Source organism: Nonomuraea sp. NPDC050783 (assembly GCF_040802095.1).
Lineage (GTDB): Bacteria > Actinomycetota > Actinomycetes > Streptosporangiales > Streptosporangiaceae > Nonomuraea.
The window spans coordinates 1-227,551 of record NZ_JBFAHK010000016.1 but is presented as its reverse complement, the minus strand read 5'-3'; the positions used below and the strand labels follow the sequence as shown (position 1 = coordinate 227,551).

The following is a 227,551-nucleotide window of genomic DNA, read 5'->3' as shown; positions in this document are numbered from 1 at the left end:
CCCGGCCGCTGTCCTGGCCGCTGTCCTGGCCGCCGTCCCGACCGCCGTCCTCAGGGGCCGGGCTCAGCTCGGGACGACCATCAGGAACAGGATCACCAGCCAGATCACCGCCACCAGGCCGCTGATCGCGGCGATCCGCCCGTTCTGCACCTTCGCGTCGTCGGCGGCGTCCTCGCTCGCGAGGACCCGCACGGCGGTGCGGAGGTCGCGGTCGACGATCACGAGCAGCACGGCCGCGACGATGAACAGCGTCATCGACGCCGTGATGTACCACCTGCCCAGCACGCCGCCGCCGAGTGCCGCGCCGAGCGCCAGCCCGAACACGAACACCCCGATCGAGCCGATGCTGTAGACCCGCGTCAGACGCTGGATGATCTGCAGCGCGGGCACGTTCTTGTTCCTGATGACGCGGGGCGCGGTCATCGTCGCGGCGGTCACCGGGCCGATGGTGAAGATCGCGAATCCGATGTGCAGCCAGAGAAGCAGGGTCGACATGCCGGAGAGACTAGTCCCCGGCGATCTCGACAGGTGACTCGACACTCTCTTTGCTGACAACAGAGCAATGCATGATGAGCTCCATGGCGGTGATCGTCACGGCCATCATGACGATGATAAGAATCGTGGCAATCATGGGCTCACCTCCTTCCCCGTGCCGGACGTAAATATCGTCCGTAATGACTAGACGCCCGTGCAACGGAATAAGTTCGGCCCGGGTATGGTTGATGACCGTCTCGTTTCTCTTACCGTCAGGGCACAAGGGGGTGCCGTCCGTGGCCATCAGGCATGTCGAGCCGTACAGCGACGAGTGGCTGCAGCAGCCGATCAGCTATGTGCGCCAGGTCGTCGATCAGCTCGGAGCCGAGGTGGATCACTGGTGGGAGGGCCCCTGCGATCCGCGCGGCGCCACGCTCAAGCTGGCCGACGGCAGCGCGCTGGTGTGGGACGAGGAGAGCGGCTGGCGGCTCGGCACGTACGTCGCCGGCGGTCCCGGCCTCCACACCGAGCTGACCGGCGTCCGCTATCTGGGGAACGGCCTGCTCCCGCGCCCGGAGCGCGTCCCGGCGGCCCTGGCGGACGCCCGCGGCGGCGTGGGCGCCAGCACGGCCTGGCGCCCCTGCTACCGCTCGCACCGCAACTGCCATGACGGCTTCGACCTGGCCCTGGCCTTCTACACCCGCCTCGTGGACGCCTGAGCCTCCGCCTTCGCGGTGTGGCGTCGGTCACGGCATGTCACTGGCGAGCGGGACGTCTCGTCTTAAAGGGCATGACGCACAAGGACATGACGGATGCGGGCAGGACGGATGCGCAGCGGACCTCGGTGCTGATCACCGGCGGCAACAAGGGCCTCGGCCTGGAGACCGCCAGGCGGCTCGGCGAGCTGGGCTGGAAGGTCTTCCTGGGCTCGCGTGACGAGGGCCGGGGCCGGGCCGCGGCCGGCAAGCTGGCCGCAGGCGGCGCCGACGTGGTGCCGGTCCCGCTGGACGTGACCTCGGAGGAGTCGGTGGCCGGCGCCGTGCGGCTCGTGCGCGAGCACACCGACCGGCTGGACGTGCTGGTCAACAACGCCGGCGCGCCGGGCCACGCCGTCAACCCCGCCGACGCGACGGCCGAGGAGCTGCACGCCGTTTACGACACCAATGTGTACGGGCCGGTCAGGGTCACGCACGCGTTCCTTCCCCTGCTGCAGGCGGCCGACAACCCCCGGGTGGTGATGGTGTCCAGCGGGGGCGGCTCCTTCGCGGTCGTGACCGATCCCGGCCAGGCCGTCTCGAAGATGCACGAGCTGGCCTACAGCTCGTCCAAGGCGGCCCTGAACATGATCACCGTCCGGTACGCCCAGGCGCTGCCGCACATCAAGTTCAACGCCCTCACCCCCGGAGAGGTCGCCAACCGTAAGTTCACCGCCACCGACATGAACCACCACACCGGGCAGCTCACGGTCACCGAGGGCAGCGACCCGATCGTCAAGCTGGCGACCCTCGGCCCCGACGGGCCCACCGGGACCTTCATCGACCGCCTCGGCCCCGTCTCCTGGTAAGCCCGCCATGACCAAGACCGGCGACCTCCAGCACTTCCGCCCGCTGCTGTTCTCGATCGCGTACCGGATCCTCGGCAGCGTGGACGACGCCGAGGACGCGGTCCAGGAGACCTGGCTGCGGTACGTGACCTCGGAGACCGAGCCCGACTCGGTCCAGGCGTACCTGTCGACCGTGGTCACCCGGGTCGCGATCGACATCCTCCGCTCGGCGCGGGTGCGGCGGGAGGCGTACGTTGGGGAGTGGTTCCCCGAGCCGCTGCTGGAGGACCCCTACGAGGACCCGGAGCGCTCGGCGGAGCTGGCCGACTCGCTCTCCATGACGGCGCTGCTGATGTTGGAGCGGCTGAGCCCGCTCGAACGGGCGGTGTTCGTGCTGCGCGACGTGTTCGCCTTCGACTTCGAGGAGATCGCCGCGGCCGTCGGGCGGTCGGAGGCGGCCTGCCGCCAGCTCGCGGTACGCGCCCGCCGGCACATGAACGAGGGCCGCCCCCGGTTCGCGGCCGACCGGCGGGAGCGGGCCGAGCTGGCCGGGCGCTTCTTCGAGGCGATCAAGGAGGGCGACGTGGCCGCGCTGCGGGAGGTGCTGGCGGCCGACGTCCAGACGGTGGGCGACGGCGGCGGCAAGGCTCCGGCCCTCGCACGGGCCGTCTCCGGGGCCGGCAACGTGGCCCGGCTGTTCGCCTCCCTGGTCCCCGCGCTCCTCGCGACCGGCGCCACGATCGAGCCCCGCGAGGTGAACGGGCAGCCGGGGGCCGTCTTCCGCGACCGGGACGGCAGGGTCATCAACACGCTGTCGCTCGACATCCACGACGGATGCATCCAGACGATCCGTGCGGTGGCCAATCCAGACAAGCTCCGGCATCTCGGCCCGGTGGCCGACGCCTGGCGGATCAACCAGGAGCTGCGCGAGGCCCGCCGCGCCCCCGCCGGGTCCGGCGCGCCTCAGGAGGAGGGCCTGCCTCAGGATGGGGACGCGTCTCAGGACGGGGGCTCGCCGGGGCGGACGAGGCCGGACTCGTAGGCGTGGCGGACCGCCTGGGCGCGGTCGCGCAGGCCGAGCTTGGCCAGCAGGCGGTTGAGATGGGTGCTGACCGTGGCCTCGGCGATGGCGAGGGCGCCGGCGATCTCGGCGTTGGACAGACCCCGCGCGATCAGGCGGAGGACCTGCTCCTCGCGGGCGGTCAGGGCCGAGGCGGGCGGCGGGGGCGCGGGCGGCGAGGTGCGGCGGTAGGCGTCGACCACGCGGGCCGTCACCGCCGGGTCGAGCAGGATCTCGCCGCGGGCGGCGCTGCGGACGGCGGCGAACAGGTGCTCGGGCGGGGAGCCCTTCAGGAGGAAGCCGCTGACGCCGGCGTGCAGGGAGCGGTCGAGGTTCTCGTCCGTGTCGTACATGGTGAGCATGATCACGCGGGGGGCCGGCGGCGTGGCGAGGATGCGCCGGGCGGCCTCCAGGCCGTTGAGCCGGGGCATGGCGATGTCGAGGAGCGCGACGTCCGGGCGGCGGGAGCGGGCGAGGTCCACCGCCTGCTCGCCGTCCGCGGCCTCGGCCACCACCGCGAGGTCGGGCTGGGTCTCCAGCACCAGGCGCAGTCCGGCGCGGATCATGGCCTGGTCGTCGGCGATCAGGATACCGATCGGGCCGGTGTGCTGCTCGCCGCTGCTCTGCTCGCCGCTGCTCTGCCCGCCGCTGCTCTGCCCGCCGCTGCTCTGCCCGCCGGCGCTCTGCCCGCCGGCGCTCTGCTCGCCCGTCACAGGGGAAGCACCGCCTCGACGCGGAAGCCGCCCTCGGGGAGCGGCGCGGCGGTGAGGGTGCCCTGGAACAGGGCCGCCCGCTCGCGCATGCCGATCAGCCCGTGGCCGCCCGGCGCGGCGGCGACCGGCGGCCGGTGGCCCGGCGGAGGAGGCTGGTTCGTGACCTCCAGGCGCAGCTCGGCGGGACGGTAGGCCACGGTGACCGCCGCCCTCGTCGGGCCGGCGTGCTTGAGCGCGTTGGTCAGCGACTCCTGGACGATCCGGTACGCGGACAGGTCGAGACCCGCCGCCAGGGGCACCGGCTCGCCCCGGACGTCGAGGGTCACCTCCAGGCCCGCCGCCCGTACCTGGTCCAGGAGGTCGCCCAGGCGGTCGAGGCCCGCGTGCGGTGTCAGGCGGTCGGTGTCGGCGGCGCGCAGCAGGCCGACCATGCGGCGCAGCTCGATCAGCGCGGACCTGCCGGCCTCCTCGACCGTGCTGAGCGCCTCGCGCTCGCGGCCCTGGCCGGCGGCGAGCATCAGCCGGACGCCGCCGGCCTGCATGGTCATCACGCTGACGCTGTGGGCCACGATGTCGTGCAGCTCGCGGGCGATGCGGGCGCGCTCCTCGGCGACGGCCTCGCGGGCCAGCAACTCGCCGCGCTCGGCGGCCTGGACGGCGAGCACCCGGTGCCGGCGTACCGCCAGGCCGGCCCCCGCCGCGATGGCGGTCATCACCAGGGCCACGGCGACGTCGCCAGGACCGGCCGCCGGGGAGGTGCTGGCCAGCATGCCGGCCACGTACGCGCCGGTCGCGACCAGGCCGACGGCCACCTTCGCGCTGCGGTGCGCCATCTCCGACAGCAGGGTGAACAGCAGCACGAGCTGCGTGTAGAACTGCCAGGCCGCCGGGGGCTCGCCGACGAGGACGAAGGCGGCGACGTTGGCGGCCGAGTAGGCGGCCAGGACCGCGAACGGCGCCCGCCGCCGGAACAGCACCCCGCCGGCCGCGACCACCCCCGCCACCGCCCACCAGGAGGCGTGCTCGCGCACCGGCGCCATGCCGCGCTCGCTCAGCTCCTCGGCCACCGCGAACAGCGCCACCACGACGGCGACGAGCCAGTCCGCGAGCGAGGGGGCGAGAGAGGTGGCCGGGGACGTGCGGGCGAGGCGCTGGCGGAGCATGAGGTGAGGGTAACCGGCACACCGGATGCAACGTTCCATATCACCCCAAGTAGCCACAGACGGCCAGGAAGAATCCACCGCACGGGGGACGGCCGGTCAAAGGCTGCTTTGACGACGGCGGGCGGCCCCGATCCGTACGTTCCTCCGCATGCTTACCAACGCGAACGCCTTCCGCCGCACCGCGGCCGGGGCGAGCCTGCTGCTCGCCCCCCTCTGCCTCCTCCTCGGCATGATCACCGACCCCAGCGAGCCGGGCGTCGACGACCCGATGGCCTACGCCGACAACCCCGGCGCCGTGGGCGTCAGCGCCACCCTCCTCCACTACGCCTGGGTGTTGTTCGTGCCGGGCGTGATCGGCATGGTGCACCTCGTGCGGCGCAGGGGCGTGGTGCTGGCCAACCTCGCGGGCGTGGTCACCGTCCTCGGGCTCATCAACTTCTCGTCCCTGATGATCTCCGACTTCTTCGACATCGTGCTCTTCAAGACCCTGCCGGTGGAGCAGGCCGAGAAGCTCATGCAGGACGCGGCGCAGCCGGCGATGATCGCCGCCTGGCAGTTGCCGGGAATGATCGGCTCGTTCCTCGGCCTGGTGCTGGTCGCGGTCGCCTACGCCTGGGGTGGGCGGGCCGGCTGGTGGTTTCCGGTGGCGGTGCTCGCGGGCCTCGTGATCTGGCTGGTGGGCGCCGGCCAGTGGAACCTGGTGCTGGGGCTCGGCGGGCCGGTGGTGCTGCTGCTGGCCTTCGGGTACGCCGGCGTGCGGATGATGCGCATGAGCGACGCCGAGTGGGCCGGCCAGGCGCAGCCCGGGGCGGCGGCGGTCAGCCCGAGCGCAGCACGAGCATGACGTGCTCGTCGTCGCCGTGCCGGACGACGCCCTCCCGCTGGAAGCCGTGCCGTTCGAGCAGGCGCACCGAAGCGGTGTTGCCGTGGTGCGGGTCGGCGTACAGCGGGCGGGTCTTCTCCTCGGCCAGGAAGAGGCCGAGAGCGCGGGTGCCGATGCCGCGGCCCCAGAACGCGCGGCCCATCCAGTAGCCGACGAAGCGCCGCTCCCCCTCCCACCAGGCCACCAGGTTGCCCGCGACCGCGCCGTCCACCTCGATCGTGCGCACCCGGTTGGCCGGGTCGCCGAGGACGTTGTCGCGCCAATGGCTGAGGAAGCGCTCCCGCGGGCGGGCGGGGAAGCGCGACCTCCGCACCGCCTCCGGGTCGTGCTCCTGCGCCAGGAACACCTCCAGGTCGCTGTCCGCCACTTCCCTGAGCCGCACGTCGTCCATGACCCGGGAGTCTGGCAGGCGGCACCGACAGAACCGGGTCAGCGGGCCCGGCGCAGGCGCAGGAAGTCGCTGACGACGTACTCGCCCAGCCGCTCGGCGCTCGGCGAGAACACCCGGCCGCCGTTCCTGCGCGCCACCTCGTCCACGAACTCCTTCAGCCGGTCGTCGGCGGCCAGCATGAAGACGTTGATCGTGGCCCGCCGCCGGGTCATCTTGTCGATCTCGGCCAGCGTGAGCTCCAGCGTCTCGTGCGAGGGCGGCCACTCGAAGGCCGAGCGGCCGTTGCGCATGAGGTGCGCGGTCGGCTCGCCGTCCGTGACGACCAGCACCACCGGCTCGAAGTCGGGGTGCCGGTCGAGGTGGCGGCCGGCGATGAGCAGGGCGTGGTGCAGGTTGGTGCCCTGGACCATGTCCCAGTCGAGCCCGGCCAGCTCGTCCGGCTGCAGCACCCGCGCGTAGTTGGAGAAGCCGATGATCTGCACGGCGTCCTGCGGGAACTTCGAGGCCACCAGCGCCTGGAGGGCGAGGGCGGTCTGCTTGGCCGCCGCCCAGGTGCCGCGCAGCGCCATCGAGTACGACAGGTCCACCAGCAGGCACACCGCCGCGGCCGTGCGCCGCTCGGTCTCGGCCACCTCGAAGTCGTCCACGGACAGGCGCACCGCCGTGCCCGCCCCGCCGCCGGGCCGGACGCCGCCCCTGCGCACGCCGTTGACCAGCGTCCTGACCACGTCGAGCGGCTGCTCGTCGCCGAAGCGCCACGGCCGCGACGAGCCCGTGAGCTCCCCGGCCGAGCCCACGTCGTGCTGGTCGTGGTCGCCGCGCCGGCCCGCGTCCAACGAGGAGAACACCCGGCGCAGCGCGGTCTCGCCGAGCCGGCGCACCGCCTTCGGGGTCAGCTCCAGCTTGCCGCGCCTGCGCAGCAGGTAGCCCTGCTCCTCCAGCTCGCGCTCGATGCGCTTGAGCGCCTCCAGGTCGTCCACGGCGGAGCGGCCGAGCGCCCGGCGCACGGCGGCCTCGTCCACGTCGTCGAGCCTGGCGCCGGGGTAGTCCTGGCGCAGGGCGGTCTCCAGCTGGGTCAGGTCGGCCAGCTCCTCCAGCGCGGTGACCGCGTCGCCCATGCCCAGCGGCTCCTCGCCGGTGAGGCGTTCGGGGGCGTTCCAGGCCAGGTCGGGGCGGCGGGCGTGCAGGGCCTCGCCGAGGCGGCGCATCTGGTCCGACAGCCCGCTCTGCTCCAGCGTCTGGTTGATGAGGTTGCTCAGCTCCTCGCGCTGGCGCGGGGTCATCGAGGCCAGCATGCGCTGCGTGGCGGCGGCGCGGCGGGCCAGGATGTCGACCAGCTCCTCCAGGTCGCGCGGCCGCTCAGGGAACAGGTCGCCGTACTTGTCCATGAACGCGGCGAAGTCGGCCTGCGTGTGCTCGCCGCGGGCGTCCCTGTCGAGCATGTCGTTGAGGTCCGACATCATCTGCCGGACGCGCTCCATGGCCTGCGGGTCGGGGTTGGCCAGCGCGTCCCGCAGCCCCCTGAACTGGGCGTCCAGGACCTCGCGGCGCAGCAGGTCGCGCAGCTCCTCGAAGGTCTGGCGGGCGGCGGCCGAGCGCCAGTCGTAGGTGCTCAGCTCCTGGATGGCGCCGGCGGTGTCGTCCGGGAGCGCGTCGAGCCCGGCCTCGCGCAGCCGCGCGTCGTCGGAGGGGTCGGGGAACAGCTCGGCCCGCTCCTGCCCGATGGCCTTGTCGAGCAGCGCCCGCGCCTTCTCCAGCGTGCCGTCCAGCCGGCCGCGCTCGCGCAGGTCGCGGCGGCGCCGCCGGACCTCCCGCAGCATGTCGTCCAGGCCGCGGCGGTCCTGGGCGCCGGGCAGGCCGCGCTTGAGCAGGTCGCGCAGGGCGTGGACCGGGGTCGAGCCCGACAGGATCGCGTCGCCCATCTCGTCCAGCGCCGCCCGGACGTCGTAGGGCGGAGCGAGGGGATCGGGGCCGTCGTGGTACTCGCCATAGCGGTAGGCCATCACCCTCCCACGCTAACCCGGAATGTCCGTTCCCGGGGCGCCGGCGGCCCTAGGCATCCCCGTAGACCTCCCAGACCTCGTCGATGCCGCCGGTCTCGGGCGAGTAGCGGAGCCGCGCGAGCACCGGGTGCTCGACCGGCTTCAGCGCTCTGGTCAGGTCGGCGTGGGTGCAGGGCTTCCGGCCCAGGCCGCCGCGGCCGGCGTTGACCGGCTTGCCGGCCAGCCAGCCGTCGCCGCAGCGGGCCGTGGTCCGGTAGAAGGACGTGAGGTAGGAGTAGCCCAGCTTGTACGTCCTGCCGTCGCCGGCGAACAGCACCGTCCGGTCGTCCAGGCGCTTGATCGTCCCGCTGGCGGTGCGCGGGGCCGGCCAGTCGCTCACCAGGATCTCGTTGACCTTCACGGCCTGCCCGTCCCGGTACTCCACGCGCAGCGGCGTCGCGCCGCGCTCCAGCGCCGCGGCCAGGTCGGCGGGCCGGCACGCGGTCCTGCCGAGGCCCTTGGCGTCCACCGCGACCCGGCCCTCGGTCTCCTTCAGGTCGCAGGCCACCGTCACCCGGCCGAAGGCGGCCTTCGCGTAGCCGAGGCGGACCTCCTTCGCCCCGGCGACCGGCTTGAGCCGGTAGCCGAGGAAACCCTTCTTCCGCACGAGCGCGGCCGACTTCGGCACGACCCGCAGGAGCCCCTTGCCGTCGGGCCAGGCGTACCCGTAGACGACCGTGGCCGCCGCGGCCTGCGCGGGCACGGGCAGGGGCGCGGCGAGGACGCCTGCGGTGAGAGCCGCGGCGATGGCGCAGGCGAGCGGACGGCGCATGGTGGTCTCCCCCGTCAAACAGTGATCAGCCAACCACTTTGACGCGAAAGACCCCCCGCGCGTTCACGTGCGATAGACGGCCGTTCCGTCAAGGTCTTCCTTGGACAGGCGCCGCATGAGGTAAAGCCCCTCCAGCGCGAACTCCAGCGCCGCCGCGGCGTGCCCCGGCGACTCCTCGCCCGCCCCCATGCCCAGCCTGGACATGATCTTGGCGAGGCCCGGCACCGGGCCCATGCGGTGCAGCAGCTCGCCGGCCGGCACCAGCTCGCCGGACTCCACCTGGGTGCCCTCGGCGAACTTGTCGGTGACCGCCGACAGGTCCATGCCGCCCAGCCGGCTCCGGAACGTCTCCGCCGTCGCCCGGCGCAGCAGGTGGGCCAGGATCTCGGTCTCCCTGCCCTCCTCGCTGACCTCGAACTCCACCTTCCCCCGCAGGCTGTGGACCACGCAGGCCAGGTCGATCACCCGGGTGACGGCCCGCTCCTCGCCCGCGAGCGCGGCGCGGCGCACCGCGGAGGCCGCGGCCGTCTCGGCGGCGGCGATCGAGAAGCGCGCGGACACGCCGGAGCGGGCGTCCACGGCCGTGGACTCGCGGACCAGCCGGGTGAACCTGGCGATCACCTCGACCAGGTGCTCGGGGACGTCGGCCCCGATGTCCGGCACGGACTCCTGGCGGATGAGCGTCAGCTCGTCCTCGACGGTCAGCGGGTAGTGGGTGCGGATCTCGGCGCCGAAGCGGTCCTTCAGCGGGGTGATGATCCGGCCCCGGTTGGTGTAGTCCTCGGGGTTGGCGCTGGCGATGAGCAGGATGTCGAGCGGCAGGCGCAGGTTGTAGCCGCGGACCTGGATGTCGCGCTCCTCCAGCACGTTGAGCAGCGACACCTGGATGCGCTCGGCCAGGTCGGGCAGCTCGTTGACGGAGAAGACGCCCCGGTTGGTGCGCGGCACGAGCCCGTAGTGGACGGTCTCGGGGTCGCCGAGCGTGCGCCCTTCGGCGATCTTGATCGGGTCGATGTCGCCGATCAGGTCGCCCACGCTGGTGTCGGGGGTGGCGAGCTTCTCGCCGTAACGCTCGTCGCGGTGCTTCCAGGCGACCGGCAGCTCGTCGCCCAGCTCGCGGGCCAGCGCCCGGCAACGGGTGCAGACCGGCGCGTACGGATGATCGTTGATCTCGCACCCCTCGACGACCGGCGTCCATTCGTCGAGCAGCCCGGTGACGGTGCGGATGAGCCGGGTCTTGCCCTGGCCGCGCTCGCCCAGGAGGACCAGGTCGTGCCCGGCGAGGAGGGCACGCTCCAGATGTGGCAGGACCGTTTCGTCGAAACCGACGATGCCGGGGAACCGGGGCTCGCCCGCCCGCAGCTTGGCCAGCAGGTTCTCCCTGACCTCGGCTTTCACGGTGCGGTGGACGTGGCCGCTGTCCCGCAGCTCGCGGAGAGTTCGTGGCTGTGGCTGATGCACGGGTTCGAGACTACGTCCCCTGAGAGGAATGTGGCAGGGACTTCCACAACCAGGGGAGATTTCGGATCTTGACTATTGCGTGACGGTTCGTGTGCGTGCTTGTCCCTTTAGTGGGGAGAATCGGGACCTAGGGAACTTGGACATGTCGAGGGAGGCGAGACGTGTGGCCTTGATGACGAGCCGCTTCGCCGACGGCCTCGCCGTGGGTTCCGACCTGGTGGTGGCCGCGCAGAACGCCGTCGGCCGGGCCCTGTCGAGGCTCAGCGGCCAAGCCGACCTGGTCTGCTTCTTCATCTGCGGCGACGATCCCGACGACGTCGCCCGGGCCGGACAGGCCGCGATGGAGCTCGCGCCCGGGGCACACGTGATCGGTTGCAGCGCCACGGGGGTGATCGGCGACGGGCAGGGAGTGGAGCTGACCTCCGCCGTGAGCGCCTGGGCGGCGACCCTGGAAGGAGCCAGGGTCACCACGTTCGCGCTGGACACGCTGGCCGCCGAGGACAAGTTCGTGGTGGTGGGGCTGCCCGAGCGCGGCCCGGACGACCACGTGGCGATCCTGCTGGCCGACCCGTACACCTTCCCCACCGACGCCTTCGTCGAGCGCTCGGTGGACGTCCTGGGCGACCTGCCGCTGATCGGCGGCCTGGCCAACGGGCTGCAGGGCCGCGGCTCGGTCCGGCTGTTCGCCGACGGCAAGGTCTACCAGGAGGGCGCCATCGGCGTCCTGCTCAGCGGCCCGCTCCAGGTCAGCACCGTGGTCAGCCAGGGCTGCCGGCCGATCGGCCCCAGCATGGTCGTCACCGCCGCCGAGGAGAACCTGCTGCTGGAGCTGGCCGGCCAGCCCGCGCTGGCCCGGCTGGAGGACATCGTCAGCGACCTCGACGAGGACGACCGCGAGCTGGTCGCGGCCGGCCTGCAGATCGGCATCGCCATGGACGAGTACGCCGAGCGGCACGAGCGCGGCGACTTCCTCATCCGCGGCGTCATCGGCATCGACCCCGAGCGCGAGGCGGTCGCCATCGGCGACATCGTGGAGATCGGCCGGACCGTCCGCTTCCAGGTCCGCGACGCCGCCACCGCCGACGAGGACCTGTACGACATCCTCGACGCCCACCGCGAGCAGTTCGGCCGGGTGGACGGGGCGCTGCTGTTCTCGTGCAACGGGCGCGGCTCGGCCATGTTCGGCACCGCCGACCACGACCCCGTCGCGCTGCGCGACACGCTCGGGCCCATCGGCGTGGCGGGCTTCTTCGCCGCCGGCGAGGTCGGGCCCGTCGCCGGGCACAACCACGTCCACGGCTTCACCGCCTCCGTCCTGGTCTTCTCCAGCACGTCCGGCACGCCGTGAGCGCCCCGCCCCGCGCGGCGGCCCGGCGGTGATCCTCGCGATCGACGTCGGCGGCACCAAGCTGGCCGCGGGACTGGTGACCCCCGACGGCACCGTGCTGCGCTCCGCGCGAGCCGCCACCCCCCAGGGAGCCCCGGCCGCGGCCCTGTGGAAGGTGCTCACCGACCTGGTCGAGCCCCTGTCCGTCCCGGGGGTGACGGGGGTGGGCGCCGGGTGCGGCGGGCCGATGTCCTGGCCCGACGGCGAGGTCTCGCCGCTCAACATCCCCGCCTGGCGCCGCTTCCCGCTGCGCGCCCGCCTCGCCGAACGCTTCCCCGGCCTGCCGGTACGCCTCCACAACGACGCGGTCTGCCTGGCCGTGGCCGAGCACTGGAAAGGCGCGGGGCAGGGCAGCGCGAACATGCTCGGCATGGTCGTCTCGACCGGCGTCGGCGGCGGGCTCGTCCTGGACGGCCGCCTGGTCAACGGCGGCACCGGCAACGCCGGGCACGTCGGGCACGTCGTCGTCGAGCCGGAGGGCGGGCCGCGCTGCGGCTGCGGCGGCCACGGCTGCCTGGAGGCCGTCACCCGCGGCCCGGCCCTCACCGCCTGGGCCCTCGCCCACGGCTGGCTCCCACACCACCCCGCCCCCGCTTCCGCCCCCGCCCCTGTTTCCGCTTCCGCTTCCGCGCCCGCTTCCGCGCCCGCTTCCGCGCCCGCTTCCGCGCCCGCTTCCGCGCCCGCCCCTGTTTCCGCTTCCGCGCCAGCCCCAGCCCCAGCCCCCGCTCCGGGGGCCCGCTCCAGCGCCTCCACCGCCGCGGGCTCCCCGTCGTTCGCCGGAGCCGCCTCGGGGGCGATCACGCTGGACGGCCCGGGGGAGCGGACCGCCTACCAGGAGGACCGCGCCGTGACCGCCCGGCAGCTCGCGGCCGACGCCCGGGACGGGGACCCGGTGGCCGTGCGGGCCATGCGGCGCGCCGGGCGGGCGCTCGGCGTCGCGATCGCCTCCGCCACGCACCTGTGCGACCTGGACGTCGTCACCATCGGCGGCGGCCTGTCGCAGGCGGGGGAGCCGCTGTTCGGGCCGCTGGAGGAGGCGCTGCGCGAGCACGCCCGCATGGGGTTCGCCCGCCGCGTCAAGGTCCTGCCCGCCGCGCTGGGCCAGGAGGCCGGCCTGATCGGCGCCGCCGCCCTCCTCCTGGCCGGCGACACCTACTGGACCCCACCCTCCGCCTGCTGACCGGCCTCTGCCTGTTGACCGGCCTCTGCCTGTTGACCGGCCTCTGCCTGTTGACCGGCCTCTGCCTGTTGACCGGCCTTCGGCTGCTGACGGCCTCCGCCCCCTGGCCGCCCTTCGCCTGTTGAGCGGCCTCTGCCCGCGGACCCGCCTTCGCTCCGCTGGCCGGGTCCGGTCGTGGGACGGCCCGGCGGCCCCGCTGCTCGGGGAGGGGCGCCGGGCCGATGGCCGGATGACACCGGTGTGTCAGCCGGTTTCCAGGGTCGGACCCGGGCCGCCGTCCTCACGCTCGGTGAAGCCGGGCCCGTCGTCCTTCCTTCCTCCCTTCGTCCGTACCGCCCTCCCCGGATGACGGAAGCCGCAACGGGCCGCCGTTCGCCTTGCGCCTCTCCTCGGCTCGAGCGGCGGCGGGCGTTTCCGCCCCGCTCAGGCGGGGCGGCGGGGCTGGAAGAGCCAGGCGTCGAAGAGCGAGTCGAGGCTCTTGCCCGACAGGCGCTCGGCGAGCTGGACGAACTGGTCGGTCGTGACGTGACCGTAGCGGTGCTCGGCGGTCCAGGTGCGCAGCAGGTCGAAGAACGTGCGGTCGCCGATCTCCTCGCGCAGGGCGTGCAGGGTCATCGCGCCGCGCGTGTAGACGGACTGGTTGAACAGGTCGTCGGGCCGCGCCCGGCCCGGCGGGTACTTCCAGATGGAGTCGCCGGCCGGGCGGCGGTGCTGCCGCTCGAAGGCGGCCTCGGCGGTCTCCTTGCCCTTGTGCTCGGCCCACAGCCACTCGGCGTACGTGGCGAAGCCCTCGTTGAGCCAGAGGTCCTTCCAGCGCCGGATGCTCAGGCTGTCGCCGAACCACTGGTGGGCCAGCTCGTGGGCGGTGATGCCGTCGTCGGGGTCGAAGCCGCCGTACATCGGCTTGGTCTGGTTCTCCAGCGCGTAGCCGGCGGCGAAGTCGTCGACGACGCCGCCCGTGGAGTCGAACGGGTAGGGGCCGAAGACGGTGGCCCAGTAGTCGGTGACCTCGGCGGAGGTCTTGTAGACGCCCTCCAGCGAGCTCTCGAACGCGGGATCGACGGCGGCCAGCACCGGGATGCCGCCGGCCGAGCGGCCCTGCCGCAGCTCGAACTCGCCCAGCGTGGCCGTGGCGAGGTAGGTCACCATCGGCCGCCGCTCGCGCCAGCGCCAGGTGGTCTTGCCGCCGGAGGTGGCGGGCCGTCCGGCCAGCTCGCCGTTGGCCAGCGCGGTGAGCCCGGCGGGCACGGTGATGGCGAAGTCGAAGGTGGCCTTGTCGGCGGGGTGGTCGTTGGCGGGGAACCAGGTCTTGGCGCCATTGGGCTCGGCGGTGACGAACGCGCCGTCGCCGGTCGGGATGAAGCCGTAGCTGCCGAGGTTGTCGGGGTCCTGGATGGGCTTGGGCACGCCGGCGTAGGACACCCGGACGGTGAAGCCGCCGCCGTCGGCGAGCGGGCGCGGCGGGCGCACGGTCAGCTCGCTGCCCTGCCGGGTGAAGGTGGCGGCGGCGCCGTCGACCGTGACCTCGCGCACGTCGAGGCCGGACAGGTCGAGGTTGAAGCTGGACAGGGCCTGCGTGGCGGCGGCGGTGATGGTGGTGACGCCCTCCAGCCGCTTGGTCTTGGGGGTGTAGTCGACGGCGATGTCGTAGTGGGTGACGTCGTAGCCGCCGTTGCCGTCGTGGGGGAAGTCGGCGTCGCCGATGCCGGGGGCGCCGGGGCCGGCGTCGGACGGCCCCGGGGAGGTCGCCGTGGGCGCCGGGGCGGACGCCGGTGTGGACGTCGCGGCGGACGGGACCTGAGAAGGGGGCGGCTGGTCCGCGGGCGCGCAGGCGAGCACGCTGACCAGCGCCGCCAGCAGCGCGACCCCGCGTCGTTCTGCACGCATCAGCGAACCAGCCCCTTTCACTTCGTGACCAGAATATTACGCTGCGTCAAGGGCGGGCCGGAACGGCCCCGGTGGCCTCGCCGCGATTCCGTAATCTCCTGATCACCCGGGACAAGTCCGGACAAACTAAAGGTTGCCCCTGCGTTCCTGCTCCCGCTCGATGGCCTCGAAGAGCGCCTTGAAGTTGCCCTTGCCGAACCCGAGCGAGCCGTGCCGCTCGATCAGCTCGAAGAACACGGTGGGCCGGTCCTGCACCGGCTGGGTGAAGATCTGCAGCAGGTAGCCGTCCTCGTCGCGGTCCACCAGGATGCGGCGCTTCTTCAGCTCCTCGATCGGCACGCGTACCTGCCCGATGCGCTCGCGCAGCTCGGGGTCGTCGTAGTACGAGTCGGGCGTGTCGAGGAACTGCACCCCGGCCGCCCGCATGTGGTCCACCGTGGTGAGGATGTCGTTGGTGGCCAGGGCGATGTGCTGCACGCCGGGGCCGCCGTAGAACTCCAGGTACTCGTCGATCTGCGACTTCTTGCGGCTCACCGCCGGCTCGTTGAGCGGGAACTTGACCTTGCGGGTGCCGTCGGCCACGACCTTGGACATGAGCGCGGAGTACTCGGTCGCGATGTCGTCGCCGATGAACTCGGCCATGTTGGTGAAGCCCATGACCTTCCGGTAGAACTCCACCCACTCGTCCATCTTGCCCAGCTCGACGTTGCCGACGCAGTGGTCCACCGCCTGGAACAGCCGGCCGGTCCTGGTCGCGGGCGGGGCCACCAGCGGCTCGGCGGGCTGGTAGCCGGGCAGGTAGGGGCCGCTGTAGTTGGCGCGGTCCACCAGCGTGTGCCGGGTCTCGCCGTACGTGGCGATGGCGGCGAGCACCACCTTGCCGTGCTCGTCCTCCAGCGTGTACGGCTCCTCCAGCCCCCTGGCCCCCTGCGCGACGGCGTGCCGGTAGGCGGCCTCCACGTCCGGGACCTGGATGGCCAGGTCGATCACCCCGTCGCCGTGCTCGGCCACGTGCCGCGCCAGGCCGGTGCCGGGACGGATCGAGGCCCGGAACTCGAAGGTGGCGCTGCCCGAGGTCAGCACGTACGCGGCCAGGTCCGGGCTGCCGTTCTCCGGCCCCCGGTAGGCCACCAGCTTCATGCCGAACGCGGTCGAGTAGTAGTGGGCGGCCTGCCTGGCGTTGCCGACGGCGAACACGACGGCGTCCATGCCGTTCACGGGAAAGAGATCGCTCATACCTCTAACTGTTGATTTCCCTGGACGAGTTGCGCAAGAGTTACTTGAAAGAGTGGACAATATGTCTAGCAGTTCGGCGGACACTGCGGTACTTCTGTACAGCATGACGACGATCGACGACCTCGACGCCCGGCTCATCGCCCTGCTGGCCGCCGAGCCCCGCCTCGGCGTGCTGGAGTGCTCGCGCCGCCTCGGCGTGGCCCGCGGCACCGCCCAGGCCCGGCTCGACCGGCTGGCCGCCCGCGGCGTGATCACCGGTTTCGGCCCCGACATCTCGCCCGCCGCGCTCGGCTACGGCGTCACCGCCTTCGTCACGCTGGAGATCCGCCAGGTCGCCGGGCACGACCCGGTGGCCGACCGGCTGGCGGGCATCCCCGAGGTGCTGGAGGTCCACACGATCACCGGCGCCAGCGACCTGCTCTGCCGCGTGGTGGCGCGGACAAATGCGGATTTGCAGCGAGTTATTGATCAAATAGTGGGCGTCCAGGGCGTGTTGCGGACTAATTCGATCATTGCCCTGGACACTCCGGTTCCGTACCGAGTGCTGCCCTTGGTCGCCGACGTTCCGCGCCGGGAAAGCCGGCCGACGTAGTATCGCTGAGGGACGGGGCACCGGTATCGATCGTTTACCCTTGGCGTTTGCCCAGCTTGCAGGCTTGCGACTAGGGGGGTCGAAGGTGCGAGGCGGTGGAGGAGACGGAATGCCGAAACGGCGGATTCTCCGACTTCTGCTGATTTGTATAGGGGCGGGAATCCTCGTGCTCGTCGGCCTTTTCGCGGTCGCGTGGGCGATGACGCCTATTCCCGACACCACCCAGAAGCAGGCCACCGCGCAGGGCTCGGTGATCTATTACCGCGACGGCAAGACCGTGCTCGCCCGCCAGGGCGTCGACCGCAAGGTGGTCGAGCTGTCCAAGGTGCCCCGGCACGTCCGCGAGGCCGTCATCGCGGCCGAGAACCGCTCGTTCTACGAGGACGCCGGCGTCTCGCTCAAGGGCACCGCCAGGGCCGTCTGGTCCACCGTGAGCGGGCAGCAGCTCCAGGGCGGCTCCACCATCACCCAGCAGCTCGTCCGCAACTACTACAGCGGCCTCAGCCAGGAGCGCTCGGTCACCCGCAAGTTCAAAGAGATCCTCATCGCGATGAAGGTCGACCAGTCCAAGTCGAAGGACTGGGTGCTGGAGCAGTACCTCAACACGATCTACTTCGGCCGCGGCGCCAACGGCGTCCAGTCGGCCGCCCGCGCCTACTTCGGCAAGGACGTCGAGGACCTCAGCGTGGCCGAGGGCGCCTACCTCGCCGCGGTGATCCAGCAGCCCAGCCGCTTCGCCGACCCCGAGGGCACCGACCTGGAGGCGGCCAGGACCCGCTGGAAGTCGATCATCGACGCCATGGGCCAGACCGGCGCGCTCACGCCCGGCCAGATGGCCGCCCAGCGCTTCCCCGAGCTGGTCGCGCCGAAGAAGCCCTTCGAGCTCAAGGGCCAGGCCCGCTACATGCTCCAGCAGGTCACCGACGAGCTCAACCGGCGCGGCTACACCGACGAGGAGATCAACAGCGGCGGGCTGAAGATCGTCTCGACGTTCGACAAGAAGCTCATGGCGGCGGCCGAGCGGGCGGTCAAGGAGGTGCTGCCGGACGACACGCCGAAGAAGATCCGCACCGGGCTCGCCGCCGTCGATCCCGACACCGGCGAGGTGGTCGCCTTCTACGGCGGCGACCCCGACCGCTACGCCTACGACAACGCCTTCTCGGCCAAGGTCATGGCGGGCTCGACGTTCAAGCCGTACACGCTGGCCGCCGCGCTCGACAACGGCTTCGAGCTGTCCACGCGGGTCAACGGCAACTCGCCGCTGCGGGTCGCCTCGGCCGACAAGCCCATCCCCAACGACAGCGGGCGCTCCTACGGGCACATCAACCTGGTGCAGGCCACCCAGAACTCGGTCAACACCGCGTTCGTGGACCTCGGGCAGAAGGTCGGGCTGGACAAGGTGGCCGAGACCGCCGAGGCCGCCGGCATCCCCGCCGACCAGCTCACCCAGCGGACGGCCGCCTCGTTCCCGCTCGGCGTGTCGTCGGTCAGCGCCGTCCAGAACGCCTCCGGCTTCTCCACCTTCGCCAACAAGGGCGTGCACATGGAGGCGCACGTGCTCAAGTCGGTCACCGACGGCCAGGGCCGCAAGGAGGTCGTCGAGCCGGCCTCGGCGAAGGTGGTCGGCGAGCAGGCGGCGGCCGACACCACGTACGCGATGCAGCAGGTCGTCAAGTACGGCACCGGCACCGCCGCCCGCCTCTACGACCGGCCGGTGGCCGGCAAGACCGGCACCACCGACGACTCCAGGTCGGTGTGGTTCAACGGCTTCACGCCGCAGCTCGCGGTCGCCGTGAACATGTTCCGCGACGACAACAAGACCGTGCGGATCCCCGGCTACGGCACGCAGTTCGGCGGGCAGCTCCCCGCGCAGATCTGGCGGGCGTTCATGACCGAGGCGATGGCGGGCGAGCCGGTCGAGGAGTTCCCCGAGCCGTCCGAGTACGGCTACGGCGGCGACGGCTACTCCCCGCCCTACCGGAGCCGGGGCGACGAGCCGAGCCAGGACGCCACGCCGCAGCCCGGCGACGGCTGGGACACGCCGCAGCCCGCCCCGACCGAGCCGCCCCTCACCGACGCGCCGCCCACCGACGGCCCCCGCGAGGACGGCCAGGGCGACCAGCCCGGCCAGGACGACCGCTTCGGCCGGCAGCCCGAGCAGACGTCCCCGCCGACCGGCCAGGAGCCCATACGGCCCTCCACCGGCAGGAACAGGAGCACGGACCCGGGCGGCACCGGCGGCCCCGGCGACCCCAACGGCTTCACCCGCAGCGGCACCCCCGACGGCTGACCCGCCCGCCGGCCCGCACCCGCCTACCGGCCCGCGCTCAAGAGCCCGCCCTTCACCGGCCGCTCTTCACCGGCGCACGCTCACGGGCCCGCGCTCACCGGCCCGCGCTCACCGGCCCGCGCCCAGTTCGGCGCGTAGCGCCTCCACGCTGGTCACCGGCATCCGGCAGGTGAAGCCCCGGCACACGTACGCCGCGGGCGCCTCGTCGATCGGCCCGCGCCCTTCCAGCAGCGCCGGGAACACGCCCTCGCCGGGGACGGACGTCCCGCCCGTGCCGCCCCTCGTCGCGGAGTCGCCGTCGCCGAGCGCCACCACCAGCCCCGGCACGTCGGCCAGCAGCGCCTCCCGGTGCAGCGCCGCCCGCCGCGGGTCGTCCGGCGCGCCGACGATCGCCACCTCCACGGGCCCGTCCAGCGCCGCCCGCGCCACGGCGAGCCCCCAGCCCGCGAACCGCGCGTGCCCCGCCGCCAGCACCGACACCGTGCCCAGCGCCGCCTCGGCGGCCTCCCGGTGCCGGGTGGAGCCGGTCAGCGCCCCGTACGACAGCAGGGCGCCGGCCGCCGCGTACTGGCCGGAAGGGGTGGCGTTGTCGGTGGGGTCCTGGGGGCGCTGGAACAGCCGCTCGGCGTCGTCGGCCGTGTCGTAGAAGCCGCCCTTGCCGTCGGCGAACCGGTCGAGCACGACGTCGAGCAGCGTGCCCGCCAGGCGCAGCCACCGGGCCCCGCCGGTGACGCCGTAGAGCGCGATCAGGCCCTCGGCCACGTTGGCGTGGTCCTCCAGCACGCCGGCGTTGCTGCCCGGCCGGCCGTCCCTGGAGGTGCGCAGCAGCCTGCCGTCGGCCACATGGACCCGGGCCAGCAGCTCAGCCGCGGCCTCGGCGGCGGCCACCAGCTCCGGCCGCTCGAACACCGCGCCCGCCTCGGCCAGCGCCGCGATGGCCAGGCCGTTCCAGGAGGCCACGACCTTGTCGTCGCGGCCGGGGCGCACCCGCAGCTCCCTGGCGGCCAGCAGCCGCTCGCGGACTCGCGCGTAACGCCCGGGGTCCTCGGGGTCGCGCGGGAGCTGCAACACCGAGGTGCCGTGTTCGAACGTGCCGGTGACCTCGAACAGGCCCGCCGCCCACCGCCCGTCGTCCTCGCCCAGGACCTCGCGGAGCTGCTCGGGGGTCCAGACGTAGAACTTGCCCTCGACGCCCTCGCTGTCGGCGTCCAGGGCCGAGGCGAAGCCGCCCTCGGGGGTGGCCAGCTCGCGCAGCAGCCAGCCGGCCGTCTCCAGCGCCACCCGCCGGGCCAGCTCGCCGCCGCCCGCCTTCCACCAGTGGGTGTAGACGCGCAGCAGGAGCGCGTTGTCGTACAACATCTTCTCGAAGTGCGGGACGACCCACTCGGCGTCCACGCTGTAGCGGGCGAAGCCGCCGCCGAGCTGGTCGTAGATGCCGCCGCGGGCCATGGCCTCCAGCGTCGCGGCGCTCATCTCGCGCTCGCCCGAGCGCAGCAGGAACTCCAGCACCATGGACGGCGGGAACTTCGGCGCCCCGCCGAACCCGCCGCGGACCGGGTCGAACGACTCCCGCAGGTTGCGCGCGGCCTGCTCCAGCGTCTCCCCGCCGGGCAGTGGGCCGCCGGGCAGGGTGGTGTTGGTGTTGAGCGCCTCCACGACCTTCGCGCCCTGGCTCAGCACCGCCTCCCGGTCGCCCGTCCACACCCTGTGGACCTCGCGCAGCAGGCGCTGGAAGTGCGGGCGCGGGAAGTAGGTGCCGCAGTAGAACGGGTGGCCCTCCGGCGTGGCGAACACCGTCATCGGCCAGCCGCCCTGGCGGGTCATGGCCTGCGTGGCGCCCATGTAGACGGCGTCCACGTCGGGCCGCTCCTCGCGGTCCACCTTGATGTTGACGAAGTGCTCGTTCATGAGGCGCGCGGTCTCGGCGTCCTCGAAGCTCTCGTGCGCCATGACGTGGCACCAGTGGCACGCCGAGTAGCCGACGCTGATCAGCAGCGGCACGTCCCGGCGCCGGGCCTCCGCGAACGCCTCCTCCCCCCACGGCCACCAGTCGACCGGATTGCCGGCGTGCTGCAGCAGGTAAGGGCTGGTGGCGTCTTTCAAGCGGTTCATCACGACCTCCTCGTCCCACCCTAGACCGCCCGTCCGGCCGGTTCCGCGAGGCCCGCTGGGGGATTGGGGCGGCGCCGGGAGGGCGCGCGGCGTAGGTTACGGAGAGTGGATCTCGACTTCGTCTGCGCCTTCGCCGCCCGGCCGGCGAGCCGGCTGACCCGCAGGGACGTCGCCAGGGCGCTGCTCGCCGTGCCCTCGGGCGTGGCGCTGGTGGCGCTGCCCGACCTGCGCCGGGCGCTGATGGCGGCCGGCAACCCGCTCTCGCCGGCGTTCTGGGACTCCGCCAAGGCGACGCTCGGCTCGATCGAGGCGGGCGTGGCCACGGTCGGCGACGTGCAGCGCTGGGTGGAGTCCACCGGCACCGAGCCGATCCTCATGACCCCGAGCTACTTCATCTGGCCCGAGGAGGACGAACGCGGCCCGGTGGCGGCGGAGATGTACGCGCGCCTGGTCGCCCACCTGGAGGAGCGGGTCGAGGCGGGCGAGATCGACCCCGACGCGCTGGCCGTCGGCGACCCGGAGGCCCGCGCGGCCTACGAGGCGCTGCAGGAGCGCTGGCTCGCCACGCCGCTGCCCGACGGCCGGGTGCCCGGCCAGGCCGTCAACGAGGAGCACGACGAGGAGCTGCTGGCGGGCTGGGACGAGGAGGAGGCGTTCGCGCTGTCGGAGCTGCGGCGCATCGTCGGCGCGCTGCCCGGGCGGCCGGAGCCGGCCGCCGAGCTGGAGGCGGCCGCGGGCCGCCTGCGCGCGTTGCTCGCCCTTCCCGGCTACCCGGGCAGCGTGCTGCGGGCCTGCGCCGGGTTCGACGAGCGGCCGATGCCGGACGACGACCGCGAGTTGTGGCTGGAGGTGGCGGCCGGCGTCGCGGGGCCGCTCTCCGACCTGGCGGACGGCACCGAGGAGCCGGAGGAGTTCGCCGACCTCGACGCGGGGATCGGCGAGGAGGACGCGGCGCTGGCCAACCTGTGCGCCATCGAGTACGCCGACTGGCTGGCGGCCGTGGCGGCGCTGACCCGGATGGGGCCGGGCGTGCTGGCCTCGCCCGAGCGGCTCGCGCGCCTCGTCGCCGAGTCCGAGGACATCGAGGCCGGCGAGCAGGACGACGAGGACCTGCGCGCGACCGAGGGCTTCTTCGCGTCCGTGGTGGCCCTGTGGGGCTTCCTGGGCATCGTGGACGCCGACGAGGTGCTCACGCCGCTGGGCTGGTGGGGGCTGCCGGAGGCGCTGGAGCGGGCGTGGTCGCCCACCGCCGAATGAGCGGGCTCACTCGGCGGAGTCGACCAGGCCTTTGAACTCGGGGTGGCGTTCGATGTACTTGGCCACGTAAGGGCAGGTCGGCACCACCCGCAGGCCGGTGTCGGCGCTGGTCTGCAGGGCGTGGCCGACGAGCTTGCCGGCCAGGCCCTGGCCTTCGTACTCGGGGGCGACCTCGGTGTGGGTGAAGACCACCTTCGTGGGCAGCAGCCGGTAGTCGGCGAATCCGGCGACCTTGCCGTCCACCAGGATCTCGAAACGGCTCTCCGTCGAGTTGTCGACTACTTCGATCGGCATCTATCCGGCTTTCTTGTCGTCGGTGTCACCCTCGCGGGGCACCTGGATCTTCGCCATCTGCCTGTTCATGGACTTGATCAGAAAATACAGGGCGAGCCCGATGAGGGCCACGACGACGAAGCCGAGGAGGCCCGGGCTCACGTCACCTGCTGCTAGAACGGTCACTCTTCCAGTATGCCGCCGGACCCCCGTGGTCCCACCTCCAGCGTGCCGCCCGGTCGCGGCCGGTCAGTGGCAGGCCGGTGAGACGTCGGCCGCGTGGATGCCCGCGAACAGGTCGTCCTCCGGCAGCTCGGTGTCGACCAGCGAGCGCGCCAGGTGGTAGTCCTCGGTCGGCCAGATCTCCTGCTGCAGCTCGCGCGGGCAGACGAACCAGAAGCCGTCCGGATCGACCTGCGTGGCGTGCGCGAGCAGCGCCTCGTCGCGGATCTGGAAGTAGTCGCCGCACGGCACCCGGGTGGTGACCGGCCACTTGGCGGGGCGGTCCTCCCAGCGCGAGATCCAGTCGGCGTACGGGGAGCCGAGCCCGCGCTCGTTCATGGCCTCGTGCAGCGCCTCGAAGCGCTCCTTGGTGAAGCCCATCTGGTAGTAGAGCTTGAGCGGCTGCCACGGGTCGCCGGTGCCCGGGTAGCGGTCGGGGTCGCCGGCCGCCTCGAACGCCTCCACCGACACGCGGTTGGTCATGATGTGGTCGGGGTGCGGGTAGCCGCCGTCGTCGTCGTAGGTGATGATCACGTGCGGCCGGAACTCGCGTACCGCGGCGACCAGCGGCCGGGAGGCGTCCTCCAGCTTCTGTAGCGCGAAGCAGCCCTCGGGCAGCTCCTCCTCCTCGCTCTCCGGCAACCCGGAGTCCACGAAGCCCATGAAACGCTGCTGCACGCCCAGGATCTCGCGGGCCCGCGCCATCTCGGCGCGGCGCACCTCGGCGATGTTGGCCACGATCTCGGGGCGGTCCATCTTCGGGTTGAGCACGGAGCCCCGCTCACCGCCCGTGAGGGTACAAACCAGGACTTCCACGCCTTCGCGCACGTAACGCGCCATCGTCGCGGCGCCCTTGCTCGACTCGTCGTCGGGGTGGGCATGGACGGCCATCAGCCTCAGCGGTGCACTCACGGGCTCGATGTCTCCTCAGTCGGACCGGTCACTTAGTTTGTCTGCAGGCGGTCGTGAGGGTCAGGTCGTGTACCGGGACCCCCGCGGGCGACAATTGTCTCGGATAACGCTGAGGGAGTGCAGGGAGATTCCACCATGGTCACCAGAGATGTCGGGAACGGGCCCGTTCTCGGCACGCCCGACGACGTGCCCGACCGTCCCAGGCGCAGCGGCAGGCTGATCGTCCACGTCGTGATCGGTGTCCTGGTGGCCATCATCGCGGGCGGCTGGGGCTACGTCATGTGGTCGATGACCGCCGGCGGTTCGGAGGCTCCGGCGCAGGTCGTGACGTTCGACGTCGAGGGCCCGACACGGGCCGAGATCACCTTCGAGGTGTACAAGCCAGACGATAGGGTGGCCGTCTGCCGCATCAGGGCTCTGGACGTCAATCACGCGGAAGTGGGCAGCAAGGAAGTAAGAATCCCGGCTGGTGAGGGTAGTAAGCAGCTCAAGGAAAGCCTGGACACCAGTGCTCAGGCCACTTCCGTCCACGTCCAGTACTGCAATCTCGTATAGTGAGACATTTGGGGAAGCGTACCAGCGGCTAACTTGTTAGCCTTTCGCAATTCAACCGTTGGAAACCTCAAGTGATCTCAGGGCCCCCTAGGCAAGCAAGGAGTACCCGTGGCCGACTCTCGTGATGAGAACGTCACATGGCTGACGCAGGAGGCGTACGACCGTCTCAAGGCGGAGTACGAATATCTCTCTGGCCCCGGGCGCGTCGACATCGCCAAGAAGATCGAGGCCGCCCGTGAGGAGGGCGACCTGCGCGAGAACGGCGGCTACCACGCCGCCAAGGACGAGCAGGGCAAGATGGAGGCCCGGATCTTCCACCTCCGGCAGATCCTCGACAACGCCCAGGTGGGCGAGGCCCCCAAGGCCGAGGGCGTGGTCGGGCCCGGCATGACGGTGACCATCAGGTTCGTCGGTGACGACGAGGAGGTCACGTTCCTGCTCGCCTCGCGCGAGGAGAGCGGTGCGCCGATCGACGTCTATTCGCCCAAGTCTCCCCTCGGAGCGGCGATCAACGGTAAAAAGATCGGTGAGAAGGCGACCTACTCGCTGCCGAACGGGCGCCAGAACACCGTCGAGATCCTGGAGGCCGTGCCGTACATCGGCAACTGACGCCACTGGAGACGAACCGCCGGGCCCACGCTGGTCCGGCGGATTTCGTGCATGGGCAGGCGGCTCCCGGGCACCCCGCCCCCGGGCACCCTGTCCCGGGGCACCCTGTCCCGGGGCACCCCGCCCCCGGGCACCCTGTGCACGGACAGCCTGTCCCCGGCCACCCCATGTACGGGCCGGTCGTGCACGGCTCGGGGATTCGGCAGGATCTCTCTTTCCTCGTACAGTCCCGTAAACGGCGCAACACCCACAAACTCGTGCCGTTCATCGTGGTGGCGCTGGTCGCGGTGCTGACCGCCGACGTGCTGCTGCTCGTGCAGCCGCAGGCGGGGCTGAAGGAGGAGGCCGCGGCCCACCGGGCCACGCCGCGGCAGACGCTGCTGGCCGAGCGGCTGCCGCAGGAGCGGACGCCGGCCCGCACGGTCCAGCCGGTGGCGCCGCTGCGCAGGCTGCACAAGCCCAACCTGTTCGTGCTGACGCGCAAGCCGTTCACCGAGGAGCTGTTACGCAAGGTGGGCCGGTTGCGCGGGGTGCGTGCCCTGGAGCTGGCCGACGCCGCCTCCATCACGCTCGACGGCAAGCGGGTGCAGACGCTCGCGGTCGATCCGTCCACGTTCCGCGCGTACACGCCCAAGCGCACCGCCTCCTCCGACGCGCTCTGGCAGAACGTCGCCGCGGGTGACGTGGCGGTGTCGTTCGTGCTCGGCAACGACGGCGGGCTCTCGCTGCACCGCCAGGTACGCGGGCCGGCCGGGCCGCTGCGCATCGGCGCCTACGCCACCACCGGCTTCGGCGCGGTGGACGCGGTGGTCTCCAAGGACGTCGGGCGCGCGCTCGGGCTGCCGCACGACAACGCGCTCATCGTCAGCGCCCCCGACGCCGACTCCGCCACGCTGCGCGCCAGGATCCTCAAGGTGCTGCCCAAGGGCACCCAGATCGCCACCGTCAACCCGGTGCAGCCGCAGCCGCAACAGCAGCCGGCCCGGAGCTGGCCGGCGGGGTCGTTCATGACCGGCGAGCAGATCCAGGTGGCGCTGCGGGCCGCGGCCTCGAAGCTGGGGCGGCCGTACGTGTGGGGTGCCGAGGGCCCCGACACCTTCGACTGCTCGGGGCTGGTGCAGTGGGCCTTCGCCCAGGCGGGCGTGCGGATGCCGCGCGTGACGCACCAGCAGTGGGTGACCGGGGCGCAGGTGCCGCTGTCGCAGGCGCAGCCGGGTGACCTGATCTTCTGGCGCTCCGATCCCACGAACCCCGACTACATCTCCCACGTGGCGATTTATTGGGGTAACGGGCAGATGATCCAGGCGCCGCGTACCGGGGACGTGGTCAAGTTCTCGCGGGTCTACACCAAGAACCTCGCCGGGGTCGTCCGGGTCAGCCCGGTCACCGCCGCCAAGGTCCGCTAGGCGCGGGCCTCCCCTTCAGGGCGACATCCTTCTTTCCTTCATGTGCCTGCGGCATGCAAGTGTGTAATGTTGATTACATGGCTACAGAAGACGTGACGGCGGAGGTCCGGGCCTGGTTCACCGGGCGGCTCCCCGAAGGCTGGTTCACCGGCGCACCCGAGATCGTCAGGGACCGCGAGGAGATCGCGGTCATCGGCACCCTGCCCGACCCGCCGGACGACACCCCGGAGGCCGAGCGCGTGGCCCTCGTCGAGGGGCTGGCCGGGAGGTTCAGGGAGGAGACCCGCGAGCGGCGCATCGAGATCGCCCGCGAGGCCGAGCGCAGGTTCCGGCAGAAGGTCTCGTGGGGCGTCACCTGCGGCGACGTCACTGTGATGTTCACCACACTCTCCGTGCCGGTCATGACCCGGCTGCGCCAGTCGGAGCGGCAGGTCCTCGACACCCTCGTGGCCGCCGGCGTGGCCCGCAGCCGCAGCGACGCGCTCGCCTGGTGCGTACGCCTGGTGGGCAAGAACGCCGACACGTGGCTCGCCGAGTTGCGCGACGCTCTGCAACATGTCGACAGAGTTCGCGCCGCGGGCCCCGACGTCCATTCCTGAGAGGGGCCAGGGGAAACGGCGCGGGCAATGGACTAAACCACTGCGGAAATTGGTTTAGACCAGCGCAATTGGACTGGACCACTCAATGTTTATTCTCTTTTAAACCCGATGCGGTTGGGTAGGCTCCCTCAATCACCAGGGCCACTGCCTGCGACGACGGCTGTGCCAACAGGTCTATGCCAATTGGCTTTCCTGCCGGTTCGTCGTTAATGATGACTGGGCCCTGAGAGAGTGGAGGAGTCGCAGTCGTGTCCCTAACCGTGGAAGTGCCCGCGCCGACGAGCAATAGCGAATTGGCCGCGTGGGTGAAAGAGATCGCTGCCCTTACCGAGCCCGACCGGGTCGAGTGGTGCGACGGCTCCGAGGAGGAGTGGACGCGCCTGACGAACCTCCTCGTCGACCAGGGCACGCTCATCCGTCTCGCCGCCCGCCCCAACAGCTTCTACGCCAAGTCCGACCCCAGCGACGTGGCCCGAGTCGAGGACCGCACCTTCATCTGCTCCGAGCGCGCCGAGGACGCCGGGCCCACCAACAACTGGATCGCGCCGGCCGAGATGCGCCGGACGTTCGGCGAGCTGTTCAAGGGCTGCATGCGCGGGCGCACCATGTACGTCGTCCCGTTCTGCATGGGCCCGCTCGGCGGCGAGATCTCGCAGGTCGGCGTCGAGATCACCGACTCCCCGTACGTCGCCGTCTCCATGCGCATCATGACCCGCATGGGCGAGCGGGCGCTGCGCCTCATCGAGGAGCGCGGCGACTTCGTCAGGTGCGTGCACTCCGTGGGCGCCCCGCTGGAGCCCGGCCAGGCCGACGTGCCGTGGCCGTGCAACTCCACCAAGTACATCAGTCACTTCCCCGAGACCCGCGAGATCTGGTCCTACGGCTCCGGCTACGGCGGCAACGCCCTGCTCGGCAAGAAGTGCTACGCGCTGCGCATCGCCAGCGTCATGGCCCGCGACGAGGGCTGGCTGGCCGAGCACATGCTCGTGCTCAAGCTCACCCCGCCCTCCGGCGAGACCCGCTACATCGCCGCCGCCTTCCCGAGCGCCTGCGGCAAGACCAACCTCGCCATGCTCCAGCCCACGATCCCCGGCTGGAAGGTCGAGACGATCGGCGACGACATCGCCTGGATGCGCTTCGGCGAGGACGGCCGCCTGTACGCCATCAACCCCGAGGCCGGCTTCTTCGGCGTCGCGCCCGGCACCGGTCAGGTCACCAACGCCAACGCCGTCAGGACCCTCTGGGGCAACAGCATCTTCACCAACGTCGCCCTGACCGACGACGGCGACGTGTGGTGGGAGGGCCTGACCGACGAGCCGCCGGCGCACCTGACCGACTGGAAGGGCCGCGACTGGACGCCGGACAGCGACGAGCCGGCCGCCCACCCGAACGCCCGCTTCACCACCCCCGCCGCCCAGTGCCCCACCATCGCGCCGGAGTGGCAGGACCCCAAGGGCGTGCCCATCTCGGCGATCCTGTTCGGGGGTCGCAGGGCCACCGCCGTCCCGCTGGTGACGGAGTCGCTGAGCTGGGAGCACGGCGTCTTCCTCGGAGCCAACGTCGCCTCCGAGAAGACCGCCGCGGCCGAGGGCAAGGTCGGCGAGCTACGCCACGACCCGTTCGCCATGTTGCCGTTCTGCGGCTACAACATGGGCGACTACTTCGGCCACTGGCTGAGGATCGGCCGGCGCGAGGGCGCCGTGCTCCCCCGCATCTACTACGTCAACTGGTTCCGCAAGGACGCCGACGGCCGCTTCGTCTGGCCCGGCTACGGCGAGAACAGCCGCGTGCTCAAGTGGATCGTGGACCGGCTCAACGGCGAGGCCAAGGCCGTGCCGACGCCGATCGGCCTGCTGCCGGCCGAGCTCGACACCGAGGGCCTGGACATCTCCGAGGACGACCTGCGCACGCTGCTGAGCGTCGACCGCGAGGTCTGGCGCGAGGAGGCCAAGCTCATCCCGGCCCACTTCGAGACGTTCGGCGACCGCCTGCCGAAGGAGCTGTGGCAGGAGTACGAGGCGCTGCTCGACCGGCTCGGGTAACCGCCTCCGGCGCGCGGCGCCGGCCGTCCCCGCGGCGGCCGGCGCCGTTCGCGTTCCCGTGAGGTTTCCGTGCCCGCCGCGCGGAGCGAACTGTAGCGAGGACGTACGGAACCTTTGCCCCGATCCATCCGTCATTCGGATACCCGGCCCGTCGGGCTGCCTTCGGAGGGAGGCTCGGATGGATCTGTTCCTGCTCATCGCGGCGGTGGCGATGGCGGTGTTCGTCCTCCGTACGGGCCTGCAGATCCGCCGGGAGCTCGCCGCCGTCATGGAGACGAGCGCCGCGACGCGACCCCAGGAGCTCGGGCACTACGAGCTGGCCTGGCTGGCGGGCGGGGCGTACCGGGTGGCGGAGACGGCCGTCACGGTGCTGGCCGGGGCGGGGGCCCTGCGCATGACGCGCGGCGGCAAGGTGTGCCGGGTCCACGACGGCACCGCCGCGCGGGAGCCGGTCGAGGAGTCCGTGCTGGGCATCCTCGCCTCCAGCTCCGGGCTGTCCGTGGGGACGTTGTGCGCCGAGACCACGCGCACCCTGTCCATGAGCGCGCTCGCCCGCCGCCTCGTGGACCTCGGGCTGGTCCACTCCCCGGGCGTCCTGGCCTGGGCCAGGCGGCTCGTCACGCGGTTTCGGTGGACGCTGCTGGCCGCGTTCGCGGGGGAGGTGGCGGCGGTGGTGACGATGGTGGTCCGGGGCGTGAGCGCCTACGCGCTGCTCGCGATGGCCGTCCTGGGCGGGGCGGGGGCACTGGCGCTGGTCATGATCCTCAAGGGCGAGCCCGACCTGCGGGTCCCGCTGACGCAGGCGGGCAAGGAGACGCTGGACGCGGCCCGCGCGCGGCACCCGCAGGGGAGGGCGGAGGAGCCGGTGGCCGTCGCGCTGTACGGGCGCGGCGAGATACGCGACGGCGACCTCCAGGTCGAGCTGGCCAGGAGCGCCTCGAACCGCGGGAACCGGCCCGGCGCCACCTGGGCGCCGGACTACCTCGTCCCCCTCAGCTGGGGCGACGGAGGCGACGGAGGCGACGGAGGTTCGGGCTGCGGCGCGGGTTGCGGCGGAAGCTGCGGAGGCGGCTGCGGAGGGTGCGGCGGCGGCATCTGACGACCTACGGGACGAAGGACAGGGGAGCGGATTGACACACGAGAGGACGGGCGGGATGGCGGAGCTGGGCGTCGGGATCGGCTGGCGGGCCGAGCTGGACCTGACCATCGAGCGCATGGAGGGCGTGGACTTCGTCGAGGTGATCGCCGAGAACCTGAGGCCCGGCCGCCTGCCGGAGTCGCTGCGACTGCTGCGCGCCCGGGACGTGCCGGTGATCCCGCACGGGGTCTCGCTCGGCGTCGGCGGGGCCGAGCCGCCCTCCCCGGACCGGCTCGCCCACCTGGCCGCCTGCGCCGAGGCCCTGGACGCGCCGCTGGTCAGCGAGCACCTGGCCTTCGTGCGCGGTGGCGGGCTGGAGGCGGGGCACCTGCTGCCGGTCCCGCGTACCCGGGAGTCGCTGCGGGTGGTCACGGAGAACGTGCGCCGGGCCCAGGACGCGCTGCCCGTCCCGCTGGCGCTGGAGAACGTGGCGGCCATCTTCGGCTGGCCGGACGACGAGCTGACCGAGGGCCAGTTCCTCGCCGAGCTGGTCGAGCGGACCGGGGCCGGGCTGCTGATCGACGTGGCCAACCTCTACACCAACCAGTTCAACCTGGGGCTGTCGGCGGTGGCCGCGCTGGACGCGCTCCCGCTGGAGCACCTGGCGTACGTGCACGTCGCCGGCGGGTACGAGCACGAGGGCATCTGGCACGACACCCACACCACCGCCGCGCCGCAGCCGGTGCTCGACCTGCTCACCGAGCTGTGCGCCCGCGCGGCCCCGCCCGGCGTGCTGCTGGAGTGGGACGACGAGTTCCCCAGCGACGCGGCGCTGGCCGGCGAGCTGGACCGGATCCGGGCCGCGATGGCCGTGGCGGAGGAGTCCCGATGACGGGGGAGCGGGAGGAGCCGGCGCGGGCCCGGGAGCTGGAAGGGGAGCGCGAGGACCCGGCGCGGGAGCGGGAGCGGGAGGAGCCGGCGCGGGCCCGGGAGCTGGAAGGGGAGCGCGAGGACCCGGCGCGGGAACGGGAGCGGGAGGAGCCGGCGCGGGCCCGAGAGCTGGAGCGGGAGCGGGAGGAGCTGGCGCGGGCCCGAGAGCTGGAGCGGGAGCGGGAGGAGCTGGCGCGGGCGCAGGCGCGGGTGGTGCGGGCGCTGGTCGCCGGCGGCGCGGTGCCCGGCGGCTTCGACCCCGGCCGCCTGCGCGCCCAGGCGGCCGGCCTGATCGCCAAGCGGCGCTCGATCGTGGCCAGGATCCGCCCGGACACCGCCCTGGCCGCCGGGCCCGACCTGCCCGCCGAGTTCGCCGCCTACGCCCGCGCCCGCACCGCGCCCCCGCCGAGCTACCGCGCCGACGCCGACGACTTCGCCGCCTGGCTGCGCGAGCGCGGCCGGCTGCCCGCCGAGCGCCCGCCCCGCCGCGCGGGCCGCTGGTGGTCGCGGCTGCTGCCGTAGCAGGCATCCGGCGGCGAGCCGCTGTGGAACGAGTCCTGCTCCTTCGACTCCGTGGCCGGCTACGGCGACCCGGCCGGCTGGGCCTGGCGGCCGGGTTTAGTGGGGGGCCGCCGGGAAACGCAGGGGGCATGGGGGGACTGCGCTGCGTCGACGGATCCTATCTGAGCGTCACGCCGGTGGCCTGCCGCGACAGCGTCGGCACCCCGTACGAGGTCACCCTGGAGCTGCACCGCGACGGCGCCCCGTACGGCAGCGTCGGCGAGCGCTGCGGCTGGATGCTGGCCCGGCTCGCGCAGGGCGTGGACGAGGCCCGCAAGCACGACGCCAGGCGGTGGGCCGACCCCGACGACCGCTTCCCCGGCGACGGGCCGGACGGCGAGCTGTTCTCCTTCCGCTACCGCAGCAGGTCCGGCCCGTCCGGCGGCGAGCTGAGCTGCCGGCTGCGCACGATCCCGCTGTGGGAGGGCAGCCGGTGGCGGGTGACCCGGCGGGCCTACGTCGAGGCGTGGGGCGCCACGGGCGTCGGCATGCGGGCGGTGCTGACCTCGGCCGAGCTGTGGTCGTTCGTCCAGGGTCTCGTGGCGGAAGCCGAAGGATGTCTGGAAGGCAGAGATATGGCAAGGAATGCGGGAGAGGGGACAGACACGGGCGAAACGCGGTGATAATTGCCTGTTGGGTCATTGACCGAAGGCACAGCATCGCTGGGGAGGACACTCCGTGGGCCTGCGCGACCTGCTCTACCGGCTGTACGAGCGCCGGCTGGAGGCGAAGCTGTCCCGGGACAGCATTCCCCGGCATGTCGGGGTCATCATCGACGGCAACCGCCGCTGGGCGCGCGCCATGGGCATGCGCGACGTCGCCAGCGGCCACCGCAAGGGCGCCGACAAGATCTCGGAGCTGCTCGGCTGGTGCCGCGAGACGGGCGTCGAGGTGGTCACCGTCTGGATGCTCTCCAACGACAACCTCAACCGCCCCCGCGAGGAGCTGGAGCCGCTCCTGCGCATCATCGAGGACGTGACGCAGGAACTGGTGGCCGAGGGCTGGCGGATCATCCCCGTCGGCGCGCTCGATCTGCTCCCCGACCGCACCGCCAATGTCCTAAAAAATGCGAAAGAAGCGTCATCACACCGTCCCGGCCTGATTGTGAACGTTGCGGTTGGGTATGGAGGAAGACGTGAGATTGCCGATGCGGTGCGCTCACTGCTCCAAGAGCACGCGAGCAGGGGAGCGAGCATCGAGGACCTGGTCGAGGTACTCGATGTCGAGCACATCGCGGAGCATCTCTACACTCGCGGCCAACCCGACCCGGACCTCCTCATCCGGACCTCGGGCGAGCAGCGTCTGTCGGGCTTCATGCTCTGGCAGAGCGCTCATTCAGAGTTCTACTTCCACGAGGCCTACTGGCCCGACTTCCGCAGGGTCGACTTCCTGCGGGCGCTGCGCGACTACGCTGCGAGACACCGGCGTTACGGTTCTTGACCCGACATTCGGGTATCGAGGACGTAACGTTGGAAGTGTCCGACCACAGGCCGGACACTCCGGAGAGGGCCCGCCTTTGCACCGTTACTTGCCGAGGGGGGCCGGAACCCGGCGCCGACGGCATCACGCGGTCGGGGAATGCGGGTCCGGTCCGATTCCCACCTCGTCTGCAGGGCGCCCGCACGCGGGGCGCCCGGGGGAGAACGTGTGGCAGTGTCCTCGAGCAACCCTACGACCCAGCCGGCCAAGCGTACCTACGTGCTGGACACGTCGGTCCTGCTGGCCGACCCGGCGGCCCTGACCCGCTTCGCCGAGCACGACGTGGTTCTGCCGATCGTCGTGATCACCGAGCTGGAAGGCAAGCGGCACCATCCCGAGCTCGGCTACTTCGCGCGGCAGGCCCTGCGCTACCTCGACGAGTTGCGGATCAGGTACGGCAGGCTCGACGAGCCGATGCCGACGCCGACGGGGGACGGCACACTCAGGGTTGAGCTCAATCACAGCGATCCGTCCATCCTGCCCGTCGGGTTCCGCCTGGGCGACAACGACACCCGCATCCTGACGGTGGCGCGCCACCTGTCCGCCGAGGGCTGCGACGTCGTGCTGGTCTCCAAGGACCTGCCCATGCGGGTCAAGGCGGCCTCGATCGGCCTGACCGCGGAGGAGTACCGCGCGGAGCTGGTGCACGAGTCGGGCTGGACGGGGATGGCCGAGATCCAGGTCACCGCCGAGGACGTCGAGACGCTCTTCGAGCGCGGCACGGCGGAGGTGGAGGAGGCCAGGGACCTGCCGACGCACACCGGGCTGCGGCTGCTGTCGGCCAGGGGCTCGGCGCTGGGCCGGGTGCTGCCCGACAAGTCGGTGCGCCTGGTGCGCGGCGACCGCGAGGTGTTCGGCCTGCACGGCCGCTCCGCTGAGCAGCGCATCGCGCTCGACCTGCTGATGGACCCGGAGATCGGCATCATCTCGCTGGGCGGCCGGGCCGGCACCGGCAAGTCGGCGCTGGCGCTGTGCGCGGGCCTGGAGGCCGTCCTGGAGCGCCGCCAGCACCGCAAGGTGGTCGTCTTCCGCCCCCTCTACGCCGTCGGCGGCCAGGAGCTCGGCTACCTGCCGGGCAGCGAGGGCGAGAAGATGGGCCCGTGGGCGCAGGCGGTCTACGACACGCTGGGCGCGGTCACCACGCCCGAGGTGATCGATGAGGTGCTCGACCGGGGCATGCTGGAGGTGCTCCCGCTGACGCACATCCGCGGCCGCTCGCTGCACGACGCGTTCGTGATCGTGGACGAGGCCCAGTCGCTGGAGCGCGGGGTGCTGCTGACGGTGCTGAGCCGGATCGGCGCCAACTCGCGGGTCGTGCTCACCCACGACATCGCCCAGCGCGACAACCTGCGGGTCGGCCGGCACGACGGCGTGGTGGCGGTGGTGGAGAAGCTGAAGGGCCACCCGCTGTTCGCGCACGTGACGCTGACCCGGTCCGAGCGCTCGCCGATCGCCGCGCTGGTGACCGAGATGCTGGAGGACATCACGATGTAGCGCCGCCCAGATCGCCGCAGGTGTACCGCCCCTCGTCCACCGGGGGGCGGTTCTGGTTGTCCCGGACGATCTTGACCTGCTCGTACGCCGCGTCCTGCTGCGCGGTGCAGACGATCTGCGCCTTGGCCAGCTCGCTCAGCCTGCCCGCGCCCCGGATGTAGACCGTGAGCGTCAGCGTGCGCGGGAGCTGCATCTCGTCGCGCTGCACCGGGTTGAGCGAGTCCTTGGTCCGCAGGTACGTGAACCCGCGCAGCGCCGTGTCCCGGTCGCCGAGCGGCTGCGAGGACGCCTCGAACAGCGCCCCGAGCAGGCTCTCCACCGTGTCGTCCGGAACGTCGGCCGGCTCCAGCGCGAGCTTGCCGTCGCGGATCAGGTAGATCGTCTTGGACGGCGGCGGGATCCTGATGGTGGGGGCGTTGCTCCGGTCCTGGACGTCGGTGGGCGAGATGCCGCAGCCCGTGAGGGCCAGCGTGGCGGCGACGGCGGCGAGGAGGACGAGGGCGGCTCTCATGAGTGCGGGAGCCAGACCGTGAAGAGGGTTCCCGGCTCCTGGGCGCGGACCGAGATCGTGCCGCCGTGCAGGTGCACGTTCGCCCGCGCGATGGCCAGGCCCAGGCCGCTGCCCTGGCTGCGGGCCCGGCCCGCGCCCGCCTTGAAGAAGCGGTCGAAGACGTGGGGCAGCGCCTCGCGCGGGATGCCCCTGCCGTGGTCGCGCACCTTGACCTCCAGCCCGTTCTCGGTGCTCCTGGCGTTGACCACCACGGGCGGGGCGCCGTGCTTGAGCGCGTTGCCGACGAGGTTGGCCACGATCACGTCGAACCTTCGCGGGTCGAGGCTGGCGGTCAGCCCTTGAGAGGCGTTCACCTCGACCTGGTCGCTCCAGCCGCGGGTCTCCAGGCAGTCGGCGATGGCGTCGGCCACGTTGACCGGCTCCAGGTTGAGCGTGGCGGTGCCGGCGTCGAAGCGGCTGATCTCGATGAGGTGCTCGACCAGCTCGCGCAGGCGCTCGATCTCCCTGAGCACCAGCAGTACGGCCTGCGCGGGCGCCTCGGGCAGCCGGCCGGCCTCCTCCGAGAGCACGTCGGCCACGGCCGTCATGGCGGTCAGGGGGGTGCGCAGCTCGTGCGAGACGTCGGCCACGAACCGGCGCGACATGGCCTCCAGCGAGCGCAGCTCGGACACGCTCAGCTCCAGCGCCGCGGCGGCGTCGTTGAACCTGGCGGTCAGCCCGGCCAGCTCGTCCTGCCCGTGGACCGGCAGGCGGGTGTCCAGCCGGCCCTCGCCGAGCGCCTGGGCCGCGGCGCTCAGCCGCCGCACCGGCAGCAGCACCTGCCGGGCCGACAGCAGCGCCACGACCAGGGCGATCAGCACGATGGCGATGCCGCCCTGGAAGAGCCTGGTCCGCAGCGTGTCGAGCTGGCGGACGTCGGCGCGCATGGGGAAGAAGACGAAGGCCCGCAGGCCGGTGGCCTCCGGGGTGCCGCCCGCGTCGCGGTAGACCTCGGCGCCGACGATGAACCACAGCTCGCCCTTGATGACCCGGCGCTGGGTGACGACGCTCTGCTTGCTCCTGCCGTACAGCTCGTTGGGCACGTCGTCGAGGGTCATGGGGCCGGTGACGGAGACCAGGTCGCCGTACTCGACCACGACGCCCCGGCCGGGGGCGCTGAGCGTCTGGGCCAGCCGCTCCAGCTCCTTGCCGGTCGGCGCGGCCTCGCCGGGCCGCAGCCGGCCGACGGGGAAGTCGACGCCGCCCAGCTCCCGGGTGACCAGGTCCAGCGAGGTCGTCTCGGTCCTGGTCACCAGCGCGGTCTTGGCCAGCTCGAAGCCGATCGTGGCGACCAGCATGGAGGCGGTGACGGCGACGAGCGTGAACGTGATGACCAGGCGGGCGCGCAGTCCGGTGGGCAGCGGGATCACGGAGGGCTGAACCGGTAGCCGAAGCCGCGCACGGTGTGGATGAAGACGGGCTCGGCGGGCTTGGGCTCGATCTTGGCGCGGATGCGCTGTACGCAGGCGTCCACCAGCCGCGAGTCGGCGATGTGCGTGTGGTCCCAGACCGCGCGCAGCAGGTAGCGGCGGTTGAGCACCTGGCCGGGGTGGCGGACGAGCTCCAGCAGCAGCCGCAGCTCGGTGGGCGTCAGGTGGATCTCCTTGCCGGCCAGCGTGACCTTCAGCGCGCCCCGGTCGATCACGAGGTCGCCGAAGGTGATGCGGTCGGAGGCGGCCGACTCGGCCCGGCGCAGGATGGCCCGGATGCGCGCGTCCAGCACCCGGGGCTCGACCGGCTTGACCACGTAGTCGTCGGCGCCGGCCTCCAGGCCGACCACGATGTCCAGGTCGTCGCCCCTGGCCGTGAGCAGGATGACGGGGAGCTGGTCGAGCTTGCGCACGCGGCGGCACACCTCGATGCCGTCGATGCCGGGGAGCATGACGTCCAGGATGGCGATCTCGGGGCGGCGGGCCCTGATGTGGTCGAGGGCCTCCTCGCCGGTCGCGTACGACGTGACCGAGTGCCCCTGCCGGGTCAGCGCCAGCTCCAGGGCCGTGCGGACCGAGGGGTCGTCTTCTACAAGGAGGATGCCTGCCACGCGCACATTATTATTCCATGCCCGCTATAGCCGGGTTGTGTCACCAAACTGTGACGTCGTGTCGAAGGCATCGGGAAGAAGGACCGACACCCTGAAAGCGGCTTCCCTTCGGTCAACGGGGGCACGGAGGGGAGCCAATATTGTGTGACGAATATCACAATAACTGGAAATAGCGTGCTAACGTGCTGGTTAGCCAAGCGCACACCAAGCGATTACCGCGTTTCGGTTGCGCGGCACCCCCCTCGACAGGGCAAGCTCATGGATCGTGAGCCCCGGTCCGCGTTTGAGTGAGCGCCCCCAGACGAACGATGTCCCCTCGGCGCGCCGGTCGTCGCGGCGCGTGAAGCCCAAGACCATCGTCATCTCCGCCGTCTCCCTGGCGGTCCTGGGCGGTGGCGGCACCTTCATCACCCTGCGCGCCATCGACAACGCCAGCAAGCCGGTCACCCCGGCCTTCAGCCTCGACGACATGGGCAGGCTGGCCAGCGGCAACCTGTCCGGCCCCGACCCCAAGACCGACGCGCTCAAGGCGGCGGCCGAGCGGGCCTTCCGGGCCGAGCAGCTGAAGAAGAACCGCGACGGGGCCGGCGACCACGAGGACGAGCTGTCCTGGGTCGTGCCCAAGCGGGCGCCCGGCGGCAACGGCTTCCCCGCCACGAACTTCCCGCCCGGCAGCGACCCCTCGCCCGGCAGCAACAAGGCCACCGCCAAGGCCATGCTGGGCGCGTTCGGCTTCGGTGCCGACCAGTGGGGCTGCCTGGAGTCGCTCTGGCAGAAGGAGAGCGGCTGGAACGAGCGGGCCATGAACCGCTACTCCGGCGCGTACGGCATCCCGCAGTCCCTCCCGGGCAGCAAGATGGCCAGCGCGGGCGCCGACTGGCAGGTCAACGCCGCCACCCAGATCAAGTGGGGCCTCGGCTACATCAAGGGCCGCTACGGCACGCCCTGTGCCGCCTGGGGCCACTCGCAGTCCACGGGCTGGTACTAGCCGCCCGGGAGGCGCCCGTACTTAAAGGGACATTGGGCCAGGTCAACTTTCCTTCTGCAATCGGCAAGCCGTCACGCCCCCGGCGCGGGGCGGGGCACAGGCTGGCCACATGGGTGTGAAGGTCAGTGTGATCGTCAATGTCCACAATCCGGGTGACACCGCGGACGCGTGCATCCGCTCCGCCGTGGAGCAGACGATGCCCGCCGACGAGTACGAAGTGCTGCTCGTGGACGACGGGTCCACGGACGGGACGGCGGAGCGCCTGGACGCCATCGCCGCGACCCGCGCCAACGTGCGGGCGCTGCACCTGCCGCACACCGGCTCGCCGACGCGCGGCCGCAACGTGGGGCTGGCCGCGGCCCAGGGCGACTACGTCTACTTCCTCGACCAGGGCGACCGCCTGGAGCGCGACGCGCTGGCCCGCATGCACGAGCGGGCCGTGGAGACCGACGCGGACGTGCTGATCGGCCGCCTGGTACGCGACCACGGCTCGCCGATGATCGCCTTCGCGCGCGGCACCGCCCGCGCCGACATCCTGCGCGACCGCCTGCTGAGCCTGCTCGGCCCCCAGCAGCTCTACCGCCGGGCCTTCCTGGAGGACAACGAGCTGGGCTTCTCGGTGACCGGCGGGCGCCTGGCCGAGCAGGCGTTCGTCATGCGGGCGTACCTGCAGGCCAAGGTCATCGCGGTGCTGGCCGAGCACGTCTGCTGCCACCTCGGCGAGCGGCGGCGCACCGAGGAGGACCCGCACGCCATGGTGCAGGAGCTGCGGGCGCTGCTCGACGACATCGACACCTACGTCGGCGCGGGCCGCCAGCGCGACCGCATGTACGCCTACTGGTACCGCTACGCCGTGCTGCGCCCGCTGCTGACCAGCAGGTTCGCCGACTCCTCCGTGGACAGGGGCCGGCACTTCCGGCTCGTCCAGGAGCTGATGGCCGACCGCTTCCCGGAGAAGCTGGACCGCCACCTGCCCGTCCAGCTCCGCGCGGTGGCCGCGTTCGTGCGGATGGGCCGCCTGGACCAGATCGTGCTGCTGGCCGCCTCCACCCGGCGCGGCGGCCTGCGCTCGGAGCTGACCGAGGTGCGCTGGGACGCCCACGTCCTGGTGCTCGGGTTCACCGCCGAGGTCGAGGGCCCCGACGGCCGGCCCGACCGCTACCGCGTGGAAGGCCCCCGCCTGCACTGGATGCCGCCGCGCTCCATCGACGCCAGGCTGCTGCACCCCAGCGTCACCAACGTCAGCGAGGCCGTCGAGCGGGCCCGCATCGAGGTCTACCTGCGGCACGCCGGGACCGGCGTCATCCACTTCCTGCCGCTGGCCCAGCGCGTGGAGGTGCTCTCCGAGGGCCGCCGCCGGGCCCGGGTGCAGATCAAGGCCGAGGCCAGGATCGACGTGACCACGGCCGCGCTCGGCGAGCCGCTGAGCCCCGGGCACTGGGAGCTGCACGTCCGCATGTTCGGCGGCGCCAACCAGGCCAGGAGCCGGGTGCGGCGGCCCGAGGGCCCGCTCAACTGCCTCGGCGTGCTGGCCCAGCGGCCCCGGATGCGGCTGGTGGTGCCCTGCTGGTCCGACCGGGGGGAGCTGGGGCTGGCCGTCGAGCCGGGCTCGTTCGCCGAGTCGATCGCGATGGTGTCGCCGGCCGCCGAGGTCAAGCAGCTCGACGGGCACGCCTACGTCGTCCTGCCGGTGCCGTACGTGCCGCCGAGCGGCGGCCCGCCGCTGGAGCTGGTGCTGCGCTCCACCCGGCACGGCCGCGAGCGCGAGGTGAGCGCCCCGGCGCTGGCCGAGGCCGGGGTGCCCGGCAAGCTGGCCGGGCAGCTCGTGGCCAAGCTGCCGGTGCGGCGCGGCTGGGCCGTCCCCGACCACCTCGGCCCCGGCACCTGGCTGGCGTTCCTGCGCTCGCCGGAGGGGGAGATCGGGCTGCGCTTCGCGCTGAACGTGCGCAGGGGCCGGGTCCAGGTGCGCCCGGCCGCCGCGGCGGACCCGCAGCGGCCCTCGCCCCTCGGCCGGGACACCGTGTGGCACCGGCTCGGGCGGCGGATGCCCGGCGCGCGGCACATCGTGCGCCTGGTACGCGCCGGCAGGCACCGCTACCTCAGCTGACCCAGCCCTCCAGCTCCTCGAACGCGGCGCGGAAGGCGGGCAACATCGGCTTGAGCCGGTCGGGGTAGACGTCCACCAGGCTGTCGAGGTGGTTGCCGCCCTCGATCCGGTGGTAGCGGAACGGCCGGTGCGGCCCGACCATCCGCGCGTAGACGTCGGAGTCGCGGGAGATGGGCAGCAGCGTGTCGAGCGTCCCGTGGATCGTGATGAGCGGCTTGGTGATCCGGCCGGTCAGCGCGATCTTGGCGACGGCCGCGTACGGCTTGCGCGCGGCGTAGTCGTAGTCGGCCGCCGCGCCCTCGTACGACGGGTCCAGCTCCTTCTGGTAGAGCTGCTGGGTCAGCTCCCAGTAGTACTGCCGGTGGAACGGCCACAGGAACTCCGACCCGGCCGCGAACCCGGCCGCCCGCACCCCGGCCTCGTCCGGGTACGCCTTCAGCGCCGGCGGCAGGAAGTTCAGCAGGTTGTCGCCCTTGAGCCGCCAGAGCGTGCCCTCCCAGTCCACGCCGCCGTCGTAGAGCCATCCCCGGTTCTCCAGCTGCCACCTGACCAGGTAGCCGCCGTTGGAGATGCCGGCCGCGAACGTGCGGCGGGGCTGCCTGCCGTACCGCTGCCTGACCACGGCCTTGGCGGCCACGGCGAGCTGGGTGACGCGCTGGTTCCACTCGGCGATGGCGTCGCCGGGCTCGCGGCCGTCCTCGTGGAAGGCGACGCCGACGTTGCCCTTGTCGGTGGCGGCGAAGGCGTAGCCCTTGGACAGCACCCAGTCGGAGATCGTGTAGTCGTTGGCGTACTGCTCCCGGTTGCCGGGGGTGCCGCTGACGACCAGGCCGCCGTTCCAGCGGTCGGGCAGCCTGATCACGAACTGCGCGTCGTGGTTCCAGCCGTGCGTGGCGTTGCCGGTGGAGGTGTCGGGGAAGTAGCCGTCGATCTGCGTGCCGGGCACGCCGGTCGGGTTGACGGTGGCGGCCGCGTGCAGGCCGGCCCAGTCGGCGGGGTCGGTGTGGCCGGTGGCCGCGGTGCCGGCGGTGGTCAGGTCGTCCAGGCGGGCGACGACCTGCTTCTCCGCGCCCGGCACGACGAGCTGATGGTGCTGCTGCTGGACGGGCGTCAGTAAGCTCGCCACGAGGGTGAGGGCGACCAGCATCACGCCTCCTTCAGGTGCTCGGCCAGCAGGCGGCCGAACTCGGCCGGGTGCTCCAGGTGCGGGCTGTGGCCGCACTCGTCGAGCACGACCTCCCGGTAGCGGCCGTAGCGCTCCAGCACCGCCCGGGTCTGCGTCACCATCGGCTGCGCGGGCGTGCCGGGCGAGCCGGGCACGACGCCGAGCGCGCCGAGGTGGGCCAGGTCGAACAACGAGGTGTCGGAGACGATCACGTCGTCGGCGCCCCTGATCCACAGGACGGGCGGCTTCGGGTCGATCCCCGGCAGGTCGTCCAGCCGGAAGTAGGTGGGGGCCATGGTGTTGAGCACGCCGCTCTTGCCGGGGGCCAGGCCCGGCCAGGCGTCGGAGGCGACGGCGTCGCCCGGGTAGTGGGCCTCGCCGACGCGGGTGGTGAGCATCGCGCGGACGTAGAAGTCCTCGTCGGGGACGGGGTTCTTCACGTACGCGGAGCGGAAGACGTTGCGCGGCGAGGTGGGGGCCTCCTCCGACAGGTCGCCGGCCTGGAGCCGGGCCACGAAGTCGGGGTTGGCGCCCCCGGCGCCCGCGCCCGCGCCGTCGGGGTGCGTGAGCGTGCCGTCCGGGCCCTCGGTGCCGCCGAACCCGTACGGGGAGACCGGGTTGACCAGGGTGAGGCTGCGCACGGCGGCCGGCCGGTCGCGCAGGGCCTGCATGACGACGCCGCCGCCCATGCTCCAGCCCACCAGGTGGACCGGCTCCAGGCCCAGGGCCTCGACCAGCTCCAGCACGTCGTCGGAGTAGTCGCGCAGGCCCCGCGTGGCGTCCACCGGGGCCGGGTCGGTGTCGCCGAACCCGCGCAGGTCCACGGCGAGCGGGCGGTAGCCGGCGGGCAGCGCCGTCATGGCGTCGCGCCAGAAGGCGGCCGAGGAGACGTTGCCGTGGACGAACAGCACGGGCTCGCCGGTGTCCCTGCCCTCGACGGTCAGGACGTTCTGGGTGAGCCTCGGCGTGGTGACCTTCATCGCGTGTGGATCCTTTCAGCCAGGTCGCGGCCCCGGGTCTCGCGGGCGGCGTAGACCGCGCCCAGGGTGAGCACCGCGGCCAGTCCAAGGTAGAGGGAGATGGGCAGGCTGCTCGCATACGCCTTGAGCAGCGCCACCGCGATGATCGGGGCCAGCGCGCCCGCCAGGATGGCCGAGAGCTGGGCGCCGACCGACACGCCGGTGTAGCGCGTCCTGGTGCCGAACAGTTCCGAGAAGAAGGCCGCCTGCGGGCCGTACATCATGCCGTGGAAGAGCAGGCCGACGATGACCGCCAGGGTGATCGCCAGGAAGTTGCCGGTGTCCACCAGCGGGAAGAATGCGAAGATCCACACCCCGATGCCGGCGGCCCCGGCCAGGTAGACCGGGCGGCGGCCGACCCGGTCGGACAGCGCGCCCCACATCGGGATCGTCACGAAGTGCACGGCCGAGGCGACCAGCACGGCGTTGAGCACGGTCGAGTTGTCGATGCCCGCGGTCTTGGCGTAGGTGATGACGAAGACCGTCAGCAGGTAGAAGGAGATGTTCTCGGCCAGGCGGGCGCCGATGGCGACGAGCACGTCCTTGCCGTGGTGGCGCAGCACGCCCACGATCGGCGCCCGCTCCTCCGGCGGGGCCTGCTGGAACACCGGCGACTCGCTGATCGTCAGCCGGATCCACAGGCCGATCAGCACCAGCACGCCGGACAGCAGGAACGGCACCCGCCACCCCCACGCCAGGAACGCCTCGTCGGACTGCCAGGCGGCCAGCGCCGCCAGCACGCCGGTGGCCAGCAGGTTGCCGCCGGGCGCGCCGGCCTGCGGCCAGGAGGCCCAGAAGCCGCGGCGGGCGTCGTCGCCGTGCTCGGAGACGATGAGCACCGCGCCGCCCCACTCGCCGCCGAGCGCGAAGCCCTGCACCAGGCGCAGCGCCGTCAGCAGCAGCGCGGCGGCCGGGCCCAGGCTCGCGTACGTCGGCAGGCAGCCGATGAGGAACGTCGCCGCGCCCATCATCAGCAGGCTGAGGACCAGCAGCCGCTTGCGGCCCAGCCGGTCGCCGAAGTGCCCGAACACCAGGCCGCCGAGCGGGCGGGCGACGAAGCCGACGGCGTAGGTGAGGAACGACAGCAGCGTGCCGGTCAGCGGGTCGGAGTCGGGGAAGAACAACTTGTTGAACACCAGGGCGGCTGCCGAGCCGTACAGGAAGAAGTCGTACCACTCGATGGTGGTGCCTATCAGGCTGGCGGCGACGATCCTCTTGATGGAAGTGGCCATGCCGGTCACGCTAAGGAGTGACCGGCGTCACTCATATGGAGTCGGGACCCACAGTCTGCCGGGCGGTTGTGTGGCCGAGCCGGTGCAGGCGGAGCGCGAGCTGGAGCTCCAGAGCGCGCTCGGGCTCCTGCCAGCCGTCGCCGAGCAGCCGTCCCACCCGCTCCAGGCGCTGCGTCACCGTGTTGACGTGGATGTGCATGGCCTCGGCGGTGCGCGACGGCGAGCCGCCCGTGCCGAAGTAGGCCGCCAGCGTGTCGGCCAGCGCGGTGCCGCGGCGGGCGTCGTAGTCCACGACCGCGCCCAGCACCCGGTCCACGAAGCCGCGCACGTCGCGGCCGTCGCCGAGCAGCAGGCCGACGAAGCCAAGCTCGGCGGCGCTCGCGCCGTCGCCCGCCCGGCCCAGCGCGAGCAGCGCCTCGGCGCACCGCCGCGCCTCCTGGTAGGCGCCGGCGACGTTGCCCGCCGCCGGGCCCGCGGGGGCCGCGCCCGCCGTCGCGGGCGTGCCCAGCGACGCGCTCAGCTCGGCGGCCACCCGCCCCGCCAGCGCGCCCGCGTGCTCGCCCGGCAGCAGCAGCACGACCTCCTCGCCCCGCCCGGCCGCCAGCCCGTGCCGCAGCGTGGCCTGCGAGGACGCCCAGAACGCGGCCCGCTCCCGCTGCCCGCCGTGCCGGACCACCACCACGACGTGCGGCGCGCCCAGGTCCACGCCGAGCCGCCGCGCCCGGTCGGCCAGCCCGGGGGAGCCCGGCCGGGCGATCAGGTCGTCCAGCAGCTCGCCCCGCACCCGGCCCTCGGCCTCGGCCACGCTCCTGCGGAACAGCAGCAGCAGCGCGCACACCAGTGCCGCCCGCTCCAGGATGCGCTCGTCGGCGTCGTCGCTGCGCAGCACGAGCGTGCACAGGGGCTCGCCGCCGACGTCCACCGAGGCCACCAGCAGCTCGCCCCTGCGCACGGTGCGGCCCAGCGCCCGCGACGCCTGCGCCGCCTCGAACACTCCGGAGTCCAGCTCGCCCACGTCGCCGGTGAGCGGGCGGCCCAGGTCGTCCAGCACCGCCAGCGAGCCGCCCAGCACGTCCGTCACCACGGCCGCGACGTCCTCGATGCCGCCGCCGCGCAGCACCAGCGAGGTCATCCGGTCGTGCGCCAGCGCCGCCCGCTCCACGGCCTCGCCGTGCGCCCGCGCCGTGCGGTGGGCCTGGGACAGCTCCTCCAGCGCGTTCCTGGTCTCCTGCAGCAGCCGGGCGTTGTCGATCGCCACCGCGGCGTGCGCCGCCAGGCTCGCCAGCAGCGCCACCTCCTCCTGGTGGAACGGCCGGGCGCTGCGGTTGGCCGCCATCAGCACGCCGATCACCCGCTGGCCCAGCCGCAGCGGCACGCCCAGGATCGCGACCAGACCCTCCTCCTCGACGGCCTCGTCGATGTGGCCCTCGTGGCGGAAGCGCGGGTCGGCGAAGTAGTCGGCGGTCGAGTACGGCGTGGCCGTCTGCGCCACCAGCCCGCCCAGCCCGGCCCCCATCGCCAGCCGCAGCGCCCGGAACTTGGCCGAGATCGACCCGTCGGTCACCCGCATGTAGGTGTCGCCGCGCTCGGGGTCGTGCAGCGTCATGTACGCGATGTCGGTCGCGAGGAGCTGCCTGGCCCGGTGAACGATGGCCTCCAGGACGGCGTCCAGGTCGCGCAGGGCGGCCAGGTCGCCGGCGGTGTCGTACAGGGCCGACAGCTCGGCCTCGCGCCGGGCCCGCCGCCGCAGCAGCGCGCGCACCTTCAGCGCCTCGACCTTGGCCCGCTCCAGCGCCTCGATCTCGGCCGGGTCCGCGCCGCGCGCCCGCGCCTCGACGATCGGCCCCTCGAACTCGACCGCCGACGCCTCCCGTGCCAGCAGCTCCAGGTACGCGTGAGCCATCAGCGGGCGGTCCACCCGCCGTCCATCGGCAGCGACACGCCGGTGACGAACGACCCGGCCGGCCCGCACAGGTAGGCGACCAGCTCGGCCACCTCCTCCGGCTCGATCAGGCGTTTGATCGCGGCGGGCCGCAGCATGATGTCCTCCACGACCTCCTCCGGCGCGATCCCGTGCACCCTGGCCTGGTCGGCGATCTGCGCCTCCACCAGCCCGGTCCGCACGTACGCCGGGCACACGCACGTCGAGGTGACCCCGTGGGGCGCCCCCTCCAGCGCGACGACCTTGGAGAAACCCTCCAGCGCGTGCTTGGCCGTGGTGTACGCCGACTTGAACGGCGAGGCCCGCAGCCCGTGGACCGACGAGATGTTGACGAACCTGCCCCAGCCCCGCTCGTACATGCCGGGCAGCACCCGCCGCGCGATGAGGAACGGCGCCTCCACCATGACCCGCATCATCGTCGAGAAGACCTCAGGCGGGAACTCCTCGATGGGCGCCACGTGCTGGAACCCGGCGTTGTTGACCACGATGTCGACCGGCTCGTCCGGCAGCGCCGCGACGAACCCGGGATCGGCCAGATCGGCCGCCACGGCCACGCCGCCCACCTCGGCGGCCACCTTCTCGGCGGGCTCGGCCCGCACGTCCACGACCAGCACCCTGGCGCCGGCGGCGGCCAGCCGGCGGGCGCAGGCCGCCCCGATGCCGCTGCCCGCCCCCGTCACCAGCGCGGTCCGCCCCGTCAGCTCCTTCGCCATACCCCGCACCCTAGGCGGTCGCCGGACCCGCTCGCATGGGTGCCACCGACATAGATACGTGCTCCGTTATGTGGATCAGGCCGTCTGCTATCTTGGTGTGCATGATCGCGTATGCGCAGCAGTGGTGGCCCGCCTCCTAGGCGGACCCTCCAGCGCACACGCAGCCGGCCGCCTCGACGAGGCGGCCGCCGGCAGCTGCACGCGCCCCCGTCGAGCACATCACGAAAGGGGCGCTTCCCGTGACCAGCACCGCCAGCACGGCCACCGGCACCACCATCGGCATCACCACCTGGGCCGACCTGCTCTCCCTGCTCCTCGACGGGGTGTCGCTCACCTCGCGCCAGGCCGCCTGGGCGATGGAGCAGATCATGTCGGGGCGGGCCACGGACGCCCAGATCGCCGCGTTCGCCGTCGCGCTGCGCGCCAAGGGCGAGAGCGTGGAGGAGGTCTCCGGGCTGGCCGACGGCATGCTGGCGCGGTCGGCGGCGATCCGGGTCTCCGGCGACCCCGTCGATCTCGTCGGCACCGGCGGCGACCGGGCCGACACCGTCAACATCTCCACCATGGCCGCCATCGTGGCCGCCGCCGCGGGCGTCAAGGTCGTCAAGCACGGCGGCCGGGCCGCCAGCTCCAGGTCGGGGGCGGCCGACGTGCTGGAGGAGCTGGGCGTGGTCATCGACCTGCCGCCCGCCGCCGTCGTGGACATCGCCGACGAGCTCGGCATCACCTTCTGCTTCGCGCCCGCCTTCAACCCGGCGCTGCGGCGCACCGCCGGGCCCCGCCGCGAGCTGGGCGTCCCCACGGTCTTCAACTTCCTGGCCCCGCTCACCAACCCCGCGCTGCCGCCCGCGCAGGCGGTCGGGGTCTTCCACCCGCAGATGGCGCCCGTCATCGCCGGCGTGCTGGCCGAGCGCGGCGGCTCCGCGCTGGTCTTCCGCGGCAACGACGGGCTGGACGAGCTGACCACCTGCGGCCCCTCGACCGTCTGGGTCGTCCGGCTCGGCAAGGTCACCCGCACCACGTTCGACCCCGCCGAGCTGGGCATCGCCCGCGCCCGCCCCGAGGACCTGCGCGGCGGCGACGCCCGGCACAACGCCGCCGTGGCGCGGAGCGTGCTCGCGGCCGAACGCGGGCCCGTACGCGACGTCGTCCTGCTCAACGCCGCCGCCGCCGTGGTGGCCGCCGAGGGCGCGCCGCGCGCGAACGAGCTGGTGCCCGCCCTGGCCGGCGCCTACAAGCGGGCCGCCGACGCCGTGGACTCCGGCGCCGCCCTGTCGCTGCTCACCCGCTGGGGGCACGCCACCAGGACGGCCTGAACGCCACGGGCCCCGGTCCCGCTACGGGTGGGTCATGGACAACACGTCGAGCGCGGCGTCGAGCTGCTCCTCGGTCAGGGTGCCGTCGGCCACGTGGCCGCGCTCGACGACCACCTCGCGGATGGTCCTGCGCTCGGCCAGCGCCTGCTTGGCGATCTTCGCGGCCTCCTCGTAGCCGACGTACTTGTTCAGCGGCGTGACGATCGACGGGGACGACTCGGCGTACTCGCGCAGGCGCTCCACGTTCGCCGTGATGCCGCTGACGCAGCGGTCGGCGAGCAGGCGCGAGACGTTCGCCAGCAGCCTGATCGACTCCAGGATGTTGCGGGCGATGACCGGGAGCTGCACGTTCAGCTCGAAGCTGCCGGACGCCCCCGCGAACGTGATCGCCGCGTCGTTGCCGATGACCTGCGCCGCCACCATGGCGGTGGCCTCGGGGATCACCGGGTTGACCTTGCCCGGCATGATGGACGAGCCGGGCTGCAGGTCGGGCAGGTTGATCTCGCCCAGCCCCGCGCGCGGCCCCGAGCCCATCCAGCGCAGGTCGTTGGCGATCTTGTTGAGCGACACCGCCACCACCTTGAGCTGCCCGGACAGCTCCACGATGGAGTCCTGGGCGCTCTGCGCCTCGAAGTGGTCGGCCGCCTCGGTGAACGGGATGCCGGTCGCCTCGCGCAGCTTGGCGATGGCCGCCTGCGCGAAGCCGGGCGGCGTGTTGATGCCCGTGCCCACCGCCGTGCCGCCCAGCGGCAGCTCCAGCACCCGGTCCATCGCCGCCGTCACCCGCACCACGCCGTGCTCGACCTGCGTGGCGTAGCCGCCGAACTCCTGGCCCAGCGTCACCGGCGTGGCGTCCATGAGGTGGGTGCGCCCCGACTTCACCACGCCCTGGAACTCGGCCGCCTTCGCCCGCAGCGCCTCGGCCAGGTGCCGCAGCGACGGGATCAGGTGGAAGGTCACCTCGGTCGCCGCCGCCACGTGGATCGAGGTCGGGAAGACGTCGTTGGACGACTGCGAGGCGTTCACGTGGTCGTTGGGGTGCACCGGACGGCCCAGCCGCTCCTCGGCCAGCGTCGCGATCACCTCGTTGGCGTTCATGTTGGACGAGGTGCCCGAGCCGGTCTGGAAGACGTCGATCGGGAAGTGGCCGTCGTGCTCGTTGTCGGCCACGTCGGCCGCCGCCTGCGCGATCGCCTCGGCCAGGTCCTTGTCGATCACGCCCAGCTCGCCGTTGACCTCGGCGGCGACCGCCTTGATCAGGCCCAGCGCGGCGATGTGGGACGGCTCCAGCGGGCGCCCCGAGACCGGGAAGTTCTCCACCGCCCGCTGGGTCTGCGCGCGCCACCTGGCCCCCACCGGGACGCGCACCTCGCCCATCGAGTCATGTTCGATACGGAACTCGCTCATGACTCCCAGTCTTACCCCACGGGCTCAGCTGCTGAAGAGCGCCACGATCAGCACGGCGATCACGACGGCGGCCGCGGCGGCCACCGCCATGAGGACGAGCATGCCGTTGCGGTTGCCCGCCGGCTTCTCCTCGGGGCCCACGATGGAGAACAGGTCCGTCCCCAGGCCCTGGCCCTCGAACGGGACCTGCGGCACGCCCTGCTGGGGAGCCGGGCCGGGCGGCTGGTGCGGGCCCTGCTGGAGGCCCTGCGGCTGCGGCTGGGACTGCGGCCGGGACTGGGACTGGGACTGGGGCTGGGGCTGCGGGGGGAGGGGCGGCGGGGCCTGGTGCGGGGCCGTGTCCTGCTGGCGGCCGGGCCCGGACGTCGCCGGAGGGTAGACCTGCTGGCCCGGCGAGCCGATCGGCGACTGGATGCGCATGGTGTTGATCGCGCCCTCGTCGGCCGGCTGCTGCGGCGGCTGCGGCTGTCGCGGCGGCGCCGGGAACGAGCCCTTGGGACGGGCCACGCTGATCGTGCGGTCGGGGTCGAAGCCGTCCTCTGCGGAGGCGGAGGCAGGAGCGGGGGCGGAAGCGGGGGAGGGCGCGGGCGCGCGGCCCGGCCCCTGCGCGGCCTCGCCGCCGGAACGACCCGGGACACCCGCACCCGGCGCGCCCGGCATCTCCCGGGCACCCGGCGTACCCGCCGTTTCCCGGGAGCCCGGCGCACCCGGCGTCTCCCGGGAGCCCGGCGTACCCGGCGTTTCCCGGACGCCCGGCGTCCTCTGCGCGCCCGGTGTCCCCGCCTGCGGGGGGCGGTCCTGTCCGGCGCTGTGCTGCACGGTGGGGGCCTTGGGGCCCGGCGGCGCGCTCCGGGGGCTCCGCGGGTCCCCGGCGGCGGGGACGGGCCCCTGCGGCCCCGTGGCGGGCCCGCGCGGCGCGGCCGGGGCGGGGGTCTGGTTCGGGCTGGCGAACGGGTCGGGCAAAGCGGCCTCCTGCGCCATCAGAGCCTCGGCCGTGAGCACCGGCATCTCGCTCGTCGGGGTGTCGGCGACCATGCGCAGCATGGTCTCCGCCTTGGCAGCGTTCAGCCGCTGCCGGTAGTCCTTGTTGAGCAGCCCGTTCAGCACGGGCCGCAACTGCCCCGCCTGCGTGGGCGGGTCGGCGCTCTCGGTGAGCAGCGCCGCCAGCGTCTCGGCGATCGTCGAGCGCTCGTACGCCGGCCGCCCCTCCACCGCGAAGTACAGCGTGGCCCCGAGCGACCAGATGTCCGACTCCGGCCCGGTGTACTCGCCCCTGGCACGTTCCGGCGCGGTGTAGCCCGGCGAGCCGATCACCATGCCGGTCTTGGTGAGCCGGGAGTCGCCCTCCGCCTTGGCGATGCCGAAGTCGGTCAGCACCACGCGGCCGCTCTCGGTGATGAGCACGTTGCCCGGCTTGACGTCACGGTGCGTGATGCCCTGGGCGTGCGCGGCCCGCAACGCGCCGAGCAGGTCGACGCCGATCTCGGCCACCAGGCGCGGGGGCAGCGGCCCCTCCTCCTCGATGACCTGCTCCAGCGAGCGGGCCTCGATGAGCTCCATGATGATCCACGGGCTGCCGTCGTCGATCAGCACGTCGTGGATCGCGGCGACCGACGGGTGGTTGATCCGCGAGGCGATGCGGCCCTCGCGGACCATGCGCTCGCGCAGCTCGGCCCGCTGCTCCTCGGTGAGCCCGGGGTCCTGGCGGATCTCCTTGACCGCCACCTCGCGCCCGAGCGCGCGATCGCGCGCGCGCCACACCGTGCCCATGGTGCCCCGGCCCAGAGGGGCGATGAGCTCGTAGCGCTCCGCGAGCAGGCGGATCTGCTGTTCCGGCATACGAAGAAGATATCGATTCTCGCTTGGGAAGTGCTTTACCCTCGCTTGCGAAGTTCTCTTGGCCAGAACCGCCGAGGAAGGCACAACTTTATCACCGTGGCTTTCAATCGGGCATATGCGGACGGTGTCTCCCGCTGCTCCCCGCGCTTCCTGTGGACGCCCTCGCCCGGCCGGCGTTCCTGGCGAGGCACGTTGACCGCCGCGGCGCCCGTCATGTCCGCCCGGTGCAGCCCGCGGTGCGTGGGCCGGCGCGCGAAGGAAGCCGGCGTGATGCCCTGCCCGGCGCGGGGCGGCCTGCGCGGGGCCAGCGGCTCCTCGGCCGAGCCGCCCGCCGCGACCCTGGCCAGCATGAGCGAGGCGCGTACCGAGTCGAGCCTGGTCTGTGGATCGATCCTGAGCAGGGCGTCCAGGACGGGGGCCAGCGGGCCCGCCTTGGTCATCGGGATCGGCTCGCCGCTGGTGAGCGCCGCGAGCGCGGCGGCGGCCGTGCGGCGGCCGTGCAGGCCACGGCCCTCGACGGCGGTGTAGAGGGTCGCGCCGAGCGACCAGAGGTCGGCGGCGGGGCTGGCCTTGGAGCCGAGCACCCGCTCTGGAGCGATGTAACCCGCGGACCCGAGGACGATGCCCGCCTGGGTGATGGAAACGTCACCTTCGAGCGCGGCCAGCCCGAAGTCGGTGAGCACGGCGCGGTCTTCGGTGACGAGCACGTTGCTGGGCTTGACGTCGCGGTGCAGGATGCCCTTGGCGTGCACGGCCCGCAGCGCGCCGAGGATCTGCCGGCCGATCTCGGCGGCCCGGCGCGGCTCCAGCGGGCCCTCCTCCTGGATGAGCTGCTCCAGCGAGCGGGCGCGCAGCAGCTCCATCACGATCCACGGCCGGTCGTCCTCGGTGACGACGTCGAAGACGGTGATGACGGACGGGTGCGCGACCATCGCGGTGGCCCGGCCCTCGCGCTCGGTGCGGGCGCACAGCTCGGCGCGCAGCTCCTCGTCGAGGACGGAGGGCAGCCGCACCTCCTTGACCGCCACGTGGCGGTTGAGCAGCTCGTCGTGCGCCCGCCAGACGGTGCCCATGCCGCCGCGTCCGACCGGCTCCAGAAGCCGATAGCGCGCGGCGAGGAGGTAACCGGAGGGCGCACGCATGGCAGGCAGCTTACCTATTTGGGTAAACCGACCAGTAGAGGCGCGGCCGATAAATTGTTGCGGACTTAAGTCAACCTGCCTGACTCGTCACGTCAGCAAACGTACGCCCGGCCTCTGCCCGAAGGTAGTACGAGTGTCCCCCGGGCGTCGAGAGCCGATCCGGGCGAGTGTGTCGGTCGGCACACAGATGTCGCCAGAAAACGGGCATGATGCCTTGTAGGGGACGTTCAGCTCGACAGCCGACCGGTTACCTGGGGAAACAGGGGTCGGTCAGCGAGTTGTAAGGGTGCCGTAAGGGGGCGGGGGCATGGTAAAGCCAAGAAGAACGGGCAATCGCTCGGGAGCCGGCGAAAGTGTCGGCGCCGAAAGTGTCGGTGCCGATCGTCACACTGGAGCTACATCCCGAACGAGGCCGGGCTCGAACACCACCATGACGAGCACCCGAAGGACGTGATGACGATGCGCCAGACCCAGGTTCGTCGCAGGCCGAGGAAGCCGGGCGCCCCGGCGCTCGACCTTCGCACGCCTTCGGGCCGCAAGCTCCCCTTCTAACCATGTTCAGCGACGGTCACGCCACTGAAGCGCAATCTGAGAGGTGCGCGATGTGCAGTCACTACCCCACTTGTCCCGATGCCGACGCGCCTGACCGCGAGGCGTCGCACGTCGTCTCGGCCCACCCCGACCAGGGCTGGAGCCTGCTGTGCAACGGCGTCGTGCTGTTCGACGACACCGGCCTGCTGCTGCCCGACGGCACCGTGGTGCCGCCGCACCGGGCGCCCATGCAGCTCGCCGCCTGACCACCACGCCCGGAAGGCCTCCTCCACCTCCGGCCCGGGAAGCCCCCTCCGACCCTCCGACGCCGGTGCCGAGCGGCGTACGAACCCCCACCCGGCACCCCGAGGCGTCAGCGCCGCTCAGCGGCGAGGCACCAGCGCCGCTCAGCGGCGACCGATCGTCAGCACCGGCCCCGTCCGGTCGGTGAAGAAGTCGTCACCCTTGTCGTCGACGACGATGAAGGCCGGGAAGTCCACCACCTCGATCTTCCACACCGCCTCCATGCCCAGCTCGGGATACTCCAGGACCTCCACCTTCTTGATGCAGTCCTGGGCCAGCCGGGCCGCCGGCCCGCCGATCGAGCCCAGGTAGAAGCCGCCGTACTTCTGGCACGCCTCCGTGACCTGCCTGGACCTGTTGCCCTTGGCCAGCATCACCATCGAGCCGCCCGCCGCCTGGAAGCGCTCGACGTAGGAGTCCATCCGGCCGGCCGTGGTCGGGCCGAACGAGCCGGAGGCGTAGCCCTCGGGCGTCTTGGCCGGGCCCGCGTAGTAGACCGCGTGGTCCTTCATGTACTGCGGCATCTCGCCGCCGGCGTCCAGCAGCTCGGCGATCTTGGCGTGCGCGATGTCGCGGGCCACGACGAGCGGGCCGGTCAGCGACAGCCGGGTCTTGACCGGGTATTTGGTCAGCTCGGCGAGGATCTCCGGCATCGGGCGGTTGAGGTTGATGTGCACCACGTCGTCCGACAGGTGCTCGTCGGTCGTGTCCGGCAGGAACCGCGCGGGGTCGGTCTCCAGCTGCTCCAGGAACACGCCCTCCGGCGTGATCTTGGCGAGGGCCTGGCGGTCGGCCGAGCACGACACCGCGATGGCCACCGGGCAGGACGCCCCATGCCGCGGCAGGCGGATGACGCGCACGTCGTGGCAGAAGTACTTGCCGCCGAACTGCGCCCCGATGCCCAGCTTCTGCGTCAGCTCGAACACCTTCGCCTCCATCTCCAGGTCACGGAAGCCGTGCCCGGAGGGCGAGCCCGCCGTCGGGATCGAGTCGAGGTAGCGGGCGCTGGCGTACTTGGCGGTCTTCAGCGCGTACTCGGCCGAGGTGCCGCCCACCACGATCGCCAGGTGGTAGGGCGGGCACGCCGCGGTGCCCAGCGAGCGGATCTTCTCCTCCAGGAAGGCCATCATGCGCTTCTCGTTGAGCACGGCCTTGGTCTCCTGGTAGAGGAACGACTTGTTCGCCGAGCCGCCGCCCTTGGCCATGAACAGCAGCTTGTACTCGTCGGGGTGGCCGTGCGGGTCCTCGGCGTACAGCTCGATCTGGGCCGGCAGGTTGTTGCCGGTGTTCTTCTCCTCCCACATGGTCAGCGGGGCCATCTGGGAGTAGCGCAGGTTGAGGCGGGTGTAGGCGTCGTACACGCCGCGCGCGACGTGCTCGGCGTCGCGCCCGTCGGTCAGCACGTGCCGGCCGCGCTTGCCCATGACGATGGCGGTGCCGGTGTCCTGGCACATCGGCAGCACGCCGCCGGCCGAGATGGAGGCGTTCTTCAGCAGGTCGAGGGCGACGAAGCGGTCGTTGCCGCTGGACTCGGGGTCATCGACGATCTTCCTGAGCTGGGCGAGGTGGGACGCCCGCAGGTAGTGGGAGATGTCGTGCACGGCCGTCTCGGTGAGCAGCCGCAGCGCCTCCGGCTCGACCTCCAGGAACGTCCGCCCGGCCGCCTCGACCTTCCGCACCCCCTCCGTCGTGATCAGCCGATATTCGGTGTCGTCGGCTCCCAGCGGCAGCAGGTCGGTGTAGTCGAACTCTCCCATGACCATCCTTTCGTCGCCTCGTAGGTTACGCCGCTCCCCGGACGGCTCGTACGGGCTCCCCGGCCGGTTCGGGGGCCGGTTCGGGGGCCGGTTCGGGGGCCGGGGCGGGGGAGGTGAGGCCGACGAGGATGCCGGTGATCACCAGGGCCGCGCCGAGCAGGTCGTACGCCGAGGGCACGGCCACCCCCAGCACCGCCCCCGTGACGATCGCCCCCACCGGGATGAGCCCGGCGAACAGCCCCGCCCGGCCCGGCCCCAGCCGGGGGAGCGCGCTGTACCAGAGGAAGAACGCCACCACCGTGATGACGACCGACAGGTAGGCGAAGCCGAGGGCCTCCGGCAGCGTCGGCATCCGGAACAGCTCCGTGCCCTCGGCCACCAGGCCGACGGCGAGCAGCATCGGGACGGCCAGCGCCGTCGAGTACGCCGACACCCGGATCGCCCCCAGCTTGGGCAGCAGCGGGATGGCCAGCAGGGAGAAGGCGACCTCGCCGGCCAGGGCGCCGAGCGACCACAGGAGGCCGGGCAGGTTGCCGCTGCCGAGACCGGTGGCCAGGACGGCGCCGGCCACCACGACCGCCGCGCCGGCCAGCAGGCGGGGCGCGGGCCGGCCGCCGGCCAGGGCGAGCCACAGCGGCACGGTGCCGAGGACGGTGCCGACCAGGGCGGGGCCTGAGGCGCGGGTGGCCTCGATGACGCACACGTTGAACAGGACCAGGCCGAGCAGGGTGAGGGCGGCCAGGCACAGGGTCTCGCGGCCGGTCAGGCGGACGAACCGGAGGCCGAGCGGCCTCATGAGGAGGAGCAGGATGACCGCCGCGACGAGGTACCGGACGGCCTGGCCGCCGTACAGGGGGTACGCGCCGATGAGGCCGGAGACTCCGGCCAGGGTCCCCACCAGGAACATGGCCGAGGACGCGCCGAGGATGCCGTTCTTCATGGGGAGGATGCTAAGAAGATGATGGTTCGCGTAAACAGTCCAATGGCGTGGCGAAAGACTGGACCAATATGGCCGACCTCCACATACAGATAGACCGCGGGAAAGGGGGGATGGCCGGGCAGATCGCCGCTGAGCTGCGCGACTCCATCCGGGGCGGGCGGCTCGCGCCGGGCACCCGGCTGCCCGCCACCCGCGATCTCGCCGCCGATCTCCAGGTGTCCAGGGGGGTGGTGGTGGAGGCGTACGAGCAGCTCGTCGCCGAGGGGTTCCTGGTGTCGCGGGTGGGCGCAGGCACCCGGGTCACCCCGCGACCACCGCTGTCGCCGGGCCCCCGCCCGGCGGGGGCTTCGGCCACGGGGTCATCGGCCACGGGGGCTTCGGCCACGGGAACTTCGGCCGTGAGAGGTCCGGCCGGGGGAGGTCCGGCTCAGGGAGGTTCGGCCGGGGGCGCATCGGCCGGGGGAGGGCCGGCCGGAGGCGGGCCGGCCGCTCGGAGGGGGGCGCCTTCGGAAGCCGGTCCCGCTCGCCGCCTCCGGTGGCCGGCGGCCGCGCCAGGCGCTGCGGGTCCCGCGGGGGCGGGGGTGTGCGGGACCTACTACGGGCACCGGCCCACCTCGCCCGACCTCGCCCACTTCCCCAGGCAGCGGTGGCTGGCCGCCGTGCGGCACGTGCTGACCACCGTGCCGTCCGACGCCCTCGACTACGGCGACCCCGGCGGCGTCCCCGAGCTGCGCGAGGAGCTGGCCGGCTACCTGCGCCGGGTCCGGGCGGCCGACGTGCGGCCGGAGAACCTGGTCATCGTCGGCGGCGTCGCCCAGGGCCTGAGCCTGGTGCTGCACGTGCTGGGCGGCCGGCAGCGCGGGTTACGCCTGGCCGTGGAGGACCCGACGAGCCACCGCCAGGTCCCGCTGCTGCGCCGGGCGGGCGCCCAGCTCGTGCCGGTGCCGGTGGACGGGGAGGGCCTGGACGTGCGGCGGCTGTCCGGCGAGGCGGCCCTGGTCACCCCGGCACACCAGTACCCGACCGGCGTGGTCCTGTCGCCGGGGCGCCGCGCCGCGCTCGTGGAGTGGGCGCACGCGGGCGGCCGGTTCGTCCTGGAGGACGACTACGACGCCGAGCTGCGCTTCGACCGCGACCCCGTCGGCTGCCTCCAGGGCCTCGCGCCGGACCGGGTGATCCTGTCCGGCAGCGTGAGCAAGGCGCTGGCCCCGGGGCTGCGGCTGGGCTGGGTGGCCGCGCCGTCCGAGCTGGCCGAGGCGGTCCGGCGGGCGCGCGGCGAGCTGGACCTGGGCTCGCCGGTCATCGACCAGTACGCGCTGGCGCACTTCCTGCGTACCGGCGGCTACGACAAGCACCTGCGGCGGATGCGCAGGGAGTACCGCCGCCGCAGGGACGCCCTGGTCGAGGCCCTGGCGGAGGAGCTGCCCCGGGTGCGGGTCGGGGGGATCGAGGCGGGGCTGCACCTGTACCTGGAGCTGCCGGAGGGCTGGCCGGAGCTGCGGTTCGTACGGGCGGCGCAGGATCTCGGGCTGTCGGCCGAGCCGGTGGGGCCGATGCGGGAGCTGCCGGGGCCGGCCGCCGTGGTGGCCGGGTTCGCACGGCTGCCCGCGCACCGGGCGGTGGAGGTCGTCCGGCGGCTCAAGGTCCATATGTCAGGACAAAACGTTGACTGATGCTGATCGCCTCGCTTAGAAAGAGGATGCATCCCGACTCCTGGAGGCACCATGCGCGTGGGACTGCTGGGCCTGGGCCGGATCGGCGCCTTTCACGCCGCCACCCTGGCCGCGCACCCGCTGGTGGACGAGCTGGTCGTGGCCGATCCCGTACGCAGCTCGCCCTACGGCGAGCCCGGTGACCCGTTCGATGCGGACGCGGTCGTCATCGCCACGCCCACCAGCACCCACGCCGAGCTGATCCTCAAGGCGTGCGAGCTGGGCGTCCCGGTCTTCTGCGAGAAGCCGGCCGCCGGCACGGTGACCGAGACCCTGAAGGTGCTGGAGGCGGCCGAGGGGCACCGGGTGCAGATCGGCTTCCAGCGCAGGTTCGACGCCGGTTACCGGGCGGCGGCCGCGGCGCTGCGCGCGGGGGAGCTGGGCGAGCTGCACCGCGTCCACCTGGTGACGGCCGACCCCGCGCCGCCGCCCGCCTCGTACCTGCCGCTGTCCGGCGGGATCTTCCGCGACTGCCACGTGCACGACTTCGACATCCTGCGCTGGGTGACCGACCGCGAGGTCGTCTCGGTCCACGCCCTGGGGGCCAACCGCGGGGCCGCGTTCTTCGCCGAGGCCGGCGACGTGGACACCAGCGCCGCGCTGCTCACCCTGGACGACGGCACGCTCGCCACCCTCCAGGGCTCCCGCTACAACGGCGCCGGGTACGACGTGCGCATGGAGCTGGCCGGCACCCGCCGCACGCAGGCCGTCGGCCTGGGCCCGCGCGCCCCGCTGCGCGGCACCGAGGGGCTGCCGGAGCCCGACGACCCGTGGCCGGACTTCGTCACCCGCTTCGAGCAGGCCTATCGCGACGAGATCGACGTCTTCCTGAGCGGCGGCCCGAGCCCCTGCACCATCGCCGACGCGCTGGAGGCCCTGTACGTCGCCGAGGCCGCCGACCTGTCGCTGCGCGAGCGCCGTACCGTCGAGGTCGCTGAGGTGCGGCGCTGAGGCGGCGGTCAAGCGGTGGTCAAGCGGCGCTGAGGTGGCGCTGAGGTGGCGCTGAGGGAGCCGGTCAGCTCGCCGGCGCCGGGGCCTTGGGCTGGAAGGCGGGGGCCAGCACGATGATCGCGGCGGCCAGCACCAGCGGCGCGGCGAACGCCACCCGGTAGTCCGCCGCCTCCGCGATGCCGCCGACCAGGGCCGCGCCCACGATGAAGCCGACGTAGTTGAAGAGGTTGACCCGGGCGATGGCCACGCCGGTCCCGGCCGGGTCGAGCCTGCCCGCCGCCGAGAACGACTGCGGCGCCACCACCGCCAGGCCCATCCCGGTCAGCCCGAACGCGACGATGCCGAGCGGCTGGTTGGGGGCCATGACGACGCCGAGGAAGCCGAGCGTGGCGATCACGCCGCCGATCCGCACGATGGCGGCCGGGCCGTAGCGGCGGGCCGCGACGTCGCCACCGAGCCGGACGGCCAGCGTGGCGGCCTGGTAGGCGGCGTAGGCCAGCGGCACGACACTGGGGTCGGCGTGCAGCACGTTCTTCATCAGGACGGTGTTGAAGTTGGAGACCGCGGCGTCGCCGACGTACAGGAAGGCCATGGCCAGGCAGAGCGGGACGAGCGGCCGCCACGGGAACGAGCCGCCGATGGGCGAGACCTCGCTCTCCGGCTTCTCCTCGTCCTTGCCGCACAGGCCGCGCCCGGCGTAGAGCGAGCCGGCCACCGCGAGGACCATGGGGGCCGCCATCACGACCGGCAGCGGCAGCCCGGCGGCGGCGGAGGCCCAGAGCGCCGCGGCCATGCTGAACACGCTCCACACGCAGTGGAACCCGTTGAGCACCTGCACGCCGTAGCGTCGCTCGACCGCGACGCCCTGCATGTTCATGCCCGCGTCCACCGCGCCGACCGCCAGCCCGAAGACCAGCAGCACCGGGATCAGCAGCGGCACGCCGGGCGCCAGCCCGGCCAGCACCACGGCGACGGCGACCACCGGCTGGGCCAGGCGCAGCAGCGGCCTGCTGCCGTGGCGGGCGGCGTACGTCCCGGCCGCCACGCTGCCGACGCCCGCGAACAGCGGCACGATGAGCAGCAGCAGCGTCAGCGTGCCGTCGTCGATGCCGTGCCTGGCCTGGAGGTTCGCGACCTGGACCAGCAGCGACGCGAAGGACAGGCCCTGGACGGCGTAGACGACGTACGTGGCCACGCGGGCCTGGCGATCACGCGGGGACGGCACGGCGGCCTCCATGATTGGGGGGAGATCAAACGTGAGGCTGAGTCAGGTTAGCCGCCCGCCGGGCGTCGCGCCAGCAGGAGGCGCGGGAGATGCGGGAGATAGGGTGCCGGGGTGAGACGGGGCTACGCGACCGGGCAGGCACGCAGAGAGCGCATCCTGGCCGCCGCGCTGCTGGAGTTCGCCGAGAACGGCTACCGGGGGGCGTCGCTGGCCCGCATCGCCGAGCGCGTCGAGCTGTCCCAGGCCGGGCTGCTCCACCACTTCACCAGCAAGGAACGCCTGCTCGTCGCGGTGCTCGACTACCGCGACGAGCAGGACATGCGCCGCTTCGACCTCGGCGAGACCACCGGCGGCGTCGCCGCGCTGCGCGCCCTGGTGGACGTGGTCGAGCACAACGCGCGGGTGCCCGGCCTGGTGCAGCTCTTCTCGGTGATCAGCGGCGAGGCGGTGACCCCCGGCCATCCCGGGCACGAGTGGGCCAGGCGGCGCTACCGCCGGCTGCGCGCCCAGGTGGCGGCGGCGCTGCGCCGGGGCGCCGAGCGCGGCGAGCTCCGCGCCGGCCTCGACGCCGAGGCGCACGCCGACCGCCTGATCGCGATGATGGACGGCCTGCAGACGCAGTGGCTCATCGACCCCGAGCGGGTGGACATGGCCGCCGTGTTCAGGGGTTACGTGGACGACCTCGTCGCGCTGCTGCGCCCGCCCGCCTCCTGAGCGGGCTCGGGGCCGGGCTCCAGCGCGCCGGCCTTGGCCGCCGCCCACACGCCCAGGGCGAGCAGCGCGGCGACCTCCGTGATCGCCAGTCCCCGCTCCACCAGCCCGAGCGGCATGACCCGGTACCACGGCATCCCGTTCCGCGCGCCGATCAGCGCCACCGTCCCGATGCCGACGACCCACAACACCGAGCAGACGCCGAGCCCGAAGGCGACCAGCGTGGCCCGCGACCGCTCCGGCCGCCGCCGCCACGGCCGCGCGATCACCACGGCCGCCAGCGGCAGGCACAGGAACGCGATGAGGCTGCCCGCCCGGTGGATGCTCCCGCTCGTGCTGGGCCCCACCGACCAGTCGTGCTTCTCGAACCAGGCCGTGAGGAACAGCCCCGCGCTCCAGCCCAGGAGCGCGACCGTGCCGACGACCCCGGCGAGCCGCTTGCGGGCCAGCGACACCGCGATGGCCGCCGACCCGGCCGCCAGCAGGCCCACGCCGAGGCCGAAGATCCAGCCGCTGGGGCCGAGGCCGTGCTCGCTGATGGTCCGCCTGAGCGGGTTCGTCTCGCCGAGGCCGGCCAGGTCCAGGCCGAGGATCACCGCGATGCCCGCGCCCGCCGCGCCCAGCCCCCATCGTGCCGGTTGATGCACGCCCACCTCCCTTTGTCCGGGATCAACGGAGGGGCGTACGTGATGATTCCGGCGATGTCACGCCTTCAGCCGGCCGCCGCCGTCCACGGTGAGCACGGTGCCGGTGGTGTAGCCGTTGCCGACGACGTACGCGAGGGCGGCGGCGACGTCCTCCGGCGTGCCGACCCGGCGGACCGGCAGGGCGGCGGCCGAGCCCTCCAGGAACGCGGCCCGCGCCTCCTCGCCGACCACGGACCACCACTCGGTGTCGATCACGCCGGGGGAGACCGCGTTCACCCTGATCGGCGCCAGCTCGACCGCCAGGCCGGGCACGGCGGCCTCGATGGCGCCGTTGACCGCCGCCAGCGCGGCCGTCCCCGGCAGGGCCGCTCCCGCCGACGCCGCCGTCACGAAGGTGATCGAGCCCTGCTCGCTCAGCGTGCCCAGCGCCGCCTGCGCGGTCAGCAGGTGCGGCAGCAGCTTGCCCTCGACGCCGGCCAGCAGCCCCTCGCGGGTCAGCGCGCTCAGCGGCGCGGCCCCGCCGCGCGCGGTCACCGTGATGATCAAGTGGTCGAACGCGCCGAACCGGGCGAACAGCTCCCGCATCGCCCCGGTGTCGCGGGCGTCCACAGCCTCGCCCCGCGCCTGGTCGCCGAGGTGTTTCACCGCCGCCCGCACCCGCTCCTCGGAGCGGCCGGTCACCAGCACTTCGGCGCCCTCGCCCGCCAGCCGGGCGGCGGCCGCCAGCCCGATGCCCGACGTACCGCCCACGATCACGACTCGCATGTCTGACTCCTCTAAATACGAGACACTGTGCCTCGAATCTAATACGAGGCACAGTGTCTTGTAAAGTGGCCGCATGGTGGGCAGACCGCGCAGCGAAGTGGCCAGGAGGGCGATCCTTCAGGCCGCCCTCGACCTGTGCGCCCGCGACGGCTACCAGAACGTCACCATGAAGGGCATCGCCGAGGCCGCCGGCAGCGGGCGGCAGACCGTCTACCGCTGGTGGCAGACCAGGGCCCAGGTGATGCTGGAGGCCGTCACCGAGATCATGGCCGAGAGCATGCCGCCCATCCCCGGCAGCGGCGACCCGCGCGCCGACCTCGTGGCGTTCCTGGAGCAGACGTTCGCGATGGCGCAGGGCGTCGCGGGGCAGGTCGTGGTGGGGCTGATGGCCGACGCCCAGGCCGACGCCGCGGTCGCCGCCGAACTGCGCGCGAAGGTCATCGGGCCGCGCCGGGCCGCCCTGCGCGAGGTGCTGGCGCGCGGCGCCCTGCCCGCCGACGTGGACCTGGAGCTGGCCGTGGACGTCATCTTCGGCGTCATGTGGTACCGCCTGCTCAACCGCCACGCCGAGGTGAACGTCGCGCTGGCCGAGGAGATCGCCGGGCTGCTCGGGCGAATTCGGTGACGACGGGCGATTCGGGACGAGCGAAACGTCCCGGCGGGGGATATCGTCAGATGTGTGAACGAGCGCGCGGGGTCCTGGTTGCCGAAGCTGCAGGAGGTCGGCGAGCGGCTGGCCGAGGAGTTCGTCGCCGCCCGGCGCCCGCCCGCCGCGGGCGGCCTGCCGGCGCCGCACGAGCTGCGTGCCTCCGACGCCGACCGCGAACGCATCGCCCAGGTGCTCCAGGAGGCGCACGCCGACGGCCGGATCACGCTGGAGGAGCTGGAGGAGCGGCTCGGCGTGCTCTACTCCGCGCGCACGCTGGGCGAGCTGGCCGGGCTCACGGCCGACCTGCTGCCCGCCGACCAGCAGCCGCTCAACCTCGACGGCCGGCCCGTCTCGGCCATCTTCAAGCAGGAGCGGCGCGGCGGGCGCTGGGTCGTGCCCGCCGAGCTGGCGGTGACGGCCATGTTCGGCACCACCAAGCTCGACCTGCGGGACGCGATCCTGCAGAACCAGCGGGTGATCATCAACGCCACGCTGGTCTTCGGCGGCCTGGAGATCCAGGTGCCGGAGGACCTTGAGGTCATCAGGGTCGCCAAGGGCAGCACGGTCCGCCTCACCAAGCAGCCGACCGAGCCCGGCGCGCCCGTGGTCGAGGTCCGCACCACGAACTTCGCCGGCGAGGTCAAGGTCAAGGAGCCGCCGCGCCGCAGGCGCCGCCGCTGACCCCGGCCGGTCCGGGCGGATTTCCGGTGGCCGGTCCGGGCGGCGGCGCCCGCGCTCGCGCCCGCTTCTAGCCCGCCGTGTCGAAGTTGATCGCGCTGTAGGCCCGCAGCTTCCAGAGCTGGTGCTCGCTCTCGATCTTGCGGATGGTGCCCGACCGCCCGCGCATCACCAGCGACTGCGTCACCGCCGAACCGGCGCGGAACCGTACGCCCTGCATCAGCTCGCCCTGGGTGATGCCGGTCGCGGCGAAGAAGACGTCGTCGGAGCGGACCAGGTCGTGGGTGGTGAGCACCTGGTCCAGGTCGTGGCCGGCGTCCAGCGCCCGCTGCCGCTCGGCGTCGTCGCGCGGCCACAGCTTGCCCTGGATGACGCCGCCCAGGCACTTGAGCGCGCAGGCCGCCACGATGCCCTCCGGCGTGCCGCCGATGCCCAGCATCAGGTCGATGGCGGTGCCGGTGCGGGCCGCCATGATGGCACCGGCCACGTCGCCGTCGGTGATGAACTTGATCCGCGCCCCGGTCTCCCTGATCTCCTTGACCAGCCGCTCGTGCCGGGGCCGGTCGAGCACGACCACCGTCACGTCGGACGGCGAGCAGTGCTTGGCGCGGGCCACGGCCTGGACGTTGGCCGACACCGGGGCCTCGATGTCCACGACGTCGGCCGCCTCGGGGCCGGTGACCAGCTTCTCCATGTAGAACACGGCCGAGGGGTCGTACATCGAGCCGCGCTCGCTCACCGCGATCACCGACACCGCGTCGGGCATGCCCAGCGCGGTGAGCCTGGTGCCGTCGATCGGGTCCACGGCCACGTCGCAGTCGGGGCCGCTGCCGTCGCCCACGTGCTCGCCGTTGAACAACATCGGGGCGTGGTCCTTCTCGCCCTCGCCGATGACCACCACGCCGTTCATCGAGACGGTGTTGATGAGCTGGCGCATGGCGTTCACGGCCGCGCCGTCGGCGCCGTTCTTGTCGCCCCGGCCGACCCAGCGGGCGGCCGCCATGGCGGCGGCCTCGGTGACGCGGACGAGCTCCAGCGCCAGGTTGCGATCAGGGGCGTGCTCGCTGGTGGCGAGCGGCGGCGGAACCGAATCGGACATCATTGGCCTCCTCGAAGACGTCTGCCTTGATGGTAGACGCCGTCCCTTTCCCGCCCTGAGGGGGATGACGCGGCCTGCCCGCCACCAGGCGGTCGCTCCACGGCGCGAGCGGCGGGCAGTCGGTAAGCTTCGACGTGCGCCCGCGGGGCGCCGCCCGTGGAGGAGAGCGTATGAGCGAAGTGGAACCCGTCGTGACCCAGCCGCGCACGTCCGAGCGGGGCGCGGCGACACGCAGCTCGCTGCTCGCCGCCGCCAGGGAGGTCTTCGTCTCCCGGGGCTTCGCCGAGGCGGGCGTGACCGACGTGGTGGCCCGCGCCGACGCCAGCGTGGGCAGCCTCTACCACCACTTCTCCGGCAAGGCCGACCTCTACCTCACCCTCTTCGAGGAGTGGCAGTCCCGCCAGATGCAGCGCACCAAGCAGGCCGCCAGGGCGGCCCGCGCCGCCGGCGAGAGCGACCCCATGCGGGTGTTCGTCAGCGCCGCCCGCGCCTACCTCGACGGCTGCCTGGAGGAGCGCGAGCTGGCCGCGCTGTTCCTGCGCGGCGACGGCCCGCCCGGCTTCGAGGTGGTCATGCGCGACCGGCTGCGCAAGTGGGCGCAGCTCAACGCGGCGCTGTTCGAGGACGAGGCCGCACTGGTCGTGGTCATCACCGGCGCGCTGGCGGCCGCGGTCTCGGAGGTCGTGCGCACCGGCGACCGGGCGCTGGCCGAGGAGGTGCTGGGCATCATCGGCCAGATCCGACCGGCCACTTCGGCGACCGCCTCCTCCAGCGGGTAACCTCGGCGGTTGTGCGAGGGTTCACACAGGGTTTCTACGGCTACGCGGTCGCGCTCTTCGTCTGCCTGCTGGGGGCGGGGGTGTTCCTGCTGGTGACCCCGCACGGCGAGTCCGAGCACATCCCGCGGCGCGAATACTCCATCACCGTCGCCAACTTCGGCCACGCCGTCCCGTACGCCGTGTGGGCCCCCAGGCAGGACCCGCAGGGCTGGGTGCCCAACAGCAACCGCATCGCCAAGGGCGCCAACGGCGCCCAGGTCCTCTACCTCGGCTACGCCACCGCCAAGCGCGAGCACGCGATGTTCGTCCAGAGCGACGAGCGGCCCGCGGCCGAGTTCGCCAACCGCATGGCCAACACCGACAAGGCCATCGGCACCCAGCAGATCGGCGGCGTCACCTGGGAGCGGCGCTTCCGCGAGGACAAGAAGCAGCGCACGCTGGTCCGCGTCCTGCCGGAGGTGACGCTCGTGGTCACCGGCACGGCCGACTGGCCCGAGCTGGCCGAGCTGGCGGGCCTGCTCCAGCAGCGGCCCAAGGGCTAGCGGCCTCCTCTAGGGTGGTGCCCGTGGCAGCAGCGAACGACAAGACGCCCTCGTACGAGCAGGCCCGCGAGGAGCTGACCGAGGTGGTCCGCCGCCTGGAGAACGGCGGGCTGACCCTGGAGCAGTCGATCGAGCTCTGGGAGCGCGGCGAGCGGCTGGCGGCGGTCTGCGAGGAATGGCTCCAGGGCGCCAGGGTCAAGCTGGCCGCCGCCATGGCCCGCCGTGCCGACCCCGGCCACGGCGACGACACGCCCTTCTGAGCGGCGCCCTTCAGGCGGCCACGGCTGCTAGGCGGCCTCGGGGAGCAGCGCCACGACCGGGATGCGGCGGCTGGTCTTCTTCTCGTAGTCGGCGAAGCCCGGGGCCTGCTCCACCATGCGGGCGTAGAGCCGGTCGCGCTCCTCGCCCTCGATGATGACGGCTTTGACCTGGAACGTGTCGGTGCCGACCTCGATCGTGGCCGCCGGGTTGGCCCGGAGGTTGTGGTACCAGGCCGGGTGGTTGTCCGCGCCGGCGTTCGACGCGATGATCACGTAGCGTTCGCCGTCGGCCAGGTACATGACCGGCGTGGTGGCCGGCCGGCCGCTCTTGGCGCCGGTGGTGGTGACCAACAGCAGCGGCGCACCCTCGAACATGCCGCCGACACGTCCCTCGTTGGCGCGGAACTCGTCGATGATCTGCTGGTTGAAGTCGTTCGGCATTCTCGGCTCCTTTAATCGGAGAGTTCTCCGGTTGATGGTCGGAGAGTAACCGGAGAACTCTCCGGTTACAACCTGTATGCTCCAACCGTGCGCGGACGCCGATCTCTTCCCGTCCTCGGGCAACCCCAGCCCGAACGGGCCGACGCCGCCCGCAACCGGCAGAAGATCATCGACGTGGCCGCCCGGATGATCGCCGAGCACGGCGCCGCCGGCCTGTCGCTCGACGAGGTGGCGCGGGCCGCGGGCGTCGGCGTGGGCACTGTCTACCGCCGCTTCGGCGACCGCAGCGGGCTGATCTTCGCGCTGCTCGACGAGCGGGAGCGGCGCTTCCAGACGGCGTTCTTCTCCGGGCCGCCGCCGCTCGGGCCCGGCGCGCCGGCGATGGAGCGGATCGCGGCGTTCCTGCGCGCGCTGGTCGATCGCGTCCTGGCGCAGCACGAGCTGTTCCTGCTGCTGGAGCGGGGCAGGGCGGGGACGTTCAGCGGGCCCTATCGGATCCACCACATCCACCTGGCGAGCCTCATCGGCCAGGCCAGGCCCGACGCGGACGCGGCCTACCTGGCCGACGCGCTGCTCGCGCCGGCCAACGCCGGGCTGATCGCGCTCCAGCGGGACGAGCGCGGGATGAGCGTCGAGCAGATCAAGGCGGGGCTGACCGGGCTGGCCGCGGCGGCCCTGCGCGCCGGGCAGTCCCTTCAGCGGGACGCCGCCCTCCGGCAGGACGCTTTCCAGTAGGACGCCTTCCGATAGAACGCCCTTCAGCAGGACGCCCTCCGGCGGGGCGTCACTCGGCGGGGCGTCACTCGGCGGGGCGTCACTCGGTGCGGGCCCGCAGGCGGTCGTCGGACAGGCGGATCGTCAGCGGGCTGCCGGGCGGCACGTCCTTGGCCAGGCGGACCACCTCGCCCGACGGGTGCTGCACGATGGCGTAGCCGCGCTCCAGCGTGGCCGCGGGCGACAGCGCGACCAGCCGGGCCCGCAGGTGGACCAGGTCGTCGGCGGCGCGGTCGAGCGAGCCCGACAGCGAGCGCCTGGCCCGCTCGCGCAGCGCGTCCACCTGCTCGGCGTGGCGCTCCAGCTCGCGTACCGGATCGGCCAGCGAGGGGCGCGAGCGCGCCGACGCCAGCCACGACATCTCCCGGTCCAGCCAGCCGCTCAGCACCCGGCGGCCCCGGTCGCGCAACTGCCGGATCAGCGCGAGCTGCTCGCCGACGTCGGGGACGACCTTCTTGGCGGCGTCCGTGGGAGTGGACGCGCGCACGTCGGCCACCAGGTCCAGCAGCGGGCTGTCCTGCTCGTGGCCGATCGCGCTCACGACCGGGGTGCGGCACGCGGCCACCGCGCGCACCAGCGTCTCGTCGGAGAACGGCAGCAGGTCCTCCAGCGAGCCGCCGCCCCGGGCGACCACGATGACGTCGATCTCGGGGTCCGCGTCCAGCTTGCGCAGCGCCTCGGTGACCTCGCCCACCGCGTACGGGCCCTGGACGGCCACCTCCTCGACCTTGAACCGCACGGCCGGCCAGCGCCGGCGGGCGTTCTCCAGCACGTCGCGCTCGGCCGCCGAGTCACGGCCGCAGATGAGCCCGATCACGCCGGGCAGGAACGGCAGCCGCCGTTTCCTGTCGGCGTTGAACAGCCCCTCGGCCGACAGGAGCTGCCTCAGCCGCTCCAGCCGTACCAGCAGCTCGCCCACGCCGATCGGGCGGATCTCCAGCGCGGTGAACGCGAACGTGCCCTTGTTGACCCAGAAGTCCGGCTTCACCTGCAGCACGACCCTGGCGCCGTCGGCCGGTCGCGGCGTGGCCGCCTCGTAGACGCCGCGCGGGGCGGTGACCCTGGCGGAGACGTTGGCGACCGGGTCGCGCAGGGTCAGGAACACCGTGCCGCCGCGCGCGCTCAGATCGGTGATCTGGCCCTCGACCCACACCGTGCCGAGCCGGCCGATCCAGCCCCCCACCATCTGCAGGACCGTGCGGATCGGCAGGGGGGACTCCGGCGTGGTCTTCGAGGTCATGGCGGAAGACTACGGGCTATTACCGGCTATTCGGCGGCCTGCAGCTTGGCGAGGCGGTTCTCGAACATCCGCACCACCTCGGGGCGGTTCTGGGTCGCGCGCTCGTAGGCGAGGAAGTCGCCGATCTGCTCGGCGGTCTTGCCGCGCATGCGGGCGCGGAGGGAGGCGACGGTCAGCTCGTCGTAGCCGGCCAGCGGCTCCACCAGCCCGGCCGCGGGCTCGGGCGCCTGCTCGGCCTGCTCGGCCTGCTCGGCCTGCTCGGCCTGCTCGGCCTTGGGACCGGGCTCCGCCTGCGGCTCCGGCTCGGGCTCGGGCTCGACCGGGGTGATGGACACCGGCTCGGAGGTGACGGGCTCGTTGCCGGTCGGGGGCTCGGCACCGGTGACGGGCTCGGGCGCGGCGGCCGGCTCCGGCGCGCGCGCCGGCTCGGGAGCCCGCACGGGCTCGTCCGCGACGTCCTTCCCTGCGACGTCCTTCCCTGCGACGTCCTTCCCTGCGACGTCCTCAGCGACGTCCTTCCCGGCGACGTCCTTCCCTGCGACATCCTTCTCCGGGGCCTCCGCGGGGGACGTGGCGGTGGCGGCGGGCTTGGACGGGGCGAAGATGACCGGGTCCGGCTTGGTCCTGGCGGCGCCGTTCGGCTCGGTGGTGCCGGGACGCGGCGCGAAGATGACCGGCTCCCTGCGCGCCGGCTTGTCCTCGCTCTTCTCGCTCTTCTCGCTCTCCTCGCGCGCCGGCGCGTCCTCGCTGACGGCCGGCGCCGTGGCCACCTGGTCGGCGGCGGACGGGCGCGCCCCGTGCTCCTCCTCGCGCTCCTCCTTGTTGCCCAGCCCCTTGATCGAGTTCTTCACCCGATCGACGACCAGCAGGGCCTGCCCGGCCGCGCTCAGCGTGCTCTGGATGACGAACAGGGGAAGGTCCTTCGCCTTCTCCTTCAGCTCGTCCTTGTTGGTGACGGTTTTGGCGATGTTGCGTATCACGTCGCTGAGGGACATGACGTCTCCCTGGGAGGTCTGTATTGGACGGCCAGTCTGGCAAACCGCGGGCGGCCACGCACGGGCGGGCCAGATGGCCGCTCCACGTAGCATAAGAAGTATGGAGCCCCAGACCCCCTCTTCCCGCCGTGTCCTCGTAGCCAAGCCGCGGGGTTACTGCGCCGGAGTCGATCGAGCCGTGGTCGCGGTCGAGAAGGCGCTGGAGCAGTACGGCGCCCCGATCTACGTCCGCAAGCAGATCGTCCACAACACGCACGTCGTCAAGACGCTTGAAGCCAGGGGCGCCATCTTCGTCGAGGAGACCGAGGAGGTCCCCGAGGGGTCGATCGTCGTCTTCTCGGCCCACGGCGTCTCGCCCGCGGTGCACGAGGAGGCCCGGCAGCGCGGCCTGCGCACCATCGACGCCACCTGCCCGCTGGTGACCAAGGTGCACAACGAGGCCAAGCGGTTCGCCGGCCAGGACTACGAGATCCTGCTCATCGGGCACGAGGGCCACGAGGAGGTCGAGGGCACCTCCGGCGAGGCACCCGAGCACATCCGGCTCGTGGACGGGCTCGACGCGGTCGAGCAGGTCGAGGTCAAGGACCCGAGCCGGCTGGTGTGGCTGTCGCAGACCACCCTCTCGGTCGACGAGACCACCGAGACCGTGACCCGGCTCAAGCAGCGCTTCCCCAACCTGATCGACCCGCCGAGCGACGACATCTGCTACGCCACCCAGAACCGGCAGATCGCGGTCAAGGAGATCGCCGCCGAGGCGCAGCTCGTCATCGTGGTCGGCTCCGAGAACTCCTCCAACTCCAAGCGCCTGGTCGAGGTGGCCAAGGACTACGGCGCCGACGCCGCCTACCTCGTGGACAACGCCGACTTCATCCGCGAGGAGTGGCTGGAGGGCGTCACCACGGTCGGCGTCACCAGCGGCGCGTCGGTGCCGGAGGAGCTGGTGGAGGAGGTGCTGGCCCGCCTGGCGGGGCACGGCTTCGGCGACGTCACCGAGGTGCAGCCGGTGCAGGAGAGCATGCGCTTCGCCCTGCCGCACGAGCTGCGCAGGGACCTCCGCGTCGGCTCCTGACCCGCGGCGCGGCTGGCCAGGGTCAGTGGCGGGCCAGGGTCAGTCGTCGCCGCGCGGGGATCCGTACACCTTGGGCTCGAAGTAGCCCTCCGGCTCGGGCACGAACGTCGGCTGCCGCGGGCGCGGCACCTCCGCGCCCGCCTTCAGCTCCGCCCGCAGGTCGCGGACGTTGTCCCACAGGCCGCGCCGCCACGCCACGCCGAGCACGAGGGCCGAGCCCGCGAACAGCCAGGGCGCGCCGCGGGTCAGCGACGTGTAGAGGCCGAGCGCCAGCGACTGCACGATCGACACCGAGCCGAACGCCCGCCCCAGCTCGACGAAGAGCGTGGCGCAGAAGAACACCAGCGGCGGCGACACCACCAGCGACAGCAGCTCGCGCCGGTTGACCAGGAGCACGCCCAGCAGCGCGGCGACCACGAACGCCGCGCCGACGAGCTGCTGGACGCCGAGCAGCGAGGTCAGCACGTAGCCGGCGAGGGTGGCGACCAGGATGAGCGCGACGGCGCCCCGAGCGGTCAGCCTGACGGCGGGCTGCTTGCCCTTCTCCACCACCCGTCACCCCCGTTCACTACGTTCCGTTGGCCAACTTACCGTTCGCGTGGGAGAAGAGTGACGGGGTTTCGAGCAGTTCGGGGGAGGCGAGGGGCCGCGGCAGGCCGTCGAGCGCCGCCGGGGTCTCCAGCTCGCCGTCCACGACGCCCAGCTCGTTGAGCTTGCGCGCGGTGACCAGGACGCGGCTCTCCAGCGATCCGACCGACTTGTTGTACGCCTCCACCGCCCGGGTCAGCGCCCGGCCCAGCGCGTCGACGTTCCTGCCGAGGGACGACAGCCGCTCGTACAGCTCCTTGCCCAGCTCGAAGACCGCTCGCGCGTTCTCGCTCAGCGCGGCCTGCTGCCAGGCGTAGTGCGCGGTGCGCAGCATCGTGATCAGCGTCGTGGGCGTGGCGATGTGCACCCGGCGGGTCATCGCGTACTCCAGCAGGCCCGGGTCGCGTTCGAGCGCGGGGGCGAGGAACGCCTCCCCGGGGATGAACAGCACCACGAACTCCGGCGACGGGTTGAACGCCTGCCAGTAGGACTTGGCGGCCAGCCGGTCGACGTGCTCGCGCACGTGCCGGGCGTGCGCGTCGAGCCGGACCGTGGCCAGCGACTCGTCCGACGCCTCGGCGGCCTCCAGATAGGCCGCCAGCGAGACCTTGGAGTCGACCACGATGTTCTTGCCGCCGGTCAGCCGCACGACCATGTCGGGCCGTACGGAGCCCTCGGCGACCTGCTCGTCGAAGTCGCAGTAGCGCTGCATGCCCGCGATCTCGGCGACCCTGCGCAGTTGCAGCTCGCCCCACCGGCCCCGGGCCTCCGGCCGCTGGAGGGCCCGGACCAGGGCTGTGGTCTGGGAGCGGAGCCGCTCGCTGCTCTCGCGGACGAACTCCATCTGCTTGGCCAGCTCCGCCCGCGCCGCGCGCTGGCCGGACTCGCTGTCGCGGAGCTGCGTCTCCACCCGGGCCAGGGCGTCCTTCAGCGGCTCGACCAGGTGCTCGACGGCCTGCCTGCGCTGCTCCAGGTCGCCGGCGGCCTCCGCCCTGGTGGCCGCGAGCCGGGTCTCGGCCAGCTCCAGGAACCTGAGGTTGTTGACGTCGAGCGCGCGCGTGGACAGCGCCTGGAAGCGCTCGGCGAGCTGCTCCTCGACGTAGACCAGCTTGTCGGCCGCGGCCCTGGCGCGGGCGTCGGCCTCGGCCACCCGGACCGCCGCGCGGGTGCGCGCCACGAGGAAGCCGACGAGCAGCCCGACGGCCAGGCCGATGACAAGCGCGATCACGTCCATCCTCTCGATGATGGCAGGACATCCGCGTCCGGATCTTCCCGACACGCGACGGACGAACCGCCCGGCTGCCGCGCCAAGTAGACTCGACGTCCGTGAGTCTCTCCATCGGCATCGTCGGCCTGCCCAACGTCGGTAAGTCCACGCTGTTCAACGCGCTGACCAAGACCGGCAACGCGCTCGCCGCGAACTACCCGTTCGCCACCATCGAGCCCAACGTGGGCATCGTGGGCGTGCCGGACGACCGTCTCCCGGTGCTGGCGAAGATCTTCGACTCGGCGCGCGTCCTGCCCGCCAAGGTGGAGTTCGTCGACATCGCGGGCCTGGTCAAGGGGGCGTCGGAGGGGCAGGGCCGGGGCAACCAGTTCCTCGCCAACATCCGCGACACCGACGCGATCTGCCAGGTCATCCGGGTCTTCAGCGACCCCGACGTCACGCACGTCGACGGCGAGATCTCCCCCAAGCGGGACATCGAGACGATCAACACCGAGCTGATCATGGCCGACCTGCAGACGGTGGAGAAGGCGATCCCGCGCCTGCAGAAGGAGGCGCGCAACAACAAGGACAAGAAGGCCGCGCTGGAGGCCGCCGAGGCCGCGCTGGCCGTCCTGGAGACCGGCCGGACCATCTTCGAGAGCGGCCTCGACCGCGAGGGGCTGCGCGAGCTCCACCTGCTGACGGCCAAGCCGTTCCTCTACGTGTTCAACCTCGACGCCGACGAGCTGACCGACGCCGCGCTCAGGGAGCAGCTCTCGTCGCTGGTGGCCCCGGCCGAGGCCGTCTTCCTCGACGCCAAGATCGAGTCCGAGCTGGTCGAGCTCGACGAGGAGGAGGCGCTGGAGCTGCTGCAGTCGGTCGGCCAGGAGGAGTCCGGCCTGCGCCAGCTCGCCCGGGTCGGCTTCGAGACGCTCGGCCTGCAGACCTACCTCACGGCCGGCCCGAAGGAGACCAGGGCCTGGACCATCCGCAAGGGCGCCACCGCCCCCGAGGCGGCGGGCGTGATCCACACTGACTTCCAGCGGGGCTTCATCAAGGCCGAGGTGGTCTCGTACGACGACCTGGTCGAGGCCGGCTCGATCGCCAACGCCCGCGCGGCGGGCAAGGCCCGCGTCGAGGGCAAGGACTACGTGATGCGCGACGGCGACGTCGTGGAGTTCCGCTTCAACGTCTGACGGGCTCCGCGCCTGGCGGGCCCGCGCGCCTCCGGTCACTCACCGTGACGGTTCGCTACGCTGGGTCGCCGACGATGGGATGACGGGCCGCCCGTCCGCGCGTCTGACTCCCGGGATCGCTCTGATGTCTGATCCCGGGACAAGTTAAGCGTCAACCACCTCGGGCCTCCGCGCGTCGAATCGTCACGGCGTTCACGCTGACTCGGGAGGCCCCTCATGATCCGTCGCATCATCCGGAAACGACGCCCCGCGCCCACGCTCGCGGGCATCAGCCTCGAGGAGGAGCTGGCCCTGATCAGGGTTGAGCTCATGTACGGCCTGCGCGTCAACCGGGAGGCCTACCTGCGCAGGAAGGTGGACGAGCGCAACGAGATGGCCAGCCGCATGCGCGAGCGCGACGCCGCGGGCATGCTGGCCGACCTGCGCGGCTCGCTGGAGCGGACGGTGCGGCCCACGGTCGTCGATCTCCAGAGCCGCACCGGCGATCTTCAGGGCCGCGCCGGTGATCTCCAGGGCCGCACCGGCGTCGTCGAGCTGCCGAGCCGCACCGGCGTGGTCGATCTCCAGAGCCGGCGCCAGGCACGTCCCGGCCAGGACCCGGAGCCCGCCTGACGGCCCGCTCGTCGGCCCGCCCGTCGGGGCTTCGGCCGAATGCGCAGGTCGGAAGAGGTCCATGCCTATTTTGGTCAGGAATCAGTGACCACCGCGCTAGGCGATTGCAGGTGTTTGGCCTGGTCAAAGCCGTTTTACCCAGGAAATGACAGGAATCGGTACTGGAGCCTGCCCGCAGGCTCCAGTTTGCCGTGAGGGCGGTCGTGCCTGCAGCATGGGCGTGGCTTTCCTGGAACAATGGCGGAGACCGGATAGGGTGACTACTTCAGCGCGGATGATGGGGATCGGCAACGGACGACACCGCGCCAGCCGGGGGGATCGGCGCGAGCGGAGGCATGATGGCTCGTAGGTCTACCGTCCAGCACGATCCTCGGATCGCTGACGGGCCCGGGCTTTCCGCGACCCTTGATCCTGACGACTACGACGTGCCACCGCCCCGCAGGCCGCGCCGCGGTGGCTGGTCCGGTGGCGGCGGCCGGTGGCTCGTCTGGGTGGGCCGCGTCATTCTCTGGGCGCTTATTGTGGTTATCGTGGTGAATGGGATTCGTGCCCCATTTGAGCGGTTTACCCAGCAAGGTGCAGGGACGCCCAATGGTGAGGCCCCGGTGGCGGAGAAGGGATTCCCCGCCGGCCGAGGCATGGCCTTCGCCGCCCAGTTCGCCGGTGTCTATCTCAATTTCAGCCCCGACGACGCCGAGAGCAGGTCGAGCAAGCTGGCCGCGTTCCTGCCCGACGCCTCCGACCCCCAGCTGGGCTGGGACGGCTTCGGCAAGCTCGCCGCGGTCGCCATCCAGCCGTACGACATCGAGGTCGCCGACGCCCAGAACGCGGTGGTCAGCGTGGCCTTCCAGTCCGGGCCGCGCCGCATGATGCTCTCGGTGCCGGTCTACTACTCCGGCGACGACGCCGGGAAGCGCTTCGTCGTCTCCGGGCGACCGGCGATCCTGCCCGCGCCCGCGCCCGCCGAGCTGCCCCAGGTCGCGCCGCCGGAGACCGACGACGCGGCCGCCGCCGAGCTGAAGCCGCAGCTCGAAGGGTTCTTCAAGGACTACGCCTCCGGCGACACCGCCGGGTTGCAGCGCTACGTCGCCGCGGGCAGGAGCCTGCCCAGCTTCGGCGGCGCGTTCACGTTCGCCGATCTCAAGAAGGTCGTGGTGCCTGTGGGGGGTGCCACACGAGAGATTCAGGCGGTGGTCGTGTGGGTCGTCGGCCCGAACGGCGACACCCCGCCCACCCCGAACGCCACCGACCCCGCGGCGGCCGGCGCGCGTCTGGAGCAGGCCTACCGGCTCACCGTCGAGAAGCAGGGCGACAAGTGGTTCGTCGCCGACATACGCGGCGCCGGGCGGGTCGTTGACTAAAGGCACGCCCGCGCCGCTGCACGGTACCCCCCGGGAGGACGAGAAGTGACCTTGAAGACCATAGTGCTCTCCGTGATCCAGATGACGCCGACCCCCACGTCGACCGGCATCGACACCGGAGGCCTCGCCGACTTCCTGCGGGCGTTCTTCGCCCCCTTGTTCCTCGTGGTGGTGTCGGTGGTCGCGCTCTTCTTCCTCTTCACCCGGGAGATCACCCGGTTCGTGCAGTTCCTGATCCTGGCCGTGGCCATCGGAGTGATCTTCTACGTTCCCAACATCATCGAGGTGACGGCGAAGGCAATCGCCGGCGCACTGGGCATCAAGTAAAGGGTTGAGACCGTCCGGCGGCGGTCATACAGCAGCGGGTGGCGAGAGGAGGACCGGGTGGACCTGCCCACGTACACGAACATCTGGCGCATCGAGAAGCGGCTCTACAAGCTGTACGACCTGCGCCTGCCGATGCCGCTTCCCATCGTCTGGATCGGCGTCTTCGTCGGGGTGTTCGTCCCGTGGTCCCTCCTGCTGATCCTGGTGGGCGTGCCGGTGGCGATGCCCTGGCACGTGTTGTTCCTGGTGCCGCCGGGGATCGTGACGTGGTTGTCCACCCGTCCCGTCATCGAGGGCAAGCGGCTCACCGAGCTTCTGGAGTCCCAGATCCGCTATCTGGGCGAGCCCAAAGCCTGGTACCGCCTCGCCCCCGGGGCCGAGCCCGAGACGATCACCTTCTCCGCGCGCGTGTGGCGCACCACGCCCGCCCGCGCCAAGGCCCGGCGTCCCGCCAAGGCCCGGCAGGCGCAGCGGCGGCGAGAGGCCCAGCCGGTCACCGGCCCCCGCCAGGTCCGCCCGGCCGTCGCGGCCGCTGCCGCCGCGGCTGCCGGTGCGGCCGGTCAGGCTCCGGTCGCCGCCGAGCCTGCGGCCGGCCGTAAGGGGTGGGGCACGCGCCGCGGCGCCGCCGCCGCGCCCGCGCTGGAGGGCCGCGTCCGGCAGGGCGCCCCCGAAGCGCTTCCCGAGGGCTCAGGACGCCGCCAGAGCCACCCGCTGACGATCACCGTCGGCGAGGACACCGGACACGGGGCCGACGGTCACCGCAAGGGCGGCAAGCGCACCGGCGGTCGCAAGCTCTTCGCCCGCGACGACGCCGTCCGCGAGGCCGCCACCCAGCAGGCCGCCCTCCGCGAAGCGGCACGCGAAACCCTCGACCGGGAGCCCGCCGCCGGCGAGCCCACCACCCATGACACCGCTCGGGAGGCCGTGCGGGAGGTCGCGCGGGAGACCGTGCGGGAGGCTGCGCGGGAGATCGTGCGGGAGACCGCCCCGGACACCAGCGGCCGGCCCGCTCTCCGGCTGGGCGACGGCCACGACGCCACGCGACCCGAGCCCCGGAAGGCGGCGGCGAACGGGCTCTCCGACGCGCCGGAGCCCGCCGACCAGGAGCTGGGAGCCGAGCAGCGAACCCCTGAGCGAGCCGACGACGCCCCGGCCGCCCACGAGCAGACCGCCCATGAGCAGACCGCTCATGAGCAGACCGCTCATGAGCAGACCGCCCACGAGCAGATTGCCTACGAGCAGGCTCCCCAGGGCCGGCTCCCCCAGGAGCAGGTTCCCTCGGGCCGGATCCCCTCGGGCCGGGCCTCCTCGGGCCGGGTGCCCTTGGGCCAGGTGTCCTCCGGGCCGGATGAGGTGCGGGACGACCAAGAGACGCGGGACGACCAAGAGGCGCGGGACGACCAAGGAGTCATCGTGCCGGCCCGAGCGGTGCAGGGTCGCAAGCCCGCCGCCGCCAAGCCCATCGACACGGAGGCCCTGCGGCGGCTGCGGAGACTCGCGGCGAGCGCCGACGCCCCGGCCGACGCGGCCACCCGTACGGAGGCCGCCGACCGGGCCGAACGCGGCCGGCACGAGGACGAGCTCGCCCGCGACCAGCACAGGAAGGGTCAGCCCCCGAGGCTCGGCACGGTCCCGGGGGTCTCGGGCCCGCACCGGTCCTGGCCCCCGCTCGACCCCGACGCCAAGCCCCTGCCCCGCCAGCCCGCCCCGCGCCCGGCCTCCGAAGCCACCGGCGCCCCGGCCCGATCCCCGGCGGACGACCGCAGCACACCCGCACCGCCACCCGTCACCGAGACCGGGAGCGGAGCCGGGGCTGGGACCGGGGCTGGGAGCGGGACCGGGACCGAGACCGAGGCCGGGGGCGGCGTCACACCCGCGACGGCCACCGACGCCCCCCGTTCGGTACGTAGCGCCGCCGCTTCCGGCCCGCTCGACCCGGGTCACGTCCCTTCGCCCGAGGAACCCCTGTCGGACGAGCGCCCCGCAGGCCCCGCCTCGAACGGCCCACGCTCGGGCAACGTCGCGTCGGACCCGGCGGGCGACGTACCGGCGGATGGTGTTGCGGTGGGCGAGGGCGGCGCACCGGATGATGGGCACGAGCAGGAGGACCAGCAACAGGTCGCCGCGACGGGTGATGCGGGCAGCACGGAGCGCGGGCGGCCCGGCACGGCGCGCCCGCACCTGACCGCAGTTCCGTCGGACGCCCCCGCAACCCGATCGGACGCCCCCGCAACCCGATCCGACGACGGCGCAACCCGATCGGACGACGGCGCAACCCGATCGGACGACGGCGCCACCCGTCCGCACGGCGCCGCAACCCGGCCGCACGGCCCCGAGGCGCAGTCCGAGGACGCCACGCTCCCGTCCAACGAGGGCGCGGCTCCGTCCAGCGAAGGCGTAGTGCCGTCGGGTGATGACGTGGCGCAGTCGGGCAAGGGCAGGGGCCTGGCCGGCGAAGGTGTGGTGCCGTCCACCAAGGGCGCCACGCTCCCGTCCACCGAGGGCGCCACGCTCCCGTCCACCGAGGGCGTGGCTCCGTCCACCGAGGGCGTGGCTCCGGCCACCGAGGGCGTGGCGCCGGCGGATGAGGGCGGGGTTCTGGCCGGTGAGGGCGTGGCTTCGTCCGGTGAGGGTGTGGCTTCGTCCGATGACGACGTGGCTTCGTCCGATGACGACGCGGCTTCGTCCGGCGGCAGTGTGGCTTCGTCCGGCGGCGGTGCGGCTTCGTCGGGTGGTGGCTCGGCGTCGTCCGATGGCGGTGTGGTCCGGCCCGGATGGCCCGCGAGGCCCGCGCAGCCCGCCGGCCCCGTGCAACCCGTCGGTCCCGTGCAGCCCGCGGCCTCGGCGCAGGGGGTTCCTTCCCTCAAGGGGGAGGGGCTCGGGCGGGCCGGGGAGTTGGTGGCGCCTGTGCCCGGGCCGCGACCTGGGGAGGGGCGGGTGCGGCGGGTCGAGTCCGTGGTCGGGCGTGACTCCGGCGGGTGGCGGCGGATCGCGCAGGTCGTGGTCGGCGGCAGCGGCGTCCGTACCGACGGCTCGGAGATCGACGAGGCCAGGGCCAGGGCGGTGTTCAGCGGCGGGCGCAGGGTCCTCGTCCTGGGTTGTACGGGCGGCGCCGGCCAGAGCACCACGGCCCTCATGCTCGGCCACACCCTCGCCCAATACCGCGACGACCGGGTGGTGGCCGTCGACGCCAACACCGGCGGCAGCACCCTGACCAGCAAGATCGAGCCCGAGACCCCCGAGACGCTCACCTCGCTGCTGTCCGGCCTCGACCGGGTCAGCGGCTACCTGACGATGCGCGGCTACACCACGAGGACGTCCTCCGGCCTCGAGGTGGTCAGTGCCGACACCGACGCGGGCGCCGAGCAGCGCCTGGCCGACCGGTCGTTCTTCTCCGACCACCGCCTGGGCGAGTCGATGCGGCTGCTCGACCGCCATTACAAGCTGGCCGTCATCGACCCGGCGGCCGCGCTGGCGGCCCGGCTCCTGCCGTACGCCGACCAGCTCGTCCTGGTGGTGCCGGCGAGCGAGGAGGCGCCGGAGGCGGTGGCGATGACGTACGAGTGGCTCGACGGCCACGGCTGCGCGGAGCTGCGTAGGCGGGCGGTGATGGTCGTGAACGGCGTGAGCAGGCGTTCGATGGCCGACGTCGAGCAGGCCGAGGCGGTGGCCAGGGGAAGGTGCCGGGCCATCGTCCGGGTCCCCTGGGAGGACGGCCTGGCCCCCGGCGGGTCGGAGGTCGTCGATCCCGGGCAGTTGCGCGCGGCCGGGCGGCGCGCCTACCTCGCCCTGGCCGGCGTGGTGGTCGCGGGTTTCGCGGCACCGCCGGCGCGAACGGCAAAGTCGGTGCAGGCACGACCGAGCGATGAGGAGTTGGCGAGTGACCCCCCGGGCACGAGAATCGGTGAGCGATAAGTGAACAAGCGAGCAGGCCAGGCCCGTTCATGCGCCGAGGGGGCGGCATGAGCAGGGCGTCCCGAGCGCACCAGCGCCTCGCGGTCCGCTATTTCGACGACCGCATCCTGCTCACAGACACCTGCGCATGGGCGTACTTCCGCCTTCCGACGGTCAGCTACGAGTTCGTCACGCCCGAGGAGCGCGAGGCGCTGGCCACCAACATCACGATCGCGCTGGCCGCGATCAGGATGCCCGACGCCGAGGTCCACCTGAGGGTGGCGCACCGCACGTACCCGGCGGCCGAATGGGCGATGGCGCTCAACGCCACCTCCGACGAGGGCCCCGGCTGGCGCGACTACCTGGAGGAGATGTACCGCCACGTCTGGGCGAAGGACTTCTGGACCAAGGAGGTCTACCTCGGCGTGCGGCTGGGCCCGCGCGGCAAGCAGCTCGGCAGCGGCGTGCTCTCCCAGCTCCTCGGCCTCTACCAGCGGACCGAGAAGACGCTCGGCATGGCGGACGACCACGTGCCCGACAGCGAGATCGGCCGCTGGACCGAGGCGGCCGAGCGGCTGGGCCGCGCGCTGGCCTCCAGTGCCCTGTACGCCAGGCACGCCACCTCCGTCGAGGTGGCGTGGCTGTTCCAGCACGCGGCGGCGGGCGCGGCGGGCGACGCGCCGCCGTCGGCGAGCCCGCGCAGGCGCTGGGGCAGGGGCGAGATCGAGTCGCTGGTCGAGGGCGAGATCCACAACGGCAGGAGCCTGCTGCGGATCGTGCAGCCGCAGGGCGACTCGTACGTGGCCCACCTGTCGTTCGCCCGCTTCCCCGACCTCATGCCGTTCCCGGACGGCGAGCCGTGGATGCACTTCGCCGACCAGCTCCCGTTCCCGGTGGAGATCTCCTCCAGGATGCGGCTGATCCCGCCGGTCAAGGCGTCCAAGGACGTGGCGCGCAAGCTGGCGCACGCCCGCGACATGGACCACCACATCCGCGAGGCCGGCGCGGAGGCGCCGCTGGCGCTGGCCGAGCAGATCGACGCGGCCCGCATGCTGGAGCACGGCATCACCAAGGAACGCCTGCCCTTCGTGTACGGCTGGCACCGCCTGATCGTCTCGGCCCCCACCGAGGACATCTGCGTGCAGCGGGTGGAGGCGGTGGTGGAGCACTACCGGGACATGGGCATCGACGTGGTCAACTCGACCGGCGACCAGTTCTCGCTGTTCTGCGAGGCGCTGCCGGGGGAGAAGATCCGGGTCAACGCCTACGCCCAGCGCCAGCCGCTGCGGACGATCGCGGGCGGCATGGCCACGGCCACGGTCGATCTCGGCGACCGGCTGGGGGAGGGCAGCGAGGGCTGGCTGGGGCCGTACATCGGCGAGACCGTCGGCAGGGCCCGCAGCATCGTGCACTTCGACCCGCTGGTGGCGGCCACCCGCAACCGGCCGACGGCCATCGCGATCACCGGCGAGCCGGGCGGCGGCAAGACCACGCTCGCGCTGCTGATGATCTACCAGATGGCGTTGCGCGGCGTGACGGTCGCGGTGATCGACCCGAAGGGCGACGCCGAGTCGCTGGTGCGGCTGCTGGACAAGCGCGGGCGCAAGGCCCGGGTCATCCCGCTCGGCTCGGCGGCGCCGGGCCTGCTGGACCCGTTCTCGTTCGGCGACGACATCGCGGCGAAGAAGACCATGGCGACCGAGACGCTGCGGCTGCTGCTGCCGCGCATGTCGGAGGAGCGCGAGTCGGCGATGATCCAGGCGGTCGCCGCGGTCTCCAACCAGCCGGACCCGTCGCTCGGCAAGGTCGTGGACCATCTGGAGCAGGCCGACGACCCGGCGTCGAAGAACCTGGGCGCGGTGCTGCGCTCGATGTCGGAGATGCACCTGGCCCGGCTCTGCTTCGACCCCTCCGGTGGCGAGCAGATCGACACCGAGGGCTGGACGACCGTGTTCACGCTGGGCGGCCTGACGCTGCCGGACGTGGCCACGACCAGGGAGGACTACTCCTACGAGCAGCGGCTCTCGGTGGCCCTGCTCTATCTGGTGTCCCAGTTCGCGCGCCGGCTGATGAACGGCCTCGACCGCCGCGCCCCCAAGGCCATCTTCCTGGACGAGGCGTGGGCCATCACCTCCACGCCCGAGGGCGCCAAGCTGGTGCCCGAGGTCAGCCGGATGGGCCGCTCCCGCAACACCGCGCTCGTGCTGGTCTCGCAGAACGCGGGAGACCTGCTGAACGAGCAGGTGACCAACTGCCTGTCGTCCGTCTTCGCGTTCCGGTCCACCGAACGGGTGGAGGTGGACCACGTCATGTCCCTGCTCGGGGTGGAGCCGTCGGAAGAGCACAAGGCCGTGCTGCGCTCGCTCGGCAACGGCGAATGCATTTTCCGCGATCTGGATGGCAGGGCAGGCCGCATCGGAGTAGACCTGATCTCCGAGGAACTTCTCCGTTGGCTCGACACGAACCCCACACACGACAAACCCGATCCCGACGGGCATGATGATCTTCAGGGGGGCGTGGTCAGGCCGCAGGAGGTACGGTCATGAAGATCCGGCTATCCCGACGACTCGCGCTGGCACTCGCGCTGGTCACCGGCTTTCTCGTGGTGCCGCTGGTCGTGGGCGGGCTGTCCGCGCCGGCCGCCGCGGCGCCCTGCGACCTGTCGGGCCCGCTCACGCCCGAGGTCGTGGGCGGCGGCACCGACGGGCTCATCCAGGCCCCGGCGCCGTCCGGGCCCGCGCAGGCCCCGGTCACCAACTACGCCCAGTTCGGCATGAGCGGCCAGTTCTGGCACACGCACGAGCTCGGCTGCGGCGACTACGTCGCGGTGCTGGGCAACATGTGGGCCAACGGCATCTTCACCGCCGCCAAGGCCATCGACCGGCTGACGATCACCACCTACCAGGCGGCGGCCACCGAAGGACCGCTCCAGGCCATCAAGGACGTGGTGGACGACATCGTCGTCAACCTGTCCAACGCCATGTACTGGCCCTACCTGCGGCCGATCGTCATCCTCGGCGCGATCTGGCTGGCCTGGTACGGCCTGATCCGCAAGCGCGCCACGACGACCGCCGAGGGCGTCATCTGGATGGTGCTCGCGGTCACCGTCGCGACCTGGTTCTTCAGCCGTCCCGGCGACTTCACCGGCCTGGGCAAGGTCGTCACCGACAAGACCGGCGAGGTCGTCAACTCGGCCTTCTCCGGCCTGCCGGGCGCGGGCGGGGCCTCCTGCCTGCCGCCGCCCGGCCAGACGAGCGCCGAGGTCAAGCCGGGCGGTTACGGCCAGGTCGGCACGCCGGGCGTCGACCAGAACGCCGACGCGCTGTGGTCCACGCTGGTCTGCAAGCCGTGGCTGGTGGGCCTGTTCGGCACCGCCGACCCGCAGCAGCCGATCGTGCGCGACTGGGGCCGCAAGGTCCTGGAGATGCAGTCGATCCCGCCCGCCGTGGCCGGGCAGGCGGCCCCCGACAGGGAGGCTCGCCAGCAGGAGTACGCGGCGCTGGCCGACAAGCTCAGGAACGACCCCCGCTACACGGTCTTCTCCGGCCGCGACTGGTCCAACCGGCTCGGCGTGGCGGTCGGCGCGTTCATCGCCGCCATCGTGGCGGGCCTGCTCATCTTCCTGGTGGCGGTCTCGCTGCTGGTGCTCAAGGTGGGCTTCCTGCTGCTGCTGATCCTGGGGCCGGTGTTCCTGCTCATCGGCGTGCACCCGGGCAGCGGCCGGATCATCGCCATGCGCTGGGTGGAGATGCTGATCGGCACGCTGCTGCGGCAGGCCGTGCTGACGCTGGTGCTCAGCGTGCTCGTGTACGGGTACGCGCTGATCATCTCCACCGCCATGCCGTGGGGCATGCAGGTGCTGTTCATGGCCCTGCTGACGATCGCGGTGTTCTTCTACCGGCGCCCGTTCCAGCACCTGTTCGCCTCGATCAACGGCCACACGGTCGCCACCCGCATGCTCGGCGACGCGGCCGGCTCGTCGGTGCTGGAGCGGTCGGCGGCCATGCTGCCGCCGGTCGCCTCGGCCCGGATCGGCCGCTGGGGGCTGCGCAAGGCCGAGCCCCTCATCCGCGCGGCCGGTGCGGCCAGTGGCGCGGGTGCGGGCGCGGCGGCGGTGGCGGCGAGCGCGGGGCAGGCGCGCGTACGTGCCGAGGAGGGCGACGGCGCCACGACGGGCACCCGGCTCCCGGCCACGGCCGCGCCGCTCGACACCGACGCCCAGGGCGGCAAGGCGGCCGCGCGGGCGCCGCTGGAGCCGCGCCGGGGCGCCGCGCCGCCGCTCAACCTGGGCGGCGCGGGCCGCTCGGGCGGCGGCGCCGGCGGGCCCCGGGTGGGCGGGCCGCGCGTGGGCGGCTCGGCCGGCGCGAGCGGGCTTTCCCGGGCGGCCGGTGCGGCGGCCTCGGGCGGCGGCTCGTCCGGCGGCTCGTCCGGCGGCGGGTCACGCGGCTCCGGCGGCTCCGGTGGGGGATCCGCCGGTGGGGCCGGTGGCGGCTGGTTCGGCGGCAGGTCGGGCGGTGGCTGGGCCTCGCGCGGCGGGTCCGGCGGGGGCTCCGGCGGTGCGTCGGGCGGCTCGTCGGGCGGCTCGTCGGGCGGCTCGTCGGGCGGCTCGCGCGGCGGCGGGCCGGCGCGCGGCTCCAGGTTCGGCGGTGCGGGGAGCACGCGGTCGCGCGGCTCCGGCGGCAGCCTGTTCGGCGGTGGCGGCGGGTCACGCGGCTCCGGCGGCTCGGGTGGCTCGGGTGGCGGCCTGTTCGGCGGCGGCTCGGGCAACGGGTCCCGGCCCGGTGGCGGCTCGCGCCCGTCCGGCGGCTCCGCGCGTTCCTCCGGCGGCGGCTCGCGGATCTTCGGCGGCTCCGACGAGCCGGCCTCGCGCGCCTCCGAGGCTCCGCCTCTGTGGCTGCGCGGCAACGGCCGGGGCGGCGGCGGCTCCGAGGAGACGTCCGTGCCGTTCTGGCTCAAGCCGAACAATCCCGACAAGGACTGAACAGGGACGGAACATGGCGCAGCCAGGTGACCGGCGGGGAGCCGCCTTCGCCGTCATCGTCGTGGTCATCGCCGCGGTCGGCATCTACCTCATGTGGGCGGACCGGGAGGACCCGCCCGAGCAGGCGGCGCAGGCCGCTCCGCCCACGCGCGTGGCCATCGTCACGCCGACGCCGCTGGCCACCGCGAGCGACGCCCCGTTCGACGTCTACAGCTACCTGCCGATGAAGAAGGAGCAGCTCGCCGCGGCGGCGGACCTGGCCGAGCGGTTCACCGCCGAGTACGGCACCTTCCGCTACGACGAGGACGCGGCGGCCTACGCGGCGCGGCTGAAGGCGTACACGACGCCCGAGCTGGGCGACCTGCTGACCCGCACGCTGACCTCGGCGGGCACCGTCGAGCAGAACCGCGACGACCAGATCGTCTCCACGGCCACCGCCCGGCTCAAGGAGATCAGGCAGGTCGAGAAGGGCTCCATCATCTTCGTCGTGACCGGCGAGCGGAAGGTCACCGCGAAGAGCGGCGACAAGCGGCTCGCCGAGGAGTACGCCGTCACCGTCAGCGAGCTCGGCAGCGACTGGCGCATCTTCGACATCATGCCTGCCGACCAGGGCCAGGACGGTGACACGGGGTGAACGTCTCGCGCGCGCGCCTCGCCCTCCTGCTCGGGCTGGCCGGGGCGCTCCTGCTGGTGCTGGTGATCGTCTCGCCGATGTTGCTGATGTCGATGCCCTCGTTCCTCAGCGACGGCCGCACCTCGATCGACTGCGACGACCAGGCGCAGGTCGAGGAGGTCTCCGACACGGCCGGCTCGGACATCCCCGCCGACTACCTGAAGCTCTACAAGGAGTTCGGCAAGGAGATCGGTGTCCAGTGGAACATCCTGGCGGCGGTCGGCAAGCGTGAGACCGACCACGGCCGCTCCACCCTGCCCGGCGTCCGGAGCGGCACCAACTCGGCCGGCGCGGCGGGGCCGATGCAGTTCCTGATCTCCACCTGGGGCGGCAAGGCCAGGATCACGATGTCCACGGCGTTCACCGGGTACGCCTCCGACGGCGACGGCGACGGCATCGGCGACGTCTACAACCCGGCCGACGCCATCCTGGGCGCGGCACGCATGCTCAAGCGCAACGGCGCGCCCGAGAACGTCCGGCAGGCGCTGTTCGTCTACAACCGCGCCTGGTGGTACGTGGACCAGGTCGAGGCGATCGCCAGGAAGTACGCCAAGTCCGGCGACGTGAAGGTGCCGCCGCAGGCCGAGCCGGAGTGCGACGAGCCGATGATCGAGGCCGCGCCCACCACGGTGGTGGCCAGGATCCTGCAGTACGCACTGGCGCAGCGCGGCAAGCCGTACCTGTGGGGCGGCACGGGGCCGGACGCCTTCGACTGCTCGGGGGTCATCTACGCCGCGTACCGGGCGGCTGGGTTGCAGATCCCGCGCACGACGTTCGGGCAGTGGCCGTTCGGCGTGCGTGTTTTAGAAGGACAGGAGCAGCCCGGTGACCTGGTGTTCTTCAACGCCGGGCCGGGCACCTCGGCGGACAGCCCCGGGCACGTCGGGCTGGTGGTCTCCAAGGGCAGGATGCTGGAGGCCCGGTGCACGCTGTGCGGGCCGATCAAGGTGACCAGCTACGCGGCGCGTACCAACAAGGTCGGCTTCACCCGTCCCCTGCAGAACCCCGACGTGCTCGAACAGCTCAAGAAACTGCAGAATCCCTCCCTATGAGGAACATGGGCAATCTCGGGAGCCGCGCCGCATGAGCGCGAACGTGATCGTGGTCGTGGCCGCGGTGATCGTCGACGGGGACGGCCGCGTGCTGGCGGCCCAGCGGGCCGAGCCCGCGGCGCTCGCCGGCGGCTGGGAGTTCCCCGGCGGCAAGGTCGATCCGGGGGAGAGCGAGGAGCAGGCGCTGGTCCGGGAGTGCCGCGAGGAGCTGGGCGTGGAGATCGCGGTGGGCGAGCGCGTGGGCGGGGACTGGCCGCTGTCCGAGGGGTACGTGCTGCGTGCCTGGCTGGCCACGATCGCCTCCGGCACGCCCGAGCCGCGCGAGCACCTGGCGTTGCGGTGGCTGGGGCCCGGCGAGTACTACGACGTCGAGTGGCTCGGGGCGGACCTGCCGATCATGAAGACCGTGGAAGGGGCCCTCCTGGCTGATTGAACCTTCCCTGTCTGTGACACAATGGTTACTAGGCGTGATTTGCGGGTGATCTGTCGCAGCGGGGGAGATAGGCGTGATGCGTCGGGGCTGGATGGTGGCCGGGCTGGTGATCCTGGCCGCGGTGCCCGCCGTGCCGGTGGCGGCGAGCGAGGTGTCGCTGGTGCTGGAGCGGCTGGGTGGGGCCGGTGACGGCGTGGGGCAGTGGCTGCGTACCGGGGACATGGAACGGTTCCGGGTGCGGGTCAACGGGATGGCCGGAGGCGGCGGCCGGGTGGCCGTGGCGGCCGGCCCTACGGCGGCGCTGTCGGCGGTGTCGTGCCAGGCGCCGGTCGAGGGGGCGGGCGCGCAACGGCTCGCCGGCCGCGCGCTGACCCTGGCGGGCGGCGGCCCGGTGGGCAGCGGGCCCGTGGGTGGCGGTCTGGTGGGTGGCGGCCTGATGGGCGGTGGCCTGGCGGGTGGCGGCCTGGCGGGCGGTGGCCTGGCGGGTGGCGGCCTGGTGGGTGGCGCTGAGCGGGGTGGCGCTGAGCGGAGCGGGGCAGTGGCGTTGCCTGGGGTAGCGGCGTTGCCTGGGGCGGTGGCGTTGCCCGGGGTGCGGGTGTGCCGGCTCGGGAAGACCGTGGCGGGGACGCGCTTCGTGGACGTGACGGTCACGGCGCCCAAGGAGGCCGGCCAGGTGGTGCTGGCGGCCGTCGCCAAGGTCCGTCCGGAGGCCGGCGGGGCCTCGGAGACGCTGGAGAAGACCGTCGCCACGCCGATCGGAGCGACTGGGCCCGCTGCGGCGTCCTCCGGGGACGGCACGGCCGGGAGCGGACCCAAAGCGGTGGACGGCGGTCGCCGGCACCTGTCGGGCGCGTCCGCGACCACGGGAGGCCGCACCACGGGCAGGCTCGACCGGCCGAGGGAAGCGGCGCCCCCGGACGACGCCACCGCCGCCCAGCCGAACCGGCCGGGCGCGGGACAGCCGGGCACTGCCGGACAGCCGGGCACTGCCGGACAGCCGGGCACTGCCGGACAGGTGGGTGCTGCCGGACATGCAGGCACTGCCGGGCAGGTGGGTGCTGCCGGGCAGCAGGGCACTGCTGGACAGGCGGGCACTGCCGGGCAGGCGAATGGTGCCGGGCAGGTGGGCAACGCCGGTGGGCGATCCGGCCGGAAGGGCCGGGAGGGTGTGGTGGCCGGCGAGGGCGAGCGGGCGCGTCGCGCGGGGGAGGCGGCCGGCGAGGCACGACCGCCCGTGACGCGAGCACTTCCGCAGCGCCCGCTCACCCCCCGGCCCGCACCCGCCGCCCAGGCGCCCGCCGCCCCAGGAGGACGCCCACGCATCGTGCCCCCCAGCACTTCGGAGGGGCGGACCCGGGCCGTGGTGCCCGGTGCCCCAAGTGGGCGGGTGCCGGCGGTGGTGCCTGGTGCTTCGGAGGGGCGGACCCGGGCCGTGGTGCCCGGCACCTCAGGTGGACGAGCGCCGGCGGCGGTCCCCGGCGCTTCCGAAGGACGGACGCGGGCCGTGGTGCCCGGTGCCCCAAGTGGGCGGGCCCCGGCGGGGGTGTCTGGTGTTTCAGAGGGGCGGACGCGGGCGGCGGTGCCCGGTGTTTCAGAGGGGCGGACGCGGGCCGTGGTGCCCGGTGCCCCAGGTGGGCGGGTGCCGGCGGTGGTGCCTGGTGTTTCGGAGGGGCGGACCCGGGCTGTGGGGCCGGGCGTCACGGGTGGGCGGGCGCGGGTCGTGGTGCCCGGTGCTGCGGAAGGACGTGCGGGGGGCGGGGTGCCCGGCCGGGTCGGTCAGGTCGCGCGGGAGGGGCGTGGCGGGGTGCTGCCGGGAGCGCCGGATGTGCGGGTGCGGCCGGTGCCCGGTGGGCGGCAGGTGCCCGAGGTGGTGCCGCCGGGGAAGGCGCCCGGGGTTTCGGGGCGGCCCGGCGCCGGGAGCGGGTCGTCGCCCCGGACGGTCGTGCCACCGGGGCGCAAGGTCCCGCACGCGGCCGCCGTCCCGCCTGCGGCAGGTCTCCCGTCCAGGGCTGGCCTCCCGCCTGCGGCCGGTCTTCCGCCCAGGGCCGCCGTCCCGCCTGCGGCTGGTCTTCCGCCCAGGGCTGGTTTCCCGCCCGGGGCCGGGCTTCTGCCCAGGGCTGTTCCGCCTGCGGCTGGTCTTCCGCCCAGGGGCGGCCTTCCGCCTGCGGCCGGCTTTCCGCCCAGGGCCGTTCCGCCTGGGGGTGGTCCTCTGCCCAGGGCCGTCCCGCCGGGGGCTCTCCCGCCCGGGGTTGCGGTCCCGCCGGGGGCGGGGGCGGCGCCTGGGGTTGCGGGCGGGGTGGTCGTGCCGCCCGCGGCCGTGGGTCAGGGGCCGCCGGTGGTGGCGAACGGGGTGCCGCTGCCGTTGGAGGTGCGGGTGCCGAGCGAGCGCCCGAGGCCGGTGGCCGCGGTCAATCCGTTGAAGGGATTTCCCGGCCACGTGCTCGTGACCACGGCTGTTACGCTGCTGCTGGGTGCCTTGTGGACCATTGTCACGGTGCAAAGGCGCCGGAAGCGTAAGATGGTGTTGTAAAACGGTCTTTACTGTTACTTTGACCCGACTAGTATTCCCTTGACCTTGGTTCCGGGACTGTGCGGGGGGCATCGGTGGCACGCACGCGAGCGACGGCCGTGTCCGCTATCGTCCTGGCGATCGGCCTGACCGGTGCCGGGGCGACGCCGTTCATCATGCAGAGCGCCAGCGCGTCGGTGGCGTTCGATCCGGTCGAGCCCTGCGACGCCGGCGACACGGCGTGCCAGAGCGAGAGCGACCCGCAGACCACGGTCACGGTGACCACCACCTTAGGCACGCCGACCCCCACCGAGGACCCGGAGACCACGATCACCAAGACGGTCACCGCGTCCCCGAAGAAGAAGACCCCCAGACCCACCCCGAAGAAGACCACCTCGGCCCCGCCGGCGACGCAGGCGCCCGCCCAGCCCACCCAGGCGCCGGCCCCGCCCACCACCCCGGCGGCCGAGCCGCCGCCGACGGCGGTCACCACCGCCTCCAGCACCCCGGAGGACTCGGTCCTGCTGCCGTCCGTCGCGCAGACCACCCCCACCTCCACGCCCAGCGAGACGCAGGTCGCCTCCTCCGAGGAGGTGCCGCTGGAGCTGCGTAACGCGGCGCCGGAGTTCGACCAGAGGACGCTGACGCAGAAGCTCAGCATCCCGGCGCTGGTGCTGGTCCTGCTGGCGCTCTTCGCGGTGCTGATCTTCGAGGGCCGGTTGCGCCGGATGGCCCACGCGGCCGCCGTGCGCAAGGCGGGCCCGCCGCCGGGCGCTCCCCCCGGCCCGCCCGGTGGCTATCCGCCCGGTGGTGGCTATCCGGCCGGTCCCGGGTACGCGACGACGGGCTTCGCCGCCCCCGGCTATCCGGGCGGCACGGCGTACGCGCCGATCATCAGCTTCGTGCCGGTGCAGACCTATCCGAGCGGCCCGGTCCAGTACGCCCCGGTCTACCAGGAGCCCGGCCACCCGTACCCGCCGCAGTCCTACGACGAGGAGCCGCTGCCCACGGCCCCGGCCGAGCCGCCGCCCGTGGTGCTGCACCCGGACGAGTTCGACTCCTACGACCAGGGGCCGCCCGCCGCGCCGAAGGAGTACCGCGACCCGTTCGAGCCGCTGGTCCCGCCCGCGCCGCCGCCGGCCGACATCCCGCCGGGCGGGGGCGCGCCGCTCGACGACGGCCACGAGCGCCCGCTCGCCCCGGCCGCCGCGGCCGAGCCCGGCGACTCCGAGCCGTGGGAGCACGCCCCCGGCTCGCTGTTCCAGCCGGCGCAGCGGCCCGCCGCGGGACACGAGCCGCCGCAGCAGCCCGCCGCGGGGCACGGGCCGCAGCGGCCCGCCGAGGGGTTCGGGCCGCCGCAGCGGCCCGCCGAGGGGTACGAGCCGCCGCCGTACGTGCCCGCCGACGGGGAGGCCACGGCGGTCCAGCCGCTCCCGCAGCCATCGCCACCGCCCGCGCAGGCGGCGCCGCAGAGCGGGCAGGAGCCGACCAGGGAGATGCCGGAGGAGAAGCGCAGGCGCTTCCTCCGCCGTTCCAAGGACTAGGAGCAGGGAAGCAAGCGAAGGGGCCGGGATGGACGTCCATCCCGGCCCCGCTCGTCTCCCGGCTTACGACGACTTGGCGCGCCGGAAGATCTTGTTGCCCAGCCACACCAGCGGGTCGTACTTCCGGTCCACCACGCGCTCCTTCATCGGGATCAGCGCGTTGTCAGTGATCTTGATGTGCTCGGGGCAGACCTCGGTGCAGCACTTGGTGATGTTGCAGTAGCCGAGCCCGTGCTCGGACTGCGCCGCCTCCTGCCGGTCGGCCACGTCGTACGGGTGCATGTCCAGCTCGGCGATCCGCATGAGGAAGCGCGGCCCGGAGAAGTTGGCCTTGTTCTCCTCGTGGTCACGGATCACGTGGCAGACGTTGTTGCACATGAAGCACTCGATGCACTTGCGGAACTCCTGGGACCGCTCGACGTCGACCTGCTTCATCCGGTACTCGCCGGGCCGCACGTCGGCGGGCGGCGTGAAGGAGGGGACCTCCCTGGCCTTCTGGTAGTTGAAGGACACGTCGGTGACGAGGTCCTTGATGACGGGGAACGTCCGCATCGGCGTGACCGTGATGGTCTCGTCCTCGGCGAAGGTGGACATCCGGGTCATGCAGCCGAGCCGCGGCTTGCCGTTGATCTCCATGCTGCACGAGCCGCACTTGCCGGCCTTGCAGTTCCACCGCACCGCGAGGTCCGGCGCCTGGGTGGCCTGGAGCCGGTGGATGATGTCGAGGACGACCTCGCCCTCGTTGACCTCCACGGTGAAGTCCTCAAGCTTGCCCTCGCCGCCCTCACCGCGCCAGACCTTGAACTTTGCCTTGTAGCTCATGACTTCTTCGCTATCCCGTCGAACTCGGCCATCTCTTCGTCGGTGAGGTACTTCTTCAGCTCGTCCCGGTCGAACAGCGTGATCAGGTCGTCCCGCATGGACGGCTGGACCTTCTCGGTGACCTGCACGGAGGAGCCGTCCTCGCTGGAGCAGACGAGCAGCTTGCGCCGCCACCGCGGGTCCATGCCGGGGAAGTCGTCGCGGGTGTGCCCGCCGCGGCTCTCCTCGCGCAGCAGCGCGGCGCGGGCCACGCACTCCGACACCAGCACCATGTTGCGCAGGTCGAGCGCGAGGTGCCAGCCGGGGTTGTAGACGCGGGAGCCGCCCGCGCCCACCATGCGCACGCGCTCCTTGAGCTTCTCCACGGTCTGCAGCGCCTCGGCGACCTCCTCGGCCTTGCGGATGATGCCGACCAGCTCGTTCATCGTCCGCTGCAGCTCGTGGTGGACCTCGTAGGGGTTCTCGCCGCTGCGGCCCAGGGGCGCCAGCGCCTCCTCGCGGGCGGCCTCCACGGACTCCGGCGCGACCTGGGGGCGGGCCGCGAGCCCGTCCACGTACGCCGCCGCGCCCGCGCCCGCCCGCCGGCCGAACACCAGCAGGTCGGACAGCGAGTTGCCGCCCAGCCGGTTGGAGCCGTGCATGCCGCCGGACACCTCGCCCGCCGCGAACAGGCCGGGCACGTCGGCCGCGCCGGTGTCGGCGTCCACCTCGACGCCGCCCATGATGTAGTGGCAGGTCGGGCCCACCTGCATGGGCTCGGCGGTGATGTCGACGTCGGCCAGCTCCTTGAACTGGTGGTGCATCGACGGCAGCCGCCTCCTGATCTCCTCGGCGGGCAGCCGGGTGGAGACGTCGAGGAACACGCCGCCCTGCGGCGATCCGCGGCCGGCCTTGACCTCGGCGTTGATCGCGCGGGCCACCTCGTCACGGGGCAGCAGCTCGGGCGGGCGCCGGTTGTTGGCCTGGTCGGTGTACCAGCGGTCGGCCTCCTCCTCGCTGGTGGCGTACTTGTCCTTGAACACGTCGGGGATGTAGTCGAACATGAAGCGCTTGCCCTCGGAGTTGCGCAGCACGCCGCCGTCGCCCCGGACGGACTCGGTGACGAGGATGCCGCGCACGGACGGCGGCCAGACCATCCCGGTGGGGTGGAACTGGATGAACTCCATGTTGATCAGCTTCGCGCCGGCCAGGAGGGCCAGGGCGTGGCCGTCGCCGGTGTACTCCCAGGAGTTGGAGGTGACGACGTACGACTTGCCGATGCCGCCGGTGGCGAGGACCACGGCCGGGGCGTCGAGGAGCACGAAGTTGCCGCTCTCGCGCCAGTAGCCGAACGCGCCGGAGATGCGCTCGCCGTCCTTGAGCAGCCGGGTGACCGTGCACTCGGCGAAGACCTTGATGTACGCCTCGTAGTCGCCGTGGTTGTCGTAGTCCTCCTGCTGGAGCGCCACCACGCGCTGCTGGAGGGTGCGGATCATCTCCAGGCCGGTACGGTCGCCCACGTGTGCGAGCCGTGGGTACTCGTGCCCGCCGAAGTTGCGCTGGCTGATCCTGCCGTCCTTGGTGCGGTCGAACAGCGCGCCCCAGGCCTCCAGCTCCCAGACCCGGTCCGGCGCCTCCTTGGCGTGCAGCTCGGCCATGCGCCAGTTGTTGAGGAACTTGCCGCCCCGCATGGTGTCGCGGAAGTGCACCATCCAGTTGTCGTCGGAGTTGACGTTGCCCATCGCGGCGGCGGCGCCGCCCTCGGCCATGACGGTGTGCGCCTTGCCGAAGAGCGACTTGCAGACGATCGCCGTCCTCTTGCCCTGCTGCCGGGCCTCGATGGCGGCGCGCAGGCCCGCTCCGCCGGCGCCGATGACGACGACGTCGTATTCGTGACGTTCGATTTCCACGTGGTTGATCCTTTTAGGCGAACGGGAAGGCGAGGATGCCCTTGGCGACCATGCGGACGTAGAAGTCGGCGATCATGACCGAGAACATCGAGGCCCAGGCGAGCTGCTGGTGCTTGGCGTTGAGCTTGGAGACGAACGTCCAGGCCCGGTAGCGCAGCGGATGACGGGAGAAGTGGTTCAGCCTGCCCGCGGTGATGTGCCGGCACGAGTGGCACGACAGCGTGTAGGTGTTGATGAGGATCGCGTTGGCGATCAGCACCCACGAGCCCAGGCCCAGGGGCTTGTGGACGACCGCCAGGACGGCGTCGTAGGCCAGGATGAGGCCGATCACGATGGCGGCGTAGAAGAAGTAGCGGTGGATGTTCTGCAGGATCAGCGGGAAGCGCCGCTCGCCGGTGTACTTGCCGTGCGGCTCCTGCACCGCGCAGGCCGGCGGCGACAGCCAGAACGAGCGGTAGTACGACTTTCGGTAGTAGTAGCAGGTGAACCGGAACCCGCCGGGCAGGCCCAGGATCAGCAGGCCGGGCGGCAGGGTGTACCAGTCGCCGATCGGCGCCCACCCGAACAGCCGCGCGCCCTCCTCGCAGGAGGTCGACAGGCAGGGTGAGGAGAACGGGGCTATGTAGGGATCGACGAAGTAGCTGTTGTCGATGATCGCCCATACCCCGTAGACGAGGAACGAGCTGAGCCCGAGGAATGTCAGCAGCGGGGCCAGCCACCATCTGTCCGTGCGCAGGGTGCGCACCTTGACTTGCGCACGCTGCCTTCTGACCGGAGCTTCGGGCGTCGTCTGGGTCATCGCGGACCTCTCCACCTCCCGCGGACCCCGTCGCGCAGGGGATCCGTGGTTCGTTCGCTGGGCGCGCGTACGGGCGGTACTCGCTCAAGCGCGCATTGGTGGGGGATACGTTACGACGGTCGCCGCGAAATTTGTGAGCGGGGTCACTCACTTTTTCGTTGACCGGCTGTGATTCCTGTCACGTAGCCCGTCAGGGTCGCTTCCCGTGCGCGGGCAACTTAACCACCGTCACGAAGAAATCATCTATTTGGCGGACAACTCGGATGAATTGCTCGAAATCCACCGGCTTGGTGACGTACGCGTTGGCGTGCAGCCGGTAGCTGTGCAGGATGTCCTCCTCCGCCCGCGACGTGGTCAGGATCACCACCGGGATCGCGCGCAGCGCGGCGTCCGCCTTGACCTCGCTCAGCACCTCCATGCCGCTCATCCGCGGCAGGTTGAGGTCGAGCAGGACGAGGTCGGGGCGCGGCACGCCGGCGTAGCCCCCCTCGCGCCGCAGGAACGCCATCGCCTGCTCGCCGTCGTTGACCACGTGCAGCCGGTTGCTCACCTTGTTGAGGTCGAACGCCTCACGGGTGAGCAGGATGTCGCCCTGGTCGTCCTCGACCAGCAGCACCTCGATCGGGCGCCCCTCATCCATCGCCGTCCTCCGCAGGGGGGAGCGTCCAGCGGAACGTGGCGCCCTGGCCGGGTCCGGAGTCGTCCAGCCAGAGCCGGCCGCCGTGGTAGTCGACGATCTTGCGGCACAGCGCGAGCCCGATGCCCGTCCCCGGGTACACGTCGCGGGCGTGCAGCCGCTGGAAGATCAGGAAGATGCGGTCGGCGTACTTGGGCTCGACGCCGATGCCGTTGTCGGAGCAGCTGAACTCCCACGGCCCGCCCTCGCGGCGCACCGCCCCGATGTGCACCCGGGGCGGCTCCTCGGAGCGGAACTTCAGCGCGTTCTCGACGAGGTTCTGGAAGAGCTGGGTGAGCTGGGTGCGGTTGGCGGTGACGGCGGGCAGCTCGTCCCGGGTGATCGTGGCCCCGGTCTCCTCGATGGCGGCCGACAGGTTGTCCAGGGCCCGGTCGAGGGCGGCGCCGGAGTCCACCACGGCCGTCTCGCCGTTGACCCGGCCGACCCTGGAGAAGTCCAGCAGGTCGTTGATCAGGAGTTGCATGCGTTTCGCGCCGTCCACCGCGTAGTGGATGTACTTCAAGGCCCGCTCGTCGAGCTGCGGGCCGTAGCGCTGCTCCAGCATCTGGGTGAAGCTGGCCACCTTGCGCAGCGGCTCCTGGAGGTCGTGGCTGGCCACGTACGCGAACTGCTCCAGCTCGCTGTTGGAGCGGCGCAGCTCCTCGGCCTGGTCGCTGGCCACCCGCCAGGCCGAGAGGATGCGGCGGCGCATGGAGTCGACGTGGCTGGACAGCTCCGCCAGCTCGGCCGGCCGGTCCACGTGCAGGCTGTGGTCGAAGTCGCCGCCCGCCACCGCGCGGACCTGCTCGGCGAGCTGGTCGATGGGCTTCAGCACGGCGTAGCGCACGATGAACGCCAGGCCCAGGCCGCAGGCCAGCAGCACCGCGAACAGCACGACCAGCGCCGCGTTGAGCCGGGCGAGGTGGTCGGCCACGTCGGGGCGCGGGTTGAGCTCCCGGGTCTGGTCGATCATCACCATGATGACCGTGGCGCCGCCCCCGAAGGCCGCCGCCGCCACCGCGCCGGTGAACAGGAACCAGCGGGCCAGCGGCAGCCGGCCGAGCCCGGTCGGCTCCGGGGCCGGCGGCAGCGGGTGGATGCTCATGCCCTCCTCCAGCTCGGGTCTCACCCCGGCTCGCGGTGCCCGCCGCGAGCTCATGAGGCTCATGCCGGCCTCCTGCTGATGACGAGCACGGCCAGGTCGTCGCTGAGCGTGCCCGCGTGCCGGATCAGCCGGTCGAGGTCGACCGCGCCGTGCTCGCGTACCAGGCCGACCAGGCCGTCCACGCCCAGCAGCTCGTCGCGGTCGCCCACGGCGGACTCGATGAGCCCGTCGGTGTAGAGCATGATCGACCACTTGTCGCCCAGCGGGACGTCCAGCACCGACCACTCGGCGTCGGGGAAGATGCCGAGCGGCGGCCCGGAGGGCGTGCCCTCCACCACCTCGACGGCGCCGTCGCGCACCAGCACCGGCGGCGGGTGCCCGACCACCCGCATCCGCGCGTGCCGCAGGTCGGGGGCGATCGTCGCCATGCACAGGGTGGTGAAGATCTCCGGCGCCTTGCGCTCGGCCCGCAGCAGCGTGTCGAGCGTGTGCAGCAGCATGTCGTCGGTCCGGCCGGCCAGCACCAGCGTGCGCCAGGCGATGCGCAGCGCCACGCCCAGCGCGGCCTCGTCCGGGCCGTGCCCGCACACGTCGCCCACCACGACGTGGATCGCGCCGTCCGGCGTCTGCACCGCGTCCAGGAAGTCGCCGGCCAGGGTGCTGCCGCTGCCCGGCAGGTAGCGCATGATGTGCTCGACCGCGTCGGTGCGCAGCAGCGGGCTGGGCAGCAGGCCGCGCTGGGTCCTGGCGTTCTCCCTGGCGATCAGCTCCGCCTGCACCAGCCTGAGCTGGGTCTGGTCGGCGCGCTTGCGCTCCATCGCGTAGCGGATGGCCCGGGTCAGCAGGGGCGCGTCGATGTCCTGCTTGACCAGGTAGTCCTGGGCGCCCGACTGGACGGCGGCGACCCCCACGTGCGCGTCGCGCAGCCCGGTGAGCACCAGCACGGCGGTGTGCGGCGCCATCGCCAGGACCTCCTCCAGGGCCTCCAGGCGGGTGGCGTCGGGCAACGACAGATCGACGAGCACGCACTGGATCTCGGGGGTCAGCTTGGCCCTGGCCTCCTGGAGACTGCGTGCCCGGTAGATCGTGGGCGGCGCCACGGCCTCCGACAGGAGCTCCTCGACGAGGAAGGCGTCGCCATCGTCGTCCTCCACCAGGAGCAGCGTCAGCGTTTCGGAGAGATGTGCTGTCACCTACCGCCTCACCGCACGAACGGGATCGTTGGTGCTCATTCTGCGATGAGTTCCACCCCTTGCGGAAGCGTGCCCTCCAGCCCGGCCTCCACCACGAAGGACAGCAGGGTCCCGCGGAACGCCTGGGCGGCCGTGGTGGGCTCGACGTCCTTGCGGTGGGCCAGCGCGATCGTCCGGCTGAGCCCCGGGGGAGCGAGCGGCGTGCCCGCCAGGCCCGGCCGGCCGTCCAGCACCATGGACGGCACCACGGCCACCCCCAGCCCCGCCTCCACGAAGCGCAGCACCGCGTCCATCTCGCCGCCCTGCACCGCGAGGCGCGGCTCGAAGCCCGCCTGCCGGCAGGCGGCCAGCGTGGCCTCGCGCAGGTCGTAGCCGCGCCGGAACATCACCATCTGCTGCCCGCGCAGCTCCCCGATCTCCATGTACGGCCGCCGCGGCGGCTCGTGCGAGGGCGAGACGACCACGAGGTTCTCCCGCAGGATCTCCTCGGTCACCAGGGCCGGGTCGTCGCTCTGCAACGGCATGATGATCAGCGACAGGTCGAGCTGCCCGCGCGCCAGCGCCCGCACCAGGTCGCGCGAGCCGCCCTCCTCGACCAGCAGCTCGATGCCCGGATAGGCCCGGTGGAAGCGGGCCAGGGCGTCGGCCAGCAGCCCCGCGCACAACGACGGCGTGGCGCCGAGCCGCACCCGCCCCCGGCGCAGCCCCGCGAGCTGGGCCACCTCCTGCCGCGCGGTGTCGGCGTCGGCCAGCATGCGGCGGGCGAGCGGCAGCAGCGCCTCCCCGGCGGGGGTCAGCGTGACGTTGCCCCGGGCGCGGGAGAACAGCGGGGCGCCGAGGTCGTTCTCCAGCGCCTTGATCTGCTTGCTGAGGGAGGGCTGGGCGACCCGCATGCGCTCGGCGGCCTGGGTGAAGTGTCTGGTCTCGGCGACGGCCACGAAATAGGCGAGTTGTTGCAGCTGCATGTGATTTTCCTCGCACCCGCCGGGCCCGCGGCCGGGGAAAGACCGCTCGTACCAGCATCATAGCTTACGGCTATCGAAACCAGATCCTTGATGACTTGGACGGATCGTTCCTGCGTACATACGGTTCGAAAATGTGACTGCCACGATTGAGCGCGGCGCCGCCACCGCGCCAGTTCCCGCTCCCCCCAGCACTCCGAAGCGCAAGCGTTCCGGCGGGTTCCTCGGCTCGTCGAACGGCAAGAAGGTCGTCATGGCCGTCACGGGTGCCGTGATGGTGGCGTTCCTCGTCCTGCACATGCTGGGGAACCTCAAGATCTTCCTCGGCAGGGACTCCTTCAACGACTACGCCGACGCGCTGCGCACGCTCTTCGAGCCGCTGCTGCCGTACCGGACGGTGCTGACGATCCTGGAGATCGGGCTCGTCGTCTCGGTCGTCGCGCACATGTGGGCGGCGATCTCGCTGGCCCGCCGCGCCGGCAAGGCCCGCCCGGTCAAGTACGTCGCCAAGAAGTCGCAGGCCGGCGGCTACGCCACGCACATCATGCGGTACGGCGGCCTGACCATCGCGCTCTTCGTCGTCTGGCACCTGCTCGACCTGACCTTCGGCGTCGTCAACCCCAAGGGCTTCGACTCCGCCCCGGCCGACCGCATGATCGCCGGGTTCGACCCGTCGCGCTGGTGGGTCACGCTCATCTACCTCGTGGCCGTCGTCATGGTCGGCCTGCACCTGCGGCACGGCATCTGGAGCGCCGTCCAGACGCTCGGCTGGGCCAACCGCGACCGCTACAAGGTGCTCAAGGGGACCGCCGCCCTGGTCTCCGTCGTCCTGGTGATCGGCTTCCTGGCCCCGCCCCTCGCGATCACGTTCGGAGTTGTGAAGTGAAGTACACCGAAGGCTCGGAGATCCGGGACACCAAGGCACCTGCCGGGCCCATCGAGGAGCGGTGGGAGAAGCGCAAGTTCTCCGCCCGCCTGGTCAACCCGGCCAACAAGCGCAAGCTCAACGTGATCGTGGTCGGCACCGGCCTGGCCGGCGGCTCGGCCGCCGCGACGCTGGGCGAGCTGGGCTACAACGTCAAGTCCTTCTGCTACCAGGACTCGCCGCGCCGCGCCCACTCCATCGCCGCCCAGGGCGGCATCAACGCCGCCAAGAACTACCGCGGCGACGGCGACTCGATCTACCGGCTCTTCTACGACACGGTCAAGGGCGGCGACTTCCGCGCCCGCGAGTCCAACGTCTACCGCCTCGCCCAGGTCTCGGTGAACATCATCGACCAGGCGGTGGCGCAGGGCGTGCCGTTCGCCCGCGAGTACGGCGGCCTGCTCGACACCCGCTCCTTCGGCGGCGCCCAGGTCTCGCGCACCTTCTACGCCCGCGGCCAGACGGGGCAGCAGTTGCTGCTGGGCGCGTACCAGGCGCTGGAGCGGCAGGTCGCGGCCGGCACCGTCACCATGCACACCCGGCACGAGATGCTCGACCTGATCGTCTCCGACGGGCGGGCGCGCGGCGTCATCGTGCGCGACATGGTGACCGGCGAGATCGAGCGGCACCTGGCCGACGCCGTGGTGCTCGCGACCGGCGGCTACGGCAACGTGTTCTACCTGTCCACCAACGCCAAGGGCTGCAACACCACCGCCATCTGGCGGGCGCACGAGCGGGGCGCGTACTTCGCCAATCCCTGCTACACGCAGATCCACCCCACCTGCATCCCGGTCTCCGGCGACCACCAGTCGAAGCTGACCCTGATGTCGGAGTCGCTGCGCAACGACGGCCGCGTGTGGGTGCCGCTGCGCAAGAACGACCAGCGCGCCCCCGGCGACATCCCCGAGGACGAGCGCGACTACTACCTGGAGCGCATCTACCCGGCCTTCGGCAACCTGGTGCCCCGCGACATCGCCTCCCGGGCCGCCAAGAACGTCTGCGACGAGGGCCGCGGCGTCGGCCCCGGCGGCCTCGGCGTCTACCTGGACTTCCGGGACGCCATCAACCGCCTCGGCCGCGACGCGGTCGAGAAGAAGTACGGCAACCTCTTCGAGATGTACGAGCGCATCACCGGCGAGAACCCGTACGAGGTGCCGATGCGCATCTACCCCGCCGTGCACTACACGATGGGCGGCCTGTGGGTGGACTACGACCTGCAGTCCACGATCCCCGGCCTGTTCGTCATCGGCGAGGCCAACTTCTCCGACCACGGCGCGAACCGCCTCGGCGCCTCCGCCCTCATGCAGGGCCTGGCCGACGGCTACTTCGTGCTGCCGACGACCATCGGCGACTACCTGGCCGACGGCCCGTTCGGCGAGGTGGACGAGGCGGCCGTCGCCGAGGCCGAGATCAAGGTCCGTTCGAAGATCGACCGCCTGCTGTCGGTGAACGGCACCCGCACCCCCGACTCCTTCCACCGCGAGCTGGGCAAGCTCATGTGGGACTACTGCGGCATGGAGCGCACCGAGGAGTCGCTGCGCAAGGCCCTCGACCGCATCCCCGAGCTGCGTAAGGAGTTCTGGGAGAACGTCAAGGTCAGCGGCACCGCCGAGGAGCTGAACCAGGTGCTGGAGCGGGCCGGCCGGGTGGCCGACTTCTTCGACCTGGCCGAGCTGATGTGCCTGGACGCCCTGATCCGCACCGAGTCCTGCGGCGGCCACTTCCGCGCCGAGTCCCAGGACGCCGACGGCGAGGCCCTGCGCGACGACGAGAACTTCGCGCACGTCTCGGCCTGGGAGCACACCCCCGACGGCCCGGTGCTGCACAAGGAACCGCTCGAGTACGAGTACGTCAAGATGACCCAGCGGAGCTACAAGTGAACCTGACCCTCAAGGTCTGGCGTCAGAGCGGTCCCCAGGACAAGGGACGCATGGTGACGTACCGGGTGGAGGACATCTCCCCGGACATGTCCTTCCTGGAGATGCTCGACGTCCTCAACGAGCGCCTGATCCTGGAAGGCGACGACCCGATCGCCTTCGACCACGACTGCCGCGAGGGCATCTGCGGCATGTGCGGCATGGTCATCAACGGCGTCGCCCACGGCGAGCAGCGCGCCACCACCACGTGCCAGCTGCACATGCGCCACTTCGAGGACGGCGCCGAGATCACCATCGAGCCGTGGCGGGCGGCCCCGTTCCCGGTCATCAAGGACCTGGTCGTGGACCGCAGCGCCTTCGACCGCATCATCCAGGCCGGCGGCTTCATCTCGGTCCCGGCCGGCTCGGCGCCGGACGCGCACAGCGTCCCGGTGCGCAAGGAGGACGCCGACGCGGCCTTCGACGCCGCCACCTGCATCGCCTGCGGCGCCTGCGTCGCGGCCTGCCCGAACGGCTCGGCCTCCCTCTTCACCGCCGCCAAGATCACCCACCTGAGCCTGCTGCCCCAGGGCCAGCCGGAGCGGCTGAGCCGCGCCAAGGCGATGGTGGACCAGATGGACGCCGAGGGCTTCGGCGGCTGCACCAACACCGGCGAGTGCACCGCGGTCTGCCCGAAGGGCATCCCGTTCGAGACGATCGCCCGCATGAACGCCGACTACCTGAAGGCGAACAAGAAGTAGGACCCCAACGGCGACGGCCGCGGCCCCACCGGAGGTCGCGGCCGTCGCCGTTCCCTCTGGGCGGCTCTCGCCCAGTTCGTCCGTCATCCGGATCCGCGGCTGCGGCTCGGTGTGGTATCCGGACGGCGGCGGGTGGGCAAGAGCTTCCTCTTGCGGGCCCTGGCTGGGAGTCCCTGCTGCGCACCGCCATCGAGCTGACCGCGCGCGGGAACGGCGTGCTGGTGATCGACGAGCTGCCGTACTGGATGGCGCACTCGCCGGAGCTGCCCGGCCTGCTCCAACTGCTCTACGACCTGTCCCAGTCCGGCGAGGACGTGCCGGGTGGGCGGGTCATCGTCTGCGGATCGGCCATGTCCGTGATGAACGAGCTGCTGTCCGGGACCAAGGCGCTACGCGGCCGCGCGGCGATCGACCTCCGCCTGCACCCCTTCGACCTCGCCACCACGGCGCGGCACTGGGGGATCGGCGATCCGGCCGCGGCCCTGCGGGTGCACGCTCGACGCGCTGGCGAGCGCCGGATACCTGCGGTACGAGAGCGATCCGCTGTGGGAGCGGCGGCCGGTCATCACCGTGGCCGACCCCGTCGTGCGCTTCCACAATCTGATCACGGTGGCGCAGCGGGACCTCGTCGAGACCGGGCAGTCGGCGGAAGCCTGGCGGCGGTCCCGGCCTGCCTTCGCCGCCCGCGTCCTGGGGCCGCACTTCGAGAGCTGCGCCCGGGCCTGGCTCAGGGCGCGGGCGGACCCGGCGTTGCGCGGGCACGCCGGCCTCGTGACGGCGACCGTCGTGAACGACCGGCGAGGGCAGGCCAAGCACGAGATCGACGTCGTCGCCCTGGACAAGCGAGCGGGACGCGCGGAAATCACCCTCGTCGGGGAGGCGAAGGCCACGCTCACCCGGCGCGGCACCGCGGACCTCGACCGGCTCGACCGGCTCAAGGCGCTGCTGGCCGAGCACGGGCACGACACCCGGAAGGCGGTGTCGGCGCTGTTCTCCACGGAGGGGTTCCAGCCCGAACTCGTGCGTCTCGCCCGCCGGAGGAGGGACGTGCTGCTGGTCGATCTGCCCGCGCTGGTGGGCGAGGGCGAGCCGGTCGTGTCGCCCGCGTTCAGGGGGAGCGGCGTGTAACGCCCGGGCTTTCCCGGCCACTTCGTGGTGTCAGATGAACGCATCCGGAACGAAGGGGCTGGGCGGTGGCGGATGATGCGTACCGGTTCACCAGCATGTACGACGAATGCCGGCAACGCGTGTGGGCCTACGTGGTCAGCCGCGCGGGGCGGCAGGTGGCCGACGAGGTGGTGAGCGAGACCTTCGCGATCGCCTGGCGGCGGCTCGGCGACGTGCCGGAGCCGGCCCTGCCGTGGCTGCTCGGCGTGGCCAGGAACGTCCTGCGCGACAACGTGCGGGCAGAGGCGCGCAGGCAGGCGCTGGCGGCGGAGCTGCGCTCCTGGACCGAGGCGGGCCCGGCGGGCGACCCGGCCGGCGACACGGCCGACCAGGTGGCCGAGCGGCTGGGCGTGCTGCGGGCGCTGGCCGCGCTGGGCGAGGACGACCGGGAGGCGCTGCTGCTGGTCGCCTGGCAGGGGCTGTCCCCCAAGGAGGCGGCCCGGGTGGTGGGCTGCTCGTCGGCGGCCTTCCGGGTCCGCCTGCACCGCGCCCGCAAGCGGCTCAAGGAGGCGATGGACCCCGCCAGGCCGTCGCACCGGTCCCCCGTACGGAACCTCAGCGAGGAGTGGTCATGAACATCATCGACGAGCTCCGGGCCGCCCGGCCCGCCCACCTCGGCGACCGGCCGGTGGACGAGCGCACCAGGGCCGCCGAGCTGGCCCACGCCATGTCCCGTCCAAGGGAGGACCGGTCGCGGGAAGACCGGCCGTCGCGGGAGGCCGGGGCGCGGCGGGAGGCCGGGGCGCGGCGGGAGGCCGGGGCGCGGCGGCGCGCGGTCAAGGTGCGGCCGGCGTGGGGGCTGGGGCTGGCCGGGGCTGCGGCGGCGGCCGTGGCGGCGGTGGCCGTCGTCCTGCCGGGCGGGGGCGCGGCCCCGGCGCCACCGCGGCCGTCCGAGGCCCTGCCCCTCGCCTCCGCACCCGCCACGTCCGGGCCCGCCGCGTCCGGGCCCGCCGCGTCCGCACCCGCCACGTCCGGGCCCGCCGGTACGGCGCAGGTCCGGCTGTCCGCGCGGGACGTGTTGCTGGCCGCCGCCGAGAACGCCGGCCGCCAGCGCGAGACCACCGGCGACTGGTGGCACACCGTGACCGTGAGCAGGACGCTGTTCACCGTGGCGGAGGGCGGCTACCAGGTCGAGTCCCGGGGCCGCGACGAGATGTGGACCCCCCGCGCCCCCGGCGGCGAGCAGTGGAGCCGCAGCCGCTCGCTCGGCGCCCGCCCGGTCACCGAGGACGACCGCCGGGCATGGGAGGCCGCGGGCTCGCCGGCCGAGGTCGGGATCGAGGTCCCGGGCAAGAAGGCCGCGATGCGGATGCCGATGTCCCCGGGCGAGGTCCGGACGGGCCACAGCGGCCTGGTGGACGGCGACAAGGTGTTCTGGCTGGGCCGCAACGTCACGATGAAGGACCTGCGCGGCCTCCCCGACCGGCCGGGCGCGCTGAAGAAGTGGCTGCTGCGCTCGTACGCGGGGCACGACACCGAGACGACGAGCGTCCCGATGGCCGCCGACGTGTGGCTGTTCAAGGTCAGCGCGGGCCTGATCACCGACATGCCGGTGACGCCGGAGGTGCGCGCGGCGGCGTTCCGGATGCTGGCCGGGCTCGGCACGGTCAAGGTCACCGGGAACGTCACCGACGCCGAGGGCCGCCGGGGCACCGCCGTGTCCGTCGAGGAGCGGGTCAAGGGCGGCGCCACGCTGGAGAACCGGCTCGTCTTCGACGAGTCGACCGGCCGCGCCCTCGCCAACGAGAACGTCGTGGTCGAGCCCGGCGGCCTCCAGGCGGGCCTGGAGCCGGGCACGGTGTTCTCCTCCAGCGCGGTGCTGGAGGCGGGCTGGACGGACGCCGGGCCGGGCCGGTGACCTGCCTCAGCTCCAGGCGGTGAGGAACGTCCGCACGGCCGTTCCGGCCAGCTCGCGCAGCTCGGCGTCCTCCGGCGTACGGGTGCCGAGCCTGGTGCGCGCCTCAAGGGGCCCGAACAGCAGGGACGTGAGCTGCTCGGCGGCCAGTTCGGGATCGGCGGCGCGGAGCCGGCCGGCGAGCGTGAGCCGGGCCAGCCGGTCGGCCAGCGCCTGGTTGAGCCGGTCGGTGCCGTACTCGGCGGCGACGTCCAGCAGGTCGGGGAACCTGGTGACCTCGGAGTAGAGCAGGCGGCGCAGCGCGCACCAGCGGCCGCCGGTGTGCAGGCGCAGCAGCGCGTGGGCGACGTCCGTGAGCGTGGCGGCGAGGTCGTCGCCGGGGTGGGCCAGCGGCTCCAGGGCGGCCAGCCGCTCCTCCAGCGCCGTGCGGGCGCCGGCCTCCATCGCGTGCCTGAACAGCGTGGCCTTGTCGGTCAGGTGGTTGTAGACCGTCGGCTTGGCCACGCCCGCCTCGTTGGCGATCTCCTGGACGCACGCCTGCGCGTAGCCCTGGCGGGCGAACACCGTGAACGCCCCCTCCAGGATCGCCTGCCGCTTGTCGATCCGGCCCCGCGTGGTGTTGCCCATGCCGCCGATTGTACTCCTCGGTTCATCTTCGTGGACGAAAGGGTTGCATGCTTACGCATAGGATCATTACCTTGAACCCATGAGTTCAAATTCTGCTGACCACCTGGACGGGCGGCTGCTCGCCGTGATCGGCGTCGTGCTGCTCGGCGGCCTGCTGGGCATCCTCAACAGCACGATGGCCGCCGTCGCCACCGACACCCTCGCGCAGATCTTCGGTACGTCGCTGAGCACGATCGGCTGGGCCTCCACCGGATTCCTGCTGGCGGTCACCGCCACGATCCCGTTCACCACCTGGGCCGTGGACCGGTTCGGCGGGCGGCGGCTCTGGCTGGCCGGGCTGGCGCTGTTCGCGGCCGGCTCGCTCGGCGCCGGGCTGGCCTGGGACGTCGGTGCCCTGATCGCCTTCCGCGTGCTCCAGGGGTTCGGCGCCGGGCTGCTCGACCCGCTCGTGCTGATCCTGCTGGCCCGCGCCGCCGGGCCGCACCGGGCCGGGCGGGTCATGGGGCTGATGGGGGTGGTCCTGTCCCTGGGGCCCGTGCTGGGGCCGATCGCGGGCGGGGTGGTGCTGGACGGGCTGTCGTGGCGGTGGATGTTCCTGATCAGCGTGTCGCTGGCGGCGGTCGCGTACGTGCTGGCGTGGCGCGTGATCCCCGGCGGCGGGCCCGGTGGCCCTGGCGGGCCCGGGGCGGAGGCGGCCGGCGGCGCGGTGGCCGGGCGGCTCGACGTGCTCGGGCTGGCGCTGCTCGGGCCGGGTTTCGCGGCGGTCGTCCTCGCGCTGTCGCAGACGGCCGAGCAGGGCGGCCTCGCGGCCTGGCAGGCGCTGCTGCCGCTCGCGTTCGGGGCCGCGCTGCTGCTCGGCTACGGGGTGCACGCCCGGCGGCAGGCCGCGCCGCTGATCGACCTGCGGCTGTTCGCCGGGCGGGGCTTCAGCGCGAGCGTGGCGATCATGGGGATCGGCGGCCTCGGGTTGTACGCGGCCCTGTTCGCCCTGCCCCTCTACTACCAGCAGGCCCACGGCCACGGCGTGCTCGCCGCCGGGCTGCTCATGACCCCGATCGGCCTCGGCGGCTCCCTGGCCATGCCGCTGGCCGGACGGGTGTCGGACCGGCTCGACCCCCGTGGCCTGGCCGCCGGCGGCGCCGCCGCGTCGGCCCTGAGCGCGCTGGCCCTCACCCGGATGGGCGCGGACACGCCCGAGGTGTGGCCGGTGCTGGCGGCGTTCGTGTTCGGGCTGGGCAGCGGCTGCTTCAGCGCGCCGGCGATGGGCTCCCTCTACCGGACGCTGCCGGCGCCCCTGGTGGCGCAGGGCAGCTCGGTCCTCTACATGCTCAACCAGCTCGGCGCGGCCCTCGGCGTCGCCCTCGTCACGTTCGTGGTGCAGACCGCGGGCGACCCGATCGCCGGTTTCCACGGCGTCGCCTGGCTGTCGACCGCCATGATCGTGATCGTGCTGGCCGCCGTCCCGCTCCTGCCCGGACGCCCTTCCGTCGCGGCCGCCCCCGTGGAGGCGGAGACGGAAGGGCGAGCCGGGAGCAGTCAGTCGGTGTAGCCGCGGGCCGCGTAGTCGTAGCGGTCGTTGAAGCGGACGTACGGCTTCTTGCCCACCAGCGGCTCGAACGGGTCGGGCTGGAACTTCTTGGCGTCCTTCAGGAAGTAGTTGTCGTCCGGGCACGTGCCGCGCGCCCAGAAGGACGAGACCTTGTCCCGCCAGTAGGCCGTGAACTTGAACTTCTTGCAGTTGGCGGCCGAGGCGCGCCACGCCCCCATGGCGCCGCGCCAGTAGTTGTGCTCGTAGACGCAGTAGTAGCCCCTCGGGCAGGACCTCGCGGTGGCCGACAGCACCACCCGCACGTCACCGCCCTGCCAGGCGATCTCGTTGTTGCTGATCTTCGTTCCGCCGGGGAACGCCGCCATGTAGGCGTCCACCGCGGCGCTGCCGGCGGCGTCGGCGGTGCCGGCGGTGGCCGCCTGCGCCGGGAGCGCGCCGCCCGCGACGACCGCGGCGCCGATGGCGAGGCCGGCCGCCTTCAGCGCCTTCGTGAGGTACCGGTGCTGGTTCATCTCTTCCCCTCTCGGTGTGGTCGAGAGGAAGGTAGGCAGCCGGGCGTTGAGCGCGTGTTGAGCCGGGGTTGAGGAACCGCGTTCCTCCGGCCGGCGGCGCCTAATTCGGTTGCGGCGGGTATGGGATGTCTGGCCTGATAGATCGCGTTCCACGTTGGACGGCAGGAGAGGAGGCGACACGCGATGACGTACCACGAGGTGACCGGGACCAGGCAACCGATCAGGATGTGGGCCGAGCCGGAGACCGTCGATCCGGAGGCGATGCAGCAGCTCCGCAACGTCGCGAACCTCCCGTGGGTGCACGGCGTCGCCGTCATGCCCGACGTCCATCACGGCAAGGGCGCGACCGTCGGCTCGGTGATCGCGATGCGCGACGCCGTCTCGCCGGCCGCGGTCGGGGTGGACATCGGCTGCGGGATGACCGCGGTGAAGACCTCGTACACGGCGTCCCGGCTTCCCGACAACCTCGCCCACCTGCGCGGGAAGCTGGAGCAGGCGGTGCCGGTCGGGTTCCAGCACCACAAGCGCCCGGTGGACCCCGGCAAGGTCCACGGGATGCGGACGGCCAGCTGGGCCGAGTTCTGGAAGGACTTCGACGACCTGGCCCCGGCCGTCAAGGCGCGCCGCGAGCGTGCCGAGGTGCAGATGGGCACCCTCGGCGGCGGCAACCACTTCCTGGAGGTCTGCGCCGACGACGAGGGCACGGTGTGGGTGGTCCTCCACTCCGGCTCGCGCAACATCGGCAAGGAGCTCGCCGAGCACCACATCGGCGTCGCCCGCGGCCTGTCCCACAACCAGGGCCTGGTCGACCGCGACCTGGCCGTCTTCCTCGGCGGCACGCCGGAGATGGACGCCTACCGCCGCGACCTGTTCTGGGCCCAGGACTACGCGCGCCGCAACCGCGCCCTCATGATGGGCCTGGTCTGCGACGTCCTGCGCCGCCACCTGCCCGGCATCACCTTCGACCAGCCCATCTCCTGCCACCACAACTACGTGGCCGAGGAGCGCTACGACGGTGTGGACGTGCTCGTCACCCGCAAGGGCGCGATCCGGGCCGGCTCGGGCGACCTGGGCATCATCCCGGGCTCGATGGCCACCGGGACGTACATCGTCAAGGGGCTGGGGAACGGGCTGGCGTACAACTCGGCCTCGCACGGGGCGGGGCGCAAGATGAGCCGGAACAAGGCCAAGCGGACCTTCACCCTCAAGGACCTGGAGGAGCAGACGTTCGGGGTGGAGTGCCGCAAGGACGCCGGGGTGCTGGACGAGATCCCGGGGGCGTACAAGGACCTGGAGTCGGTGATGGCCGCCCAGACCGACCTGGTCCAGGTCGTCGCCCACCTGCGCCAGCTCATCTCCATCAAGGGCTGACCGCGCCGATCCGCGCCGATCCGCGCCGATCCTCGCCGAAGCCCTCGGTGCCATTCCCGTAGAGTGCGTGAACGGTGTGCGTGCGCCATGGGAAAAGGGATCAAGGTGTACATATCAGAGCTTGTCATCCAAGGAATCCGCGGGTTCTCAGGACCGCGGGAGGTGGCGCTCGATTTCAGCAGGCCGGACGGATCCTACGCGGGCTGGACGGTTCTGGCCGGTCGTAACGGGTCCGGGAAAACGACGATCCTGCAAGCGATCGCGGTGGGCGTCATCGGTGACCACTTCATCCGGGGCTGGGACGTCTGGAGCGGCAGAAGAGAGGGTGAGCAAGCCCGTATCGGCGTAACCGTCGTCCAGGATCCGGAGTTCGACGCGGGCTTGAACTTCGGCGCGCAGGTATTCGAGTTGCGGTGGGATGACAAAGACCATCCTTACGCCACTCAGCAGTCCGTCGGGCTGAACAAGAAAGGGAAAGGCCCCAGGGTCCTCCATTTCGGCTCCGGTGAAGGATGGTTTTTCGCGGGATACGGGCCGTTCCGCAGGCTCTCGCCGGCCGCGTTCGGTCATGGGGGATCGTCGCGATTCGCGGTGTACGCCGGCTTGCGGACCCTCTTCGACGAAGATGTCAATCTCGCGGAGGGGGTCGGCTGGCTGATCGAGCAACATCTCTACCAATTGGAGGGACGCCCGGGGGCGGCGGAGCTTCTGGAGGTCGTGCTGCTCCTCCTGGCTGACGGGATGCTTCCTGACGGTCATACGGTGACACGTGTCGACTCCGACGGGTTGTGGCTTCGGCGGGACGACGGCCTGGAGATCCCCCTCCGGCAGATGAGCGAGGGATACCGGGCGGTCACGGCTGTCGTCGTCGACATCATCAGGCAGATGCACCTCGCGTACGGCAGCCTGCGGGTCACCTACGAGGGGGACACGCCGACGCTGTCGTACTCGGGTGTGATCCTCGTCGACGAGATCGAGAATCACCTGCACGTCAGCTGGCAGAAGAGAATCGGCGAATGGCTGACGAGTCATTTTCCGCTCGTGCAGTTCATCGTGACCACGCACAGCCCGTACGTGTGCCAGGCGGCTGACCCGAACGGGCTCATCGCGCTGCCAGGCCCGCACGAGCAGCGACCGGCGCAGGTGGTCGACCAGGACCTCTACGAGAGGGTGGTGTTCGGCTCCGGCGACGACGCCATCCTGACGGGGCTCTTCGGTGTCGACAGCCCGTACTCCACGCGTGCGGAAGACGTCCGCCGACGGCTCGGAGACCTTGAGGAGAAGGTCTTGAGCGGATCGGCCTCGAATGAGGAGATCGAGAGCTACAGGCGGCTCAGCAAGATGCTGGAGAGCTCGCTCTCGGCCAGGGTGGACGAGGTGTCCTCGCGGCTGAGGAGACGGGATTGATCCGTATCCAGCGTACGAGTTTGAACGCCGACCTGACGCTCAGGCTGCTTGACCGGACGGAACAGCTCAAGAGGGAGGGCGCCGGCGCGAAGGACGCCCGCCGGGTATGGCGCTGTGCTTCCACAGAGAAAGCCGGGCTACGCTCGGCGCTGCGCCGGATGTCGAGAGCCGTGGAACGATGCATGTACTGCGGCGACAGCCGAGGCACCGACATCGACCACTTCGAACCCATGGCGTTGTCACCGTTGCGGGCCTTCGACTGGATGAACCATCTGCTGGCCTGCTCGTCCTGTAACCGGCGCCTATCGCTGGAGGACGCCCAAAGGACAGGCGACCATCGAAGTCTTCCAGCTCAACCGCGCGGATCTGCGCAGGGGCAGAGAGCTCGCTTTCCCACGGTGCCAGGCGATGCTCCGGGACTATCGCCGGCTCCAGGACTCCGGAAGGAGCCGGGACGCGACCAAGATGTTGAACGCCCTGCGCGAGCAGCCCTTCGCCGACGTGCTGCACGCCATGTACCGGACCGTGACCGCTCCTGGCGCTGACATCGTCCTGGGCGGGCCGGAGGTCCTGGAAGCCCTCCGCATGTCGCAAGGAGCTTGACCGTCGGCGAGCCCACGCGCCCGGGCGGGGGCCGTCAGGTGGACTCGCGGACGACGAGTTCGGCCGGGAGGCGGAACGGGGTGTGCGGGGCGCCGTCGAACAGGGCGAGGAGGAGGTCCACCGTGGCCGAGGCCCAGGTGGTCATCGGGCTGTGGACGGTGGTCAGGGGCGGGCTGGTGTAGAGGGCGGCCTCGATGTCGTCGAAGCCGATCACGGCGACGTCGTCCGGGACGCGGCGGCCCGACTCGCGCAGGGTGCGCAACGCGCCGATGGCCATGAGGTCGTTGGCGGCGAAGACGGCGTCCAGGGCCGGGTCGTCCTGGAGGAGCTGGCGCATGGCGTCGGCGCCCGAGACGCGGGTGAAGTCGCCGAGCGCGACGATCGAGCGGTGGCCGGTCTCGCGCATGGCGGCGTGGTAGCCGGTCAGGCGTTCCTGGGCGGCGGTCATGTCGAGGGGGCCGGTGATCGTGGCGACGCGGCGCCTGCCCCGGTCCAGCAGGTGGCGGACGGCCAGGTCGGCGCCGCGCGGGTTGTCGTTGTCCACGTAGGGGACGGCCGGGTTGGTACGGCCGAGGGAGACGACCGGCAGGCCGCGGCGGGCGAGGGTGGCGGGCAGGGAGTCGGCGCCGTGCATCGAGACGAGCATGACGCCGTCCACGTGGCCGGCCGCCACGTAGTCCACGACGCGGGCGCGGCCGTCGTCGGAGCCGGCCAGCATGAGCACCACCTGCTTGCCCGCCGCCTCCAGCTTCCTGCTGGCCTGGCGGACCACGGCGGAGAACATCGGGTCGTCGCTGACCAGGCCCTTGGGCGGGTCGGAGACGACGAGGGCGACGGCGTTCGTGCGGCGGGTGGCCAGGTTGCGGGCGGCGGCGTGCGGGACGTAGCCCAGCTCCCTGACGGCTCTCAGCACCACCTCGCGGATGGACGGGGCCACCGTCGGGGCGCCGTTGATCACGCGGGAGACGCTGGACTTGGAGACGCCGGCGCGGGCCGCCACGGCTTCGAGGGTCGGTCGGCTCACGGCCCTCCTCGGGGTAGGGGGCTGGACGGGTGAGAGAGCGCTCCCTGACGAGGGTGAGGGGTGGGGCGGGCGCCGTCAAGACGGCCACGACTTCCCGTGTTTCTTGCGGGGCGGCGTGGGTGGGGGAGCGCTTTCCGGAAGGAGGTCGCTTAACGCCAGGTGAGTGGCGTCGAGGGGACGGCGGGGCGTGGGTGAGAGAGCGCTCTCTCACGCGTCTCGGAGGTTTCTGGGGAGTTAACCCGGTTCTTGACAGCGGTTAAGGACACGAGCAGTCTCCCTCTCAGGGAGCGCTCCCCGAACCTCTCACCCTCCCTCCCGACTGACGGAGACGCCGTGAGTCCACCCCTCCTCCGCCGCCGCCCGGCGATCCTGCTCGTCCTGGCGATCGCCCTGTCGTTCCTCGCCGCCCCGCCCGCCTTGGCCGCCGACCCCCTCCTGTCCCAGGGCAGGCCCGCCACCGCCTCCTCCACCGAGAACGCCACCGCCTTCCCGGCCTCCGCCGCCGTGGACGGCGACCCCGGCACCCGCTGGTCCAGCGCGTTCTCCGACCCGCAGTGGCTCCAGGTGGACCTCGGCACCACCGCGTCGATCACCCAGGTGGAGCTGGCCTGGGAAGCCGCGTACGCCACCGCCTTCCAGCTCCAGGTCTCGGCGGACGCGAGCACCTGGACGACGGTCCACACCACCACCGACGGCACCGGCGGCGTCCAGACGCTCACCGGCCTGTCAGGCAGCGGCCGGTACGTCCGCCTCCTCGGCACCCAGCGCGCCACCCAGTACGGCTACAGCCTCTGGGAGCTCAAGGTCTACGGCACCACGGGCCAGAGCGGCGAGCAGCGGCTGCTGTCGTACGGCAAGCCCGGCCTGGCCTCCTCCTTCCAGCACGACGGCAACTGCTGGGAGTGCACCCCGGCCAGGGCCTTCGACCTCGACCCCGCCAGCCGCTGGGCCACCAGCGCCACCACCGGCTGGACGGACCCCGGCTGGATCTCGGTGGACCTCGGCGCGACCGCCCGGATCAGCCGGGTCGTCCTGCAATGGGACCCGGCCTACGCCCGGTCGTACCAGCTCCAGGTGTCGGCGGACGCGAGCACCTGGACGACGGTCTACAGCACCACGTCCGGCACCGGTTTCAAGCAGACGCTCGACGTGACCGGTACGGGCCGCTACGTCCGCATGTACGCCACCCAGCGCGCCACTCCCTACGGCTACAGCCTGTGGGAGTTCCAGGTGTACGGCACCGGCGGCAGCCCGGCGGACCCGCCCCCGCCGCCGAAGGACCCGGCGAACCCGCCGTCCCTGGTCTGGAGCGACGAGTTCAACGGCCCGGCGGGCGGCCGGCCCGACGCCGCCAAGTGGCGGGCCGACCCCGGCACCGGGCCGAACAACGAGCTGGAGTACTACACCGACCACGACAACGCCGCCACGGACGGCCAGGGCAACCTGGTGCTGGAGGCACGCAGGCAGGCCACGCCCGGCTCGGCCTGCCCGCCCGACCCGCTGACCGGCAGCACCACCTGCCAGTACACCTCGGCCCGGCTGAACACCGGGACCAAGTTCCACTTCACCTACGGCCGGGTCGAGGCCCGGATCAAGGTGCCGAAGGGGAACGGGTTCTGGCCGGCGTTCTGGATGATGGGGGCCGACTTCCTGACCGGGCGGCCGTGGCCGTACAACGGCGAGATCGACATCATGGAGGTCCTCGGAAAGGACGTGAAGACGGCCTACTCGACCGTCCACGCGCCCGCGTACAACGGCGGCGGCGGCATCGGCTCGCCGTACACGCTGCCCGGCGGGGCCGACTTCTCCGGTGACTTCCACGTCTGGGCCGCCGCCTGGGACAGCAAGGGCATCGTCTTCACGCTCGACGGCCGCACCGTGCTCACGATCAGCAAGGAGCAGGTCGAGCGGACGCGCGGCCCCTGGGTCTTCGACCACCCCTTCTACCTCATCCTCAACCTCGCGGTCGGCGGCGACTGGCCGGGACCGCCCGACGCCTCCACGCCGTTCCCGTCCCGGATGCTCGTCGACTACGTCCGGGTGTACCAGTGACCAGCAAGGGAGTACCCATGCGTGCCACGCGACTGCTCGCCCTGTTGTCCGTGCTGATCGGCACGTTCGCCCTCGCCCCCGCGGCGCCGGCGGGCGCGCGGGTCATCAGGGTGGCGGAGTTCCTCGCCGACTGCCCGTTCAGCCACCGGCTGCCGGACGACCCCATCGTCTTCCCCGGCCTGCCCGGCGCCTCGCACATGCACAGCTTCTTCGGCAGCCGGGTCACCAACGCCCACACCACGCTCACCGACCTGCAGAACGGCGCCACCAACTGCAACCCGGCGGTGGACAAGTCGTCGTACTGGGTGCCGACCCTCTACCGCGACGGCGCCCCCGTGGAGCCGGCCATCGTCACGTTCTACTACCTCGGCGAGGGCGTCAGGGACGACGTCATCGCCAGGACGCAGCCGCTGCCGCAGGGGCTGCGCATCGTCGCGGGGAACGCCAAGGCCACCGGGACCGGTGACCCGTCGTCGATCGCGCGCTGGTCGTGCCTGCACGCCGGGCAGGTGAACCCGTCCAAGGACTTCGTCACCTGCCCGAGCGGGACGATGCTGGAGTCGTACCTGGACTTCCCGCAGTGCTGGAACGGGCGGGACCTGGACTCGGCCGACCACAAGAGCCACATGGCGTACCCGGTGGGCGGGCAGTGCCCGAGCACGCACCCGGTGCCGGTGCCGAAGCTGCGGCAGGTGATCCGGTACCCGGTGAGCGGTGACCCGTCGCACTTCCGGCTGGCCTCGGGCGGCGGGTACACGATGCACGGCGACTTCTTCAACGCCTGGCCGGCGGCGGAGATGGAGCGCCGGGTGCGCGACTGCATTCAGCCGATCGTCAAGTGCGGCGCCGACGGCCGCCCGGTGTGACTCGTCCGGCGCGCCCGGGCCACCGCCCGGGCGCGCCTCGCGGAAGGGGCTCGATGTTCGGACAGCAGGCGATGGCACCGGCCCTGGCGGCGGCGGCCCTGACGGCGGCCCTGGTGGCGGTGCTGGTCGCGGGGTGCGGTGGCGCGCCCGAGGACGCGGCGGCGGCACGGGGCGGGACGTCGCAGGGTACGGCGCCGCAGGGTACGGCGCCGCAGGGTACGGCGTCACAAGGGCCGGCGTCACAAGGGCCGGCGTCACAAGGGCCGGCGGCGCAGGGGCCGGCGGCCGGGTTCAACGCGACCGACGTGGCCTGGCTGCAACTGGCCGACGCGCTGCACGGCCGCGCCCTGCCGATGCTGGCCCTCGCCGCCGACCGCTCGGAGGACCGGGCGCTGGCGGCCCTCGCCGGCCGGATGGCCGAGGAGCACGAGGCGGAGCGCGGGCGGCTGCGCACGCTGCTGGCCCGCACCGGCGTGGACGGCGGCGCGAACCCGCACGCCGGGCACGACATGCCCGGTATGCCCACGGCCGCCGACCTGCGGGCGCTGGAAAGGGCGCGGGGCGGGGACTTCGACCGGCGGTTCGTCCCGCTGCTGCGGGCCTACCTCCGCCAGCTCGTGCTGGTGGCGGAGGGCGAGCAGCGCTCGGGCGAGTCCGCGGAGGCGCGGCGGCTGGCCGCCGCCACGGCCCGCGCGCACACCGCCGAGCTGGCCCGGCTGCCGGACGGGCCGGGGAAGGGGGCCGGCGGGTAGTTTGGGGCGTATGAGGCTGCTCGGATCGGGCCGTACCGCCGACGTCTACGAGCTCGACGGCGACCGGGTGCTGCGCCGCTACCGCGACGGCCATGACGCCCGGGAGGAGGCGGCGGTCATGGCGTACGTGGCCGCGCACGGCTACCCGGTCCCCGACGTCCATCCCGAGCTGACCGAGGGCCGCCCCACCGACCTGGTGATGCGCCGCCTGTCCGGCCCGACGATGTTGCGGGCCATCGAGGACGGCACGTACGACGCCGCGGAGGGCGGCCGGGTCGGGGCGCTGCTGCTGCGGCGGCTGCACGCCATCCCCGCCCGCCGCTCGCCGGACCCCCGCGACCGGATGCTCCACCTCGACCTGCATCCGGACAACGTGATGCTGACGCCCTCGGGCCCGGTCGTGATCGACTGGCGCAACAGCCGCGAGGGGCCGCCCGGCCTGGACTGCGCCATGTCGGCCGTCATCCTGGCCCAGGCCGCGGTGGGCGGGACGCCGGAGCTGGCCGTTCCCGCGCGCGAGGCGCTGGCGGGGCTGCTCGACGGGCTGGGCGAGGCCATGGACTACGGCGACGGGCTCGACGAGGCGGCCCGCCTGCGGTCGCGGAACGCCACGCTCTCCCGGGAGGAGATCGACTGCCTCGACGCCGCGGTGAAGCTGATCCGCCGGCGCTGACGGGCGGGTGGCGTCACTCCGTCCAGGCGGAGGTGGCGTCGAGGCGGCTCAGCCACAACTTCTCGCCGTCGCCGCCCGGCTCCCACCGCGTGCAGAAGTCGAGCAGCGCCCGGCAGCGCGCCACCATCGCGGCCTGCCGCTCCTGCCACTCGGGGACGAGCCCGTCGTAGGCGGCGAAGAAGTGTGTCAGCAGCGGCACGTGCTCGGGGTGGTGGCTGCGGATGATCCACTCGCACCAGGCGAGGTCCTCGACCGGCCGGCCGGGGTGGGCCCACTCCCAGTCGAGGATCGCGGTGACCTTCAGGGTGACCGGGTCGAACAACATGTTCTGGGGGCCGTAGTCGCCGTGGACGATCCCCAGGCGGTGGATGCCGCCCAGGACGCGGCCGCACTCGGTGAGCACCTCCAGGGCGTGGCCGTCGTCCATGAGGTCCTGGCCGTGCTCGCCGGAGACGAAGCGGGTGGTCAGGCTGGTGGAGGTGATCTTGTGAACGCGCGGGACGGGGACGCGGCCGCGCAGGCGGCGCAGGTATCTGCTCTCGGTGCTCAGCCTGAACGCCGCCTCGGGGCCCTGGTAGCACTTCACGACCAGGGCGCCGTCGCCGAATGTGCTGTTGGTGTACCCGTGCTTCACAAGGGACGATTCTGGCGTACCGCGACCCCTCCCGGAGCCCGCGCCACGCTACCTCGCCCACCTCCGATACACGATGTAAGAACGGGACGAACACCTCATCAGGACAGGAAACTCTGCACCTCAAGCGGCTGAACGGGAAGAGTACAACCAGCCACATCCGTACCGCCGGGTGCAGGGTGTAAAGACCGCTCGTTTGCGAAAATGGTTTGCCGGTACGCGGGGCGGCTTGTCAAGGTTGTCAGGCTATGCGCTCCCTTCCTGAGGCCGATCCCGGCGTGCCCGACCTCCGCAGCCCGTTCCGCTACCTGTGGTGGAACGCGCGGCGGCAGGCCACGTCCCTGCTCGCCGGCATCGGCTACGCGACCCTCTGGTGGCTCGTGCAGGCACTGATGCCCGCCGTGCTCGGGCAGGGCGTCGAGGCCGTCACCGCCAAGGACACCGGGGCGCTGCTGACCTGGTCGGCCATCCTCTTCGGGCTGGGGCTGGTGCAGGCGTTCACCGGGATCATGCGGCACCGGATGGCGGTCTACAACTGGCTGGCCGCCGCGTACCGGACCGTGCAGCTCACCACGCGCCAGGCCACCCGGCTCGGCGCGACGTTGCCGAAGCGCCTGTCCACCGGCGAGGTCGTCAGCGTCGGCAACTCCGACATCGCCCACATCGGCAGCTCCATGGACATCCTGCTGCGCGGCACGGGCTCCGTGGTGGCGATCGTCACGGTCACCGTGATCCTCATCTCGACCTCGCTGCCGCTCGGGCTGCTCGTGTTGTTCGGCGTGCCGCTCATGGCCGCGGCCGTCGGGCCGCTGCTCAGGCCCCTGCACCGGCGGCAGGCCCGGCAGCGCGAGCTGACCGGCGAGCTGTCCACCCGGGCCGCCGACATCGTGGCGGGGCTGCGGGTACTGCGCGGGATCGGCGGCGAGCAGGTGTTCGCCGCGCGTTACCAGGAGGAGTCGCAGCGGGTGCGGCGGGCCGGCGTGCGCGTGGCAGGCGTGGAGTCGGTGCTCGAAGGCGCCCAGATCCTGCTGCCGGGCCTGCTCATCGCGATCGTCACCGGCGTCGGCGCCTCCTTCGCCGTGGCCGGCCAGATCCCGACGGGGCAGCTCGTCGCGTTCTACCTGTACGCGGTCTTCCTGATCGGCCCGCTGCGCACGCTGACCGAGGCCGCCGACAAGCTCACCAAGGGCCACGTGGCGGCCGGGCGGGTGATCCGCATCCTGTCCATCGAGCCCGAGATCAAGGGCGGCAAGGGCAGCAGCGGGGGCGGGGTGCTGCGCGACTCCTACAGCGGCGTGACCGTCCAGCCGGGGGTCCTGACGGCGGTCGCCGCGAGCACGCCCGAGGACGCCGCCGCCATCGCCGACCGCCTCGGCCGCTACGCCGGCGGGGACGTGACGTTCGGCCCCGCCGAGCTGAGCAGCCTGCCCGTGGACGAGGTACGCCGCCGCATCCTCGTCGCCGGCAACGACGCCCGCCTGTTCACCGGCAGGCTGCGCGAGGAGCTGGACGTCAGGGACGGCTCCGGCGCCCGGGACGGTGGCGAGGAGCGGGTCCTGGAGGCGCTGCGCGTCGCCTGCGCCGAGGACATCGTCGAGGCGCTGCCCGGCGGGCTCGACACCTGGGTGGCCGAGGCCGGCCGCGAGTTCTCCGGCGGGCAGCAGCAGCGGCTGCGGCTGGCCAGGGCGCTGGTGGCCGACCCGGAGGTGCTGATCCTGGTCGAGCCCACGAGCGCGGTGGACGCGCACAGCGAGGCGCGGATCGCCGAGCGGCTGGCCAGGAGCCGCGCCGGGCGGACGACGCTGGTCTGCACGACCAGCCCGCTCGTGCTCGACCGCACCGACCACGTGATCTACGTCGAGAACGGCCGGGTGCTGGCGGAGGGGACGCACCGCCAGTTGCTGGACACCACACCGGAGTACGCGGCGACCGTCACCCGCGGGGAGGGCTGATCATGGCCAGGGAGATCCTTCCGGTCGCCGACCGCCGGCAGGTGCGGGCCTACGCCAGACGGCTGACGCTCAAGTACCCGCGGCAGCTCGCCACGGCGCTGGTGCTGCACGGGCTGGCCGCCGTCGCCGGGCTCGCGGTGCCGTGGCAGCTCGGCGGGCTGGTCGAGGACGTCGAGCGCGGCGCCCCGGTCCACGTCGCCGTCGTGGCCACCGCCATCGGCGGGTTCCTGCTGCTGCAGGGCCTGCTCGTCCGGTACGCCGTGCTGGCCTCGGCCAAGCTGGGCGAGAGGGTGCTGGCCGAGCTGCGCGAGGAGTTCGTGGGCCAGGTGCTGGCGCTGCCGCTGTCCACCGTCGAGCGGGCCGGGTCCGGCGACCTGATCACCCGCACGTCGCGGGACGTGGACTCGCTGTCGCGCACGGTCCGGCACGCGGTGCCGGAGACCCTCATCGCGGTGGTCACCTTCCTCATCACCGTGGGCGCGCTGGTGCTGGTCAGCCCGCTGCTCATGCTGCCGATGCTGCTCGCCGGGCCGGTCATCGTCGTGTCCACCCGCCGCTACCTCAAGCGGGCCAGGGACGGCTACCTGCGCGAGAACGCCGCCTACGCGGACATGACCGAAGGGCTCGCCGAGACCGTCGAGGGCGCCAGGGCCGTGGAGGCGCTGGGGCTGCAGGAGCGCCGCCGGGCGCGTACCGACACCGACATCGCCCGCTCCTACGCCGCCGAGCGGTACACCCTCGGGCTGCGCGTCGCCTGGTACCCGGCCGTCGAGCTGGGCTACGTCATCCCCGTCGTGAGCGCCCTGCTGACCGGCGGGCTGTTCTACACCAGCGGCTGGGTGACGCTCGCCCAGGTCACCGCCGCCACGCTCTACGCCCAGCAGCTCATCGACCCGCTCGACAGGTTCCTCATGTGGATCGACGAGCTCCAGGTGGGCGGGGCCGCCATGGCGCGGCTGCTCGGCGTGGCGAACGTCCCCGACGACCGGACGCCGTCCGGCGAGCGGCCCGCGGACGAGCGGCTGGAGGCGCGCGAGGTCCGCTACGCCTACCGGGAGGGGCACGACGTGCTGCACGGCGTGTCGCTGACCGTCCAGCCGGGCGAGCGGCTGGCCATGGTGGGGCCGTCCGGGGCGGGGAAGTCCACGCTCGGGCGGCTGTTCGCGGGCATCCACGGGCCGCGTACCGGGTCGGTGGCCGTGGGCGGGGTGCCGCTGGTGGACCTGCCGCTGGACGAGCTGCGCGGGCACGTCGCCCTGGTCACCCAGGAGCACCACCTCTTCAAGGGCACCGTGCGCGACAACCTGCTCATCGCCCGGCCGGACGCCGGCGACGAAGCGGTGCGCAAGGCGCTGACGGCCGTGGACGCGCTCGCCTGGGTGCTCGCCCTGCCCGGCGGGCTGGAGGCCCAGGTGGGCTCGGGCGGCGTGGCCGTCTCGGCCGCCCAGGCGCAGCAGCTCGCCCTGGCCCGGCTCGTGCTGGCCGATCCGCACACGCTGGTGCTGGACGAGGCGACCTCCCTCATCGACCCGCGGGCGGCCCGGCACCTGGAGCGCTCGCTGGCCGCGGTGCTGGAGGGGCGCACGGTGATCGCGATCGCCCACCGGCTGCACACCGCCCACGACGCGGACCGGGTGGCCGTCGTGGAGGACGGGCGGATCACCGAGCTGGGCTCGCACGAGGAGCTGGTGGCGGCGGGCGGTTCGTACGCCGCCCTCTGGGCGAGCTGGCACGGCACCCCCGCCTCCACGCTCTCCTGAGCCCGAGCCCGAGCCTGGGCCTGGGCCTGGGCCTGGGCCGGGGGCCGGTCGAGGGCCCGGGCTAGGACGTCACCCCGAGCGCCTTCTTCAGGAAGTCCACCTGGAGCAGCAGCAGGTTCTCCGCCACGACCTCCTGCGGCGTCATGTGCGTGACGCCGGACAGCGGCAGCACGGTGTGCTGGCGCCCGGCCGCGAGCAGCGCCGAGGACAGGCGCAGGGTGTGCGCGGCCACCACGTTGTCGTCGGCCAGGCCGTGGATGAGCATGAGCGGGCGCTCCAGCTTGGCGGCGTCCGCGAAGAGCGAGGAGTTCTCGTAGACCTCGGGCTGCTCGTCCGGACGGCCCAGGTAGCGCTCGGTGTAGCAGGTGTCGTAGAGCCGCCAGTCGGTCACCGGCGCGCCGGCCACCGCCGCGTGGAACACGTCGGGCCGCCGCAGCACCGCCAGCGCCGCCAGGAAGCCGCCGAACGACCAGCCCCGGATGGCCACCCGGGTCAGGTCGAGGTCGTCGCCGTACTGCTCGGCCACGCCCTGCAGCGCGTCGATCTGGTCCTCCAGCACCGGGGCCGCCAGGTCGTTGAGCACCGCCCGCTCGAACGCCGGGCCCCGGCCCGGCGTGCCGCGCCCGTCGGCCACGACCACGGCGAAGCCCTGCTCGGCGAACCACTGGCTCTCCAGGAACGCGCCGCGCCGGTTGAGCACCCGCTGCGCGTGCGGGCCGCCGTAGGGGTCCATCAGCACCGGCAGCCGGCCCGAGCCCTGCTCGTACCAGGAAGGCAGCACCACGGCGGTGGCCAGCTCGCGCCGCCCGGACCGCCCGATCGACACCCGCAGGTCGAGGCCGGGCCGCTCGGCGTACGACGGGATCGGCACCGCCATGCCGTCGCGCCGCACGACCGTCACCGACACGCCCTCGGTGTCGAGGCTCTGCTCGGTCAGCACGCCGACCCCGCCGGACATCCGCCCCGAGAACACCCCGGAACGGGTGGAGACCGGCAGCAGCGAGTGCCCGTCCCACGTCCAGAGCTGGATCTCGGTCGGGTCGCCGCTCGCGCTGAACAACACGCTGTCGTGATCGACGTCGAGCACCGCGCGGACCTGGAGCGTCGGCGGCGTCACCGCGCGGTCACCGACGTAGAGGCGGTGGCCGCCGTCGGCGCTCGCCACCCAGACCAGCGAGCCGTCGTCGAGGTGGGCGGGCACGCCGCCGACGATGTCGACCCAGGCCGGGTCGGTGTCCTCGCGCACGAGCGTGGCGGCGCCGGTGGCCGGGTCGACCGTGGACAGGCGCATGGTCCGCTGGTCGCGGGTCAGCGTCACGATCGACAGCGCGTGGGCGTCCCAGGCGGCCGTGACGAGGTATTCCTCGTCGTACGGCACCGCGACCCGCGACCCGTCGAGCCCCAGCACGTACAGCTCGGTGCGGGCGTTGGGGGTGCCGGCGGCCGGGTAGCGCTGGGCCACCGGCGGCCGGTCGGGGTTGGCCGGGTCGGCGATGTGCCAGGTGCGGACCGGTGCCTCGTCGGCCCGCTCGACCAGCAGCACCTCGCCCGACGGCGCCCACCAGTAGCCGCGCAGGCGGTCCATCTCCTCGGCGGCGATGAACTCGGCCAGCCCGTACGTCACCGTCTCCGACTCCGGCTCGGCCAGCGCGCGGTCCGCGCCCGAGGCGAGGTCCTGGACGCGCAGGGCGCCGCCCGTGACGTACGCGACGTGCCGCCCGTCGGGGGACAGGCGGGGGTCGATGACCGCGCCCGGCGTCTCCAGCCTGCGGGCCTCGCCGCCGGCCAGCTCGGTCACGTACAGGCCGCCGGACAGCGCGAAGCAGGCCCGCGTCACCGCCGCGTCGGTGGCGTAGGCCACGATGCCGCCCGCCGCCTCCCTGCTGCGCTCGCGCCTGGCCCGCTCCTCCGGCGGCAGGCTCTCCTCGTCGTCGCCGCGCAGCAGGCGCGGATCGACGACCAGCCGCTCGACGTGGGTGTCGGTGTCGAGCTCCCACAGGCAGGTCACCGGATCGGTGCCCGAACGCGTGCGCAGGAAGACCACCCGCCCGCCGTCCGGGGAGATCGTGAAGCCTCGGGGCACCCCGAGGGTGAACCGGCGGGTCCGGGCAGACAGGCGCGGGAAGCTCTCACTCATGGGGCCAATCCTGCCAGGAACGAGCCCTTGTTACGCTCATGACCATGACTGACCGCCGCCTCCTGCTCGTGCACGCCCACCCGGACGACGAGTCGATCGGCACCGGCGCGACCATGGCCAGGTACGCCGCCGAGGGCGCCCACGTCACGCTGGTCACCTGCACGCTCGGCGAGGAGGGCGAGGTCATCCCCGAGCACCTCGCCCACCTGGCCGCCGACCGGGAGGACACCCTCGGCCCCTACCGGATCGGCGAGCTCGACGCCGCCTGCCGGGCGCTCGGCGTCGAGGACCACCGCTTCCTGGGCGGGCCGGGGCGCTGGCGCGACTCCGGGATGATGGGCGCGGCCACCAACGAGCACCCGAAGGCGTTCTGGCGGGCCGACCTCGACGAGGCGGCGGGCGAGCTGGTCGGGGCCATCCGCGAGGTACGCCCCCAGGTCCTGGTCACCTACGACGCCAACGGCTTCTACGGCCACCCCGACCACATCCAGGCCCACCGGGTCGCGCGCCGGGCGTTCGAGCTGGCCGCGCGGCCGGACTTCGGCGCGGGCGAGCCCTGGCGGATCGCGAAGTTCTACCACACGGCCCTGCCCAGGTCCGTGATGCGGCGCTCGGCCGAGGCGCTGCGCGAGGCCGGCACCGGCTTCCTCCTGGAGGACGTGGACGACATGCCGTTCGGCGACCGCGACGAGGACATCACCACCGAGATCGACGCCCGCCCGTGGATCGGCGCCAAGGTGGCGGCCATGCGGGCGCACGCCACCCAGATCACCGTCCGCGAGCCGTGGTACGCGCTGTCCAACAACATCGGCCAGGAGGTGCTGGGCGTCGAGCACTACGTGCTGGCCGCCGGCGTGCCGGGCCCGCCGGTGCCGGGGCCGCCCGTCGAGGCCGGCGGGCTCGGCGAGCCGCACAACCGCGAGAACGATCTCTTCGCGGGCATCCACTAACCTCAGTCGGCATGGAGCAACGCAGCCAGGCCGAGTCGGCGCTGGGCGGAGCGGCGTACGGCATGCTGTTCGTGCTGGGCGTCGTCATGGGGGTCGTGGGCGGGTTCACGCATCCGGTGTGGAACGTGGGCCCGGTGCCGGGCTCGGCCGTGCTGTGGGTGCTGGCGTTGTTCGGCGTGTGCCTGGGGGCCGGCCGGCTCATGCGGGGGCGGCTGAGCGCCGTGGCGGCGGGGGCGGGCTGGCTGCTGGTGACGATGCCGTTCACGGTGCAGCTCACCTCCGGCGACCTGGTGATCGCCAGCGGGGCGGCCGGTTACGTCTACCTGTACGGCGGGCTCGTGGCGCTCGTCGCGGCGTACCTGCTCTCGCCCTCGTCGGGCGGGGGGTCGTGGTTGCTGCGAGGGTACCCGCCGAAGAACCCGACTTAAGGGCATAAAGTAACTTCGTGCATTCGATAGAGCGGCACGTGGACCCGGACACCTACCGCAAGGTCGTCGGCCGCTTCGCCACCGGGGTCGCGATCGTGACGACCCGGGTGGCCGACCTCGATCACGCGATGACCGTCAACTCGTTCACGTCCGTCTCGCTCGACCCGCTCCTCGTGCTGTTCTGCGCCGAGAAGGTGGCCCGTTTCCACAGCGCGGTGCTGGAGGCCGGGACGTGGGGGGTGTCGGTGCTGCCCGCCTCGATGGAGGACGCCTCGCGCTTCTTCGCCCACCGGGGACGGCCGCTGGACGGGCAGCTCGCGCGGTGGCCGCACCACCGGGGCGAGTCGGGGGTGGCGTTGTTCGACGGGGCGATCGCCACGCTGGAGGCGGCCACGAGCGCGGTCCACGACGGCGGCGACCACTCGATCGTGGTGGGCCGGGTGACGTCTCTGGGGCTGCCGTCGGACGCGGCGCCGCTGCTGTACCACGAGGGCCGCTACAAGGGGCTGTGATCCGCCGCCTCAGACCTCGTGGGCGGTGAGGGGATACCCCTCGGGGCCCAGGAAGGTGAACATCCGGCCGAAGGGGCCGTCCTGCGGCGCGCCGAGAACGGTGACGCCGGCGGCCGACAGCCGGTCGTGCAGCGCACGGGCGTCGCCGGTCGCCAGCCACAGCGCCACGCCGAGGCCGGGCCGCCCGCTGCCGAGATCGACCCCGGGCAGCGGCTCGCGGACCGCGAACGGGATCGGCCGGGTGGCGAACACCACGGCGCCGGGGGGCGCCTGGGGCGCGCGCGTCAGGCCGAGGTGGCGCTCGAAGAAGGCGGCGGCGGCCTCGACGTCGCGCACCTGGAGGGCGAGGAAGTCGGGGCCGGTGACGGTTGCGGTCATGACGTGCTCCTTGAACGGTTTCTATGTCAGGACTTTGACATAGCTGACGGTACGCGTGGCCCGTCACCTATGTCAATATGTTGACATGGAAGAGAAGCCCGCCCCGCCCCACGCGGCCGGGGACGTCACGGAGCACGTGGGATACCGGCTCAAGCGCGCCGCGGCGGCGCTGCGCGGGGCGATGGACAAGGCCCTGCGCGAGCACGACCTCACCGTGCCGCAGTACGCCTGCCTGGAACTGCTGGACGAGCGGCCGGGCATCTCCGGCTCCGAGCTCGCCCGGGGCACCTTCGTCACCCGGCAGTCCTCCAGCGTCGTGCTGCGCGGCCTGCAGGACGCCGGCCTGGTCACCCGGCCCGCCGCCGCCGACCACGGCCGGGCGCTGCCCGTCCACCTCACCGGCGAGGGCCGCCGCCGCCTGGCCGCGGCCCGGTCGGCCGTCTACGCCGTCGAACGACGCATGATCGCCGCCATCCCGTCCCACCGCCTGGCCGGCCTGCTGGCCGACCTCGACCGCATGGCCACCGCCCTCGACGGGCAGGCGTGATCGCGGCATAGTCGGAGGTGGGAGGGGCCGCGGCCGGGCCCGGTCCGTCAAGACCGGCCGTGGCCGACAGACATGGACAGGCGCTATCGATTCCGGCGGGCGGTCAACTACGCCAACCTCTCCACCCCGTTCGGCCTGCTCGTCTCGGTCGTCGGCGGCGCGACCCGCCGGCCCGGCCCCGACGGGCTCATCCTCGCCTTCGGCTACCGCTACCGCTTCCCCGTCGCGGGCGCCTTCACCGTGGGCAACGTCGTCCTGACCAGGCACGACTCGCTCAGCGACCGGCTGGTCCTGCACGAGGGGCGGCACGCCACCCAGTGGGCGTGGTGCGTCGGGCTGCCCATGCTGCCGCTCTACCTGCTCGCCATGCTGGCCTCGGTCCTGGTCTGCGGGCACCAGGCCACGTACAACGTCTTCGAGCGGCTGGCCGACCTGGACGACGGCGGATACCCCCGGGCCCCGCTCTGGTGGCGGCGGCGCGGCGGCGGGGCCTGACCTCGATCGCGGCCGAGGCCCCAGAGGCGTACCTGCGGCGGCAGCCGGTACGGGGCGACGGGGTGCCGGCCGGTCGAAGCGTCAGGGGGTCAGCTTGAGGGTGTGGACGGCGGCCCCGCGGACGGCGCCCGGACTGGAGCGCATCGGCAGCAGGCCGCCCCTGGCCCAGGTCTCGGCCTGGTCCCAGTAGTTGTCGTGGAAGGCGTGCCCCGACGCGCCGGTCAGGTTGATCCACTGGGACCTGTCCAGGTCGGCCAGATCGACGATCATGCGCATCGACGGCACCGCCGTCACCCCGTAGCCCCGCTGGGCGTTCCAGCCGGTCGCGTTGACCGCGTCCTTGCCGCCCGGCACCGGGATCGGGCCCCGGTTGAACAGCGCCTCCACCGGCGCGATGCCCGAGGTCCCGAGCGAGCCGTTGACCAGGTCGAGTCGGTGCAGGTCGCCCCACCGCCAGGCGGAGACGTCCGGGCCGAACCGGTCGGCCAGCTCCTGGTAGGCCGAGGCCATCGCCTGGCGCAGCACGTCGTCGCGGCGCTCGGTGATGCCGGCGGTCGTGACGTCGTCCCAGAAGGGGTCGTCGGGGGTCTGGAGCAGCCGCCTGACCACCTCGTACCAGCGGTCGCCGCCGGCGGGCCCGGCCGCCGCGGGCAGCTCGTCGTCGAAGGTCAGCATGAGCACCTGGCGCCAGACGGCGTTGAAGTACGCGGCGGGCGCGGAGTCGAGGCCCTGCGTGCCGTCCCATGACGCCAGGAGCTGCCTGGCCTGCCGGGCCGGGCCGGCCAGGTCCACCCGCGCCAGCGCCGGGACCAGCGTCCCGGCGAAGCCGTTGCGGGTGTCGCGCTGGATGGCGGACATGGTAGCCGCGTCCACCCCGCCCTTCTCGACGGCGGCCTTGAGCAGGTCGCGGATGCGCTCGGAGCGGTAGCCGTAGGCCCAGTCGGCGGTCAGCAGCGGCTCGTAGCGGGCCGGGTCGATGACCGCGTTGTTGGCCGTGACCACGAAGCCCTCGGAGGGGTCCTCCACGGACGGGAGCTGCTCGAAGGGGATGGGGTCGGGCCGCCAGTCGTACTCGCCGGTCCAGCCGGGCACCGGCCACCTGCCGTCGCCCTTGAGGCGGATCGGGATGCGCCCCGGCGCCTGGTAGCCGATCTTGCCGGAGGTGTCGGCGTACACCAGGTTCTGGGCGGGCACCTCGAACAGCGCGGCCGCCGAGCGGAACTGCGCCCAGTCGCCGGCCCTGTTCAGCGCGAAGATCGCGTCGGCGGTGTGGCCCGGCGTCAGCGCCGTCCACTGCAGCGCCACCGCGTTCGCCTCGCCGCCGGGCTTGGCGTCGGGCATGACCTCGTTGATCAGCGGCCCGTGGACGGTGCTGCGGACCCTGATCGTGACGGGGGAGCCCCCGGCGACCTTGATCTGCTCCTCGCGGGTCTCCAGCCTGCGCCGCTCGCCCTTGTAGAGGTACGTCTCGCCGTCCACCTTCTCCAGGAACAGGTCGGCCACGTCGGGGCCGAGGTTCGTGAAGCCCCACGCGATCCTGGCGTTGTGGCCGATCACCACGCCGGGCACGCCGGAGAAGGTGAACCCGGTCACGTCGTAGGGGCACTGCGCGGTGACCTCCTTGCAGTGCAGCCCGGCCTGGTACCAGACGGACGGGAGCTGCGGCGACAGGTGCGGGTCGTTGGCCAGCAGCGGCTTGCCGCTCTTGGTGTGCGCGCCGGAGACCACCCAGGAGTTGGAGCCGACGCCCTCGCGGTCCTCGGTGCCCATCGTGCTCGGCACGGCGTCGAGGGTGCGCGCGGCGGCCTCGAAGACCGCGCCGGTGCCGAGGCGCAGGCGCGGCTCGGCCGTCTGGTCGAAGCGGTCACGCTCGACGGCGCCGGTGGTGACGATGGGGGAGTGGCGCTCGAACGGGTAGCCGGGGTAGAGCTGCTCGACGCGCTCCCTGGGCAGCTTCTCGGCGATCAGCGCCCGGTCGATCTCGTCCTCCATGTTGGAGCGCAGGTCCCAGGCCATCGCCTTGAGCCAGGCGAGGGAGTCGGCGGGGCTCCACGGCTCGGGGTGGTAGGCGCCGTTCTGGATCTTGAGCACGGAGTACTCGAGGCTGCGGTCGGAGGCGTTGGGGTTGGCGCTGAGCCAGGCGTTGACGCCCTTGGCGTAGGCGTCGAGGAAGGCGCGGGTGTCCTCGGCCAGCAGGGGCAGCTCCTGCTCGGCGACCCGGCGCCAGCCCATGGTCCGCAGGGCCTTGTCGGTGTCGAGCGTGGACGCGCCGTAGAGCTCCGACAGGCGGCCGGCGGTCATGTGCCGGCGGAAGTCCATCTCGTAGAAGCGGTCCTGGGCGTGGACGAAGCCCTGGGCCATGAAGAGGTCGGCGGCGCTGGAGGCGTAGATGTGCGGGATTCCTGATTTATCGCGATAAATCTCCACACTTCCGGTCAGGCCGGGGAGCCGCAACGAGCCGTCCACCTGCGGGAACGACCGCCGCACGGTGTAGACGAGCACCCCAGCCAGCACCAGCGCCAGCGCGAGAAGAACGGTCACCACCCGAGCGAACCACCGCAACGGCCGCGGCATCCACGCATAGGGTCTCACCGACCGACACCTCCCCTTCGCAGAACTGGCACTAAGTCTGGCAGCCCGTGATCACTGCTCCGGACGTCCGCGCCGGTCCTCGCGGCCGACCGGAGGCGGCTCAGGCCCAGGTCTGGCCCTCGGGGGTGTCGGAGACGCGCACGCCCAGCTCCGCCAGCTCCTCGCGCAGCCGGTCGGCCTCCTTCCAGTCGCCGGCCGCGCGCGCCCGCGCCCGCGACTCCAGCAGCTCCCCGGCCCCCGGGGGCAGCACCGGCGCCCTGCCGATGTCGGCCGACAGGTCGAGCCCGAGCACCTGGTCCAGGTGCAGGAACGACTCCAGCCTGGCCCCCGGCGGCACCGACTCGTCCCGCTCCAGCTCGCGCAGCACGCGCAGCGTCGCGGGGGTGTCGAGGTCGTCGTCGAGCGCGGCCTCCGCCCGCGCCACGTGCTCGCCCGCCATCGGCGCGCTGGGCGACTCGGCCCACTCGGCCACCCGCGCCCGCCAGCGCCGCAGCGTGCGGTCGGCGGCCCGCAGGGTGTCCCAGGTGAGGTTGAGCTGCTGCCGGTAGCGGTGCTCCAGGAACGCCATCCGCACCGCCAGCGGGTCGAGCCCGGCCGCCGTCACGTCCGACAGCAGCACCACGTTGCCCGTGGACTTGGCCATCTTGCGCCCGTCGAACAGCAGGTGCTCGCCGTGCACCCAGTGCCGCACCACCTCGTGCCCGGTCGCCGCGTCGGACTGCGCCCGCTCGTCCTCGTGGTGCGGGAAGCGCAGGTCGATGCCGCCGAGGTGGAGGTCGACGGACGGCCCCAGGAAGCGCAGCGCCATGGCCGAGCACTCCACGTGCCAGCCGGGAAAGCCCCGGCCCCAGGGGGAGTCCCAGGTCAGCTCGCCCTCGGCGGGCTTCCACAACGCCCAGTCGGCGTGGAAGCGCTTGCGCGGATCGACGGCCTCGATGCGGTGGGCGGGTTGCAGCTCCTCCAGCCGGTTTCCCGAGATCTCGCCGTACGTCGGGAACGTCCGTACGTCGAAGAAGACCGAGCCGTCCGGCAGCGCGTACGCGTGCCCCCGCTCGACCAGCGCGGCGATCAGCTCGATCATCGGCTCCACGCTCTCGCTCGCCCGCGGCGCGTGCTCCGGCGGCCGGACGTTGAGCGCGGTGGTGTCGGCGTCGAACGTGGCCTCGTAGTGGCGGGCCAGCTCGCGCACCGAGCGCCCCTCGACCTCGGCCTCCCGCACGACCTTGTCCACCCCGGTGTCGTTGAGATGGCCGACGTCGGTGACGTTGCGGCAGGCCAGCACGCGCACCCGCCGCCGCTCCAGGACCCGCCTGACCAGGTCGGCCAGCACGTACGTGCGCAGGTTGCCGACGTGCGCGTGCCGGTAGACGGTCGGCCCGCAGGTGTACATCCGCACCATCCGGCCCGGCTGGAGCTGGACGACCTGACGGGCGCGCGTGTCGTGGATCCGCAGCATTCTCCCGAGCCTAGCCGGGCGTCATCCCCCCAGGAAACCGAGAATGTCCCGGTCACCGCGCTCGCGCAGCCGCCCCAGGATCTCCTCGCGGCCCGCCGTGTCGGGCAGCCCGATCCTGGCCCCGATCAGCCGCAGGCCCTCGGCCTCGGAGCTGACGGGCGCGGTGTAGCCCAGCAGGTAGAGGGCCCGGTTGACCGGCGGCATCCCGACCGGCGCGGCCGGCAGGTAGCGGGTCAGCAGCTCGCCGCCGTCGGAGACGGTCAGGAACACGTGGTCGCCCTCGCCGGCCTTGTACTCGGCCAGCACGTTGCGGATCGAGCCCATCGTGGGCTGGTTGTGCCAGCTGATCACCACGTCGCCGGACGGCGCCGAGGCCGTGAGCTGCCCGCCGGGCGCCATCCCCAGGTAGGCCGCGAACCCCGTCGGCAGCGGCGAGCCCGACCCGCGCAGGTGCTCGGCGTTGACGTCCACCCGGTGCCACCAGCGCCCGTCGCGGGAGCGGAAGCTGCGCCGGGTCAGCGAGACGTCCTTGCGCGGCTGGTAGGGCTCGGACTCCCCGCTCGGCGAGGTGCCCGCCACCCGGATCCAGCCCCGCTGCGTCCGCTCGAACCCCGGGCCGCCCGAGTAGGCCCGCACCGAGCTCTCGCTGACGTCGTAGCGGGAGGTCAGGTTCGTCACGATCGTGGAGACCGACGCCTCGCCGCCGGCCCGCTCGATCTCCCTGGCGATCATCTCCCTGATGCCCAGGTACTCGTCGCCGCCCCAGCGGGCCAGGCCGTACTTGTTGCGGTCGACCCGCAGGAAGCGGTCGTCGGCGGTGAGCTGGTTGCGGATGCCGACCAGGCTGTAGTCCTCGCCGATGCGCTCCTGGATCTCCTCGGGCGACAGCGGCGAGCCGGCCACCGCGAGCACCGCCTCGGCCTTCTCGTTGATGCTGCGCGGCCACGGCACCACGTGTCGGCCCAGCACGCGGAGCTGCGGCACGTCGAGGATCCACCGCTCGGCCACGTCCTCGCGCACGCCGAGCTGCGACACCATCGACACGGCCTCGCCGATCGGGCGCGGGCCGTCGGCGAAGAGCTGGCGGGTCTTTTCCCGCAGCTCGTCGGCGCCGCCCGCCACCAGCCAGCCGTCGGACTGCTCGTAGCCGGTCAGCAGCGTGCGCACGAAGCGCCAGGCGGGGATGCCCAGCGTGCGCAGCTCGGCGCGGTGCCAGGGCACGGTGGCCTGGAGGTCGTCGGCGGGGGCCGCCGAGCCGAGCCGGCCGCGCAGCCACGCCACGTGCGCCACCAGCGGCGCCGCGTCCGGGCCCGCGAGCCAGGACTCCACGTGGTCGCGCAGGTCGCGCTCGATCTGCCGGATGCGCTCGCGGGTCACCGAGAACCGCTGCGCCAGCTCGTCCAGCGTGGCGCGCTGCGCCGCGTACAGGCGGTCGCGGGCGATGGCCCGCTGCCGCTCGTCCAGCGTGGCGAACAGCTCGTCGATCACCTCGGGCAGCGGCCGGTCGGGGCGGCTCGGCGCCGGCACGGCCTCGGGGACGGGTTCGAGCAGCCGCTCGAACACGCCGATGAACAGCTTCTGCACCACGTCCTTGCCCAGCGTCTCCGGCGTCCGCTCGGCCTCGGCGGGGTCGGAGAAACGCAGCAGCGGCAGGATGTCGCCCAGCTGCAGGTGCCCCCAGCAGGACACGGCCAGGTCGGCCAGGTGGCCGGCCACGGTCTGCGTGCCGACGACGGCGCACGCGCGGTCGAGGGGGAGCGCCTGCCACCAGGCCTCGGGCAGCTGTGGCTCCTCCATGACGGGCGCGATCTGCCCAGGGGAGGTCCAGCGCACGGGTGGCGCGAGGTCGCTCAGGCTGAGGTTCATTGAGGTCCAACCGGCAATGGGAAGTATCCGCAGTTCAGACTATGTGATCAGAGTGGTAAAAAGGGGCTGCCTCTTCCGTAATAAGAGATATGGAGCATCGCCCGCGCGCGCGTGCAGGCGACGAACAGTATGCTCCGTTCGCGTTGCAGAGCCCTAGCCCGCGCGCCGGGTTCGTCGGGAGGCGGCTCGGGCACCACGCCCTCCGCCACGCCGACGAGCGCCACCCGCTCGAACTCCAGCCCCTTGAGCTGACGGAACGTCGCGGCCCGCACCTCCAGGCCCGTCAGCGCCTGCCTGGCCTGCCCGGCCAGCCGCGCGGTCCGCGCGCCGACCGCGATCTCGCCCGGCGGCACGCCGTCGGCCAGCCACGACTCGACCGTGGTCCGCAGCCCGGCCAGCTCCGCCCCGGCCGACTCGTACGCCCGCACGAGCGGCCGCTCGCCGTGGCGCGTGGCCCGGTAGCCGTGCATGTCGGTCACGCCCTCCGCCAGCCCCGGCGCGGGGCCGCCGCCGCGCAGCCGGATCACGAACGACAGCAGCTCCTGCGGCAGCCGGTAGGAGACCTCCAGCGTGTGCTGCTCGGCCGGGATCCCCACCGCGCCCAGCGTCACCCGCGTGTCGGTGACCCGCTGGTGCGGATCGCCCACGGCGAACAGGTCGTCCGGCGCGCGCGGCGCCGCCGCCCGCAGCAGCCGCCACTGCGCCGGGCTGACGTCCTGCGCCTCGTCCACCACCACGTGCCGGTACGGCTTGTGCCCCGGCTCCACGTCGTCCAGCAGGTCGCCGGTGGACAGCGACAGCAGCCGCAGCGCCTCGTCGGTGAGCTGCGCCAGCGTGCGCGCCCCCGGGCCGACCAGCGCCGGGCGGCGGCCCTCCGCGCGGGCCACGATGCGCAGCGCCAGCCGCTCGGCGTTGTCCACCTCGATCCGCTTGCGCACGATCTCGTCCTCGACCAGCGTGTCCAGCCGGACCGACAGCTCCTCGGCCAGGCTCTGCGAGAACGTGACCAGCAGGACGGGGCCGCTGCCGTGCGCGGCCAGGTAGGCGGCGCGGTGCAGGGCGACGACGGTCTTGCCGGTGCCCGCGCCGCCGACGACCAGCACCGGATGGTCGTAGCGGGCGGCCCTGGCCAGGCGGTGCTGCGTCGGGTGCAGGAACGTGCACCACTCCGGCGCGTCCAGCACCCGGCCCAGGCTCGCCTGGTCGGCGGCGAACGCGGCCTGGTCGGGGGTGCGGCGCAGGGCCGCGTACAGGTCGTCGGGATCGACCGGGCCCGGCTCGTCCACGGCGCGCCAGGCGTCCAGCTCGCGCCACGCCTCGGCCAGCGTGCCGCCGCCGGCCAGCACCGCCAGCGGCAGGTGCTGCGTGGGCGGCAGCAGCGGTTCGAGCGCGGCCACGTCGGCCTCGGTCGTGATCAGGCGGAACAGCGGCAGGGCGCGCGCGTCCAGGCCGAGCGCCAGCAGGTCGCCGTCGCAGATGGCGGCGAACAGGCGGGGCGACCCGACCGGGCGCCGCAGCGCGGGCTCCACCCGCCGCAGCGCCTCCTCGTCCCACTCCTCGACCACCCCGAGCACCGGGTTGATCCCGTATCGGTGGCGGCGGGCGTAGGACCACGCCTCGGGATCGGGCAGCAGCGTACGCAGCCAGTACACGTCCCGCTGGCGCACCACCACCCCGCGGCGCCCCTCGGCGAGCCGCAGCGTGGCCACCCGCGGGTCCCGGGCGCCCCGCACCCGCTCGGGATGCGGGGCCCCGGCCACGTTCAGCAGGAACCGGCGCAGCGCGACCACGGCGTCCCTGCGCACCGGCGTGGCCAGTGCGCTGAGCTCCCTGGGGAACCCAGGGCCGATCGCGAGCCGCGGCACGGCTCAGTCCAGCAGGGCGAGCAGGTCGCGGTCCCCGCGCTCGCGGAGCCTGGTGAGCAGGTCCGGCAGGCTGACCGGGCCCGTCATGCCGATCCTCGTGGCGATCACCCGCGCCGCCTGGTCGCGGGTGCCGCCGGGGGCGGTGTAGCCGACCAGGCGCAGCGCCTTGGTGATCTTCTCGGCGCCCTGCGCGGCCACCGGCAGGTGCCTGGCCCGCAGCACGCCCTCGTCCGACAGCGTCAGGAACAGGTGGCCGCCCTCGCGGGCGCCGACGTCCGCGAGCAGGTGCTCGATGGACTCCAGCACCGGGCGGCCGTGCCAGGTCATGGTCAGCTCGCCCGCGGCGCTGCGGACCGTCCGGCTCTCGCCCGGCGACAGCCCCAGGTAGGCGGCGAAGCCCGTCGGCAGCGCGCACTCGCCGCCCGCCATCTGCTCGGCGGTCACGTCCACGCGCAGCCACCAGCGGCCGTCCGGCTGCCGGAAGCAGCGCCTGGTCTGCGAGACGTCCTTCAGCGGCTGGTAGGGCTTCTGCTCGCCCGAGCCGCCGTTGCGCTCGTGGGCCGCGGTCGGCCTGAACGCCTGGAACTGCGGCATCCCCGGCGCCGGGGACGGCGGCAGCGGCACTGGGCCGAACGCCGAGTGCGGCGGCATGTCCATCGGCGGCTGCTGCCTGGGCGGCGGGTCGAAGTGCAGCACCGGGTCGAGCCGGGGCGGGTGCGGCAGGTCCGGCTGGGGCCGCGGCCCCGTCAGCTTCTGCGGGACCCGCTTCTGCAGCGGCTCCTTGCGCGGCGGCTCCCTGTGCGGGGGCTCCCCGCGCTGGGACTCCCCGCGCGGCGTGGCGGCCTGCGGCGGGAGGGTCGCCATCACGAACTGCCAGGCGGGGACCTCCAGCGCGCGGATCTCGACCTTGTGCCAGTCGGCCGCGCCGATCACCTGCTCCTTGGGGGCCGCCGGGCCGAGCGTCTTGCGTAGCTCGTCCAGATGCGCCCGGTACGGGGCCGCCTCGTCGCTGGTCAGCCACTCGCCCAGCCGGACGCGGAACTCCTCCTCGGTGGCCGTGATCTCCTCCGGGGGGACGGCGAACAGCTTGGCGAGCTGGTCCACCGCCGACGGCTCGTCGGTGAAGACCCGGTTCTGCGCCACGGCCCAGCTCTTGTCGTCCAGACCGGCGAAGGCGGCCTCGATGAGGTCGGGCAGCTCGTGATGCACGGGGGCGCCGGCCGGTTGCGGCTCCTCCACCTCGTCGTCCGCGGTGGGCTCGCCCGACTCCAGCGCACCCGGCGCCGCGGCCGCCTCGGCCTCCTCGGCTTTCTCAGCCGCCTCGGCCTCCTCGGCGGCGGGCTCGGGGGCGGGCTCCTCGGCCGAGTCGGGGGTCGGCTCGGGGCCGTCGCCCTCGTCGGTGACGGGCTCGGCGTCGGCGTCCAGCACGGGACGCTCGTCCGCCGGGTCGCCCTCCCCGACGTCCCGGCCCTCCCCGGGGTCCCCGGCCTCCTGGGCCTGTTCGGCGGCGTCCCGGACGGGCGCCGCCTGCTCGGCGAACGCGTGCGCCGGGTCCTGCTCCTCGTCGTCCGAGGGCTCGTGGGCGTCGGAGTGCTCGTGGGCGTCGTGGGGCTCGTGGACCTCCGGAATCGCCTCTGCCGCGGCGGCGGGGACGTCCCCGTCCTGCTCGGCGTCCTCGGGTTCGGCGGGCCCGGGTTCGGCGACTCCGGGCTCGACGGACCGGAACCCGGCGGGCTCGGCGTGGTCGTCGGGGGTCCCGTCGCCAGGGGTCCCGTCGTCGGGGATTCCGTCGTGGGTGCCGTCCTCGGAGGCCCTCTCCGCGGAAGCCTCCTCCTCGGGGGGCCCGGCGGCGTGCGGGGGCGCGGGCTCCTCCGGCCGCTCGTCCTCCTGGACGGGCTCCTGGACATCCTCCTGGACGGGCGGGATCTCCGCCGGGGGAGCGGCGGCGGGGAGCGGCAGGGGCTCGCCGGCCTCCGCCGGGGCGACGGCCGGCGCGGTCTCGATCCGGGGCGCGGGCACCGCCGGAGCGGCGGGCTCGGCGGCCCCGCCTGCGTGCGGGTGCGCCAGCCGCGTGAACACCGCCGAGAACAGCGTGCTCAGCACCGGCCGCGCCTTGATGAACGGCTGGTCGGCCAGCTCGCGCCCGGTCAGCGCGAGCAGCCCCGGCCACGATCCGGCACGGTCCAGCGCGATGGCGACCGGCGGCTCGTCGGCCTCCTCCGGGTCGAGGACGTGCAGCGCGGGCAGCACGTCGCCCACCGCCGCCGCCGGCCAGTGCTCAAGGGCGATCTCCGTGAGCAGCTCGGCCAGGGCCTCGGGGCCGATCGCGGCGAGGACGCGCGGCATGGGCAGGCTGCGCCACCACGCGTCCGGCAGGTCCGGCTGCCCGGTCAACAGCGTGATCGTCGACGCGTCGCTCCACCTCAACGGTGGAACGAGGTCGCTCAGGCAGAAGTTCATCCCGTTCCGTTCACCAGCCCCTCACGCCGCCGCAGCGGTGCAGCCATAATCTCGCCGCCCACGGAACAGACCATAGTCCGGCAAATTAGCCCTACGCATCATGCACTACGCATCAGCGCCGAACGGCGGCGAAGCGTAGGCGCACGTAATCGGCCATCCAGCCAGTCTCCCTGCGAAGCGCGGGCGCCGCCAGTTCGTTGACCCGGTGAAGCAGGGGCTCCACGATCTCCGGCGGCAGACCTTCGAGGGCCGACGAGGCGAACATCCGCACCCAGTCGGCGGCCCCGCCGGGGCATTCGTCGAGCGGCGTGGGCCGGTCGAAGTACTCCAGCAGCCGGACGACGAAGCCCTCCTGCTCCAGCCGGCGGGCGTACTCCGCAGGCGTGGGAAAGTACCACGGCAGCTCGGGCTCGCGCAGGCCGTACTCGCGCCAGGCCGTCAGCATCGCGGCGGTCAGCTCGGCGCAGTTGCCGGCCCCGCCCATCTCGGCCACGAAGCGCCCGCCGGGGGTCAGCGCCTCGCGCACGTTCGCGATCACGGCGCCGGGGTCCCGGCTCATCCAGTGCAGCGCCGCGTTGGAGAAGACCGCGTCGTACGGGTCCACCACGCTGAAGTCGTGCCCGTCGCCGACGATGAACTTGATGCCCGGGTACTGCGCCAGCGCCTTCTCGATCATCGCCGCGGAGCCGTCGATCCCGAGGACCTCGGCGCCCCTGAAGGCGATCTGCGCGGTGAGCACGCCCGTGCCGCAGCCGAGGTCGAGCACGCGCTCGCCGGGCCGCGGGTCCAGCAGGTCGACCAGCGGGGCGCCCTGCGTGGAGACGTAGCCGAAGCTGCTGTCGTAGGCGCGACTGTTCCACCGCTCCAAGCTCGGTGTGTCGTATCGCAAGACGATCAGCTCACATTCGTCAGACATCGGGCCCCCGTGGCCGTGCTGTCTGCTCACTTTAGAGCCTGATCGTCCCTACGACATATCAAGTCACCTTGGACTCATCCCACACTCTTGGCCCATTGCTTCTTCAAATAGGACTTACCCGCGTCCTGCTGCGGAATCGTCAGGAGCACCGGCGGACCGGGCGCCCTGGGCAGCCTCGCGGCCTGCTCGGTGTCGAGGGTGCCCCTCATGGCCATGGCCTCGCCGCGGGCCGGCCGCGCCCAGCCCTTCTGCAGCAGGTTCTGGCCCTCGTCGGAGAGCAGGAACTCCTGCCACAGCCGGGCGGCGGCGGGGTGCGGGGCGGCCTTGCTGATGGCCTGCACGTGGTAGTCGCCGAGCGCGGCGTCGCGCGGGATCACGACCTTCCAGCGGTCGGGGTGGGCGGCGCCGCGGGCCGCGTTGAGGTGGTCCCAGGCCACGATCGTGTTGGCCTTGGCCGGGTCGGTCAGCCGGCCGGCCTGCTTGAGCTTGGCGAACAGGCTCACGCCCTGGTCGGGACGGGGCACGCCGGCGCGCATGGAGGCCGCCATCACGCCGTCGAAGGCCGCCGCCGAGCGCAGCGGGTCGCCGTCGAGCGCCACCCGGTAGCCGGGGCCCAGCAGGTCGGCGAAGCCGGCCGGGGGCTTGACCTCGCGCGGGTCGTAGCCGATGGACATGTAGCCGCCGTAGGCGGCGTACCAGGCGCCGGCCGGGTCCTTGACGTTGTCGGGCAGGTCCAGCCAGCCCTGCACCTTGTACGGCGCGAACCTGGCCGCCTCCTTGACCGCCGTGTCCAGCGTGAGGTCGAACACGTCGGGCTTGAGCCGGCCCGCGGCCTCGATCTGGCGGGCGCTGCTGGCGTTGGGCTCCAGCTCGTTGACCTTGATGCCGTACTTGTCGGCGAAGGTGTCGATGACCTCGCCGTAGTTGACCCACTCGCGCGGCAGGGCGATGACGTTGAGCTCGCCCTCGCGCTTGGCCGCCTCGGCCAGCCGCTCCATCGTGGCGAAGCCGGTCTTCAGCGAGCCCGCCTGCACGTTGACCGGCGGCAGGTTCCTGACCGGCACGGGGGCCGTGGACGACGCGCCGCATCCGGCACCGGCAAGAACGGCTGCCACGGCGGCACAAGTACGTACAGTCACACCATGAATACTGAACGTTACTCGCGCTCAGGTCGAGGAGGCGCGGCGGGAACGACCCTGGCCGCCACCAGCGTCTCCTCCGGGATCTTCACCAGAGTGCCGTCCTTCTTGCGCACGCGCAGGGTGCCGTCGGCCCACGACTCCAGGATCCCCACCGCGTCCCGGAACCCGCCGGGAACCCGCCTGCGCGTGGTGATCCGAGCGCCTATGTCCTGTCTTGTGATCCTGATGACGAGGCGTGCGGCCACGAGTTTGCCACCCTCCGTTTCGGCCAGCTGGCAAGCACGGCAATACTAGGGCGTAGCAAACCGCGGTCAGAGTCATGCCATGGTGCGGAGAAGAAGGAGCTCGAGGTGACCTACGTCATCGCGCAGCCTTGCGTGGACGTCCTGGACAAGGCGTGCATCGAGGAGTGCCCCGTCGATTGCATCTACGAGGGCGAGCGCATGCTTTACATCCACCCCGACGAGTGCGTGGACTGCGGCGCGTGTGAGCCTGTGTGCCCCGTCGAGGCCATTTTCTACGAGGACGACCTTCCCGAGCAGTGGAAGGACTTCTACAAGGCCAACGTCGACTTCTTCGAGGAGCTCGGCTCGCCGGGCGGCGCCTCGAAGGTCGGCAAGATCGACAAGGACCACCCGGTGGTGGCGGCCCTGCCGCCGCAGGGCGAGGAGCACTGAGCAGTCCCGGTACGTCGTGCGCGGGGGCATCCGGCATGGGTGCGCCCCGTCGGCGTGACGTGCCGGCGCACGTGCCGTACGGCGACGCGACACCCTGGAGAACCGTGTGAACAACCTGCCTGACTTCCCCTGGGACCGGCTGGAGCCGTACAAGGAGCGCGCGCTCGCACATCCCGACGGCATCGTCGACCTCTCGGTCGGCACGCCCGTCGATCCCGTGCCCGAGATCATCAGGAAGGCGCTGGTCGAGGCCGCCGACAGCCCCGGCTACCCCTTCACCTACGGCACCAAGGCGCTGCGCGAGGCCGCGGTGGGCTGGCTGCGCCGCCGCCACGGCGTCCTGGTCGACCAGCGGGACGTGCTGCCCCTGGTGGGGTCCAAGGAGTTCGTGGCCTGGCTGCCCACCTACCTGGGCGCGCGCCGGGTGGTCTTCCCCGAGCTGGCCTATCCCACGTACGACGTGGGCGCCCGGCTCGCCGGGGCGGAGGGCACCGCCTCCGACAGCACGCTCGCGCTCGGCCCCGAGCGGGTGGACCTCGTCTGGATCAACTCGCCGGGCAACCCGACCGGGCGGGTGCTGCCCGCCGAGCACCTGCGCAAGGTCGTGGCGTGGGCGCGCGAGCGCGGCGCGGTGGTCGCCTCCGACGAGTGCTACATCGAGCTCGGCTGGGAGGAGGAGCCGATCTCCGTCCTCCACCCCGACGTGTGCGGCGGCTCCCACGAGGGGCTGCTCGCCGTCCACTCCCTGTCCAAGCGCTCCAACCTGGCGGGCTACCGGGCCGGGTTCGTGACGGGCGACCCGGCGCTGATCAAGCGGCTGCTGGAGGTCCGCAAGCACGCGGGCATGATGGTGCCGGCCCCGGTCCAGGCGGCGATGACGGCCGCGCTGGAGGACGACGCGCACGCCGACGCCCAGCGCGAGCGCTACGCCGCCCGGCGCGCCCTGCTGCGCCCGGCGCTGGAGCGGGCCGGCTGGCGGATCGACCACTCGACCGCCGGGCTGTACTTCTGGGCGTCGAACGGGCAGGGCGCCTGGGATCAGGTCGGGAAGCTGTCCGAAAACGGGATTCTGGTCGCGCCGGGCGAGTTCTACGGATCGGCAGGTGAGCGGCACATCCGCATCGCGCTCACCGCCACCGACGAACGCATCAGTGCGGCGGTGCGCCGCCTCCAGTAGGATCGCGCGTCATAGCAAGCCGTACGGCTTGGCACGCATAAATCGATAAGGGCTTATGCCGAGGCAGACCGCGAGTGGAGCGAGCTGATCGATGAGCATGACCTCCATGGTCGTTCTCGGGCTGAGCATCGCCCTGGTCCTGCTGCTGCTCGGAGCCTTCTGGGCCACCCTGAGGCAAGACAGGAAGGGACGCGCGGACGCGCCGCCGCCCCAGCGGGCGGCGGTCGAGACCGCTCCTGTCGAGAGCCCGATGCCGGCCCCGGTGAGCGTGCCGGCGAGCGTGCCCGGCGCCGACTACACCGATCCCCGCACCATCCGCGTGGGTGACAGGATCGAGGTGCACGGCTCGCCCGCGCGGGTGCTCGGGGCCATGTACATCTCGTGGCAGGGCCAGCAATGGACCGAGTTACTCCTGCGCGACAGCACCCGGCGGTTGCAGTGGCTGTCGGTCGAGATGCGCCCCGGCGACCCGCCGCACCTGGAGGTCCTGCTCTGGACGGAGGTCCCGACCCAGGGCATGGTCCCCGCCAAGAGCATGCTCATCATGGAGGGCGTGGAGTTCCACCCCATCGAGCGGGGGACGGCCGCCTTCCGCAGCGAGGGCGAGGCCGGCCTGCCCGACCGCGGCCTGCTCGACTTCGCCGACTACCGCGCCTCCGACGGCCGCCTGCTCTCCTTCGACCGCATCCAGGGCCGTCCCTGGAGCGCCAGCTACGCCCAGCCCCTTCCTCCGGGCTCGATCTCCATCATCCGCCGCGCCTCCTGAGGCCCTTCGGGGGCGCCCGCCCGGCGGCGGTTGCGCGGAGGGGCGCAATGGGGCGGGGGTTGCGCGCAACGGGGTGAGGCGACCGGTTCAAGACCCGGCTCAAGGTCCGGTTCAAGGCCCGGATCAGGACCGGCGGGTCAGGACCGGGGAGTCAGGATCGGGGGGGTCAGGACAGCTCCACCCGGCTCGTCCCCGACTTGTCGCCCGTGCGCCACCCCGTGGCCTCCATCTCGTTGGTCCAGGCCGCCCCCGCGTACCGCACCCGGCTCAGCCCGTACTCCTCGGCGTGCGCGACCGACCAGGCGGCGATCAGCCAGCCCCGCTTGCGCGAGGTGATCGCGGTGCTGCCGAGCGCCCGGGCGAGCTGCTTGCGCGCCTCCTCGGCCCGGGGCCGGGGCGCCGGCGTCCTGGTGGGCGGATACCAGCAGTGCACGGCCTGCGGCACCCGTCCGGTGAAGCCCGCCGCGAGGATCTTGGCGTCCTCCTCGTGCGGCGCGTACGCGTACCCGCCCGCCGAGCGCTGCACCGCCTGGGCCGCCTCCGCCAGCGGCAGCCTGCGGTAGTTCTTGACCTTGACCAGCGCGGCGAAGAACTTGTTGGTGGCGTAGACCGGGTCCATGAGCTGCTTCTGCGTCCCCCAGCCCTGCGACTCGCGCTGCTGGAAGACGCCCACCGAGTCGCGGTCGCCGTGGTCGAGGTTGCGCAGCTTCGACTCCTGCAGCGCGGTGGCGTAGGCGATGACCACGGCCCGCTCGGGCAGCTTCCTGCGGGCCGCCACGGCGGCGATGGTCGCGGCGATCCTGGCCTGCTCGGGGTCGAGGCTGACGGAGGTCTCGGGGGTGCGCACGGCGCAGTAGGCCGGGGGCACGGTCAGCGGGGCGGCTCGCTTCAGCAGGTGGTAGAGGCCCACGGAGATGCCGACGGCGAGGACGACCACGATGATCGCGATGGTGATGACTCCACGGGAGAACCGCATGCGCACGCTGAAGAACCTACCTGTCGGGATAAGCTCCGTGGCCATGAGTGACGTGAGCACCTCCTCGCCGATATCCCCGGTGGTGGACGAGCTGTGGGAGCGCCGCGCGGAGCTGTCACCCCGGGACGCCGAGGCCCGCCACGCGGTGGTCGGCGCGGTGGACCTGCTCGACACCGGGGTCGCGCGCGCGGCCCGCCTGGTGGGCGGCGAGGTGGAGGTGGACGAGCGCGCCGGCCGGGCGATCCTGCTCGCCTCCAAGGTGCTCGGCATGGCCCGCTCGCAGGTCGGCGACTTCCAGCACCACGACAGGATCCCGCTGAAGAGCACGTTCGACGGGGTGCGCGTGGTGCCGGGCGCGATCGCCCGCTGGGGCTCCTACCTGGCGCCCGGAGTGGTGCTCATGCCGTCGTTCACCGACATCGGCGCGTACGTGGACGAGGGCACGACGGTCGGCACCTGGGCCACCGTGGGCTCCTGCGCGCAGATCGGCAGGAACGTGCACCTGTCCGGCGGGGCCGGCATCGGCGGCGTGCTGGAGCGGCCCGGCGCGGTGCCGGTCGTGATCGAGGACGAGGTGCTCGTCGGCGGCCGGTCCATGATCGTGGACGGTGCCCGGGTCGGCAGGGGCGCGGTGGTGGGGGCGGGGACGATCCTGTCGGCCTCGACGCCGGTGATCGACGTCGAGACCGGCGAGGAGCTGGCCAGGGGACACGTCCCCGACTGGTGCGTGGCCGTGGGCGGCACGCGGCAGAAGCAGTACCCCGGAGGCACGTTCGGGCTGCCGTGCGTGCTGGTGATCAAGCGGCTGGAGCCGGGGCAGCGGCACGACGAGGCGGCACTCGACGAGGTGCTGCGCGAGCACGGGGTGAACGCCTGATGACACCGGACCCGACACCGGACCTGACGCTGGACCTGACCCAGGACGTACGCGAGCTGACCGCCGCGATCGTGGACATCGAGTCGGTCAGCGGCGCCGAGCGGCCGCTGGCCGACGCCGTCGAGCGGGCGCTCGCCGCCCTGCCGCACCTGACGGTGGAGCGCTCCGGCGAGACCGTCGTCGCCCGCACCGGCCTGGGCCGCGCCGAGCGCGTGCTGATCGCCGGGCACCTCGACACCGTCCCGGTCGCCGGCAACCTGCCGAGCCGGGTCGAGGGCGACCTGCTGCACGGCTGCGGCACCTCCGACATGAAGGCCGGCGTGGCGGTCGCGCTCCGGCTGGCCGCCACCGTGCCCGCGCCCAACCGGGACGTCACCTACGTCTTCTACGACTGCGAGGAGGTCGAGGCCGAGCGCAACGGCCTCAACCGCGTGGCCAGGGAGCATCCCGGCTGGCTGGCGGCCGACTTCGCGGTGCTGATGGAGCCGACCGACGGCGTGATCGAGGGCGGCTGCCAGGGCACGCTGCGCGCGGAGGTCGCGGTCACCGGCAAGCGCTCCCACAGCGCCCGCTCGTGGTTCGGGGTCAACGCCATCCACGGCATCGAGCCGGTGCTGGCCAGGCTCAACGCCTACGAGGCGCGCCGGCCGGTGGTGGACGGGCTGGAGTACCACGAGGGGCTGAACGCGGTCGGCGTGCGCGGCGGCGTGGCCGGCAACGTCATCCCCGACCTGTGCGTGGTGACCGTCAACTACCGCTTCGCCCCCGATCTGACGGTCGAGCAGGCGCAGCAGCACGTCCGCGAGGTGTTCGACGGCTACGAGGTGACCTTCACCGACGCGGCGCCGGGGGCGCGGCCGGGGCTGACGCATCCGGTGGCGGCGGCGTTCGCGGCGGCCGTGGGCGGCACGCCGCGCGCCAAGCTGGGCTGGACGGACGTCGCCCGCTTCTCCGCGCTGGGCGTCCCCGCCGTGAACTACGGGCCGGGCGACCCCAACCTGGCGCACCAGCAGGGCGAATACGTGTCGCTGCCGAAGATCGTGGAGGGCGAGCGCGCGATGCGGAGCTGGCTCACAATGTGAAAGTGGCCTTCCTCGCCGGCCATTTGGCGGGGAAGACCACTTTCAGTCCCGAGCAGCACCCTCGCCAGTTAGACGCGAGGGAGCCGAAATCTGGTTCCCCAGGTTTTTCAAGATTTTTTAGATTCTGGTATCTGGCCCGCCACCTGCGCGTTCTTCCCCAGACGGAAGGCTGGGGGCCGGCACGGGTAGGGGCGCGGGCGCAAGCGAACGGCCATGTACGAGAAGGACTAGCGTGAGCCACATGGAACAGAACCGTCGGGAACGCCGTCAGGGTCAGGCCGTCGTCCGCGGCAGCCTCGTCCCCGCCTCCACCCACGACCAGCGGCTGCTGGCGCGCCAGGGCTCCTCCAACTGGGTGCACATGGACCCGTGGCGGGTGCTGCGCATCCAGGCCGAGTTCGTGGAGGGCTTCGGCCAGCTCGCCGAGCTGCCGCCCGCGGTGACCGTGTTCGGCTCGGCGCGCACGCCCGCCGACTCCCCCGAGTACGCGATGGGGCGCAAGCTCGGCCGGTCGCTGGCCGAGGCCGGCTACGCCGTGATCACCGGCGGCGGTCCCGGCGTCATGGAGTCCGCCAACCGGGGCGCCCGTGACGTGGAGGGCGCGATCTCGGTCGGGCTGGGCATCGAGCTGCCCTTCGAGCAGCGCATGAACGACTACGTCGACCTCGGCATCGAGTTCCGCTACTTCTTCGTGCGCAAGACGATGTTCGTGAAGTACTCCTGCGGCTTCATCACGCTGCCCGGCGGCTTCGGCACGCTGGACGAGCTGTTCGAGGCGCTGACCCTGGTGCAGACCCACAAGGTCACCTCCTTCCCCGTCGTGCTGATGGGCACCGAGTTCTGGGGCGGGCTCCTCGACTGGATCAAGAGCAGCCTGCTCGGCACCGGCAAGATCGCCCCGCAGGACCTCGACCTCATCACCGTCACCGACGACGTGGACGAGGCCGTGCGCATCATCGTGGACTCCGACCGGGCCCGCAGCAGGCAGCGAAAGGAGGAGATCGAGGCCGCCGCGACCCACGACGCCGAGCCCCAGTAGGCTCACGCCGCGTGAACATCTGCGTCTTCTGCGCCTCCAGCCTCCGCATCGACGACAAATACCTCGACCTCGCCGCCAGGGTCGGCACCGAGCTGGCCCGGCGGGGTCACACCCTGGTCAGCGGCGGCGGGTCGATCTCGTGCATGGGGGCCGTCACGTCGGCGGCCCGCGCGGCGGGCGGGCGTACGGTCGGCGTGATCCCCCAGGTGCTGGTGGACATGGAGGTGGCCGACGAGGAGTCGCACGAGCTGATCGTCACCGGTGACATGCGCGAGCGCAAGGGCGTCATGGACGCCCGCTCCGAGGCGTTCCTGGTGCTGCCCGGCGGCATCGGGACGCTGGAGGAGCTGTTCGAGATCTGGACCGCGCGGGTGCTCGGCATGCACGACAAGCCGCTGGTGGTGCTCGACCCCTGGGGTCTGTACGAACCGCTCAAGCAGCTCATGGGCCACCTCTACGACGAGGGCTTCACCCGGCCCGAGGTGTTCGACGCGGTGGCGTGGACCACCACTGTCGAGGAGGCGTTCGCCCGCCTGGAGTCCCGGCCGCAGCCGGTCCGGCCGAGCGTCGCCGAGCTGGGCGAGTCCACCGCCTGACCCCGGCTGACCAGGGCGCTCCCGCCCGAAGCGGCACCGGCTGCGGCAAGTGCGGACCTCATGCCCCGATGGTATGAGTACGATGCCAATGTGCTGGTCATACTCGCCATCGCCGCCATCGCCATCCTGGCCTGCGTGGTCGTGGTCTCCCTCGGCCGGGGCGGTGAGCTGACCGAGTTCCCGCCGGACGTCCCGCCGCTCGACCTGCCCGAGCCGGCGCAGCTCACGGCGGTCGACTTCATGGCGCTCCAACTACCGGTCAACCTGGTCGGCTACCACACGGCGAGCGTCGACGAGACCCTGCGCCGGGCGGCCACCGCGATCAGCGAGCGCGACACCCGCATCGCGGTGCTGGAGCAGCGGGTCTCCGAGCTGCTGGCCAGCCGGCTGTACGCGCGGCAGGAGGTCTACGCCTCGCCGGGGGCGGGGCCGCGTACCGACCACGAGCCCGAGGCCCCCGCCGTGGACCGGGAGCTGCCGGAGTCCGGCGACCCGGTCACGTCGAGCGGCGCGTCGGTCGACTGGGACGGCGCCGCCGAGCTGCGGCACCTGCCCGAGGAGCCGGAGTGGCGGCTGCCCGCCGAGGAGAGCGCCGCCGCGTCCGGCGAGCCGGCCCCCGAGTCCGACAAGTCGGACACGAAGCTCGACGAGCCGGACACGAAGCTCGACGAGCCGGACACGAAGCCCGGCGAGCGGGACACCGCGCCAGCCCTGAACGAGCCCGCCCCGGACGAACCCGCCGCCGGAGCCGGACAACCCGCCGCCGAGCCCGCCGCCGACCAGGCGGACCAGGACGACAAGGTAGCCGAGAGCCGCACCGACAACCGCAAGACGGACGAGCACGCGTGACCGATTCCTCCACCGTTTCCTCCACCGTCGCCTCGGGCCCCGTCCGCTGCACCTGGGCCGGCATGTCCGACCCGATGTACCTCGCCTACCACGACGAGGAGTGGGGCCGCCCGCTGCGGGGCGACGACGCGGTCTTCGAGCGCGTCGCGCTGGAGGCGTTCCAGTCCGGCCTGTCGTGGCTGACGATCCTGCGCAAGCGGGAGAACTTCCGCGCCGCCTTCGACGGCTTCTCCATCCCGAAGGTGGCCGCCTACACCGAGCGGGACGTCGAGCGGCTGCTCGGCGACGCGGGCATCGTCCGCAACCGCGCCAAGATCGAGGCGGTGATCGGCAACGCCAGGGCCGCCCAGGACCTGCCGGGCGGCCTGTCGGAGCTGGTCTGGCGCTACGCCGACCCCGGCGCCCCCGTGCCGCGGACGATGGCCGACGTCCCCGCCGTCACCCCCGGCTCCAAGGCCCTGGCCAAGGAGCTGAAGAAGCACGGCTTCAGGTTCGTCGGCCCCACCACGGCCTACGCCCTCATGCAGGCGATCGGGCTGGTCAACGACCACCTTGAGGAATGCGTGGCCCGTACGCGCTGAGCTCGGCCGTGTGCGTGCGCCCGCCCGACCCGGCGAGCGCGACGGTGAGGCGGGGCCGGTTGCCCGGCCGCACCGTGACGCTGTCGTCGGCGCGCACGACGCCGCGCGCCGGGCGGTCCAGGGTCACCGTCACGCTCTGCGTGCTCCGGCTCGGGTCGGCCACCGCCACGGACGTCCGGTCGGCCGTCCGCCGCACGAGCACGGTGCAGGGCGCGTCCGCCACGATGCCCTCCACCTCGCCCGCTGCCCAGAACGTGGCCGCGACCAGCCCGCGCCCCCGCACGGCCTGCAACAGCGGGGTGTTGGCGACCACCCGCACCGGCCGGCCGCCGCGGAAGCCGCGGGTGCGCTCGCGGGTGGCGTTGGGCAGCACGGCGTAGGCGTAGGAGGCGTTGACGGGGTCCACGCCGTGGTCGATCCAGAGCGTGACGTAGCTCCGGGTGACCGGGTGGGCGGTGCCGGCGGTGTCGTCGCCTGCGTTGATGTCGCGCCAGCGCCCGGTGCGCGTCTCGGCCAGGGAGCGGCCCTCGAACACGTACCCGCCGGCGCCCTCCAGGTGCGCCCACCCGTCGCCGAGGTAGGGCCGCGCGCCGGTGGCGCGGTTCTCCACGACGGTCTCGACGGCGTGGCCGCCGGTGGCGGTGATGCCGCTGCCCAGTGCGATCACGACGGTGTCCAGGCAGAACCACGACTTGCGGGCCCGCAGGTCCACCCCGTCGCCGACCAGCTCCATCGCGGCGGCGCCGTACAGGCCGTCGAGGACGGCGCCGCCGGCCCAGGCGTTGGGCGGCCGGTGGGCGCGGAAGGACAGGTCCTCGCGCTCGCGCACGGCCACGGTGGTGCCCGGCAGCCGGTGGGGGTCGACGGTGGGCCAGAAGTCGTCGCCGTACTGGCCGAGGTCGGCGGTGTAGAGGTAGGTCATGCCGTCGCCGGTGTACCAGCCGTGCAGGTTCTCGGCGTTGATGGCCTCGTAGGCGGCGATCCGCCGCGACGACATGCTGATCGCGAACGACCAGCCGGGCCGCCGGTGCACCACGCGGTCCATCGAGGCGAACACGTGGTGCCCGGCCGGGGCGGGAGCCGGCTCGACCGTCTTGTCACCGAGGACGGCGAGCGCCCGCCGGGTCTCGGGCACGTCCGCGTGCTCCAGGTAGGGCCGGTGCGTGCCGCGCTCGATCCATCCCTTGGCCAGCTCCCGGAGCCGGTCGCGGTACGGCTCGGGCGCGCACTGCGCCAGCAGCAGCACCGCGCCGATCAGGCCGTGCCCGGCCACCGCGTCGGAGAAGCGCTGCCGGCTGACGGCCCGGCCCCTGACGGTGTCCATGAGCAGCCCGTCGTGGACGAACGGCGCGAACGACCGCTCGACCGCCTCCAGCAGCGCCACCCGCCCGGGATCGCGCACCGCCCACGGCGAGCCCTCCAGCAGCGCCAGCGTGCCGGCCACGGCGATCAGCAGCGACAGCCCGTACGAGCCGGTGTAGGCCACGTCCCCGTGCTGGATGAACGACCCGTCGCGGTAGAAGCCGTCACCGGACTCGACGTGGCCGAACACGCTGTGCCGCCCGCCGTCGCGCACGTCGGACAGCCCGTCGCGGGCCAGCGCCAGCTTCTCCGCGCTGCCCCCCGCCACGCCGCGCAGGGCGACGACGAGGGCCTTGTCGGCCCGGTTGGCGCCGCTCTCGGACGCCTGCGGGTTGCCGGCGCGGCGGTCGGCGTCGGGGCAGAACCGGTCGATCGCCGAGAGGTGGGCCGCCAGCCGGCCGGCGTCGAGCCGGTCGCCCAGCAGCACGCAGGTGCGGCTCAGCTCGCCCGGCGTGCCGATCTCCCAGAACCACCAGTTGCCGGTCTCGGGCAGCGTCGCGTTGTAGTGGCGCTCGTGGAGCAGGTCGAGCGCGGCCACGACGGTGCCCGCCACGCCGTCGTCGCCGTGCTGGGCGGTGCCGGGCGTGGCCCAGGCGGTGGCGATGGCGCGCAGCCGGGCGTGGCTGCCGGTGACGTTGCCGGGGTGGCCCTCCAGCGGCAGGTCGGGCCAGGTGAGATCGGACGACAGCGACGCCAGCAGGCCCGCCGCGGTGCGGCTCAGGCGTGCCAGCGCCGCGGCGAGTGCCGGGTCGGAGGTGTCGGGGGCACCGCCGGTGAGCAGGGAGAGCGCGGCGGCGCGCAGGGGGATCAGCGGCTCCACGCGAAGAGTGATACCACGATCACTCACCGTTGAACACCGGACGCTCCTTCGCGAGGAAGGCCCGCGTCGCGTCGCGGTGGTCGCGGGTGGCCGCGCACTCGTCCTGCAGGTCTGCCTCCAGGGCGAGCGCGTCGGGCAGCGCGTGCGTGGCGGCGTGGGCCAGGGCCCGCTTGGTGGCCGCGAAGGCCAGCGTCGGCCCCTGCGCCAGGCGCACCGCCAGCTCGTACGCCGTCTTCAGCACGTCGTCGGCGGGCACCACCCGCGTGACCAGCCCCAGCTCCAGTGCGCGGGCGGCGTCCAGGGGCTCGCCGAGCAGCATCAGCTCGGCCGCCCGGCCCAGCCCCACGAGCCGCTGGAGCGTCCACGACGCGCCGGAGTCGGGCGCGAGGCCGATGCCCGAGAACGCCAGCGCGAACTTGGCCCGCTCCGAGGCCACCCGCAGGTCGCAGGCGAAGGCCAGGGACGCCCCCGCGCCCGCGGCCACCCCGTTGACCGCGGCCACCACGGGCTTGGGCATGGTGGCCAGCAGCTCCACGATGGGGTTGTAGTGGACGCGCACGGTGTCGGCCAGGCCGCGGCCCGCCTCCAGGTTGTCGGCGTGCTGGCGCAGGTCCTGGCCCGCGCAGAAGGCCCGGCCCGAGCCGGTCAGCAGCACGGCCCGGATCGCGCGGTCGGCCGCGGCGCGGCGCAGCGCGTCGAGGAGCGCCTGCTTCAGCTCGACGGTCAGCGAGTTCATGGCGTCGGGGCGGTCGAGGGTGATGGTGGCGACGGCGTCGGCCACGTCGTAACGGATCAATTCAGCTCCCTGTCGACGAACGCGGCGGCTGCGGGCAGCAGCCGGGCGGCCTCCTGCTCGAAATAGGCCCTGGCCTTCTCGCCCGGCCAGCCGGCCGGCAGCAGCTCGGACGGCAGGCCGGGGTCGCGGAACAGGAAGTTGCGCCAGCCGTGCACGAGCCTGCTGCGGGCGGCGAAGACCTGGTCGTCCGGGGCCGATCCGGGCAGCGTGCTGATCAGCGTGACAGCCTCGGCGAGCCACTGCTCGTACGCCTCGCCGATGGCGGTCAGATCCCAGGCCCGCGCCACCAGCTCCCGGGGGTCGCCGTCGAGCGCCGCGTCGAACCGGTCGGCCCGCACGCCCTCGCTCTCCAGCAGGACGTCCAGCTCGGCGGCGGCCCGTGGACCGATCCACGTGGTCTCCGACAGCGCGGCGTAGCCGAGGAAGGCCAGCTCGGCCCGCAGCCGCTCCCTGCGGGAGCGTTCCCTGACCGGCTCCAGCACGACGACGTGCCAGCGGCCGTGCCAGGGGAGCGTCCCCGCTCGGTAAATTCTCAGCGCGGCCTCATCGAGCCGCCGCACGCATTTGGGCGTCAGGCCGTAACCGGCCCCCTGCGGCAGTCTGACCGGCCGCAGCCAGCCCTGCCGCACCATCCGCGAGACCGCCGTACGCACGGCGGGAGCCGCGATTTCCAGGGGCTTGAGCAGCCGCACGAGCGCCGCGACGGACGCCTGCCCGCCGCGCGGGCGCAGGTGATCCCCGTAGAGATCGAACAGAGCGGCGCGAGCGTGCACGCAGTCCAGTCTGGACGTCATCGCACGCCTCGACAACGCATTCTGGGAGGAGATCGTTACCCATGAGCGCTCTCGATGCGGGAGAATAGGACATCACAGAAGACGTGAATGCGCCGACCGCCCTTCCGGGGGGTCGGAAATCGCGGGCCGCGGGAGCCCAAGGCAGGAAGGGATGCACGCATGGCGGCGATGAAGCCGCGGACCGGCGATGGTCCGCTCGAGGTCACCAAGGAAGGGCGCGGCATTGTCATGCGGGTCCCGCTCGAAGGTGGCGGCCGGCTCGTCGTGGAGATCTCCGCCGACGAGGCCAAGGCGCTCGGTGAGGCGTTGAAGAACGTCGTCGGCTGAGCGCTCCCGGACAGGCAAACTTGTTCCACGACCCTGGCGTACACCGCCAGGGTCGCTGACGTTTCGAGGAGAGATTTCCCGTGCCCATTGAGACCACTGCCTCGGTGGTCGCCGAGGTGCCCGCCGACGCCGAGCTGCTGGCCGTCCCGTACGCCTCCGACCTCGCCCCCGCCCATCCCGTGGAGCTGCACCTGCCCGTCTCCGACCTGCTGGCCCACTACGAGGCCAAGGGCGAGGCGGGGGAGATCGTCGAGGTGCCGGTGGCCCGCGCAGGCGGGGTCGGCCGGGTGCTGCTCTACGGCGTGGGCGACGGCTCGCCGCGCGCGCTGCGCAGGGCGGGCGCCGCGCTGGTCCGCCGGGCCAAGGGCCGGGAGACGTTGACCGTGGTGCCGCCGGACGGCGACGTCGCCGCGTTCGCCGAGGCCGCGCTGCTGGCGGCGTACTCGTTCCGGATCGGCGAGGCCGGGCGCAGGGCCGTGCGGACGCTGGCGTTCACCGGGGCCGACCCGCGGGCCCTGGAACGCGCCCGGATCACGGCCGGGGCGGTGGCCCTGGCCCGCGACCTCGCCAACACGCCCTCCTCGGTCAAGGACCCCGCCTGGCTCGCCGAGCGGGCGGTCGAGACCGGCCTGCCGGTGCGGGTGTGGGACGAGGAGGAGCTGCGCGCCGACGGCTTCGGCGGCATCCTGGCCGTCGGGCAGGGCTCGGCCCGCCCGCCCCGGCTCATCCAGCTCTCCTACACCCCCGAGCAGCCCGCCGAGCGGCACGTCGTGCTGGTGGGCAAGGGCATCACGTTCGACTCGGGCGGCCTGTCGCTCAAGCCGACCGAGAACATGAAGACCCAGAAGACCGACATGGCGGGCGGGGCGGTCGTCATCGCCGTGCTGCGCGCGCTGGCCGAGCTGAAGGCTCCGGTGCGCGTCACCGGGCTGGTCGCCGCCGCCGAGAACATGCCCTCGGGCAGCGCCCAGCGGCCCAGCGACGTCATCACCCACTACGGCGGGCGCACGGTGGAGGTGCTCAACACCGACGCCGAGGGGCGGCTCGTGCTGGCCGACGCCCTGGCCTACGCCGACGCGACGCTCGACCCCGACGTGGTCGTGGACATCGCCACGCTCACCGGCGCCATCAGCGTAGCGCTCGGCCGCGGCATGGGCGCCGTCTACGCCTCCGACGACGCGCTGGCCGACCAGCTCGTGGCGGCCGGGCAGGCCGGCGACGACCGGCTGTGGCGGATGCCGCTGATCGAGGACTACACGCCCGCGCTGGAGTCGTCGGTCGCCGATCTGGCCAACGTCGAGGCGGGGTCGCGGTTCGGGGCGGGGTCGATCACGGCGGCGCTGTTCCTGCGGGAGTTCACCGGCGGGCGGCCGTGGGCGCACCTCGACATCGCCGGGGTCGGCCGCAGCACCGTGGACGAGGGCACCCTCACCAAGGGCGCGACCGGGTTCGGCGTGCGCGTGCTGCTGGAATGGCTCAGCCGCGCCTGATCCTCAGGTGGTCCTCATGACGCGACCTTGATGGCGGCCAGCAGGCCGTCGCCGAGGGGCATGAGCACCGAGCGCAGGCGTTCGTCCGCCTGCACCAGCTTGCCGAGCTCGCGCAGCGCCACCGTGTCGGGGTCGCGTTGCGCGGGGTCGGCCACGCGGTTGTGCCACAACATGTTGTCGAAGGCCACGATGCCGCCCACGCGCAGCAGGCGCACGGCCTCGGCCAGGTAGTCGGCGTACTCGTGTTTGGCGCCGTCGGCGAAGACCATGTCGTAGCCGCCGTCGGACAGCCGGGGCAGCACGTCGAGCGCCCGCCCGGAGATCAGCCGCACCCGCGCGCCGGAGAAGCCCGCCTCCGCGAACGCCAGCCGGGCCAGCCGCTGGTGCTCGGGCTCGACGTCCACGCTGGTCAGCGTGCCGTCGGCGCGCATGCCGCGCAGCAGCCACAGGCCCGAGACGCCGCAGCCCGTGCCGATCTCGACCACGGCCTTGGCGTTGACCGCGGTGGCGAGGAAGCACAGCGCCGCCCCCGCGCCGGGAAGGATGGGTGTGGCCCCCATCTCCAGCCCGCGCTGCCGCGCCGCGTGCAGGATCTCATCTTCCTGATGAAACTGCTCCGCATAGGCCAGAGTGGCCTCCACCTGACTGGTCATCGGCCGCCTCCCCCCACTTTCGTGCGATTGGTCCGCGTGATTGGCACCGATCGCAGCCTAGGGGAGACACGCCGGGACGGGAACTCATGAGGGTCCCGAGGCGTTGCAGGTTTGAACGGGCTTTGCCGGTCCGGAAGGCAGCCAGTGCGCACGAAGGGACGAAACCAGGCACTATGACGGTAGCGGTGGTCCCAGAGAGAGGAGTTCTGGTGGACGAAAGCGACCACCAGACGGATACTCCCGTGTCGTCTGACTGGACGCCTCCCACGTGGGAGGAAGTCGTGCGGACGCACTCCGCGCGCGTGTACCGGCTCGCGTACCGGTTGACCGGCAATGTCCACGATGCCGAAGACCTCACGCAAGAGGTCTTCGTCCGGGTCTTCAGGTCGTTGTCCAGCTACACCCCCGGCACGTTCGAGGGATGGCTGCACCGGATCACGACCAACCTGTTCCTCGACATGGCGCGGCGCAAGCAGCGCATCAGGTTCGAGGGGCTGGCCGACGACGCCGCCGAGCGGCTGCGCGGCCGCGAGCCGTCGCCGGCGCAGGCGTTCGACGACGCTCATCTGGAGCCCGACATCCAGGCCGCCCTCGACGCGCTCGCCCCCGAGTTCCGGGCCGCGATCGTGTTGTGCGACATCGAGGGCCTGTCTTACGAGGAGATCGCGGCCACGCTCGGCGTCAAGCTGGGTACGGTCCGAAGCCGTATTCACCGTGGCCGGGCGCAGTTGCGGGAGGCTCTCGATCATCGGGCCCCCCGTACCACTCAACTCCCCCCGACCGTGATCCGTGGGGAGGAGATCTGACGATGGCTCATCTTGGAGAACGCGTTTCGGCGCTCGTGGACGGGGAGCTCAGCCACCAGGAGCGCGAACGCGCGCTGGCACATCTGACCTTCTGCGCTGACTGCCGGGCAGAGGTCGAGTCGGTGCGCGCGCTGAAGTCGCGCCTGCGCTCGCTGGATTCCCCGGCGATGCCCACCGACCTCACGATGTCCCTGCTCCGCATGGCGGAGCCGGGTGGTCCGCTGCCGCCGAGGGAGCGCCCTTTCCCCGCGCGTACGTTCGGGGGTGTGCCCCTCCCAGGCCCGCACAGCATCGCCCCGCTGGACAACCGGCCCCGCAGGGACGCCACTGGCGGGGGTTCGGGCCCCGGCCGGGGTGGTAGGCGGCGCACGGCCTACGTCGCGGTGAGCGTGGTCTCGGCCGCCGTGGCGCTCGGCACGTTCTTCGCCGTCTCCGGCGCCGGCCAGGACACCTCGACGCCGCCGGTCGAGCTGTACAAGATCCAGCACTCGCCGACGGGGTCCTCGTCGGTGGCCACTCCCTGACATCCTGATATGCCGGAGATGGCGGACGTTGGCGTAGCCGCGCACGTTAGGGGCATACGATCTGGGTTCGGGTCCTTATAGCCCTCGTATGCCGCATTGGCGACGATTGCGGTGGCCGAGCCGAGGAGTGGTGAGACGTAGATGACCGACGAGACGCGCCCCAACGAAGGACGCATGCCGTCGGACAACCCCGAGTCACAGGGGCGGCCGGAGTTCCTGCCCGCCGACCACCCGGGCGACGCCCCGGGCCGGCGGCCCGAGCCGCCCGCCTCGTTCGGCGGCACTCCCTGGGGCGACCCGTCGGGCCGCTCCGAGCCCGCCGGGCCGCCGCCCTACCAGCCCTCCTACGAGTCGTACGGCGGGGACCCCCGCGCCTCGTCGTCCGGCGAGCAGCCGACCATGACCGGCCCCGCGTACGGGCCGGCCCACGACTCGCCCCGCGACCCGGCCTTCGGAGGCGGCCGGGACAACGGAACCCGCCAGTACGACAGCCCGGTGTTCGGCCCGCCCGACAGCGGCCCGTCCGGCCCGGCGTTCGGCGGCCCCGAGGGGCCTGGAGGCGGCCCGGTGTTCGGCGCCCCCGAGAGACCCGCGGGCGGCCCGGTCTTCGGCGCCCCCGGCGGCCCTGAGGGGTCCGGGAGCGGCCCGGTGTTCGGCGCCCCCGAGAGACCCGCGGGTGGCCCGGTCTTCGGCGCGCCCGGCGGTCCTGAAGGTCCCGGGGGCGGTCCCGTGTTCGGCGGTCCCGGCGGGGGCGCGCCGCCGCCTCCGCCGCCCCGGCAGGCGCTCGGCATGGGCCCCGGCTGGGCCCCGCCGCCGCCCCTCGGCGGCCCCGCCCCCGAGCGGCGCCGCGGCCCAGGCACGGGCGGGCTGATCGCGATCGCCCTGGCCATCGCGTTGCTGGCCTCGGGTCTCGGCAGCGTCGGCACGTACCTGCTGACCAGGCCCAGCAGCTCCACCGGCACCGACCCGTCCTACAGCCTCGGCCCGGTGCCCACGGGCGCTGCGAGCCGGGCGCCCGACTCGATCGCGGGCGTGGCCGCGCGGGTGCTGCCCAGCGTGGTCTCCCTGGAGGTCGGCAACGACTCCAACACCGAGGGCGCCTCCGGCTCCGGCTTCCTGATCAAGAACGGCTACGTGGTGACCAACAACCACGTGGTCTCCCTGGCCGCGAACGGCGGCGAGATCCAGATCCAGTTCAACAACCGCAAGACCACCTCCGGCCGCATCGTCGGCCGCGACCCCGGCTCGGACCTGGCCGTGGTCAAGCCGGAGGAGACGTTCGGCACGCCGGAGATCACCCTCGGCAACTCCGACCAGGTGGTGGTGGGCGATCCGGTCATCGCGATCGGCTCGCCGCTCGGCCTGTCGGGCACGGTGACGACGGGCATCGTCAGCTCGCTCAACCGCCCGGTCATCGCCGGCGACGACACCGGCACCAGCAGCGAGGAGCCGGCCTACATCAGCGCCATCCAGACCGACGCCGCGATCAACCCCGGCAACTCGGGCGGCCCGCTGGTCAACAGCCGCGGCGAGGTCGTCGGCGTGAACTCGGCGATCGCCACCCTCAGCCGGTCGGTCACCAGCCAGAGCGGCAGCATCGGCCTGGGCTTCGCGATCCCGGTCAACCAGACGCGGCGGGTGGCCGAGGAGCTGATCAGCACCGGCCGGGCCAAGCGGCCGAAGATCGGCATCGTCCTGGACAAGGAATACCGCGGCGAGGGCGTGAAGATCACCAGCACGAGGGTGAACGGCCAGGACCCGGTGACCCCCGGCGGTCCCGCCGCCAAGGCCGGGCTGCGGGCCGGTGACGTGATCCTGGAGATGGACGGCCTGGCGCTGCAGGACGGCAACGAGCTGATCGCCCTGATCCGCAGCAAGACGCCCGGCTCCAAGATCACCATCAAGTACCAGCGGGCCGGCCAGGAGCGCACCGCCACGCTGACCGTGGTGGCCGAGGACGAGCCGTCGCCGTCGCCGTCCTGATCCGGCCGGGCGTGGAACTGCGCGCGGCAGCCCTTAGTCTGTGGATAGGCCGGGGTTGTCCTCGGAGGCGTTGACTGCGGTAGGAGCTCACGGTGTTCGGACTCGGGTGGGGGGAGATAGCGGCGCTGATCGTCCTCGCGCTGCTGGTCTTCGGCCCCGACAAGCTGCCCCAGGCGGCCGCGCAGGCCGGCCGGACGTTGCGCAACCTGCGCCGGATGGCCAACAACGCGCGCGACGACCTGCGTGCCGGGCTGGGCCCGGAGTTCCAGAACTTCGACCCGGCCGACCTCAACCCGCGCACGTTCGTCCGCAAGCACCTCCTCGACGACCTTGAGGACACCTGGAACGACAAGCCGCAGGAGCTGGAGCCGGCCACGGCCCCGTACTCGCCGGAGCCGGTCGTGGACGAGCTGGGCTACGGCGAGGTCCCGCCCTACGACTCCGAGGCGACCTGATGGCGGCCGAGGCCGCCGCCCCGGGGAAGGGCGCGGCGGTCGAGGAGGGCGCGAAGAAGTCCGGCGTCCTGTGGCTCGCGCTGGCCGACGGGCCCCGCCTGGCCTGGCACGTCTGGCACGAGGGCGCGATCTACCTCGTGACGGGCGGCGAGGAGCAGCTCCTCCCGGGGCTCGACGCGCTCGACCGGGTACGCGTGACGCTGCGCAGCAAGGACAACGGCGCGCGGCTGGTGGAGTTCGACGCGGCGGTGTCGGTGGTCGGCCAGGGGGAGGCCCCCGACGCGGTGGCGGCGCTGGCCAAGGAGCGGCTCAACGCCCGCGACGCCGAGCACCTGGCCGAGCGGTGGGCCAGGGAGTCCACCGTCGTCCGGCTCACCCCCGAGCTCTGACCTCCGCCGGATCTGCCGACCCCGCCGATCCCGCCGACCCCACCGGCTCCGCGGGCAGGGCCGGCTCCGGCACCGGGCGGGCCGAGGAGGTCGCGGTCTGGGCGAGCAGCGCCCCCGCCAGGACGAGCAGCCCGCCGACGATCTGGAAGGCGCCCAGCGTCTCGCCGAGCAGCGCCCAGGCCACCACCGCGCCGCCGATGACCTCCAGCGAGGCCACTGTGGCCCCCACCGCGGCCGACAGCCGCCGCACGGCGTTGACGCCCAGGATGTACGCCACCACGGTCGCGACCACCACCATCCACAGGTACGCCACCGGCACCGGCAGGCTCAGCCCGCCCTCGGCGGGAGTGACCGTGGCCGTGAAGGCGCTCCAGGGGATGTCCCAGGGCCGCGCGAAGGGCGCCAGCACCACGGCCGCCCCCGTCATGCCCCAGGCGATGAGCCCGAGCGGGTCCACGTCCTCGCCGAAGCTGTCGCTCATGAGGAAGTAGCCGGCGCAGCAGGCGCCGGCCAGCAGCCCCAGCAGCAGCCCGAGCGCGTCGATCCGCATGCCCTGCCACGCCTCGACGACGATGGCGAGCCCCACGACGGCCGTCACGGCCCCGATGTAGGCCGCCGGGGCCAGCCGGACCCGGCGGACCAGCCGCACCCAGGCCACCACCATCACCGGCGCCATGAACTCCAGCAGCAGCGCGATGCCCACCGGCAGCCGGGTGATGGCCACGAAGTACAACGACTGCACGCCGGCCACCGCGACGATCGCGTACAGCCCGAGGAACGGCAGCCGGGAACGCGGGACGCGCAGCGCCCGGGGGCGCACCACGGCCAGCACGGCGAGCAGCAGCAGCCCCGCGCCCGCCATCCGGGTCCAGACCGCCTCGACGGGGGCCAGCCCGGCCGTGTTGAGGTATTTGGCCATGGGGCCGGAGAACGCGAAACACCACGAGGACACGAACGCGAGAGCCAGCCCCGCATACCTCATCGCCCACCACCCGCCGGGGTAATTACCGTTTAGTAGGTTTGATACTGACATGTCGGCCTCGCCCGGCGCAACGCCACAGCGCTGTTAGCCTGGCCACGTGAGGATCTTCGTGGCCCGGTTGCCCGGCACCCCGGTGTTCGACCCGGCCGGCGACCAGCTCGGCCGGGTCAGGGACGTCGTGGTCGGCCTGCGCGTCGCCCGGCGTCCCGACGTCCACGGCATGGTCGTGGAGATGCAGCCGCGCCGCCGGGTCTTCCTCCCCATTACCCGGATCCGCGGCATCGAGGCGGGGGCCGTGGTCTTCACCGGCCGCATCAACCTGCGCAGGTTCGAGCAGCGACCCGGGGAGACGCTGGTCGTCGGCGAGATGCTGGACATGAACGTACGGGTCGACGGCGAGCCCGTCACCGTCTACGACGCGGCGATGGAGGAGGTCAAGCCGTCCACCTGGGAGATCACCAAGGTCGCCGTCTACCGGCGCAGGCGGCGCGACCCCCGGGTGGTCGACTGGAGCGAGGTGGCCGGCATCGACGCCCTTCAGAGCGACCAGGGCGCGGCCGGGCTGATCGAGTCGTTCGCGTCGATGCGCGCCGCCGACGTGGCCAGCACCCTGCACCACCTGCCCGCCAAGCGGCGCCTGGAGATCGCCCGCGCGCTCGACGACGACCGGCTCGCCGACGTGCTGGAGGAGCTGCCGCCCGACGACCAGATCGGCATCCTCGGCCGGCTGGACCCCGAGCGGGCGGCCGACGTCCTGGAGGAGATGGGCCCCGACGACGCCGCCGACCTGCTGCACGACCTGCCCGACGAGCAGGCGGCCGAGCTGCTGGCGCTGATGGAGCCCAGGGAGGCGGCGCCGGTGCGGCGGCTGCTGACCTATCCGGAGAACAGCGCGGGCGGCGTCATGACCAGCGAGCCGGTCATCCTGCCGCCCACGGCCACGGTGGCCGAGGCGCTGGCGCACGTCCGGCAGCAGGACCTCACGCCCGCCGTCGCGGCCCAGGTCTACGTGGCCCGGCCGCCGACCGAGACGCCGACGGGCACCTACCTCGGGGTGGCGCACTTCCAGCGGCTGCTGCGCGAGCCGCCCTCCACGCTGCTCGGCGCGGTGCTGGACCCGTCGATCGACCCGATCCGGCCCGAGTTCACGCTGATCGACGTCACTTCCTACCTGGCGACGTACAACCTCGTCGCGGCGCCCGTCGTGGACGAGCTGTGCAGGCTCGTCGGGGCGGTGACCGTGGACGACGTCCTTGACCACCTGCTACCCGAGGACTGGCGCGAGGGGGCCGACCGTGACCGCTGAACGACTGGACCAGCCGCGCGAGCTGCGCCGCACGCTCCGGCCGCACTACGACCCCGAGGCGTTCGGCCGGCTGTCCGAGCGCATCGCGCGCTTCCTCGGCACGGCCCGGTTCATCGTCTACATGACGGTGTTCGTGGCGGTCTGGGTGATCTGGAACGTGGCCGCGCCGGCCGGTCTCACGTTCGACCCGTACCCGTTCATCTTCCTGACGCTCATGCTGTCGTTGCAGGCCAGCTACGCCGCGCCGCTCATCCTGCTGGCCCAGAACCGGCAGGACGACCGCGACCGCGTCCAGTACCGCAACGACCGCGAGGCCGCCGAGCGCAACCAGGCCGAGATCGAATACCTCACCCGCGAGATCGCCGGGCTGCGCATGGCCGTCAACGAGGTCGCCACCCGCGACTACCTGCGCGCGGAGCTGAGCAGGCTGCTGGAGGAGCTACAGGCCCCCGGCGCAGGCGCCGGCGCCGGCGACCCCGACGCCAGGAGCCGCGAGGTCAAGGAGCGCCGCCAGGCCCGCCAGACGGGTCACTAGGCAGGCTGCCGGCCAGACCATCGGGCAGACCGTCGGGCAGACCATCGGGCAGGCCGCTGGGCGGGTCGAGCCTGGCGAGCATCGTCCTGATCCGGGAGATCTCGCCGCTGCCCAGCATGTCGAGGAACTGGGTCCTGATGCCGCGCAGGTAGGTGGGCGTGGCCTCGGCCAGGCGGGCCGCGCCGCCGTCGGTGAGCACCGCGTACAGGCCGCGGGCGTCGTCGGCGCACGCCTCGCGGGTCACCAGCCCGTCGCGCTGGAGCCGGTCGATCAGGCGGGTCAGGCCGCTGCGGGACAGCAGCACGCGGTCGGCCAGGTCGTTCATGCGCAGCCGCCGCCCGGCCGCCTCGGCGAGCTGCGCGAGCACCTCGTACGAGGCCAGCGGCAGGTCGTGGGCGACCAGCAGCTCCGCCTCCAGGCGGCGGGTGATGCGCACCTGGGCGCGCTGCAACATCCGCCACACCGCCAGCTCCTCGGCGGTCAGGCCCTCGTCGCGCAGAAGAGTCACGGAGTAACCTTAGGACGTTGTTGCACGGACATCTAACAGCACGGATTAACTCAGCGCGGTCCCCGGTTCATACCATGGAGGGGCATCCTCGCTGGCGTCCAGCGCCTGTCACACATATACCGACAAAGGAGGGCCGGCACTCCCGCGTGCCGAGACTTCGATGGCACCTACCCAGGAACTGGTGACGGCGGCTCTGTCCACCGTCATCGACCCCGAGATCCGCCGCCCGATCACGGATCTCGGCATGGTCAAGAGCATCGATATCGCTCCCGGCGGCGCGGTGCGCGTGGGCGTCTACCTCACCGTGGCCGGGTGCCCGATGCGCGACACCATCACGCGCGACGTCACCACCGCCGTCTCCAAGGTCGAGGGCGTGACCGGCGTCCAGATCGAGCTCGACGTCATGAGCGCCGAGCAGCGCAAGAGCCTCCAGACCAAGCTGCGCGGCGACCGCGGCCCGGAGAAGGAGATCCCGTTCAACCAGCCGGGCTCGCTGACCCGCGTCTTCGCGGTGGCCAGCGGCAAGGGCGGGGTGGGCAAGTCCTCCGTGACGGTCAACCTGGCCGCCGCCATGGCCGCGAGCGGCCTCAAGGTCGGCATCGTGGACGCCGACATCTACGGCCACAGCGTCCCGCGCATGCTGGGCGCCGCCGAACGGCCGACCAAGGTCGAAGACATGATCATGCCGCCGGTGGCCCATGACATCAAGGTCATCTCGGTCGGCATGTTCAAGCCCGAGGGCAACACGCCGGTCGTCTGGCGCGGGCCGATGCTCGACCGGGCGCTCCACCAGTTCCTGGCCGACGTCTACTGGGGCGACCTCGACGTCCTGCTGCTGGACCTGCCGCCGGGCACCGGCGACATCGCCATCTCCGTGGCGCAGCGTCTGCCGGGCGCCGAGATCCTGGTCGTGACCACGCCGCAGATGGCCGCCGCCGAGGTGGCCGAGCGCGCCGGCTCCATCGCCGCCCAGACCCACCAGCAGATCGCCGGCGTCATCGAGAACATGTCCTGGCTGCCCTGCCCCCACTGCGACGAGCGCATCCCGGTGTTCGGCGAGGGCGGCGGCCAGAGCGTGGCCGACGCGCTGACCCGCATCCTGGGCGCGCGGGTGCCGCTGCTCGGGCAGGTCCCGATCGACATGCGCCTGCGCGAGGGCGGCGACGAGGGCAAGCCGCTGGTCCTGACCGACCCCGACTCGCCCGCCGCCGCCGAGCTGCGCCAGATCGCCGGCACGCTGAGCAAGCGCACCAGCAGCCTGAAGGGCCTCCAGCTCGGCCTAGCCCCCCGCCGCTGACCTTCCGGCGCCGGTCCTCCCGGTGCCCGTTCCGGCGCCGCCGCCCCGCGGTGGCGGCGCCACCAGTAGCGTGGGCGCATGCGATCACGTCGTTCGGTTCTCGCGGTGCCGGGGAGCAACCCGCGTTTCCTGGAGAAGGCCCAGACCCTGCCTGTGGACGAGGTCTTCCTCGACCTGGAGGACTCCGTCGCGCCGTCGGCCAAGGAGCAGGCGCGACGCAACGTGGTGTCCGCGCTGCGCGAGGGCGACTGGGCGGGCAGGACGCGGGTGGTGCGGGTCAACGATCTGGCGACGCGGTGGACGTACCGGGACGTGATCGAGGTCGTCGAGGGGGCGGGGGAGTTCCTCGACTGCCTGATGCTGCCCAAGGTCCAGGACTCGACCGAGGTGGTCTGGCTCGACACGTTGCTGACGCAGATCGAGCGGGCCATGGGCTACGACGTCGGCCGCATCGGCATCGAGGCGCAGATCGAGAGCGCCCGTGGCCTGGTCAACGTCGATGCCATCGCCGGCTCGTCGAGGCGGCTGGAGACGCTGGTGTTCGGGCCGGCGGACTTCATGGCCTCGATCAACATGCGCACGCTCGTCGTCGGCGAGCAGCCGCCCGGCTACACCGAGGGCGACGCCTACCACTACATCCTCATGCGCCTGCTCATGGCGGCCCGCAGCCACGACCTCCAGGTGATCGACGGCCCCTACCTGCACGTCAGGGACGTCGAGGGCTTCCGGCGGGTGGCGCGCAGGTCGGCGGCGCTGGGCTTCGACGGCAAGTGGGTGCTGCACCCCTCCCAGGTGGACGCGGCCAACGAGGTGTTCTCGCCGTCGCAGGAGGACTACGACCGCGCCGAGCTGATCCTGGAGGCGTACGAGTACTACACCACCGTGGAGGAGCGCGGCGCGGTCATGCTGGGCGACGAGATGATCGACGAGGCGTCGCGGAAGATGGCGCTCGTCGTGGCCGCCAAGGGCCGGGCGGCCGGGCTGAGCAGGACCAAGAGCTTCACACCTTGACGCCGACGGCGGTGAAGAACCAGAACGCCGAGGTCAGCCAGATCCCCACCAGCGCGGTGAACGCCAGCCCGCCGACCACCGGCAGCGTCCAGCCCGGCGTGTCCCGCTTGGGCAGGGCCAGCATCTTCGCGGTGAACACGCCGTAGAAGAAGCAGCCGAGCAGGGAGTGCGCGAGCACGCGGGGCACGTCGTACTGCAGGCCGAGCGCGTAGAGGCAGTGGAAGGCGACCGGGATCGTCAGCAGGAACGCCAGCCGCCCCGACCAGCGGTGCACGGCGGGCGGGACGGCGATCCCGAGCTTGCCCCACATCGACAGGGCCGAGACGACCTGCACGGCCGCCAGCACCAGCGCGCCCGTGGTCAGCCAGACCTTCATCGGCAGCGCGGCGGAGAAGCCGGCCACGCTCACGGCGTAACCGGTGGGGGTGTGGACGCGGCCGTAGACGCCGAGCGCGAGCACCACGAGGCCGCCGGCCAGCAGCGGCACCAGCAACGGAGTCAGGCTGCGCGAGGGCCGCCGGTGGACGGTGGTCATGACATCTCCTCGATGAAGCCGTCGACGTCCTTGGGGTAGATCGTGGTGCCGTCCACCGTCAGCGGGGTGGTCGGCTCGTCGGGGTCCAGCGCGGGGACCTTCACCTGCGTGTCGCCCGCCACGGCGGCGCCGACCGAGGTGTAGCCGCCGTCCGGGTTCCTCAGCCGGATCCAGCCGGCGCGGTACTGCGCGCCGCGCACGAGCCCGGTGGCCCGGTACAGGCCCGACGGCTTGCGCACGGCGGAGGCGACGAAGGTCCACTTCCTGCCGCCGAGCGTGAGCCGGCCGCTGGCCCGCCCGCCGGCCAGCTCGGCCGTCACCTCGCCGGCCTTCGGCCCGGACCTGACGCCGGTCAGGTTGACCGAGCCGCCCGACTGGCTGCCCTTGAACCAGGCCTCGGAGCGGCCGTCGCAGAAGTAGCCGACCGCCTTGCCGTTCCTGATGGAGATGGCGATGAGGCCGCCGTTGCCCTTGACGTAGCCGCCGTAGTCGGCCTTGGCGATCTTCTCGGCGTCCTCGGTCTTCTGAGGAGCCGGCTCCTCGGTGCTCGTCCCGGTGTTCTTCCCGGCGCGCGTGGGCTCGGCTTCGGGGGCGGGCGTCTCGGAGACGGCGCCGCCACCGCCGGTCGCGGCGGTGTTCGCCGCCGGTGCCGCGTTGACGCTGGCGACACCGAGCCCCGCGGCGAGCAGGGCTCCCGCCGCGAGGGTGATGACAGGTCCCAGCCTTGACATGGACTGCTCCCAGGGTCGAAGTGCCTACGACTGAGAGCATCCGCCCAAAACGGCGATCCGTCTGTGAACTATTGCTCATGAGGTGGACAGAATGGGGGGATGCAGGAGAACCCTGGACCACCGCGTCTTCCGTACGGGGCGCCGTACCCGCAACCGCAGTACCCGTACCCGCCCGTGCCACCGCAGCGATCTTGGTTCCTGCCGATGCCGAGGGGCGCTCGCTTCGACCATCTGGCCAGGAACGAGGCCGCCCGGCCGTGGCGCTCGATCGTCGGCACGCTGCTGATCGCGGCCGGATTCTTCCTCATCGGGTTCGTGGTCGTCACCGGGTGCATGGTGCTCGCCGCCCTGTTCGGCCTGCCCTCGCCGGTGGACCCGAGCACCGGGCTGTCGGAGGGCACCCCGTTCGGGCTGGGCATGACGCTGATGTCCATCGCGCCGATGCTGCTGCTCGTGGTGGGCACGGCCGTGCTGGTGCAGCGGCGGCGGCCCGGGACGCTGTCGTCCGTGGCCGGTCGGCTGCGCTGGGGCTGGATGGCGCGGTGCGCCGGGTTGTCGGTGCTGGCGCTGGTGCTCGGGCAGGCCGCCCAGTGGCTGGCGCTGTCGGTGTCGGGGGCGGACTCCGACATGGTGGACTGGGTCGGCTGGGACGTCTTCCTGCCCCTGTTCGTGGTGGTCCTGCTGCTGGTGCCGTTCCAGGCCGCCGCCGAGGAGTACGTCTTCCGCGGCTGGTTCCTCCAGGCCGTGGGGGCGCACGTGCGCAACCCCGTGTGGGGGATCGTGATCGGGGCGGCGCTGTTCGCCTCGCTGCACGGTTACTCGTGGCTCGGGCTGGCCGACGTGTTCGCCTTCGGGGTGGTGATGGGCTGGCTGTCGGTGCGTACCGGGGGGCTGGAGGCGGCGATCGCGCTGCACGTGCTCAACAACGTGCTGGCGTTCGGGCTGAGCGCGGCGGCGGGGGACATGGAGCAGTCGCTGAACCAGAGCGAGGTGGCGGTGCCGTGGCAGGGGTTGATAGGGACGGCCGTGCAGTTCCTGGTGTACGGGTTCGGCGTTTTGTACCTGGCCAAAAAGCGGTCAATAGCCACAATTTCTGGATAAATCAGGCTTAGGGTTTGAGGAATCTCACTAGAGAGGTCTCGCCATCGGCGCTCATCCGTGCTGCTCTGGATGCTGTGGAGTGGTGAAGGTCTTCCGGAGGTGATCGTTTCGGCTCGGCGGGGTAAGGATGGGCGCGTGTGATACTTCGTCGGGTGAGGACAGAAAAGTTCGAAATAAGCGCATGAAAACGGACAGCCTTCCTGTTCCTGGAACGGTCCCGGACAGTGACCGTTCCCGTACGACTAGCTCGAACTAGGAGGTACGGCGCGTGGCCTCCGGCCCCAGCGAACCGCCACGGCGACCGCCCGGTGACGACCCCAGATCCGAGGGCGCGTCCGAGCCGCAATCTTCTCCGCGACCCTCTCAGGAACCCAGAATCAGCCACTCGCCGCCCGGCCCCACCGACGACCGGGCCAGGGGCTTACCCCTGACCTCCCCGTGGGGGATGCCGCCCTTCGCGGCGCCCGTCCCGGGCGAGGAGCCGCAGGAGCCGCCCAAGGGGCGCCGTCCCTACAGCTCGCCCACGGCCGAGCCCGAGGCCGAGCCGCGCCGCCGGCCGCGCCGCATCGTCAACCGGCCGGACAAGCTCGTCGCCAGCGGCCCGCCGAGGAGGACGCCGGGCGGCCAGGAGCCGCCCGCCGGAGCCCCGGGTGCCCGGCGGCCCCCGGCGCCCGCCCAGCCGCCCCAGGAGCCCGCCCAGGGGCCCACCCGGGAGCCGGCCCGGGAGCCCACCCGGGAGCCCGCGCAGGGGTCCGGGAAGCCGGTCCAGGAGCCCGCGCCGGAGCCGCGGACGTCCGCAGGGGAGCCCGCGCGGGAACCGGCCCAGGAGCTGCGCCCGCCCGCCGGGAAGCCGGGACGCGAGGAGCCGGGACGCGAGGAACCCGGTCGCCAGGAGCCCGGTCGCGAGGAACCCGGTCGCGAGGAACCGCGCCGGGACGCGCGGACGGCCCCGTACCGGCTGGTGGTCCCCGCCGACGGCCGCGCGGCGGCCGAGGAGCCGGAGCGCGGGCCCGGGAACGAGCGCGGGCCCGGGAACGAGCGCGGGGACGATCGCGAGCCCGGGGACGAACGCGAGGGCGAGGACGAGGACGAGGTACGGCGCGTCGGCCGGCCCCCCGCCGGCCGGCCCACCCGCCCCGACCTGCTGGTGGCCGGCGACTCCGCGCGCCCCCAGGGAGCGGGCGGGCGGCACCACCGGGGCCCCGCGCCCGCCGCCGTCCGCAGGTCCAGCCCCGTGCGCCGGGGCAGCCGCGCCACCCCCGTCGTCCTCACCGTCGCCGCCGCCCTCCTGGTCGCCACCGGCGTGCTCGTCTGGCGGTGGGCCGGCGAGGAGCCCCAGGGCCTGCGCCTGGAGGCCGGCACCGGCCGCTCGGGTGACGAGCTGTTCACCGTCCCCGCCGCCGGCGACGGCGTCAACCAGGTGCTCAACGACATGGCCTCGGCCGGCCGCGCCGTGGTCGCCGTGGGCAGTGACACCACCGACCCGACCCCGCGCCCGCTGTTCCTGTTCTCCCCGGACAGCGGCAAGACCTGGCAGCTCGGCCAGGTCAACGGCGCCTCCAGCCCCACCGTCCAGCGCGTGGTGGGCGGCGGCGGACGCTGGCTGGCCAGCGGAGACGACGCCAGGACGGGCGAGCGCGGCCTGTGGACCAGCACCGACGGCTACAGCTGGGACGCCGTCCCGGCCGCCGAGCTGACCGCGTTCCGCGCCGGCGACCAGATCACCGACATCGCCAGGACGTCCTCGGGCTTCGTCGCGGTCGGCGCCACCACCGGCGACGACGGCGCGCCAGGCCCGGCGGCCTGGCACTCGGCCGACGGCCGCTCCTGGGAGCGGGTCGGGACGGCGGAGCTGCGGATCCGGGAGTTCGCGGCCGTGGTCGCCGGCGGCGACACCGTCGTGGCGGTCGGGCGACCCGCGGAGGGCGAGGGTTCGCGGGTCGTCCGGTCGGCCGACGGCGGCCGCACCTGGCAGGCCACGGACTTCCAGCTCCCCGAGGCCGTGCCGCGCGCCGGGACGCTGGGGGTGCTGCCCAAGCGGTTCGTACTGGTGCCGACGCGGCACCGGACGATCGAGGGCGACGTGCGCGTCTACTGCTCCCCGACGGGGGGCGACTGGTCGCAGTGCGGCTCGATCAGCGGCCTGAGCGGCGAGAGCGTCGGCGTGGAGTCGCTGGTCTCCTACCAGTCGGGCGTGGCCGCCGTCGCGCAGGCCGGCCTCGGCCGCTACTCCGTGCTGACCACGACCGACGGCAAGGGCTGGGCCAAGCGGACCGACCTCGGCGACCTGCGCAACGCCACGCTGCGCGGGTTCACGATCTCCGACGGCGGCACCCTGTTCGCGGGCGGCGACCAGGCGGCCTCCGACGTGGACAACCAGATCGTGCTGCTGTCGGCGCCGCCGCGCGGGCAGGCCGCCCGCGTGCCGCTCGGCGACGTCGAGGGTCTGACCCGCATCGCCCGCGAGACCAGTGCCATCACCGGCTTCGCCGGCCGGTACGTGGCCGTCGGCTCGGCCTCCGGCGACGCCGGCCTGTGGACGATCAGGAACTGGCAGAGCTGGAAGTCCATGAGCCTCGGCGGCCCCGGCCGCCAGCGCCTGGACGACGTGGCCCACGGCTCCCGGGGCTGGCTGGCGGTCGGCGGCACCGAGACCAACGTGGGCGTCACCGACCCCTTGCTGGTGACCTCCGGCGACGGCGAGAGCTGGAAGCGGGTGAACGTCTCCGGCGACCTGACCCGCGGCCCCGACCACCAAGCGCTGGAGCCCCAGGTGGTCGCCGCCGGCAAGAAGGGCTACGTGCTGGCCGGCCAGGACGTCGACCAGGCGGGCGCCGCGGGCGCGGCCGTGTGGTTCACCTCCGACCTGCGCAAGTTCACCCGGTCGAGGAAGCTGCCGCAGAGCGGCCCGGGCGCCCGCGTGCACGACGTGGCCGCGACCGCGGACGGTTTCGTGGCGGTGGGCGGCTCCGGGGCGGCCGACAGGGAGAGCAGCCTCGTCTGGTACTCCGAGGACGGCCTCAACTGGGCCGCCCGGCCCCGGGTGGCACCGCCGGACGCCACGTCGGCCGGGCTCCGCCGGATCGTCGTCTACCAGGACAAGCTGGTGGCCATGGGCACCGCGCTGACCGGCGGCTCCCGCCGCGCCTTCGCCGCCGTCTCCGGCGACGACGGCGAGAGCTGGGAGACGTCCTGGCTGCCGGCCGACCGGGCGGCGGCGGTGTACGACCTGGCGGCGGCGGCCGACGGCCTGGTGGCGGTCGGCTGGCACGGCGTGCCCGGCGAGGGTGACAGCGCGGCCTGGATCTCGCAGGACGGCCTGTCCTGGAACCGCATGACGCTCACCAAGGACCGGCTGGCCGGGCCGGGGGCGCAGTGGCTCACGGCGGTGGCGGTGTCGGGACCGGAGGTGGTGGCGCTCGGCCGGTCCACGACGTACAACGCCGACCACCTGATCCTGTGGACCTCCAGCCTCACCTCAAACCGGTAGCACGCCCCAGCCGGTGAGGCAGCCGAGCAGGCCCTCGACGAGCGGCAGCCGGGCCAGGTCGCCGGGCGCGCACCAGCGCACCTCGGCGGCGTCGTCACCGGCCGCCGCCCGCCCGCCGGTGACCGTGGCCAGATAGTCGCGGATGACGTACGTGGCGCCGCCGGGGCCCGGCCGCTCCACGATGCCCGCCAGCGGGCCCGGCTCGACGCGCAGGCCGGTCTCCTCCAGGACCTCGCGCCGCAGGGCCGCCTCGTCGCTCTCGCCGGGCTCCAGCCGGCCGCCGGGGATCGACCACAGGCCCTCGCCCGGCGGGTGCCCCCGCTTGATCAGCAGGATGCGCCCGGAGGGGTCGAGGATGATCGCGCCGACACAATTTACCCGCACCTGACCAAGATTACGACGGGATAACGGGCAGCGGCCTTGACGGGGCCGTACCCGAGAAAGCACCGTGGGTAGGTGTGAGAGCGGCTCCGACCTGCCCACGGTGTTTTGGCCCGCTTCACGGGCCGAACGCCTGGTCCAGCGCGTACCGATGTGACACGCACGGTGACGTCCTGCCCTATCAGCCTCCGCGGCCGCCGACCGGCGAGGCGCTGGAGGCGATGCGGAAGGGCTCGGTCGTGCCCGTGTGGCTGCCCTGGCCGTTGCCCGCCGGATGGCTGGTGACCGGCTTCGGCGAGGTGGGCGACCAGCGCACCGGCGCCCGCGCCAGCGTGGTGGCGCTCAGCGGGCCGTCGTTGACGGAAGGGCCCGCCGACATGCTGGTGATCGCCGAGGAGCCGGGCGTCGGGCTCGGCGCGGCGTTCGCCGGGCTGGGCGGCTCCGATCCCGGCACGGGGTTCGACGCGGGCCCGCCGAACGCCAAGATCGAGGTGGTCGGCCATCCCTGCCCGCTGTGGTGCGTGCCCGGCGAGAGCGACCGCGCGGTCTACGCGGGCGAGGCCCTGGGCAACTGGCTGTGGACGATCTGCTGGCCGGCCGACGCCGGATGCATGATCGCGCTCGCCGAGCTGTCGCTGATCGACGTCCGCGACCACGACCTGGACGTGCCCTTCGGGGCGTTCTCGCCCAGGCTCGACGACTGACGGGGGCGGGTCGCGGGCGGGTCGCGGGCGGGTCGCGGGCAGGGTCGTGACCGATCGTCGCGCGAACGCGATTCGCGCTGCCAGGCAGACGGGCTAGAGTTCGGAGGCGTGACAGCGCGTATCGAGCGAGTGGTGACCGAGGGCGTCGTCGACCTCGACGGCACCGAGCACAAGGTCGAGAACAACACCTGGGTCATAGGCGACGACGACGAGGTGATCGTCATCGATCCGGCCCGCGACGCCGAGAAGATCATGGAGCAGGTGGGCGAGCGGGAGGTGCTGGCCGTCATCTGCACGGCGGGCCTGCCCGACCACGTCACCGCGGCCATCGAGGTGGCCAGCCGGGACGAGGCCGTCGTCGCCCTGCACCCCAAGGACAAGCCCCTGTGGCGGGAGACCTGGTCCGAGACCTGGCCCGACATCGACATGGAGGACGACGGCATCTTCGAGGTGGCCGACGTCCAGCTCGACGTCATGGAGACGCCGGGCGTCACCCCCGGCGGCGTGTCGCTCTACTGCGAGGCGCTCGGGGCCGTGTTCACCGGCAAGGCCCTGCAGGCCGACGGCCCCGGCAAGCTGGGCGGCGAATACCCGGCGCTGGCCGACCAGCTCACCTCGATCGGCGGGCGGCTGTTCACGCTGCCGCCGCAGACGCGGGTGCTGGCCGCCCACGGCGACGAGGTCACGGTCGGCGACCTGGAGCCGCACTTCGACGACTGGGTGTCCGGCTCGCTGACCAGGGCCGACACCGGCGGCGGCGAGGAGGGCGAGGGCTCGCTCACCGACGGCACCAGGATCTCCGGGATCAAGCTCGGCCCGGGCGACGAATAGTGCAGGGGCAGCTCCCGCTGGAGGACATGCCGCGGCGGCTCTACTCGTGCACGCCGTCGCGGCTGAACACCTGGCTCGACTGCCGGCGCCGCTACCGGTTCACCTACCTCGACCGGCCCCAGCCGTCCAAGGGGCCCGCCTGGGCGCACAACAGCGTCGGGGCGAGCGTGCACAACGCGCTGGCGGGTTGGTGGCGGGAGCCGTACGAGCGGCGCACGCCGCTGACGGCGGCGATCCTGCTCACCAACGGGTGGATCGGCGAGGGGTTCAGGGACGCCGAGCAGTCGGAGCGCTGGCTGTCGCGGGCCCGCGACCTCGTGTCCGGATATGTCGCGACTTTGGATCCGGCTGACGAGCCGGTCGGCGTCGAGCGCACGGTCGCCACCCGCACCAAGGTCATCGCCGTGTCCGGCCGCATCGACCGGCTCGACCGGCGCGGCGACGAGCTGGTCGTGGTCGACTACAAGACCGGCCGCCGCCCGCTCACCCAGGACGACGCCCGCGGCTCTCTCGCGCTGGCCGTCTACGCCGTGGCCGCCTCCAGCATGCTGCGTACCCCATGCCACACGGTCGAGCTGCACCACCTGCCCACCGGTGAGATCGTCCAGTGGCGGCACACCGACGAGTCCCTGGCCCGTCACCTGCGGCGGGCCGAGGAGATGGCGACCGAGGCCGCCGAGGCCGACGAGCGTTACCGCGCCGCCGTCGCCGGCCCCGCCACCGGCCGGGCGGCCAGGAGGGCGGGCTCGTCCACGGCGGGCTCCACGGCGGGTGCGCGGCCGTCCGTGGGGCCGGCGGCGGTGCCGCCCGAGATCGACGAGCTGTTCCCGCCCGACCCCGGCCCGATCTGCTCGTGGTGCGACTTCCGCCGCCACTGCCCCGAGGGCCAGATCGCCGCCCCCGACCGCAACCCCTGGGACGGCCTCGCCGAGTGACCCCTTGCGGCGGTCACGGGCTCTCCGACCGGCCCTTGCCGCCGCTCGGCCGCCCGGCGGGGGAGGGCCAGCGGCGGGGATCCGTCAAGCCCTTGTGCCCCTTGCTCACGTCGTAGCCGGCCGCGCCCAGCCGTTTCCTGGACGCCCGCAGCATCGCGCGGGTGGCCGGCATGAAGGCACGGTCGTGGACGGGCTCGGGCAGGGAGTTCATCGCCAGCCGGAACGCCCGCAGCGCCGCCGTGACCACGCCGTCGGGCACCTCGGGCAGCACCCCGTACATGCGCCTGGCCCAGCCCGGCAGGCTGTAGTAGCACAGCGCGCCGAACGGGAAGTAGGCCGGCTTGCCCGCCGCCAGCGCACCGAGCCCGTCCGGCAGCCGCGGCCACAGCAGGAAGCGCACGGTCGAGGCCGCCTCCGGGGTCACGCGCAGCGCGGGCCGTACCCGCTTGAAGTACGCCGCCATCTCGGCGCACGTGCCCGGCACGTCCTCGGGGTGCAGGCCGACGTAGGACGCGCTCCTGCGCTGCTCGGCCAGGTAGCGGTCGGCCTGGCGCTCGCTCAGCCCCAGCCCGCCGCGCCTGACCACCTCCAGGTACGACGACACCTCCGCGCAGTGCACCCACAGCAGCAGCTCGGGATCGTCCACCCGGTGGGTCCGGCCGGTGTCGGGGTCGCGCACGCGCAGGGCCTTGTGGATGGCCCGTACCCGCCGCCCGGCCTCGGCGGCCTCCTCCGGGCTGCCGAACGTCACCCGCCCCACGAAGTCGGCGGTGCGCCGCAGCCGCCCGAACGGGTCCTGCTGGAAGTTCGAGTTCTGCCAGACGCCGCGCATGGCCAGCGGGTGCAGCGCCTGCAACATGAGGCCGCGGACGCCGCCCACCCACATCGAGCGGTCGGTGTGCACCCGCCAGGTCGCGCTGCGGGGCGTCTGGACGACGATGTCTTCGATGCCCGTCATAGTTGAGGATGATCACATGCTGCTGGAGTACGTGTCCAAATAGTGCTTCTCGGCCTCGTTCCAGAACCTGACCAGCGCCGCCGCCGTCGTCTCCGGCGCCTCGACCGCAGGGGAGTGCACGGCGCCCGGCACGACCACGCACTCGGCGCCCAGCCGGGCGGCCATCTCCGACTGCGTCTCGGGGGACCAGCCGTCGTCGTCCTCGCCGTACAGGACGAGCGTGGGCACCTCGACCTGGCGCAGCTCGTCGGTGCGGTCACGCATGGTCAGCACCTGCTCGGCCATGCGCGACAGGCCGGTCGGCGAGTTGGCCAGCAGGCGCTCGCGCAGGAACGCCACGATGTCGTCGGGGACGTCGGCCGCCAGCGCCTCCGGCTCGAAGCGGTGGTGCCACACGTGCTCCAGCCCGAGCGCGGGCACCTCCTCCATGATCTTCCGGCCGTGGTGCGCCCGCCGGCCCTCGATGGCCGCCGGGCCTGACCCCATGAGGGTGAACGAGGCGAACCTCGTGCGGCCGTCGATGACCGCCTCGCGCGCCACCAGGCCGCCGAAGGAGTGGCCGACCAGGTGCACCGGATCGCCACCGCCGCCGATCACCTGGGCGAGCAGGTCGAGATCGGCGCCGAGCGCCGCGCACGTGTACGCCTCGGGGTCGTCGGGGCCGGGGGTCTCGTACTGGCCGCGCAGGTCCACCGCCACCACCCGGCGGCCGGACTGGGCGAGGGTCATCAGGACCGCGATGAAGTCCTCCTTGCTGCCCGTCAGGCCGGGGACGAGGAGCGCGGGCCAGCGCTCAACCACACCACTGCCGGGAAGCGCCTCCAGGACCGCGAACGTGCCCTGTGGCGTCTCGATCTTCTGTGGTGTGACGCCAGGAGGCAGGTCGAGGAATCGCGGCGTACTCACGTGGGGCAACAATACCCAGAGGTCAGCGCCTCGACACCGGCATGGCCGTTACGCTGGTGCGAGTTAGAAGGAGATGCGGCAAATGCCCACCCACACTCCGCCGACAAACACCCCACCCCCTTGCCCGCTCCCACCCCCAACCACCCCGAAACCCACCCACGCACCCCACTCCCGGCGCATGTGACAACCCGCCCCCTCCCCCCCGCGACGACCGCACCCCAGCAAGGCACCAGGGACGCGCAAGGCGCAGGAACGTGAAGCCCGCGGGGCGTGAAGCCCGTGGGGCGGAGGCCGTGGAAACGCCAAGTCCTGCGGGGACGCGGAGGTCACACCCCCCAGCAAGGCACTAGAGACGCCCAAGGCACGAGAACGCGAAGCCACGAGGGTGCGAAGCCGCGAGGACGGGAGGCCGTGAGCACGGGAGGCGGCGGGGAGGGGAGGCCGTGGGGAAGCAAAGTGCACGAGGGCGCGAAGCCTGCGGGACGTGAGGTCCACGGGGGGTGCGGAGGGCCCAGGGGGCGGAGGCTCGGGAATGCGGAAGGCGCGCGCCTCGCGGGTGCGGGGCGCGCGCCTTGCTGCGGTGAGGCGCGGGTGGTGTCAGCCGGCGCGACGGCGGTTGCCACCGCCGCCACCGCTGCCACCGCCACGGGGCTGGCGGCGCTGCTGCTTGCGCTCGCTGGCGGCGGACGGCGCGATGTCGTCGTCGTCCGAAGCCAGGTCCGGCGACTGGAAGATCACCGTGAACGGGTTCGGCGGGATGATCCGCTCGGGCTCCCTGCGCACCGGGGCGGGAGGCGGCGAGGCGAGGAAGCTCGGCTCCGGCACGGCCTGCGCCACCGGCGTCTCCCGCTCGGTCACTGGCGCCCGCCGCTCAGCGATCGGCGCCTGCCGCTGCGTCGCCGGGGCCTCCACCGAGGTTCCGCCGGCGATGTCACCGGAGACGTCGGCGGCGAGATCGCCGTTGACGTCGGCGGGGGAGGAGACGGCGGCCTTGCGGGAGCGGGTCCTCCTCGCGGGAGCCGCCGGCGCGGCCGGGGACTCCTGGGCGGCCGGGGACTCCGTCACGATCGGGAGCTCCTGGACGACCGGGGACTCACCGGCCACGGCAGACTCACGAACCGTCCGGGACTCCGGAACGGCCGGGGACTCCGGCGCTCCGGCGAGGGCCTGCTCGATCGCCGTCGAGGCCGCCCCCCTCCGCGTACGGACCCGCCGCGGCTCCGCGGCCGCGGCAGCGGCCTTGATCTCGTCCGGAGAGACGATCGCGGAAGTCTCCTCCGCCTGGGCATCCACGAGCTCGACCTCCGAGGTCTCGACGGGTGCGGTGGTCTCGGCCAGCTCCTTGCCACCACGGGTACGGCGGCGCTGGCGCGACGTACGGGCAGGACGCTGCTCGCGGTCGCGGTCGCGGTCACGGTCGTGGTCGCGATCCTCGCGGCGGCGGCCGCCGCGCCCGCGGGTCCTGCCGGTCTCGCCGAGATCCTCCAGGTGCTCCGCGGACAGCCCGGCACGCGAGCGGCTCGCGTGCGGCAGGACGCCCTTGGTGCCCTCGGGGATGTCGAGCTCGGCGTAGACGTGCGGTGAGGTGGAGTAGGTCTCCTCCGGCTCGGCGAAGGCGAGCCCGAGCATGTTGTTGATCATCTTCCAGCGGGTCAGCTCTTCCCACTCCACGAAGGTGACGGCGATGCCCGTGCGCCCGGCCCGGCCGGTACGGCCGATGCGGTGCACGTACGCCTTGTCCTCCGTGGGGCAGTCGTAGTTGACCACGTGGGTGACGTCGTCGATGTCGATGCCGCGGGCCGCCACGTCGGTGGCCACGAGCACGTCGATCTTGCCGTTGCGGAACGCCCGCAGCGCCTGCTCGCGCTGGCCCTGGCCGAGGTCGCCGTGCACGGCCGCGACCGCGAAGCCGCGCGTGTCGAGCTGCTCGGCGACCATGTCGCAGGCCCGCTTGGTCTCGCAGAAGACCATCGTGAGCCCGCGGCCCCTGGCCTGGAGCAGCCGCGCCACGATCTCGATCTTGTCCATGCGGTGGACGCGCCAGACGAGCTGGCGGACCTGCGGCGTGGTCTCGCCCTCGCCGCTCTCGTGCTCGGCGCGGATGTGTGTGGGACGGTTCAGGTACTTGCGCGACAGCGCGACGATCTCGCCCGGCATCGTCGCCGAGAACAACATCGTCTGCCGCTGCGCGGGGATCAGGCTGAAGATCCGTTCCACGTCGGGCAGGAAGCCCAGGTCGAGCATGCGGTCGGCCTCGTCCAGCACGAGCGAGGTGACCTGGCTCAGGTCGAGGTACTTCTGCTTGACCAGGTCGAGGAGCCGGCCGGGCGTGCCGACGATGACGTCGACGCCCGCCTTGAGCGCCTCGACCTGCGGCTCGTACGCCCGGCCGCCGTAAACGGTCAGCACCCGGGAGCCGAGTTTGCCCGCGGCGGTCACGAGGTCCTCGCTGACCTGCACGGCCAGCTCGCGGGTCGGTACGACGACCAGCCCGCGGGGCTTCTTGCGGTTCTTGCGCGGCTTGCCGATGCTCTGCAGCATGGCGATGCCGAACGCGTAGGTCTTGCCCGTGCCGGTGCGTGCCTGACCGATGAGGTCCTGGCCGCCCAGCGCGAGCGGGAGCGCCATCTCCTGGATGGGGAATGGCGACACGATGCCCTCGGTCTCGAGGGCGTCGGCGATTTCTGGTGTGACTCCGAGGTCTCGGAAAGTCGTCAGCGTGGCCTGCCTCAGTCTCAAATGAAGGCGGGCCTGCCGGGACCGACGGGCGGATGGTCACCCCGTGTCGTGGGTCCTCGCGGTAGAGCCAGCCCTCTCGCGTCATCAGCGACCGCGGCCTCCTGGGAGTGGAGGCATCCGGAGGAGGAAACCCCCGAAGATACACACTGCGGTCGCACTTTCACAGAGCAGTGTACTCGATACCACAACGTTGGCCGAGCTTACGTATGTTCCCGAAGTTTCTCCGAAGTACGCTGCCTCCATGAAGCAGTCTCCAGGAGTCGTCGACCTGCTCGGTGTGCTGGCGTACGCGGAACTCAGCGCCTTCGCCAGGATGACCGAGGACGCGGCCACGCTGGCGCCCTCGCTGGCCGACCGCGCGGCCCTGAGCGAGCTGGCCGTCACCGAGTACGCCCACTTCCGCCTGCTGCGCGACCGCCTCACCGAGCTGGGCGCCGACCCGGACGCGGCGATGGCCCCGTTCGTGGCGGCGCTGGACGCCTGGCACGCCCAGACCCGCCCGGCCGACTGGCTGCAGGCGCTGGTCAAGACGTACGTGGGCGACGGCATCGCGAACGACTTCTACCGCGAGGCGGCCCGGCACCTCGACCCGTCGGTGGCCAAGCTGGTGGACGAGGTGCTGGTGGACGAGGTCCGCTCGCGGTTCGCGGTCGAGCGGGTGCGGGCCGGGATCGAGGCGGACCCGACGGCCGCGGCGCGGCTGGCGCTGTGGGCGCGGCGGCTCGTGGGCGAGGCGCTGAGCCAGGCCCAGCAGGTGGCGACGGCGCGGCCGGAGCTGGCGCTGTCGCTGGTCGAGGCGGGGGGCGGGCAGGCCGGCCTCTCCCGCCTGTTCGCCACGTTGACGGAGGAGCACAACAAGCGGATGGCCGCCCTGGGCATCTGAGTGCGCGGTTGGGCGGCGCGGGGGCGGCCAACGGTTGTACCGTGCCAGCATGAGGGCCTCGCGCCGCTACCGCGGTTCCTTGACCAGATGTGGGCCGAATCGCTGGACCTCACGTGCCGTACTACGGCGGGAAAGCCTCCGCTGCCCGGCCACCACCCAGCCCGGGCACCAGGCACCCTCCCGTCACCGCCCGCCGCCGGGCTGCCACTTCACCACCCGCCACCTCTGACCCGCCCAGCAGGCAGGCCGGCCAGGCCCGGGACGGACCCGGCCAGGCCCGGGGCGGACCCGGGAGGGGTACGGCGGCGAGCCGTACCCCCGCCCGGCACCCCGGAGCGAGGCCCTGAGGCCCTGGACGCCCTAGAGGGTGCCGCCGAAGCCCACCGGCCTCGCCTCGTCCTCGCCGATCTCGACGAACCCGAGCGAGGCCATCGGCACCACCACGCGCCGCCCCTTCACGTCGGTGATCGCGAAGACGCCACGATCGACGGACAGTGCCTTCCTGATCTCCTCCTCGACCTGCTCGGCGGAGAGGTCGGTCTCGACAACGAGTTCGCGGTGTACGGACCGTACGCCGATCTTGACTTCCATCGTGGCTCCCTAGTCGACGGGCTGGCTCATCTCCATCGTGGCCGCTGGGGACCACCGGAAACGTGAATGATCGCGCCGAGCGAACGGGTTATGCCGTACGCGGAAAACCGCTGATGCCGCGCCACGCGAGCCGCGCCATGAGTTGCTCGGCTGCGTCCTTGGGGATCGAGCCGTGCGTGGTCACCCAGTAGCGGGCGCTCACCTCGGCCATGCCGACCAGCCCGACGCCCAGCAGGTGGGCCTCGTCGCTGGTGCAGCCGGTGTCCTCCTGGATGAGGGCGCTGACCATCTCGGCGCACTCGCGCAGGGACCGCTCGACGCGCTGCCGCACCGGGGCGACGTTGCGCAGGTCGGACTCGAAGACGAGGCGGAAGGCCTCGCCCTGGGTGGAGACGAAGTCGAAGAACGCCTGGAAGGTGGCCTGCACGCGTAGTTTGTTCTCGTTGGTGGAGGCCAGCGCCTCGCGGCAACGGTTGACCATGTCGTCGACGTGCAGGTCGAGCAGCGCCAGATAGAGCTCCAGCTTGCCCGGGAAGTGCTGATAGAGCACGGGCTTGCTGACCCCTGCCCGGTCGGCGATCTCGTCCATGGCGGCCGCGTGGTAGCCGTTCTCCACGAAGACTTCCTGCGCGGCGCTCAGAAGCTGCCGGCGGCGGGCGAGTCGGGGCAGCCGGGTGCCCCGGGGCTTGGCGTCCGGGGTTGCGGTCACGCGGATCTCCATTGGTCTCTCAGCGGGTCGTTCGGACATCCTACGGGCGAGTAGGCGAGTCGTCCTGCCTGCGAGCAGGCAGCACGCGGGAAAGGGCCGCGCCCGCGGTGCCTCCGGCGCGGGCGCCGGCCCTCGCCGGCGCTCGTCACCGGTATTCGTCGTCGTCGAGGTCCACGATGCGGTCCTGCTCGGCCGCGTCGGCGGGGTTGACGTCCAGCGGCAGCTCGCGCCGCGGCACGGTGGTGCCGTGGTGGACGTCGCGCTGCTGCTCGGCCGCGTCGGCCTCGGGCGCCTCGATCGACAGCTCGGTGGTGTCGTCCTCGTAGGAGTCCTCGTCCCCGCGAATGTCCATTTCCGACATCTTTTGGTCCCCCTCTAGGTGTGGACGGATCCAGACTACGCCCGGCCGAAAAGGTCGCCGCGCTTCTCCACTCTGGAGAGCACGTCGGGCGCGGTGAACACCAGGTCCTGCGGGCGCTCACAGGACTCCACCTCTTTCCAGGTGAGCGGTGTCGACACCGTCGGCCGCGCCCGGGCCCGCAGCGAGTACGGGGCCACGGTGGTCTTCGCCGGGCTGTTCTGGTCCCAGTCGATGAAGATCTTCCCAGGTCTGGCGGTCTTGGTCATGACGCTGACGACCCGCTTCGGGTGGTGTTTCTCCAGGAGCCTGGCCAGCCTCCTGGCGTACTCGGAGGGCTCCTCGCGGCCGTCCCAGTGCGCGTAGAGCTGCATGCCCTTGCTGCCGCTGGTCTTCGCCCAGGAGTCGAGCCCCTCGGACCTCAGCACCTCGCGCAGGGCCAGCGCGATCTCGCAGCACTCGACGATCGTGGCCGGCGGCCCGGGGTCCAGGTCGAACACGATCAGGTCCGGCGGCAGCACCCGGCCGTCGTCGTCCACGCGCCACTGGGGGACGTGCAGCTCCAGCGCGGCGAGGTTGGCGTAGTAGACGAGGGTGGGCAGGTTGTCCACGACGGCGAAGTCGATGCTCTCGCGGTTCTTGGTGCTGCCGGGGACGGGCAGGTTGATCCGCCTGATCCACTCGGGGGCGCGCCTGGAGACGCTCTTCTCGAAGAAGAAATGGCCGTCCACGCCGTGGGGATAACGCTTGACGGTGAGCGGACGGCCCGTCAGGTGCGGCAGCAGGACGGGGGCGATCCGGCTGTAGTAGTCGATGACCTCGGCCTTGGTGAAGCCGTAGTCCGGATAGAGCTCCTTGTCCAGGTTGCTCACTAGCAGCTCGCGCTCGTCCACCTTGACGGCGACCTTCTTGGCCACGGCGGCACCTCCCTTCCCTCCGCCACGCTCACAGGGTCACCTCCGAAGGGAGCTTGTCCGCCCGCAGGCCGCGCCACACCGGATGGCGCAGCCGCCGGTCGTCCGTCCACATCGTGTAGGCCACCTCCCCGACCAGATCCGGCCTAACCCACCGATTTCGCCACGGCACCTGGTTGGCGAACGGGCTGCGCGGGATCTCCATCGGCCGCAACATCCGGTAGAGGTCGTCGAGCAGGACGTCGGTGAAGCCGGTGCCGACGTGGCCCACGTACGTCAGCCCCGCCTCGGTGAACATCCCCATCACCAGCGACCCGATCCCGCCCTCCCTGCGGCCCTTGCCCGGCTTCCAGCCGCCGATGACGACCTCCGTGGTGGCGACGTTCTTGACCTTGATCCACCACGGCGCCCGCGTGCCCGGCCGGTAGGGGGAGTCCAGCCGCTTGGCGATCACGCCTTCCAGCCCCTGCTCGGACGTGGCCGCCAGCAGGTCGGAGTCACCGGGGAAGTACGGCGGCGCCCCCACGTCCAGCTCGTCGAGCAGCGCCCGCCGGTCCCGGTACGGCAGGTCGAGCAGCGGGATCCCGTCCAGGTGGAGCAGGTCGAACGGCATGTACGCGACGGGGTACAGCCTCAGCGCGAGCGGGTCGGGATCGCTCAGGTGCATCCGGTGCTGCAACCGCACGAAGCTCGGCCGCCCGCGCGCGTCGAGCGCCACGATCTCGCCGTCGAGGACCGCGTTCTTGACCCCGAATCCGGAGATCTCCGGATAGCGCCGCGTGTAGTCCACTCCGTGCCGGCCCGTCACCCGCGGCCCGCCGTCACCGAGGTGGACGACGGCCCGGATGCCATCCCACTTGACCTCCAGGCCGTAACTCTCGCGATCGGAAGGGAGTGCCCCAGGTACGGCAAGCATGGGTTCGATCGGGTATGGCATTGGTTGCCCCATGCCGGGTATGTGCCCATCGGCGAACGGTTGAGAGCTTGAGGAGTGGTGCATGCGCAGCATCTGGAAGGGTGCGATCTCCTTCGGCCTGGTCACGGTCCCCATCAAGCTCTACTCCGCCACGGAGCAGAAGGACGTCTCGTTCCACCAGGTGCACCGCGAGGACGGCGGGCGCATCCGCTACAAGCGCGTGTGCCAGACGGACGGCGAGGAGATCCCCTACACCGACGTCGCCAAGGGCTACGAGCTGGACTCCGGCGAGATGGTCGTCCTCACCGACGAGGACTTCGAGGACCTGCCGCTGAGCACGTCCCACCGGATCGACGTCCTGCAGTTCAGCCCGGCCGACCAGATCGACCCCATCTACTTCTCCAAGGCGTACTACCTGGAGCCCGACGAGGAGGGGGCGAAGCCGTACGTGCTGCTGCGCGACGCCCTGGAGAGCTCGGGCCAGGTGGCCGTGGTGAAGGTGGCGCTGCGCCAGCGCGAGTCGCTGGCCACGCTACGCGTGCGCGAGGGCGTCTTCGTCCTGGAGACCATGCTCTGGCCGGACGAGATCCGCACGCCCGACTTCGAGTTCCTGGACGAGGACATCGAGGTGCGCCCCCAGGAGCTCAAGATGGCCGAGTCCCTGATCAACACGATGGTGGCGGACTTCGACCCGAGCGAGTACCACGACGCCTACCGCGAGGCGCTCCAGCAGGTCATCGAGGCGAAGGTCGAGGGCAAGGAGGTCGTCGCCGCGCCCGAGAAGGAGGAGGCTGGCCCGGCCGTGGACCTGATGGCGGCGCTGCGGGCCAGCGTCGAGGCGGCCAAGCGCGAGCGCGAGAGCGCCTCGGCCACGTCGAGGAAGACCGCCTCCACGGGGACGAAGGACACCAAAGCGGGCACCGCCAAGGAGCGGAAGGAACGCAAGCCGGCCACCAAGCGCGGCCCGCGCAAGTCCGCCTGACCCGCCCGGCCCCTCCCGGCTCCCACCCCTGCCCGGGGCATCCTGGTGCCGCAAGGCTGCCGAAATGGGGCATATCGGGATAGTTCATGTGATTTCAAATCATAAGCCTGTAATGCAAGTAATTCTCCTCCTAGAGCGAAGCAAAATGGGGTGATTGCTGTTTGTATGCCCCGGTGTCGGAAATGACATTTACCGGATGGCTCATCGACGGCCATCCAAGTCATTCCTCCGGAAAGCTAGGAAGAATGGCGTACGGGGCAATCGATCCTTTAGGGGGAAAACGCTATGCCCAAGCTCAAGAGCCTCATGGCGGGTCTCGCCATCAGCACGGCGATGACCGGCGCCGCGGTCACCATGGGGGCCACGGCCGCCAGCGCCGGCGCCGGCACCCAGGCCGGTGTGGGGACCTCCGTCGTGGCCGGCTGGGGCTGCCACCGGTACCGCTGCGGGGGCTGGGGCCGTCACCACAGGCTGCGGGTCAAGGTCAAGGTCCACAACTACAACTACAACCGTAACTACGGCTACGACAAGGACGACGTCGAGACCACGGACTGATCCGGTCGCGTGCTGACGGCAGAAGGATGAACGCCCGTTGACGGCGGGCCCCTTACTTCCCGTCTCCACGGCGATCCTTCCGAGGGCTCCGCTGGCAACCGGCCAGGGAGCCCTCTCCTTTTGCGCACGCGGGGACGCCGCGCACGCGGAAGTGCCCGTGCTCACCTCGTGAGCACGGGCACCCGCGGGTGCGGCCCGGAGTTCATCGTCTGGCGGAACTCCTGCGGGGTGGTTCAGCCCCTGGCCGCGTCCCGGTCATCGCCGCGTCGCGGTCACTTGCTCTCGCCGTTGACGTTGACGTTCCTGTTGACGATGACGATCCGGACCCCGTCGCCGTGGCCGTGGCCGTGCCGCCAGCCGCCCCAGCCGTGGCGGTGCCAGCCGCCCCAGCCGTGACGGTGCCGGTGCCAGCCCCAGCCGCCGCCCCAGCCCCAGCCGCCGCAACGACGGCGGGCGTGGCAGCCCCATCCGGTCAGGACGGAGGTCTGGGCGCCGGCCTGGGTGGCGGCACTGGCACTGGCCGTCGTGGTGGCCGCGCCCGCGGCGACGACGCCCCCGGTCATCGCCGTGCCGATGGCGAGACCCGCGAAGATACTTCTGAGCTTGGGCATTGCGTTCCCCCCTAAGGATCGATTGCCCCGTTCCGCCGTATCCTTTCGGCCTTTTCGGAAAGCTTCGGAATAAGGCGGGAGATGACCGGGATGAACCCGGTCATCCGCACTCTTCATATAACCGGCTCTAACCGCTACAAACCGGAATTGTCCGCTTTTGCCCGATCGTGACGAAGTGGTCCAGGAAAACGACGAGGGCCCCGCCGGCTGTCGGCCGGCGGGGCCCTCGGGTGAATTGCCGTAGAGACGAAGAGAGAGGGATTTCCCTCAGGACCGGTCCGCGCGTTCACGCGCGGACCGCCCCCGAGAACCCGTGATCCCGCCACCGCCGTCCGCCGCCATGAGCGGCTTTCCCGGCCGGATGTGAATGACGAGCCTCGCCCCTTGCGCCATCAGTTCACAGCGATGTCGTTAGTCGTCGCTGCCGTTGGCGCTGTCACCGTTGATGTTGCGGTTGTGGTTGCGGATGACGATGCAGATCTCCCCGCGGTGGTGGCGGTGGCGGCGGCCCCAGCCGCCCCAGCCCCAGCCGCCGCCCCAGCCGTGGTGGCCACGGCGGCAGCTGTGGTGGCGGCGGTGGTGACCGCCCCAGCCGTTACCCCAGTCGCCGTCCCAGTTGTCGCCGGTGGAGACGGAAGGGCGGGAGGTGACCGGGGTGGCGCTGGCGGCCGTGGTCCCCATGGTGACCGCGGCGCCGGTCATCGCCGTGCTGATGGCGAGACCCGCCATAAGGCTCTTGAGCTTGGGCATTGCGTTTTCCCCCTAAAGGATCGAGTGCCCCGTTCTAGACGTTTCCGGGTACCTGAAAAATGTCTTTGGACGGCTGCAGACGAGTCATCCGGTGAAAGTCATTTCCGGGGGTGCGGGCGGGCAAACAGGAATCGCCCTATTTTGCTGTGTATTAACAATCCTATTGCTTGGATTAAACATTTATCCCACGAAATGACATGAAATGTCCGATTTGCACCTGCGCTGCGAGGCGGGTGGTGCGAGAGAACGCGGGTTCCGCGGGCCGACCGGCCGTGGAATTGTGCCCCTGCCGCCAATGGGGATGAACAGAATTCCGCACCGGCGGGCGCCGGTGCGGAAATGGTCCCATTCCTTTATGGCGGCATCGTCTTCTCCATTAACCGCGAAGACGTGAATGCGCGCGCCCGACAATAAGCTCAGTCCGCCCTGTGACCATAGGTAGCGGTCCTGTCACTGTCTGTGGCACTGGCTGTCATGTTTCCGCTCGCGAGCCGCATAAACGACGTTCATCGGCTTTTTACCGATCTCTTGGACAAGTCCGGATGACTCGGGCCGCTAGCGCCGGCCGACCTTCCTCAGGTAGCGCGCGAAGGCGAACCCCCGACGGTCGGCGTCCACCCCGCGGACCCTGCGCCACTGGCCGAACTTCCGGCAGCTTCCCCACGTGACGTCCCCCGGGTACAGCTTGTCCCTGATCCGCCCTCCTGGCGCGGCCCGGACGTTCAGCCTGGTCCTGACGTGCCTGACCCGGTACTTGCAGCGCGCCCGCCCGGCCGCGGCCACTGCGGCGACCGGGGCGGCGGCGACCGGGGCGGCGATCGGGGCGGCGACCGCGCTCGCCGGCTCGGCCGGGCCGGTGGCGGCGAGCGTGCTTCCCGCGAGGAGTGCGGCCACCACGACCGCGAGGATGCGCCTGGTAACCATGAGGTAGCCCCCTGTCACTGCTTGAGACATACGCACGCTGTGTCCTGGAAGGCCGGGTAAAAACCGTTCTGACCCATTCCAGGCCCCTTCTAGGCGGGATGGTTATCGTTGAGGGAACGCACCGCGGCGTTCGAGAAGGGACGAGGAGGACGCATGGTTGCGGAGCCGACCCCGCACTGGCCGGGACGCATGATCGGCTCGGTGCACGTCCGGTCCACCCCCGAGGGGCCGGCCGGGCAGGCGGTCTTCGTGCACGGCCTGGCCGGCTCGGCCACGAACTGGACCGACCTGATGGACGAGCTCAAGGACACCGTCCGGGGCCACGCCCTGGACCTGCCGGGCGCGGGCTACTCGCCGGCCCCCGCCGACGGCGACTACACGGTGGCGGCGCACGCCAGAGCCGTCATCGGCCTGCTGGAGGAGACCGGCCCGGCCCACCTGTTCGGCAACTCGCTGGGCGGCGCGGTCGCCGTACGGGTCGCCGCGAGCCGCCCCGACCTGGTGCGCACGCTCACGCTGATCTCGCCGGCCCTGCCCGACCTGTTCCCGCGCTACGGCCCCGTCCGGGTGGCCGCCGCCGCGATCCCCGTGCTGGGGGAGTGGGTGGCGAGCAAGCTGCAACTGCTCCCCGCCGAGCAGCGCATCACCGCCTCCATGGCCATGGTCTGGGCCGACATGAACGCGGTCCACCCGCTGCGCCTGCGCGACGCCATCGACGAGCTGCGCCGCCGCGACGACCTCCCGCACGCCGGCCCGGCCATGATCGGCTCGGCCCGCGGCATCGTGGCCGAGTACTTCCGCCGCGGCCAGGACAACCTCTGGCGCCAGGCCGCCGAGGTCCGGGCGCCCACGCTGATCCTGCACGGCCGGCACGACCGGCTGGTCCGCCCGGCCATGGCGCGCAAGGCGTGGCACACGTTCCGCAACGTCAGGATCGTGCTGCTGCCGACGGCGGGCCATGTCGCGATGATGGAGATGCCGCAGGTCGTGGCGGCCGAAGCACGCCGTCTGATCGGTGAGACTCGATTGGGGAATGCCCCACTGCCCGGCTAGGTTTCACAGTGAGATGAGACCCCCTGAAAACGGGAGCGTATGAAGTGTCGTTGCCACCGCTGGTCGAGCCGGCCGACGAGCTGACCGTCGACGAAGTGCGCCGCTACTCGCGCCACCTGATCATTCCCGATGTGGGCATGGCCGGGCAGAAGCGGCTGAAGAACGCCAAGGTGCTGTGTGTCGGCGCCGGGGGCCTGGGCTCGCCCGCGCTGCTGTACCTCGCGGCGGCGGGCGTCGGCACCCTCGGCATCATCGACTTCGACGTGGTCGATGAGTCCAACCTGCAGCGCCAGGTCATCCACGGCCAGTCCGACGTGGGCCGGCCCAAGGCCGAGAGCGCCGCCGCCTCGGTCCGCGAGATCAACCCCCTCGTCAACGTCGTGATCCACAACACGGCGCTGACCACCGAGAACGTGATGGAGATCTTCTCCGGCTACGACCTCATCGTCGACGGCACCGACAACTTCGCCACGCGCTACATGGTGAACGACGCCGCGGTGCTGCTCGGCAAGCCGTACGTCTGGGGCTCGATCTACCGCTTCGACGGCCAGGCGAGCGTCTTCTGGGCCGAGCACGGGCCGTGCTACCGCTGCCTCTACCCCGAGCCCCCGCCTCCCGGCATGGTGCCGTCGTGCGCCGAGGGCGGCGTGCTCGGCGTGCTGTGCGCGTCGATCGGCTCCATCCAGGTCAACGAGGCCATCAAGCTGCTGACCGGCATCGGCGAGCCGCTGGTCGGCCGGCTGATGATCTACGACGCCCTGGAGATGAAGTACCGCGACGTCAAGGTCCGCAAGGACCCCGAGTGCGTCCTGTGCGGCAAGAACCCGTCGGTCACGCAGCTCCTCGACGACTACGAGGCGTTCTGCGGCGCGATCTCCGACGAGGCCGCCGAGGCCGCCAGCGGCTCCACCATCACCGCCCAGGAGCTCAAGGACATGCAGGACCGCGGGGACAACATCTTCCTCGTGGACGTCCGCGAGCCCAACGAGTACGAGATCGTCTCCATCCCCGGCGCCACGCTGATCCCCAAGGGCGAGTTCCTCAACGGCTCGGCCCTGGAGAAGCTGCCGCAGGACAAGCGCATCGTGCTGCACTGCAAGTCGGGCGCGCGCTCGGCCGAGGCACTGGCGATCGTCAAGAACGCCGGCTTCTCCGACGCCGTGCACGTCGGCGGCGGCGTGCTGAGCTGGGTCAAGACGATCGACCCCAGCCTGCCCAGCTATTAGGCATTTCTGCGGGGTGTTCCCGTGACGCCTGGTTAAGGTCGATGGCGTGAACGCGTCCCGACCCTGGCCCGTCCTCGTGGCGGCCTCCGCGCTGACCCTGGTCTGCGCGGTGGCCGCCGGGATCGCGGGCAGCGCGGCGGCCACCGAGCTGACGCGCGGCCCCACGGCCGCCGAGCTGCGCGCCGCCGCCGCGCGGGAGGTCGCCGAGCGCTGGCGTTCCTGGCCCGCCGGGTGGATCTTCCCGGCCACGCTGCCGTACGCCGCCGAGCAGGGCGGCAGGGAGCGCGCCGGCCGCGTCGGCATCTCGCCCGACACCTCCTGCGAGCACGTGGACCCCGGGGCGGCCGAGGCCCTGCGCCGGGCCGGCTGCCGCGCGCTGCTGCGCGCCACCTACATCGACGCCCTGCGGGGCGTGCTCGTCACCGTCGGCGTGGCGGCCCTGCCCGACGAGCCGCGCGCCGTCCGCGCCAGGGCGGCCTTCCCCGAGGGCGGCAAGCCCGTGCCGGGGCTGCGCCCGCTGGCCTTCCCCGGCACCGTCGCCGAGCGCTTCACGCCTGCCGTCCGCCAGGCGGGATCGGTCCGCCAGGCGGGGCCGTACCTGGTGCTGACCACGGCCGGCGAGGTGGACGGGCGGCCGGGGAGCGCGGTCGCCGAGCCCCGCCCGGCCGTGTTCGCCTTCGCCGCCGAGCTGGCCGAGCAGGTCCTCCTCGCGCTGAGCACGCCCGCCGTGCCCGACTGCGGGGGTGAGCGATGGCGGTGCTGAGAGCGGTCGTCGCCGCCGGCATGGTGCTGCTGGCGGCGCCGCCCGCGGGCGCCGACGACGTGCGCGGCGGGCAGCGGCAGGTCATCACGACGCTGGAGCTGCCGCGGGCGTGGCGGACCAGCAAGGGCGCCGGGGTCACCGTGGCCGTGCTCGACTCCGGCGTGGACCCCGCCCACCGCGACCTGACCGGCTCGGTGCGGGTGGGCCGCGACTTCACCGCGGGCGCCAACCCGCCCGGCGTGCCCCCGCGCAGGCTGCACGGCACGTACATGGCCTCGCTGATCGCCGGGCACGGCCACGGGCCGGACGGGAAACGGGGGATCATCGGTGTCGCGCCCGAGGCGGACGTACTGTCGGTAAGGGTGATCCTGGAGGAGGAGGAGCCGGGCTTCCGGGAGTTCAACACCGCCGAGCGCTTCGAGGACGTGGTGGCCCGCGGCATCAGGTACGCGGTCGACGAGGGGGCGGACGTGATCAACATGTCGATCTCCAAGGAGCTGGCGACCCCGGCGGAGCGCGCGGCCGTGCGCTACGCGATCTCCAAGGGCGTCGTGCTCGTGGCCGCGGCCGGCAACGACGGCGACCGGAAGAGCCGCGGCGACTACGCCCCCTACTCCTACCCGGCGGCCTTCCCCGGCGTGGTCGCGGTGGGGGCCACCGACCGGCGGCTGCGCCGGGCGGCGTTCTCGAACTGGAACTCCTCGGTGCAGGTGGCCGCGCCCGGCGTGGACATCATGGGCGCCGGCCCCGGCGGCGCGTACTGGGTGGGCAAGGGCACCTCGCAGGCGGCCGCGCTGGTGTCCGGCATCGCCGCCCTCATCAGGTCGAGACATCCGGGCATGTCGCCGCCGCTGGTCGCGCAGGCCCTCACCGCGAGCGCCCGCGACCGCCCGCCCGGTGGCTACGACACCTCCACCGGCTTCGGCGTCGTCAACGCCGCCCGGGCCCTGTCCGCGGCCGCCCGCCTGGCCGGGCACACCGAGGTCGCCACCGGCGCCGCGGTCCAGGACCCGGCCCGCCCCCTGTCCGGCGGCCGGGCCGGGCCCATCAGGGTGGTGGTGCGGGACGAGCGCCGCGTCGCCGCGTACGCGGCCGTCGCGGCGGCGGCGGGCGCGGGTGCGATCGTGTCCCTGAGCGCCATATTGCTCCTGGTCAGACGGGTACGCCGGGCACCCCGGCCCCCAACACGCATGATCTCCCCACTTACGGGGACGAAATAGACACGAAGCGAACCTGGGAACGAGGCGGTGGTGAAGGCACGTAGGACCACGTCAGGGCTGCCGCGCGCCGGAGGGGACGCCGCACCGGGACGCAAGAACCCGCTGGGCGCCACCACCGGCCGCAGATCGCGGGTGCGCTCCTGGCCGGCCGCCGACGGCCGCAGGCGGGCGGACGCCGCCAGGCAGCGCGCCGAGCTGCTGGCGCTCCAGCAGGGCATCCGGTACCGGCGCATCTTCGTGGCGCTGCTCGGCGTCATCATCGCCGTGTCCGTGGCCGTCGTGCTCCTCGGCACCATCGGCCTGTTCAACGAGACCCGCTCCCGCCCGCTCACCCCTGCCGAGCAGAACCAGTACAAGCAGGAGGAGATCGCCCGGCGCTGGCAGGCGTGGCCGATGACCGGCGTCTTCCCCGACGAGGTCAAGTACCTCGGCCTCGACCGCGCCCAGCAGTACGCCAGGCGCGTCGGCATCGCCCCCGAGACCGAGTGCGCCAAGGGCGTGGACGCCGCCGTCGCCGACGTGCTGCGCAGCCACGGCTGCGTCACCATGCTGCGGGCCACGTACATGGACCAGACCGCCTCGTTCGTCTTCACGGTCGGCGTGGCCGTGCTCAAGGACGAGACCGCCCGGGTGTCGGCCGCCGAGGAGCTGACCCAGGACGACCGCGTGGGTGTGCTGCCCGTGGCCTTCCCCGGCACGGTGAGCGAGCGCTTCGGCCCCGAGCAGCGGCAGCGTACGAGCTGGGTCGCCGCGGGGCCGTACATCGTCTTCTCCACCGGCGGCTACGCCGACGGGCGCACCAGGGCCGCGATCCCGCCCGAGGAGATCCTGCACCCCGAGCTGTGGCCGGCGGGCAAGTCCATCGGCAACCAGATCGCCTACTTCCTCGCGGATCCCCCCAAGGTTCCGCCCTGCACCCAGGGGAACGTGTGCTGACCGTCGCCGTCCGCGCGCTCGCGGCCGTCACGGTGGCGCTGTCCGGCCAGAGCGCCGCCGCGCCGCCGGTCAGGGACCAGCAGCAGTGGGTGCTGGACGCGCTCAACGTCGAGCAGGCCTGGACCGTCACCAAGGGCGCCGGCGTCACCGTCGCCGTCGTGGACAGCGGCGTGGACACCGGGATCAAGGAGCTGAAGGGGCGCGTCACCGTGGGCCCCGACATGACCTCCGGCACCACCACGCGCGCCGTGCCGCCCGGCCGGCACGGCACCGCGATGGCGGCGCTGATCGCCGGCTCCGGCGCCGGTGACGGCCTGGTCGGCGTGGCGCCCGAGGCCCGCATCCTGTCGCTGCCGATGGCGGTGGACGACGAGCCGGTGATCGGCGTGCCGCCCGAGCCGGAGGCGGCGATCGCCGCGGAGAGCCCGCTGGCCCGCGCCCTGCGGTACGCGGCCAACCACGGCGCGCAGGTCGTCAGCATGTCGATCGGCTCCTACGGGCCGCTCAAGTCCGAGCGGGAGGCGGTCTCGTACGCGCTGGGCAAGGGCGTCGTGCTGGTCGCCGCCGTGGGCAACGACGGCCAGACCCAGTACGCCAAGGAGAAGGGCACCTCCTACTGGAGCTTCCCGGCCGGCTACCCGGGCGTCATCGGCGTGGCGGCCACCGACAAGCAGGGCCGCCGGGCCGCCTTCAGCAGCGACAACCTGTCGGTGCTGGTGGCCGCGCCCGGCGTCGGCGTGCCGGTCGTCAAGCGCAAGGGCGGCTACGAGCTGTCGGAGGGCACCAGCTCGGCGGCCGCGCTGGTGTCGGGGGTGGCCGCGCTGGTCAAGTCCCGCCATCCCGGGTTGCGGCCCGAGCAGGTGTCCCAGGCGCTGGCGGCCGGCGCGCGCGGCCGGCCCGCCGCCGGCTACGACGACCAGATCGGCTTCGGCGTGGTGGACGCCGCCGCCGCGCTCAACGCCGCCGCCACGATGGCCGCCGCCCGCGGCGGCGTGACCGATCCCGGCGCCGGCGAGCACTTCGGCACCGGCGAGGCGCCCGTGCCCGAGCGGCCGGGCCCCGACCCGCTGCGGCTGTGGTTGTACGGCGGGGGCACGCTTGTGGCGCTCATCACCTTCTGCGGCGCGATCGTGGTGCTGAATCAGCGCAGGGAGTCGTGAAAGATCCGCTATGGTCCCCCGTCATGGGATACGAGCTGCGAGTGGTGCGCGAGTCGCCACTCGCCTTCGCGGAGTTGGCGAAGGCCATCGCGCCGGCCGGTTTCGAGCTGCGCGCGTCCGACGAGATCGTCACCGGCCACGCCGGTGGCACCTACCAGGTGGGCCGCTGGGACGGCCAGGTGGTCGGCGAGCCCGGCTCCGACTGGCAGGTGGCGCAGCTGCTCAGGCTGTCGGCCGCGCTCGGCGCCCGGCTCGTGGGTGAGGACGGCGAGGTCTACACGCTGCGCGACGGCGTCATGGAGGTCGAGTCGGGCGGCGGCGTGACCGAGCTCGGCAAGTTCGAGGAGGCCATCGACGCGGGCCCGGCGGCGTGGACGCCCTGACCCCCTTCGCCGAGCAGGTGCTCGACCTGGTCGAGCGCATCCCGCCCGGCAAGGTGATGGCCTACGGCGACATCGCCGAATACCTCGGCGAGGGCGGCCCCCGCCAGGTCGGCAAGGTGATGTCCGTCTGGGGCGGCGGCGTGCCCTGGTGGCGGGTGGTGCACGCGGACGGCAGCGGCGCCGCCCCCGACCACCTGCGCGAATGCCTGGTCCACTGGCGCGAGGAGGGCACCCCGCTGCGCGGCGAGCGCGTGGACATGCGCCTGGCCCGCTGGGACGGCGGCCCCGCCGAACGCGAGCGGCCTTCAGCGAAGTTTCAGTAAGGGGTCTGACCTGCGGATTCCCTGATCGGGCGAATCTATGACAGGTGACGCCCATTACCATGGGCAGAACACTGATGGCGGCCCGAAAGGCGGTGCCTCCCCTATGGCCACCGGCGTCACAGCCCAGAGCCAGGGCGGCGACCCCCTCGCCGACCGCCTCAAGGCTGTCCAAGATCTTTGCGATCGCGGCGAGCCTCTCGAAGCGGTCATGCGAGCGGTCGGCCCCGGCGGACGCGACGCGGCGTTCGACACCGAGGTGCTCAGCGGTCCTCTCGGGGGCCGCATCGACCTCGCGGTGAAACGCGGCCCCGCGCGGCGCCGCGAGATGCTGGCGCTCGTGCGCCCCTACCTCGCGGGCGTCGACGCGCGCGTCAAGCACGACCTGCCGGTCGCCCGCCGGGTCATCTGCCACCTCATCGAGACCCGCCCGGACGAGGAGCTGATCGAGGGCGAGACGCTGCTCAAGGTCGTCACCGCGGCGGCCGAGCCGTCCAGGCGCATCCGCAAGGGCCTGCGCTGGTACGCCGACCTGCCCTTCCAGGACGAGCTGCCGGCCGACCTCTACCGGCTGCGCCGCGCCGACCTGGTGCCGGTCACGCACATCGACGACATCACCTGGGAAGGCGGCAGGCTGCGCGTCACCGGCTTCGCCTACCTGGCGGGGCTGTCGGTGCGCAGCCGGCGCTTCAACCGGGCGAGCGTGGTGCTGCGCGGGCCGCGCTGGCTGCCGCCGATCCGGATGCGCACGCGGCGCACGTTCGAGCCGGAGGCCACCCACGGGGCGCGCGAGCCCGGGTGCAACTACGACTGGTCCGGCTTCTCGGCGGAGCTGAGCCCGTGGCCGCTGCGCTGGCGCGGCGCGGTGCGCAACGTCGTCTCTGCGGCGCGCCGCCGCATGCGGCACCGGCCGTCGGTGCCCGACACCACCACGTGGCGGGCCGAGATCGTCTTCTGGAGCCGCGGCGCCCGCGCCACCGGCCTGCTGCGCGGCTCCTCGCTGGGCCGTCCCGAGCGGCCGGCCGGGCTCAAGCTCAAGCCAGGCTGGTGGGTGCGCCCGGTCTGGACGTCCGACCGCGCCCTCCAGGTCGTGCTCCAGCCCAACCGGGCCGAGCTGACCGGCGTCACCCTCGACGGCGACCGCCTCGAACTGAAGGTCTTCCTGCCCGGCCGCACGGTCACCAAGGGCCACGCCCGGCTGGGCGGCCACCGCATCGCCGCCGACTTCACGCCCGCCGCCGGCGGCACCGAGGTCGTCGTCGGGCTGGCCGTGCCGGCCCTGCTCCAGGAGAAGGACGGCCGGCGGCTCTGGGTCGAGCCCAAGGGCGACCCGGCGGCCTCGGTCATGCTGGCCGACCTCGCCGAGGCCCGCAAGGTCGTGGGCGACCGCGAGATCACCGTGCTCGGCGACCGCCGCGACCGCGTCGTGGTCTCCGCGCACCGCATCAGGCCGGTCATCACCTCGGCGGTCTGGGACGGCCCGGCGCTGCTGCTGAGCGGCCACTACCCCGACGCGCCCGGCCCGCGCGCGCTCACCCTGCGGCACCGCTCCGGGCTGTCCTACCAGTTGCCGATGGAGCGCTCCGACGAGCGGTTCTCCGTCCGGGTCGAGCCGGCCGCGATGGACCGCTTCGGCGAGCCCGTGCCGCTGGCCTCCGGCACCTGGAACCTGTCGCTGCGCCACCCGTCCGGCGAGATCGTGCCGCTGCGCATGGACCACGCCGCGCTGCCGGGGCTCGACGAGAAGCCGCGCACCCTCGACGGCCGCACCTACCGCATGGTCTCGACCCGCTTCGACGTGCCGGTCGTCCTGGCCGAGGAGGCCCGTCCCGCCGACGAGCGCGGCGTCGCGGGCACCCACGTCCTGCGCCGCGTCTTCTACCCGGCGCAGCGCACCGAGCCGCTCAACGACGCCACCGTCTACGTCGTCAACGACGGCCGCCTGTACGCCGACAGCGTCCGCGCCATCTACGAGGAGCGGCTGCGGCGCGGCGACGACCGCGAGCACATCTGGATCGTCAAGGACGGCGCCTTCGTGCCGCCGGGCCCGGCCACGGTCGTGCGCGCCGGCAGCCGCGAGCACCACGCCGCCCTGGCGCGTTCCCGGCACATCATCACCAACGCCTTCCTGCCCACCTGGTTCCGCGCCCGCGAGGACCAAGTGGTGGTGCAGACCTGGAACGGCACCCCGGCCAAGCACATCGGCAACGACCAGCCGCACATGAAGCGCGACCCCAGGCCGCCGATCTGGCACCGCCAGGCGGCCGAGGTGCGCGGCTGGGACCTGCTGCTGTCGCAGTCGCCGTGGGCGACGCCGGTGCTGCGCAAGGCGTTCGGCTACAAGGGCGAGGTGCTGGAGAGCGGGCTGCCGCGCAACGACGTGCTCAACTCGCCCGACCGCGAGGAGCTGGCGGCGGCCGTGCGCGAGCGGCTGGGGTTGGCCGAGGGCAAGCGGGTGGTCCTGTACGCGCCCACGTACCGCGACTACGACCGCAAGAACGCGATGGTCAAGCTCGACCTCGCCAAGGCGCGCGAGGCGCTGGGGGCCGACCACGAGATCCTGGTCCGCGCCCATCCGATGCAGGCCGCGCCCGCCGTCCCCGACATCGCCCACGACGTCACCACTTATCCCGACATCGCCGATCTGCTGCTGATCGCGGACGTCCTGGTCACCGACTACTCCTCGGTGATGTTCGACTTCGCCGCCACCGGCCGCCCGATCGTCCTGTACGCCTACGACCAGGCCAAGTACGCCGCCAAGCGCGGCCTCTACCTCGACCTCGCCGAGCAGGCGCCGGGGCCGGTGCTGTCCACCTCGGCCGACGTCGTCGAGGCGCTGCGCTCGATCGACTCGGTCGCCGCCGCCCACGCCGACCGCTACGACGCCTTCCGCGCCACCTTCGCCCCCCGCGACGACGGCAAGGCCACGGTCCGCGTCGTCGACCACCTGTTCTCCTGACGGCGCGGCTTCCGGGCCGGAGCTAGGTCTCCAGGCCCGGAAGGTCGCGCAGCAGGAGGGGCCGCTCGCGGGCGCCCGGCGGCGGCGCCGGCGCGGGGCGGTCGAGCAGCACGCGCAGCACGGCCGACAACGTCGTGCCGCAGACGATCTCGCCCTCGTCGGCCAGCCGCCTCACCCGTGACAGCGGCACCCACTCGGCCCGTCCCCGGCCGGCCGGGGGCCCCAGGTACACCGGCGACTCGCCCCGGTACACGTAGTGCAGCCCGTCCGAGATCCGGTTGGCCGGCTGCACGGCCAGCAGCGGGGCGACCGGCCCCGGCCGCCAGCCCGCCTGCTCCTCGACCGCCCGGCAGGCGGCCTCCTGCGGCAGCTCGCCCTCGGCGACCTCGCCGAGCGGGATCTCCCAGGCCCGGCTCCCGGTGGCGAGGCGGTGCCGCCGCACCAGCAGCACCCGCTCGCGCCGGTCCACCACCACGGCCCCGGCGCAGGGCGCCACGCGCACCAGGTGCCGCTCCTCGCGCCGCCCGCCGGGCAGCTCGACGTCCGCGATCCGGATCTCCAGTCCGCCGCCGGCGTACACGCTCCTTTCGGAGCGGACCTCCCAGCACATGGGCCCAAAGCTACAAGCAGCCGCCCGTTTCCGCAGGTCGATGGGGAGGGCGGGCACGCGTGCCCGCCGCGGCGGAGACCGGCGTGTCGCCGCGGTCCCGCCGGTCAACCCCGCTACGGTAGGCGGATCGTACGAGAAGACCGGGCAAGTCGGCACGATCTACCCCTGTGGTCTGGTGGAATCTAGTGCTGTGAGTGGTCAGAGCTGGCGGCTGGTACGACGTGGCAACACCGTCCCTGATGTGCCCCCTGTGCTGGACGAGCACCAGCGTGCCGTGGTCGAGCATCCCGGCGGGCCCCTTCTCGTCCTCGCCGGCCCCGGCACCGGCAAGACCACCACGATCGTCGAGAGCGTCGTCCACCGCATCGAGCGGCGCGGCCTCGACCCCGAGCGGGTGCTCATCCTCACCTTCAGCCGCAAGGCCGCCGAGGAGCTGCGCCGGCGCGTGACCGCCCGCCTGCGCCGCACCACCCGCACGCCGCTGGCGATGACCTTCCACTCCTACGCCTACGCCCTGCTGCGCCGCGAGTCGGTCCTGGAGGGCAAGGCGCCGCCCCGGCTGCTGACCGGCCCCGAGCAGCTGCTGGAGATCCGCCGCCTGCTCCACGGCGAGCTGGAGAGCAACGGCGGGCTCGACTGGCCGCCGTCCCTGCGCGAGCCGCTGAAGACCCGCGGCTTCGCCGAGGAGCTGCGTGACTTCCTGTCGCGCGCCTACGAGCGCGGCCTGGACGGCCCCCGCCTGGTCGAGCTGGGCCGCCGCCACGGCCGCCACGACTGGATGGCGGCCGGCCGCTTCGCCGAGCGCTACCAGGACCGCTTCGACCTCGACCCGGAGGAGACCTACGACTACGCCGAGCTGATCGGGGCCGCCTCGGCACTGCTGGCCCGGCCGGAGGTGCGCGAGCGGGAGCGCGCGGCGCACGAGGCGGTCTTCGTGGACGAGTACCAGGACACCGATCCCGCCCAGGAGCTGCTGCTGTCCCAGCTCGCCGGCGACGGCCGCGACCTCGTCGCGGTGGGCGACCCCGACCAGTCGATCTACGGCTTCCGCGGCGCCGACGTCCACGGCATCATGGGCTTCCCGCAGCGCTTCCCCACCCTCGACGGCCGCGACGCGCCCGTGCTGGCCCTGCGGGTGTGCCGCCGCAGCGGCGCCGAGCTGCTCAGGGCCGGCCGCCGTGTGGCCGCCAAGCTGCCCGTGGCCCCCGGCTTCGACCACCGGCACGACCACCGCGACCTGGTGCCGCTGCCCGGCCTGCCGGAGGGCGAGGTGCGGGTGCTGCTGGCCGACAGCACCAGCCAGGAGGCCGCGATCGTGGCCGACACGCTGCGCCGCGCCCACCTCATCGAGGGCGTCCCGTGGCACCGGATGGCGATCCTGGTCCGCTCGGCCAAGCGGCAGGTGCCGCTGCTGCGCCGCGCGCTGACCAACGCCGGCGTGCCCACCATGATCGCCGGCGACGAGGTGCCGATCGCCCAGGAGCCGGGCGTGCGCCCGCTGCTCACCATGCTCAAGGTCGCGCTCGACCCGTCGCTGCTCGACGAGAACGTGGCCGAGGAGCTGCTGGTCGGCCCGCTCGGCGGCACCGACATGATCGGCGTGCGCCGCCTGCGCCGGGCACTCAAGATCGCCGAGAACGAGGCGGCGGAGCCGGGCGAGCAGGTCCGCTCCTCCGGCGAGCTGCTGGTCGCGGCGGTCCAGGACGCCCGCGAGCTGACCAGGATCGAGCCGCACGTCGCCCTGCCCGCCGAGCGCGTGGCCAAGCTCCTGCGGATCGCCAGGGAGTCCGTCCGCGACGGCGGCACCGCCGAGGACCTGCTGTGGGCCGTCTGGGACGCCACCGGCCTGGCCGCCCGCTGGACCGACCTCAGCATGTCCGGCGGCCCCCGGGGCGCGCAGGCCGACCGCGACCTCGACGCCGTGGTGGCCCTGTTCGACCAGGCCGCCAAGTTCGTGGACCGCATGCCGAAGGCGGGCCCCGAGGTCTTCATCGACGACCTGGCCGCCCAGGAGATCCCCGGCGACACCCTGGCCGACCGGGCCCCCGACGGCGACGCCGTGCGCGTGCTGACCGCCCACCGCTCCAAGGGCCTGGAGTGGGACGTCGTGGTGGTGGCGGGCGTCCAGGAGGGCGTCTGGCCGGACCTGCGGCTGCGCGGCTCGCTGCTGGGCGTGGAGGACCTGATCGAGACCGTCGAGGGCGCCGAGCCCAACGCCGCCTCCCTGGTCTCCAAGCTGCTGGCCGAGGAGCGCCGGCTGTTCTACGTGGCCGCCACCCGGGCCAGGCGCCGGCTGGTGGTCACCGCCGTCGGCGGCGAGGACACCGACGAGCGGCCCTCGCGCTTCCTGTCCGAGCTGGCCCCCGGCGAGGTGGAGACGGCCACCGTGGACGACCGGGCCCGCTGGCTGACCATGTCCGCGCTGGTGGCCGACCTGCGCGGCGCGGTGACCGACCCGACGAAACCGGCGAAGGTCCGCAGGAAGGCCGCCCGCCAGCTCGCCCGCCTGGCCGCCGCCGGCGTCCAGGGCGCCCACCCCAACGACTGGTACGCCCTCACCCCCATCTCCGACGACCGCCCGCTGAGCTGGCCCGACGGCGTGGTCAGCATCTCCCCGTCGGCGGTGGAGAGCTTCACCAAGTGCGGCCTGCGCTGGCTGCTGGAGACCGCCGTCGGCGCGGCCGGCACCAGCACCGCCCAGGGCCTCGGCAACGTCATCCACGCCCTGGCCGTGCTGGCCGCCACCGACCTGCCCAGCGAGGACCTGCTCGGCGAGCGCCTCGACCAGGTGTGGCACGAGCTGGACTTCGGCGGCACCTGGTACAACCGCAAGCAGCGCCAGGTCGCCGAGCAGATGATCGGCAAGTTCCTGCGCTGGCACAAGGAGAACCCGCGCGAGCTGGTCGCGCTGGAGGAGTCGTTCACCGCGATGGTCTCCGAGGGCGTGCAGATCAAGGGCCGGGTCGACCGGGTCGAGCGCGACTCCGACAACCGCGCGGTGATCATCGACCTCAAGACCGGCGGCTCCAAGCCCAGGGCCGGCGAGCTGGACCGGCACCCGCAGCTCGGCGTCTACCAGCTCGCCGCGCTGCTCGGCGCCTTCGCCCGGCACGGCATGACCGAGCCCGGCGGGGCCGCGCTGGTGCAGCTCGGCAAGGCGGGCGGCAAGAACGACGCCCTGGAGCAGCAGCAGGGCGCGCTGGGCGACGACCGCGACCCCGGCTGGGCCGGCGACCTGGTGGACACCGTGGCCACCGGCATGTCGGGGCCGTTCTTCCAGGCCAAGGTCAACGACGGCTGCCGCACCTGCGCGGCCCGGTCGAGCTGCCCCGTCAACGACAAGGGGGGGCAGGTGTGCTGACCCCCGCCGAACTCGCCGGCAAGCTCGGCGTCCTTCCCCCCACGGACGAGCAGGCGGCCGTCATCGAGGCGCCCCTGGAGCCGATGGTCGTCATGGCCGGCGCCGGCTCGGGCAAGAGCGAGACGATGGCCGGCCGGGTGGTCTGGCTGGTCGCCAACGGCCTGGTCAAGCCCGAGAACGTGCTGGGCCTGACGTTCACCCGCAAGGCCGCCGCCGAGCTGGCCACCCGCGTGCGCGAGCGGCTGACCGGTCTGGCCGAGGCGGGCCTGGTCGAGCCGGGCGCGCTCGACAACGAGCCGACCGTCTCCACCTACCACGCCTACGCCGCCCGCCTGGTCACCGACCACGCGCTGCGCGAGGGCCTGGAGCCCACCATGCGCCTGGTCAGCCCGGCGGTGTCGTGGCAGCTCGCCTCGCGCGTGGTGGCCTCCTACGACGGGCCGATGGACCGCGTCGAGCTGGGCCCGCCCTCGGTCACCGCGGCCCTGCTGGAGCTGGCCGGCGAGCTGTCGGAGCACCTGCGCAGCCCTGCCGACGTGCGCCGCCTGGGGGAGTGGCTGCACGAGCGGCTGGCCCGCGCCCCCGGCCGCGTCACGCTCGCCCAGCGCCGGCCGCTCGACGTCCAGGCGGCCAGGGAGCAGTTGCTGCCGCTGGTGGAGGCGTACGAGAGGCTGAAGCGCGCCCGCGAGGTCATCGACTACGGCGACCAGATGGCCCTGGCCGCCCGCATCGCCGCCGCCCACAAGGAGGTCGGCGAGATCGAGCGCGAGCGCTACGCGGTCGTCCTGCTCGACGAGTACCAGGACACCAGCCACGCCCAGCTCGTCCTGCTGCGCTCGTTGTTCGGCGGTGGCCACCCGGTGACGGCCGTCGGCGACCCCTGCCAGTCGATCTACGGCTGGCGCGGCGCGTCCGCGGGCAACCTGCGCCGCTTCTCCCGCGACTTCCGCACCGGCGCGGGCGACCCGGCCCCGGTCCGCCAGCTCAGCGTCAGCTTCCGCAACGGCGACCGGGTGCTCGACGTGGCCGCCCGCGTCCAGCTCCCGCTGCGCATGGAGGCCCGCGAGGTGCCGGTGCTCGTCCCCGGCCCCAACCGGGTCGAGCGTGGCCGGGTCACCTGCGCCTTCCACGAGACCGCCGAGGACGAGGCCCAGTGGATCGCCGACGGCATCGCGAAGATCCTCGGCCAGGAGGTCGCCCCCGACGGCCTGCCCTGGGGCGAGCGGGAGCGCAAGAAGACCCTCGCCCTCCAGCCGCAGGACGTCGCGATCCTGGCCCGCCGCCGCTCGCAGTTCCCGGCGCTGCGCCGGGCGCTGGAGGAGCGCGACATCCCGGTCGAGGTGGTGGGCCTCGGCGGCCTGCTGACCGTGCCCGAGGTCAACGACATCGTCGCCACCCTCCGCGTCCTGTACGACGCCACGGCCGGTGACGCCCTGGCCCGCCTGCTGGCCGGGCCGCGCTGGCGGATCGGCCCCGCCGACCTGCGGGTGCTCGGCGAGTGCGCCAGGCAGCTCGCCCGTGAGCTGGGCGAGAGCGCGCACGTCGCCGACCCGCTCGACCAGGTGGTGGCCGACCTCGCCGAGGAGCGCGGCAGCCTGGTGGACGCCCTGGACGAGCTGCCCGATCGCGAGGAGTGGCTGGAGCTGTTCTCGCCGCTGGCCCGCACCCGGCTGGTCGCGTTCGCCCACGAGCTGCGCCAGCTTCGCGCGCACGCCGCGCAGCCGCTGCCCGACCTGATCACCGAGGTGGAGCGCAGACTCGGCCTGGACATCGAGGTGGCCGCGCGCAGCGGCACGGCGGGCGCGTTCGCGGCGCGGGCCGACCTCGACGCCTTCATCGACTCGGCCTCCCGCTTCGCCGGCGACGCCGAGGACCCGACGCTCGGGGCGTTCCTGGCCTACCTCCAGGCGGCCGAGAGCGAGGAGTTCGGGCTGGAGGCCGGGCGGGTCGGCGAGAGCAACAGCGTCAAGCTCATGACCGTGCACGCCTCCAAGGGCCTGGAGTGGCCGGTCGTGGTGGTGCCGGGGCTGTCGCAGCTCATCAGCTCCAAGGGGACGCTCGCGACCGGCAGCGTCTTCCCGTCCTCGCCGGTCATGAACAGCCGGTGGACGGAGAACCCGCGCAAGCTGCCGTACCCGCTGCGCGGCGACGCCGCCGACCTGCCGCGCCTGTCCGGGCTGAGCAAGGAGGAGCTGGCGGTCTTCGAGGAGCTGTGCCGCGAGCGCGACCTGCTGGAGGAGCGCCGGCTCGCGTACGTGGCCGTCACCCGTGCCCACTACCACCTCATCGCCTCCGGCTACCGCTGGGGCAGCGCCACCAAGCCGCTGGAGCCGTCGGAGTTCCTGCTAGAGATCCGCGACACCGCCGACCGGGTCTCGGTCTGGGCCGGCGACCTGGCCGAGGACGCGACGAACCCGCTGCTCGCCGAGCCGCCCGAGGCCGTCTGGCCGGTCACGCCCGAGGGCCTGCGCTACGAGTCCGTACTGGACGGCGCCCGCCTGGTCGAGGACGTCCTGTCCGGCGCGCTTGGCGCGGACGACGAGGAGGACGACGACGAGCCGGTACGCGCCTACGAGGAGGAGCGCATGCGGGCCTGGGACCGCGACACCGACCTGTTGCTGCGCGAGCGCGAGCTGCACCTGCGCCGCCCGGCCACGATCGTCGAGCTGCCCGCCAAGCTGACCGTCTCCTCGCTGGTCACGCTGGCCGCCGATCCGCGCGAGCTGGCCCGCAGGATCCGCCGCCCGGTGCCGGTCAAGCCCGCGCCGCTGGCCCGGCGCGGCACGTCGTTCCACAAGTGGCTGGAGACGCGCTGGGAGCAGCAGCGGCTCATCGACGACTTCGAGCTCTACGACGAGCTGGAGCCGGAGGAGGCCGACGTGCGCCTGGCCGAGCTGCAGGAGCGGTTCGAGCGGAGCGAGTGGGCCGACCGGCGGCCGGTGGACCTGGAGGTGCCGTTCGAGACGATGATCGGCGACCGGCTGGTGCGCGGGCGCATGGACGCCGTCTTCGAGCGGCCGGGCGGCGGCTACGAGGTGGTCGACTGGAAGACCGGGCAGCCGCCGCGCGGCAAGGCCGCCAAGGTGGCCACGGTGCAGCTCGCGGCCTACCGGATGGCCTGGTCGCACCTGGCCGGGGTGCCGCTGGAGCAGGTGACGGCGGCCTTCCACTACGTACGCGCCAACCGCACCGTGCGCCCGGTGGACCTGCTGGACGAGGCCGGGCTGGTCGCGCTCGTCGAGAGCGTCAGGGTCGAGAGCGTCAGGGTCGAGAGCGCCGGCGACGGGAGCGAGGGGGGCGAAGGGAGCGCCGAGGGCCGCAGCCGCGCGCCGGGCCCGAAGGGGTGAGCGCCCGGAGCACGGGGGCTGCCCGGTCAGCGGCCGCGTGCGAGGTCATAGGATGACACCGGACTCAAGAGGGGGCGCACCAGTGGAGACCACCACAGGAGAACAACTCGTCGGACCCCTGCTCCTCGCGCGCGGCACCATCGACCGGTCCGCGGCGCTGCGCGCCGACGAGCGCTGGCTGGAGCGGGCCTGGTCCGACCCGGCGACCAGGGTCCTGGTCGTCGACGACGGTCACACGCTGGTGCGCCGCACGGGCGACGAGGTGCACGCGGTGTTGTTCGGCCCGGAGGAGGCGCCGGAGGGGCCGCGTTTCCTGCTGGGGGTCGAGGGCGGCGTCGCCTACTTCGCGGTGACCGCGCCGCTGCCCGGCGTGGCGAAGACCGAGGCCAACGGCCGGGTGACGTTCGCCATGCGGCTGGGCGACACCCCCGAGGGCGTTCCGGTGGCGGCCGGGCTGCGCCAGGTGGGCGGGCTGCTCGGCGACCGCGAGGCGGGCCTGCTGGTCTACGCCGTCGCGCTGGAGGCCTGGCACGCCACCCACGAGTTCTGCCCGCGCTGCGGCAGCCGCACCGCCATCCAGGCCGGCGGCCACGTCCGGGTCTGCCCGCGCGACGGCAGCCAGCACTTCCCGCGCGTCGACCCCGCCGTGATCATGCTGATCCGCGACGAGGCCGACCGCTGCCTGCTGGCCCGCGGCCCCCAGTGGCCCAAGGGGCGGCTGTCGATCCTGGCCGGGTTCGTCGAGCCGGGCGAGTCGCTGGAGCACGCGGTGGTCCGCGAGGTCGCCGAGGAGGTCGGCGTCACCGTCGTCAACCCGCGCTACCTGGGCAGCCAGCCGTGGCCGTTCCCGCGCAGCCTCATGCTGGGCTTCTTCGCCGAGGCGGTCACCACCGAGCTCCGGCCGGACACCGAGGAGATCGCCGAGGCGCACTGGTACTCCCGCGAGGAGCTGGCCGCCGCGCTGGAGTCCGGCGAGCTGCGCCTGCCGCCGGCGGTGTCGATCGCCCGCCGCCTCATCGAGACGTGGTACGGCGGGCCGCTCGCCGACGAGTGAGCCCGGCGCCTGTCGTCCGGCGGGTGAGCCCGGCTCCTGCGACCCGGGCCTGCGACCCCGGCTTACGACCCGGGCCTGACACCCGGGCTTATGACCCGGGCCTGCGGCCGGTGCCCGTCAGCGGCCGGTCAGCGGCCGAGCAGGGCCTTGACCTCCAGCGCCGACGGGTTCGTCCGCACCACGCGGCCTTTGGGGGTGTCGATCACCACGGTCGGCACCGTCTGGTTACCGTTGTTGACGCTCATCACGAACTCCGCCGCGGACGGGTCGCGTTCGATGTCCACCTCGTCGAAGCTGATGCCCTCACGGGTGAGCTGCGCCTTGAGCCGCTTGCAGGGGCCGCACCAGGTGGTGCTGTAGACCGTGAGCGCCATGTCGGGTGAATCCCTCCCAGGTCAGGAAATCAGGCGTCCCGTGCAACAACACGACATGCCTGGGTTAATCCCCTTACTTCCCCGGGAGAGCTAGCCGATGCGCTCGGAGATCCAGGTCTGGACGCGCTCGGCCACGCCCGGCTCCCGGTAGAGCGCCGTGGCGTGGTTGGCGCCCGGCTGGGTGAGCACGGTGACCGGCACGCCCACCTTGGCGAGCTGGTCCCTGAGCAGGATGCTCTGCTCCGGCGGCACGAACTCGTCCTGCGAGTGGATGGTCAGCACCGGCGCGTCGTGGCGGCTGGCGTGCCAGGCCACCTCCATGCTGGCCCACACCCGCGAGCACTTGCCCTTGGGCGCGCAGCCACCGGCCAGCTTGATCGCGGCATGGCGGAGCTTGCGCCTGCCGCGGTCGGTGGTCTTCCTGCTGTCGCCGTCGGTGAAGGCCTGGAGCGGGGAGATGATCGGCGACAGGCCGACCACGCCCTTCAGGCCGCTGACGCCGTCGCCGTACGTGCCCACCGCGGCCGCGATGTGCCCGCCCGCCGAGAAGCCGACCACCACGTAGTTGCCCGGGTCGAACGACCACCGCTCGGCGTGCTTGCGCGCCGCCGCGATCGCGGCCAGCGCGTCGGTGCGCTGCGCGGGCCAGGGCGCGTCGCCGGACAGGCGGTAGTTGACGTTGAAGACGGTGTAGCCGAGCTCGGCGTAACCGCGGGTGATCTCCTTCATGTACCGCTTGTCACCGCTGGACCACCAGCCGCCGTGGATGAGGAACACGCCGGGCCGTTGCTGGCCGTCGGGGGTCCACCAGACGTCCATCTGCTGGCGCCGGTGCGGGCCGTAGGCGATCGTCTCCGTGCTCAGGCCGTACACGTCGTCCGAGGTCGCCGGGACGGCGACGGTGGGCGAGGGGGTGGGCTCCTGCGCCGTCGCGCTCGCGCTGACGGGTGTGAGCGCAACGGCGGCGAGCGCGAGAGCGCCCACGTGAACCGCTATCCGCACGGCCTTCCTTTCCCCCATGCTGCTCAATGGTCGGCCCCATTGTGGGGGAAGAGACCAGTTCTTTGCATCTCGTTGACCAAGAACATACGACGGCCGGCATGTTGCCAGAATAAAGCCGTAGGACGCCAGTGCTGGGAAGATGGAAGGGTGACACATGTGGACGACGTCCTGAGCGGCCTCGACCCCGAGCAGCGCGCGGTCGCCGAGGCCGTGCGGGGCCCGGTGTGCGTGCTGGCCGGGGCCGGCACGGGCAAGACCAGGGCGATCACCCACAGGATCGCGTACGCCGTGCGCAGCGGGGTCGTCGACGCGCAGAGCGTGCTGGCTGTGACATTCACCACGCGGGCGGCGGGCGAGCTGCGCCAGCGGCTGCGCGCGCTCGGCGCGCCCGGCGTGCAGGCCCGCACCTTCCACGCCGCGGCGCTGCGCCAGCTCACCTACTTCTGGCCGCGGGTGATCGGCGGCCAGGCGCCGTCGGTCATCGAGTCGAAGCTGCCGGTGCTCGCCGAGGCGTGCCGCCTGGCCCGGCGCAGCACCGAGCGGTCCGAGCTGCGCGACATCGCCGCCGAGATCGAGTGGGCCAAGGTCGTCCAGGTCGGCCCGGAGGACTACTCCGCCGCTGCGGCCAAGCACCACCGCACGCCACCGGTGGCCGCCGACGAGGTCGCCCGGCTGTACGAGGCGTACGAGCAGCTCCGGCGCGAGCGCCACCTGGTCGACTTCGAGACCATCCTGGAGCTGACCGCCGCCGTGATGACCGAGCACCAGGAGGTCGCGGCGCAGATCCGCCAGCAGTACCGCTACTTCGTCGTGGACGAGTACCAAGACGTCAACCCGCTGCAGAAGCTCCTGCTCGACACCTGGCTCGGCGGCCGCGACGACATCTGCGTCGTCGGCGACCCCAACCAGACCATCTACTCCTTCACCGGCGCCAGCCCGCGCTACCTCACCGGCTTCGCCGTCGAGCACCCGCAGGCCGCCGTCATCAAGCTGGTGCGCGACTACCGCTCGACCCCGCAGGTGGTCGATCTGGCCAACTTGGTCATCGCCCGCGGCAAGTCGCCCCACCGGCTGGAGCTGGTCGCCCAGCGGCCCGGCGGCCCCAAACCGGTCTTCGCCGACTACGACGACGAGCCGGCCGAGGCCGCCGGGGTGGCCAGGGCCATCAGGAAGCTGCTCGACAAGGGCGTGCCGGCCCGCGAGATCGCGGTGCTGTTCCGGGTCAACTCGCAGTCCGAGGCGTACGAGGAGGCCCTGGCCAAGGCCGAGATCCCCTACATGCTGCGCGGCGCGGAGCGCTTCTTCGAGCGCCCCGAGGTGCGCCAGGCCGTCGTGCTGCTGCGCGGCGCGGCCCGCTCGGCGGCCGGCGAGCCGCTGGCCTCGGAGGTGCACCACATCCTCGCGGGCGTCGGCCTCACCCCGTCGCCGCCCGGCGGCGGCAAGGCCAGGGAGCGCTGGGAGTCGCTGAAGGCCCTGGCCGATCTGGCCGAGGACATGGCCGCCGAGGGCGCCGACCTGCCCGCCTACGTCGCCGAGCTGGAGCGCCGCGCCACCGAGCAGCACGCCCCGCCCGTCGAGGGCGTCACGCTGGCCTCCCTGCACGCCGCCAAGGGCCTGGAGTGGGACGCGGTGTTCCTCGTCGGCCTCACCGACGGCATGCTGCCCATCATCTACGCCGAGACGCCCGAGCAGATCGAGGAGGAGCGCCGCCTCCTCTACGTCGGCATCACCCGGGCCCGCGAGCACCTGACGCTCTCCTGGTCGCTGGCCCGCGCGCCCGGCGGGCGCAAGAGCCGCCGCCCCTCCCGCTTCATCGAGGGGCTCACCGGCCGCGCCGCCCCGCCGCGTCCCGCCCCCGCCGTTGCCGGTGCCGGCCGGGAGCGCCGCACCGTGGCCGCGCCGGTGAGCTGCCGCGTCTGCGCCAAGACGCTGGTCGCCGCCGCCGAGCAGAAGCTGGGCCGCTGCGCCACCTGCCACGCCGACTACGACGAGGGGCTGCTGGAGCGGCTCAAGGCGTGGCGGACGGCCACGGCCAAGGAGGCCAAGATCCCGCCGTACGTCGTGTTCACCGACGTGACGCTGCAGGCCATCGCCGAACGCGCCCCGGCGACCGAGCAGGAGCTGCTGTCGATCGCGGGCATCGGCCGCGTCAAGATCGACCGGTACGGCGAGGCCGTCCTGTCGTTGTGCCGCGGCACGGGGGCGTGACGAGCGGAAGACCAGAGCCGGTAATCATCGGACATGCCGGGCCGGATGCGGACCGAATCCGGCGGCACGTCACACTTATGGCAGAACCGGAGACCTGTCCGGGATCGACGACTTGGTCCAGGGCCGGAAATCGGGCTCCGGCCGGGACGCACGAGGGGGACCGACACGTGAACGAGGCGCTCAAGGAGCTGCTCGACCTGCTCGACCTGGAGCAGATCGAGCTCGACATCTTCCGGGGCCGCAGCCCCGAGGAGCGCATCCAACGCGTCTTCGGCGGCCAGGTGGCGGCGCAGGCCCTCGTCGCGGCCGGGCGTACCGTGGCCAAGGACCGCTTCGTCCACTCCCTGCACGCCTACTTCATCCGGCCCGGCGACCCGTCCATCCCGATCGTGTACAACGTGGAGCGGGTGCGCGACGGGCGCTCGTTCAGCACCCGCCGGGTCCAGGCCGTGCAGCACGGCAAGGCGATCTTCACGATGTCGGTGTCGTTCCACATCGCGGAGGAGGGCGCGGAGCACCAGGCGTCGATGATGCCGGACGTGCCGGCGCCCGAGACGCTGCCCACGTTCCAGGAGCGCATGTACGCCCTCGTCGGCGACCACCCCGAGTTCCGCGACTTCGTCGCCCGCCCCCGGCCCGTCGACTCCCGGTACGCCTCGCCGCTGACCTGGGAGGCCTACCACGACCCGTCGCTGCGCAGCGCCAAGACCAACGTCTGGTTCCGCTACGACGCCGACCTGCCCGACGATCCGCTGCTGCACGTCGTGCTGGCCGCCTACGCCTCCGACTTCACCCTGGTCGACACGATCCTGCTGGCCCACGGCATGGCGTGGGGCATGTCCAACGTCATGGGCGCCTCGCTGGACCACGCCATGTGGTTCCACCGCCCCTTCAGGGCCGACGACTGGCTGCTCTATGCTCAGGAGTCACCGTGGTCGGCGGGGGCGCGGGGGCTGGCGCGCGGTGAGATGTTCACCGCGTCGGGTCAGCTCGTGGTCTCCGTCGTCCAAGAGGCCATGATCCGCCCCATGAAGTAGCGAAATCGCAGGTAGAAAATATGTTGCCCGTTCCGGGCTTCCCGGTTTAGGGTCATGGTCAAGCGAGTCGGAGACACCTGTCTCCGACGATCCAGAGAGTGGAGGTGAGCCCCGTGATGAGCACTCAGATGTCCGCCACGCAGTGGCTCGCTTCCGCATGCCGTGACTTGGTGAGGCTCGTCGATGGGCCGGCCAAGCTGCGGCAGGAGAAGTCTGCCCGTAGCCAGGCCGCCGCCTTCCGTGCGCATGTGCGCATCGGCGCTGCCGCTCCGCAGGGGGCCCCTGTCTACGCAGCACGTATCGAACTGCCGGCCAACCAGCTCACCAAGGGTGGACTGTGCGGTCCGCATCCCTGGAGGGACATACCGGTCATAACCTGACCGGCACAGTAGCCTCCAGGCCGCGGATCCACAGACACGGATCCGCGGCCCTTTTGTTGCCCCGAGATCCCGACCACCTAAGAGGTGTCCAACAAAGATCAAAAAGATCGATCGAAGGAGAAGAAAGATGGGGGCGAAGACGATCACGGACCTGATCGACGAAGCCAAGATCCCCTGTCGTACCGACCCTGACCTGTGGTTCGCCGAGTCGCCGGAGGACGTGGAGTTCGCGAAGGCGCTCTGCGGCGGCTGCCCGATCCAGAAGGCCTGCCTGGACCGCGCGCTGGAGCGCGAGGAGCCGTGGGGCGTCTGGGGCGGCGAGCTGATCCTCCGCGGGACGGTCGTTCCCCGCAAGCGTCCGCGCGGGCGTCCCCGCAAGCACCCGGTCGCGGCGTGACCCACACCGTACGTTCCGCACCACTTCAAGCAGAAAGCGACAACCGATGAGCACTCGACCGACGAGGAGCAACACCATGTCCCATCTCATCCATGACCTCGTGTACGACCGAATACAAACCCTCCACCGTGAGGCGGAGGAGGAGCGTCTCGCGCTGAGCATCCGCCGGGTGCAGCGGGCGCGACGCCAGGTCCAGAAGGCCAACACCCGCCTCCGGGAGGCCCTGCTCCGGCAGTGGTGACCGCTTTCCCCGCCAGATCGGCCGACCAGCAGCAGAGCCGGGCGCGACTCCGCGCCCGGCTCCGCCGTTCTCCCCTCCTTTGACCAACCAACCAACGGCCCGGCCCAACACCCACCCCGCCCGGGCTCCACACCTAGCCCCGGCACCCGGACCCGTGCGGACCTTTTCCCGCGGTCGCGACGCCCGCCCCGGCTCGGGCCTTTCACCGCGTTCCAGCCCCGCCCGTCCCGGGCTTCTCACCCAGCTCCAGTGCCCGGCCTTGTCCCGGCGCCCGGCTTTGTCCCGGCGCCTGGACCTGTCCCAGTGCTCGGCTTTGACCCGGCACCAGGCTCTTGTTCCGGCGCCAGACCGCTGTACCGGAGCCAGACCCCGTTTCGACGCCGGATCGCTGCCTCAGCGCCGGACCGCTGCCTCAGCCGGCGCCGGGCCCCGTCTCGACGCCGGGCCCCCGTCTCGGCGCCGGGCCCCTGTTCCGGCGCCGGGCCCTGTCCTGGGTTTCTCACTCCGTTCCGGTGCTCAGCCCTGTCTCGGTACCGCAGACCGGTGCGGGGCCTCACTCCTGGACAGACCTCACTCCTTGGCGGGCCTCACTCCTTGATGGGGCCTCGCTCCGCCCCGGGGACGCCACCGGCCACACCACCGGGTACGCCACCGGCCACGATGCCACCACGGACCATCGGTCCTCCGGCCGCCCTGCCTACCTTCACGCCCGATCCGGCGGCGGTTCGGGCGGCTGTCTCCTCTCCTATGGACCAGAGCCGAAGGGCCATCCCCGCGACCCCCAGCGCCGCCATCAGCAGTCCGCCCAGATAGACGGGCTCCGGCACCAGATTCCGCAACGACCCCGGCAGCATTCCCACCACGTACAGCCCCACCGCCACGACCGGCATCGTCCCGCTCCTGACGGCGGCCACCCCGAAGACCACCACACCCATCACCAGCACGACCGACGTGACGAGGAACGCCCTCCCCGTCCCTCCGGCCACCAGCGCGGCCACCGTGCCCCCGCCCAGGTACGGAAAGACGAAGTGCAGGATGTACTCGACCGCGAACGCCCCGGCCAGCCCGGCCGAGTTGAGCACGTACCCGACCAGCCCGAGGACACCGGCCGAACCCCGGATGACCAGGTAGATACCTGTGACGGCGAGCAACCCCGCCAGAGCCGCGAACGGCGCGATGGCGTGCGTGAGGGCGGTCTCCGCCACCAGCCCGCCCCGCCGGGCTGCGTTGACCACGAGCAGCAGGGCGCAGACCAACCCCGCCACCGCGGCGACCCGATGAAATCCCATCCCGGTAAGCCCTTCTTCTTGGCGACAACGCTCGCCATGATGCGCCCGATCGCCCGGCGGGCAGAGAGCCCGCCCGAAGACGTAAGCACCCCGAAAGAACTCACGACAGCCACCCCCGGACACCACTCGCCGTCCCGGAGACGCGGTGCACGACAACGGCGGGCCACCCGATCGACCAGGCCGGGCGACCCGCCGCACTCGTGATCCTCACCCCCGTGAACCATCACTCACCCGCTCCGGCCGGCAGGCCCGTACGTGCGGCTCACGAGGTGAGAGGAGACTCTCAGGGGGTCAGACAATGCATGGTGGGCAGTTCGACCGGGCCGCCCGGCGCCGCCGGGCTCATGAGATGGGTCACACCGCCGGCGCTGGAGCTCAGGCACTCGGCGATGATGGCGGGATCGACGGCGGCCTGGGCGGCGGGAGCGACGGCGAACATCCCTGCGCTCGTCAACGTGGCGGCGACGAGCAGACGCGTGGATCGACGCATGGTCTTCCTTTCGTAAGGGCAACGAACCGCACTCACATGATTACATACAGTCATCATCGGTTACAGTCCGTCCTACGAATTCCCCTCCTCCATTTATGCAGGTCACCAAGGCGACACGGGCGCCGGAGAACCGGCCACCGGCCGGTCGATCGATCAACCAGCCGGCTGGCGGCAGAGAGGCCCGGAGATGCCCGGGTCAGCTGAGAGCGAGGGCTTGGTCGGTCTCGTCGTCGGGGTCGTCGGCGAAGCCGGGGACCCAGCGGATCACCTCGTCCCGGAAGCGGGCCGTGGTGTTGAGCTGGCAGAGGACGCCCACGCCCGCCGCGTGCACCCGATGGATGAGGACGTACGACGGCGGCAGGTTGAGCTGGCGCACCACGTTCCCGGGACGGAGATCGGCGACACCGGCGGCCTGGGTCTGCAGCCACTCCCGGCTGAAGGTGAACTCCTCCACCGCCGTCGGCTCCACGTACGGCGCCAGAAAGGCCCGCAGCGCGTCGGGGTCGATCTCGATCTCGGGCCGGATGAAGCCCTCCTGGCGCAACCCGGCCACGACGGCTTCCATGTCACCCTGGTTGAAGATTCGCATGAGCTGCCCGAACACCCTCGGGTACCCGTCGGGCATCCGGTTGACCGCGCCGAAGTCGAGCACGCCCAGCCGCCCGTCGGGCAACATGCGGAAGTTGCCCGGATGCGGATCGGCGTGCAGCATCCCCACCCGCGCCGGCGAGCAGAACAGGAAGCGCACGAAGAGCAGCCCCGCCCGGTCGCGCTCCTCCTTGGTGCCCCCGGCGATGACGCGCGACAGCGGGACGCCGTCCATCCACTCGGTGACCAGGACCATCTCGTTGGCCGCGATCACGTCGGGGACGAGGAAGTCGGGGTCACCGGCGAACTCGCCGGCGAAGGCGTGCTGCGCGTGGGCCTCGCGGAGGTAGTCGAGCTCCTCCGCGATCCGTTCGCGCAGCTCCGACAGCAGGGACTTCATGTCGAGGCCGGGCAGCAGCACCCCGAACAGCTTGCCCAGCCGCGCGAGCTGCGCGAAGTCGCCGAGCAGGGCCTTGCCCGCCCCCGGGTACTGGATCTTGACGGCCACCTCGCGCCCGTCGTGCCACACGGCCTTGTGCACCTGGCCGATCGAGGCGGCGGCGGTCGGCTGGTCGTCGAAGGAGAGGAAGTTCTCCCGCCAGTCGTCGCCGAGCTGCTCGGCCAGCACCTTGTGCACGGTGGCGACCGGCAGCGGGGGAGCGGCGTCCTGGAGCTTGGTCAGCGTGGCGCGGTAAGGGCCGACGATCTCCGGCGGCAACGCGGCCTCGAAGATCGACAACGCCTGCCCGAGCTTCATGGCGCCGCCCTTGAGCTCGCCGAGCACCTTGAAGACCTGGTCGGCGGTACGCTGCTGGACTTCCTGCGCCACGATCTCGGCGGACTTGCCGCCCAGCCGCTTGCCCAGCCCGAGAGCGGTGCGCCCGGCGAACCCGAGGGGAAGCGTGGCCAGCTTGGCGGAGCGTGTGACTGCACGGCGCGGAAGATCGCTCACACTGATGCGCGGAACCTCCTCGGAGATGCCGCTTCCCCCCTTCGTGGTCGTTCTCTGAGCACGTCAGTCGCGGTGGGGCGACATGTCCATTGTTAGCGAATAAGGATTGTTTCGCATACAACGACATTGCGGATGTAGCTGCCACGAGCTTCGTTGCCAACACCGATCAGGTGTTACATCGATTGTGCTGTTGGTCACAGCGGACTCCTTGCCATCGAGATGGGCAAGCACGTGTCCGGTCGCCTCGGCCGCGACCAGAGCGGCCATGACGACATCACAGGCGATCTCGCCCGGTGGGTAGCCGCCCACCTTCGCGGTCACGATCGGCCAGGTGGGGTCGCGGTCGCGCCGCGCGAGGTCGAGACAGTGCAGGCAGGCGGTCCTGCCGGGCAGGACCAGCGGCCCGACCATCCCGTGCCCCTCGAAGGCGGCCGCCAGAAGGTGAGGGATGCCCAGGGCGGTCAACTCGTTGGCCAGCACCCCGTCCAGAGGCGTGACCGGCGCGATGACCACCAGATCCGGCCGATCGGATTGATCCCCAAGATACGTCCCCCCGGCAAGTACCTCGACCGTCGGCCTGACGAGGTCGTGGCCGTCGATGTCCCGGCCCCGGCGCCGCTTCCTGGGCGGGGCGAGCGCCTCCTGCCTGGCGGCCAGCTCGGCGGCCCGCTGGCTCGGCGGCCTGCCGAGATACCGCATGTCCGTGCCCTGCCCCATGTCGGACCGGCCGCGCCTGAAGGGCTGACGACTGTTCGGCGGCGGCGGAAGGGGACGCCCCTGCCGCGACCCGGGGCCAGGCGGCATGCCAGAACGACCGCCCCCAGCTCCAGCACCGGTACGGGCGCCTGTCCCAGCCCCGGACCCGGGTGCCGTGGCGGGCGGGGGGCCTGGTCTCGGACGCGAGGGAGCAGCGGCACCGGGCTCGACGGGTGGAGTGGTGCCTGGAGCGGCTGCCTGCGGTGCGCGCCGGGGACCCGGCGGCTGGTCATCGGCCGTGGTGCGATGGCGGCCGGATGCGGGGGCGTCCCGTCGTGGAGGGACCGGTTGCGGCAGAGCGGGGGAAGCCGCGCGACCGGCGGTGCTCGCGCGCTGGCGATCGGTGGCGTTCACGCGCTGAGGGCCGGTGGCGTTCGCCCGCTGAGGATCGGCGGCGTTCGCGCGCTGAGGACGGGCGGGGCCGAGAGCGGTGCTGGAAGTGGCGGTGCCGGAAGCAGTGGTGCTGGAACCGGTGGTGCTGAAACCAGTGGTGCTGGAAGCGGTGCTGGAAGCGGTGCTGGACGTGGTGGCGTCGCATGGGTTGCCGGGGTCGGTGGGGGCGGACGGGTCAGGGTCACCGGGGGCGGTGGGGTCGTCCGGCGCGGGGTGGGGTGGACGGCCGCCCGAGGTGAGCCGGCGGGCCACGGCCGCCGCGCCCTCCTCGCGCGTCATCCCCACCTCCGCCCACGACAGGCCGCCCGGCGTGATGTGACCGGGACGGACCATGCCGGGATCGATCACCCGGATGTGCCCCACGCCGGCGGCGGCGAGCAGGGCGACGACCTGGGCGCCCACCCGGCCCGCGCCGTAGACCCGCACCCGCGCGGCGCGCCGCCTGGCCAGCAGCTCCATGCCGCCGTCGGGCGAGGTGGAGGAGAGATCCAGGACGTCGAGGTCGGGTCTGAGCCGGTCGCGCTCGGCCAGCGTGAGGTCGCGCAGGACCGACGGGCTGATGGCGGCGTCGTGCAGCGCGCCCTGGGCGCTGAGCTGGTCGATCAGGGCGCGGGCACGATGTTCGTCAAGACCGGCGGCGGCCGCGGCGCCGAGGACGCGATCCAGGTCGCGGGTGCCGTCGAGGCACTCCAGCCACTGGCGGATCGGCCGGGTCAGGCCGGACACCAGGACGGCGCGAAGGGGGTGCACGCCGTATTGGAGGGTCTGCTCGTCGCGCAGGACGCGCCGCAGGGCGGGCTTCACACGTGGCCTCATGGCGGGAAGGTTCGCACGTCGGAGCATGATCCCGAGACGGTTCGGCCCCGCCTGTGGACAACCGGTCACCGGAGCGTCCCGACCACCGGTTTTCCGGCTTCGGAGCGTCCATAAACCCAGGTCCGGACGACCGGATCGGAGGGCGACGGAGACAGCCGGGCAGGGCACAAGCGCGCAGCAGGCGGGCGGTCACCCAGGCGGTCACCAGACCATCCCGGCCATCCGCCAGGAAGGGACGCGGATGCCGCCCGGCGCGCGGATGCCGCCCGGTACGCGGATGCCGCCCGGTACGCGGATGCCGCCCGAGTACGCTCTCCGCATGACCGAGCTCTTGGTTGATCGCGACGACGACGGCGTGGTGCTCATCACCCTCAACGTCCCCGACCGCCGCAACGCCATGACCGACGCCATGACCGACCGCTGGCGCGACACCATGACCGCCCTCGCCACCGACCCCGACGCCCGCTGCGTGGTCGTGACCGGCGCGGGCACCGCCTTCTCCGCCGGCGGCGACCTGTCCTGGCTGGGGGAGCGGGGCGCCGAGGCCGTGCCGGCGCTGCGCGAGCGCATGCTCGCCTTCTACCGCACCTGGTTGCTGGTCAACCGGCTGGAGATCCCCACGATCGCCGCCGTCAACGGGCCGGCCGTGGGCGCGGGCCTGTGCGTGGCCCTGGCCTGCGACCTCGTCTACGCCGCCGACGACGCCAAGCTCCTGGCGCCGTTCACCTCGCTGGGCCTGCATCCGGGAATGGCGGCGACCTACCTGCTGCCCCGCAGGGCGGGCGTCGGACTGGCCCGCGAGATGCTCCTCGCGGGCCGCACGCTGACCGGAGCCGAGGCGGCGGATAAAGGATTGGTAAATGGATCTTTCTCGAACAATGACCTGCTTCCCGAAGTGAGATCCATTGCCCAGAAGATCGCGCGGAACGCTCCCGTCGCCACAAGGCTCACCAAACTAGCCCTGAGCCAAGACCATCAAGACCTGGAAGCCGCGCTGAGGTGGGAATCCTTGGCCCAGCCGGTGACCATGGCCACGACGGACCTGCTCGAGGGCCTGGCCGCGCATCGGGAAAGGCGCATGCCCAAATTCACCGGCTCTTAATCATCTGACCAGCAGAAACAGCGTCCACCCTCTGTGGAATTTCGTCCAACTCGGCTAACGTGCATATGTGCCCCCCGAGACAGTCGAGGTTCGTCGCAGTTCTCGTCGCCGGCGTACGGTCTCCGCATACCGCGACGGCGACAAGACCATCGTGCTCCTGCCCGCCTGGCTGAGCGGCGAAGACGCGGATGAATGGGTGAGCCGCATGCTGGATCGGCTGGCCGCCAAGGAGCGCCGCCGGAGGCCGACCGACGAGGTGCTGCTGGAAAGGGCGAGGGAGCTGTCGGCGAAGTACCTCGGCGGCAAGCCCCAGCCCGCGAGCGTCCGCTGGGTCGACAACCAGCAGCACCGCTGGGGCTCCTGCACTCCGGAGAACGGCACGATCCGCATCTCCACCCGGCTCAAGGGCCTGCCGGAGTGGGTCATCAACTACGTGATCATCCACGAGCTCGTGCACCTGCTGGTGCCCAGCCACGGCCCCGCGTTCTGGGCCCTGGTAGAACAGTATCCCAAGGCGGAGCGGGCCCGCGGGTTCCTGGAGGGATTCTCCGCCGCGGCCCACCTGCCTCCGGAGGAGTGTTGACGCGCATCGCCGCGGTCCTGGTACGCCACCGCATGGCGAACGCGGCGCCCCCGGGCGTCGATCCGCGCAGGTTCCTGGAGGCGGTGGCCGAGGACACCTACGAGATGGTCGCCGGCCTCGACCTGGTCACCCCGGTCCTCATCACCAGCGTCCCCGGCCTGGACGAGATCGTCTGGCCCGGCACCGAGATCATCACGGTCGAGGAGGGCGAGCCGCTCGCGTCCGTGCTCGCCCGGCTCGACGCCGACCAGGCCGCCGTCATCGGCGCCGACGCGCCCGACCTGCCGCCCCTGCTGGTGGGCAAGTTGTTCCGCGAGCTGGGCCGGGCCGAGATCACGGTCTGCCCGGCGGAGGGCGGTGGCGCCGTGGCCCTGGCCTGCGCCCTGCCCGCTCCCTCCTGGGCCGACCCCGACCTCGACGCCCCGGACGTCGTGGCCGCGTTGCGCGCTCAAGCGCCCGGCCCCCGGAGGGTCGCCACCACTCCGGGCTGGCACCGCCTGCGCACCCCGCGGGACGTCCACCGCCTGGACCCCGGCCTCGAAGGCTGGGACACCCTGAAAGCCCTGCTCAAGGAAGGATGAGCTCCGCCAGCACGGCCCGGTGGTCGGTGCGGGGAACGGTCCGCACGTCGACGGCGCGCACCCCCGCCCGCTGGTCCACCAGCACGTGGTCGATGGTGATGATCGGCGGGATCTTCTTGTTGGCCGGCCACGTCGGGATCAGCCCGGCCCCCACCTGGTCGGCCGCGTCCTTGTAGCCCCGCGACAGCAGCTCGCGCAGCGGCGCGTGGTCGAGCGAGGCGTTGAAGTCGCCGGCCAGGATCCGCACCCGCCCGGGCGTGGCGGACGGCAGCGCGGCCAGCGCCTCGTTCCAGTTGACGACATTGGGGCCCAGCGGCGGGTACGGGTGGACGGCCACGACCTCGACCGGCTCGCCGCCCGGCAGCGACACGGCCGCCGTGGGCATCTTGTGGCCGACGTCCGGCATCGTGTCCGGCAGCTCGCGCAGCTCGTGCCTGGAGTAGATCCCGCTCCCGGCCGCGCTCCACTCGGCGTGCAGCACGCGGTGGGGCATCAGCTCCTTGAGCCCGGCCGCGTCCAGGCCGGCCACCGCCCCGGGGGTCAGCTCCTGCGTGCTCAGCACGTCGGGGCCGAACTCGCGGACCAGCCGCACGATCGTCCCGGCGTCGGCCCGCCCGAACAGCATGTTGATCGTCATGATCCGGAACGGCCGCCCGGCGGTGGCCTCGGCGGTGGCCTCCGCGGTGCCGAGCGCCCTGGGCAGCACCGCGAAGCCGAGCGCGGTCGTGGCCAGCAGCGCCACGGCGGTGGCCGCGCGCCGCCGGCCGAGCGCGGCGATCAGTAGGGGGACCAGCGATCCGGCCGCCGCGTACGGGGTCGCCGTCATGATCTGGGTCGGCAGCGACCCGCGCTCCAGCCCCGCGATCCGGACGGCGGCCCACGCCGCGAACGGGGTGACCGCCATCCAGGTCAGCACGGACCCGGTGGTGCGCCGCCCTCTGCGAACAGGCGTAACGATCGTGCCGCCTATGGGCGACTCAGCCGGAGCGCTCACCGAACCCCCTTTTGGAACGATGCAGACGACTCTAGCCAACCGGGCGCGAGCGCAGGCCGAGGGCCCTCCGTCCACGTCCGGCCAGCCGCCGCGTCGCCTCGTCGGACAGCTCGGGGATCTCCTCGACCGGGAACCAGCGCAGGTCCAGCGACTCCTCGCTGATGACCGCCTCGGCGCCGGGCGGGGCCACGGCGGCGTACTCGACGTCGAGGTGCCAGCTCGTCGGCGGATGGCACCACACCTCGTGCTTGTCCAGCGCCAGCGGCCCGGGCAGCAGCTCCAGATCCGGGATGCCGGACTCCTCCCGGGCCTCCCGCAGGGCCACCTCGGCCAGCGAGGCGTCGCCGGGCTCGCAGTGGCCGCCCATGGGCAGCCACATGCCGGCCTTCGGGTGCAGCGTGAGCAGCACCCGGGCGCCGTCGTGCGAGAGCACCGCCGTGGTCGCCGTCAGGTGCCCGGGAACGCAGGCGCGCAGCATGGCGTCGTCGTGGGCCCGCAGGTGGTCGAGGAACTCCACGCGCAACGCCTCTTCCCCGGGCGTGGGCGCGGTCCAGGACGACAGCACCGAGACCGCGTCGCCGTGCAGGGTCAACTCCGCTCGTCCCCGCCCTCGTGCTTGTCCTCGCCCTCGCTCTCGCCGTCGGGCTTGCGCTCCAGCTCGGACAGGTCCCACGCCTGCTCGCCGCGGACGAACGCGTCGGGGTCGTCGAGGTCGTCGGCCGTCGGCATGAGGTCGGGATGGGCCCACAGCGCGTCGCGGCCGTCCACGCCGCGCGCCTCCTCCAGGGCCCGCCACAGCGCGGCCGCCTCGCGCAGCCGCCTGGGCCGCAGTTCCAGCCCCACCAGGGTGCCGAACGTCAGCTCGGCGGGCCCGCCGGTGGCCCGGCGCCGGCGCAGGGTCTCGGCCAGCGCGACGGCGGAGGGCAGCTTGCCCACGGCACTGTGGTCGACCACGGTGGCGACCCAGCCCTCGACCAGCGCGAGCGCCGTCTCCAGGCGTGACAGGGCGGCCTTCTGCCGCTCGGTCTCCTCGGGCTTGAGCAGGTTGCCCCCGCTCAGCGCCTCCTGGATGGCCTCGGGGTTGTTGATGTCGAGCCCGCGGATCTGCTCCTCCAGCTTGGAGGTGTCGACCGTGATGCCCCTGGCGTACTCCTCGACCGCGCCCAGCAGGTGCGAGCGCAGCCACGGCACGTGCTGGAACAGCCGGTGGTGCGCGGCCTCGCGCAGCGCCAGGTAGATCCGGATCTCCTCGGAGGGGATCTCCAGGCCCTCGCTGAAGTGGGCGATGCCGCCCGGCAGCAGCGCGGCCGTGTCGGACAGCGGCAGGCCGATGTCGGTCGTGCCGACCACCTCGCGGGCCAGGGAGGAGATGGCCTGCCCGATCTGCTGGCCGACCATCATGCCGCCCATCTGCTTGAGCATGCCCATGAGGGGGCCGGCCATCTGCTGGGCCTCGGGCGGCAGGCCGGCGCCGCCGAGCGCGCCGCCCATGGTCTGGACCATGCGCTCGGCGATCGGCTCGCACAGCTTGCGCCAGACCGGGACGGTGTTCTCGATCCACTCGGACCGGCTCCAGGCCTGCGGGTTCGTCACGCCGCTGGGCAGCGTGGTCGCCTCGTTCAGCCAGAGGTCGGCCAGGCTCAGCGCCTCGACGATCTGGCGGCGCTCGCCTTCCATGACGCTCGGATCGCCCTGGGCGACCACGGCGTGGCGGGCGATGGTCTTCGCCATGTCCCAGTTGACGGGGCCGGAGCCCTGCGGCGCCGACAGCATGTCGGCGAACTGGCGCATCGCCTGAGCCATCTGCTCAGGGTTGCCGAACATGGCGAACGGGTTGTCGTTGGGGTCGTTTTCGCGACCTGGCAGGTCAGTCACCGCTCTACCTCGTGCAGGATGGAGGAGTCCACATCCGCCACGTTAGTCGTCCTGCGGCGGATCAGTGCAAAGTGAGGACCTGGTGCCTACCTCGAAACGCCCGCGCCAACCCGTCGTCGCCGTCACGGGAGCGGCCTCCGGCATAGGCCGGGAACTGCTCGCGAAGCTCGTGTCCTCCGCGGATTTCCGCAGGGTGGTGGCCATCGACGAGGAACGCGGCGACATCCGGGAGGCCACCTGGAGAGTGATCGACGTACGAGATCCGCTCTTGGCGAACCGGATCTCCGACATCGACGTCCTGGTCCATCTGGCCGGCGACTACGCGCTCGACTCCGACCCGGTGGAGCGGCGCGCGTACAACCTGAGAGCCGCCCAGACCGTGCTCACCGCCTGCGCCGCGGCGCGCGTGCGGCGGGTGGTGCTGGTCACGAGCGCGATGGTGTACGGCGCCGCGCCCGACAACGAGGTCCCCCTGGCCGAGGACGCCCCGGTGGCGGCCGAGCCCGACACCGGGGTCGTGGGCGACTTCCTGGAGATCGAGTCCCTGGTCCGCCGCTCGCTGCGCAGCCATCCCGGGCTGGAGGTGACCGTGCTGCGCCCGGCCGCGGTCGTCGGCCCCGGCATGGACACCGTGATCACCCGCCACTTCGAGTCGCCGCGGCTGCTGACCGTCAAGGGCTGCACGCCGCGCTGGCAGTTCTGCCACCTCGACGACCTGATCTCGGCGCTGGAGCTGGCCGCGCGCGGGGTCGTCAGCGGGGTGGTGGCCGTCGGCTCCGACGGCTGGCTGGAGCAGGAGCAGGTCGAGGAGCTGTCCGGCATCCGCAGGTTCGAGCTGCCCGCGGGGCTGACGTTCGGCACCGCGCAGCGCCTGCACCGCCTCGGCATCACCCCGGCCCCGGCCACCGACCTGCACTACGTCGTCTACCCGTGGGTGGTCGAGTGCACGGCGCTGCGCGAGGCGGGCTGGAAGCCCTCCTGGACGAACGAGGCGGCGCTCAAGCAGCTCCTGGAGCTGCGCGAGAACGCCACGACCGTGGTCGGCAGGCGGCTGCCGGTCAAGGAGGCGACGCTCACCGCGGCCGGCGCGACCGTCGCGGTCATCGGCACCGCCGCGATCGTCCGCCAGGTACGCAAGAAGCGCCGCACGTAGCGCGGCCCGGCGGCCCGGCGGGAGCGGCGAGGCCGACGCCCGCGGCGGAAAGGTAGTCTTGCGGCGTGGACGTCATCCGGTTGCTCGCCATTCGCGACACCCCGCTGTCCGTCGACGAGGTGCTGGCCGCCGTGGGCGACCACGCCGCGGGCGGCACCACCCTGTTCGTGGGCACCGTGCGCGAGCAGGACCAAGGCAAGCCCGTGACCCGCCTCTCCTACTCGGCCCACCCCACCGCAGAGGCCGAGCTGCGCGCGGTGGCGGAGAAGGTCGCCGCCGACTTCCCCGTGACGGCGCTGGCCGCCGTCCACAGGGTGGGCGACCTGGGGCTGGGCGACATCGCCGTGGTCGTGGCGGTGGCCGCGCCCCACCGTGACGAGGCGTTCAGAGCCTCGCGCAGGCTGATCGACGACCTGAAGGCGCAGGTCCCGATCTGGAAGCACCAGGAGTTCACCGACGGCGCGACCGAGTGGGTCGGCGCCGGCGAATAAGCTCTTCACCATGTCTCGACGCGCCCTGACGCTGTTGCTCGCGGGATTCCTCGTGCTCGCGTTCGGGGTGGTGGGCGCGTTCCGTCCGGTCCCCTATGTCGTGCTGAGCCCCGGCCCGACCGAGAACACCCTCGGCGAGGTCGAGAAGAAGCCGGTCATCTCGATCACCGGCCGGCAGACCTACCCCACCAGCGGCGCGCTCAGTCTGGTGACCGTCGCCTACCAGGGCGGCCCCGCGGCCCAGATCGACCTGCTGACGGCGCTGCGCGGCTGGATCGATCCCGACGTGGCCGTGGTCCCGCAGGAGACCATCTTCGCCCCCGACCGCTCCGCCAAGGAGGTCGAGGAGGAGAACACGGTCGAGATGACCAACTCCCAGGACTCCGCCACCGCCGCCGCGCTCCACGAGCTCAAGATCCCTTACAGCATCGTCGTGTCGGTCAACTCCACGGAGAAGGGCAAGCCCGCCGACGGCAAGCTGCTGAAGGACGACGAGATCGTCTCGATCGACGGCAAGGAGACCAAGGACGTCGAGGCCGTGGGCGCCGCGGTCAAGGCGCACAAGTCCGGCGAGGAGGTCGTCTTCGGCGTGCTGCGCGGCGGCAAGAAGGCCGAGGTCCCGCTGCGCACGGTCGCGGGGTCGCAGGGCCAGCCGCAGGTCGGTGTGCTCATGCAGACCAAGTACAAGTTCCCGTTCGACGTCGACATCAACGTCGGCGACGTGGGCGGGCCGAGCGCCGGGCTGATGTTCTCGCTCGGCATCCTCGACAAGCTCACGCCCGGCGAGCTCACCGGCGGCAAGAAGATCGCCGGCACCGGCACCATCGAGCCCACGGGCGAGGTCGGCCCCATCGGCGGCATCCAGCAGAAGATGATCGGCGCGAGGAAGGCGGGCGCCACGGTCTTCCTGACCCCGGCCGACAACTGCGCCGAGGCGGTGAAGGCGGCGCCCGACGGGATGCGGCTGGTGCGCGCCGACACGTTGCACGGCGCGGTGCAGGCGCTGGACGCGCTGCGCACCGGCAAGGGCGACGTCCCCGCCTGTTCCTCCTGAGAGGTGCCTGTGAACCGGCTGTGGATGAAACTTCCCGTGACCGCCGTGCGTTAGCCGTACGGCTGGCCTAGCGGTGTAGGTTGCCAGACACGGACCGTTTCTTCATTACGACGAGGGGTTGGCCTTGAGCTTCCGGACCCCAGGAGCCGGCAGGGCGATGCGCTTGCCCCGCCGACCGCGACTGCTTCTGCCTGTGGCGATCGCGCTCATAGCGATCGTGGCATTGTTCTTCCTGTTTAGTGGCATTTATACGGATTACCTGTGGTTCGACGCGGTTGACTACACGTCGGTGTTCACCGGCGTGGTGCTGACCCAGATCGTGTTGTTCCTGGTCGGCGCGTTGCTGATGATCGCCGTCGCGGGCGGCAACATGCTGCTGGCCTTCCGCACCCGGCCGATGTTCGGCCCGGCGATGTTCGGCGGCGCCAGCGGTGCCGACCGCTACCGCATGGCACTCGACCCCCACCGCAAGCTGATCTTCATCATCGGGATGGGGCTGCTCGCGCTGTTCTCCGGCTCGTCCTTCGCCGGTCAGTGGCAGACGTGGCTGAAGTTCGTCAACGGCAAGGCGTTCGGCCAGAAGGACGAGCTGTTCGGCTACGACATCTCGTTCTTCATGTTCGACCTGCCGTTCATCCGGATGATCCTGAACTTCCTGTTCACCGCGGTGATCATCTCGATCGTGCTGGCGGCGATCACGCACTACCTCTACGGCGGCTTCCGCCTGCAGTCGCCCGGCCTGCACGCCTCCCGGGCCGCGCGGGTCCACCTGTCGGTGCTGCTGGGCGTCTTCGTCCTGCTCAAGGCCATCGCCTACTGGATCGACCGCTTCGACCTGGTCTTCTCCGACCGCGGCTTCGTGCACGGCGCGTCCTACACCGACGTCAACGCCGTCCTGCCCGCCAAGACCATCCTCGCGATCATCGCGCTGATCTGCGCCGTGCTGTTCTTCGCCGGCGTGGTCCGGCCCGGCGGCATGCTGCCCGGGGTCTCCTTCGGCCTGCTGGTGCTCTCGGCCATCCTGATCGGCGGCGTCTACCCGGCGCTCGTCGAGCAGTTCCAGGTCAAGCCCAACCAGCAGGGCAAGGAAGCGCTCTACATCCAGCGCAACATCGACGCCACGCGCAAGGCGTACAACGTCGACAAGACCGAGGTGGAGACGTACAACGCCCAGGCCGACCCGACGAAGGTCCAGGCCGCCGGCGACACCTCCGTCTCCGGCGTGCGGCTGCTCGACCCGGCGCTGGTCTCCTCGACGTACGAGCAGACCCAGCGCATCCGCGGTTTCTACAACTTCGCCGAGCCGCTCGACGTCGACCGCTACCCCGACAGCACCGGCAAGCCGATCGACCACGTCGTCGGCGTCCGCGAGCTGACCGGCCCCGACGCCGGCCAGAACAACTGGATCAACCGCCACCTCGTCTACACCCACGGCTACGGCTTCGTCGCCGCGCCCGGCAACAAGGTCGACGCCCAGGGCCTGCCCGACTACGACGCCAAGGACATGCCGGTCACCGGCCCGCTGGTCACCAGCACCGGCCTGAAGGAGCCGCGCGTCTACTTCGGCGAGGAGCCCAACTCCGCCGAGTACGTCATCGCCGGCGGCAACCCCAACCGGCCGCAGGAGCTCGACTACCCGCAGACCAGCGGCACCGGCCAGAAGAACACCACCTACACCGGCGGCGGCGTCTCGCTCGGCTCGTTCTTCAACCGCCTGCTGTACGCCGCCAAGTACAGCGAGGCCAACATCCTGCTGTCCGGCGACGTCAACGCCAACTCCAAGATCCTCTACGAGCGCCACCCGCGCGACCGCGTCCAGAAGGTCGCGCCGTTCCTGACGCTCGACGGCAACCCGTACCCGGCGATCGTGGACGGCCGCATCGTGTGGATCGTGGACGGCTACACGACGTCCAACGACTACCCGTACTCGCAGAGCGAGAGCCTGGGCGACATGACGCGCGACGCCTCCAGCGACCGCCGCGTCATCGCCCAGCAGCCGACCGACCGGATCAACTACATCCGCAACTCGGTCAAGGCCACCGTCGACGCCTACAACGGCACGGTCAAGCTGTACGCCTGGGACGCCAACGACCCGGTGCTGCGCACCTGGAGCTCCGCCTTCCCCGGTGTCATCCGCCCGGCCTCGGAGATGAGCGCCGACCTGCGCTCCCACGTCCGCTACCCCGAAGACCTGTTCAAGGTGCAGCGCTACACCCTGTCGCGCTACCACATCACCGACCCGTCCGCCTTCTACAGCGGCCAGGACTTCTGGAACGTCCCGGGCGACCCGACGCAGGGCAACACCAACAACAAGCAGCCGCCCTACTACCTGACCACGACGATGCCGGGCGAGCAGCCGACGTTCTCGCTCACCACGACGTTCGTGCCACGGCAGGGGCCCAACCTGGCGGCGTTCATGGCGGTCGACTCCTCGGCCGAGTCCGGCTACGGGCGCATCCGTATCCTGCGCATGCCGTCCAGCACCCCGATCCCCGGCCCAGGCCAGGCCCAGAACTCCTTCCAGAGCCGCTTCGCCGGTGAGCTCAACCTGCTCGGCGTCGGCGCCTCGTCGGTCCGTTACGGCAACCTGCTGACGCTGCCGTACGCGGGCGGCCTGGTCTACATCGAGCCGGTGTACATCCAGGTGACCGCGGGAGGCGGGCAGGAGCCGTACCCGATCCTGCAGCGGGTCCTGGTGTCGTTCGGCAGCAAGATCGGTGTGGGGCGCACGCTGGACGAGGCGCTGCAGGAGGTCTTCGGCGAGGAGCAGCAGCAACAACCCCAGCAGGAGCAGAACAACCAGGAGAACCAGGCCCAGCCGAACCAGTCCAACACGGCGGTCAACTCGGCGATCGCCAACGCCAGGAAGGCCTACGACGACGCCCAGAAGGCGCTGCAGGCCAGCCCGCCGGACTGGGACGCGTACGGCGCGGCACAGAAGCGGCTGGAGGAGGCGCTGAAGGCGCTGGAGAACGCGAACCGGCAGCAGCAGCCGCAGCCGTCCGCCTCGCCCAGCCCCTCGGCCTCGACCTCGGCCGCCCCGTCGGCCGCGCCCTCGGCGTCGCCGACGACCTCACCGCCGGCCGCGCCGTCGCCGTCTGCCTCCGCGACAGGAGGCACGTCCTAGCCATTCGGTTTGCGTCCACCCCACGTCGCGGTCTAGTGTGGAAGAGCAACACAGCGACGCGGGGTGGAGCAGTTCGGTAGCTCGCTGGGCTCATAACCCAGAGGTCGCAGGTTCAAATCCTGCCCCCGCTACCAAGCGTCACAAGAGGCCCGGGAGACCGGGCCTCTTGTCGTTTCACCGGCGGATCCCGCGATCCGGTGCGAAGCACTCTCCGCGGGCCTGTATAGTTATCAGTGACACACCGACGCGGGGTGGAGCAGTTCGGTAGCTCGCTGGGCTCATAACCCAGAGGTCGCAGGTTCAAATCCTGTCCCCGCTACTCATCCGAAGTCCCCGGCCAGCAGGCCGGGGACTTCGTCGTTTCCGGCCCGCGCCTGACGGGAACACCTCATCGCCGTACGTTCGCCTGGCGTGGGCGGACGCGCCGCTCGGCGATCACCTCGATGGTGGGGAAGGCCCTACCCCGACAGGCGTGCAGGCGTGACTGATCTTGAGTGGGATTCCCGCGACATTGGACGCGTGACAAAATTGCTCGCTGCCGCTGTCGCTGGTTCTCTCGCCGCCGGCTGCCTCGTACTCGCCCCTGTGACTCCCGCCCACGCCGCCACGGCGCCCTCCCCGCAGTCCCGCCTCGACGTGCTCACCACCGCGGACGGTATGGCGGGTGCCTTGAGCCGGGTGCGCAGTCCCGGCGAGGCGAGCGTGACCCGGCGCTCCGGTACCGCGCGGCGGGGGAGCGGGACGCCGATGATCGGGCCCGAGGGCCGGTTCAGGATCGCCAGCGTGAGCAAGCCGATCATCGCCGCCACCGTGCTGCGGCTGGCCGATCAGAAGAAGGTCGACCTGGCCGCGCCGGTGGAGCGTTACCTGCCCGGGGTGCTGCGCGGCACCGGCGACGGCGCCGGGATCGACGGCCGGAAGATCACCGTCCGGATGTTGCTGCAGCAGACCAGCGGCCTGCCCGAGTACCTCAACGCGATCGACTGGAAGAAGCCCTTCCCCGACTTCCTGCAAGTGGCGCTGGGGCTCAAGCCCACGCCCCGCGGCTCCTTCTCCTACGCCAACACCAACTACCTGGTCCTCGGCATGATCGTGACCAGGGTGACCGGCAAGGACTTCCGGCAGGCGAGCCGGGAGCTGATCCTCAAGCCGTACGGGATGCGGGACACGTACTGGCCGGCCAAGGGCGACGAGGGCATCCGCGGCCCGCACGCCCACACCTACGGGGTGCACCCCGCCCGTCCGCAGGACGGCGAGGTGGACCTGACCGACCGGCTGCCCACCTACGCGTTCGGGGCCAGCGGCGGCCTGGTCTCCACCCCCGAAGACCTCAACCGGTTCTGGAGCCGGGCCCCGCTGAGCACGATGATGGCCCGGACGGTGAAGGTCGAGCAGGAAGGCTGGCCCAAGGGCGCCCGCTACGGCTACGGCGTGGTCCGGATGAGGACGAGCTGCGGCGACGCCTACTTCGCCGCTGGTGACATGCCGGGAGCCGCCGTGTTCAGCGGCCGCGACCGGGCCGGGCGCGCCGCCACCGTCTACACCACAGGCGTTCCCGAGAACCGGCAGCACCTGATCGACGCCTTCGTCGCCACGATGTGCGCCCGCTGATCCCGGGCAGTGGCCGTGGGGGCCGGGCTACGAAGGCCGTGACGATCGCCGGCGGTCCCGGGGTGCGACCGCTCAGGCGTGATCGAGGATCAACGTGACCGCCTTCTGAACGGCCCAGCCGACGAGCAGGATCCCGAAGACGATCTGCGTGACACGCATCCAGGGCGGGGAGTCGTCGGCGAAGACGACGACACCGACCCACAGAAGGCCGAATGTCCCGACCAGGAGGGTCGCTGCCCAGTTCAGCCCCCGTTGCCACATATGTGCAGTCTCGCAGTTGGGGAGGAAAGAGCGGGTATGTCCGCCGTCCTCATCAGGTCACCACGCGGCAAGGGCGTCGAACGGTCACTTCGCCCTGCCCCGCCGCATCTCGCCGCGCCTAACGCCGCAGGCTGCGGTGGCTGCCGGGGCAGCGCCGCGACCGCGAGCCGCGCGGGTGCCGGGGGCCGCCGCCGTCCTGCAGGTGGGCGAGCAGGGCTTCCGCCGTGCGGGCATCGTCCAGGACGCGTCCCGCCTCCTCGCCGGTCTCCGGCAACATGCCCTGCTGGGCCAGCTCGTCCCTGACGAACGACAGGGGATCCGGTACGTCCGCCAGCTCGGCCGCCGCGCCGGCCCGGGCGGCCGTCAGCAGGCGCAGGTAGCGGGTACGCAGGACGGCCTCGTGCAGGCGGGCGTGTTCGAGGTCGTCGATGAGCGTCCTGGCCACCCGCACCAGGTCTTCGGCGCTGGTTTCCTCGTCGGCGAGGAAGGCACGGATGTCGTCGAACTCCGAGCGGGTCATGGCGGGCACCTCCGAGAGCGCAATCTGCTCGTGGGGTACTTCGTACCGAGCTGCGATTGCGGATGACTTGCCGCGCACTTGCCCCTGGCTGTCCGGCCGGCGGACATCGGCCAGGTTTGGGAATGAGAAGGGGAGGGAAGGACGTTGTGATTACCTGAGATGCGCGAAGCACGGGCGGCGGGCTGCTAGAGTTGCTTCGCGCAGGGCGCCCGAGGAGCTCATCGAGCTTCCGGAGCCGCCCCCGCGAATCCCACTTCCTTCACCGGACCATCCACTCTGGGCGGGCTGGTAAGTTAGAGGGGTTGCCCCGGAAACGGGGTGTGGATTAATTCCAGCAGGTCGTACCGGCCCGGTCAATTTGACAGGAAACGGAACGGCTGAAAGAATTAAGACACAACGAAAGACGAAACGAAACGCCTCCGAGGCGAGACCCCCCTGGTCGGGGTCGCGGTGAGGATGGACGCGTCCGTTTCTTGAGAACTCAACAGTGTGTTAAAAGCCAGTGCATGTGCAACACATGTATCACCCCGTCATTTGATTGACGGAAATTTCTTGCTTGGACGAATCTGTCCGACAAGCCTGCATGGCATTGTTTGGAGAGTTTGATCCTGGCTCAGGACGAACGCTGGCGGCGTGCTTAACACATGCAAGTCGAGCGGAAAGGCCCTTCGGGGTACTCG

General features: G+C 72.5%; 209 protein-coding genes, 2 tRNA genes, 1 rRNA gene and 1 pseudogene. 122 read left to right on the top strand and 91 right to left on the bottom strand.

The annotated features are described in order from the left end of the window. Window positions 1-63 precede the first annotated feature (63 nt). Together AB0H75_RS34970 and AB0H75_RS34965 are read right to left on the bottom strand one after the other, a co-directional pair. Window positions 64-495, bottom strand: a complete 432-nt coding sequence (locus AB0H75_RS34970) for a hypothetical protein (RefSeq protein WP_367803909.1) — start codon at window positions 493-495, stop codon at window positions 64-66. A 10-nt stretch (window positions 496-505) separates the two neighbouring features. Then, entirely contained in the window at window positions 506-631 is a 126-nt protein-coding gene (locus tag AB0H75_RS34965) for a hypothetical protein (RefSeq protein WP_367803908.1), read from the bottom strand. Window positions 632-770: 139 nt separating this feature from the next. On the opposite strand from AB0H75_RS34965, the gene AB0H75_RS34960 reads away from it, so the two are divergent. The 3 genes from AB0H75_RS34960 to AB0H75_RS34950 all read left to right on the top strand — a co-directional run bounded on the left by AB0H75_RS34960 (window position 771) and on the right by AB0H75_RS34950 (window position 3,059). Beyond that, on the top strand, window positions 771-1,193 hold the full coding sequence (locus tag AB0H75_RS34960) for a DUF6292 family protein (protein WP_367803907.1): 423 nt from the start codon (window positions 771-773) through the stop codon (window positions 1,191-1,193). Between the two features lie 71 nt (window positions 1,194-1,264). Then, complete coding sequence (locus tag AB0H75_RS34955) at window positions 1,265-2,038, top strand: SDR family NAD(P)-dependent oxidoreductase (RefSeq protein ID WP_367803906.1); 774 nt, start codon at window positions 1,265-1,267, stop codon at window positions 2,036-2,038. Window positions 2,039-2,045: 7 nt separating this feature from the next. Beyond that, a complete protein-coding gene (locus AB0H75_RS34950) occupies window positions 2,046-3,059 on the top strand; it encodes an RNA polymerase sigma-70 factor (protein ID WP_367803905.1) in 1,014 nt (337 codons plus the stop codon). On the opposite strand, the gene AB0H75_RS34945 is transcribed toward AB0H75_RS34950, so the two are convergent. After that, window positions 3,017-3,790, bottom strand: a complete 774-nt coding sequence (locus AB0H75_RS34945; RefSeq protein ID WP_367803904.1) for a response regulator — start codon at window positions 3,788-3,790, stop codon at window positions 3,017-3,019. The two genes, AB0H75_RS34950 and AB0H75_RS34945, sit on opposite strands and share 43 nt — an antisense overlap. After that, the gene (locus AB0H75_RS34940) at window positions 3,787-4,953 is read right to left on the bottom strand and encodes a sensor histidine kinase (protein ID WP_367803903.1); all 1,167 of its coding nucleotides are present in this window, start codon (window positions 4,951-4,953) and stop codon (window positions 3,787-3,789) included. Before AB0H75_RS34940 ends, AB0H75_RS34945 begins: the two co-directional genes overlap by 4 nt. Before the next feature lie 148 nt (window positions 4,954-5,101). Between AB0H75_RS34940 and AB0H75_RS34935 the strand changes: the two genes are divergently transcribed. Continuing rightward, entirely contained in the window at window positions 5,102-5,797 is a 696-nt protein-coding gene (locus tag AB0H75_RS34935) for a hypothetical protein (protein WP_367803902.1), read from the top strand. Here AB0H75_RS34935 and AB0H75_RS34930 read toward each other — a convergent pair. The 4 genes from AB0H75_RS34930 to AB0H75_RS34915 form a co-directional block, all read right to left on the bottom strand. Further along, entirely contained in the window at window positions 5,772-6,227 is a 456-nt protein-coding gene (locus AB0H75_RS34930; RefSeq protein WP_367803901.1) for a GNAT family N-acetyltransferase, read from the bottom strand. The two genes, AB0H75_RS34935 and AB0H75_RS34930, sit on opposite strands and share 26 nt — an antisense overlap. A gap of 38 nt (window positions 6,228-6,265) precedes the next feature. After that, complete coding sequence (locus AB0H75_RS34925) at window positions 6,266-8,230, bottom strand: VWA domain-containing protein (RefSeq protein ID WP_367803900.1); 1,965 nt, start codon at window positions 8,228-8,230, stop codon at window positions 6,266-6,268. A gap of 49 nt (window positions 8,231-8,279) precedes the next feature. Further along, window positions 8,280-9,041: a hypothetical protein gene (locus AB0H75_RS34920; RefSeq protein ID WP_367803899.1), complete on the bottom strand. Its 762-nt coding sequence runs from the start codon at window positions 9,039-9,041 to the stop codon at window positions 8,280-8,282. 63 nt (window positions 9,042-9,104) lie between these two features. Beyond that, the gene (locus AB0H75_RS34915; RefSeq protein WP_367803898.1) at window positions 9,105-10,502 is read right to left on the bottom strand and encodes a sigma 54-interacting transcriptional regulator; all 1,398 of its coding nucleotides are present in this window, start codon (window positions 10,500-10,502) and stop codon (window positions 9,105-9,107) included. Window positions 10,503-10,674: 172 nt separating this feature from the next. Here AB0H75_RS34915 and AB0H75_RS34910 point away from each other — a divergent pair, with 172 nt between their 5' ends. Further along, window positions 10,675-11,850 (top strand): FIST N-terminal domain-containing protein, encoded by a 1,176-nt coding sequence (locus AB0H75_RS34910; RefSeq protein ID WP_367803921.1) that lies wholly within the window; start codon window positions 10,675-10,677, stop codon window positions 11,848-11,850. Between the two features lie 28 nt (window positions 11,851-11,878). Then, the gene (locus tag AB0H75_RS34905; protein WP_367803897.1) at window positions 11,879-13,069 is read left to right on the top strand and encodes an ROK family protein; all 1,191 of its coding nucleotides are present in this window, start codon (window positions 11,879-11,881) and stop codon (window positions 13,067-13,069) included. A gap of 423 nt (window positions 13,070-13,492) precedes the next feature. On the opposite strand, the gene AB0H75_RS34900 is transcribed toward AB0H75_RS34905, so the two are convergent. Both AB0H75_RS34900 and hppD read right to left on the bottom strand, forming a co-directional pair. Further along, window positions 13,493-14,956 (bottom strand): M1 family aminopeptidase, encoded by a 1,464-nt coding sequence (locus AB0H75_RS34900; RefSeq protein ID WP_367803896.1) that lies wholly within the window; start codon window positions 14,954-14,956, stop codon window positions 13,493-13,495. A gap of 126 nt (window positions 14,957-15,082) precedes the next feature. Beyond that, window positions 15,083-16,192, bottom strand: coding sequence for a 4-hydroxyphenylpyruvate dioxygenase (gene hppD, locus AB0H75_RS34895; protein ID WP_367803895.1), 1,110 nt, complete (start codon window positions 16,190-16,192; stop codon window positions 15,083-15,085). Window positions 16,193-16,295: 103 nt separating this feature from the next. Between hppD and AB0H75_RS34890 the strand changes: the two genes are divergently transcribed. Then, on the top strand, window positions 16,296-16,784 hold the full coding sequence (locus AB0H75_RS34890) for an Lrp/AsnC family transcriptional regulator (RefSeq protein ID WP_367803894.1): 489 nt from the start codon (window positions 16,296-16,298) through the stop codon (window positions 16,782-16,784). Window positions 16,785-16,950: 166 nt separating this feature from the next. Then, on the top strand, window positions 16,951-19,074 hold the full coding sequence (locus AB0H75_RS34885; RefSeq protein WP_367803893.1) for a transglycosylase domain-containing protein: 2,124 nt from the start codon (window positions 16,951-16,953) through the stop codon (window positions 19,072-19,074). 108 nt (window positions 19,075-19,182) lie between these two features. Here the strand turns inward: AB0H75_RS34885 and AB0H75_RS34880 are convergent, their stop codons facing one another. Then, the gene (locus AB0H75_RS34880; RefSeq protein WP_367803892.1) at window positions 19,183-21,186 is read right to left on the bottom strand and encodes a thioredoxin domain-containing protein; all 2,004 of its coding nucleotides are present in this window, start codon (window positions 21,184-21,186) and stop codon (window positions 19,183-19,185) included. A gap of 105 nt (window positions 21,187-21,291) precedes the next feature. Here AB0H75_RS34880 and AB0H75_RS34875 point away from each other — a divergent pair, with 105 nt between their 5' ends. Further along, window positions 21,292-22,443 carry a hypothetical protein gene (locus AB0H75_RS34875; protein ID WP_367803891.1) on the top strand — a complete coding sequence of 384 codons (1,152 nt, stop codon included), beginning with the start codon at window positions 21,292-21,294 and terminating at the stop codon, window positions 22,441-22,443. Between the two features lie 6 nt (window positions 22,444-22,449). Here the strand turns inward: AB0H75_RS34875 and AB0H75_RS34870 are convergent, their stop codons facing one another. From AB0H75_RS34870 to mca, 3 genes are all read right to left on the bottom strand, one after another. Then, a complete protein-coding gene (locus AB0H75_RS34870; RefSeq protein ID WP_367803890.1) occupies window positions 22,450-22,737 on the bottom strand; it encodes a GNAT family N-acetyltransferase in 288 nt (95 codons plus the stop codon). Further along, window positions 22,738-22,902: a hypothetical protein gene (locus AB0H75_RS34865; RefSeq protein ID WP_367803889.1), complete on the bottom strand. Its 165-nt coding sequence runs from the start codon at window positions 22,900-22,902 to the stop codon at window positions 22,738-22,740. Between the two features lie 63 nt (window positions 22,903-22,965). Beyond that, the gene (mca, locus tag AB0H75_RS34860; RefSeq protein WP_367803888.1) at window positions 22,966-23,850 is read right to left on the bottom strand and encodes a mycothiol conjugate amidase Mca; all 885 of its coding nucleotides are present in this window, start codon (window positions 23,848-23,850) and stop codon (window positions 22,966-22,968) included. Window positions 23,851-23,985: 135 nt separating this feature from the next. On the opposite strand from mca, the gene AB0H75_RS34855 reads away from it, so the two are divergent. The 11 genes from AB0H75_RS34855 (at window position 23,986) to AB0H75_RS34805 (ending at window position 34,603) form a co-directional block, all read left to right on the top strand. Then, window positions 23,986-24,405, top strand: coding sequence for a DUF4307 domain-containing protein (locus AB0H75_RS34855; protein WP_367803887.1), 420 nt, complete (start codon window positions 23,986-23,988; stop codon window positions 24,403-24,405). Window positions 24,406-24,513: 108 nt separating this feature from the next. Further along, window positions 24,514-25,014: a transcription elongation factor GreA gene (gene greA, locus AB0H75_RS34850; RefSeq protein ID WP_242376467.1), complete on the top strand. Its 501-nt coding sequence runs from the start codon at window positions 24,514-24,516 to the stop codon at window positions 25,012-25,014. A 257-nt stretch (window positions 25,015-25,271) separates the two neighbouring features. After that, window positions 25,272-26,420, top strand: coding sequence for a C40 family peptidase (locus AB0H75_RS34845; protein ID WP_367803886.1), 1,149 nt, complete (start codon window positions 25,272-25,274; stop codon window positions 26,418-26,420). A gap of 77 nt (window positions 26,421-26,497) precedes the next feature. Then, entirely contained in the window at window positions 26,498-27,019 is a 522-nt protein-coding gene (locus tag AB0H75_RS34840) for a hypothetical protein (RefSeq protein ID WP_367803885.1), read from the top strand. 248 nt (window positions 27,020-27,267) lie between these two features. After that, window positions 27,268-29,061 carry a phosphoenolpyruvate carboxykinase (GTP) gene (locus tag AB0H75_RS34835; RefSeq protein WP_367803884.1) on the top strand — a complete coding sequence of 598 codons (1,794 nt, stop codon included), beginning with the start codon at window positions 27,268-27,270 and terminating at the stop codon, window positions 29,059-29,061. 178 nt (window positions 29,062-29,239) lie between these two features. Next, complete coding sequence (locus tag AB0H75_RS34830; protein ID WP_367803883.1) at window positions 29,240-30,160, top strand: TIGR04222 domain-containing membrane protein; 921 nt, start codon at window positions 29,240-29,242, stop codon at window positions 30,158-30,160. Between the two features lie 55 nt (window positions 30,161-30,215). Beyond that, window positions 30,216-31,031: a DUF692 domain-containing protein gene (locus tag AB0H75_RS34825; protein WP_367803882.1), complete on the top strand. Its 816-nt coding sequence runs from the start codon at window positions 30,216-30,218 to the stop codon at window positions 31,029-31,031. Further along, complete coding sequence (locus AB0H75_RS34820) at window positions 31,028-31,591, top strand: hypothetical protein (protein ID WP_367803881.1); 564 nt, start codon at window positions 31,028-31,030, stop codon at window positions 31,589-31,591. Before AB0H75_RS34825 ends, AB0H75_RS34820 begins: the two co-directional genes overlap by 4 nt. A 128-nt stretch (window positions 31,592-31,719) precedes the next feature. Then, a complete protein-coding gene (locus AB0H75_RS34815; RefSeq protein WP_367803880.1) occupies window positions 31,720-32,253 on the top strand; it encodes a hypothetical protein in 534 nt (177 codons plus the stop codon). A 55-nt stretch (window positions 32,254-32,308) separates the two neighbouring features. Beyond that, window positions 32,309-33,070, top strand: a complete 762-nt coding sequence (locus AB0H75_RS34810) for an isoprenyl transferase (RefSeq protein ID WP_367803879.1) — start codon at window positions 32,309-32,311, stop codon at window positions 33,068-33,070. Between the two features lie 213 nt (window positions 33,071-33,283). Beyond that, window positions 33,284-34,603 carry a PhoH family protein gene (locus tag AB0H75_RS34805; protein ID WP_367803920.1) on the top strand — a complete coding sequence of 440 codons (1,320 nt, stop codon included), beginning with the start codon at window positions 33,284-33,286 and terminating at the stop codon, window positions 34,601-34,603. Here the strand turns inward: AB0H75_RS34805 and AB0H75_RS34800 are convergent. From AB0H75_RS34800 to AB0H75_RS34790, 3 genes are read right to left on the bottom strand one after another with little or no spacing between them, the layout of a single operon-like run. Further along, window positions 34,593-35,114, bottom strand: coding sequence for a hypothetical protein (locus tag AB0H75_RS34800; RefSeq protein ID WP_367803878.1), 522 nt, complete (start codon window positions 35,112-35,114; stop codon window positions 34,593-34,595). The genes AB0H75_RS34805 and AB0H75_RS34800 overlap by 11 nt on opposite strands. After that, a complete protein-coding gene (locus AB0H75_RS34795; RefSeq protein WP_367803877.1) occupies window positions 35,111-36,523 on the bottom strand; it encodes an ATP-binding protein in 1,413 nt (470 codons plus the stop codon). Before AB0H75_RS34795 ends, AB0H75_RS34800 begins: the two co-directional genes overlap by 4 nt. Further along, window positions 36,520-37,194 (bottom strand): response regulator transcription factor, encoded by a 675-nt coding sequence (locus AB0H75_RS34790; protein WP_026214755.1) that lies wholly within the window; start codon window positions 37,192-37,194, stop codon window positions 36,520-36,522. The genes AB0H75_RS34795 and AB0H75_RS34790 overlap by 4 nt, the downstream gene beginning before the upstream one ends. A gap of 340 nt (window positions 37,195-37,534) precedes the next feature. Between AB0H75_RS34790 and AB0H75_RS34785 the strand changes: the two genes are divergently transcribed. Further along, entirely contained in the window at window positions 37,535-38,182 is a 648-nt protein-coding gene (locus AB0H75_RS34785) for a lytic transglycosylase domain-containing protein (protein WP_367803876.1), read from the top strand. Window positions 38,183-38,291: 109 nt separating this feature from the next. Beyond that, complete coding sequence (locus AB0H75_RS34780) at window positions 38,292-40,289, top strand: glycosyltransferase family 2 protein (protein WP_367803874.1); 1,998 nt, start codon at window positions 38,292-38,294, stop codon at window positions 40,287-40,289. Here the strand turns inward: AB0H75_RS34780 and AB0H75_RS34775 are convergent. Genes AB0H75_RS34775 through AB0H75_RS34755 form a run of 5 tightly spaced genes read right to left on the bottom strand, consistent with a single transcriptional unit; the run spans window position 40,282 to window position 46,360 of the window. Next, window positions 40,282-41,436, bottom strand: coding sequence for an alpha/beta hydrolase family protein (locus tag AB0H75_RS34775; protein WP_367803872.1), 1,155 nt, complete (start codon window positions 41,434-41,436; stop codon window positions 40,282-40,284). The genes AB0H75_RS34780 and AB0H75_RS34775 overlap by 8 nt on opposite strands. After that, complete coding sequence (locus AB0H75_RS34770; protein WP_367803870.1) at window positions 41,436-42,434, bottom strand: alpha/beta fold hydrolase; 999 nt, start codon at window positions 42,432-42,434, stop codon at window positions 41,436-41,438. The genes AB0H75_RS34775 and AB0H75_RS34770 overlap by 1 nt, the downstream gene beginning before the upstream one ends. Beyond that, on the bottom strand, window positions 42,431-43,705 hold the full coding sequence (locus tag AB0H75_RS34765; RefSeq protein WP_367803868.1) for an MFS transporter: 1,275 nt from the start codon (window positions 43,703-43,705) through the stop codon (window positions 42,431-42,433). The genes AB0H75_RS34770 and AB0H75_RS34765 overlap by 4 nt, the downstream gene beginning before the upstream one ends. Before the next feature lie 31 nt (window positions 43,706-43,736). After that, window positions 43,737-45,608, bottom strand: a complete 1,872-nt coding sequence (locus AB0H75_RS34760) for a helix-turn-helix domain-containing protein (RefSeq protein ID WP_367803866.1) — start codon at window positions 45,606-45,608, stop codon at window positions 43,737-43,739. Further along, entirely contained in the window at window positions 45,608-46,360 is a 753-nt protein-coding gene (locus AB0H75_RS34755) for a 3-hydroxybutyrate dehydrogenase (RefSeq protein WP_367803864.1), read from the bottom strand. The genes AB0H75_RS34760 and AB0H75_RS34755 overlap by 1 nt, the downstream gene beginning before the upstream one ends. A gap of 239 nt (window positions 46,361-46,599) precedes the next feature. On the opposite strand from AB0H75_RS34755, the gene trpD reads away from it, so the two are divergent. Then, complete coding sequence (gene trpD / locus AB0H75_RS34750; RefSeq protein ID WP_367803862.1) at window positions 46,600-47,676, top strand: anthranilate phosphoribosyltransferase; 1,077 nt, start codon at window positions 46,600-46,602, stop codon at window positions 47,674-47,676. 21 nt (window positions 47,677-47,697) lie between these two features. Here trpD and AB0H75_RS34745 read toward each other — a convergent pair whose 3' ends face one another. The 3 genes from AB0H75_RS34745 to AB0H75_RS34735 are packed head-to-tail and all read right to left on the bottom strand — an operon-like array spanning window position 47,698 to window position 52,064. Further along, window positions 47,698-49,083: a class II fumarate hydratase gene (locus tag AB0H75_RS34745; RefSeq protein ID WP_367803860.1), complete on the bottom strand. Its 1,386-nt coding sequence runs from the start codon at window positions 49,081-49,083 to the stop codon at window positions 47,698-47,700. Window positions 49,084-49,107: 24 nt separating this feature from the next. Continuing rightward, on the bottom strand, window positions 49,108-50,922 hold the full coding sequence (locus AB0H75_RS34740; RefSeq protein ID WP_367803858.1) for a protein kinase: 1,815 nt from the start codon (window positions 50,920-50,922) through the stop codon (window positions 49,108-49,110). A gap of 35 nt (window positions 50,923-50,957) precedes the next feature. Continuing rightward, the gene (locus AB0H75_RS34735) at window positions 50,958-52,064 is read right to left on the bottom strand and encodes a serine/threonine-protein kinase (RefSeq protein ID WP_367803856.1); all 1,107 of its coding nucleotides are present in this window, start codon (window positions 52,062-52,064) and stop codon (window positions 50,958-50,960) included. Window positions 52,065-52,666: 602 nt separating this feature from the next. Between AB0H75_RS34735 and AB0H75_RS34730 the strand changes: the two genes are divergently transcribed. Next, a complete protein-coding gene (locus tag AB0H75_RS34730) occupies window positions 52,667-52,861 on the top strand; it encodes a DUF5999 family protein (protein ID WP_367803854.1) in 195 nt (64 codons plus the stop codon). 141 nt (window positions 52,862-53,002) lie between these two features. On the opposite strand, the gene AB0H75_RS34725 is transcribed toward AB0H75_RS34730, so the two are convergent. Further along, complete coding sequence (locus tag AB0H75_RS34725) at window positions 53,003-54,655, bottom strand: fumarate hydratase (RefSeq protein ID WP_367803852.1); 1,653 nt, start codon at window positions 54,653-54,655, stop codon at window positions 53,003-53,005. A gap of 25 nt (window positions 54,656-54,680) precedes the next feature. After that, window positions 54,681-55,595: an EamA family transporter gene (locus AB0H75_RS34720; RefSeq protein ID WP_367803850.1), complete on the bottom strand. Its 915-nt coding sequence runs from the start codon at window positions 55,593-55,595 to the stop codon at window positions 54,681-54,683. 68 nt (window positions 55,596-55,663) lie between these two features. Between AB0H75_RS34720 and AB0H75_RS34715 the strand changes: the two are divergent. The 3 genes and pseudogenes from AB0H75_RS34715 to AB0H75_RS34705 all read left to right on the top strand — a co-directional run. Next, a pseudogene (locus AB0H75_RS34715) lies at window positions 55,664-55,885 on the top strand (GntR family transcriptional regulator); the annotation flags it as partial. A gap of 291 nt (window positions 55,886-56,176) precedes the next feature. Beyond that, the gene (locus AB0H75_RS34710; protein WP_367803919.1) at window positions 56,177-57,268 is read left to right on the top strand and encodes a PLP-dependent aminotransferase family protein; all 1,092 of its coding nucleotides are present in this window, start codon (window positions 56,177-56,179) and stop codon (window positions 57,266-57,268) included. 51 nt (window positions 57,269-57,319) lie between these two features. Further along, window positions 57,320-58,258 (top strand): Gfo/Idh/MocA family oxidoreductase, encoded by a 939-nt coding sequence (locus tag AB0H75_RS34705; RefSeq protein ID WP_367803848.1) that lies wholly within the window; start codon window positions 57,320-57,322, stop codon window positions 58,256-58,258. Between the two features lie 64 nt (window positions 58,259-58,322). On the opposite strand, the gene AB0H75_RS34700 is transcribed toward AB0H75_RS34705, so the two are convergent. Next, complete coding sequence (locus AB0H75_RS34700; RefSeq protein WP_367803846.1) at window positions 58,323-59,483, bottom strand: MFS transporter; 1,161 nt, start codon at window positions 59,481-59,483, stop codon at window positions 58,323-58,325. 111 nt (window positions 59,484-59,594) lie between these two features. Here AB0H75_RS34700 and AB0H75_RS34695 point away from each other — a divergent pair, with 111 nt between their 5' ends. After that, a complete protein-coding gene (locus AB0H75_RS34695) occupies window positions 59,595-60,197 on the top strand; it encodes a TetR/AcrR family transcriptional regulator (RefSeq protein WP_367803844.1) in 603 nt (200 codons plus the stop codon). Here AB0H75_RS34695 and AB0H75_RS34690 read toward each other — a convergent pair. After that, complete coding sequence (locus AB0H75_RS34690; RefSeq protein ID WP_367803842.1) at window positions 60,152-60,841, bottom strand: DUF998 domain-containing protein; 690 nt, start codon at window positions 60,839-60,841, stop codon at window positions 60,152-60,154. The two genes, AB0H75_RS34695 and AB0H75_RS34690, sit on opposite strands and share 46 nt — an antisense overlap. 57 nt (window positions 60,842-60,898) lie before the next feature. Beyond that, window positions 60,899-61,606: an SDR family oxidoreductase gene (locus AB0H75_RS34685; RefSeq protein WP_367803840.1), complete on the bottom strand. Its 708-nt coding sequence runs from the start codon at window positions 61,604-61,606 to the stop codon at window positions 60,899-60,901. 73 nt (window positions 61,607-61,679) lie between these two features. On the opposite strand from AB0H75_RS34685, the gene AB0H75_RS34680 reads away from it, so the two are divergent. Both AB0H75_RS34680 and AB0H75_RS34675 read left to right on the top strand, forming a co-directional pair. Then, window positions 61,680-62,231, top strand: coding sequence for a TetR/AcrR family transcriptional regulator (locus AB0H75_RS34680; RefSeq protein ID WP_367803838.1), 552 nt, complete (start codon window positions 61,680-61,682; stop codon window positions 62,229-62,231). A 54-nt stretch (window positions 62,232-62,285) separates the two neighbouring features. Beyond that, window positions 62,286-62,936: a DUF1707 domain-containing protein gene (locus tag AB0H75_RS34675; RefSeq protein ID WP_367803836.1), complete on the top strand. Its 651-nt coding sequence runs from the start codon at window positions 62,286-62,288 to the stop codon at window positions 62,934-62,936. Window positions 62,937-63,003: 67 nt separating this feature from the next. On the opposite strand, the gene glpX is transcribed toward AB0H75_RS34675, so the two are convergent. Then, the gene (gene glpX, locus AB0H75_RS34670) at window positions 63,004-64,035 is read right to left on the bottom strand and encodes a class II fructose-bisphosphatase (RefSeq protein ID WP_367803834.1); all 1,032 of its coding nucleotides are present in this window, start codon (window positions 64,033-64,035) and stop codon (window positions 63,004-63,006) included. A gap of 167 nt (window positions 64,036-64,202) precedes the next feature. Here glpX and AB0H75_RS34665 point away from each other — a divergent pair, with 167 nt between their 5' ends. From AB0H75_RS34665 to AB0H75_RS34655, 3 genes are read left to right on the top strand one after another with little or no spacing between them, the layout of a single operon-like run. Continuing rightward, on the top strand, window positions 64,203-64,811 hold the full coding sequence (locus tag AB0H75_RS34665; protein WP_367803832.1) for a TetR/AcrR family transcriptional regulator: 609 nt from the start codon (window positions 64,203-64,205) through the stop codon (window positions 64,809-64,811). An 11-nt stretch (window positions 64,812-64,822) separates the two neighbouring features. Then, window positions 64,823-65,353 carry a DUF4245 domain-containing protein gene (locus AB0H75_RS34660; RefSeq protein ID WP_367803830.1) on the top strand — a complete coding sequence of 177 codons (531 nt, stop codon included), beginning with the start codon at window positions 64,823-64,825 and terminating at the stop codon, window positions 65,351-65,353. A gap of 23 nt (window positions 65,354-65,376) precedes the next feature. Continuing rightward, window positions 65,377-65,613, top strand: a complete 237-nt coding sequence (locus tag AB0H75_RS34655; RefSeq protein WP_367803828.1) for an exodeoxyribonuclease VII small subunit — start codon at window positions 65,377-65,379, stop codon at window positions 65,611-65,613. A 27-nt stretch (window positions 65,614-65,640) separates the two neighbouring features. Here AB0H75_RS34655 and AB0H75_RS34650 read toward each other — a convergent pair whose 3' ends face one another. Then, window positions 65,641-66,054, bottom strand: coding sequence for a nitroreductase family deazaflavin-dependent oxidoreductase (locus AB0H75_RS34650; RefSeq protein ID WP_367803826.1), 414 nt, complete (start codon window positions 66,052-66,054; stop codon window positions 65,641-65,643). A gap of 87 nt (window positions 66,055-66,141) precedes the next feature. Between AB0H75_RS34650 and AB0H75_RS34645 the strand changes: the two genes are divergently transcribed. Next, complete coding sequence (locus AB0H75_RS34645; RefSeq protein ID WP_367803825.1) at window positions 66,142-66,789, top strand: TetR/AcrR family transcriptional regulator; 648 nt, start codon at window positions 66,142-66,144, stop codon at window positions 66,787-66,789. A 79-nt stretch (window positions 66,790-66,868) separates the two neighbouring features. On the opposite strand, the gene xseA is transcribed toward AB0H75_RS34645, so the two are convergent. Together xseA and AB0H75_RS34635 are read right to left on the bottom strand one after the other, a co-directional pair. After that, window positions 66,869-68,068 (bottom strand): exodeoxyribonuclease VII large subunit, encoded by a 1,200-nt coding sequence (gene xseA / locus AB0H75_RS34640; protein ID WP_367803823.1) that lies wholly within the window; start codon window positions 68,066-68,068, stop codon window positions 66,869-66,871. A gap of 26 nt (window positions 68,069-68,094) precedes the next feature. Further along, complete coding sequence (locus tag AB0H75_RS34635; protein ID WP_367803822.1) at window positions 68,095-69,063, bottom strand: hypothetical protein; 969 nt, start codon at window positions 69,061-69,063, stop codon at window positions 68,095-68,097. Window positions 69,064-69,163: 100 nt separating this feature from the next. Between AB0H75_RS34635 and AB0H75_RS34630 the strand changes: the two genes are divergently transcribed. Beyond that, window positions 69,164-70,132, top strand: a complete 969-nt coding sequence (locus tag AB0H75_RS34630; protein WP_367803820.1) for a 4-hydroxy-3-methylbut-2-enyl diphosphate reductase — start codon at window positions 69,164-69,166, stop codon at window positions 70,130-70,132. 39 nt (window positions 70,133-70,171) lie between these two features. Here AB0H75_RS34630 and AB0H75_RS34625 read toward each other — a convergent pair whose 3' ends face one another. Together AB0H75_RS34625 and AB0H75_RS34620 are read right to left on the bottom strand one after the other, a co-directional pair. Continuing rightward, window positions 70,172-70,681, bottom strand: coding sequence for a DUF6542 domain-containing protein (locus tag AB0H75_RS34625; protein WP_367803818.1), 510 nt, complete (start codon window positions 70,679-70,681; stop codon window positions 70,172-70,174). Between the two features lie 19 nt (window positions 70,682-70,700). Beyond that, complete coding sequence (locus AB0H75_RS34620; protein WP_367803816.1) at window positions 70,701-71,954, bottom strand: DNA recombination protein RmuC; 1,254 nt, start codon at window positions 71,952-71,954, stop codon at window positions 70,701-70,703. A 92-nt stretch (window positions 71,955-72,046) separates the two neighbouring features. Between AB0H75_RS34620 and ychF the strand changes: the two genes are divergently transcribed. The 10 genes from ychF (at window position 72,047) to AB0H75_RS34570 (ending at window position 86,456) form a co-directional block, all read left to right on the top strand. Further along, entirely contained in the window at window positions 72,047-73,123 is a 1,077-nt protein-coding gene (ychF, locus tag AB0H75_RS34615; protein ID WP_367803814.1) for a redox-regulated ATPase YchF, read from the top strand. 216 nt (window positions 73,124-73,339) lie between these two features. Next, on the top strand, window positions 73,340-73,735 hold the full coding sequence (locus AB0H75_RS34610) for a hypothetical protein (protein ID WP_367803812.1): 396 nt from the start codon (window positions 73,340-73,342) through the stop codon (window positions 73,733-73,735). A 605-nt stretch (window positions 73,736-74,340) separates the two neighbouring features. Next, window positions 74,341-75,096, top strand: a complete 756-nt coding sequence (locus AB0H75_RS34605; RefSeq protein WP_367803810.1) for a conjugal transfer protein — start codon at window positions 74,341-74,343, stop codon at window positions 75,094-75,096. An 81-nt stretch (window positions 75,097-75,177) separates the two neighbouring features. Further along, complete coding sequence (locus AB0H75_RS34600) at window positions 75,178-75,423, top strand: hypothetical protein (protein WP_223167281.1); 246 nt, start codon at window positions 75,178-75,180, stop codon at window positions 75,421-75,423. A 57-nt stretch (window positions 75,424-75,480) separates the two neighbouring features. After that, entirely contained in the window at window positions 75,481-79,338 is a 3,858-nt protein-coding gene (locus tag AB0H75_RS34595; protein WP_367803808.1) for a TcpE family conjugal transfer membrane protein, read from the top strand. A gap of 47 nt (window positions 79,339-79,385) precedes the next feature. Beyond that, window positions 79,386-81,863, top strand: coding sequence for an ATP-binding protein (locus AB0H75_RS34590; protein ID WP_367803806.1), 2,478 nt, complete (start codon window positions 79,386-79,388; stop codon window positions 81,861-81,863). Further along, window positions 81,860-84,298: a type IV secretion system protein gene (locus AB0H75_RS34585; RefSeq protein WP_367803804.1), complete on the top strand. Its 2,439-nt coding sequence runs from the start codon at window positions 81,860-81,862 to the stop codon at window positions 84,296-84,298. Before AB0H75_RS34590 ends, AB0H75_RS34585 begins: the two co-directional genes overlap by 4 nt. A gap of 13 nt (window positions 84,299-84,311) precedes the next feature. Next, entirely contained in the window at window positions 84,312-84,932 is a 621-nt protein-coding gene (locus AB0H75_RS34580) for a hypothetical protein (RefSeq protein ID WP_367803802.1), read from the top strand. Further along, window positions 84,929-86,023, top strand: coding sequence for an NlpC/P60 family protein (locus tag AB0H75_RS34575; RefSeq protein WP_367803800.1), 1,095 nt, complete (start codon window positions 84,929-84,931; stop codon window positions 86,021-86,023). The genes AB0H75_RS34580 and AB0H75_RS34575 overlap by 4 nt, the downstream gene beginning before the upstream one ends. Window positions 86,024-86,054: 31 nt before the next feature. Then, window positions 86,055-86,456: a (deoxy)nucleoside triphosphate pyrophosphohydrolase gene (locus tag AB0H75_RS34570; RefSeq protein ID WP_367803798.1), complete on the top strand. Its 402-nt coding sequence runs from the start codon at window positions 86,055-86,057 to the stop codon at window positions 86,454-86,456. Window positions 86,457-88,778: 2,322 nt separating this feature from the next. Here AB0H75_RS34570 and AB0H75_RS34565 read toward each other — a convergent pair. Continuing rightward, on the bottom strand, window positions 88,779-88,907 hold the full coding sequence (locus AB0H75_RS34565) for a hypothetical protein (protein ID WP_367803796.1): 129 nt from the start codon (window positions 88,905-88,907) through the stop codon (window positions 88,779-88,781). A gap of 177 nt (window positions 88,908-89,084) precedes the next feature. Here AB0H75_RS34565 and AB0H75_RS34560 point away from each other — a divergent pair, with 177 nt between their 5' ends. Continuing rightward, a complete protein-coding gene (locus tag AB0H75_RS34560; protein ID WP_367803794.1) occupies window positions 89,085-90,509 on the top strand; it encodes a hypothetical protein in 1,425 nt (474 codons plus the stop codon). A 63-nt stretch (window positions 90,510-90,572) separates the two neighbouring features. Here AB0H75_RS34560 and AB0H75_RS34555 read toward each other — a convergent pair whose 3' ends face one another. From AB0H75_RS34555 to AB0H75_RS34525, 7 genes are all read right to left on the bottom strand, one after another. Beyond that, window positions 90,573-91,331 carry a succinate dehydrogenase/fumarate reductase iron-sulfur subunit gene (locus tag AB0H75_RS34555; RefSeq protein ID WP_367803792.1) on the bottom strand — a complete coding sequence of 253 codons (759 nt, stop codon included), beginning with the start codon at window positions 91,329-91,331 and terminating at the stop codon, window positions 90,573-90,575. After that, window positions 91,328-93,220: a fumarate reductase/succinate dehydrogenase flavoprotein subunit gene (locus tag AB0H75_RS34550; protein ID WP_367803790.1), complete on the bottom strand. Its 1,893-nt coding sequence runs from the start codon at window positions 93,218-93,220 to the stop codon at window positions 91,328-91,330. Before AB0H75_RS34550 ends, AB0H75_RS34555 begins: the two co-directional genes overlap by 4 nt. Window positions 93,221-93,233: 13 nt before the next feature. Further along, window positions 93,234-94,019, bottom strand: a complete 786-nt coding sequence (locus tag AB0H75_RS34545) for a hypothetical protein (RefSeq protein ID WP_367803788.1) — start codon at window positions 94,017-94,019, stop codon at window positions 93,234-93,236. Window positions 94,020-94,209: 190 nt separating this feature from the next. After that, window positions 94,210-94,659 carry a response regulator gene (locus tag AB0H75_RS34540; protein ID WP_367803786.1) on the bottom strand — a complete coding sequence of 150 codons (450 nt, stop codon included), beginning with the start codon at window positions 94,657-94,659 and terminating at the stop codon, window positions 94,210-94,212. Further along, window positions 94,652-95,863, bottom strand: coding sequence for an ATP-binding protein (locus AB0H75_RS34535; protein WP_367803784.1), 1,212 nt, complete (start codon window positions 95,861-95,863; stop codon window positions 94,652-94,654). Before AB0H75_RS34535 ends, AB0H75_RS34540 begins: the two co-directional genes overlap by 8 nt. Next, window positions 95,860-96,993 carry a PP2C family protein-serine/threonine phosphatase gene (locus AB0H75_RS34530; protein ID WP_367803782.1) on the bottom strand — a complete coding sequence of 378 codons (1,134 nt, stop codon included), beginning with the start codon at window positions 96,991-96,993 and terminating at the stop codon, window positions 95,860-95,862. Before AB0H75_RS34530 ends, AB0H75_RS34535 begins: the two co-directional genes overlap by 4 nt. A 35-nt stretch (window positions 96,994-97,028) precedes the next feature. Continuing rightward, window positions 97,029-97,958: a LysR family transcriptional regulator gene (locus AB0H75_RS34525; protein WP_367803780.1), complete on the bottom strand. Its 930-nt coding sequence runs from the start codon at window positions 97,956-97,958 to the stop codon at window positions 97,029-97,031. A 133-nt stretch (window positions 97,959-98,091) separates the two neighbouring features. Here AB0H75_RS34525 and AB0H75_RS34520 point away from each other — a divergent pair, with 133 nt between their 5' ends. The 6 genes from AB0H75_RS34520 (at window position 98,092) to AB0H75_RS34495 (ending at window position 104,522) form a co-directional block, all read left to right on the top strand. Beyond that, entirely contained in the window at window positions 98,092-98,841 is a 750-nt protein-coding gene (locus tag AB0H75_RS34520; RefSeq protein WP_367803778.1) for a succinate dehydrogenase cytochrome b subunit, read from the top strand. Next, window positions 98,838-100,760 carry a fumarate reductase/succinate dehydrogenase flavoprotein subunit gene (locus AB0H75_RS34515; RefSeq protein WP_367803776.1) on the top strand — a complete coding sequence of 641 codons (1,923 nt, stop codon included), beginning with the start codon at window positions 98,838-98,840 and terminating at the stop codon, window positions 100,758-100,760. Before AB0H75_RS34520 ends, AB0H75_RS34515 begins: the two co-directional genes overlap by 4 nt. After that, entirely contained in the window at window positions 100,757-101,497 is a 741-nt protein-coding gene (locus AB0H75_RS34510; RefSeq protein WP_367803774.1) for a succinate dehydrogenase/fumarate reductase iron-sulfur subunit, read from the top strand. The genes AB0H75_RS34515 and AB0H75_RS34510 overlap by 4 nt, the downstream gene beginning before the upstream one ends. 570 nt (window positions 101,498-102,067) lie before the next feature. Continuing rightward, complete coding sequence (locus AB0H75_RS34505; protein WP_367803772.1) at window positions 102,068-102,625, top strand: hypothetical protein; 558 nt, start codon at window positions 102,068-102,070, stop codon at window positions 102,623-102,625. A 65-nt stretch (window positions 102,626-102,690) separates the two neighbouring features. Further along, window positions 102,691-103,239 (top strand): RNA polymerase sigma factor, encoded by a 549-nt coding sequence (locus AB0H75_RS34500; protein ID WP_367803770.1) that lies wholly within the window; start codon window positions 102,691-102,693, stop codon window positions 103,237-103,239. Then, window positions 103,236-104,522 carry a CU044_5270 family protein gene (locus AB0H75_RS34495; RefSeq protein WP_367803768.1) on the top strand — a complete coding sequence of 429 codons (1,287 nt, stop codon included), beginning with the start codon at window positions 103,236-103,238 and terminating at the stop codon, window positions 104,520-104,522. The genes AB0H75_RS34500 and AB0H75_RS34495 overlap by 4 nt, the downstream gene beginning before the upstream one ends. A 6-nt stretch (window positions 104,523-104,528) precedes the next feature. On the opposite strand, the gene AB0H75_RS34490 is transcribed toward AB0H75_RS34495, so the two are convergent. Further along, complete coding sequence (locus tag AB0H75_RS34490; RefSeq protein WP_367803766.1) at window positions 104,529-105,146, bottom strand: TetR/AcrR family transcriptional regulator; 618 nt, start codon at window positions 105,144-105,146, stop codon at window positions 104,529-104,531. Window positions 105,147-105,225: 79 nt separating this feature from the next. Between AB0H75_RS34490 and AB0H75_RS34485 the strand changes: the two genes are divergently transcribed. Next, complete coding sequence (locus AB0H75_RS34485; protein WP_367803764.1) at window positions 105,226-106,695, top strand: DHA2 family efflux MFS transporter permease subunit; 1,470 nt, start codon at window positions 105,226-105,228, stop codon at window positions 106,693-106,695. On the opposite strand, the gene AB0H75_RS34480 is transcribed toward AB0H75_RS34485, so the two are convergent. Next, complete coding sequence (locus tag AB0H75_RS34480; protein ID WP_367803762.1) at window positions 106,683-107,207, bottom strand: peptidase inhibitor family I36 protein; 525 nt, start codon at window positions 107,205-107,207, stop codon at window positions 106,683-106,685. The two genes, AB0H75_RS34485 and AB0H75_RS34480, sit on opposite strands and share 13 nt — an antisense overlap. Window positions 107,208-107,390: 183 nt before the next feature. On the opposite strand from AB0H75_RS34480, the gene AB0H75_RS34475 reads away from it, so the two are divergent. The 3 genes from AB0H75_RS34475 (at window position 107,391) to AB0H75_RS34465 (ending at window position 110,588) form a co-directional block, all read left to right on the top strand. After that, window positions 107,391-108,578, top strand: a complete 1,188-nt coding sequence (locus AB0H75_RS34475; protein WP_367803760.1) for an RtcB family protein — start codon at window positions 107,391-107,393, stop codon at window positions 108,576-108,578. 87 nt (window positions 108,579-108,665) lie between these two features. Further along, window positions 108,666-109,985 (top strand): AAA family ATPase, encoded by a 1,320-nt coding sequence (locus tag AB0H75_RS34470; RefSeq protein WP_367803758.1) that lies wholly within the window; start codon window positions 108,666-108,668, stop codon window positions 109,983-109,985. A gap of 408 nt (window positions 109,986-110,393) precedes the next feature. Next, window positions 110,394-110,588 (top strand): hypothetical protein, encoded by a 195-nt coding sequence (locus tag AB0H75_RS34465; protein ID WP_367803756.1) that lies wholly within the window; start codon window positions 110,394-110,396, stop codon window positions 110,586-110,588. A gap of 34 nt (window positions 110,589-110,622) precedes the next feature. On the opposite strand, the gene AB0H75_RS34460 is transcribed toward AB0H75_RS34465, so the two are convergent. After that, window positions 110,623-111,612 (bottom strand): LacI family DNA-binding transcriptional regulator, encoded by a 990-nt coding sequence (locus AB0H75_RS34460; protein WP_367803754.1) that lies wholly within the window; start codon window positions 111,610-111,612, stop codon window positions 110,623-110,625. 333 nt (window positions 111,613-111,945) lie between these two features. On the opposite strand from AB0H75_RS34460, the gene AB0H75_RS34455 reads away from it, so the two are divergent. Genes AB0H75_RS34455 through AB0H75_RS34440 form a run of 4 tightly spaced genes read left to right on the top strand, consistent with a single transcriptional unit; the run spans window position 111,946 to window position 115,955 of the window. Beyond that, window positions 111,946-113,664 (top strand): discoidin domain-containing protein, encoded by a 1,719-nt coding sequence (locus tag AB0H75_RS34455; protein WP_367803752.1) that lies wholly within the window; start codon window positions 111,946-111,948, stop codon window positions 113,662-113,664. A 17-nt stretch (window positions 113,665-113,681) separates the two neighbouring features. Further along, window positions 113,682-114,530 carry a DUF1996 domain-containing protein gene (locus AB0H75_RS34450; RefSeq protein WP_367803750.1) on the top strand — a complete coding sequence of 283 codons (849 nt, stop codon included), beginning with the start codon at window positions 113,682-113,684 and terminating at the stop codon, window positions 114,528-114,530. A gap of 53 nt (window positions 114,531-114,583) precedes the next feature. Next, entirely contained in the window at window positions 114,584-115,282 is a 699-nt protein-coding gene (locus AB0H75_RS34445; RefSeq protein WP_367803748.1) for a DUF305 domain-containing protein, read from the top strand. A gap of 10 nt (window positions 115,283-115,292) precedes the next feature. Continuing rightward, complete coding sequence (locus tag AB0H75_RS34440) at window positions 115,293-115,955, top strand: phosphotransferase (RefSeq protein WP_367803746.1); 663 nt, start codon at window positions 115,293-115,295, stop codon at window positions 115,953-115,955. Between the two features lie 13 nt (window positions 115,956-115,968). On the opposite strand, the gene AB0H75_RS34435 is transcribed toward AB0H75_RS34440, so the two are convergent. Beyond that, window positions 115,969-116,589, bottom strand: a complete 621-nt coding sequence (locus AB0H75_RS34435) for a phosphotransferase (RefSeq protein ID WP_367803744.1) — start codon at window positions 116,587-116,589, stop codon at window positions 115,969-115,971. Between the two features lie 245 nt (window positions 116,590-116,834). Between AB0H75_RS34435 and AB0H75_RS34430 the strand changes: the two genes are divergently transcribed. Together AB0H75_RS34430 and AB0H75_RS34425 are read left to right on the top strand one after the other, a co-directional pair. Further along, window positions 116,835-118,538 (top strand): ABC transporter ATP-binding protein, encoded by a 1,704-nt coding sequence (locus AB0H75_RS34430; RefSeq protein ID WP_367803742.1) that lies wholly within the window; start codon window positions 116,835-116,837, stop codon window positions 118,536-118,538. 2 nt (window positions 118,539-118,540) lie between these two features. Further along, the gene (locus tag AB0H75_RS34425) at window positions 118,541-120,298 is read left to right on the top strand and encodes an ABC transporter ATP-binding protein (RefSeq protein ID WP_367803740.1); all 1,758 of its coding nucleotides are present in this window, start codon (window positions 118,541-118,543) and stop codon (window positions 120,296-120,298) included. Between the two features lie 61 nt (window positions 120,299-120,359). Here the strand turns inward: AB0H75_RS34425 and AB0H75_RS34420 are convergent, their stop codons facing one another. Next, a complete protein-coding gene (locus AB0H75_RS34420) occupies window positions 120,360-122,435 on the bottom strand; it encodes a prolyl oligopeptidase family serine peptidase (RefSeq protein WP_367803738.1) in 2,076 nt (691 codons plus the stop codon). Between the two features lie 44 nt (window positions 122,436-122,479). Between AB0H75_RS34420 and mshB the strand changes: the two genes are divergently transcribed. From mshB to AB0H75_RS34405, 3 genes are read left to right on the top strand one after another with little or no spacing between them, the layout of a single operon-like run. Beyond that, a complete protein-coding gene (mshB, locus tag AB0H75_RS34415) occupies window positions 122,480-123,385 on the top strand; it encodes an N-acetyl-1-D-myo-inositol-2-amino-2-deoxy-alpha-D-glucopyranoside deacetylase (RefSeq protein WP_367803736.1) in 906 nt (301 codons plus the stop codon). An 11-nt stretch (window positions 123,386-123,396) separates the two neighbouring features. Next, window positions 123,397-123,813 (top strand): DUF6113 family protein, encoded by a 417-nt coding sequence (locus tag AB0H75_RS34410; protein WP_367803734.1) that lies wholly within the window; start codon window positions 123,397-123,399, stop codon window positions 123,811-123,813. Window positions 123,814-123,830: 17 nt separating this feature from the next. Beyond that, window positions 123,831-124,325 carry a flavin reductase family protein gene (locus tag AB0H75_RS34405; RefSeq protein WP_367803732.1) on the top strand — a complete coding sequence of 165 codons (495 nt, stop codon included), beginning with the start codon at window positions 123,831-123,833 and terminating at the stop codon, window positions 124,323-124,325. 9 nt (window positions 124,326-124,334) lie between these two features. Here the strand turns inward: AB0H75_RS34405 and AB0H75_RS34400 are convergent, their stop codons facing one another. Continuing rightward, a complete protein-coding gene (locus AB0H75_RS34400) occupies window positions 124,335-124,703 on the bottom strand; it encodes a VOC family protein (RefSeq protein WP_367803730.1) in 369 nt (122 codons plus the stop codon). Between the two features lie 85 nt (window positions 124,704-124,788). Here AB0H75_RS34400 and AB0H75_RS34395 point away from each other — a divergent pair, with 85 nt between their 5' ends. Next, window positions 124,789-125,250 carry a MarR family winged helix-turn-helix transcriptional regulator gene (locus AB0H75_RS34395; protein ID WP_367803729.1) on the top strand — a complete coding sequence of 154 codons (462 nt, stop codon included), beginning with the start codon at window positions 124,789-124,791 and terminating at the stop codon, window positions 125,248-125,250. Window positions 125,251-125,322: 72 nt separating this feature from the next. Continuing rightward, on the top strand, window positions 125,323-125,745 hold the full coding sequence (locus AB0H75_RS34390; protein WP_367803727.1) for a hypothetical protein: 423 nt from the start codon (window positions 125,323-125,325) through the stop codon (window positions 125,743-125,745). 81 nt (window positions 125,746-125,826) lie between these two features. On the opposite strand, the gene AB0H75_RS34385 is transcribed toward AB0H75_RS34390, so the two are convergent. The 8 genes from AB0H75_RS34385 to AB0H75_RS34350 form a co-directional block, all read right to left on the bottom strand. Next, complete coding sequence (locus AB0H75_RS34385; protein ID WP_367803918.1) at window positions 125,827-128,319, bottom strand: penicillin acylase family protein; 2,493 nt, start codon at window positions 128,317-128,319, stop codon at window positions 125,827-125,829. A gap of 118 nt (window positions 128,320-128,437) precedes the next feature. Further along, complete coding sequence (gene cysS, locus AB0H75_RS34380; RefSeq protein WP_367803725.1) at window positions 128,438-129,793, bottom strand: cysteine--tRNA ligase; 1,356 nt, start codon at window positions 129,791-129,793, stop codon at window positions 128,438-128,440. Between the two features lie 21 nt (window positions 129,794-129,814). Further along, the gene (locus tag AB0H75_RS34375) at window positions 129,815-131,659 is read right to left on the bottom strand and encodes a sigma factor-like helix-turn-helix DNA-binding protein (RefSeq protein ID WP_367803723.1); all 1,845 of its coding nucleotides are present in this window, start codon (window positions 131,657-131,659) and stop codon (window positions 129,815-129,817) included. A 47-nt stretch (window positions 131,660-131,706) separates the two neighbouring features. Then, window positions 131,707-133,524, bottom strand: coding sequence for a UvrD-helicase domain-containing protein (locus tag AB0H75_RS34370; protein ID WP_367803721.1), 1,818 nt, complete (start codon window positions 133,522-133,524; stop codon window positions 131,707-131,709). Between the two features lie 3 nt (window positions 133,525-133,527). Further along, window positions 133,528-135,918, bottom strand: a complete 2,391-nt coding sequence (locus tag AB0H75_RS34365; RefSeq protein WP_367803719.1) for a hypothetical protein — start codon at window positions 135,916-135,918, stop codon at window positions 133,528-133,530. A gap of 178 nt (window positions 135,919-136,096) precedes the next feature. Beyond that, complete coding sequence (locus AB0H75_RS34360) at window positions 136,097-136,873, bottom strand: methyltransferase domain-containing protein (protein WP_367803717.1); 777 nt, start codon at window positions 136,871-136,873, stop codon at window positions 136,097-136,099. Window positions 136,874-136,974: 101 nt separating this feature from the next. Continuing rightward, the gene (locus AB0H75_RS34355) at window positions 136,975-138,015 is read right to left on the bottom strand and encodes an ABC transporter substrate-binding protein (RefSeq protein WP_367803715.1); all 1,041 of its coding nucleotides are present in this window, start codon (window positions 138,013-138,015) and stop codon (window positions 136,975-136,977) included. A 41-nt stretch (window positions 138,016-138,056) separates the two neighbouring features. Further along, window positions 138,057-138,287, bottom strand: coding sequence for a hypothetical protein (locus AB0H75_RS34350; protein ID WP_367803713.1), 231 nt, complete (start codon window positions 138,285-138,287; stop codon window positions 138,057-138,059). 105 nt (window positions 138,288-138,392) lie between these two features. Between AB0H75_RS34350 and fdxA the strand changes: the two genes are divergently transcribed. The 3 genes from fdxA to AB0H75_RS34335 all read left to right on the top strand — a co-directional run bounded on the left by fdxA (window position 138,393) and on the right by AB0H75_RS34335 (window position 140,662). Further along, a complete protein-coding gene (gene fdxA, locus AB0H75_RS34345) occupies window positions 138,393-138,719 on the top strand; it encodes a ferredoxin (protein ID WP_367803711.1) in 327 nt (108 codons plus the stop codon). A gap of 106 nt (window positions 138,720-138,825) precedes the next feature. Beyond that, window positions 138,826-139,896, top strand: coding sequence for a succinyldiaminopimelate transaminase (dapC, locus tag AB0H75_RS34340; RefSeq protein ID WP_367803709.1), 1,071 nt, complete (start codon window positions 138,826-138,828; stop codon window positions 139,894-139,896). 91 nt (window positions 139,897-139,987) lie between these two features. After that, window positions 139,988-140,662, top strand: a complete 675-nt coding sequence (locus AB0H75_RS34335; protein ID WP_367803707.1) for a DUF4178 domain-containing protein — start codon at window positions 139,988-139,990, stop codon at window positions 140,660-140,662. Between the two features lie 166 nt (window positions 140,663-140,828). On the opposite strand, the gene AB0H75_RS34330 is transcribed toward AB0H75_RS34335, so the two are convergent. Then, the gene (locus AB0H75_RS34330) at window positions 140,829-141,638 is read right to left on the bottom strand and encodes a hypothetical protein (RefSeq protein WP_367803917.1); all 810 of its coding nucleotides are present in this window, start codon (window positions 141,636-141,638) and stop codon (window positions 140,829-140,831) included. A gap of 43 nt (window positions 141,639-141,681) precedes the next feature. On the opposite strand from AB0H75_RS34330, the gene AB0H75_RS34325 reads away from it, so the two are divergent. From AB0H75_RS34325 to AB0H75_RS34300, 6 genes are all read left to right on the top strand, one after another. After that, entirely contained in the window at window positions 141,682-142,515 is an 834-nt protein-coding gene (locus tag AB0H75_RS34325) for a 2,3,4,5-tetrahydropyridine-2,6-dicarboxylate N-succinyltransferase (RefSeq protein WP_367803705.1), read from the top strand. Beyond that, window positions 142,515-143,597 carry a succinyl-diaminopimelate desuccinylase gene (gene dapE, locus AB0H75_RS34320; RefSeq protein WP_367803703.1) on the top strand — a complete coding sequence of 361 codons (1,083 nt, stop codon included), beginning with the start codon at window positions 142,515-142,517 and terminating at the stop codon, window positions 143,595-143,597. Before AB0H75_RS34325 ends, dapE begins: the two co-directional genes overlap by 1 nt. 241 nt (window positions 143,598-143,838) lie before the next feature. Then, window positions 143,839-144,636 carry a TIGR00730 family Rossman fold protein gene (locus AB0H75_RS34315; protein ID WP_367803701.1) on the top strand — a complete coding sequence of 266 codons (798 nt, stop codon included), beginning with the start codon at window positions 143,839-143,841 and terminating at the stop codon, window positions 144,634-144,636. A gap of 11 nt (window positions 144,637-144,647) precedes the next feature. Further along, window positions 144,648-145,232, top strand: a complete 585-nt coding sequence (locus AB0H75_RS34310) for a TIGR00730 family Rossman fold protein (protein ID WP_367803699.1) — start codon at window positions 144,648-144,650, stop codon at window positions 145,230-145,232. A gap of 90 nt (window positions 145,233-145,322) precedes the next feature. Then, window positions 145,323-146,081, top strand: a complete 759-nt coding sequence (locus AB0H75_RS34305; protein ID WP_367803697.1) for a hypothetical protein — start codon at window positions 145,323-145,325, stop codon at window positions 146,079-146,081. 62 nt (window positions 146,082-146,143) lie between these two features. Beyond that, on the top strand, window positions 146,144-146,662 hold the full coding sequence (locus AB0H75_RS34300) for a DNA-3-methyladenine glycosylase I (protein WP_367803916.1): 519 nt from the start codon (window positions 146,144-146,146) through the stop codon (window positions 146,660-146,662). Here the strand turns inward: AB0H75_RS34300 and AB0H75_RS34295 are convergent. From AB0H75_RS34295 to AB0H75_RS34285, 3 genes are read right to left on the bottom strand one after another with little or no spacing between them, the layout of a single operon-like run. Continuing rightward, the gene (locus AB0H75_RS34295) at window positions 146,622-148,844 is read right to left on the bottom strand and encodes a polysaccharide lyase 8 family protein (protein WP_367803695.1); all 2,223 of its coding nucleotides are present in this window, start codon (window positions 148,842-148,844) and stop codon (window positions 146,622-146,624) included. The genes AB0H75_RS34300 and AB0H75_RS34295 overlap by 41 nt on opposite strands. Window positions 148,845-148,863: 19 nt before the next feature. After that, the gene (locus AB0H75_RS34290) at window positions 148,864-149,640 is read right to left on the bottom strand and encodes an enoyl-CoA hydratase-related protein (protein ID WP_367803693.1); all 777 of its coding nucleotides are present in this window, start codon (window positions 149,638-149,640) and stop codon (window positions 148,864-148,866) included. Beyond that, a complete protein-coding gene (locus tag AB0H75_RS34285) occupies window positions 149,637-150,413 on the bottom strand; it encodes a PaaX family transcriptional regulator C-terminal domain-containing protein (protein ID WP_367803691.1) in 777 nt (258 codons plus the stop codon). The genes AB0H75_RS34290 and AB0H75_RS34285 overlap by 4 nt, the downstream gene beginning before the upstream one ends. 180 nt (window positions 150,414-150,593) lie before the next feature. Between AB0H75_RS34285 and AB0H75_RS34280 the strand changes: the two genes are divergently transcribed. Further along, on the top strand, window positions 150,594-150,761 hold the full coding sequence (locus AB0H75_RS34280) for a DUF3117 domain-containing protein (protein WP_020545024.1): 168 nt from the start codon (window positions 150,594-150,596) through the stop codon (window positions 150,759-150,761). Window positions 150,762-150,841: 80 nt separating this feature from the next. Then, complete coding sequence (locus AB0H75_RS34275) at window positions 150,842-152,251, top strand: leucyl aminopeptidase (RefSeq protein ID WP_367803688.1); 1,410 nt, start codon at window positions 150,842-150,844, stop codon at window positions 152,249-152,251. Between the two features lie 14 nt (window positions 152,252-152,265). Here the strand turns inward: AB0H75_RS34275 and AB0H75_RS34270 are convergent, their stop codons facing one another. Continuing rightward, window positions 152,266-152,904 carry an O-methyltransferase gene (locus AB0H75_RS34270; protein WP_367803686.1) on the bottom strand — a complete coding sequence of 213 codons (639 nt, stop codon included), beginning with the start codon at window positions 152,902-152,904 and terminating at the stop codon, window positions 152,266-152,268. 173 nt (window positions 152,905-153,077) lie between these two features. On the opposite strand from AB0H75_RS34270, the gene sigE reads away from it, so the two are divergent. From sigE to AB0H75_RS34245, 5 genes are all read left to right on the top strand, one after another. After that, window positions 153,078-153,710 carry an RNA polymerase sigma factor SigE gene (gene sigE, locus AB0H75_RS34265; protein ID WP_367803684.1) on the top strand — a complete coding sequence of 211 codons (633 nt, stop codon included), beginning with the start codon at window positions 153,078-153,080 and terminating at the stop codon, window positions 153,708-153,710. Window positions 153,711-153,712: 2 nt separating this feature from the next. Continuing rightward, a complete protein-coding gene (locus tag AB0H75_RS34260) occupies window positions 153,713-154,234 on the top strand; it encodes an anti-sigma factor (RefSeq protein ID WP_367803682.1) in 522 nt (173 codons plus the stop codon). Window positions 154,235-154,375: 141 nt separating this feature from the next. Beyond that, window positions 154,376-156,217 carry a S1C family serine protease gene (locus tag AB0H75_RS34255; protein ID WP_367803680.1) on the top strand — a complete coding sequence of 614 codons (1,842 nt, stop codon included), beginning with the start codon at window positions 154,376-154,378 and terminating at the stop codon, window positions 156,215-156,217. A gap of 92 nt (window positions 156,218-156,309) precedes the next feature. Further along, entirely contained in the window at window positions 156,310-156,672 is a 363-nt protein-coding gene (locus AB0H75_RS34250; RefSeq protein ID WP_367803678.1) for a sec-independent translocase, read from the top strand. After that, window positions 156,672-157,061: a hypothetical protein gene (locus AB0H75_RS34245; protein WP_367803676.1), complete on the top strand. Its 390-nt coding sequence runs from the start codon at window positions 156,672-156,674 to the stop codon at window positions 157,059-157,061. Before AB0H75_RS34250 ends, AB0H75_RS34245 begins: the two co-directional genes overlap by 1 nt. Here the strand turns inward: AB0H75_RS34245 and AB0H75_RS34240 are convergent. Continuing rightward, window positions 157,045-158,043 (bottom strand): DMT family transporter, encoded by a 999-nt coding sequence (locus AB0H75_RS34240; protein ID WP_367803674.1) that lies wholly within the window; start codon window positions 158,041-158,043, stop codon window positions 157,045-157,047. The two genes, AB0H75_RS34245 and AB0H75_RS34240, sit on opposite strands and share 17 nt — an antisense overlap. Window positions 158,044-158,140: 97 nt before the next feature. Between AB0H75_RS34240 and AB0H75_RS34235 the strand changes: the two genes are divergently transcribed. Together AB0H75_RS34235 and AB0H75_RS34230 are read left to right on the top strand one after the other, a co-directional pair. After that, window positions 158,141-159,349 (top strand): CBS domain-containing protein, encoded by a 1,209-nt coding sequence (locus AB0H75_RS34235; protein ID WP_367803672.1) that lies wholly within the window; start codon window positions 158,141-158,143, stop codon window positions 159,347-159,349. Next, the gene (locus tag AB0H75_RS34230) at window positions 159,339-159,884 is read left to right on the top strand and encodes a DUF1003 domain-containing protein (protein WP_367803670.1); all 546 of its coding nucleotides are present in this window, start codon (window positions 159,339-159,341) and stop codon (window positions 159,882-159,884) included. Before AB0H75_RS34235 ends, AB0H75_RS34230 begins: the two co-directional genes overlap by 11 nt. Here AB0H75_RS34230 and AB0H75_RS34225 read toward each other — a convergent pair. Then, window positions 159,847-160,392 (bottom strand): MarR family winged helix-turn-helix transcriptional regulator, encoded by a 546-nt coding sequence (locus AB0H75_RS34225; protein ID WP_367803668.1) that lies wholly within the window; start codon window positions 160,390-160,392, stop codon window positions 159,847-159,849. The genes AB0H75_RS34230 and AB0H75_RS34225 overlap by 38 nt on opposite strands. A 160-nt stretch (window positions 160,393-160,552) precedes the next feature. Between AB0H75_RS34225 and AB0H75_RS34220 the strand changes: the two genes are divergently transcribed. Together AB0H75_RS34220 and AB0H75_RS34215 are read left to right on the top strand one after the other, a co-directional pair. After that, on the top strand, window positions 160,553-161,689 hold the full coding sequence (locus AB0H75_RS34220; protein WP_367803666.1) for an Mrp/NBP35 family ATP-binding protein: 1,137 nt from the start codon (window positions 160,553-160,555) through the stop codon (window positions 161,687-161,689). 78 nt (window positions 161,690-161,767) lie between these two features. Further along, on the top strand, window positions 161,768-162,700 hold the full coding sequence (locus AB0H75_RS34215; RefSeq protein WP_367803664.1) for a CoA ester lyase: 933 nt from the start codon (window positions 161,768-161,770) through the stop codon (window positions 162,698-162,700). On the opposite strand, the gene AB0H75_RS34210 is transcribed toward AB0H75_RS34215, so the two are convergent. Beyond that, a complete protein-coding gene (locus AB0H75_RS34210; protein ID WP_367803662.1) occupies window positions 162,690-163,235 on the bottom strand; it encodes a DUF6529 family protein in 546 nt (181 codons plus the stop codon). The genes AB0H75_RS34215 and AB0H75_RS34210 overlap by 11 nt on opposite strands. Then, a complete protein-coding gene (locus AB0H75_RS34205) occupies window positions 163,232-163,966 on the bottom strand; it encodes a hypothetical protein (protein ID WP_367803660.1) in 735 nt (244 codons plus the stop codon). Before AB0H75_RS34205 ends, AB0H75_RS34210 begins: the two co-directional genes overlap by 4 nt. Window positions 163,967-164,170: 204 nt before the next feature. On the opposite strand from AB0H75_RS34205, the gene AB0H75_RS34200 reads away from it, so the two are divergent. Together AB0H75_RS34200 and AB0H75_RS34195 are read left to right on the top strand one after the other, a co-directional pair. Then, window positions 164,171-165,067, top strand: coding sequence for a lysostaphin resistance A-like protein (locus tag AB0H75_RS34200; RefSeq protein WP_367803658.1), 897 nt, complete (start codon window positions 164,171-164,173; stop codon window positions 165,065-165,067). Between the two features lie 445 nt (window positions 165,068-165,512). Further along, a complete protein-coding gene (locus AB0H75_RS34195; RefSeq protein WP_367803656.1) occupies window positions 165,513-168,557 on the top strand; it encodes a hypothetical protein in 3,045 nt (1,014 codons plus the stop codon). Here the strand turns inward: AB0H75_RS34195 and AB0H75_RS34190 are convergent. Continuing rightward, entirely contained in the window at window positions 168,546-168,941 is a 396-nt protein-coding gene (locus tag AB0H75_RS34190) for an NUDIX hydrolase (protein WP_367803654.1), read from the bottom strand. The genes AB0H75_RS34195 and AB0H75_RS34190 overlap by 12 nt on opposite strands. A 74-nt stretch (window positions 168,942-169,015) precedes the next feature. Between AB0H75_RS34190 and AB0H75_RS34185 the strand changes: the two genes are divergently transcribed. The 3 genes from AB0H75_RS34185 to AB0H75_RS34175 all read left to right on the top strand — a co-directional run bounded on the left by AB0H75_RS34185 (window position 169,016) and on the right by AB0H75_RS34175 (window position 171,408). Further along, entirely contained in the window at window positions 169,016-169,642 is a 627-nt protein-coding gene (locus AB0H75_RS34185) for a DUF6758 family protein (protein WP_367803652.1), read from the top strand. A 108-nt stretch (window positions 169,643-169,750) separates the two neighbouring features. Beyond that, window positions 169,751-170,473: an MBL fold metallo-hydrolase gene (locus AB0H75_RS34180; protein ID WP_367803650.1), complete on the top strand. Its 723-nt coding sequence runs from the start codon at window positions 169,751-169,753 to the stop codon at window positions 170,471-170,473. Then, window positions 170,473-171,408, top strand: coding sequence for a RecB family exonuclease (locus AB0H75_RS34175; RefSeq protein ID WP_367803648.1), 936 nt, complete (start codon window positions 170,473-170,475; stop codon window positions 171,406-171,408). Before AB0H75_RS34180 ends, AB0H75_RS34175 begins: the two co-directional genes overlap by 1 nt. Before the next feature lie 13 nt (window positions 171,409-171,421). On the opposite strand, the gene AB0H75_RS34170 is transcribed toward AB0H75_RS34175, so the two are convergent. The 3 genes from AB0H75_RS34170 to AB0H75_RS34160 form a co-directional block, all read right to left on the bottom strand. After that, window positions 171,422-172,366 (bottom strand): oxygenase MpaB family protein, encoded by a 945-nt coding sequence (locus AB0H75_RS34170; RefSeq protein ID WP_367803646.1) that lies wholly within the window; start codon window positions 172,364-172,366, stop codon window positions 171,422-171,424. Between the two features lie 12 nt (window positions 172,367-172,378). Next, window positions 172,379-173,272 (bottom strand): alpha/beta fold hydrolase, encoded by an 894-nt coding sequence (locus AB0H75_RS34165; RefSeq protein WP_367803644.1) that lies wholly within the window; start codon window positions 173,270-173,272, stop codon window positions 172,379-172,381. Between the two features lie 597 nt (window positions 173,273-173,869). Beyond that, a complete protein-coding gene (locus tag AB0H75_RS34160; RefSeq protein ID WP_367803642.1) occupies window positions 173,870-175,924 on the bottom strand; it encodes a DEAD/DEAH box helicase in 2,055 nt (684 codons plus the stop codon). A 328-nt stretch (window positions 175,925-176,252) separates the two neighbouring features. Here AB0H75_RS34160 and AB0H75_RS34155 point away from each other — a divergent pair, with 328 nt between their 5' ends. After that, window positions 176,253-176,894 carry a ferritin-like fold-containing protein gene (locus AB0H75_RS34155; RefSeq protein WP_367803640.1) on the top strand — a complete coding sequence of 214 codons (642 nt, stop codon included), beginning with the start codon at window positions 176,253-176,255 and terminating at the stop codon, window positions 176,892-176,894. A gap of 360 nt (window positions 176,895-177,254) precedes the next feature. Here AB0H75_RS34155 and AB0H75_RS34150 read toward each other — a convergent pair whose 3' ends face one another. The 5 genes from AB0H75_RS34150 to ligD (AB0H75_RS34130) all read right to left on the bottom strand — a co-directional run bounded on the left by AB0H75_RS34150 (window position 177,255) and on the right by ligD (AB0H75_RS34130) (window position 180,382). Further along, complete coding sequence (locus tag AB0H75_RS34150; protein WP_367803638.1) at window positions 177,255-177,485, bottom strand: DUF3107 domain-containing protein; 231 nt, start codon at window positions 177,483-177,485, stop codon at window positions 177,255-177,257. An 88-nt stretch (window positions 177,486-177,573) separates the two neighbouring features. Further along, window positions 177,574-178,194, bottom strand: a complete 621-nt coding sequence (locus AB0H75_RS34145) for a TetR/AcrR family transcriptional regulator (RefSeq protein ID WP_367803636.1) — start codon at window positions 178,192-178,194, stop codon at window positions 177,574-177,576. A gap of 145 nt (window positions 178,195-178,339) precedes the next feature. Further along, entirely contained in the window at window positions 178,340-178,546 is a 207-nt protein-coding gene (locus tag AB0H75_RS34140; protein ID WP_367803634.1) for a hypothetical protein, read from the bottom strand. Window positions 178,547-178,590: 44 nt separating this feature from the next. Beyond that, window positions 178,591-179,469: a non-homologous end-joining DNA ligase gene (gene ligD, locus AB0H75_RS34135; protein WP_367803632.1), complete on the bottom strand. Its 879-nt coding sequence runs from the start codon at window positions 179,467-179,469 to the stop codon at window positions 178,591-178,593. Between the two features lie 28 nt (window positions 179,470-179,497). Beyond that, window positions 179,498-180,382 (bottom strand): non-homologous end-joining DNA ligase, encoded by an 885-nt coding sequence (gene ligD, locus AB0H75_RS34130; RefSeq protein ID WP_367803630.1) that lies wholly within the window; start codon window positions 180,380-180,382, stop codon window positions 179,498-179,500. Window positions 180,383-180,464: 82 nt separating this feature from the next. On the opposite strand from ligD (AB0H75_RS34130), the gene AB0H75_RS34125 reads away from it, so the two are divergent. Next, window positions 180,465-181,364, top strand: coding sequence for a Ku protein (locus AB0H75_RS34125; RefSeq protein WP_367803628.1), 900 nt, complete (start codon window positions 180,465-180,467; stop codon window positions 181,362-181,364). 285 nt (window positions 181,365-181,649) lie between these two features. Further along, window positions 181,650-181,919, top strand: a complete 270-nt coding sequence (locus AB0H75_RS34120) for a hypothetical protein (RefSeq protein WP_367803626.1) — start codon at window positions 181,650-181,652, stop codon at window positions 181,917-181,919. Between the two features lie 272 nt (window positions 181,920-182,191). Here AB0H75_RS34120 and AB0H75_RS34115 read toward each other — a convergent pair whose 3' ends face one another. From AB0H75_RS34115 to AB0H75_RS34105, 3 genes are all read right to left on the bottom strand, one after another. Next, window positions 182,192-182,530, bottom strand: coding sequence for a hypothetical protein (locus AB0H75_RS34115; protein WP_367803624.1), 339 nt, complete (start codon window positions 182,528-182,530; stop codon window positions 182,192-182,194). Window positions 182,531-182,941: 411 nt separating this feature from the next. Continuing rightward, on the bottom strand, window positions 182,942-183,280 hold the full coding sequence (locus AB0H75_RS34110) for a hypothetical protein (protein WP_367803621.1): 339 nt from the start codon (window positions 183,278-183,280) through the stop codon (window positions 182,942-182,944). A 555-nt stretch (window positions 183,281-183,835) separates the two neighbouring features. Continuing rightward, window positions 183,836-184,204: a hypothetical protein gene (locus AB0H75_RS34105; protein WP_367803619.1), complete on the bottom strand. Its 369-nt coding sequence runs from the start codon at window positions 184,202-184,204 to the stop codon at window positions 183,836-183,838. A 153-nt stretch (window positions 184,205-184,357) separates the two neighbouring features. Between AB0H75_RS34105 and AB0H75_RS34100 the strand changes: the two genes are divergently transcribed. The 9 genes from AB0H75_RS34100 to AB0H75_RS34060 all read left to right on the top strand — a co-directional run bounded on the left by AB0H75_RS34100 (window position 184,358) and on the right by AB0H75_RS34060 (window position 194,224). Continuing rightward, window positions 184,358-185,257 (top strand): alpha/beta hydrolase, encoded by a 900-nt coding sequence (locus AB0H75_RS34100; protein ID WP_367803617.1) that lies wholly within the window; start codon window positions 184,358-184,360, stop codon window positions 185,255-185,257. 44 nt (window positions 185,258-185,301) lie between these two features. Further along, complete coding sequence (gene moeZ, locus AB0H75_RS34095; RefSeq protein WP_367803615.1) at window positions 185,302-186,483, top strand: adenylyltransferase/sulfurtransferase MoeZ; 1,182 nt, start codon at window positions 185,302-185,304, stop codon at window positions 186,481-186,483. 46 nt (window positions 186,484-186,529) lie between these two features. After that, on the top strand, window positions 186,530-187,246 hold the full coding sequence (locus AB0H75_RS34090) for a hypothetical protein (protein WP_367803613.1): 717 nt from the start codon (window positions 186,530-186,532) through the stop codon (window positions 187,244-187,246). Then, a complete protein-coding gene (locus tag AB0H75_RS34085) occupies window positions 187,234-188,466 on the top strand; it encodes a S8 family serine peptidase (protein ID WP_367803611.1) in 1,233 nt (410 codons plus the stop codon). The genes AB0H75_RS34090 and AB0H75_RS34085 overlap by 13 nt, the downstream gene beginning before the upstream one ends. 30 nt (window positions 188,467-188,496) lie before the next feature. Continuing rightward, window positions 188,497-189,402, top strand: a complete 906-nt coding sequence (locus tag AB0H75_RS34080) for a hypothetical protein (protein ID WP_367803609.1) — start codon at window positions 188,497-188,499, stop codon at window positions 189,400-189,402. Beyond that, entirely contained in the window at window positions 189,396-190,562 is a 1,167-nt protein-coding gene (locus AB0H75_RS34075) for a S8 family serine peptidase (protein WP_367803607.1), read from the top strand. The genes AB0H75_RS34080 and AB0H75_RS34075 overlap by 7 nt, the downstream gene beginning before the upstream one ends. A 23-nt stretch (window positions 190,563-190,585) precedes the next feature. Further along, window positions 190,586-190,945, top strand: coding sequence for a hypothetical protein (locus tag AB0H75_RS34070; protein ID WP_367803605.1), 360 nt, complete (start codon window positions 190,586-190,588; stop codon window positions 190,943-190,945). Next, window positions 190,933-191,268 (top strand): MGMT family protein, encoded by a 336-nt coding sequence (locus AB0H75_RS34065; RefSeq protein WP_367803603.1) that lies wholly within the window; start codon window positions 190,933-190,935, stop codon window positions 191,266-191,268. Before AB0H75_RS34070 ends, AB0H75_RS34065 begins: the two co-directional genes overlap by 13 nt. A 208-nt stretch (window positions 191,269-191,476) precedes the next feature. Beyond that, on the top strand, window positions 191,477-194,224 hold the full coding sequence (locus AB0H75_RS34060) for a CDP-glycerol glycerophosphotransferase family protein (RefSeq protein ID WP_367803601.1): 2,748 nt from the start codon (window positions 191,477-191,479) through the stop codon (window positions 194,222-194,224). A gap of 22 nt (window positions 194,225-194,246) precedes the next feature. On the opposite strand, the gene AB0H75_RS34055 is transcribed toward AB0H75_RS34060, so the two are convergent. Then, window positions 194,247-194,834 carry an NUDIX domain-containing protein gene (locus AB0H75_RS34055; RefSeq protein ID WP_367803599.1) on the bottom strand — a complete coding sequence of 196 codons (588 nt, stop codon included), beginning with the start codon at window positions 194,832-194,834 and terminating at the stop codon, window positions 194,247-194,249. 250 nt (window positions 194,835-195,084) lie between these two features. On the opposite strand from AB0H75_RS34055, the gene AB0H75_RS34050 reads away from it, so the two are divergent. From AB0H75_RS34050 to nudC, 3 genes are all read left to right on the top strand, one after another. Then, window positions 195,085-198,195 (top strand): ATP-dependent helicase, encoded by a 3,111-nt coding sequence (locus AB0H75_RS34050; protein WP_367803915.1) that lies wholly within the window; start codon window positions 195,085-195,087, stop codon window positions 198,193-198,195. Next, window positions 198,189-201,542, top strand: coding sequence for an ATP-dependent helicase (locus tag AB0H75_RS34045; protein WP_367803597.1), 3,354 nt, complete (start codon window positions 198,189-198,191; stop codon window positions 201,540-201,542). Before AB0H75_RS34050 ends, AB0H75_RS34045 begins: the two co-directional genes overlap by 7 nt. Window positions 201,543-201,624: 82 nt before the next feature. Continuing rightward, window positions 201,625-202,596 (top strand): NAD(+) diphosphatase, encoded by a 972-nt coding sequence (nudC, locus tag AB0H75_RS34040; RefSeq protein WP_367803595.1) that lies wholly within the window; start codon window positions 201,625-201,627, stop codon window positions 202,594-202,596. A gap of 128 nt (window positions 202,597-202,724) precedes the next feature. Here nudC and AB0H75_RS34035 read toward each other — a convergent pair whose 3' ends face one another. Together AB0H75_RS34035 and AB0H75_RS34030 are read right to left on the bottom strand one after the other, a co-directional pair. After that, on the bottom strand, window positions 202,725-202,970 hold the full coding sequence (locus tag AB0H75_RS34035; RefSeq protein WP_367803593.1) for a mycoredoxin: 246 nt from the start codon (window positions 202,968-202,970) through the stop codon (window positions 202,725-202,727). Window positions 202,971-203,060: 90 nt separating this feature from the next. Further along, on the bottom strand, window positions 203,061-203,972 hold the full coding sequence (locus tag AB0H75_RS34030) for an alpha/beta hydrolase (protein WP_367803591.1): 912 nt from the start codon (window positions 203,970-203,972) through the stop codon (window positions 203,061-203,063). A gap of 156 nt (window positions 203,973-204,128) precedes the next feature. On the opposite strand from AB0H75_RS34030, the gene AB0H75_RS34025 reads away from it, so the two are divergent. The 4 genes from AB0H75_RS34025 (at window position 204,129) to AB0H75_RS34010 (ending at window position 208,235) form a co-directional block, all read left to right on the top strand. Further along, the gene (locus tag AB0H75_RS34025; protein ID WP_367803589.1) at window positions 204,129-206,180 is read left to right on the top strand and encodes an ATP-dependent DNA helicase UvrD2; all 2,052 of its coding nucleotides are present in this window, start codon (window positions 204,129-204,131) and stop codon (window positions 206,178-206,180) included. A gap of 167 nt (window positions 206,181-206,347) precedes the next feature. Then, a complete protein-coding gene (gene tesB, locus AB0H75_RS34020) occupies window positions 206,348-207,217 on the top strand; it encodes an acyl-CoA thioesterase II (protein ID WP_367803587.1) in 870 nt (289 codons plus the stop codon). Window positions 207,218-207,724: 507 nt separating this feature from the next. Next, the gene (locus tag AB0H75_RS34015) at window positions 207,725-207,994 is read left to right on the top strand and encodes a WhiB family transcriptional regulator (protein WP_367803585.1); all 270 of its coding nucleotides are present in this window, start codon (window positions 207,725-207,727) and stop codon (window positions 207,992-207,994) included. A gap of 76 nt (window positions 207,995-208,070) precedes the next feature. Further along, the gene (locus tag AB0H75_RS34010) at window positions 208,071-208,235 is read left to right on the top strand and encodes a hypothetical protein (RefSeq protein ID WP_367803583.1); all 165 of its coding nucleotides are present in this window, start codon (window positions 208,071-208,073) and stop codon (window positions 208,233-208,235) included. A 587-nt stretch (window positions 208,236-208,822) separates the two neighbouring features. Here the strand turns inward: AB0H75_RS34010 and AB0H75_RS34005 are convergent. The 4 genes from AB0H75_RS34005 to AB0H75_RS33990 all read right to left on the bottom strand — a co-directional run bounded on the left by AB0H75_RS34005 (window position 208,823) and on the right by AB0H75_RS33990 (window position 213,519). Continuing rightward, window positions 208,823-209,524: a hypothetical protein gene (locus AB0H75_RS34005; RefSeq protein WP_367803581.1), complete on the bottom strand. Its 702-nt coding sequence runs from the start codon at window positions 209,522-209,524 to the stop codon at window positions 208,823-208,825. Between the two features lie 283 nt (window positions 209,525-209,807). Beyond that, complete coding sequence (locus AB0H75_RS34000; RefSeq protein WP_367803579.1) at window positions 209,808-210,014, bottom strand: hypothetical protein; 207 nt, start codon at window positions 210,012-210,014, stop codon at window positions 209,808-209,810. Window positions 210,015-210,210: 196 nt separating this feature from the next. Beyond that, a complete protein-coding gene (locus AB0H75_RS33995; protein WP_367803577.1) occupies window positions 210,211-211,554 on the bottom strand; it encodes an ABC1 kinase family protein in 1,344 nt (447 codons plus the stop codon). Between the two features lie 63 nt (window positions 211,555-211,617). Then, entirely contained in the window at window positions 211,618-213,519 is a 1,902-nt protein-coding gene (locus AB0H75_RS33990; protein ID WP_367803575.1) for a ThiF family adenylyltransferase, read from the bottom strand. A 319-nt stretch (window positions 213,520-213,838) separates the two neighbouring features. Between AB0H75_RS33990 and AB0H75_RS33985 the strand changes: the two genes are divergently transcribed. The 3 genes from AB0H75_RS33985 (at window position 213,839) to AB0H75_RS33975 (ending at window position 215,785) form a co-directional block, all read left to right on the top strand. Beyond that, window positions 213,839-214,621 carry an enoyl-CoA hydratase/isomerase family protein gene (locus AB0H75_RS33985; RefSeq protein WP_367803573.1) on the top strand — a complete coding sequence of 261 codons (783 nt, stop codon included), beginning with the start codon at window positions 213,839-213,841 and terminating at the stop codon, window positions 214,619-214,621. A gap of 67 nt (window positions 214,622-214,688) precedes the next feature. Then, window positions 214,689-215,204 (top strand): M48 family metallopeptidase, encoded by a 516-nt coding sequence (locus tag AB0H75_RS33980; RefSeq protein WP_367803571.1) that lies wholly within the window; start codon window positions 214,689-214,691, stop codon window positions 215,202-215,204. Beyond that, entirely contained in the window at window positions 215,201-215,785 is a 585-nt protein-coding gene (locus AB0H75_RS33975; RefSeq protein WP_367803569.1) for a DUF2064 domain-containing protein, read from the top strand. Before AB0H75_RS33980 ends, AB0H75_RS33975 begins: the two co-directional genes overlap by 4 nt. On the opposite strand, the gene AB0H75_RS33970 is transcribed toward AB0H75_RS33975, so the two are convergent. The 3 genes from AB0H75_RS33970 to AB0H75_RS33960 all read right to left on the bottom strand — a co-directional run bounded on the left by AB0H75_RS33970 (window position 215,772) and on the right by AB0H75_RS33960 (window position 218,654). Continuing rightward, window positions 215,772-216,701, bottom strand: a complete 930-nt coding sequence (locus tag AB0H75_RS33970; protein WP_367803567.1) for an endonuclease/exonuclease/phosphatase family protein — start codon at window positions 216,699-216,701, stop codon at window positions 215,772-215,774. The two genes, AB0H75_RS33975 and AB0H75_RS33970, sit on opposite strands and share 14 nt — an antisense overlap. A gap of 109 nt (window positions 216,702-216,810) precedes the next feature. Then, window positions 216,811-217,371, bottom strand: coding sequence for an NUDIX hydrolase (locus AB0H75_RS33965; protein WP_367803565.1), 561 nt, complete (start codon window positions 217,369-217,371; stop codon window positions 216,811-216,813). Further along, the gene (locus tag AB0H75_RS33960; protein WP_367803563.1) at window positions 217,368-218,654 is read right to left on the bottom strand and encodes a zinc-dependent metalloprotease; all 1,287 of its coding nucleotides are present in this window, start codon (window positions 218,652-218,654) and stop codon (window positions 217,368-217,370) included. Before AB0H75_RS33960 ends, AB0H75_RS33965 begins: the two co-directional genes overlap by 4 nt. Before the next feature lie 79 nt (window positions 218,655-218,733). Between AB0H75_RS33960 and AB0H75_RS33955 the strand changes: the two genes are divergently transcribed. The 7 genes from AB0H75_RS33955 to AB0H75_RS33925 all read left to right on the top strand — a co-directional run bounded on the left by AB0H75_RS33955 (window position 218,734) and on the right by AB0H75_RS33925 (window position 226,090). Continuing rightward, window positions 218,734-219,807 carry an NAD-dependent epimerase/dehydratase family protein gene (locus AB0H75_RS33955; RefSeq protein WP_367803914.1) on the top strand — a complete coding sequence of 358 codons (1,074 nt, stop codon included), beginning with the start codon at window positions 218,734-218,736 and terminating at the stop codon, window positions 219,805-219,807. Between the two features lie 65 nt (window positions 219,808-219,872). Next, the gene (locus AB0H75_RS33950) at window positions 219,873-220,298 is read left to right on the top strand and encodes a molybdenum cofactor biosynthesis protein MoaE (RefSeq protein ID WP_367803561.1); all 426 of its coding nucleotides are present in this window, start codon (window positions 219,873-219,875) and stop codon (window positions 220,296-220,298) included. Window positions 220,299-220,308: 10 nt separating this feature from the next. Then, complete coding sequence (locus AB0H75_RS33945) at window positions 220,309-221,352, top strand: PDZ domain-containing protein (RefSeq protein WP_367803560.1); 1,044 nt, start codon at window positions 220,309-220,311, stop codon at window positions 221,350-221,352. 157 nt (window positions 221,353-221,509) lie between these two features. After that, a complete protein-coding gene (locus AB0H75_RS33940) occupies window positions 221,510-224,479 on the top strand; it encodes a UPF0182 family protein (RefSeq protein WP_367803558.1) in 2,970 nt (989 codons plus the stop codon). A 57-nt stretch (window positions 224,480-224,536) separates the two neighbouring features. Then, window positions 224,537-224,613 (top strand) — tRNA-Met (locus AB0H75_RS33935). Between the two features lie 111 nt (window positions 224,614-224,724). Then, window positions 224,725-224,798: transfer RNA gene (locus AB0H75_RS33930), tRNA-Met, on the top strand. Between the two features lie 338 nt (window positions 224,799-225,136). Next, window positions 225,137-226,090, top strand: coding sequence for a serine hydrolase domain-containing protein (locus AB0H75_RS33925; RefSeq protein WP_367803913.1), 954 nt, complete (start codon window positions 225,137-225,139; stop codon window positions 226,088-226,090). Window positions 226,091-226,162: 72 nt separating this feature from the next. Here AB0H75_RS33925 and AB0H75_RS33920 read toward each other — a convergent pair whose 3' ends face one another. Together AB0H75_RS33920 and AB0H75_RS33915 are read right to left on the bottom strand one after the other, a co-directional pair. Then, window positions 226,163-226,351: a hypothetical protein gene (locus AB0H75_RS33920; RefSeq protein ID WP_367803556.1), complete on the bottom strand. Its 189-nt coding sequence runs from the start codon at window positions 226,349-226,351 to the stop codon at window positions 226,163-226,165. Window positions 226,352-226,469: 118 nt separating this feature from the next. After that, window positions 226,470-226,871 carry a hypothetical protein gene (locus AB0H75_RS33915; protein WP_367803554.1) on the bottom strand — a complete coding sequence of 134 codons (402 nt, stop codon included), beginning with the start codon at window positions 226,869-226,871 and terminating at the stop codon, window positions 226,470-226,472. Between the two features lie 590 nt (window positions 226,872-227,461). On the opposite strand from AB0H75_RS33915, the gene AB0H75_RS33910 reads away from it, so the two are divergent. Continuing rightward, window positions 227,462-227,551, top strand: a 16S ribosomal RNA gene (locus tag AB0H75_RS33910); the annotation flags it as partial.

Bases quoted from the DNA above. Each gene is read 5' to 3' on its own strand.
- AB0H75_RS34730 (WP_367803854.1), top strand. From the start codon at position 52,667: ATGTGCAGTCACTACCCCACTTGTCCCGATGCCGACGCGCCTGACCGC.
- AB0H75_RS34390 (WP_367803727.1), top strand. From the start codon at position 125,323: ATGGACAGGCGCTATCGATTCCGGCGGGCGGTCAACTACGCCAACCTC.
- AB0H75_RS34430 (WP_367803742.1), top strand. From the start codon at position 116,835: ATGCGCTCCCTTCCTGAGGCCGATCCCGGCGTGCCCGACCTCCGCAGC.
- AB0H75_RS34760 (WP_367803866.1), bottom strand. From the start codon at position 45,608: ATGGCTCACGCGTACCTGGAGCTGCTGGCACGGGAGGCGTCGGCGGTC.
- AB0H75_RS34610 (WP_367803812.1), top strand. From the start codon at position 73,340: ATGATCCGTCGCATCATCCGGAAACGACGCCCCGCGCCCACGCTCGCG.
- AB0H75_RS34570 (WP_367803798.1), top strand. From the start codon at position 86,055: ATGAGCGCGAACGTGATCGTGGTCGTGGCCGCGGTGATCGTCGACGGG.
- AB0H75_RS34000 (WP_367803579.1), bottom strand. From the start codon at position 210,014: ATGCGTCGATCCACGCGTCTGCTCGTCGCCGCCACGTTGACGAGCGCA.
- AB0H75_RS34630 (WP_367803820.1), top strand. From the start codon at position 69,164: ATGGAGCCCCAGACCCCCTCTTCCCGCCGTGTCCTCGTAGCCAAGCCG.
- AB0H75_RS34820 (WP_367803881.1), top strand. From the start codon at position 31,028: ATGACGGGGGAGCGGGAGGAGCCGGCGCGGGCCCGGGAGCTGGAAGGG.
- AB0H75_RS34635 (WP_367803822.1), bottom strand. From the start codon at position 69,063: ATGTCCCTCAGCGACGTGATACGCAACATCGCCAAAACCGTCACCAAC.
- AB0H75_RS34540 (WP_367803786.1), bottom strand. From the start codon at position 94,659: ATGGATGAGGGGCGCCCGATCGAGGTGCTGCTGGTCGAGGACGACCAG.
- AB0H75_RS34495 (WP_367803768.1), top strand. From the start codon at position 103,236: ATGAACATCATCGACGAGCTCCGGGCCGCCCGGCCCGCCCACCTCGGC.
- AB0H75_RS34930 (WP_367803901.1), bottom strand. From the start codon at position 6,227: ATGGACGACGTGCGGCTCAGGGAAGTGGCGGACAGCGACCTGGAGGTG.
- AB0H75_RS34105 (WP_367803619.1), bottom strand. From the start codon at position 184,204: ATGGTTACCAGGCGCATCCTCGCGGTCGTGGTGGCCGCACTCCTCGCG.
- AB0H75_RS33940 (WP_367803558.1), top strand. From the start codon at position 221,510: ATGCGCTTGCCCCGCCGACCGCGACTGCTTCTGCCTGTGGCGATCGCG.
- ligD (WP_367803630.1), bottom strand. From the start codon at position 180,382: ATGCTTGCCGTACCTGGGGCACTCCCTTCCGATCGCGAGAGTTACGGC.
- AB0H75_RS34425 (WP_367803740.1), top strand. From the start codon at position 118,541: ATGGCCAGGGAGATCCTTCCGGTCGCCGACCGCCGGCAGGTGCGGGCC.
- AB0H75_RS34210 (WP_367803662.1), bottom strand. From the start codon at position 163,235: ATGACCACCGTCCACCGGCGGCCCTCGCGCAGCCTGACTCCGTTGCTG.
- AB0H75_RS34830 (WP_367803883.1), top strand. From the start codon at position 29,240: ATGGATCTGTTCCTGCTCATCGCGGCGGTGGCGATGGCGGTGTTCGTC.
- AB0H75_RS34060 (WP_367803601.1), top strand. From the start codon at position 191,477: ATGCGAGCGGTCGGCCCCGGCGGACGCGACGCGGCGTTCGACACCGAG.
- AB0H75_RS34335 (WP_367803707.1), top strand. From the start codon at position 139,988: ATGAGCATGACCTCCATGGTCGTTCTCGGGCTGAGCATCGCCCTGGTC.
- AB0H75_RS34475 (WP_367803760.1), top strand. From the start codon at position 107,391: ATGACGTACCACGAGGTGACCGGGACCAGGCAACCGATCAGGATGTGG.
- AB0H75_RS34330 (WP_367803917.1), bottom strand. From the start codon at position 141,638: ATGCGGTTCTCCCGTGGAGTCATCACCATCGCGATCATCGTGGTCGTC.
- AB0H75_RS34100 (WP_367803617.1), top strand. From the start codon at position 184,358: ATGGTTGCGGAGCCGACCCCGCACTGGCCGGGACGCATGATCGGCTCG.
- AB0H75_RS34215 (WP_367803664.1), top strand. From the start codon at position 161,768: ATGCGATCACGTCGTTCGGTTCTCGCGGTGCCGGGGAGCAACCCGCGT.
- AB0H75_RS34465 (WP_367803756.1), top strand. From the start codon at position 110,394: ATGCTCCGGGACTATCGCCGGCTCCAGGACTCCGGAAGGAGCCGGGAC.
- AB0H75_RS34650 (WP_367803826.1), bottom strand. From the start codon at position 66,054: ATGCCGAACGACTTCAACCAGCAGATCATCGACGAGTTCCGCGCCAAC.
- AB0H75_RS34665 (WP_367803832.1), top strand. From the start codon at position 64,203: ATGAGCGAAGTGGAACCCGTCGTGACCCAGCCGCGCACGTCCGAGCGG.
- AB0H75_RS34005 (WP_367803581.1), bottom strand. From the start codon at position 209,524: ATGGGATTTCATCGGGTCGCCGCGGTGGCGGGGTTGGTCTGCGCCCTG.
- AB0H75_RS34315 (WP_367803701.1), top strand. From the start codon at position 143,839: ATGGAACAGAACCGTCGGGAACGCCGTCAGGGTCAGGCCGTCGTCCGC.
- AB0H75_RS34255 (WP_367803680.1), top strand. From the start codon at position 154,376: ATGACCGACGAGACGCGCCCCAACGAAGGACGCATGCCGTCGGACAAC.
- AB0H75_RS34780 (WP_367803874.1), top strand. From the start codon at position 38,292: ATGGGTGTGAAGGTCAGTGTGATCGTCAATGTCCACAATCCGGGTGAC.
- AB0H75_RS34150 (WP_367803638.1), bottom strand. From the start codon at position 177,485: ATGGAAGTCAAGATCGGCGTACGGTCCGTACACCGCGAACTCGTTGTC.
- AB0H75_RS34110 (WP_367803621.1), bottom strand. From the start codon at position 183,280: ATGCCCAAGCTCAAGAGCCTTATGGCGGGTCTCGCCATCAGCACGGCG.
- AB0H75_RS34855 (WP_367803887.1), top strand. From the start codon at position 23,986: ATGGTCACCAGAGATGTCGGGAACGGGCCCGTTCTCGGCACGCCCGAC.
- AB0H75_RS34965 (WP_367803908.1), bottom strand. From the start codon at position 631: ATGATTGCCACGATTCTTATCATCGTCATGATGGCCGTGACGATCACC.
- AB0H75_RS34420 (WP_367803738.1), bottom strand. From the start codon at position 122,435: ATGAGTGAGAGCTTCCCGCGCCTGTCTGCCCGGACCCGCCGGTTCACC.
- AB0H75_RS34115 (WP_367803624.1), bottom strand. From the start codon at position 182,530: ATGCCCAAGCTCAGAAGTATCTTCGCGGGTCTCGCCATCGGCACGGCG.
- AB0H75_RS34015 (WP_367803585.1), top strand. From the start codon at position 207,725: ATGGGGGCGAAGACGATCACGGACCTGATCGACGAAGCCAAGATCCCC.
- AB0H75_RS34870 (WP_367803890.1), bottom strand. From the start codon at position 22,737: ATGCCGATCGAAGTAGTCGACAACTCGACGGAGAGCCGTTTCGAGATC.
- AB0H75_RS34825 (WP_367803882.1), top strand. From the start codon at position 30,216: ATGGCGGAGCTGGGCGTCGGGATCGGCTGGCGGGCCGAGCTGGACCTG.
- AB0H75_RS33945 (WP_367803560.1), top strand. From the start codon at position 220,309: ATGTCTCGACGCGCCCTGACGCTGTTGCTCGCGGGATTCCTCGTGCTC.
- AB0H75_RS34755 (WP_367803864.1), bottom strand. From the start codon at position 46,360: ATGGCGAAGGAGCTGACGGGGCGGACCGCGCTGGTGACGGGGGCGGGC.
- AB0H75_RS34920 (WP_367803899.1), bottom strand. From the start codon at position 9,041: ATGCGCCGTCCGCTCGCCTGCGCCATCGCCGCGGCTCTCACCGCAGGC.
- cysS (WP_367803725.1), bottom strand. From the start codon at position 129,793: ATGCTGCGGATCCACGACACGCGCGCCCGTCAGGTCGTCCAGCTCCAG.
- AB0H75_RS34880 (WP_367803892.1), bottom strand. From the start codon at position 21,186: ATGAACCGCTTGAAAGACGCCACCAGCCCTTACCTGCTGCAGCACGCC.
- dapE (WP_367803703.1), top strand. From the start codon at position 142,515: ATGACACCGGACCCGACACCGGACCTGACGCTGGACCTGACCCAGGAC.
- AB0H75_RS34955 (WP_367803906.1), top strand. From the start codon at position 1,265: ATGACGCACAAGGACATGACGGATGCGGGCAGGACGGATGCGCAGCGG.
- AB0H75_RS34070 (WP_367803605.1), top strand. From the start codon at position 190,586: ATGGGATACGAGCTGCGAGTGGTGCGCGAGTCGCCACTCGCCTTCGCG.
- AB0H75_RS34970 (WP_367803909.1), bottom strand. From the start codon at position 495: ATGTCGACCCTGCTTCTCTGGCTGCACATCGGATTCGCGATCTTCACC.
- AB0H75_RS34525 (WP_367803780.1), bottom strand. From the start codon at position 97,958: ATGCAGCTGCAACAACTCGCCTATTTCGTGGCCGTCGCCGAGACCAGA.
- AB0H75_RS34055 (WP_367803599.1), bottom strand. From the start codon at position 194,834: ATGTGCTGGGAGGTCCGCTCCGAAAGGAGCGTGTACGCCGGCGGCGGA.
- AB0H75_RS34480 (WP_367803762.1), bottom strand. From the start codon at position 107,207: ATGAACCAGCACCGGTACCTCACGAAGGCGCTGAAGGCGGCCGGCCTC.
- AB0H75_RS34600 (WP_223167281.1), top strand. From the start codon at position 75,178: ATGACGCCGACCCCCACGTCGACCGGCATCGACACCGGAGGCCTCGCC.
- AB0H75_RS34325 (WP_367803705.1), top strand. From the start codon at position 141,682: ATGAGTGACGTGAGCACCTCCTCGCCGATATCCCCGGTGGTGGACGAG.
- AB0H75_RS34445 (WP_367803748.1), top strand. From the start codon at position 114,584: ATGTTCGGACAGCAGGCGATGGCACCGGCCCTGGCGGCGGCGGCCCTG.
- AB0H75_RS34120 (WP_367803626.1), top strand. From the start codon at position 181,650: ATGCCCAAGCTCAAGAGCCTCATGGCGGGTCTCGCCATCAGCACGGCG.
- AB0H75_RS34240 (WP_367803674.1), bottom strand. From the start codon at position 158,043: ATGAGGTATGCGGGGCTGGCTCTCGCGTTCGTGTCCTCGTGGTGTTTC.
- AB0H75_RS34485 (WP_367803764.1), top strand. From the start codon at position 105,226: ATGAGTTCAAATTCTGCTGACCACCTGGACGGGCGGCTGCTCGCCGTG.
- sigE (WP_367803684.1), top strand. From the start codon at position 153,078: ATGACGGTAGCGGTGGTCCCAGAGAGAGGAGTTCTGGTGGACGAAAGC.
- AB0H75_RS34745 (WP_367803860.1), bottom strand. From the start codon at position 49,083: ATGAGCGAGTTCCGTATCGAACATGACTCGATGGGCGAGGTGCGCGTC.
- AB0H75_RS34890 (WP_367803894.1), top strand. From the start codon at position 16,296: ATGACGACGATCGACGACCTCGACGCCCGGCTCATCGCCCTGCTGGCC.
- AB0H75_RS34245 (WP_367803676.1), top strand. From the start codon at position 156,672: ATGGCGGCCGAGGCCGCCGCCCCGGGGAAGGGCGCGGCGGTCGAGGAG.
- AB0H75_RS34375 (WP_367803723.1), bottom strand. From the start codon at position 131,659: ATGAACCTCAGCCTGAGCGACCTCGCGCCACCCGTGCGCTGGACCTCC.
- AB0H75_RS34490 (WP_367803766.1), bottom strand. From the start codon at position 105,146: ATGGGCAACACCACGCGGGGCCGGATCGACAAGCGGCAGGCGATCCTG.
- AB0H75_RS34910 (WP_367803921.1), top strand. From the start codon at position 10,675: ATGACGAGCCGCTTCGCCGACGGCCTCGCCGTGGGTTCCGACCTGGTG.
- AB0H75_RS34195 (WP_367803656.1), top strand. From the start codon at position 165,513: ATGCCGCCCTTCGCGGCGCCCGTCCCGGGCGAGGAGCCGCAGGAGCCG.
- AB0H75_RS34950 (WP_367803905.1), top strand. From the start codon at position 2,046: ATGACCAAGACCGGCGACCTCCAGCACTTCCGCCCGCTGCTGTTCTCG.
- AB0H75_RS34620 (WP_367803816.1), bottom strand. From the start codon at position 71,954: ATGGACGTGATCGCGCTTGTCATCGGCCTGGCCGTCGGGCTGCTCGTC.
- AB0H75_RS33920 (WP_367803556.1), bottom strand. From the start codon at position 226,351: ATGTGGCAACGGGGGCTGAACTGGGCAGCGACCCTCCTGGTCGGGACA.
- AB0H75_RS34940 (WP_367803903.1), bottom strand. From the start codon at position 4,953: ATGCTCCGCCAGCGCCTCGCCCGCACGTCCCCGGCCACCTCTCTCGCC.
- AB0H75_RS34085 (WP_367803611.1), top strand. From the start codon at position 187,234: ATGGCGGTGCTGAGAGCGGTCGTCGCCGCCGGCATGGTGCTGCTGGCG.
- AB0H75_RS34385 (WP_367803918.1), bottom strand. From the start codon at position 128,319: ATGCCGCGGCCGTTGCGGTGGTTCGCTCGGGTGGTGACCGTTCTTCTC.
- AB0H75_RS34590 (WP_367803806.1), top strand. From the start codon at position 79,386: ATGAGCAGGGCGTCCCGAGCGCACCAGCGCCTCGCGGTCCGCTATTTC.
- AB0H75_RS34545 (WP_367803788.1), bottom strand. From the start codon at position 94,019: ATGACCCAGACGACGCCCGAAGCTCCGGTCAGAAGGCAGCGTGCGCAA.
- AB0H75_RS34440 (WP_367803746.1), top strand. From the start codon at position 115,293: ATGAGGCTGCTCGGATCGGGCCGTACCGCCGACGTCTACGAGCTCGAC.
- mshB (WP_367803736.1), top strand. From the start codon at position 122,480: ATGACTGACCGCCGCCTCCTGCTCGTGCACGCCCACCCGGACGACGAG.
- AB0H75_RS34220 (WP_367803666.1), top strand. From the start codon at position 160,553: ATGGCACCTACCCAGGAACTGGTGACGGCGGCTCTGTCCACCGTCATC.
- AB0H75_RS34300 (WP_367803916.1), top strand. From the start codon at position 146,144: ATGTCCGACCCGATGTACCTCGCCTACCACGACGAGGAGTGGGGCCGC.
- AB0H75_RS34800 (WP_367803878.1), bottom strand. From the start codon at position 35,114: ATGAGAGCCGCCCTCGTCCTCCTCGCCGCCGTCGCCGCCACGCTGGCC.
- AB0H75_RS34270 (WP_367803686.1), bottom strand. From the start codon at position 152,904: ATGACCAGTCAGGTGGAGGCCACTCTGGCCTATGCGGAGCAGTTTCAT.
- AB0H75_RS34735 (WP_367803856.1), bottom strand. From the start codon at position 52,064: ATGCGTGCGCCCTCCGGTTACCTCCTCGCCGCGCGCTATCGGCTTCTG.
- AB0H75_RS33985 (WP_367803573.1), top strand. From the start codon at position 213,839: ATGACCGAGCTCTTGGTTGATCGCGACGACGACGGCGTGGTGCTCATC.
- AB0H75_RS34705 (WP_367803848.1), top strand. From the start codon at position 57,320: ATGCGCGTGGGACTGCTGGGCCTGGGCCGGATCGGCGCCTTTCACGCC.
- AB0H75_RS34925 (WP_367803900.1), bottom strand. From the start codon at position 8,230: ATGGCCTACCGCTATGGCGAGTACCACGACGGCCCCGATCCCCTCGCT.
- AB0H75_RS34395 (WP_367803729.1), top strand. From the start codon at position 124,789: ATGGAAGAGAAGCCCGCCCCGCCCCACGCGGCCGGGGACGTCACGGAG.
- AB0H75_RS34280 (WP_020545024.1), top strand. From the start codon at position 150,594: ATGGCGGCGATGAAGCCGCGGACCGGCGATGGTCCGCTCGAGGTCACC.
- AB0H75_RS34010 (WP_367803583.1), top strand. From the start codon at position 208,071: ATGTCCCATCTCATCCATGACCTCGTGTACGACCGAATACAAACCCTC.
- AB0H75_RS34775 (WP_367803872.1), bottom strand. From the start codon at position 41,436: ATGCTGGTCGCCCTCACCCTCGTGGCGAGCTTACTGACGCCCGTCCAG.
- AB0H75_RS33990 (WP_367803575.1), bottom strand. From the start codon at position 213,519: ATGAGGCCACGTGTGAAGCCCGCCCTGCGGCGCGTCCTGCGCGACGAG.
- AB0H75_RS34140 (WP_367803634.1), bottom strand. From the start codon at position 178,546: ATGGACATTCGCGGGGACGAGGACTCCTACGAGGACGACACCACCGAG.
- AB0H75_RS34125 (WP_367803628.1), top strand. From the start codon at position 180,465: ATGCGCAGCATCTGGAAGGGTGCGATCTCCTTCGGCCTGGTCACGGTC.
- AB0H75_RS34470 (WP_367803758.1), top strand. From the start codon at position 108,666: ATGGGAAAAGGGATCAAGGTGTACATATCAGAGCTTGTCATCCAAGGA.
- AB0H75_RS34535 (WP_367803784.1), bottom strand. From the start codon at position 95,863: ATGAGCCTCATGAGCTCGCGGCGGGCACCGCGAGCCGGGGTGAGACCC.
- AB0H75_RS34765 (WP_367803868.1), bottom strand. From the start codon at position 43,705: ATGGCCACTTCCATCAAGAGGATCGTCGCCGCCAGCCTGATAGGCACC.
- AB0H75_RS34740 (WP_367803858.1), bottom strand. From the start codon at position 50,922: ATGCCGGAACAGCAGATCCGCCTGCTCGCGGAGCGCTACGAGCTCATC.
- AB0H75_RS34815 (WP_367803880.1), top strand. From the start codon at position 31,720: ATGGGGGGACTGCGCTGCGTCGACGGATCCTATCTGAGCGTCACGCCG.
- AB0H75_RS34840 (WP_367803885.1), top strand. From the start codon at position 26,498: ATGGCTACAGAAGACGTGACGGCGGAGGTCCGGGCCTGGTTCACCGGG.
- AB0H75_RS34725 (WP_367803852.1), bottom strand. From the start codon at position 54,655: ATGGGAGAGTTCGACTACACCGACCTGCTGCCGCTGGGAGCCGACGAC.
- AB0H75_RS34935 (WP_367803902.1), top strand. From the start codon at position 5,102: ATGCTTACCAACGCGAACGCCTTCCGCCGCACCGCGGCCGGGGCGAGC.
- AB0H75_RS34685 (WP_367803840.1), bottom strand. From the start codon at position 61,606: ATGCGAGTCGTGATCGTGGGCGGTACGTCGGGCATCGGGCTGGCGGCC.
- hppD (WP_367803895.1), bottom strand. From the start codon at position 16,192: ATGAGCGATCTCTTTCCCGTGAACGGCATGGACGCCGTCGTGTTCGCC.
- AB0H75_RS34260 (WP_367803682.1), top strand. From the start codon at position 153,713: ATGGCTCATCTTGGAGAACGCGTTTCGGCGCTCGTGGACGGGGAGCTC.
- AB0H75_RS33915 (WP_367803554.1), bottom strand. From the start codon at position 226,871: ATGACCCGCTCGGAGTTCGACGACATCCGTGCCTTCCTCGCCGACGAG.
- AB0H75_RS34720 (WP_367803850.1), bottom strand. From the start codon at position 55,595: ATGAAGAACGGCATCCTCGGCGCGTCCTCGGCCATGTTCCTGGTGGGG.
- AB0H75_RS34155 (WP_367803640.1), top strand. From the start codon at position 176,253: ATGAAGCAGTCTCCAGGAGTCGTCGACCTGCTCGGTGTGCTGGCGTAC.
- AB0H75_RS33925 (WP_367803913.1), top strand. From the start codon at position 225,137: ATGGCGGGTGCCTTGAGCCGGGTGCGCAGTCCCGGCGAGGCGAGCGTG.
- AB0H75_RS34770 (WP_367803870.1), bottom strand. From the start codon at position 42,434: ATGAAGGTCACCACGCCGAGGCTCACCCAGAACGTCCTGACCGTCGAG.
- AB0H75_RS34200 (WP_367803658.1), top strand. From the start codon at position 164,171: ATGCCGAGGGGCGCTCGCTTCGACCATCTGGCCAGGAACGAGGCCGCC.
- AB0H75_RS34580 (WP_367803802.1), top strand. From the start codon at position 84,312: ATGGCGCAGCCAGGTGACCGGCGGGGAGCCGCCTTCGCCGTCATCGTC.
- xseA (WP_367803823.1), bottom strand. From the start codon at position 68,068: ATGACCTCGAAGACCACGCCGGAGTCCCCCCTGCCGATCCGCACGGTC.
- AB0H75_RS34400 (WP_367803730.1), bottom strand. From the start codon at position 124,703: ATGACCGCAACCGTCACCGGCCCCGACTTCCTCGCCCTCCAGGTGCGC.
- AB0H75_RS34585 (WP_367803804.1), top strand. From the start codon at position 81,860: ATGAAGATCCGGCTATCCCGACGACTCGCGCTGGCACTCGCGCTGGTC.
- AB0H75_RS34900 (WP_367803896.1), bottom strand. From the start codon at position 14,956: ATGCGTGCAGAACGACGCGGGGTCGCGCTGCTGGCGGCGCTGGTCAGC.
- glpX (WP_367803834.1), bottom strand. From the start codon at position 64,035: ATGATGTCCGATTCGGTTCCGCCGCCGCTCGCCACCAGCGAGCACGCC.
- AB0H75_RS34555 (WP_367803792.1), bottom strand. From the start codon at position 91,331: ATGAGCTACAAGGCAAAGTTCAAGGTCTGGCGCGGTGAGGGCGGCGAG.
- AB0H75_RS34450 (WP_367803750.1), top strand. From the start codon at position 113,682: ATGCGTGCCACGCGACTGCTCGCCCTGTTGTCCGTGCTGATCGGCACG.
- AB0H75_RS34170 (WP_367803646.1), bottom strand. From the start codon at position 172,366: ATGACGGGCATCGAAGACATCGTCGTCCAGACGCCCCGCAGCGCGACC.
- AB0H75_RS34035 (WP_367803593.1), bottom strand. From the start codon at position 202,970: ATGGCGCTCACGGTCTACAGCACCACCTGGTGCGGCCCCTGCAAGCGG.
- AB0H75_RS34205 (WP_367803660.1), bottom strand. From the start codon at position 163,966: ATGTCAAGGCTGGGACCTGTCATCACCCTCGCGGCGGGAGCCCTGCTC.
- AB0H75_RS34680 (WP_367803838.1), top strand. From the start codon at position 61,680: ATGGTGGGCAGACCGCGCAGCGAAGTGGCCAGGAGGGCGATCCTTCAG.
- AB0H75_RS34410 (WP_367803734.1), top strand. From the start codon at position 123,397: ATGGAGCAACGCAGCCAGGCCGAGTCGGCGCTGGGCGGAGCGGCGTAC.